The sequence below is a fragment of the Sediminicoccus rosea genome (genome assembly GCF_033547095.1).
Taxonomy (GTDB): Bacteria; Pseudomonadota; Alphaproteobacteria; order Acetobacterales; family Acetobacteraceae; genus Roseococcus; species Roseococcus rosea.
Map to the genome: position 1 here is coordinate 2,631,400 of NZ_CP137852.1, position 218,978 is coordinate 2,850,377.

Annotated in this window: 225 protein-coding genes, 4 tRNA genes and 1 pseudogene (2 of these 230 only partly in view); 134 read left to right on the forward strand and 96 right to left on the reverse strand. The window is 70.0% G+C overall.

Going from position 1 to position 218,978, the window contains the following annotated elements; translation table 11 throughout:
* The 4 genes and pseudogenes from R9Z33_RS12665 to R9Z33_RS12675 all read left to right on the forward strand — a co-directional run.
* A protein-coding gene (locus tag R9Z33_RS12665) for a glycosyltransferase family 2 protein (RefSeq protein WP_318646940.1) crosses the window boundary here: on the forward strand, positions 1-264 show its final stretch. Its footprint begins 438 nt before the window's first position; only the last 264 of its 702 coding nucleotides appear in the window; its start codon lies beyond the left edge, outside the window; its stop codon occupies positions 262-264.
* Entirely contained in the window at positions 264-1,682 is a 1,419-nt protein-coding gene (locus tag R9Z33_RS12670; RefSeq protein WP_318646941.1) for a nucleotidyltransferase family protein, read from the forward strand. Before R9Z33_RS12665 ends, R9Z33_RS12670 begins: the two co-directional genes overlap by 1 nt.
* Positions 1,683-1,804: 122 nt before the next feature.
* Positions 1,805-1,906: pseudogene (locus tag R9Z33_RS24765) on the forward strand (hypothetical protein); the annotation flags it as partial.
* A gap of 278 nt (positions 1,907-2,184) precedes the next feature.
* Positions 2,185-2,631, forward strand: a complete 447-nt coding sequence (locus R9Z33_RS12675) for an ImmA/IrrE family metallo-endopeptidase (RefSeq protein ID WP_318646942.1) — start codon at positions 2,185-2,187, stop codon at positions 2,629-2,631.
* A 313-nt stretch (positions 2,632-2,944) separates the two neighbouring features.
* Here R9Z33_RS12675 and R9Z33_RS12680 read toward each other — a convergent pair.
* The 3 genes from R9Z33_RS12680 to R9Z33_RS12690 all read right to left on the reverse strand — a co-directional run bounded on the left by R9Z33_RS12680 (position 2,945) and on the right by R9Z33_RS12690 (position 3,783).
* A tRNA-Asn gene (locus tag R9Z33_RS12680) sits at positions 2,945-3,019 on the reverse strand.
* Between the two features lie 51 nt (positions 3,020-3,070).
* Positions 3,071-3,631, reverse strand: a complete 561-nt coding sequence (locus R9Z33_RS12685) for a chlorite dismutase family protein (protein WP_318646943.1) — start codon at positions 3,629-3,631, stop codon at positions 3,071-3,073.
* A 78-nt stretch (positions 3,632-3,709) separates the two neighbouring features.
* Positions 3,710-3,783 (reverse strand) — tRNA-Cys (locus R9Z33_RS12690).
* Between the two features lie 123 nt (positions 3,784-3,906).
* Here R9Z33_RS12690 and R9Z33_RS12695 point away from each other — a divergent pair.
* The 12 genes from R9Z33_RS12695 to R9Z33_RS12750 all read left to right on the forward strand — a co-directional run bounded on the left by R9Z33_RS12695 (position 3,907) and on the right by R9Z33_RS12750 (position 18,899).
* Positions 3,907-4,578, forward strand: a complete 672-nt coding sequence (locus R9Z33_RS12695; RefSeq protein ID WP_318646944.1) for a protein-L-isoaspartate O-methyltransferase family protein — start codon at positions 3,907-3,909, stop codon at positions 4,576-4,578.
* 118 nt (positions 4,579-4,696) lie between these two features.
* Positions 4,697-6,139 (forward strand): TolC family outer membrane protein, encoded by a 1,443-nt coding sequence (locus R9Z33_RS12700; RefSeq protein ID WP_318646945.1) that lies wholly within the window; start codon positions 4,697-4,699, stop codon positions 6,137-6,139.
* A 3-nt stretch (positions 6,140-6,142) separates the two neighbouring features.
* On the forward strand, positions 6,143-6,748 hold the full coding sequence (locus R9Z33_RS12705) for a DUF2497 domain-containing protein (protein WP_318646946.1): 606 nt from the start codon (positions 6,143-6,145) through the stop codon (positions 6,746-6,748).
* Between the two features lie 77 nt (positions 6,749-6,825).
* Positions 6,826-9,522: a valine--tRNA ligase gene (locus R9Z33_RS12710; RefSeq protein ID WP_318646947.1), complete on the forward strand. Its 2,697-nt coding sequence runs from the start codon at positions 6,826-6,828 to the stop codon at positions 9,520-9,522.
* Between the two features lie 24 nt (positions 9,523-9,546).
* Positions 9,547-11,265 (forward strand): dihydroxy-acid dehydratase, encoded by a 1,719-nt coding sequence (ilvD, locus tag R9Z33_RS12715; RefSeq protein ID WP_318646948.1) that lies wholly within the window; start codon positions 9,547-9,549, stop codon positions 11,263-11,265.
* A gap of 95 nt (positions 11,266-11,360) precedes the next feature.
* Positions 11,361-12,368 carry a flagellin gene (locus R9Z33_RS12720; protein ID WP_318646949.1) on the forward strand — a complete coding sequence of 336 codons (1,008 nt, stop codon included), beginning with the start codon at positions 11,361-11,363 and terminating at the stop codon, positions 12,366-12,368.
* Between the two features lie 68 nt (positions 12,369-12,436).
* Positions 12,437-12,784, forward strand: coding sequence for a flagellar biosynthesis regulator FlaF (locus R9Z33_RS12725; protein ID WP_318646950.1), 348 nt, complete (start codon positions 12,437-12,439; stop codon positions 12,782-12,784).
* Between the two features lie 73 nt (positions 12,785-12,857).
* On the forward strand, positions 12,858-13,610 hold the full coding sequence (locus R9Z33_RS12730) for a glycerophosphodiester phosphodiesterase (protein ID WP_318646951.1): 753 nt from the start codon (positions 12,858-12,860) through the stop codon (positions 13,608-13,610).
* A 188-nt stretch (positions 13,611-13,798) separates the two neighbouring features.
* The gene (locus R9Z33_RS12735; protein WP_318646952.1) at positions 13,799-14,974 is read left to right on the forward strand and encodes an isovaleryl-CoA dehydrogenase; all 1,176 of its coding nucleotides are present in this window, start codon (positions 13,799-13,801) and stop codon (positions 14,972-14,974) included.
* A gap of 53 nt (positions 14,975-15,027) precedes the next feature.
* A complete protein-coding gene (locus R9Z33_RS12740; RefSeq protein WP_318651647.1) occupies positions 15,028-16,569 on the forward strand; it encodes a carboxyl transferase domain-containing protein in 1,542 nt (513 codons plus the stop codon).
* A gap of 5 nt (positions 16,570-16,574) precedes the next feature.
* On the forward strand, positions 16,575-18,530 hold the full coding sequence (locus R9Z33_RS12745; RefSeq protein WP_318646953.1) for an acetyl/propionyl/methylcrotonyl-CoA carboxylase subunit alpha: 1,956 nt from the start codon (positions 16,575-16,577) through the stop codon (positions 18,528-18,530).
* Positions 18,531-18,749: 219 nt separating this feature from the next.
* Positions 18,750-18,899 (forward strand): hypothetical protein, encoded by a 150-nt coding sequence (locus R9Z33_RS12750; RefSeq protein WP_318646954.1) that lies wholly within the window; start codon positions 18,750-18,752, stop codon positions 18,897-18,899.
* Positions 18,900-18,901: 2 nt separating this feature from the next.
* Here R9Z33_RS12750 and R9Z33_RS12755 read toward each other — a convergent pair whose 3' ends face one another.
* Positions 18,902-20,233, reverse strand: coding sequence for an aspartate aminotransferase family protein (locus tag R9Z33_RS12755; protein WP_318646955.1), 1,332 nt, complete (start codon positions 20,231-20,233; stop codon positions 18,902-18,904).
* A 97-nt stretch (positions 20,234-20,330) separates the two neighbouring features.
* Here R9Z33_RS12755 and R9Z33_RS12760 point away from each other — a divergent pair, with 97 nt between their 5' ends.
* The 5 genes from R9Z33_RS12760 (at position 20,331) to R9Z33_RS12780 (ending at position 25,276) form a co-directional block, all read left to right on the forward strand.
* Complete coding sequence (locus R9Z33_RS12760) at positions 20,331-21,431, forward strand: NAD(P)/FAD-dependent oxidoreductase (protein ID WP_318646956.1); 1,101 nt, start codon at positions 20,331-20,333, stop codon at positions 21,429-21,431.
* A gap of 63 nt (positions 21,432-21,494) precedes the next feature.
* On the forward strand, positions 21,495-23,012 hold the full coding sequence (locus R9Z33_RS12765) for a L,D-transpeptidase family protein (protein ID WP_318646957.1): 1,518 nt from the start codon (positions 21,495-21,497) through the stop codon (positions 23,010-23,012).
* A gap of 3 nt (positions 23,013-23,015) precedes the next feature.
* The gene (locus R9Z33_RS12770; RefSeq protein WP_318646958.1) at positions 23,016-23,621 is read left to right on the forward strand and encodes a DUF882 domain-containing protein; all 606 of its coding nucleotides are present in this window, start codon (positions 23,016-23,018) and stop codon (positions 23,619-23,621) included.
* A 3-nt stretch (positions 23,622-23,624) separates the two neighbouring features.
* Complete coding sequence (locus R9Z33_RS12775) at positions 23,625-23,912, forward strand: (2Fe-2S)-binding protein (RefSeq protein WP_318646959.1); 288 nt, start codon at positions 23,625-23,627, stop codon at positions 23,910-23,912.
* Positions 23,909-25,276 (forward strand): NAD(P)/FAD-dependent oxidoreductase, encoded by a 1,368-nt coding sequence (locus R9Z33_RS12780; protein WP_318646960.1) that lies wholly within the window; start codon positions 23,909-23,911, stop codon positions 25,274-25,276. Before R9Z33_RS12775 ends, R9Z33_RS12780 begins: the two co-directional genes overlap by 4 nt.
* A 52-nt stretch (positions 25,277-25,328) precedes the next feature.
* Here R9Z33_RS12780 and R9Z33_RS12785 read toward each other — a convergent pair whose 3' ends face one another.
* Positions 25,329-26,465, reverse strand: a complete 1,137-nt coding sequence (locus R9Z33_RS12785; RefSeq protein ID WP_318646961.1) for a mandelate racemase/muconate lactonizing enzyme family protein — start codon at positions 26,463-26,465, stop codon at positions 25,329-25,331.
* Positions 26,466-26,618: 153 nt separating this feature from the next.
* Here R9Z33_RS12785 and R9Z33_RS12790 point away from each other — a divergent pair, with 153 nt between their 5' ends.
* The 3 genes from R9Z33_RS12790 to R9Z33_RS12800 all read left to right on the forward strand — a co-directional run bounded on the left by R9Z33_RS12790 (position 26,619) and on the right by R9Z33_RS12800 (position 29,157).
* A complete protein-coding gene (locus tag R9Z33_RS12790) occupies positions 26,619-26,828 on the forward strand; it encodes a hypothetical protein (RefSeq protein WP_318646962.1) in 210 nt (69 codons plus the stop codon).
* Between the two features lie 179 nt (positions 26,829-27,007).
* Positions 27,008-28,423 carry an amidase gene (locus tag R9Z33_RS12795; protein ID WP_318646963.1) on the forward strand — a complete coding sequence of 472 codons (1,416 nt, stop codon included), beginning with the start codon at positions 27,008-27,010 and terminating at the stop codon, positions 28,421-28,423.
* Positions 28,420-29,157 carry a TIGR04282 family arsenosugar biosynthesis glycosyltransferase gene (locus R9Z33_RS12800; RefSeq protein WP_318646964.1) on the forward strand — a complete coding sequence of 246 codons (738 nt, stop codon included), beginning with the start codon at positions 28,420-28,422 and terminating at the stop codon, positions 29,155-29,157. The genes R9Z33_RS12795 and R9Z33_RS12800 overlap by 4 nt, the downstream gene beginning before the upstream one ends.
* A gap of 61 nt (positions 29,158-29,218) precedes the next feature.
* On the opposite strand, the gene R9Z33_RS12805 is transcribed toward R9Z33_RS12800, so the two are convergent.
* The 3 genes from R9Z33_RS12805 to R9Z33_RS12815 form a co-directional block, all read right to left on the reverse strand.
* The gene (locus R9Z33_RS12805) at positions 29,219-30,586 is read right to left on the reverse strand and encodes an amidase (RefSeq protein WP_318646965.1); all 1,368 of its coding nucleotides are present in this window, start codon (positions 30,584-30,586) and stop codon (positions 29,219-29,221) included.
* Positions 30,587-32,308, reverse strand: coding sequence for an L-arabinonate dehydratase (gene araD / locus R9Z33_RS12810; protein ID WP_318646966.1), 1,722 nt, complete (start codon positions 32,306-32,308; stop codon positions 30,587-30,589).
* A 94-nt stretch (positions 32,309-32,402) separates the two neighbouring features.
* Positions 32,403-33,161: an SDR family NAD(P)-dependent oxidoreductase gene (locus tag R9Z33_RS12815; RefSeq protein ID WP_318646967.1), complete on the reverse strand. Its 759-nt coding sequence runs from the start codon at positions 33,159-33,161 to the stop codon at positions 32,403-32,405.
* A 105-nt stretch (positions 33,162-33,266) separates the two neighbouring features.
* On the opposite strand from R9Z33_RS12815, the gene R9Z33_RS12820 reads away from it, so the two are divergent.
* Positions 33,267-34,781 carry an AMP-binding protein gene (locus R9Z33_RS12820; protein WP_318646968.1) on the forward strand — a complete coding sequence of 505 codons (1,515 nt, stop codon included), beginning with the start codon at positions 33,267-33,269 and terminating at the stop codon, positions 34,779-34,781.
* 3 nt (positions 34,782-34,784) lie between these two features.
* Here the strand turns inward: R9Z33_RS12820 and R9Z33_RS12825 are convergent, their stop codons facing one another.
* The 5 genes from R9Z33_RS12825 to R9Z33_RS12845 form a co-directional block, all read right to left on the reverse strand.
* Positions 34,785-35,666: an SDR family oxidoreductase gene (locus tag R9Z33_RS12825; protein WP_318646969.1), complete on the reverse strand. Its 882-nt coding sequence runs from the start codon at positions 35,664-35,666 to the stop codon at positions 34,785-34,787.
* Positions 35,663-36,622, reverse strand: a complete 960-nt coding sequence (locus R9Z33_RS12830) for a Bug family tripartite tricarboxylate transporter substrate binding protein (RefSeq protein WP_318646970.1) — start codon at positions 36,620-36,622, stop codon at positions 35,663-35,665. Before R9Z33_RS12830 ends, R9Z33_RS12825 begins: the two co-directional genes overlap by 4 nt.
* A gap of 74 nt (positions 36,623-36,696) precedes the next feature.
* Positions 36,697-37,458: a substrate-binding domain-containing protein gene (locus tag R9Z33_RS12835; protein ID WP_318646971.1), complete on the reverse strand. Its 762-nt coding sequence runs from the start codon at positions 37,456-37,458 to the stop codon at positions 36,697-36,699.
* 67 nt (positions 37,459-37,525) lie between these two features.
* Positions 37,526-38,497, reverse strand: coding sequence for a Bug family tripartite tricarboxylate transporter substrate binding protein (locus R9Z33_RS12840; protein ID WP_318646972.1), 972 nt, complete (start codon positions 38,495-38,497; stop codon positions 37,526-37,528).
* 1 nt (position 38,498) lies between these two features.
* Positions 38,499-39,470 (reverse strand): Bug family tripartite tricarboxylate transporter substrate binding protein, encoded by a 972-nt coding sequence (locus R9Z33_RS12845; RefSeq protein ID WP_318646973.1) that lies wholly within the window; start codon positions 39,468-39,470, stop codon positions 38,499-38,501.
* A 104-nt stretch (positions 39,471-39,574) separates the two neighbouring features.
* On the opposite strand from R9Z33_RS12845, the gene R9Z33_RS12850 reads away from it, so the two are divergent.
* Positions 39,575-40,363: an enoyl-CoA hydratase/isomerase family protein gene (locus R9Z33_RS12850; RefSeq protein ID WP_318646974.1), complete on the forward strand. Its 789-nt coding sequence runs from the start codon at positions 39,575-39,577 to the stop codon at positions 40,361-40,363.
* Here R9Z33_RS12850 and rfaD read toward each other — a convergent pair.
* Entirely contained in the window at positions 40,350-41,315 is a 966-nt protein-coding gene (gene rfaD / locus R9Z33_RS12855; RefSeq protein ID WP_318646975.1) for an ADP-glyceromanno-heptose 6-epimerase, read from the reverse strand. The two genes, R9Z33_RS12850 and rfaD, sit on opposite strands and share 14 nt — an antisense overlap.
* Before the next feature lie 47 nt (positions 41,316-41,362).
* Here rfaD and R9Z33_RS12860 point away from each other — a divergent pair, with 47 nt between their 5' ends.
* Positions 41,363-41,626 (forward strand): accessory factor UbiK family protein, encoded by a 264-nt coding sequence (locus tag R9Z33_RS12860; RefSeq protein WP_318646976.1) that lies wholly within the window; start codon positions 41,363-41,365, stop codon positions 41,624-41,626.
* Positions 41,627-41,677: 51 nt separating this feature from the next.
* Here R9Z33_RS12860 and R9Z33_RS12865 read toward each other — a convergent pair whose 3' ends face one another.
* The 4 genes from R9Z33_RS12865 to R9Z33_RS12880 are packed head-to-tail and all read right to left on the reverse strand — an operon-like array spanning position 41,678 to position 46,330.
* Complete coding sequence (locus R9Z33_RS12865) at positions 41,678-42,616, reverse strand: tripartite tricarboxylate transporter substrate-binding protein (RefSeq protein ID WP_318646977.1); 939 nt, start codon at positions 42,614-42,616, stop codon at positions 41,678-41,680.
* Positions 42,616-44,313, reverse strand: a complete 1,698-nt coding sequence (locus R9Z33_RS12870) for an N-acyl-D-amino-acid deacylase family protein (protein WP_318646978.1) — start codon at positions 44,311-44,313, stop codon at positions 42,616-42,618. Before R9Z33_RS12870 ends, R9Z33_RS12865 begins: the two co-directional genes overlap by 1 nt.
* On the reverse strand, positions 44,310-46,007 hold the full coding sequence (locus tag R9Z33_RS12875) for an N-acyl-D-amino-acid deacylase family protein (RefSeq protein ID WP_318646979.1): 1,698 nt from the start codon (positions 46,005-46,007) through the stop codon (positions 44,310-44,312). The genes R9Z33_RS12870 and R9Z33_RS12875 overlap by 4 nt, the downstream gene beginning before the upstream one ends.
* A 59-nt stretch (positions 46,008-46,066) precedes the next feature.
* On the reverse strand, positions 46,067-46,330 hold the full coding sequence (locus R9Z33_RS12880; RefSeq protein WP_318646980.1) for an EamA family transporter: 264 nt from the start codon (positions 46,328-46,330) through the stop codon (positions 46,067-46,069).
* Between the two features lie 36 nt (positions 46,331-46,366).
* Between R9Z33_RS12880 and R9Z33_RS12885 the strand changes: the two genes are divergently transcribed.
* Together R9Z33_RS12885 and R9Z33_RS12890 are read left to right on the forward strand one after the other, a co-directional pair.
* A complete protein-coding gene (locus R9Z33_RS12885; RefSeq protein ID WP_318646981.1) occupies positions 46,367-47,041 on the forward strand; it encodes a substrate binding domain-containing protein in 675 nt (224 codons plus the stop codon).
* 41 nt (positions 47,042-47,082) lie between these two features.
* Positions 47,083-47,649, forward strand: a complete 567-nt coding sequence (locus R9Z33_RS12890; RefSeq protein WP_318646982.1) for a histidine phosphatase family protein — start codon at positions 47,083-47,085, stop codon at positions 47,647-47,649.
* Positions 47,650-47,652: 3 nt separating this feature from the next.
* On the opposite strand, the gene R9Z33_RS12895 is transcribed toward R9Z33_RS12890, so the two are convergent.
* A complete protein-coding gene (locus R9Z33_RS12895) occupies positions 47,653-48,099 on the reverse strand; it encodes a GNAT family N-acetyltransferase (RefSeq protein WP_318646983.1) in 447 nt (148 codons plus the stop codon).
* Positions 48,096-48,476 (reverse strand): RidA family protein, encoded by a 381-nt coding sequence (locus tag R9Z33_RS12900; protein WP_318646984.1) that lies wholly within the window; start codon positions 48,474-48,476, stop codon positions 48,096-48,098. Before R9Z33_RS12900 ends, R9Z33_RS12895 begins: the two co-directional genes overlap by 4 nt.
* A 90-nt stretch (positions 48,477-48,566) precedes the next feature.
* On the opposite strand from R9Z33_RS12900, the gene R9Z33_RS12905 reads away from it, so the two are divergent.
* The gene (locus R9Z33_RS12905) at positions 48,567-50,483 is read left to right on the forward strand and encodes an AsmA family protein (RefSeq protein ID WP_318646985.1); all 1,917 of its coding nucleotides are present in this window, start codon (positions 48,567-48,569) and stop codon (positions 50,481-50,483) included.
* A 10-nt stretch (positions 50,484-50,493) separates the two neighbouring features.
* Here the strand turns inward: R9Z33_RS12905 and R9Z33_RS12910 are convergent, their stop codons facing one another.
* From R9Z33_RS12910 to R9Z33_RS12940, 7 genes are all read right to left on the reverse strand, one after another.
* Positions 50,494-52,056 (reverse strand): ATP-binding protein, encoded by a 1,563-nt coding sequence (locus tag R9Z33_RS12910; protein ID WP_318646986.1) that lies wholly within the window; start codon positions 52,054-52,056, stop codon positions 50,494-50,496.
* A gap of 10 nt (positions 52,057-52,066) precedes the next feature.
* Entirely contained in the window at positions 52,067-52,909 is an 843-nt protein-coding gene (locus tag R9Z33_RS12915) for a DUF4189 domain-containing protein (RefSeq protein ID WP_318646987.1), read from the reverse strand.
* Positions 52,906-54,087, reverse strand: coding sequence for an extracellular solute-binding protein (locus R9Z33_RS12920; RefSeq protein ID WP_318646988.1), 1,182 nt, complete (start codon positions 54,085-54,087; stop codon positions 52,906-52,908). Before R9Z33_RS12920 ends, R9Z33_RS12915 begins: the two co-directional genes overlap by 4 nt.
* A gap of 2 nt (positions 54,088-54,089) precedes the next feature.
* Entirely contained in the window at positions 54,090-55,301 is a 1,212-nt protein-coding gene (locus tag R9Z33_RS12925; protein WP_318646989.1) for a glycosyl hydrolase family 8, read from the reverse strand.
* Between the two features lie 119 nt (positions 55,302-55,420).
* Entirely contained in the window at positions 55,421-56,404 is a 984-nt protein-coding gene (locus tag R9Z33_RS12930) for a tripartite tricarboxylate transporter substrate binding protein (RefSeq protein ID WP_318646990.1), read from the reverse strand.
* 4 nt (positions 56,405-56,408) lie between these two features.
* Positions 56,409-57,146, reverse strand: coding sequence for a cache domain-containing protein (locus R9Z33_RS12935; protein ID WP_318646991.1), 738 nt, complete (start codon positions 57,144-57,146; stop codon positions 56,409-56,411).
* The gene (locus tag R9Z33_RS12940) at positions 57,143-58,144 is read right to left on the reverse strand and encodes a tripartite tricarboxylate transporter substrate binding protein (RefSeq protein WP_318646992.1); all 1,002 of its coding nucleotides are present in this window, start codon (positions 58,142-58,144) and stop codon (positions 57,143-57,145) included. The genes R9Z33_RS12935 and R9Z33_RS12940 overlap by 4 nt, the downstream gene beginning before the upstream one ends.
* Before the next feature lie 193 nt (positions 58,145-58,337).
* Here R9Z33_RS12940 and R9Z33_RS12945 point away from each other — a divergent pair, with 193 nt between their 5' ends.
* Both R9Z33_RS12945 and R9Z33_RS12950 read left to right on the forward strand, forming a co-directional pair.
* The gene (locus tag R9Z33_RS12945) at positions 58,338-59,510 is read left to right on the forward strand and encodes an HD-GYP domain-containing protein (RefSeq protein ID WP_318646993.1); all 1,173 of its coding nucleotides are present in this window, start codon (positions 58,338-58,340) and stop codon (positions 59,508-59,510) included.
* Positions 59,511-59,550: 40 nt separating this feature from the next.
* Positions 59,551-64,515 (forward strand): PAS domain S-box protein, encoded by a 4,965-nt coding sequence (locus R9Z33_RS12950; protein WP_318646994.1) that lies wholly within the window; start codon positions 59,551-59,553, stop codon positions 64,513-64,515.
* Positions 64,516-64,537: 22 nt separating this feature from the next.
* On the opposite strand, the gene tyrS is transcribed toward R9Z33_RS12950, so the two are convergent.
* Entirely contained in the window at positions 64,538-65,767 is a 1,230-nt protein-coding gene (gene tyrS, locus R9Z33_RS12955; RefSeq protein ID WP_318646995.1) for a tyrosine--tRNA ligase, read from the reverse strand.
* Positions 65,768-65,821: 54 nt separating this feature from the next.
* Here tyrS and R9Z33_RS12960 point away from each other — a divergent pair, with 54 nt between their 5' ends.
* Positions 65,822-66,946, forward strand: coding sequence for an anhydro-N-acetylmuramic acid kinase (locus R9Z33_RS12960; protein WP_318651648.1), 1,125 nt, complete (start codon positions 65,822-65,824; stop codon positions 66,944-66,946).
* Positions 66,947-67,057: 111 nt separating this feature from the next.
* Here R9Z33_RS12960 and R9Z33_RS12965 read toward each other — a convergent pair whose 3' ends face one another.
* Together R9Z33_RS12965 and R9Z33_RS12970 are read right to left on the reverse strand one after the other, a co-directional pair.
* A complete protein-coding gene (locus tag R9Z33_RS12965) occupies positions 67,058-67,231 on the reverse strand; it encodes a hypothetical protein (protein WP_318646996.1) in 174 nt (57 codons plus the stop codon).
* Positions 67,232-67,315: 84 nt separating this feature from the next.
* Positions 67,316-68,278 (reverse strand): Bug family tripartite tricarboxylate transporter substrate binding protein, encoded by a 963-nt coding sequence (locus R9Z33_RS12970; protein ID WP_318646997.1) that lies wholly within the window; start codon positions 68,276-68,278, stop codon positions 67,316-67,318.
* Positions 68,279-68,464: 186 nt separating this feature from the next.
* Between R9Z33_RS12970 and R9Z33_RS12975 the strand changes: the two genes are divergently transcribed.
* Complete coding sequence (locus R9Z33_RS12975) at positions 68,465-68,821, forward strand: hypothetical protein (RefSeq protein ID WP_318646998.1); 357 nt, start codon at positions 68,465-68,467, stop codon at positions 68,819-68,821.
* A 15-nt stretch (positions 68,822-68,836) separates the two neighbouring features.
* Here the strand turns inward: R9Z33_RS12975 and R9Z33_RS12980 are convergent, their stop codons facing one another.
* From R9Z33_RS12980 to R9Z33_RS13040, 13 genes are all read right to left on the reverse strand, one after another.
* Positions 68,837-70,354, reverse strand: coding sequence for an amidohydrolase family protein (locus R9Z33_RS12980; RefSeq protein WP_318646999.1), 1,518 nt, complete (start codon positions 70,352-70,354; stop codon positions 68,837-68,839).
* Positions 70,355-70,921 (reverse strand): histidine phosphatase family protein, encoded by a 567-nt coding sequence (locus R9Z33_RS12985; protein ID WP_318647000.1) that lies wholly within the window; start codon positions 70,919-70,921, stop codon positions 70,355-70,357.
* Entirely contained in the window at positions 70,918-71,532 is a 615-nt protein-coding gene (locus tag R9Z33_RS12990) for a glutathione S-transferase family protein (protein WP_318647001.1), read from the reverse strand. Before R9Z33_RS12990 ends, R9Z33_RS12985 begins: the two co-directional genes overlap by 4 nt.
* On the reverse strand, positions 71,529-72,146 hold the full coding sequence (locus tag R9Z33_RS12995) for a glutathione S-transferase family protein (RefSeq protein ID WP_318647002.1): 618 nt from the start codon (positions 72,144-72,146) through the stop codon (positions 71,529-71,531). The genes R9Z33_RS12990 and R9Z33_RS12995 overlap by 4 nt, the downstream gene beginning before the upstream one ends.
* Positions 72,147-72,171: 25 nt before the next feature.
* Positions 72,172-72,795 carry a glutathione S-transferase N-terminal domain-containing protein gene (locus R9Z33_RS13000; RefSeq protein WP_318647003.1) on the reverse strand — a complete coding sequence of 208 codons (624 nt, stop codon included), beginning with the start codon at positions 72,793-72,795 and terminating at the stop codon, positions 72,172-72,174.
* Between the two features lie 17 nt (positions 72,796-72,812).
* Entirely contained in the window at positions 72,813-73,745 is a 933-nt protein-coding gene (locus R9Z33_RS13005; protein ID WP_318647004.1) for a ribose-phosphate pyrophosphokinase, read from the reverse strand.
* 89 nt (positions 73,746-73,834) lie between these two features.
* A complete protein-coding gene (locus R9Z33_RS13010; protein WP_318647005.1) occupies positions 73,835-74,707 on the reverse strand; it encodes a hypothetical protein in 873 nt (290 codons plus the stop codon).
* Between the two features lie 62 nt (positions 74,708-74,769).
* On the reverse strand, positions 74,770-75,504 hold the full coding sequence (gene pgeF / locus R9Z33_RS13015; RefSeq protein ID WP_318647006.1) for a peptidoglycan editing factor PgeF: 735 nt from the start codon (positions 75,502-75,504) through the stop codon (positions 74,770-74,772).
* On the reverse strand, positions 75,504-76,478 hold the full coding sequence (locus R9Z33_RS13020) for a class I SAM-dependent methyltransferase (RefSeq protein WP_318647007.1): 975 nt from the start codon (positions 76,476-76,478) through the stop codon (positions 75,504-75,506). Before R9Z33_RS13020 ends, pgeF begins: the two co-directional genes overlap by 1 nt.
* The gene (lgt, locus tag R9Z33_RS13025) at positions 76,478-77,266 is read right to left on the reverse strand and encodes a prolipoprotein diacylglyceryl transferase (RefSeq protein WP_318647008.1); all 789 of its coding nucleotides are present in this window, start codon (positions 77,264-77,266) and stop codon (positions 76,478-76,480) included. Before lgt ends, R9Z33_RS13020 begins: the two co-directional genes overlap by 1 nt.
* 96 nt (positions 77,267-77,362) lie before the next feature.
* Positions 77,363-78,184, reverse strand: coding sequence for a penicillin-insensitive murein endopeptidase (gene mepA, locus R9Z33_RS13030; RefSeq protein WP_318647009.1), 822 nt, complete (start codon positions 78,182-78,184; stop codon positions 77,363-77,365).
* A complete protein-coding gene (gene rfaE1, locus R9Z33_RS13035) occupies positions 78,181-79,593 on the reverse strand; it encodes a D-glycero-beta-D-manno-heptose-7-phosphate kinase (protein ID WP_318647010.1) in 1,413 nt (470 codons plus the stop codon). Before rfaE1 ends, mepA begins: the two co-directional genes overlap by 4 nt.
* Before the next feature lie 23 nt (positions 79,594-79,616).
* Positions 79,617-80,000 (reverse strand): VOC family protein, encoded by a 384-nt coding sequence (locus R9Z33_RS13040; protein ID WP_318647011.1) that lies wholly within the window; start codon positions 79,998-80,000, stop codon positions 79,617-79,619.
* 83 nt (positions 80,001-80,083) lie between these two features.
* Between R9Z33_RS13040 and R9Z33_RS13045 the strand changes: the two genes are divergently transcribed.
* A complete protein-coding gene (locus R9Z33_RS13045) occupies positions 80,084-80,758 on the forward strand; it encodes a substrate-binding domain-containing protein (protein WP_318647012.1) in 675 nt (224 codons plus the stop codon).
* 70 nt (positions 80,759-80,828) lie between these two features.
* Complete coding sequence (locus R9Z33_RS13050) at positions 80,829-81,167, forward strand: hypothetical protein (protein ID WP_318647013.1); 339 nt, start codon at positions 80,829-80,831, stop codon at positions 81,165-81,167.
* A gap of 2 nt (positions 81,168-81,169) precedes the next feature.
* On the opposite strand, the gene R9Z33_RS13055 is transcribed toward R9Z33_RS13050, so the two are convergent.
* The 6 genes from R9Z33_RS13055 to R9Z33_RS13080 all read right to left on the reverse strand — a co-directional run bounded on the left by R9Z33_RS13055 (position 81,170) and on the right by R9Z33_RS13080 (position 86,319).
* Entirely contained in the window at positions 81,170-81,904 is a 735-nt protein-coding gene (locus R9Z33_RS13055; protein WP_318647014.1) for a TlyA family RNA methyltransferase, read from the reverse strand.
* Between the two features lie 16 nt (positions 81,905-81,920).
* Positions 81,921-83,846, reverse strand: a complete 1,926-nt coding sequence (gene dxs / locus R9Z33_RS13060; RefSeq protein WP_318647015.1) for a 1-deoxy-D-xylulose-5-phosphate synthase — start codon at positions 83,844-83,846, stop codon at positions 81,921-81,923.
* Complete coding sequence (locus tag R9Z33_RS13065) at positions 83,847-84,767, reverse strand: polyprenyl synthetase family protein (RefSeq protein WP_318647016.1); 921 nt, start codon at positions 84,765-84,767, stop codon at positions 83,847-83,849. It lies immediately after the preceding gene.
* A 14-nt stretch (positions 84,768-84,781) separates the two neighbouring features.
* Positions 84,782-85,045 carry an exodeoxyribonuclease VII small subunit gene (locus R9Z33_RS13070; RefSeq protein WP_318647017.1) on the reverse strand — a complete coding sequence of 88 codons (264 nt, stop codon included), beginning with the start codon at positions 85,043-85,045 and terminating at the stop codon, positions 84,782-84,784.
* A gap of 111 nt (positions 85,046-85,156) precedes the next feature.
* Positions 85,157-86,086, reverse strand: coding sequence for a histone deacetylase family protein (locus tag R9Z33_RS13075; RefSeq protein WP_318647018.1), 930 nt, complete (start codon positions 86,084-86,086; stop codon positions 85,157-85,159).
* Positions 86,083-86,319, reverse strand: a complete 237-nt coding sequence (locus tag R9Z33_RS13080; protein WP_318647019.1) for a sulfurtransferase TusA family protein — start codon at positions 86,317-86,319, stop codon at positions 86,083-86,085. The genes R9Z33_RS13075 and R9Z33_RS13080 overlap by 4 nt, the downstream gene beginning before the upstream one ends.
* 62 nt (positions 86,320-86,381) lie before the next feature.
* On the opposite strand from R9Z33_RS13080, the gene R9Z33_RS13085 reads away from it, so the two are divergent.
* The 5 genes from R9Z33_RS13085 (at position 86,382) to R9Z33_RS13105 (ending at position 92,560) form a co-directional block, all read left to right on the forward strand.
* On the forward strand, positions 86,382-87,260 hold the full coding sequence (locus tag R9Z33_RS13085; RefSeq protein ID WP_318647020.1) for an ROK family protein: 879 nt from the start codon (positions 86,382-86,384) through the stop codon (positions 87,258-87,260).
* Positions 87,261-87,326: 66 nt separating this feature from the next.
* The gene (locus R9Z33_RS13090) at positions 87,327-89,228 is read left to right on the forward strand and encodes a PhoX family protein (RefSeq protein WP_318647021.1); all 1,902 of its coding nucleotides are present in this window, start codon (positions 87,327-87,329) and stop codon (positions 89,226-89,228) included.
* Between the two features lie 31 nt (positions 89,229-89,259).
* Positions 89,260-90,534, forward strand: a complete 1,275-nt coding sequence (locus tag R9Z33_RS13095; protein WP_318647022.1) for a DNA polymerase IV — start codon at positions 89,260-89,262, stop codon at positions 90,532-90,534.
* Between the two features lie 66 nt (positions 90,535-90,600).
* Positions 90,601-91,524 carry an outer membrane protein gene (locus tag R9Z33_RS13100; protein WP_318647023.1) on the forward strand — a complete coding sequence of 308 codons (924 nt, stop codon included), beginning with the start codon at positions 90,601-90,603 and terminating at the stop codon, positions 91,522-91,524.
* A 58-nt stretch (positions 91,525-91,582) separates the two neighbouring features.
* On the forward strand, positions 91,583-92,560 hold the full coding sequence (locus R9Z33_RS13105) for a hypothetical protein (protein WP_318647024.1): 978 nt from the start codon (positions 91,583-91,585) through the stop codon (positions 92,558-92,560).
* Between the two features lie 7 nt (positions 92,561-92,567).
* Here R9Z33_RS13105 and R9Z33_RS13110 read toward each other — a convergent pair whose 3' ends face one another.
* Positions 92,568-93,539 carry a Bug family tripartite tricarboxylate transporter substrate binding protein gene (locus R9Z33_RS13110; protein WP_318647025.1) on the reverse strand — a complete coding sequence of 324 codons (972 nt, stop codon included), beginning with the start codon at positions 93,537-93,539 and terminating at the stop codon, positions 92,568-92,570.
* A 73-nt stretch (positions 93,540-93,612) separates the two neighbouring features.
* Positions 93,613-94,566 carry a Bug family tripartite tricarboxylate transporter substrate binding protein gene (locus R9Z33_RS13115; RefSeq protein ID WP_318647026.1) on the reverse strand — a complete coding sequence of 318 codons (954 nt, stop codon included), beginning with the start codon at positions 94,564-94,566 and terminating at the stop codon, positions 93,613-93,615.
* 84 nt (positions 94,567-94,650) lie between these two features.
* On the opposite strand from R9Z33_RS13115, the gene R9Z33_RS13120 reads away from it, so the two are divergent.
* The gene (locus tag R9Z33_RS13120; protein ID WP_318647027.1) at positions 94,651-95,088 is read left to right on the forward strand and encodes an acyl-CoA thioesterase; all 438 of its coding nucleotides are present in this window, start codon (positions 94,651-94,653) and stop codon (positions 95,086-95,088) included.
* A 60-nt stretch (positions 95,089-95,148) separates the two neighbouring features.
* Here R9Z33_RS13120 and R9Z33_RS13125 read toward each other — a convergent pair whose 3' ends face one another.
* The 7 genes from R9Z33_RS13125 to R9Z33_RS13155 all read right to left on the reverse strand — a co-directional run bounded on the left by R9Z33_RS13125 (position 95,149) and on the right by R9Z33_RS13155 (position 102,092).
* Entirely contained in the window at positions 95,149-95,442 is a 294-nt protein-coding gene (locus R9Z33_RS13125) for a DUF1330 domain-containing protein (RefSeq protein WP_318647028.1), read from the reverse strand.
* Positions 95,443-95,447: 5 nt separating this feature from the next.
* A complete protein-coding gene (locus R9Z33_RS13130) occupies positions 95,448-96,443 on the reverse strand; it encodes a Bug family tripartite tricarboxylate transporter substrate binding protein (RefSeq protein WP_318647029.1) in 996 nt (331 codons plus the stop codon).
* 53 nt (positions 96,444-96,496) lie between these two features.
* Positions 96,497-97,570, reverse strand: coding sequence for a sn-glycerol-3-phosphate ABC transporter ATP-binding protein UgpC (gene ugpC / locus R9Z33_RS13135; RefSeq protein WP_318647030.1), 1,074 nt, complete (start codon positions 97,568-97,570; stop codon positions 96,497-96,499).
* Entirely contained in the window at positions 97,570-98,457 is an 888-nt protein-coding gene (ugpE, locus tag R9Z33_RS13140; RefSeq protein WP_318647031.1) for a sn-glycerol-3-phosphate ABC transporter permease UgpE, read from the reverse strand. Before ugpE ends, ugpC begins: the two co-directional genes overlap by 1 nt.
* Positions 98,457-99,338, reverse strand: a complete 882-nt coding sequence (gene ugpA, locus R9Z33_RS13145; RefSeq protein WP_318647032.1) for a sn-glycerol-3-phosphate ABC transporter permease UgpA — start codon at positions 99,336-99,338, stop codon at positions 98,457-98,459. The genes ugpE and ugpA overlap by 1 nt, the downstream gene beginning before the upstream one ends.
* A gap of 116 nt (positions 99,339-99,454) precedes the next feature.
* Positions 99,455-100,816, reverse strand: coding sequence for a sn-glycerol-3-phosphate ABC transporter substrate-binding protein UgpB (ugpB, locus tag R9Z33_RS13150; RefSeq protein WP_318647033.1), 1,362 nt, complete (start codon positions 100,814-100,816; stop codon positions 99,455-99,457).
* 91 nt (positions 100,817-100,907) lie between these two features.
* The gene (locus R9Z33_RS13155) at positions 100,908-102,092 is read right to left on the reverse strand and encodes a diaminopropionate ammonia-lyase (protein ID WP_318647034.1); all 1,185 of its coding nucleotides are present in this window, start codon (positions 102,090-102,092) and stop codon (positions 100,908-100,910) included.
* Here R9Z33_RS13155 and denD point away from each other — a divergent pair.
* From denD to R9Z33_RS13175, 4 genes are all read left to right on the forward strand, one after another.
* Positions 102,091-103,062, forward strand: a complete 972-nt coding sequence (denD, locus tag R9Z33_RS13160) for a D-erythronate dehydrogenase (RefSeq protein WP_318647035.1) — start codon at positions 102,091-102,093, stop codon at positions 103,060-103,062. The two genes, R9Z33_RS13155 and denD, sit on opposite strands and share 2 nt — an antisense overlap.
* A gap of 2 nt (positions 103,063-103,064) precedes the next feature.
* The gene (locus R9Z33_RS13165; RefSeq protein ID WP_318647036.1) at positions 103,065-103,454 is read left to right on the forward strand and encodes a RidA family protein; all 390 of its coding nucleotides are present in this window, start codon (positions 103,065-103,067) and stop codon (positions 103,452-103,454) included.
* A 60-nt stretch (positions 103,455-103,514) separates the two neighbouring features.
* On the forward strand, positions 103,515-104,042 hold the full coding sequence (locus R9Z33_RS13170; protein WP_318647037.1) for a surface-adhesin E family protein: 528 nt from the start codon (positions 103,515-103,517) through the stop codon (positions 104,040-104,042).
* Positions 104,043-104,136: 94 nt separating this feature from the next.
* Positions 104,137-104,526, forward strand: coding sequence for a hypothetical protein (locus R9Z33_RS13175; protein WP_318647038.1), 390 nt, complete (start codon positions 104,137-104,139; stop codon positions 104,524-104,526).
* Positions 104,527-104,532: 6 nt separating this feature from the next.
* Here R9Z33_RS13175 and R9Z33_RS13180 read toward each other — a convergent pair whose 3' ends face one another.
* Complete coding sequence (locus R9Z33_RS13180; RefSeq protein WP_318647039.1) at positions 104,533-105,717, reverse strand: ABC transporter substrate-binding protein; 1,185 nt, start codon at positions 105,715-105,717, stop codon at positions 104,533-104,535.
* Positions 105,718-105,824: 107 nt separating this feature from the next.
* Here R9Z33_RS13180 and R9Z33_RS13185 point away from each other — a divergent pair, with 107 nt between their 5' ends.
* The 8 genes from R9Z33_RS13185 (at position 105,825) to R9Z33_RS13220 (ending at position 112,190) form a co-directional block, all read left to right on the forward strand.
* A complete protein-coding gene (locus R9Z33_RS13185) occupies positions 105,825-106,835 on the forward strand; it encodes an NAD(P)H-quinone oxidoreductase (RefSeq protein ID WP_318647040.1) in 1,011 nt (336 codons plus the stop codon).
* A gap of 36 nt (positions 106,836-106,871) precedes the next feature.
* Positions 106,872-107,744: a DMT family transporter gene (locus R9Z33_RS13190; RefSeq protein WP_318647041.1), complete on the forward strand. Its 873-nt coding sequence runs from the start codon at positions 106,872-106,874 to the stop codon at positions 107,742-107,744.
* 19 nt (positions 107,745-107,763) lie between these two features.
* Positions 107,764-108,519: an alpha/beta fold hydrolase gene (locus R9Z33_RS13195; RefSeq protein WP_318647042.1), complete on the forward strand. Its 756-nt coding sequence runs from the start codon at positions 107,764-107,766 to the stop codon at positions 108,517-108,519.
* Positions 108,516-108,911, forward strand: a complete 396-nt coding sequence (locus R9Z33_RS13200) for an MAPEG family protein (protein WP_318647043.1) — start codon at positions 108,516-108,518, stop codon at positions 108,909-108,911. Before R9Z33_RS13195 ends, R9Z33_RS13200 begins: the two co-directional genes overlap by 4 nt.
* Before the next feature lie 36 nt (positions 108,912-108,947).
* Positions 108,948-110,090, forward strand: a complete 1,143-nt coding sequence (locus R9Z33_RS13205; RefSeq protein ID WP_318647044.1) for an FAD-binding domain-containing protein — start codon at positions 108,948-108,950, stop codon at positions 110,088-110,090.
* Between the two features lie 140 nt (positions 110,091-110,230).
* A complete protein-coding gene (locus R9Z33_RS13210) occupies positions 110,231-110,359 on the forward strand; it encodes a hypothetical protein (protein ID WP_318647045.1) in 129 nt (42 codons plus the stop codon).
* 2 nt (positions 110,360-110,361) lie between these two features.
* Positions 110,362-111,117, forward strand: a complete 756-nt coding sequence (locus R9Z33_RS13215) for a hypothetical protein (protein WP_318647046.1) — start codon at positions 110,362-110,364, stop codon at positions 111,115-111,117.
* On the forward strand, positions 111,114-112,190 hold the full coding sequence (locus tag R9Z33_RS13220) for a toxic anion resistance protein (RefSeq protein ID WP_318647047.1): 1,077 nt from the start codon (positions 111,114-111,116) through the stop codon (positions 112,188-112,190). Before R9Z33_RS13215 ends, R9Z33_RS13220 begins: the two co-directional genes overlap by 4 nt.
* A 116-nt stretch (positions 112,191-112,306) precedes the next feature.
* Here the strand turns inward: R9Z33_RS13220 and R9Z33_RS13225 are convergent, their stop codons facing one another.
* The 5 genes from R9Z33_RS13225 to R9Z33_RS13245 all read right to left on the reverse strand — a co-directional run bounded on the left by R9Z33_RS13225 (position 112,307) and on the right by R9Z33_RS13245 (position 116,947).
* A complete protein-coding gene (locus R9Z33_RS13225; protein ID WP_318647048.1) occupies positions 112,307-113,284 on the reverse strand; it encodes a tripartite tricarboxylate transporter substrate binding protein in 978 nt (325 codons plus the stop codon).
* Positions 113,285-113,315: 31 nt separating this feature from the next.
* Positions 113,316-114,812 carry a tripartite tricarboxylate transporter permease gene (locus R9Z33_RS13230; RefSeq protein WP_318647049.1) on the reverse strand — a complete coding sequence of 499 codons (1,497 nt, stop codon included), beginning with the start codon at positions 114,810-114,812 and terminating at the stop codon, positions 113,316-113,318.
* A complete protein-coding gene (locus R9Z33_RS13235; protein ID WP_318647050.1) occupies positions 114,813-115,283 on the reverse strand; it encodes a tripartite tricarboxylate transporter TctB family protein in 471 nt (156 codons plus the stop codon).
* A gap of 75 nt (positions 115,284-115,358) precedes the next feature.
* The gene (locus tag R9Z33_RS13240) at positions 115,359-116,198 is read right to left on the reverse strand and encodes a nitroreductase family protein (RefSeq protein WP_318647051.1); all 840 of its coding nucleotides are present in this window, start codon (positions 116,196-116,198) and stop codon (positions 115,359-115,361) included.
* 29 nt (positions 116,199-116,227) lie between these two features.
* A complete protein-coding gene (locus R9Z33_RS13245; protein WP_318647052.1) occupies positions 116,228-116,947 on the reverse strand; it encodes a DUF1028 domain-containing protein in 720 nt (239 codons plus the stop codon).
* A 114-nt stretch (positions 116,948-117,061) separates the two neighbouring features.
* Here R9Z33_RS13245 and R9Z33_RS13250 point away from each other — a divergent pair, with 114 nt between their 5' ends.
* Genes R9Z33_RS13250 through R9Z33_RS13260 form a run of 3 tightly spaced genes read left to right on the forward strand, consistent with a single transcriptional unit; the run spans position 117,062 to position 119,700 of the window.
* A complete protein-coding gene (locus R9Z33_RS13250) occupies positions 117,062-118,039 on the forward strand; it encodes a Bug family tripartite tricarboxylate transporter substrate binding protein (protein ID WP_318647053.1) in 978 nt (325 codons plus the stop codon).
* Positions 118,040-118,072: 33 nt separating this feature from the next.
* The gene (locus tag R9Z33_RS13255; protein ID WP_318647054.1) at positions 118,073-118,813 is read left to right on the forward strand and encodes an NUDIX hydrolase; all 741 of its coding nucleotides are present in this window, start codon (positions 118,073-118,075) and stop codon (positions 118,811-118,813) included.
* An 11-nt stretch (positions 118,814-118,824) separates the two neighbouring features.
* Entirely contained in the window at positions 118,825-119,700 is an 876-nt protein-coding gene (locus R9Z33_RS13260) for a pirin family protein (RefSeq protein WP_318647055.1), read from the forward strand.
* A gap of 10 nt (positions 119,701-119,710) precedes the next feature.
* Here R9Z33_RS13260 and mazG read toward each other — a convergent pair whose 3' ends face one another.
* From mazG to R9Z33_RS13305, 9 genes are all read right to left on the reverse strand, one after another.
* Positions 119,711-120,517 carry a nucleoside triphosphate pyrophosphohydrolase gene (gene mazG / locus R9Z33_RS13265; RefSeq protein WP_318647056.1) on the reverse strand — a complete coding sequence of 269 codons (807 nt, stop codon included), beginning with the start codon at positions 120,515-120,517 and terminating at the stop codon, positions 119,711-119,713.
* Between the two features lie 87 nt (positions 120,518-120,604).
* The gene (locus R9Z33_RS13270) at positions 120,605-121,408 is read right to left on the reverse strand and encodes an MBL fold metallo-hydrolase (RefSeq protein WP_318647057.1); all 804 of its coding nucleotides are present in this window, start codon (positions 121,406-121,408) and stop codon (positions 120,605-120,607) included.
* Positions 121,405-122,175 carry a TatD family hydrolase gene (locus R9Z33_RS13275; RefSeq protein ID WP_318647058.1) on the reverse strand — a complete coding sequence of 257 codons (771 nt, stop codon included), beginning with the start codon at positions 122,173-122,175 and terminating at the stop codon, positions 121,405-121,407. The genes R9Z33_RS13270 and R9Z33_RS13275 overlap by 4 nt, the downstream gene beginning before the upstream one ends.
* A 7-nt stretch (positions 122,176-122,182) precedes the next feature.
* The gene (metG, locus tag R9Z33_RS13280; protein WP_318647059.1) at positions 122,183-123,709 is read right to left on the reverse strand and encodes a methionine--tRNA ligase; all 1,527 of its coding nucleotides are present in this window, start codon (positions 123,707-123,709) and stop codon (positions 122,183-122,185) included.
* Between the two features lie 20 nt (positions 123,710-123,729).
* Positions 123,730-124,719, reverse strand: a complete 990-nt coding sequence (locus R9Z33_RS13285; protein ID WP_318647061.1) for a DNA polymerase III subunit delta' — start codon at positions 124,717-124,719, stop codon at positions 123,730-123,732.
* The gene (gene tmk, locus R9Z33_RS13290) at positions 124,716-125,336 is read right to left on the reverse strand and encodes a dTMP kinase (protein ID WP_318647062.1); all 621 of its coding nucleotides are present in this window, start codon (positions 125,334-125,336) and stop codon (positions 124,716-124,718) included. The genes R9Z33_RS13285 and tmk overlap by 4 nt, the downstream gene beginning before the upstream one ends.
* Complete coding sequence (locus tag R9Z33_RS13295) at positions 125,333-126,532, reverse strand: D-alanyl-D-alanine carboxypeptidase family protein (protein ID WP_318647063.1); 1,200 nt, start codon at positions 126,530-126,532, stop codon at positions 125,333-125,335. The genes tmk and R9Z33_RS13295 overlap by 4 nt, the downstream gene beginning before the upstream one ends.
* A gap of 57 nt (positions 126,533-126,589) precedes the next feature.
* On the reverse strand, positions 126,590-127,447 hold the full coding sequence (locus R9Z33_RS13300; RefSeq protein WP_318647064.1) for a septal ring lytic transglycosylase RlpA family protein: 858 nt from the start codon (positions 127,445-127,447) through the stop codon (positions 126,590-126,592).
* A complete protein-coding gene (locus R9Z33_RS13305; protein WP_318647065.1) occupies positions 127,444-128,424 on the reverse strand; it encodes a lytic murein transglycosylase in 981 nt (326 codons plus the stop codon). Before R9Z33_RS13305 ends, R9Z33_RS13300 begins: the two co-directional genes overlap by 4 nt.
* A 134-nt stretch (positions 128,425-128,558) precedes the next feature.
* Here R9Z33_RS13305 and R9Z33_RS13310 point away from each other — a divergent pair, with 134 nt between their 5' ends.
* The 20 genes from R9Z33_RS13310 to R9Z33_RS13405 all read left to right on the forward strand — a co-directional run bounded on the left by R9Z33_RS13310 (position 128,559) and on the right by R9Z33_RS13405 (position 141,544).
* Positions 128,559-129,959: an MmgE/PrpD family protein gene (locus tag R9Z33_RS13310; RefSeq protein WP_318647066.1), complete on the forward strand. Its 1,401-nt coding sequence runs from the start codon at positions 128,559-128,561 to the stop codon at positions 129,957-129,959.
* Positions 129,956-130,729, forward strand: a complete 774-nt coding sequence (locus R9Z33_RS13315) for an SDR family NAD(P)-dependent oxidoreductase (RefSeq protein ID WP_318647067.1) — start codon at positions 129,956-129,958, stop codon at positions 130,727-130,729. Before R9Z33_RS13310 ends, R9Z33_RS13315 begins: the two co-directional genes overlap by 4 nt.
* Positions 130,729-131,469, forward strand: a complete 741-nt coding sequence (locus R9Z33_RS13320) for a metallophosphoesterase family protein (protein WP_318647068.1) — start codon at positions 130,729-130,731, stop codon at positions 131,467-131,469. The genes R9Z33_RS13315 and R9Z33_RS13320 overlap by 1 nt, the downstream gene beginning before the upstream one ends.
* Positions 131,470-131,477: 8 nt before the next feature.
* Positions 131,478-132,218, forward strand: coding sequence for an HpcH/HpaI aldolase family protein (locus R9Z33_RS13325; RefSeq protein WP_318647069.1), 741 nt, complete (start codon positions 131,478-131,480; stop codon positions 132,216-132,218).
* A gap of 53 nt (positions 132,219-132,271) precedes the next feature.
* Positions 132,272-132,361, forward strand: a tRNA-Ser gene (locus tag R9Z33_RS13330).
* A gap of 161 nt (positions 132,362-132,522) precedes the next feature.
* Positions 132,523-133,791 carry a tyrosine-type recombinase/integrase gene (locus R9Z33_RS13335; RefSeq protein WP_318647070.1) on the forward strand — a complete coding sequence of 423 codons (1,269 nt, stop codon included), beginning with the start codon at positions 132,523-132,525 and terminating at the stop codon, positions 133,789-133,791.
* A gap of 94 nt (positions 133,792-133,885) precedes the next feature.
* The gene (locus R9Z33_RS13340) at positions 133,886-134,320 is read left to right on the forward strand and encodes a hypothetical protein (protein ID WP_318647071.1); all 435 of its coding nucleotides are present in this window, start codon (positions 133,886-133,888) and stop codon (positions 134,318-134,320) included.
* 11 nt (positions 134,321-134,331) lie between these two features.
* Positions 134,332-134,940: a hypothetical protein gene (locus R9Z33_RS13345; protein ID WP_318647072.1), complete on the forward strand. Its 609-nt coding sequence runs from the start codon at positions 134,332-134,334 to the stop codon at positions 134,938-134,940.
* A gap of 127 nt (positions 134,941-135,067) precedes the next feature.
* Positions 135,068-135,346, forward strand: a complete 279-nt coding sequence (locus R9Z33_RS13350) for a hypothetical protein (protein ID WP_318647073.1) — start codon at positions 135,068-135,070, stop codon at positions 135,344-135,346.
* On the forward strand, positions 135,343-135,903 hold the full coding sequence (locus tag R9Z33_RS13355; protein WP_318647074.1) for a hypothetical protein: 561 nt from the start codon (positions 135,343-135,345) through the stop codon (positions 135,901-135,903). Before R9Z33_RS13350 ends, R9Z33_RS13355 begins: the two co-directional genes overlap by 4 nt.
* Positions 135,900-136,619: a hypothetical protein gene (locus R9Z33_RS13360; protein ID WP_318647075.1), complete on the forward strand. Its 720-nt coding sequence runs from the start codon at positions 135,900-135,902 to the stop codon at positions 136,617-136,619. The genes R9Z33_RS13355 and R9Z33_RS13360 overlap by 4 nt, the downstream gene beginning before the upstream one ends.
* Positions 136,610-137,578 (forward strand): hypothetical protein, encoded by a 969-nt coding sequence (locus R9Z33_RS13365; RefSeq protein WP_318647076.1) that lies wholly within the window; start codon positions 136,610-136,612, stop codon positions 137,576-137,578. Before R9Z33_RS13360 ends, R9Z33_RS13365 begins: the two co-directional genes overlap by 10 nt.
* Positions 137,579-137,706: 128 nt before the next feature.
* Positions 137,707-138,021: a hypothetical protein gene (locus R9Z33_RS13370; protein ID WP_318647077.1), complete on the forward strand. Its 315-nt coding sequence runs from the start codon at positions 137,707-137,709 to the stop codon at positions 138,019-138,021.
* Positions 138,021-138,311 carry a hypothetical protein gene (locus R9Z33_RS13375; protein WP_318647078.1) on the forward strand — a complete coding sequence of 97 codons (291 nt, stop codon included), beginning with the start codon at positions 138,021-138,023 and terminating at the stop codon, positions 138,309-138,311. The genes R9Z33_RS13370 and R9Z33_RS13375 overlap by 1 nt, the downstream gene beginning before the upstream one ends.
* A gap of 191 nt (positions 138,312-138,502) precedes the next feature.
* The gene (locus tag R9Z33_RS13380) at positions 138,503-138,823 is read left to right on the forward strand and encodes a hypothetical protein (RefSeq protein ID WP_318647079.1); all 321 of its coding nucleotides are present in this window, start codon (positions 138,503-138,505) and stop codon (positions 138,821-138,823) included.
* Positions 138,823-140,238, forward strand: a complete 1,416-nt coding sequence (locus tag R9Z33_RS13385; protein ID WP_318647080.1) for a phage/plasmid primase, P4 family — start codon at positions 138,823-138,825, stop codon at positions 140,236-140,238. Before R9Z33_RS13380 ends, R9Z33_RS13385 begins: the two co-directional genes overlap by 1 nt.
* A 126-nt stretch (positions 140,239-140,364) precedes the next feature.
* Positions 140,365-140,829: a DUF5681 domain-containing protein gene (locus R9Z33_RS13390; protein ID WP_318647081.1), complete on the forward strand. Its 465-nt coding sequence runs from the start codon at positions 140,365-140,367 to the stop codon at positions 140,827-140,829.
* A complete protein-coding gene (locus R9Z33_RS13395; RefSeq protein ID WP_318647082.1) occupies positions 140,826-141,077 on the forward strand; it encodes a hypothetical protein in 252 nt (83 codons plus the stop codon). The genes R9Z33_RS13390 and R9Z33_RS13395 overlap by 4 nt, the downstream gene beginning before the upstream one ends.
* Positions 141,074-141,262 carry a hypothetical protein gene (locus R9Z33_RS13400; protein ID WP_318647083.1) on the forward strand — a complete coding sequence of 63 codons (189 nt, stop codon included), beginning with the start codon at positions 141,074-141,076 and terminating at the stop codon, positions 141,260-141,262. Before R9Z33_RS13395 ends, R9Z33_RS13400 begins: the two co-directional genes overlap by 4 nt.
* A 51-nt stretch (positions 141,263-141,313) precedes the next feature.
* On the forward strand, positions 141,314-141,544 hold the full coding sequence (locus R9Z33_RS13405) for a hypothetical protein (RefSeq protein WP_318647084.1): 231 nt from the start codon (positions 141,314-141,316) through the stop codon (positions 141,542-141,544).
* A gap of 452 nt (positions 141,545-141,996) precedes the next feature.
* On the opposite strand, the gene R9Z33_RS13410 is transcribed toward R9Z33_RS13405, so the two are convergent.
* The 6 genes from R9Z33_RS13410 to R9Z33_RS13435 all read right to left on the reverse strand — a co-directional run bounded on the left by R9Z33_RS13410 (position 141,997) and on the right by R9Z33_RS13435 (position 153,031).
* Positions 141,997-142,887, reverse strand: a complete 891-nt coding sequence (locus tag R9Z33_RS13410; RefSeq protein ID WP_318647085.1) for a restriction endonuclease — start codon at positions 142,885-142,887, stop codon at positions 141,997-141,999.
* Between the two features lie 31 nt (positions 142,888-142,918).
* Entirely contained in the window at positions 142,919-144,220 is a 1,302-nt protein-coding gene (locus R9Z33_RS13415) for a phospholipase D family protein (RefSeq protein WP_318647086.1), read from the reverse strand.
* Positions 144,217-147,234: a type I restriction endonuclease subunit R gene (locus tag R9Z33_RS13420; RefSeq protein WP_318647087.1), complete on the reverse strand. Its 3,018-nt coding sequence runs from the start codon at positions 147,232-147,234 to the stop codon at positions 144,217-144,219. Before R9Z33_RS13420 ends, R9Z33_RS13415 begins: the two co-directional genes overlap by 4 nt.
* Positions 147,221-148,597: a restriction endonuclease subunit S gene (locus tag R9Z33_RS13425; RefSeq protein ID WP_318647088.1), complete on the reverse strand. Its 1,377-nt coding sequence runs from the start codon at positions 148,595-148,597 to the stop codon at positions 147,221-147,223. The genes R9Z33_RS13420 and R9Z33_RS13425 overlap by 14 nt, the downstream gene beginning before the upstream one ends.
* The gene (locus R9Z33_RS13430; protein WP_318647089.1) at positions 148,594-150,960 is read right to left on the reverse strand and encodes a type I restriction-modification system subunit M; all 2,367 of its coding nucleotides are present in this window, start codon (positions 150,958-150,960) and stop codon (positions 148,594-148,596) included. Before R9Z33_RS13430 ends, R9Z33_RS13425 begins: the two co-directional genes overlap by 4 nt.
* Positions 150,961-151,054: 94 nt before the next feature.
* The gene (locus tag R9Z33_RS13435) at positions 151,055-153,031 is read right to left on the reverse strand and encodes an N-6 DNA methylase (RefSeq protein ID WP_318647090.1); all 1,977 of its coding nucleotides are present in this window, start codon (positions 153,029-153,031) and stop codon (positions 151,055-151,057) included.
* Between R9Z33_RS13435 and R9Z33_RS13440 the strand changes: the two genes are divergently transcribed.
* Entirely contained in the window at positions 153,030-153,314 is a 285-nt protein-coding gene (locus R9Z33_RS13440) for a hypothetical protein (protein ID WP_318647091.1), read from the forward strand. The genes R9Z33_RS13435 and R9Z33_RS13440 overlap by 2 nt on opposite strands.
* A 144-nt stretch (positions 153,315-153,458) precedes the next feature.
* Here the strand turns inward: R9Z33_RS13440 and R9Z33_RS13445 are convergent, their stop codons facing one another.
* From R9Z33_RS13445 to R9Z33_RS13455, 3 genes are read right to left on the reverse strand one after another with little or no spacing between them, the layout of a single operon-like run.
* The gene (locus tag R9Z33_RS13445) at positions 153,459-153,857 is read right to left on the reverse strand and encodes a hypothetical protein (protein WP_318647092.1); all 399 of its coding nucleotides are present in this window, start codon (positions 153,855-153,857) and stop codon (positions 153,459-153,461) included.
* Positions 153,854-155,203 (reverse strand): recombinase family protein, encoded by a 1,350-nt coding sequence (locus R9Z33_RS13450; protein WP_318647093.1) that lies wholly within the window; start codon positions 155,201-155,203, stop codon positions 153,854-153,856. Before R9Z33_RS13450 ends, R9Z33_RS13445 begins: the two co-directional genes overlap by 4 nt.
* Entirely contained in the window at positions 155,200-155,706 is a 507-nt protein-coding gene (locus tag R9Z33_RS13455; RefSeq protein WP_318647094.1) for a DUF2924 domain-containing protein, read from the reverse strand. Before R9Z33_RS13455 ends, R9Z33_RS13450 begins: the two co-directional genes overlap by 4 nt.
* Before the next feature lie 486 nt (positions 155,707-156,192).
* Between R9Z33_RS13455 and R9Z33_RS13460 the strand changes: the two genes are divergently transcribed.
* The 36 genes from R9Z33_RS13460 to R9Z33_RS13635 all read left to right on the forward strand — a co-directional run bounded on the left by R9Z33_RS13460 (position 156,193) and on the right by R9Z33_RS13635 (position 186,366).
* Positions 156,193-156,519, forward strand: a complete 327-nt coding sequence (locus R9Z33_RS13460) for a helix-turn-helix domain-containing protein (RefSeq protein WP_203077362.1) — start codon at positions 156,193-156,195, stop codon at positions 156,517-156,519.
* 10 nt (positions 156,520-156,529) lie between these two features.
* Complete coding sequence (locus tag R9Z33_RS13465; RefSeq protein ID WP_318647095.1) at positions 156,530-157,252, forward strand: ImmA/IrrE family metallo-endopeptidase; 723 nt, start codon at positions 156,530-156,532, stop codon at positions 157,250-157,252.
* A gap of 177 nt (positions 157,253-157,429) precedes the next feature.
* Positions 157,430-158,536, forward strand: a complete 1,107-nt coding sequence (locus R9Z33_RS13470; protein ID WP_318647096.1) for a hypothetical protein — start codon at positions 157,430-157,432, stop codon at positions 158,534-158,536.
* Positions 158,529-159,464: a hypothetical protein gene (locus R9Z33_RS13475; protein ID WP_318647097.1), complete on the forward strand. Its 936-nt coding sequence runs from the start codon at positions 158,529-158,531 to the stop codon at positions 159,462-159,464. Before R9Z33_RS13470 ends, R9Z33_RS13475 begins: the two co-directional genes overlap by 8 nt.
* A gap of 102 nt (positions 159,465-159,566) precedes the next feature.
* A complete protein-coding gene (locus tag R9Z33_RS13480) occupies positions 159,567-159,809 on the forward strand; it encodes a helix-turn-helix transcriptional regulator (RefSeq protein WP_318647098.1) in 243 nt (80 codons plus the stop codon).
* An 8-nt stretch (positions 159,810-159,817) separates the two neighbouring features.
* On the forward strand, positions 159,818-160,243 hold the full coding sequence (locus R9Z33_RS13485; RefSeq protein WP_318647099.1) for a hypothetical protein: 426 nt from the start codon (positions 159,818-159,820) through the stop codon (positions 160,241-160,243).
* Positions 160,240-160,368, forward strand: a complete 129-nt coding sequence (locus tag R9Z33_RS13490; protein WP_281419604.1) for a hypothetical protein — start codon at positions 160,240-160,242, stop codon at positions 160,366-160,368. The genes R9Z33_RS13485 and R9Z33_RS13490 overlap by 4 nt, the downstream gene beginning before the upstream one ends.
* Positions 160,365-160,931 carry a hypothetical protein gene (locus R9Z33_RS13495; RefSeq protein WP_318647100.1) on the forward strand — a complete coding sequence of 189 codons (567 nt, stop codon included), beginning with the start codon at positions 160,365-160,367 and terminating at the stop codon, positions 160,929-160,931. Before R9Z33_RS13490 ends, R9Z33_RS13495 begins: the two co-directional genes overlap by 4 nt.
* A complete protein-coding gene (locus tag R9Z33_RS13500; RefSeq protein WP_318647101.1) occupies positions 160,931-161,119 on the forward strand; it encodes a hypothetical protein in 189 nt (62 codons plus the stop codon). The genes R9Z33_RS13495 and R9Z33_RS13500 overlap by 1 nt, the downstream gene beginning before the upstream one ends.
* On the forward strand, positions 161,119-161,910 hold the full coding sequence (locus R9Z33_RS13505) for an ATP-binding protein (protein ID WP_318647102.1): 792 nt from the start codon (positions 161,119-161,121) through the stop codon (positions 161,908-161,910). The genes R9Z33_RS13500 and R9Z33_RS13505 overlap by 1 nt, the downstream gene beginning before the upstream one ends.
* A gap of 3 nt (positions 161,911-161,913) precedes the next feature.
* Complete coding sequence (locus tag R9Z33_RS13510; protein ID WP_318647103.1) at positions 161,914-162,453, forward strand: DUF669 domain-containing protein; 540 nt, start codon at positions 161,914-161,916, stop codon at positions 162,451-162,453.
* 58 nt (positions 162,454-162,511) lie between these two features.
* Positions 162,512-163,612, forward strand: a complete 1,101-nt coding sequence (locus R9Z33_RS13515) for a PD-(D/E)XK nuclease family protein (RefSeq protein WP_318647104.1) — start codon at positions 162,512-162,514, stop codon at positions 163,610-163,612.
* Complete coding sequence (locus R9Z33_RS13520) at positions 163,609-165,192, forward strand: DEAD/DEAH box helicase (RefSeq protein WP_314214952.1); 1,584 nt, start codon at positions 163,609-163,611, stop codon at positions 165,190-165,192. Before R9Z33_RS13515 ends, R9Z33_RS13520 begins: the two co-directional genes overlap by 4 nt.
* A gap of 125 nt (positions 165,193-165,317) precedes the next feature.
* The gene (locus tag R9Z33_RS13525; protein WP_184381931.1) at positions 165,318-165,542 is read left to right on the forward strand and encodes a DUF6511 domain-containing protein; all 225 of its coding nucleotides are present in this window, start codon (positions 165,318-165,320) and stop codon (positions 165,540-165,542) included.
* Positions 165,539-165,940: a hypothetical protein gene (locus tag R9Z33_RS13530; RefSeq protein WP_318647105.1), complete on the forward strand. Its 402-nt coding sequence runs from the start codon at positions 165,539-165,541 to the stop codon at positions 165,938-165,940. The genes R9Z33_RS13525 and R9Z33_RS13530 overlap by 4 nt, the downstream gene beginning before the upstream one ends.
* Complete coding sequence (locus tag R9Z33_RS13535) at positions 165,937-168,255, forward strand: bifunctional DNA primase/polymerase (protein ID WP_318647106.1); 2,319 nt, start codon at positions 165,937-165,939, stop codon at positions 168,253-168,255. Before R9Z33_RS13530 ends, R9Z33_RS13535 begins: the two co-directional genes overlap by 4 nt.
* Positions 168,256-168,459: 204 nt before the next feature.
* Positions 168,460-168,690: a hypothetical protein gene (locus R9Z33_RS13540; protein WP_184381934.1), complete on the forward strand. Its 231-nt coding sequence runs from the start codon at positions 168,460-168,462 to the stop codon at positions 168,688-168,690.
* Positions 168,680-169,228: a DUF6456 domain-containing protein gene (locus tag R9Z33_RS13545; RefSeq protein ID WP_318647107.1), complete on the forward strand. Its 549-nt coding sequence runs from the start codon at positions 168,680-168,682 to the stop codon at positions 169,226-169,228. Before R9Z33_RS13540 ends, R9Z33_RS13545 begins: the two co-directional genes overlap by 11 nt.
* A 66-nt stretch (positions 169,229-169,294) precedes the next feature.
* Positions 169,295-170,257, forward strand: coding sequence for an HNH endonuclease (locus R9Z33_RS13550; protein ID WP_318651649.1), 963 nt, complete (start codon positions 169,295-169,297; stop codon positions 170,255-170,257).
* A 337-nt stretch (positions 170,258-170,594) separates the two neighbouring features.
* On the forward strand, positions 170,595-172,061 hold the full coding sequence (locus tag R9Z33_RS13555; RefSeq protein WP_318647108.1) for a site-specific DNA-methyltransferase: 1,467 nt from the start codon (positions 170,595-170,597) through the stop codon (positions 172,059-172,061).
* Positions 172,051-173,319 carry a site-specific DNA-methyltransferase gene (locus R9Z33_RS13560; RefSeq protein WP_318647109.1) on the forward strand — a complete coding sequence of 423 codons (1,269 nt, stop codon included), beginning with the start codon at positions 172,051-172,053 and terminating at the stop codon, positions 173,317-173,319. The genes R9Z33_RS13555 and R9Z33_RS13560 overlap by 11 nt, the downstream gene beginning before the upstream one ends.
* Before the next feature lie 97 nt (positions 173,320-173,416).
* Complete coding sequence (locus tag R9Z33_RS13565; protein WP_318647110.1) at positions 173,417-173,653, forward strand: hypothetical protein; 237 nt, start codon at positions 173,417-173,419, stop codon at positions 173,651-173,653.
* A gap of 95 nt (positions 173,654-173,748) precedes the next feature.
* Positions 173,749-174,606, forward strand: a complete 858-nt coding sequence (locus R9Z33_RS13570) for a DUF3489 domain-containing protein (protein ID WP_318647111.1) — start codon at positions 173,749-173,751, stop codon at positions 174,604-174,606.
* Positions 174,607-174,696: 90 nt separating this feature from the next.
* Positions 174,697-175,212, forward strand: a complete 516-nt coding sequence (locus R9Z33_RS13575; RefSeq protein WP_318647112.1) for a MerR family transcriptional regulator — start codon at positions 174,697-174,699, stop codon at positions 175,210-175,212.
* Between the two features lie 25 nt (positions 175,213-175,237).
* Positions 175,238-177,157 (forward strand): phage terminase large subunit family protein, encoded by a 1,920-nt coding sequence (locus tag R9Z33_RS13580; RefSeq protein ID WP_318647113.1) that lies wholly within the window; start codon positions 175,238-175,240, stop codon positions 177,155-177,157.
* 13 nt (positions 177,158-177,170) lie between these two features.
* Positions 177,171-177,407, forward strand: coding sequence for a phage head-tail joining protein (locus R9Z33_RS13585; protein ID WP_318647114.1), 237 nt, complete (start codon positions 177,171-177,173; stop codon positions 177,405-177,407).
* A complete protein-coding gene (locus R9Z33_RS13590; protein ID WP_318647115.1) occupies positions 177,407-178,894 on the forward strand; it encodes a phage portal protein in 1,488 nt (495 codons plus the stop codon). Before R9Z33_RS13585 ends, R9Z33_RS13590 begins: the two co-directional genes overlap by 1 nt.
* Positions 178,891-180,384, forward strand: a complete 1,494-nt coding sequence (locus R9Z33_RS13595) for a ubiquitin-activating E1 FCCH domain-containing protein (protein ID WP_318647116.1) — start codon at positions 178,891-178,893, stop codon at positions 180,382-180,384. Before R9Z33_RS13590 ends, R9Z33_RS13595 begins: the two co-directional genes overlap by 4 nt.
* A 25-nt stretch (positions 180,385-180,409) precedes the next feature.
* Entirely contained in the window at positions 180,410-182,524 is a 2,115-nt protein-coding gene (locus R9Z33_RS13600) for a prohead protease/major capsid protein fusion protein (RefSeq protein ID WP_318647117.1), read from the forward strand.
* A gap of 82 nt (positions 182,525-182,606) precedes the next feature.
* Positions 182,607-182,954 carry a DUF2190 family protein gene (locus R9Z33_RS13605; RefSeq protein WP_090662972.1) on the forward strand — a complete coding sequence of 116 codons (348 nt, stop codon included), beginning with the start codon at positions 182,607-182,609 and terminating at the stop codon, positions 182,952-182,954.
* On the forward strand, positions 182,951-183,604 hold the full coding sequence (locus R9Z33_RS13610) for a structural protein (RefSeq protein WP_318647118.1): 654 nt from the start codon (positions 182,951-182,953) through the stop codon (positions 183,602-183,604). The genes R9Z33_RS13605 and R9Z33_RS13610 overlap by 4 nt, the downstream gene beginning before the upstream one ends.
* Complete coding sequence (locus R9Z33_RS13615; RefSeq protein WP_318647119.1) at positions 183,601-183,909, forward strand: head-tail joining protein; 309 nt, start codon at positions 183,601-183,603, stop codon at positions 183,907-183,909. The genes R9Z33_RS13610 and R9Z33_RS13615 overlap by 4 nt, the downstream gene beginning before the upstream one ends.
* Before the next feature lie 10 nt (positions 183,910-183,919).
* Positions 183,920-184,219 carry a hypothetical protein gene (locus R9Z33_RS13620; protein WP_318647120.1) on the forward strand — a complete coding sequence of 100 codons (300 nt, stop codon included), beginning with the start codon at positions 183,920-183,922 and terminating at the stop codon, positions 184,217-184,219.
* A gap of 3 nt (positions 184,220-184,222) precedes the next feature.
* Positions 184,223-184,948, forward strand: coding sequence for a DUF6441 family protein (locus tag R9Z33_RS13625; RefSeq protein WP_318647121.1), 726 nt, complete (start codon positions 184,223-184,225; stop codon positions 184,946-184,948).
* On the forward strand, positions 184,945-185,391 hold the full coding sequence (locus R9Z33_RS13630; protein ID WP_318647122.1) for a hypothetical protein: 447 nt from the start codon (positions 184,945-184,947) through the stop codon (positions 185,389-185,391). The genes R9Z33_RS13625 and R9Z33_RS13630 overlap by 4 nt, the downstream gene beginning before the upstream one ends.
* A gap of 21 nt (positions 185,392-185,412) precedes the next feature.
* Positions 185,413-186,366 carry a phage tail tube protein gene (locus R9Z33_RS13635; RefSeq protein WP_318647123.1) on the forward strand — a complete coding sequence of 318 codons (954 nt, stop codon included), beginning with the start codon at positions 185,413-185,415 and terminating at the stop codon, positions 186,364-186,366.
* Positions 186,367-186,471: 105 nt separating this feature from the next.
* On the opposite strand, the gene R9Z33_RS13640 is transcribed toward R9Z33_RS13635, so the two are convergent.
* On the reverse strand, positions 186,472-186,930 hold the full coding sequence (locus R9Z33_RS13640) for a hypothetical protein (RefSeq protein ID WP_318647124.1): 459 nt from the start codon (positions 186,928-186,930) through the stop codon (positions 186,472-186,474).
* Positions 186,927-188,042, reverse strand: a complete 1,116-nt coding sequence (locus tag R9Z33_RS13645) for a hypothetical protein (protein WP_318647125.1) — start codon at positions 188,040-188,042, stop codon at positions 186,927-186,929. The genes R9Z33_RS13640 and R9Z33_RS13645 overlap by 4 nt, the downstream gene beginning before the upstream one ends.
* 337 nt (positions 188,043-188,379) lie before the next feature.
* Here R9Z33_RS13645 and R9Z33_RS13650 point away from each other — a divergent pair, with 337 nt between their 5' ends.
* The 8 genes from R9Z33_RS13650 to R9Z33_RS13685 all read left to right on the forward strand — a co-directional run bounded on the left by R9Z33_RS13650 (position 188,380) and on the right by R9Z33_RS13685 (position 196,742).
* Complete coding sequence (locus R9Z33_RS13650) at positions 188,380-188,757, forward strand: hypothetical protein (protein WP_318647126.1); 378 nt, start codon at positions 188,380-188,382, stop codon at positions 188,755-188,757.
* 164 nt (positions 188,758-188,921) lie between these two features.
* Positions 188,922-189,074, forward strand: coding sequence for a hypothetical protein (locus R9Z33_RS13655; protein WP_318647127.1), 153 nt, complete (start codon positions 188,922-188,924; stop codon positions 189,072-189,074).
* Between the two features lie 29 nt (positions 189,075-189,103).
* Complete coding sequence (locus R9Z33_RS13660; protein WP_318647128.1) at positions 189,104-191,260, forward strand: tape measure protein; 2,157 nt, start codon at positions 189,104-189,106, stop codon at positions 191,258-191,260.
* Positions 191,261-191,264: 4 nt separating this feature from the next.
* Positions 191,265-191,951, forward strand: coding sequence for a hypothetical protein (locus tag R9Z33_RS13665; RefSeq protein ID WP_318647129.1), 687 nt, complete (start codon positions 191,265-191,267; stop codon positions 191,949-191,951).
* Positions 191,951-192,517, forward strand: coding sequence for a hypothetical protein (locus R9Z33_RS13670; RefSeq protein ID WP_318647130.1), 567 nt, complete (start codon positions 191,951-191,953; stop codon positions 192,515-192,517). Before R9Z33_RS13665 ends, R9Z33_RS13670 begins: the two co-directional genes overlap by 1 nt.
* Positions 192,514-192,867, forward strand: coding sequence for a DUF6950 family protein (locus R9Z33_RS13675; RefSeq protein ID WP_318647131.1), 354 nt, complete (start codon positions 192,514-192,516; stop codon positions 192,865-192,867). The genes R9Z33_RS13670 and R9Z33_RS13675 overlap by 4 nt, the downstream gene beginning before the upstream one ends.
* Positions 192,867-194,888 (forward strand): phage tail protein, encoded by a 2,022-nt coding sequence (locus tag R9Z33_RS13680; protein WP_318647132.1) that lies wholly within the window; start codon positions 192,867-192,869, stop codon positions 194,886-194,888. The genes R9Z33_RS13675 and R9Z33_RS13680 overlap by 1 nt, the downstream gene beginning before the upstream one ends.
* A gap of 12 nt (positions 194,889-194,900) precedes the next feature.
* Positions 194,901-196,742 carry a pectate lyase family protein gene (locus R9Z33_RS13685; RefSeq protein ID WP_318647133.1) on the forward strand — a complete coding sequence of 614 codons (1,842 nt, stop codon included), beginning with the start codon at positions 194,901-194,903 and terminating at the stop codon, positions 196,740-196,742.
* Positions 196,743-196,769: 27 nt separating this feature from the next.
* On the opposite strand, the gene R9Z33_RS13690 is transcribed toward R9Z33_RS13685, so the two are convergent.
* The 6 genes from R9Z33_RS13690 to R9Z33_RS13715 all read right to left on the reverse strand — a co-directional run bounded on the left by R9Z33_RS13690 (position 196,770) and on the right by R9Z33_RS13715 (position 202,386).
* Positions 196,770-197,900 (reverse strand): flavin monoamine oxidase family protein, encoded by a 1,131-nt coding sequence (locus R9Z33_RS13690; RefSeq protein ID WP_318647134.1) that lies wholly within the window; start codon positions 197,898-197,900, stop codon positions 196,770-196,772.
* 327 nt (positions 197,901-198,227) lie between these two features.
* Positions 198,228-199,427 carry an MFS transporter gene (locus R9Z33_RS13695; RefSeq protein ID WP_318647135.1) on the reverse strand — a complete coding sequence of 400 codons (1,200 nt, stop codon included), beginning with the start codon at positions 199,425-199,427 and terminating at the stop codon, positions 198,228-198,230.
* A 22-nt stretch (positions 199,428-199,449) separates the two neighbouring features.
* Entirely contained in the window at positions 199,450-200,061 is a 612-nt protein-coding gene (locus tag R9Z33_RS13700; protein ID WP_318647136.1) for a class I SAM-dependent methyltransferase, read from the reverse strand.
* Between the two features lie 110 nt (positions 200,062-200,171).
* Positions 200,172-200,525 carry a DsrE/DsrF/TusD sulfur relay family protein gene (locus tag R9Z33_RS13705; RefSeq protein ID WP_318647137.1) on the reverse strand — a complete coding sequence of 118 codons (354 nt, stop codon included), beginning with the start codon at positions 200,523-200,525 and terminating at the stop codon, positions 200,172-200,174.
* Positions 200,522-201,550 (reverse strand): VTT domain-containing protein, encoded by a 1,029-nt coding sequence (locus R9Z33_RS13710; RefSeq protein ID WP_318647138.1) that lies wholly within the window; start codon positions 201,548-201,550, stop codon positions 200,522-200,524. Before R9Z33_RS13710 ends, R9Z33_RS13705 begins: the two co-directional genes overlap by 4 nt.
* On the reverse strand, positions 201,547-202,386 hold the full coding sequence (locus R9Z33_RS13715) for a sterol desaturase family protein (RefSeq protein ID WP_318647139.1): 840 nt from the start codon (positions 202,384-202,386) through the stop codon (positions 201,547-201,549). The genes R9Z33_RS13710 and R9Z33_RS13715 overlap by 4 nt, the downstream gene beginning before the upstream one ends.
* Before the next feature lie 82 nt (positions 202,387-202,468).
* Here R9Z33_RS13715 and R9Z33_RS13720 point away from each other — a divergent pair, with 82 nt between their 5' ends.
* Positions 202,469-203,137 (forward strand): ArsR/SmtB family transcription factor, encoded by a 669-nt coding sequence (locus R9Z33_RS13720; protein ID WP_318647140.1) that lies wholly within the window; start codon positions 202,469-202,471, stop codon positions 203,135-203,137.
* Between the two features lie 503 nt (positions 203,138-203,640).
* The gene (locus R9Z33_RS13725; protein ID WP_318647141.1) at positions 203,641-206,511 is read left to right on the forward strand and encodes a calcium-binding protein; all 2,871 of its coding nucleotides are present in this window, start codon (positions 203,641-203,643) and stop codon (positions 206,509-206,511) included.
* Positions 206,512-206,551: 40 nt separating this feature from the next.
* Here R9Z33_RS13725 and R9Z33_RS13730 read toward each other — a convergent pair whose 3' ends face one another.
* The 4 genes from R9Z33_RS13730 to phnF form a co-directional block, all read right to left on the reverse strand.
* Positions 206,552-207,448 (reverse strand): PHP domain-containing protein, encoded by an 897-nt coding sequence (locus R9Z33_RS13730; RefSeq protein ID WP_318647142.1) that lies wholly within the window; start codon positions 207,446-207,448, stop codon positions 206,552-206,554.
* Positions 207,449-207,453: 5 nt separating this feature from the next.
* Complete coding sequence (locus R9Z33_RS13735) at positions 207,454-208,599, reverse strand: aminotransferase class V-fold PLP-dependent enzyme (RefSeq protein ID WP_318647143.1); 1,146 nt, start codon at positions 208,597-208,599, stop codon at positions 207,454-207,456.
* Positions 208,600-208,663: 64 nt separating this feature from the next.
* Positions 208,664-209,791, reverse strand: coding sequence for an alpha-D-ribose 1-methylphosphonate 5-triphosphate diphosphatase (locus R9Z33_RS13740; protein ID WP_318647144.1), 1,128 nt, complete (start codon positions 209,789-209,791; stop codon positions 208,664-208,666).
* 2 nt (positions 209,792-209,793) lie between these two features.
* A complete protein-coding gene (gene phnF / locus R9Z33_RS13745) occupies positions 209,794-210,531 on the reverse strand; it encodes a phosphonate metabolism transcriptional regulator PhnF (protein ID WP_318647145.1) in 738 nt (245 codons plus the stop codon).
* Positions 210,532-210,615: 84 nt separating this feature from the next.
* Here phnF and phnG point away from each other — a divergent pair, with 84 nt between their 5' ends.
* The 8 genes from phnG to R9Z33_RS13785 are packed head-to-tail and all read left to right on the forward strand — an operon-like array spanning position 210,616 to position 216,797.
* Positions 210,616-211,038 (forward strand): phosphonate C-P lyase system protein PhnG, encoded by a 423-nt coding sequence (phnG, locus tag R9Z33_RS13750; RefSeq protein ID WP_318647146.1) that lies wholly within the window; start codon positions 210,616-210,618, stop codon positions 211,036-211,038.
* Positions 211,035-211,604 carry a phosphonate C-P lyase system protein PhnH gene (gene phnH, locus R9Z33_RS13755; RefSeq protein WP_318647147.1) on the forward strand — a complete coding sequence of 190 codons (570 nt, stop codon included), beginning with the start codon at positions 211,035-211,037 and terminating at the stop codon, positions 211,602-211,604. The genes phnG and phnH overlap by 4 nt, the downstream gene beginning before the upstream one ends.
* Entirely contained in the window at positions 211,604-212,671 is a 1,068-nt protein-coding gene (locus R9Z33_RS13760) for a carbon-phosphorus lyase complex subunit PhnI (protein WP_318647148.1), read from the forward strand. The genes phnH and R9Z33_RS13760 overlap by 1 nt, the downstream gene beginning before the upstream one ends.
* Positions 212,668-213,525 carry an alpha-D-ribose 1-methylphosphonate 5-phosphate C-P-lyase PhnJ gene (locus tag R9Z33_RS13765; RefSeq protein ID WP_318647149.1) on the forward strand — a complete coding sequence of 286 codons (858 nt, stop codon included), beginning with the start codon at positions 212,668-212,670 and terminating at the stop codon, positions 213,523-213,525. Before R9Z33_RS13760 ends, R9Z33_RS13765 begins: the two co-directional genes overlap by 4 nt.
* Positions 213,522-214,295: a phosphonate C-P lyase system protein PhnK gene (gene phnK / locus R9Z33_RS13770; RefSeq protein WP_318647150.1), complete on the forward strand. Its 774-nt coding sequence runs from the start codon at positions 213,522-213,524 to the stop codon at positions 214,293-214,295. The genes R9Z33_RS13765 and phnK overlap by 4 nt, the downstream gene beginning before the upstream one ends.
* Entirely contained in the window at positions 214,292-214,990 is a 699-nt protein-coding gene (gene phnL / locus R9Z33_RS13775; protein ID WP_318647151.1) for a phosphonate C-P lyase system protein PhnL, read from the forward strand. Before phnK ends, phnL begins: the two co-directional genes overlap by 4 nt.
* A complete protein-coding gene (locus R9Z33_RS13780; RefSeq protein ID WP_318647152.1) occupies positions 214,987-216,123 on the forward strand; it encodes an alpha-D-ribose 1-methylphosphonate 5-triphosphate diphosphatase in 1,137 nt (378 codons plus the stop codon). The genes phnL and R9Z33_RS13780 overlap by 4 nt, the downstream gene beginning before the upstream one ends.
* Entirely contained in the window at positions 216,123-216,797 is a 675-nt protein-coding gene (locus R9Z33_RS13785) for a DUF1045 domain-containing protein (RefSeq protein ID WP_318647153.1), read from the forward strand. Before R9Z33_RS13780 ends, R9Z33_RS13785 begins: the two co-directional genes overlap by 1 nt.
* Here the strand turns inward: R9Z33_RS13785 and R9Z33_RS13790 are convergent.
* On the reverse strand, positions 216,778-217,326 hold the full coding sequence (locus tag R9Z33_RS13790) for an EF-hand domain-containing protein (protein WP_318647154.1): 549 nt from the start codon (positions 217,324-217,326) through the stop codon (positions 216,778-216,780). The two genes, R9Z33_RS13785 and R9Z33_RS13790, sit on opposite strands and share 20 nt — an antisense overlap.
* A gap of 177 nt (positions 217,327-217,503) precedes the next feature.
* Positions 217,504-217,575: transfer RNA gene (locus tag R9Z33_RS13795), tRNA-Thr, on the reverse strand.
* Between the two features lie 68 nt (positions 217,576-217,643).
* Between R9Z33_RS13795 and rlmB the strand changes: the two genes are divergently transcribed.
* Positions 217,644-218,411, forward strand: coding sequence for a 23S rRNA (guanosine(2251)-2'-O)-methyltransferase RlmB (gene rlmB, locus R9Z33_RS13800; RefSeq protein ID WP_318647155.1), 768 nt, complete (start codon positions 217,644-217,646; stop codon positions 218,409-218,411).
* A gap of 4 nt (positions 218,412-218,415) precedes the next feature.
* Positions 218,416-218,978: the 5' portion of a 2-keto-4-pentenoate hydratase gene (locus R9Z33_RS13805; RefSeq protein ID WP_318647156.1), read on the forward strand. 202 nt of this gene lie beyond the right edge of the window; 563 of the gene's 765 nt are visible here — the first part of the coding sequence; the start codon lies at positions 218,416-218,418; its stop codon lies beyond the right edge, outside the window.

Genomic DNA, 218,978 nt, shown 5'->3' on the forward strand with positions numbered 1-218,978 from the left:
CTCCTGCTGCGACGCGCTGCCTATGACGCGATCGGCCCACATGACGAGGCGTTGCGCGCCGGCCAGTCCATTGACTGGATGCACCGGGCCCGGCTGGCAGGGCTTGCCTTCGAGGTGCTGCCGGAGGTCGTGTTGCGCCGGCGGATCCGCCAGGGCTCGCTTTCCTCGCGTGCCGGCGGCGCCGACGCAGCCTTCCTCGCCATGGCCCGTCGCGCCATTGAACGGCGGCGTGCTGCCGCCCCGCCGCCGAAGGAGGAGCCCTGATGGAGCTCGTCGCGCAGCACTATTGGCCGGACCGGGCCGATACATTGCTGCTCATGACGGCGCTGCACCCGGATGAGGAGCGCGCGCGAACGGCTTGGCGTGCCTGGGAGGAGATGCAGCGCTTCGAGACGGCGAACTGGGCAAAGCTTCGCATCTTTCCTGTGGTCGCACGCCGCCTGCCGCAACTTGGCCTCGACAGTGAGTTGCTGCCGAGGCTGGCCGGCGTGCGCCGCTTCCTCTGGACCAAGACGCGTCTCCTGCACCGCACCGTGGCGCCCCTGCTGGAGGGCCTGCGCGCGGCTGGCATCACGCCGATGCTGACCAAGGGCGCAGCACGCGTCGCGCTTGATCCGGCGGCGGCGGCCGAGCGCTACAGCCATGACGTTGACGTCCTGGTCCCCACCGCTGCCTGGGAGGCGGCGGTGGATGTGATGTACGCGCATGGCATGGAAGCCGCCCAGAAACTCACGCGGGAACAGGTGCTGCAAATCCGTCACCGCTTCCACGGGATAGGCTTCGGCAAAGCCGAGGCGCAGCTCGATCTCCACTTCTTCGCGCTCAAGCGCAACCGCTGCGAGGGCGATGATGACGGTTTGTGGGCGCGCGCCCAGGCTGGAAGCTTCGTCGGCGTGCCGGTGCTGGCACCGAGCGCCGAGGACCGGCTCGTGATGGCGCTCGCGCATGGGCTGCTGGTCAGCCCCGGGCGGGTGACGGATTGGGTGTTTGACGCGGTCGCAGCGCTCTCCGTTTCTGGCTTCGACTGGAAGCACGTGCAGCGGGAGTTGATCCGGCGCGGGCTCTCCGCCTTCGGCATGGTCGGGCTCCGCTTCCTGCGTGAGCGCCTGGCCCAGCCGGTGCCCACGGCACTCATCGCGGCGCTGCGGGCGGATACCTCCCAGGTCTTCGCCGAGGAGTTCAACTGCCTGCACGAGACATATTGGGCCCGCACGGAACGCGAGCACGCCCTGCTGACCCTTGCCGATTACGAGCGTGCGCGCCGCGCGGCCATGGCCTTGCCGGCGGGCGCGCCGCAGGGCAGGCGCGGCACGCCCTGGGCCGATGCGGCCCTCGACCCTCCAACGCGCGCCCGGGCGGGCGACGCGGTGATCCCGGTGCCACCCTGGATCAGCCGGGGAGATCGGCCGAAGCTCGACCTCACGGTCCAGTTGCCGCAGCCGCAGAAAGGGCAGCGTCTGATGCTGGAATTGACGTGCTTTGCCGCGCACCAGACCAGCCTGCAGCAGCGCTTCGTCGCGGTCGCCGAGGGCCGCGCCGCCTTGCGCTTCGTCCTGCCTGCCGACTTCATGGCGATGCGCCGGCCGGACCGGCTCGCATTGCGGGCATGGGGCGTGGATGCGACCAGCGGCGCAACGCGCGTGCCCGTTCTCGCGGCCCGCCACCGATGGCGCTCTTCGTGATTCGGGCCGGGTGTCTGCACCTGGCAGCGCGCATCGGGCTTGCGCGGCCCATGCCGCTTCCGTGATGGCGGGTCCCGTGCTGCCCCACCACACCACCATCCTGCACGCTGCCGCTGCCGCGCGTGCCTGGCTGCCTGGCGCATCGCGAGGACGGCACGCTGCTGGTCGCGATCGCGGAGGGTGTGGGTCGCTTGGACCCTGCCTCCGGCGCGCTCTCCGCAGCGCTGCCATTCGAGACGGATCGCCCAGGCCATCGCAGCAATGACGGCAAGGCCGGCCCCGACGCCGCCCCGCCCGTGGCCGAGGCAGTTGCGAGGGAGACAGCCGCGGCGATTGCCTCCAGGGACGCGGCTGACATCGCTGACGCGATCGCGGCCAGAACCTTTGCCGCAGCCTCGGAGCGGGGCGTTGAACCTTCAAGTGATGGTAACGATGTCAAGAGCGCAGCCGTGGGAGGGGAATGCGAAGCCAAGCCCAGACTGAAGCCGCGGTGCTCCTTCCCATGGAGGTGATCCGCAATTTCGCGGATCGAGCGCCCATGGACCTCGATGCGATGGCCCGCGCCCTCGGTGTGGAGGTGCGGCGCGGCCAAAACCTGGCTGCGAATGTCTCAGGGAAGATCGAACGGCGCGGGGCTGGCTTCGTGGCGACGATCAATGCTGCCCACTCGGCCAAGCGCCAGCGCTCCACCCTGGCGCACGAGCTGGCCCATCGCATTTTTCACAGCGACCTGATCGGTGATGGCATCTCCGATGATGGGCTGTATCGAAGCAGCGTATCCGACGACATTGAGCGCCAGGCAAATGCCTTCGCTGCCGGGCGGCTTGTGCCCGCGCGGTTGGTCCGGAAGCTCTACCGTGAGGGGATGAAGGACACGCCGAGCATCGCGGAGCGATTCGATGTCTCCGACGATGCGGCCAGGGTGCGGCTGCGCGAGCTTTTTGGGTAGGGCCGGAAGGCGCCCCGCTTCACCGGGCGTTGGGAGGGCGTCAGCCGCGGATGAAGGGGCGAATCGGGCTGTCTCCGGACCGGCTCGGCTACGCCCCCATTCGGCAACCCGCACCAGTGCCTTCATCGGCATGGCAGCCTACTCTAAGCCGCAGCTCGAGGTGGCCGGCTGCGAGGCACCATCCACTGCGCTCGGCAGGGGAGGGCGCTTCGCCATTCAGATGTGCGCCTATCCGCCTGAGCCGGCCAAGCCGTAGCCGCATCTGTAGGCTGGAAGCCGCACCGCCCGGAACGCTAGGTTTTCTGTGGATGAGTGGCTCCGGCGGTAGGATTCGAACCTACGACCAACGGATTAACAGTCCGCTGCGCTACCGCTGCGCCACGCCGGATCACCATGGGCGGGGGAACTAGCAGGGGTGGCGCGGGAGCGCAACCGCCCCTCAGCCCTCTTCTCGCACAAGACGGATCTCCACCTCGCGCTCCACGAAATCCCATTCGCGCTGGGCGCGCAGCCGCGCCAGCATCTCGTCGAACGCGGCCTCGTGCGTGGGCGCGAATTCGAACCAGGTGAGGAAATCGAAGGGCTCGCCCAGTTCGCGGCTGTGGTGCAGCCGGCGGGCCACGGCGGGCAGGTAGTCCATGCCGATGGCGATGTGGCGAGATTCGGCCTCCAGGATGGCGCGGCGCTCATCCTGTGCCAGCGACCACCAGGCCTCGCTCTTGCGGATCGGGATGAGGGCAGCGTGCCGCGCCTCGGGCCGGGCAAGGCCCTGCTGGCGCGCGGCGAGCGAATCGGCCTCGGCGCGCTCCGTGTAGCGCTGGTTCCCGGTGCTGCCCGCCAGCGTCCAGGCGATGGCGCCGCCGGGTGCGCCCGCCATGCCCTCCTGGACGGCGATGCGGTCCACGGCGGGCAGGGCCGCGCCCGCCAGCGCCCGCATCCGCGTCACGCGCCAGGGGCCCGCGGCGCCGCCGTGGAAACGGACCATCAGGGGAGGGGGCATGGCAGGCTCCGGCACGGCTTGCCGCTCACCATGCAAGAAACACGGTGCAAGAACCACGCGCATATCGGGGAAAGAGCTTGGAGGTCCGAGGCGGAATTGAACCGCCGTAGCAGGTTTTGCAGACCTGTGCCTGACCACTCGGCCATCGGACCCCAAGGCCCCGCTGTATCGGCCCGCTTGGCCGCCGGGTCAAGGCGGGGATGCGCCCCCCGGCAAGCTTTCCGCGGCCCGCCGCCCGGCCTATAACCTCCGCATTGGCCGGCCAGGAGACCCGAATGCTCGCTTTGGATGTGGATTTCGCCCGGGCACGCCGCTTCATGCGCGATGGGCAGCTGACGCCCAATGGCGTGACCGACCCCCTGCTGCTCCAGGCGATGGACGAGATCCCGCGCGAGAATTTCGTGCCCGAGGCGCTGCGCGAGCGCGCCTATGCCGATGCGCCGGTGCCGCTCGGCCAGGGCCGGGCCATGCTCGCGCCCATGGTGCTGGCCCGCCTTCTCCAGATGGCGCTGCCCCAGCCGGGCGAGCGCGCGCTCGTGCTTGCCGCCGGCACCGGATATGGCGCTGCGGTGCTCGCGCGCATGGGCCTCCAGGTCACGGCGATCGAGAGCGACCCGGCGCTGGCCACCGCCGCGCGCCATGCGCTGGACTTTTCCCTGACCGAGAATCGGCCCGTGGTGCAGCAGGGCGATCCGCGCCTGGGCGCCCCCTCGGGCGCGCCCTTCCGGCTCATCCTGATCGAAGGGATGGTGGAGGAGGTTCCCGGCGGGCTCTTCTCCCAGCTGGGCGAGGGCGGGCGCCTCGTCACCGTGCGGCATGAGGCCGGGCCGGTCGGCCGTGGCATCCTGCTGCGCCGGGCCGGGGGCGCCGTCAGCGAGATCGCCGGCCTCGATGCCGCCGCGCCGCTGCTGGCCGAATTCGCGCCCGCACCCGGTTTCGTGCTGTGAGAGGTTTCAATTTGTGACCGGAGGGCCCCGAAGGGCGCGCAGCCCTTGGCGCGACGCGGCCGGGACGGGCTATACTCCGCGGGAAGCTTGAAGGGGACATGGACGGATGCATCTGGGCATGAAGGCGACACTCCTCGCGGCGGCCGCGGTCATCGGCACCGCGTTCACCGGTGGCACGTCGGGCGGCGCGCAGGCCCAGACCCTGCAGGAAGCCCTGGCCGTGGCCTACAGCAACAACCCGACGCTGCTGGCCGCCCGCGCCCAGCTGCGCGGCGTGGATGAAGGCGTGCCCCAGGCGCTGGCCGGCTGGCGCCCCACCGTGGTGATGGCGGGCAGCTACGGCGCGGCCGATGTCCGCACCCGCAGCCAGGTGCAGCAGTTCCGGGCCGATGGCAGCTTCTTCTTCCGCGATCCGGCCTTCCCGCAATCCACCACCATCCGCCAGGAGCGTTCGCCGGCGACTGCGACGGTCACGCTGACCCAGCCGATCTACCGCGGCGGCCGTACCACGGCGCAGACCCGTCAGGCCGAGAACCTCGTCCTCGCGCAGCGCGCGCGGCTGATTGCGGCCGAGCAGCAGGTGCTGGGCGATGCCGTCTCCGCCTATATCTCCGTCATCCAGAATGGCGAGCTGCTGCGGCTGAACATCAACAATGAGCAGGTGCTGGCGCGCCAGTTGCAAGCGACGAACGAGCGCTTCCGCGTGGGCGAGATCACCCGCACCGACGTGGCACAGGCCGAAAGCCGCCTCGCCGGCGCGCGCACCGCCCGCGTCCAGGCCGAGGGCAACCTGCAGATCGCGCGCTCCGTCTATGAGCGCGTGATCGGCGAGGCGCCGCGCCGCCTGACCAACCCGCAGCCGCTCCAGCTGCCGGTCCGCAGCCAGGCCGAGGCGCAGTCCATGGCGGTGGCGAGCAACCCGACCGTGGTGGCCGCGCTCTTCAACGCCGCCGCCGCGCGCGACAACATCGACGTGCAGGCCTCGGCGCTGATGCCGCAGCTCTCGGGCAACGCCCAGGCCTTCCGGAACGACAATGCGACGCTGCCGCACACCCGCCAGAATGGCGGGCAGGTGACGCTGAACCTCTCGGCGCCGATCTACCAGGGCGGCGCCGAATACTCCTCCGTGCGTCAGGCGCGGCAGGTGGCGCAGCAGAACCTGGCCCAGGTGGACGAGGCGCGCCGCTCGGCCGCCGAGGCCGCCGCCCGCGCCTGGGAGACGCTGACCAGCGCCCGCGCGGCCGTGACCAGCGTGCGCGTGCAGATCCGCGCGCAGGAAATCGCGCTGGATGGCGTGCAGCGCGAGGCCATCGTCGGCAGCCGCACCACGCTGGACGTGCTGAACGCCGAGCAGGAGCTGCTGAACGCGCGCACCAGCCTGGTGAACGCGCTGGCGCAGGTGGTCACCGGCTCCTATGCCTTGGCCGGCTCGGTCGGGCGGCTTACCGCGCAGGATCTCGGCCTCAATGTCGAGCTCTACGACATGACGGCCTATTATCAGGCGGTGCGGAACCGCTGGGCCGGGCTTGGCGACTATTCCAACGTCTCGGCGCGTCGCTGAGCCATGTCGGGCCAGACCCCGCCCGGCGGTGCCGATCCCTCGATGGATGACATCCTGGCATCCATCCGCAAGATCCTGAACGAGGAGGAGCCGCCCCAGCCGCCGGCCCCCCCGGCCGCCGAGGCGATCCAGCTCACGCCCGAGATGATGGTGGCGCCGCCCGAGAAGCTGGCCGGCCCCGCCGCCGCCCCGCCCGCCCCGAGGCCCGAGCCGGAGCCGCTGCCCGAGCCCGAGCCGCCGCCCGCCCCAGCGCCGCCGCCGCCGCCCCCTCCGGCGCCCGCCGCGCCGCCTCCTCTCACGCCCACGCGGGTGCCCACGAACATCATGCAGCCTCTCCAGCCCGCCCCGCAGCCTGCGGCCGCGCCCGCGCCGGCCAACCTGCTCGACCCCATGGCCGCTGCCGCGGCGGCGGCCGCGCTCGGCCAGTTGAGCCGCGCCGTCTCCCAGGAGCGCACCGCGAGCGTGAGCCGCGGCGGCCCCACCATCGAGGATGTGGTGCGCGAGGAGCTGCGCCCGCTGCTCAAGGCCTGGCTCGATGCGCACCTGCCCGCGACGGTGGAGCGCCTGGTCCGCGCCGAGATCGAGCGGGTGATGGCCCGCCAGGGCTGAGGCCGGCCCCCCGCGCGGGGGGCTGATCCGCGCCGCCAGGGCTTGACGCGCCGCGCCGCGCGTTGGACCAGTCGCGCATGCTCGACAAGGCCTTCGACCCCGCCTCCCTGGAAGCCCGGCTCTATGCCGCTTCCGAAGCTTCCGGCGCGTTCAGCGCGGATCCGGCGCGCAATGCCGCGCCCTTCACCATCGTCATCCCTCCGCCCAACGTCACGGGCAGCCTGCATATCGGCCACGCGCTGAACAACACGTTGCAGGACGTGCTGGTGCGCTACCGCCGCATGCAGGGGCGCGACGCGCTCTGGATGCCTGGGACCGACCATGCCGGCATCGCGACGCAGATGGTGGTGGAACGCCTGATCGGCACCGAGGGCCTGACCCGCAAGGGGCTGGGGCGCGAGGCCTTCCTGCAGCGCATCTGGAACTGGAAGGCCGAGAGCGGCGGCACCATCACCCGCCAGCTCCGTCGCCTGGGCGCCAGCCTCGACTGGCCGCGCGAGCGCTTCACCATGGATGAGGGCCTCTCCAAGGCCGTCATCGAGGTCTTCGTCCGCCTGCACCAGGAAGGCCTGATCTACCGCGACACGCGCCTGGTGAACTGGGACCCGGTGTTCCAGACCGCCATCTCCGACCTGGAGGTCGAGAGCCGCGAGGTGAAGGGGAATATCTGGACGCTGCGCTATCCGGTGGAGGGCCAGCCGGGCCGCTTCATCGAGGTCGCGACCACGCGGCCCGAGACCATGCTGGGCGACACCGCGATCGCCGTGCATCCGGAGGATGCGCGGTTCAAGGATTTGGTGGGATGCCGCGCCATCCTGCCGCTGACCGGCCGTCTGATCCCCATCGTCGCCGATGATTACAGCGACCCCGAGAAGGGCACGGGCGCGGTGAAGATCACCCCCGCGCATGACTTCAACGATTACGGTGTGGGCCGCCGGCATGACCTGCCGATGCCCTCCGTGCTCGATGCCGAGGCGCGGATCTGGCTGGACGAGATCGCGGCCGATCTCCGCGCCGTGGACGGCATCGCCGATCCGGACTTCGTGCGTGGCCTGGCCGGGCAGGATCGCTTCGTGGCGCGCAAGGCCATCCTGGCCGAGCTGGAGCGCCTGGAATTGCTGGTGAAGGCCGAGGCCCACACCAACATGGTCCCGCATGGCGACCGCTCAGGCGTGCCGATCGAGCCGCGCCTGACCCTGCAATGGTATTGCGACGCGGCGACGCTGGCGAAGCCCGCCATCGAGGCGGTCGAGACCGGCAAGACCGAATTCGTGCCCAAGCAGTGGGAGAACACTTTCTTCGCCTGGATGCGCGACATCCAGCCCTGGTGCATCTCGCGCCAGCTCTGGTGGGGGCATCGCATCCCCGCCTGGTATGGCCCCGAGGGCAGCGTCTTCGTGGCGCGCGACGAGGCGGCGGCGCAGCAGGCCGCGCGGGCGCAATTCGGCCGCGAGGTGGAACTGACGCGCGACGAGGATGTGCTGGACACCTGGTTCAGCTCGGCGCTGTGGCCGTTCTCCACCCTGGGCTGGCCGGACAGCACGGCGGAGCTGAAGAAGCACTACCCGACGGACGTGCTGGTGACGGGCTTCGACATCATCTTCTTCTGGGTCGCCCGGATGATGATGATGGGCATCCATTTCATGGGCGAGGTTCCCTTCAAGCACGTGGTCATCCATGGCCTTGTGCGCGACGAGAAGGGGGCGAAGATGAGCAAGTCGAAGGGCAATGTCCTCGACCCGCTCGAACTGATCGACGCGCATGGCGCGGATGCGGTGCGCTTCACCCTGTGCGCGCTGGCCTCGCCGGGGCGGGACATCAAGCTCTCCAAGCAGCGGATGGAAGGCTACCGCGCCTTCGCCACCAAGCTGTGGAACGCGGCGCGCTTCTGCGAGATGAACGGCATCGCGGCGCAGCCAGGCTGGGACCCGGCGACCGCGGCCACGCCGCTCGCGCGCTGGATCCTGGATGGCGCGAACCAGGCCGCTGCCGAGGCGGGGGCAGCGCTGGACGCCTTCCGCTTCGACGACTACGCGGCGGCGCTCTACCGCTTCACCTGGAACAGCTTCTGCGACTGGTTCCTGGAATTCGCCAAGCCCGTGCTGAACGGGCCCGATGGTGCCGAAAAAGATGAGGTGAAGGGCGCGGCCCAGCACGTGCTGGGCGTGATCCTGCGCCTGCTGCACCCCGTCATGCCCTTCGTGACGGAGGAGCTCTGGACGCAGCTCGGCTATGGCGGGGAGGCGAGCCTGATCACCGCGCCCTGGCCCGTGGCGAGCCCGGTGCAGGGGGCGGAGGCGGCGCGGGCGGAGCTGGATGGCATCGTCCGCCTGATTTCCGAGGTGCGCGCCGTGCGCTCCGAGGTGAATGTGCCGCCCTCGATCAAGACCAAGCTCCTGGTGCAGGGCGCCGCGCCCGAGACCATGGCGCGGGCCGGCCGCTGGCTGGAGGCGATCCAGCGCCTCGCGCGCGTCACCGAGATCGAGACGCTGGAGGGCGCGCCACCAAAGGGTGTGGCCCAGGCCGTGATCGGCGAGGCGACGCTGATGCTGCCGCTGGCCGATGTCATTGACCTCGGCGCCGAGCGCACGCGGCTGGAGAAGGCCCGCACGGCTGCCGCGGCCGAGATCGGCAAGATCGAGAAGAAATTCGCCAATGCCGAGTTCATGGCCAAGGCGAAGGAAGAGGTGATCGAGGAGAACCGCGAGCGCCTCGAGAATTTCACGGCCGAGATCGCCCGTCTGGACGCGGCGCTGGCCCGCATCGCAAACTGAGTTGAGACACCGAGGAACACGCCAATGACCAAGTGGGACAAGACCAAGCTGCCGAGCCGCCATGTGACGGTCGGCCCCGAGCGCGCGCCGCATCGCAGCTATTATTTCGCGATGGGCATGACGCGTGAGGAGATCGAGAGCCCGCTGGTCGGCGTGGCCTCCTGCTGGAACGAGGCGGCACCCTGCAACATCGCCCTCTCGCGCCAGGCGCAGGCAGCGAAGCGCGGCGTGGCGGCGGCCGGCGGCGCGCCGCGCGAGTTCACGACCATCACGGTGACCGACGGCATCGCCATGGGCCACCAGGGCATGAAGTCCTCGCTGGTCAGCCGCGAGGTGATCGCCGATTCCGTCGAGCTCACCATGCGCGGCCATTGCTATGACGCGCTGGTGGGTGTCGCCGGCTGCGACAAGACGCTGCCGGGCATGATGATGGTGATGTGCCGCCTGAACGTCCCCAGCGTCTTCCTCTATGGTGGCTCCATCATGCCGGGCCGCCATCGCGGCCGCGACGTGACCGTGCTCGACGTCTTCGAGGCGGTCGGCCAGCACGCGGCCGGCAACATGTCCGACGAGGAGCTGAAGGAGCTGGAGGAGCATGCCTGCCCGGGGGCTGGCGCCTGCGGCGGCCAGTTCACCGCCAACACCATGGCCTGCATCTCCGAGGTGATCGGCCTCGCGCTGCCCTATTCGGCGGGCGCCCCCGCGCCCGACACCGAGCGCGACGAATACGCCTACAAGTCCGGCTTCGCGGTGGTGGACCTGATCCGCAAGCAGCTCCGCCCGCGCGACATCGTGACGCGCAAGGCGCTCGAGAACGCGGCGCGCATCGTGGGTGCGACCGGCGGCTCGACCAATGCGGCGCTGCACCTGCCCGCCATCGCCAATGAGTGCGGCATCGACTTCCCGCTGGAGGAAGTGGCCCGGCTGATGCGCGACACGCCGCACATCGCCGACCTCAAGCCCGGCGGCAAGTATGTGGCGCTGGACGTGCACAACATCGGCGGCATCCCGGTCATCATCAAGGCGCTGCTGGAAGGCGGCCTGCTGCATGGCGACTGCATGACCGTCACCGGCAAGACGCTCGCCGAGAACCACAAGGACGTGGTCTTCCCGAAGGACCAGGACGTGGTGCGCCCCGTCTCCAACCCGATCAGCAAGATCGGCGGCGTGGTCAGCCTCTTCGGCAACCTGGCGCCCGATGGCGGCATCGTGAAGATCGCCGGCATGGAGAAGCTGCGCTTCGAGGGCACGGCGCTCTGCTTCGACTGCGAGGAGGATGCCTTCGCCGCGGTGGACCAGCGCGCCTACAAGCCGGGCGACGTCATCGTCATCCGCTACGAGGGCCCGAAGGGCGGCCCTGGCATGCGCGAGATGCTGTCCACCACCTCGGCCATCTACGGCCAGGGCATGGGCGACAAGGTGGCGCTGATCACCGATGGCCGCTTCTCGGGCGCCACCCGCGGCTTCTGCATCGGCCATGTCGGGCCCGAGGCGGCGGTGGGCGGCCCCATCGGCCTGCTGCAGAACGGCGACAAGATCGTGATCGACGCCGAGAAGGGCACGATCGACGTGATGCTCTCTGACGAGGAGCTGGCGCGCCGCCGGGCGGAGTGGAAGCCGCGCGGCCACAACTTCAACTCGGGCGTGCTGTGGAAGTATGCGCAGACCGTGGGTTCCGCCCGGCACGGGGCGGTGACGCAGCCCGGCGCCAAGGCCGAGACGCACATCTACGCGGACATCTGACTGGGCCGGTTTAACCGTTTCTTGGGCTTTCCCTGGGAAGCTTGTGAAGGCGGAGGGATCCCCCCTCCGCCTTTCGAGCAAAGGGAAAAGCCCCAATGACGATGAATTCGGTTCAGACCAATATCGGTGCGATGGTGGCGCTGCAGTCGCTCAACCGCACCAACGAGGAAATGGCGGCGACGCAAAAGCGCATCTCCACCGGTTTCCGCGTGGCGGATGCCAAGGATGACGGCGCCGCCTATGCCGTGGCCCAGCGCGTCCGCGGCGACATCGCGGGCCTCAGCGCCGCCAATGAGCAGCTCGGTTCCACCAAGGGCCTGCTCGAGACCACGATGGGCGCGCTGAACGAGGCGTCCAAGAATCTCACCAAGATCCGCGAGACGCTGACCAAGCTCTCCTCGGACACGCTGAGCTCCTCGGACCGCGAGACCTACACCAAGGATTTCGAGAACCTGGTGAACCAGACGAACCGGGCGCTCGGCGATGCCAGCTACAACGGCCGCAGCCTGCTCGGCTCGCAGGACTCGAACAAGTCCGCCTCCAGCGCCGCGGTGAACACGGGCGTCGTCCGCAACGAGCGCGGCAACACGCTGAACATCACCGGCGTGGACGCCGCGACCCTCACCTTCGACACGCGCGTGGCGACCGGCGGCCGGGACATCGCGGGCACCTTCGAGAACCCGACCTCCTTCGTCTTCAACGGCGGTGCGGCCATGACCTCGGAGCAGGCGCGCGTGATGCTGGGCAATGGCGATGCCAGCGCCACCGGCCCGCTGCAGGACACCATCGCCGCCTATGCCGATGAGGCGAATTTCGGCGGCGGCGCGGCGGCGTCCAACATCAAGACCTTCGCGACGGTCGAGACCGCGCTGAACACGGCCCTCTCCAAGTTCGGCGCCGATTCGCGCGACATCGACGGCGCGCTGAGCACCAACCGCCAGAAGATGGACTCCATGGAAAGCGGCCTCGGCTCGCTCGTGGATGCCGATCTGGCGAAGGAAAGCGCCCGCCTCCAGGCGTTGCAGATCCGCCAGCAGCTCGGCACGCAGTCGCTCTCCATCGCGAACCAGGCGCCGCAGGCCCTGCTCTCGCTCTTCCGCTGATCCCATCCAGCGCCAGCGGGCCGGCAAAACGCCGCCCGGCTCTTCCCTAGTTCTTACCAGAGGTCTTCATGCACGCCGTTACCGCGCCCCACCCCGATGCCGCCGCCGCCTATCGCCAGCGCCGCACGCCGCGGCAGATGGAGGCCGAGGTCTTCGTGCGCGCCAATCGCAGCATCCGCGAGGCGCTCGCCGAGCAGACCCAGACCGCGCTCGCCCGTGCCCGCGCCGACAACCGCCGCCTCTGGGATGTGGTGCTGGGCCTCGTGATGGACCCCGCCAACCAATTGCCCGCCCCGCTCCGCAGCCAGGTCGCCTCGCTCGCCCATGCGGTGCTGCGCGAATGCGAGAGCGAAACGGCCGATCTCCAATTCATCTCCGAAATGAACGACGCCATCGCGGGCGGTCTCTGGAGCTGATGTCCGTCTGGCAGTCATTTTTGGCTGTCAGCCCGGCTTGACGTTTCGCCTCTGGCTTGGAACAGGTGCGGCTATGGACCGCACCGAGATCGCGAGCCACAGGGGGGGCGCCTTCCTTTGGCCTGAGAACAGCCTGCTTGCCTTCCGCAAGGCGCTCACCTGGCCCGCCGAGCAGATCGAATTCGACGTTCACGCCAGCGCGGAGGGGGAGCCGGTCGTCATCCATGACGCGACGCTGGATCGCACGACGGATGGCTCGGGCCCCGTGGTCGCCATGCCCTGGGGCGAGTTGCAGCGGCTGCGCGTGAAGGGGACGGGGGGCGAATGCGTCCCCCATCTCTCCGAGGTGGCGGCGCTGATCGGCCCCTCGGCGCAGCGCCTGCGGCTCGAGGTGAAGGCCGATCCGGAGAAGCGGCCCTATCCCGGCCTCGTCGCCCGCTGCGGTCGCCTGCTGGACAGCCTGGGCCTGAAGCCCCGCACCATCATGATGAGCTTCGAACGCCCCTCGGTGGCCGAGGCTGCCGCCCTGGGCGGGTTCGAGCAGATCGTCTGGCTGGTGGATGGCCCCGCGCTGCGCGCCGCCACCCCGGGCGACCTCGTGCGCGAATGTCAGGGGCTCGGCGCGACCGAGGTCGGCGTGCATGTGAAGGGCGCCACCGAAGCTCTGCGTGATGCGCTGCGCGCCCAGGGCCTGCGCCTCTCCGTCTGGGGCGCCAACCATGCCGACACGATCCACCGCGCGCTGATGTTGGGTGTCGACGTGCTGGCGACGGATGACCCGCCGCTCGCCATCGAGTTGCGGCGCGACGCAAAGCCGTTGCGCTGACCAGCGCCCCCCGCTTAGCCTTCCATGCGAGAACAAGGTCCGGGAGGCGGGGTTGCCGAGACACGGCCGCGATGCGCGGGCGAGACCAGAATGTTGAGCCGCGACCCGGCCCGGCGCGCTGAGGCGCCGGGAGATCCCTGGCTTCACGTCATGCGGGCGCCACGGGCGCCGGCTTCAGAGAGAGCAACATGCTGCCCAATATGAGCATCCCGACGCTGGATTTCGGCCTCGGCGAGGAGATCGACGCCCTCCGGGATTCCGTGCGCGGCTTCGCGGCCGACCGCGTGGCGCCCATCGCGGCCGAGATCGACCGCACCGATGAATTCCCGCGCTTCCTCTGGCCCGAGATGGGCGCGCTCGGCCTGCACGGCATCACGGTGGATGAGGCGCATGGCGGTGCGGGGATGGGCTACCTCGCGCATTGCGTGGCGGTCGAGGAGGTCAGCCGCGCTTCCGCCAGCGTGGGCCTCAGCTATGGCGCTCATTCCAACCTCTGCGTGAACCAGCTCGCCCGCAACGGGAATGCCGCGCAGAAGGCGAAATACCTGCCGAAGCTCATCAGCGGCGAGCATCTGGGCGGCCTCGCCATGAGCGAGCCGGGGGCAGGCTCGGACGTCGTCTCCATGAAGCTGCGCGCCGAGAAGCGCGGCGACCGCTACGTGCTGAACGGCACGAAGATGTGGATCACCAACGCGCACTACGCCGAGACGCTGATCGTCTATGCCAAGACCGACCCGGAGGCGGGGCCCAAGGGCATCACCGCCTTCATCGTGGAAAAGGGCATGAAGGGATTCACCCCGGCGCAGAAGCTCGACAAGCTTGGCATGCGGGGCTCGCCCACCAGCGAACTCGTCTTCGAGGATTGCGAGGTGCCGGAGGAGAATGTGCTGGGCGCCGTGAACGGCGGCGTGCGCGTGCTGATGTCGGGCCTGGACTACGAGCGCGCGGTGCTGGCGGCCGGCCCCCTGGGCATCATGCAGGCCTGCCTCGACGTGGTGGTGCCCTACATCCATGAGCGCAAGCAGTTCGGCCAGCCGATCGGCGAGTTCCAGTTCATCCAGGGCAAGGTCGCGGACATGTACACGCGCTTCAACGCGGCGCGCGCCTATGTCTATGCGGTCGCGCGCGCCTGCGATGCGGGCAAGACCACGCGCAAGGATGCGGCGGGCGCCATCCTCTTCGCCGCCGAGGAGGCCACGCGCGCGGCGCTGGACGCCATCCAGATCCTGGGCGGCAATGGCTACATCAACGACTACCCGACAGGCCGCCTGCTGCGTGATGCCAAGCTCTACGAGATCGGGGCAGGCACCAGTGAAATCCGCCGGCTGCTGATCGGCCGCGAATTGTTCCGGGAGACAGCGTGATCCCCTCCGCCATCAACACCCGCAGCGAGGAATTCCGCGCCAATGCCGCGGCCATGCAGGCGCTGCTCGACCAGCTCGCCGCCCGCACCGCGGAGGCCGCCCAGGGCGGCAGCGAGGCGGCGCGCGCCAAGCACACGGCCCGCGGCAAGCTGCTGCCGCGCCAGCGTGTGGAGCGCCTGCTCGACCCCGGCGCGCCCTTCCTTGAGCTTTCGCCGCTTGCCGCGAACGGCATGTATGGCGGTGAGGTGCCGGGGGCCGGCGTCATCACCGGCATCGGCACCGTCTCGGGCCGCGCCTGCGTCATCGTCGCCAATGACGCGACGGTGAAGGGTGGCAGCTACTATCCGCTCACGGTGAAGAAGCACCTGCGCGCGCAGGAGGTGGCGGCGCAGAACAATCTGCCCTGCCTCTACCTGGTGGACAGCGGCGGCGCGAACCTGCCGAACCAGGACGAGATCTTCCCCGACCGCGAGCATTTCGGCCGCATCTTCTTCAACCAGGCGAACATGTCCGCCGCCGGCATTCCGCAGATCGCGGCCGTCATGGGCAGTTGCACCGCGGGCGGCGCCTATGTGCCCGCCATGTGCGACGAGGCGGTGATCGTCCGCAACCAGGGCACCATCTTCCTGGGCGGCCCGCCCTTGGTGAAGGCGGCCACCGGCGAGGTGGTGAGCGCCGAGGATCTGGGCGGCGGGGATGTCCACACGCGCCTCTCCGGCGTGGCGGACCATCTGGCGGCGGATGACATGCACGCGCTGGGCCTGGTGCGCCGGATCGTGGGCAACCTCAACGCGAAGGCGCCGCCCATGCCTCCGCACGCGCCGATCGCGCCGCTTTACGCGCCCGAGGAACTGAACGGCATCATCCCCTCCGACGTGCGCCAGCCCTATGACGTGCGCGAGGTGATCGCCCGCATCGTGGACGGATCGGCGCTGGACGAATTCAAGCCGCGCTACGGCACCACGCTCGTCACCGGCTTCGCGCGGATCTGGGGCATGCCGGTCGGCATCATCGCGAACAACGGCATCCTCTTCAGCGAGAGCGCACAGAAGGGGGCGCATTTCATCGAGCTGTGCTGCCAGCGGAACATCCCGCTGCTCTTCCTGCAGAACATCTCGGGCTTCATGGTCGGCCGCAAATACGAGACGGGCGGCATCGCCAAGGATGGCGCCAAGCTGGTCACCGCCGTCGCCACGGCCTCGGTGCCCAAGATCACCGTCATCATCGGCGGCAGCTTCGGCGCGGGCAATTACGGCATGTGCGGCCGCGCCTACAGCCCGCGCTTCCTCTTCGCCTGGCCCAATGCGCGGATTTCCGTGATGGGCGGCGAACAGGCGGCGAGCGTGCTGGCGACCCTCAGGCGCGACAATCTCGAGGCCGGCGGCAAGGCCTGGAGCGCCGAGGAGGAGGAGGCCTTCAAGGCGCCGATCCGCGAGAAATACGAGCGGGAAGGGGACCCCTACTACGCGACCGCGCGCCTCTGGGATGACGGCATCATCCCGCCGGCCATGACGCGCGACGTGCTGGGCCTCGCCTTCAACGCGGCGCTGCACGCGCCCATCCCGCCGACGAAATTCGGCCTGTTCCGGATGTGATCGCGATGTTCAGCAAGATCCTCATCGCCAATCGCGGCGAGATCGCCGTCCGCATCATCCGCACCGCGCGGCGGATGGGCATCGCCACCGTCGCGGTCTTCAGCGAGGCGGATGCGAACGCACTGCACGTGCGCGAGGCGGACGAGGCGCACGCGATCGGCCCCGCACCCGCCGCGCAATCCTATCTGCGCGGCGATGTGATCCTCGATGTGGCGCGGCGCAGCGGTGCTGAGGCGGTCCATCCGGGCTATGGCTTCCTCTCCGAGAATGCGGAGTTCGCCGAAGCCTGCGCCGCGTCCGGCATCGCCTTCATCGGCCCGCCCGCTGCGGCCATCCGCGCCATGGGCAGCAAGGCGGAGAGCAAGCGCCTGATGGTCGCGGCCGGCGTGCCCACCGTGCCCGGCTATCACGGCGAGGCGCAGGAGGAGGCGCTGCTGGCGGCCGAGGCCGCGCGCATCGGCTTCCCCGTGCTGATCAAGGCGAGTGCGGGCGGCGGCGGCAAGGGCATGCGGCCGGTGTACGCGGCCCAGGATTTCGCGGCCGAACTCGCTGGCGCGCGGCGCGAGGCGCAGGCCGCCTTCGGTGACGCGCGCGTGCTGATCGAGAAGTACCTGCAACGCCCGCGCCATGTGGAGGTGCAGGTCTTCGGCGACAGCCATGGCCGCGTGACCCATCTGCACACGCGCGACTGCTCGGTGCAGCGCCGCCACCAGAAGGTGCTGGAGGAGGCGCCGGCGCCCGATCTCTCGGATGTGCTGCGGACCTCCCTGCACGAAGCGGCCGAGAATGCGGCGCGCGCGGTCGGCTACACCAATGCCGGCACGGTGGAATTCGTCGTCGAGGGCGAGCACGCCTATTTCCTCGAGATGAACACCCGCCTGCAGGTCGAGCATCCGGTGACCGAGATGATCACCGGCCTCGACCTCGTCGAGTGGCAGTTGCGCGTGGCGGCGGGCGAGGCCTTGCCCACCCATTGGCCGCCACCCGCGCAAGGCCATGCCGTCGAGGTGCGCGTCTATGCCGAGGAGCCGGAGCAGGATTTCCGCCCGGCCACCGGCCGGCTGCGGAAGTTCACGCTGGCTGATGCCGGGGCGCGCTTCGACACGGGCTTCACGCCGGGTGACACCGTCACCGCCGCCTATGACCCCATGCTGGCCAAGGTGATCGTGGCGGGCACGGACCGTGGCGCGGCGCTCACGCGCCTCGCTTCGGCACTGGATGCGCTGGAGATCGAGGGTCTGGGCAACAATGCCCGCTTCCTCACGCGCCTCGCCCGCCACCCGGCGCTGCGCGCGGGTGAACTGGATACCGGCTTCATCGCGCGCCATGCCGAGGCGCTGCTGACGCCGCGCGGCCCGGCGCCGGAGCGCGTTCTGATGGCCGCCGCCGCCGCCCTCGCGGAGGCCGGGCGGCGCGCGCCCGCGGCCTCGCCCTGGCTCGGCCGGCAGGGCTGGCGGCTGCAAGGCGCCGCCGAGACGGTGGAGGCCTGGGATGACGGCACCGGCCCGCGCCAGGTCACGCTGCGCTGGCTGCCCGGCGGCCATGCCGTGGCGGTGGGCGAGGGGGCGGCGCGGATCCTCTCCATTCGCGGCACGGGCACGCGGCTGGCGCTGGTGGAGGGCGACGCGGCCGAGGCCTTCACCCTCACACCCGAGGCCGATGGCTGCACGCTCCGCATGGGCGGCGAGAGCTGGCGGCTCCATCGCCGCGATCCCCATGCGCCCGCCAGCGAGGATGCGGCGGGCGAGAGCCGGCTTTCCGCGCCCATCCCGGGCCGGGTGGTGAAATTGCTGGCCGCGGTGGGCGATGCGGTGGTCAAGGGCCAGCTCCTCGCGGTCCTGGAAGCGATGAAGACCGAGATCAAGATCACCGCGCCGCGGGACGGCGTGGTGGCCCATCTGGGCTGCGCGGAGGGAGAAAACGTCGAGGAAGGCGTCGAAATCCTGAGCCTTGCCACATAGGAAACTGTGCAATCACCGTCACTTGTCGCAAAAATACAACCATAGGGACGCATGCCTGCGCTCAGATTCAGCCACTGGTCGCTATTGCATGTTTTTTTTGCCGCCTAATATCCCTAACGGGTCGGATGAGATGGCAATGACCGCCGGTTGAGCAGTCAAGCGATCCCGTCCGTGGGAAAAGGGGTTGTGATGATGGTGAGTGAGCAGGAAGCTCCGGCCGTGGCCGCTGTGCCGCGCCGGCCGCCCGTGAATGTGATCCGTCTCTCCAAGGAGGAAGAGGGTCCGGTCAAGGGTGAATTCTGGGCCTTGGCCCGCGCCTTGGCGCTTCTCGTAGGAACGATGGTGGTGATCGGCTACGTCATCGCCTGAGGTCAGGCTGCGCGGCCCAGCACGGGGCCGCGCAGATTCAGGAATTCGCGGAAGGCGGCGGTGAAGCCGCTGAGGTCGGTCGGCGCCAGCGGCAGGCTGAGCGCCACCATTCCGCGGCGGGCCAGGTAGAAGCCGGCCTCGAGCATATCCAGGAAGAACAATTCGCGGCGCTGCTCCTCCTCCGGGGTGGCGGCATAGGGCGCCTTGATCGCGCCCGTGCGGAAATGCGCCGTCATCATGCTGCCCGCGCCGGTGAACTGCATCGCGACCCCCGCCTCGGCGCAAAGGGCGTTGAGCTCGGCGCGCAGCTTTTCGCCGCGCTGGAACAGCGCCTCCACCACCTCGCCCCGGAACAGCTCGCCGAGTGCCACGCAGCCGGCGGCCATGGACCAGACATTGTTGTTGAAGGTCCCCGCATGCGGCAGGGCGCCCGGGCGATGCGCGTCGAACACATCCATGATGGCCGCGCGCCCGCCGAAGGCGCCGACATTCATGCCGCCCGCGATGTATTTGCCGAGCGTCGTCATGTCCGGGATCACGCCATGGCGCTGCTGCAGCCCGCCCTCGCTATGACGGCTCGTCATCACCTCGTCGAAGATCAGCACGGCGCCCGTCTCGGTGCAGGCGTCCCGCAGCGCGGCCAGGAATTCGCGCGTGGCGGGGATGCAGCCGCCCGAGCCCAGCATCGGCTCGACCAGCACGGCGGCCAGCTTGTCTCCCGCTTCGCGGATGGCGGCGACGGTGCCTTCCACGTCGTTATAGGCGAGGAAGCGCGTCGGCACCGGCAGGTTCACCGGGCTCTGGCCGGTGGCGAAGGTCATCACCCCGCCATGATAGCCGCCCTTCGCAACCATGATCTCGGCCCGGCCGGTGAAGGCGCGGGCGGCGGAGAGGGCCATGATGTTGGCCTCGGTGCCCGAATTGGTGAAGCGCACGCGCTCGATCGAAGGAAAGCGGGCGCAGACCAGTTCGGCGAATCGGATCTCGTTGGCGCCCGCGCCGGCCAGGTTGATGCCGGTGTCCATCGCGGCCCGCGCGGCGTCCAGGATGCGGCGCTCGCTGTGGCCGAAGAGGCCGGCGGTGTATTCACCCAGCAGGTCGGTATAGGCGTGGCCATCCGCGTCCCACAGGCGCGCCCCTTCGCCACGGACCATGCTGATGGGGAAGGGGGACCAGAAAAGCACGGTGCGCGTGTTGCCGCCCGGCATGACGCGGCGCGCCGCCTCGTGCAGTTCCGCGCTTTTCGGGCGTGCCGCGGCATAGGTCGCGCGCGCTTCGAGCAGCGCGCTCTCCAGGTCGGAATTGCGGGGGGGCGGTTGGTCGAGCGGGGCCATGCGTGAGCCTGTCGCCAGACCCGGCACCGCGTCAATCGGGACTTGCCGGGGGCCGCGGGCGCGTGCTCCATCGGGGCCTCGGTGAGGGGCGGATGGCATGCTGGTGGATGCGATCGTGGTGGGCGGCGGGCTGGTGGGTTCGGCCATCGCCTGGGGCTTGCAGCGCGAAGGGCTGGCGACCGTCCTGCTGGACGAGGGGGACCTCGCCTTCCGCGCCAGCCGGGGGAATTTCGGCCTGGTCTGGGTGCAGTCCAAGGGGCTGGGCGCGCCGCATTACCAGCGCTGGACCCGCGCCTCGGCCGAGGCCTGGGAGGGGCTGGCGAGCGAACTCGCCGCCGGCACCGGCATGGATTGCGGCCTGCGCCAGCCCGGCGGCGTGCATCTCTGCCTGAGCGAGCAGGAATTCGCGGACCGCGCCGCCCGCATGGCCCGGATGAAGGCCGAGGCCGGGAACTACGCCTATGACTACCGCATGCTGGACGCGAAGGAGGTGCGGGACATGCTCCCCGGCCTTGGCGAGCGCGTGGTCGGCGCCTCCTGGACGCCCTATGACGGCCATGCCAACCCCTTGAACCTGCTGCATGCCCTGCACCGCGCCTTCAAGGCGGCGGGCGGCCGCTACGTGCCCGAAGCCGGCGTGACCGGGGCCAGCGCCGCCCCGCGCGACTTCAGGGTGAGCACGCCCGCCGGCGACTTCGCCGCACCCCGCATCGTGCTGGCCGCCGGCCTCGGCAATGCGAAGCTGGCGCCCCTCTTCGGCCTCGCGGCACCCGTCCGCCCGCAGCGAGGCCAGGTGCTGGTGACCGAGCGCACGCGGGAGGTGCTGCCCATCCCCACCACCTCGATTCGCCAGACCGACGACGGCACCCTGCTGCTGGGCGACAGCCAGGAGGAGGTGGGGTTCGACCTGCACCAGACGCAGGATGTGATGGCGATGATCGCCCAGCGCGCCGCCTGGTCCTTCCCCTGGATCGCCCGGCTGAACATCGTCCGCGCCTGGTCGGCCTTGCGCGTCATGGCGCCGGACGGCCTGCCGATCTATGACGAAAGCGAGGAATTTCCTGGGGCTTTCACCGCCAATTGCCATTCGGGTGTGACCCTCGCCGCCGCCCATGCGCGGCTCTTCGCCCCCATGGTGGCGCGCGGCGCGCTGGAGCCGGGGATGGAGCTGTTCTCGGCCCGGCGTTTCGCCGCCTAGGGCTTGGCCGGCCTGGAATCTTGGCGCTTTGCGGCGGCGCTCCGTTCCGTGTAGACAGCGCGGATGGACCGTAGAGATTTCCTGGCCGGGCTGTCGGCGCTCGCCGTCGCATCCGGCACCGCTGGCAGCAGAACCGCCGGGGCCCAGACCGCCGGTGCTGCCGCCCGCACCATGGTCGCCTCGCCCGAGGCGATGCAGCGCCTCTCCGCCCGCCTCATGCGGTTGGAGGAGGACGGGCTCGACCCGCGCTGGTACGGGCTGAACCCCGGCAACCAGGAAGATCCCGCCGCCATCACCCGCGCCACCGCCGGCGCGCTGGCGGATATCGTCCAGGGCCGCGTCGCGAGCTTGCCCGGCCGCGTGGACCTGCGGCGCGACCCCAACCCGGCCACGCTGAACCTCTGGGTGCAGCGCATCGCCGAGGCCGCGGAGCCCGCCGAGGTGATCGACCTCGCCTCCAACGCCACGCCGGACATGGCGCTGCTCAAGCCCGCACTCGCCGCCGCCCGCACGCGCGCGAGCGGCAGCTGGCCCGGCTTCCCGGTCGGCGGCCGCACGCTCGAGCCCGGCGCCTTCGACGAGAACCGCGTGGCTGCGCTGCGCGCCCGCCTCGTCCTGACCGACCCGATCCTTGCCGCCAATCCCGGCACGGGCGGCAGCTATGACGAGCGCCTGCAGGCTGCCGTCCGCCGCTTCCAGACCGCCGTCGGCACCGAGCCCGACGCGCGCATCGGCACCGCCACGCAGCAGGCGCTCAACCGCTCGCCCATGGCGACGGTGAACCAGCTCCGCGTTGCGATCGACATGCGCCGCGCCCAGCCCGCGCTCTCCTCCGAGCGGCGGGTGGATGTGAACATCCCAGACTATCGCCTCCGCATGATGGAGGACGGGCGCACCGTCATCGAAATGGCCGTGGTGGTGGGCCGCCCGAGCCGCGCGACGCCGATGATCACGACGCGCCTGACCTCGGTGCAGTTCAACCCCTCCTGGGGCGTGCCGCAGCGCAACGCGCGCGAGGACCTGCTGCCCCGCCTGCGCCGCGACCCGACGGCGCTGCAGCAGCGCGGCTTCCGCATCTTCGGCCGGGTGGATGGCCAGGTGGTGGAGATCGACCCCACCACGGTCGATTGGCGCGCCATCAACCCGGACCGCTTCCCCTACGTCATCCGGCAGGATGCGGGCGATGCGAATGCGCTCGGCCGCATCAAGTTCAACATGCCGAACAACGACGACATCTACATGCACGACACGCCCGACCGGCACTACTTCCGCCGGGCGGATCGCGCGCAATCCTCGGGCTGCATCCGCCTGGAGCGGCCGATGGATTTCCTGATGGTGATGCTGGACGGTACGCCGGGCTGGGACCGCGAGCGGGTGGACCGCGTGCTCGCCACGCGCAACACCCAGACCGTCCCGCTGCGGCGCCAGCCGCCGGTGCGCCTCTTCTATTCAACCGTCACCGTGGAGGGCAGCGAGTTGCGAGTCCGACAGGATATCTACGGCCTGGACGAGGCCTATGCGCGGGCCATGGAAGCCCGCAACCGCCCGCAGGGCATTCCGATGGCGGCGGCGCAGGGCTGAGCCATGCGCCTGTTTCAGCACGCCTGCCCGGCCTGTGCGGCCGGTGATTCCCTCGATTGCCCCAATGAAGGGAGCCTGACCCGCCGCGGCCTGTTCGGCGCCGCCCTAGGTCTCGGCTTCGCCGCCATGCCCGAGGAGGCGGTCGCCCAGCGCCTGGGCAATGCCGGCACCCGGTCCATCTCCATCCGCCGCGCCCAGACGGGCGAGAGCTTCCAGGGCGTCTATTGGCGCGACGGCCGCTATGACCGCGACGCGCTGCAGCGCCTCGACCTCGTGCTGCGCGACCCCGGCATGGACGAGGCCACACCGATGGACCCGCGCCTTTTCGACGTGCTGGTGACGGTGCAGCGCGCGCTCGATTCCACCGACACCTGGGAAGTCATCAGCGGCTATCGCGCGCCCGAGACCAATGCGGCCCGCGCCCGCCAGTCCCGCCGGGTCAGCCGTGCCTCGCTGCACATGTCGGGCATGGCCTGCGATTCCCGGCTGCCGGGGCGCAATTCGCTCGGCATCGCGCGCGTCGCGGCCGACATGCAGACGGGCGGCGTCGGCCTCTACCGGCGCGACGGCTTCGTCCATCTGGATTGCGGCCCCGCGCGGCGCTGGTAGCGGATGTTCCGGCGCAGCGGCCCCACGGATTGCGAGATCACCTGGAATGGGGCGCCGATCCCCGCGCGGCAGGGTGAGTCCCTGGCCGCGGCCTTGCTCGCCGCCGGGATCGCCCATTTCCGCGATACGGCCCTTTCGGGCAGCCCGCGCGGTCCGCTCTGCCTGATGGGCGCCTGCTTCGACTGCCTGGTGGAGGTGGAGGGCGTGGCGAACCGCCAGGCCTGCCTGGTCACCGTCACCCCCGGCCTCTCCGCCCGCATCCAGCATGGTGCCCGGGAGACGGGGGCGTGAGGGAGGTTCCGCTGCTCATCCTGGGCGCGGGGCCGGCCGGCCTCGCCGCCGCCGCCGAGGCCGCCGCCCAGGGCATCGCGGCCCTTCTGCTGGATGAGAACCCCGCGCCCGGCGGGCAGGTGCACCGTGCCGTGGGCGGCTTCTACCGGCCGGCCCCGGGCGCACCCGGCGCCGACCAGGCGGCCGAGGGGCTGGCGCTGATCCAGGCCGCCGCCGCCTCGAGCACGGAATGCCGCTACGGCGCCACGCTCTGGGCGATCCAGGAGGATGGCGTCGTTACCTGGTCCGAGGGCGGGCAGGCGCAGCAGGCGCTGGCCTCGGTGCTGCTGCTCTGCCCGGGTGCGACCGAGCGCGCCATGCCCATTCCGGGCTGGACGCTGCCGGGCGTGATGGGCGTGGGGGCCGCGCAGATCCTGATGAAGACGGCCGGCATGCTGCCGGACGGCAAGACCTGGTTGGCGGGGCAGGGGCCGTTGCTCTGGCTCTATGCCGCGCAGCTGCTGGACAAGGGCGTGCGGCCGGCGGGGATCGTGGATCTCTCACCGCCGGGGCTACCCTGGCGGGCACTGCCGCATCTGCCGCTGGCGCTGCGCGCGCCGGGCTATCTGGCCAAGGGGGCCGGGTGGATGTGGCGCATCCGCCGGGCCGGCATCCCGGTGATCCGCGGGCGGGCGCTGGCGGCGCTGGGGCGTGACCGTCTGACCGGAATTTCCATCGACGGCAGGGAGTTCGGGGCCGATCTTCTGTTGCTGCATGATGGCGTCGTGCCCAATACGCAGGTGACGCGGGCGCTGCCCGGCTGCGCCCATGCCTGGGATTCCGCGCAGATGTGCTTCCGCCCCGTGCTGGATGAATGGGGCAACACCACCCTCAAGGGCCTGCTGGTGGCGGGCGATGGCGGCGGCATCGGCGGCGCTCGGGCGGCGGCGCTCTCGGGGCGGATCGCCGCACTGGAAGCCGCCCGCTGGCTCGGCCGCCTCACGGTCGAGCAGCGCGACGCGCTGGGCGGCCCGCTGCTGCACAAGCGCAGCGCCGAGCTGGCGCCGCGCGGGCTGCTGGACGCGCTCTACCCGCCGCTGCCCATGGCGCGCGTGGCCGATGACACGCTGGTCTGCCGCTGCGAGGAAATCACCGCCGGGCGGGTCCGGGCCGCCGTGGCGCTGGGCGCGCAAGGGCCGAACCAGATCAAGGCCTTTCTCCGCGCGGGAATGGGGCCGTGCCAGGGCCGGGTGTGCGGCCCGGCCGTGCATGCGCTGATGGCGGAGGCGCGCGGCGTGGCGCCCGAGAGCCTGGAGCCGCTCAGGACGCGGTTTCCGACGAAGCCGGTGACGGTGGGGGAAATCGCGGCGCTGGCGGGGGAGTGATCCCAGGGGCGCTGCCCCTGGACCCCGGAAGGGGGCGGGCCCCCTTCACCCCTCACACATAGCCCGGGCCCTCAATCGCCGGGTGCTTCACCAGAAATTCCTCGTTTACCTCCACGCCGATGCCCGGCGCCTCGTTCGGGCGCACCGTGCCATCCGGGTGGATGCGCCAGGGGAGGCTGCACAGCTCGTCGCGGAATTTGTTGGCGCGGCTGATATCGGCCTCGAAGTAGCCGGGGTTGTCGATGGCGCAGAGCAGGTGGATGGAGGCCGCCTGGTTGATCCCCGTCATCGAGGAATGCGGGTGGAAGGGGATCTTGAAGGCCGAGCCCATGGCGGCGATGCGCATGCACTCCGTCACGCCGCCCGCCTTGGAGAGGTCGCCCTGCCAGATGCGGATCACCCCATCCTCCAGCACGCGGGAGAATTCGTAGCGCGTGAAGTGGTTCTCGCCGGCGGCGAGCGGCGTGCGGCCGTAGCCGGCGGCCTGCTTGTAGCTGGCGTGGTCATGCGCGGGGAAGGGCTCTTCCAGCCAGCCGATGTTCAGCTCGTCCATCACCGGCATCACGCGGCGGACATCCTCGATGGTGTAGCCGATATTCGCATCGGTCAGGATGTCCACCTCGTCGCCGAAGGCGTTGCGGACGGCCTGCATGCGCTCGATATCGGCGCGGGGGCTGTCACCCACGCGCAGCTTCAGCGCCTTGTAGCCCGCCTCCATATGCGGCGCCGCCTCGTCGATCAGCTGCGCGGGCGGCTGGTAGCCCAGCGCCACGCCGCCGGCATAGGCGGGCACCGCCTTGGAGCGGCCGCCGAGCAGCTTGTAGAGCGGCCAGCCGCAGGCCTTCCCGCGAATGTCCCACAGCGCCATGTCAATGCCGCTCATGGCGAGCGAGGTGCCGGCACCCATCCCGTGCGAGGCGAGCTGGTACTGGTAGATCTTCGCCCAGATGCCGACCACGTCGCTCGCGTCCATGCCCATGATGAGCGACTTCAGCGTGGTCTCGATCAGGCGGGCCACGGCGGTATGGGCGCGGCCATGGTGGGATTCGCCCCAGCCCACGATGCCGTCCTCGGTCGTCACCTTCACCATCACGGCGTCGCGCTTCACGGCCTGGCCGATGCCCAGGCGCGGGCCGCCCGGCGGCAGGGCGAAGCTGGTGGGATAGGCCTTGATGTCCACGATCTTCATGGGCGCGTTCCTCCGTGTTTGGCGGGGAGGGTGTCGCCTTGCGCGGGGGCTGGCAAGCGGGCCAGTATCGCGCCGCCCCGTCCTGCCCCGGGCGATCCGGCCTTGCGCCGCTTCGCCCGCGATCGTCAGGCCGGGCAGATCAGGAGTGCGACGATGGCCGAGCCCAAGCTTGTTCTGCCGACCATGGATGCGATCCAGCGCTGGCAGGGGATCGCCGTGCCCAACGCGGCGGCGCGGCACGCGCTGGCCGATTTCGAGGCGCTGATCGCGGACCTGGAAAAGCTGCGGGGCGAGATGGCCTTCGAGGAAGAGCCGGCTGGCTTCGAGGCGGCGCTGAGGGATTGCCGGGACCCGGGTTCGTGACCGTTTTCCTTGTATCGGGACGGGTTTCTGGCTTATATTCCTATACATGACGCGCCATCCCGCCAGCTCCGACCGTGCATCCTTCGCCGGCCGCAACGCTCCGGGTTTTCCCCTGATGGCCCAGGGGCTTGCGGCCGCGCCGCGCCCCGGCATTCGTCCAAAAACCGCATGGTGCCGCGATGAGCCCTGATGTTCTCTCCGAACTCTCGATGACCGAGGCGGCCGATGCCTTCGCCCGCGGCGAGGTCACGGCCCGCGCCCTGGTCGAGGCGATGCTGCACCGGCTGGGCAAGCATGAGGGCCAGGTGAACAGCCTGATCCGCCTGGACCGCGAGGAGGCGCTGCTGGCCGCCCACGCGGCCGACAAGGCGCGCGCGGCGGGGCAGAAGCTGGGCCCGCTCGCCGGCGTGCCGATGCTCCACAAGGACATGTACTACCGCGCGGGCAAGGTCAGCACCTGCGGCAGCAAGATCCGGCGCGACTTCGTGCCGCCGGTGACGGCCACCGTGCTGAATCGGCTGGACGCGGCAGGCGCGATTGATGGCGGCACGCTGAACATGGCCGAATTCGCGCAGAACCCGACGGGCCACAACGCGCATTTCGGCGATGTGATGAACCCCTGGAACGCGGCGCATTGCACGGGCGGCTCCTCCTCCGGCTCCGGTGCGGCGGTGGCCGCGCGCTTCGTGACGGCGGCCCTCGGTTCCGACACGGGCGGCTCGATCCGGCTGCCGGCGGCGATGTGCGGCGTCACCGGCCTCAAGCCCACGCAGACGCGCGTGCCGCGCACGGGCGTCATGCCGCTCTCCTTCTCGGCCGACAATGTCGGGCCGCTCTGCCGCACGGCGCGCGATGCCGCGCGCTTCCTCTCCGTCATCGCGGGCGCCTGCCCCGGTGACCCGACCAGCGCGCGCGAGGCGGTGCCGGATTACGAGGCGGCGCTGACGGGCGATCTGCGCGGCATGCGCATGGCGGTGGTGGAACCCTGGTTCCTGGACGGCATCGAGGAACCGGTGGCGCTGGCCTTCGAGGCGGCGATCCGCACGCTCCAGGGCCTCGGCGTCCGCACCGAGATGATCAGCCCGGCCTCGATGCATGGCATCGTGACCTACACGGCCGTCGTCTCCCGCGTGGAGGGGGCCACGATCCACCAGCGCTGGATGCGCGAATGCCCGGGCGACTACGCGACGCATCTCTCGGCGCGGATCTATGGCGGCTATGCGATCCCGGGCACGGCCTATCTGGAGGCGCTCTCCCGCCGCGGCCCACTGCTGCGGCAATTCTGCGAGGAGGCGCTGACCGGCTTCGACGCGGTGCTGACGCCCACGCTGCGCACCCGCGTGCCGACGCGCGCCGAGACGGATGTGGATGCCGACCCGGAGAACTGGGGCCGCTTCATGGGGCTCTCGGCCAATACACGCCCCTTCAACTACCTGGGCCTGCCGACCATCAGCGTGCCGGCGGGCTTCGATGATCGCGGCCTGCCGGTGGGCCTGCAGATCGCGACACGGCCCTTCGGCGAGGCGCGGCTGCTCCGCATCGCGGATGCCTTCCAGCGCGAGACGGATTGGCACAAGCGCAATCCCTTCCCGTGAGCACGCCGACCAAGGACGCGCCGCACCGGCCGTGCAGCCAGGCGCCGCTCGGCATCGGCTTCATGTGCAAGCCGCCGGTCGCGGGCGTCAGCAAGACCCGCCTCGCCGCCGTGGTCGGCGCGGAGCGCGCGGCCGAGTTGGCGCGCGCCTTTCTGCTGGACAGCGCCGCCATCGCCCGCCAGCTCGCCACGCGCGAGCATGCGGCGCTGGCGGCCTTCCACAGCCCGGATGATGCTGGCGAGGCCATGGCCGCGCTGCTGCCCGGCTGGCGCCTCGCGCCGCAGGGGGGCGGCGATCTCGGCGCGCGGATGGCGCGCGCGGTGGAGCGGCTCTTCGCCGAGGGCGCGGGCCGCGCGCTGCTGATGGGCGCCGATGCGCCGACGCTGCCGCCCGCCCTGCTGGAATTGCTGCTGGCGGCATTGCGGGACGGCGCGGATGCGGCGGTGATCCCGGCGCTGGATGGCGGCTATTGCGCCATCGCTTTCGCGCGCCCCTTGCCCGCGCTGCTCACGGGCATCGCGTGGTCCACGCCCGCCGTGCTGGCCGAGACGCGCGCGCGGGCGGACGAGCTGGGCCTCAGGCTCGATGTGCTGCAGGCCTGGCACGATGTGGATGAGGCGGCCGATCTCGATCTGCTGCGCCTGACCCTCGATGGCGCGCAGCCGCCGGGCGGCTCGCCCCTGCCATCCTTCCGCGCGAGTGCGACGCGCGGGGCGATGGGCCTGGGCGCCTAGGGCGCGCCCCCACCCCGAAGGCCTGCCGCCGTTCCGCCCCGCTTCGTCCGAAACCGCGCCGCTAGAGCTGCCGGTGCAGCCAATGCGCGATGGCGCAGGTGCGCGCATCCTGATGCGCCTGGCCGATCACCTGCGCGCCGAATGGCATGCCCTCCACCGCCATCACCGGCAGGGTGACGCAGGGCACGCCCAGCGCCGAGGTCGCGGCATTGGCCGCGATGTCGCCGGTCGGGCGCGGGTTCTGCGTGTCATCGGGATCCCAGAGAGGCGCGATGCCGGGGGCGGCGGGGGCGATGAGCGCATCCACGAAGGGGGCCACGCGGGCCATGGCGGCGCGCATCTCCTCGCGCGTGGCCAGCGCCGCGCGGTAATCCTCGGCGGTCAGCGCCTCGGAGGCGCGCAGCCGGGCGATGGCCCGCGCGCTGAGGCCGCCCGGGTGGTTGGCTTCCAGGTTCAGCAGCGCCCAGCGATTCTCGAAGCCGACGATCACCGCCGTCACCGCCTTGCCCTCGGCCGCGATGCGTTCCAGCGCCGCCAGCGCCGGGTGGTCTTCCTTGCGCAACACGGGGATGCCGAGGGCGCGGATGCGCTCCAGCAGCGCCTCGAAGACCTCGCGTTCGGCGGGGCGCAGCATGGACCAGGCCTCGGTCTCGAGCACGCCGAGGCGCTCGGGCCGCGCCGGCAGCGGCGGCGTGTCGGGGCCGACCAGGCCGAGCATGCCCGGATCGCCGCCCGCGCGCTTCGCGATCTCGATCGCGACCTGCCACATGTCCTCGTAGCTGTTGGCGTGCACGCCGGCCGTGCTCTGGCTGGAGCCCTGCCGCTCGCCGCGATGGATGCCGCCCTGCGTGGGCTTGAGCGCCACATTCCCGCAGAAGGCGGCGGGCCGGATGATGGAGCCGCCCACCTGCGTGCCGATGGCGGCCGGCACCATGCCGGCGGCCACGGCGGCGGCCGAACCGGAGGAGGAGCCGCCCGGCGTGCGGCGGCGATCCCAGGGGTTCTTCGTCGGTCCCGGTTCGCTCTGGCCGAGTTCGGTCGTCACGGTCTTGCCGAGGATGATGGCGCCCGCCTGCTTCAGCGCCTGGATCATCGCGGAATCGCGGCGCGGGAAATTACCGGCATAGGCGGCGCAGCCCATCTGCGTCGGGAAGTCGCGCGTCTCGACCAGGTCCTTGATGCCGATGGGCATGCCATCGATCGGCGAGAGCGGCTGGCCGGCTGCCCAGCGCGCCGTGCTCTCCTCGGCGTGCTGGCGCGCGAAATCGGGGTCATAGACCACGAAGGCGCGCAGCTCCTCCTCCTTCGCCGCGATGGTGCCGAGGCAGCGCTCCAGATAGGCGCTGGGCGTGTCATTCCCCGCGCGGAATCCCGCGACGGCGCCGTGCCAGGTGAGGCCCGCGAAGGCCTTGGGATGGTAGCTGGTCATTCAGTGGATCTCCGGCTCGGGCGTTGCTTCGCCGCGTTCCAGGAAGTCGAGGTCGCAGCCCGTATCGGCCTGGCCGACGCTGCGCTGATAAAGGGCCGTCCAGCCGCGCTGCTGCGGCGCCACGCGCGGCGTCCAGGCGGCGCGGCGTGCGGCCAGCTCCGCCTCGTCCACCAGCAGGTCAATCCGGCGCCCCGGCACGTCGAGCGAGATCATGTCGCCATCCCGCACCAGGGCGAGCGGGCCGCCCAGTGCCGCCTCGGGGGCCACATGCAGCACGCAGGTGCCGTAGCTGGTGCCGGACATGCGCGCGTCGGAGACGCGCACCATGTCGCGCACGCCCTGGGCCAGCAGCTTCTTCGGGATGGGCATCATGCCCCATTCGGGGAAGCCCGGGCCGCCCTGCGGGCCCGCTTGCCGCAGCACGAGCACGCTGTCGGCGGTCACATTCAGGTTGGGATCGTCCAGGCGGGCATCGAGGTCGTTGTAGTCCTCGAAGACCACGGCGGGGCCGGTGTGGCGCAGCTTCTCGGGGCTTGCCGCGCTGTGCTTGATGACGGCGCCGTCGGGGGCGAGGGAGCCGCGCAGGATGGCAACGCCGCCCTCGGGATAGAAGGGATGGTCCAGGCCGCGGATCACGTCGCGGTCATAGACCTCCGCACCTTCGATCTGTGCGCCGAGGGTTCCGTTGACGGTCACGGCATCGAGCGCCAGGTGCGGCGCGAGGGTCGCGAGGAAGCCGCGGCTGCCGCCCGCGTAGAAGAAATCCTCCATCAGGTGCGTGTCGCCATTGGGGCGCAGATTGGCGATGAGCGGCACACGCGCGCTGATCGCATCGAAGCGTTCCAGGTCCATCGCGATGCCGGCGCGCCGCGCGATGGCGATCAGATGCGGGATGGCGTTGGTGGAGCCACCGAAGGCCATGGTCGCCGCCACGGCATTGTCGAGGCTGCGCTGGTCCAGCAGCTTCGTGACGGTCAGGTCTTCCCAGACCATGCCCACGATGCGCGAACCGGCCGCCGCCGCCATGCGCGGATGCGCCGAATCCACTGCGGGGATGCTGGCGGCACCCGGCAGGGTCAGGCCCAGCGCCTCGGCCGCGATGGCCATGGTGCTGGCCGTGCCCGCCGTCATGCAGGTGCCGGCGGAGCGGCTGAGGCCCGCCTCCATCTCGTTCCAGTCGGATTGCTTGATCGTGCCGGCGCGCAGCTCGGAATAGTATTTCCAGACGTCGCTGCCGGAGCCCAGCTTCTTGCCGCGCCAATTGCCGCGCAGCATCGGCCCGGCCGGCACATAGATGGCCGGGATGCCCATGCTGATCGCACCCATGATCAGCGCGGGCCCCGTCTTGTCGCAGCCGCCCATCAGCACGAGGCCATCGAGCGGGAGCGAGCGCGCGATCTCCTCCGTCTCCATCGCCAGGAAGTTGCGGTAGAGCATGGTGGAGGGCTTCTGGAACACCTCCGGCAGCGCCATGGCCGGGATTTCCATGGGCACGCCGCCGGCCTGCCAGACGCCGCGCTTCACATCCTGCGCGCGCTCCCGGAAATGGCCGTGGCAATGCATCAGGTCGGACCAGGTGTTGATGATGCCGATGACGGGCTTGCCCCGGAACTCCGGCTGGCCGAAGCCGAGCTGCATGAGGCGCGAGCGGTGGTTGGCGCTGCGCATGGTCTCGACGCCGAACCAGCGATGGCTGCGGAGGTCCTCGGGCTTCTTCGTCATCAGGCTTTACCTCAATACGATCCGATCGCCAGGGCCGCCTTCGGCCGTGGCATGAATCGGCTCGACCAATGAACCGATGAGGCGCGTCTGCGCCTCATCGGGGTGCCATGCGCAGCGCGCCGTCCAGGCGGATCGTCTCGCCGTTCAGATAGGCGTTCTCCACGATGCTCATGGCGAGCTTCGCGTATTCATCGGGGTTGCCCAGGCGGTGCGGGTTGGGCACGCCGGCGGCAAGCGAGGCCTTCACCGCGTCGGGCAGGCGCTGGAGCATGGGCGTGTCGAAGATGCCGGGCGCGATGGTGCAGACGCGGATGCCCTTGCTGGCGAGGTCGCGCGCCGCAACCACCGTCATGCCGATGACGCCCGCCTTGGAGGAGGCATAGGGAATCTGGCCGATCTGCCCCTCGATGCCGGCGATGGAGGCGGTCAGGATGCAGACGCCGCGCTCGCCCTCCACCGCGTCATTCTTCGCCATGGCGGCGGCGGCGAGGCGCAGCGCGTTGAAGCTGCCGGTCAGGTTCACGCGGATGATCTCGGCATAATGCGCGAGGCTGCCCGGCGTGCCGTCCTTCTCCAGGATACGGAGCGCGCCGCCACGGCCCGCGCAATGCACCAGCACGCGCACCGGGCCCATCGCCTCGGCCGCGGCGACGGCTGCCGTCATGCTCGCCTCATCGCCCACATCGGCCACCGCGAAGCCGCCGCCGAGCTCGGCGGCGACGGCCGCACCCGGGGAGGTCGCGAGGTCCACGATCATCACCTTGGCGCCCGCGGCGGCGAGGCGCTTCGCACTCGCCAGCCCGAGGCCCGAGGCCCCACCCGTCACGATCGCGACGGCACCTTTGACGTTCATGTGATTCCTCCCTCGATTGGTCGCGCAGAGCGCACCATGCAAGCCGCATTGACGCAAGCCGTCCGGACGCGGAAGTTTGCCGCAAGAACCGCCAAGGAAACGCCCATGCCGCTGCTGGCCCAGAATGCCGCGCGCTGGCCCGACAAGCCCTGCGCCATCTTCCCCGATACGGGGGAGGCGCTGAGCTTCGGGCAGCTCGACGCCGCCGCCAACCAGGTGGCGCATGGGCTGATCGCGCTGGGCCTCCAGCCGGGCGAGGGGATCGCGCTGCTGCTGGAGAACGGGCCGGAATTCCTCTGGCTCACCTATGGCGCGAAGCGGGCGGGGCTGATGGTGACGCCGCTCTCCATCCATCTGCGTCCGAATGAGGTCGCGCATGTGCTGCGCGATTCCGGCGCGCGGCTGGTGGTGGCATCGGCCCATCTGGATGCGCTGGTGACCGCGCTGGACCTCTCGGAGGTGCCGCATCGCTATGCGGTGGGCGAAGCGGTGCCGGGCTTCGCGCCGCTGGCCGATCTGATGGCAGGGCAGGGGACCGGCTGGCCACCCGGCGAGCGGCCGCTGGGGCGGGAGTTCCTCTATTCCTCCGGCACCACGGGCCTGCCCAAGGGCATCCGCCGTCCTCTGATCCCCTTCGCGGACCGGCTGAAGCCGGAATTCGACATGACGTGGAAGGCCTTCTACGGCTTCGACGAGAGCACGGTCTACCTCTCGCCGGCGCCGCTCTACCACGCCGCGCCCAACCGCTATGTGCAGCGCGCGATGGATCATGGCGGCACGGCGGTGATCCTGCGGAAATTCGACGCCGAGCGCTGCCTCGCGATGATCGCGCAGCACCGCATCACCCACAGCCAATGGGTGCCCACCATGTTCGTGCGCATGCTGGCCCTGCCGGAGGCGGTGCGCGCGCAGCACGACCTCTCCTCGCATCGCTGTGCCATCCATGCGGCCGCACCCTGCCCGGTGCCGGTGAAGCGCGCGATGATCGCCTGGTGGGGACCGATCATCCGCGAATACTACGCAGGCAGCGAGGGCATCGGCACCGTCTTCATCGACAGCGAGACCTGGCTGAGGAAGCCCGGCAGCGTGGGCCGCCCCGCCTATGGCCGCGTGCACATCCTGGACGAGGGGGGGAACCCGCTGCAGTCCGGCGAGACCGGCCGCATCTGGTTCGAGGGTGGGCCGAAATTCGCCTATCACAACGACCCCGAGAAAACCGATGCCGCCTATAACGAGCGCGGCTGGGCGACCCTGCATGATCTTGGCTGGCTCGATGAAGAGGGGTTCCTGTTCCTCTCCGACCGCCGGGCGGACCTGATCCTCTCGGGCGGCGTGAACGTCTATCCGGCGGAGATCGAGGCGGTGCTGCTGACGCATCCGCGCGTGAACGAGGTGGCGGTCATCGGCGTGAAGGATGAGGAATTCGGCGAGCGCCCGCGCGCGCTGGTGGTGCCGCGCGGAGGCCCGGGCGACGCGGCGCTGGCGGAGGAGCTGGTCGCGCTCTGCCGCCGCGAACTGGCCGGACCCAAGGTGCCGCGCGCCGTGGAGTTCCTGGAGGAACTGCCGCGCAGCGAGGCGGGGAAGCTGCTGCGGCGCGTGCTGAAGGAACGATACCTCTAGGCCTCAGCGCTTGGCCTTGTCTTCCTCGTTCCTGGCCTTGATGCGGGCGCGGGCCTCGGCCCATTCGGCGTCGCCCCAGGCGGTGTAGTCATTGTAGTTGCCCGCGCCATTCGCGAGCCAGTTGCCGCCATCCAGCGCCACCGTCTGCCCGCTGATCCAGCCCGCGCCGTCGGAGAGCAGGAAGGCGGCCAGGTTGCCGATATCCTCGGGCGCGCCGCCCTTGCGCATCGGGTTCTTCGCCGCCGCCTTGCCGACCGGATCCTCCGCGCCGGGGCGGATGCGCGCGAGCATCCCCTCGGTCGGGATCAGGCCGGGCGCGATGCCGTTCAGGCGGATACCATGACGGCCCCATTCCAGCGCGAGCGACTTCGTCATCGCATCCACGCCCGCCTTGCTCATCGCCGAGGGCACGACGAAGGGGGCGCCGGTCCAGACCCAGGTGACGGTGATGGAGACGACGGCGCCAGGCATCCCGGCCGCGATCCAGCGCTTGCCCAGCGCCTGGGTCACGTGGAAGGTGCCGTTGAAGACGATCTCCGACACGGCGCGGAAGCCACGCGGCGAGAGATCCTCGGTGCGGCTGATGAAATTGCCGGCCGCGTTGTTGATGAGGTGCGTGGGGCCCAGGCCCTCGTCGAAGCTCGCCTGGATGGCGGCATCCACCGCATCGGCATCCTTGATGTCCACCGCCTGGAAGCGGGCGCGGCCCGGATGTTCCGCGTTCATCGCGGCCACCGTCTCCTCCAGCACGGAAGCGCGGCGGCCCCAGATCTCGACGGCGGCGCCGAGACCGAGCAGGTGCTCGGCCATCATGCGGCCAAGCCCCGTGCCGCCGCCGGTGATGAGCACGCGCTTCCCGGCGAAGAGGTCTCGCGCGAAGATCACAGGCCGAGCCCCAGGCGCTTCACGCGCGCTTCCTCGTAATTCGCCGTCTCCTGGATGAAGCGGCCATAGGCCGCGCTGTCGAGATATTCCAGCGGCATGTCGAGCCGCTCCAGCGTCGCCAGATGCGCCGGATCGTGCAGCGCCACGCGGAAGCCGTCATGCAGGCGGCGGACGATCTCGGGGTCCATGCCCTGCGGCCCCACGATCCCGTAGGGCGAGGTCACCACCATGTCCTGGTAGCCGAGTTCGAGCAGCGTCGGCACGTTGGGCAGCTTGGGGGAGCGGTTGCGCGGCCAGACGTTCAGCGCGCGCAACTGCCCGTCCTGGATCAGCTGCAGCACGCCCGAGCCGGTGCCCGAGGCATCAATATGGCCACCGATCAGGGCGGGCACGGCATCCCCCTCGCCGCGGAAGGGGACGTGCAGCACCTCGATCCGCTCGCGCGCTGCAAGCTCGATCAGCGTGAGGTGCGGCGTGCCATTGGCGCCGGTATTGCCGATCTTCACCTCGCCGGGCCGGCGGCGGGCATCGGCGACGAGGTCGGCCCATGTCTGGTAGGGGCTGCCCGCCCGCACGCAGACCATGAAGAGATAGCCAGTGACGTGGATGATCGGCGTGAAGTCGGTGCGCGGGTTGAAGGCCATGCGCTGCATGAAGGGCAGCCGGATGGCGGGCAGGGCGAATTGCGCGAGCGTGTAGCCGTCCGGCCGGGCGTTGCGCATGTTGGCGGCCGGCAGCGTGCCGCCGCCGCCCGGGCGGTTCTCGATGATGACCTGCTGGCCCATGGCGCGCGTCGCGGCCTCGGCGAAGCTGCGCATCTGCACATCGGTGGCACCGCCGGCGGGGAAGCTGATCTGGATGGTGATGGGGCGGTTGGGGAAGGCCTGCGCCGCGGCAAGGCCCGGCAGGAGGGCAGGCGTAGCAAGGGCGCTGGCCAGCAGGTGGCGGCGATTCATCTTGGCGTCTCCCGAAGTCTTATTATGCAGAACTCTTCATCGCCGATTTGGCACGGCGATGCCAGCACGAAGCGTCAGGCGGGGTCGAGCCCGGCGGCGCGGATCACCTCATGCGCGGCCGGCGAGGCGAGGAAGCGGATCAGCGCCAGCGCCGCCTCCGGCTGTTCCGCCCGCGCGCCGATCCCGGCCGAGAAGGTGGTCACGCGCTGGATCGGCGCGGGCAGGGGACCGACGATCTCGATCCCCGGGATGGGGAGCAATTCGCTCCTCTGCTGGAAGCCCAGCTCCACCACGCCGTTCGCCACCTCGCGCCCCACCCAGCGCGGGAATTGCCGGGCTTTGCCCGCCATCTGCTCGGTGATGCCGAGGCGCGCGAACAGTTCGGTCGAGAGATAGACGCCGCTCGCGCTCGAGGAATAGCCGATGCTGGCGGCGTTCAGCAGCGTCTGGCGGAACTCCTCGACCGTGCCGATGCGCGGATGCGGCGTGCCGGCGCGCACCGCCATGGCGATGGCGGAGTGGACGAGATCGCGCTCGCTGCCCGCACGCACAAGGCCGGCGCGGACCAGCCCATCGAGCGAGCCGCGTGCCAGGATCACGACATCGGCCGCCTCGCCGCGCGCCAGGCGGTTGGGCAGCGCATCGGGCGCCGCGCCCATGGAGGCGCCGCGGATGGTCGTGATGGCGTGGCCGGTCTCGGCGGTGAAGCGGGGGGCAAGGATCTCAAAGGGCGCGGTGAAGGCGCCCGATGTCATCACCTGGAGCGGTGCGGCCGCGCGCGGGGCGGCGGGCAGGAGCCCGGCAAGCCCGAGCCCCAGGAACAGACGGCGTTGCATCATGGCTTCCTCCCTCGCGTTGCGCGCAGTTTTCGCCGGGGCGGCGCTGCGCGCAAGCGGGGGGTGATCAGCCCTCGATGCGGATGTTCGCGACGCGAATCGCTTCCGCGAAGGCGGCGCGCTGCGTCGTGATGTAGGTCGCCATCGCGCTGGCATTGCGATAGTCTGGCTCGAGGCCGGAGGCGGCCACGCGCTCGCGGATTTCGGGGAGCTGCATGGCGCGGCCAACCTCGCCATCAATCCGCTCGATGACGCTGGCGGGCGTGCCGGCGGGCGCCATCAGGCCGATCCAGGCGCCACCATCGAAGGCGCCGAGTCCAGGGAGCGCGGCCAGCGGCGGCACCCCCGGCGCCAGCGAGGAGCCGTTGCGGAAGGAGATGCCCAGCGCGCGGAGCTGGCCGTTGCGCATCGCGGCCCCGGCCGCGGCCACCGTCTCGATCGAGTAGTTCACATGCCCGCCCATCACGGCCGTCAGCGCCGGCGCGCTGCCGGCGAAGGGCACATGCACCACATCCACGCCGGCCAGCGCGTGGAACCAGGAGGCGATGATATGCGCCGTGGCCCCGGTGCCCGAGGAGGAGAAGGTGTAGCGCCCCGGATTGGCCTTCAGCAGCGCGATGAACTCGGCCGCGTTCTGCGCCGGGAAGTTGGGTGGCACCACCAGCACCAGCGGCGCGATGCCGGTGATGGAGATGGGCGCGAAGTCGCGCTCGGCATTGAAGGGCGTGCGCTGGACCAGGGGCGAGGTGACGATCGGCCCGGTCGAGGCGGCGAGCAGCGTGTAGCCATCGGGCGCCGCCTTCGCCACCTGGTCGGTGCCGATGAGGCCGCCGGCGCCGGCGCGATTCTCGGCCACGAAGGGCTGGCCCAGCGTCTCGGTGAGGCGCTGCGCCATGACGCGGGCGGCGAGATCCGTCGCCTGGCCGGGCGGCCAGGGGATGATCACGCGGACCGGGCGGTTCGGGTAGGTGCCCTGCGCCGAAGCGCCGGCCGCACCCAGGATGAAAGGCGTGGCCAGCAGGCCGCGGCGCGTGACCATCTCAGCCCTCGATGCGGATGTTGGCGGCGCGGATCGCGGTCGCGAAGCCGCGGCGCTGGTTCGCGATGTAGTCCCGCATCGCATCCGGGCCGTGATAGACGGGCTCCAGCCCCGCGGTGATCAGGCGCTCGCGCATGTCGCCGGCCTGCATGGCGCGGCCGATCTCGGCGTCGATGCGGTCGATGATGGGGCGCGGCGTGCCGGCGGGCGCCATCAGGCCGATCCAGGCGCCGGCGTCGTAGTCCTGCATGCCCGGGAGGCGGGCCAGCGGCGGCACGTCAGGCACCAGGGTCGAGCCGTTCTTGAAGGAGATGCCGAGCGCGCGGAGGCTGCCGTTGCGGATCAGCGGGCCGGTCGCGGCCAGCGTCTCGACCGAGTAGTTCACATGCCCGCCCACCACGGCCGTCAGCGCGGGGCCGCTGCCGGCGAAGGGCACATGCACCACATCCACATTGGCCAGCGCATGGAACCAGGCGGCCACCACATGGGCCGTGGCGCCGGTGCCAGAGGAGGAGAAGCTGTAATGGCCCGGGCGCGCGCGCAGCAGGGCCACGAACTCCTCGGCCGTGCGCGCGGGGAAGTTCGGTGGCACCACGAGCAGGTAGGGCGACATTCCGGTGATGGAGATCTCGGCGAAGTCGCGCTCGGCATTGTAGGCGGTGCGCTGCACGAGCGGCGAGGTGACGATGGGGCCGGTGGAACCCGCGAGCAGCGTGTAGCCATCGGGCGCGGCCTTCGCCACCTGATCGGTTCCGATCATGCCGCCGGCGCCGGCGCGGTTCTCGGCCACGAAGGGCTGGCCGAGCGTCTCGGTCAGGCGCTGGGCGGAGATGCGGGCGGCGAGGTCGGTCGCCTGGCCGGGCGGCCAGGGCACCACCACGCGCACGGAACGATTGGGCCAAGCCCCCTGTGCACTGGCCGAACCGGCGGCAAGCAGGAAGGGGGCGGCAAGGGCCGCGCGGCGCTGGATCATGTGTTTCTCTCCCGAATGTCATCCGCGCATAGCGGCGGGGCCCTGCCTTGCGCAAGGGGCTTCCTGCGGGCCCAAATGCGCGCCGCGAAGAAGGAAGAAACCTCATGCAATTCGAGACGCTTGCGCTGGAGTTCCAGGCACCGCATTTGCTCATCGTGCGGCTCAACCGGCCCGAGGTGGCCAATGCGCTGAACACGCAGATGGGCCGGGACCTGCTGGCGCTCTGGACCTCGCTGACCGAAGATTCGCGCGGCATCCGCTGCGTGGTGTTCACCGGCGCGGGCGGGCGCGCCTTCTGCGCGGGTGGCGACCTGAAGGAGCGCCTCGGCATGACGGACGCGCAGTGGCAGGCGCAGCACGAGATCTTCGAGCGCGCCTACTGGGCGCTGATGGACTGCCCCATCCCCGTCATCGCCGCGGTGAACGGGCATGCCTATGCCGGCGGCCTCGAAATGGTGCTGGCGAGCGACTTCGCCTATGGCGCCGAAAATGCACGCTTCGCGCTGACGGAGGTGACCATCGGCATCATGCCCGGCGCCGGCGGCACGCAGAACCTGCCGCGTGCGGTGGGCGAACGGCGCGCGAAGGAAATCATCCTGACCGGGCGTCCCTTCACCGCGCAGCAGGCGCTCGACTGGGGCATCCTGAACGCGGTGTATCCGATGGATGACCTGCTGCCGGCCGCATTGGAGACGGCGACGCGCATCGCCGAGAACGCACCGCTTTCGGTGCGGCAGGCCAAGAAGAGCATCCATTACGGCTTGCAGATGGATGTGCGGACCGCCTTCCGCTTCGAGATCGAGGCCTATAACCGCCTGGTCGGCACCGAGGACCGGCATGAGGGCATCGCGAGCTTCAACGAGAAGCGCAAGCCGGTGTTCAAGGGGCGTTAGCGCGGAGCCATGCCACGTATTCCGCCACGCCCTGCTCCAGGGGCGTGGACGGATGCGGGTAGCCGGCCTGGCGCAGCTTCGCCATCGGTGCCTCGGTGAAATACTGATACTTGCCGGCGAGATCCGCCGGCATGGGCATGAACGCGATGCGCTCGGGCAGGTTCAGTGCCGCGAAGACCGCGCGCGTGAGGTCCAGGAAGCTGCGCGCCTGCCCGCTGCCGCAGTTGAACAGGCCCGAGACACCGGGGTTGTCCAGCAGCCAGAGCATCACGCGCACGCAATCGCCCACATTCACGAAATCGCGTTGCTGCATGCCGTCCGCGATGCCCGGACGGTCCGAGGCGAAGAGGCGGGCAGGGGCGCCGGTCAGGATCTCGCGATACTTGTGCAGCGCCACGCTCGCCATGCGGCCCTTGTGGCCCTCGCGCGGGCCATAGACGTTGAAGAACTTGAGCCCCGCCCATTGCGGCGGCTTCGGGCGGCCGAGCTGCAGCATCTGCGCCACGCGCCGGTCAAAGGCGTGCTTGGACCAGCCATAGAGGTTGAGAGGCTTGAGGCGCGAAAGCTCCTCCGGCGTCTCGCCATCCTCGAAGCCCTGATCGCCATCGCCATAGGTGGCGGCCGAGGAGGCGTAGATGAAGGGCACGCCCGCCGCCGCGCACCAATCCCAGAGCTTGAGCGAGAGCGTCAGGTTGGAGGCGGCGACGAGGTCGCCATCCGTTTCGGTGGTGGCGCTGATGGCGCCCAGATGCACCACGGCGCGGGGACGCATGGCGAGCGCCGCGTCCAGCTCGGGCGGTGGCAGCAGGCCGGCCAGCACCGCGCCCTCCAGGTTGCGCCACTTCTCGTCCTTGCCGAGCCAGTCGAGCACCACCACCTCCTCGCCACGGGCGGTGAGAGCTGCGACAAGGTTCGAACCGATGAAGCCGGCGCCGCCGGTGACGAGGATCATGGTTGCGGGTTAGAACGCCTGCCAAGCCGCAGCAAGGAGGGGTTTCGATGCGCAAGGATGGTCGCCAGCGACTGGATGACCTGGCCGGGATGGCCGGGGGCGCCTTCTCCGTCTTCGCGGGGCTGCGTGCCGAGATGGAAGCCATGGCCCGCGCCCAGGCCGAGGCGATGGTGCGCAAGCTCGAGCTGGCCCGTGCCGAGGACCTCGATGCCGCCATGGAAGTGGCGCGCCGCGCCCGCGCCCATGCGGAGGCGCTGGAGGTTCGCGTCGCCGCCCTCGAGGCCGAGATCGCGGCGTTGAAGGCGGGCTGAGCCTGATCGCCTTTGGCCGCATCGCCAAAGGCGTGGGTCAGCCTCGCTCGATCATCCCCCCGGCCGCACCCCCGCCTCGGCCAGCAGGCGCGTGATCCGCTCCAGCTCGGCCGTGAAGAGGTCGCCATGGCGCTCGGGCGTCTGGTCGGCCGGCGGGAAGGGGGTTGTTCCAAGCTGCGCGAAACGGGCGAGGATGGCAGGGTCCGCCACGGCGGAGCGCAATGCCGCATTCAGCCGGTTGATGATCTCGGGCGGCGTGCCGCGCGCCACATAGAGACCATGCCAGACATGCAGGTTCACCCCCGGCACGCCGGCCTCGGCCGAGGTCGGCACAGTGGGAATCGGAGGCAGTCGCGTGGCGGAGGTGACCAGAACGCCCTGGATGGTGCCCGCCGTGAGCTGTGGAATGGCATTGGTGGATTGGTCGCAAAGCAGGTCGATGCTGCCGGCCACGAGGTCATTCATCGCCGGCCCGCCGCCGCGATAGGTGACGAGCGTCACCGGAATCCGCAGCGCCTGGGCCAGTTGCAGCGCGCAGAGGTGCCCGCTGGTGCCAAGCCCGCCATGGCCGATATTGGCGCGCTCACCCTGCGCCCGCAGCCAGGCGAGCGGCTGATCCAGACCGCGCCGCGCCGAGAGCACGGTGGGGCCGGTGTTCACCAGGCCGACCGGCGCGAAGGCGGTGCGCGTGTCGAAGCGCAGGTTCGGGATCAGGCCGGGCGCCGCCAGCAGGGCCAGCTGGTTGATCAGGATGGTCTGCCCATCCGGCGCGGAATTGGCCACACGCTCCGAGCCGATGGTCCCGCCCGCGCCCGCGACGTTCTCGATCACCACCACCTGGCCGAGGGTGCGGCCCATATGCTCGCCCACGAGCCGCGCGATGGCATCCGTCGCGCCGCCCGCCGCGAAGGGCACGATGAGGGTGATGGGCCGCGTCTGCGCCAGCGCGGGCCCCGCCACCAGCGCCAACAGCAGGGCCAGCCAGCGCATCACCGCCCCCGCCGCAGCAGCTGCCCCGGCAGGGCGCCGGTCGCGACACCATTGCGATAAGTGACCACGCCGCGCTTGATCGTGGCGCGGTAGCCCGATGGCGCCTGCAGGAGGCGCCGCCCGCCCGCCGGCAGGTCATGCACCATGCGGGGCGGCAGCAGGCCGAGTTCCTTCGGCGCGATCAGGTTCACATCGGCCAGCATGCCCGGCGCCAGCACACCGCGATCGGTCAGGCCCATGGCGCGCGCCGTGTCGCTGGTCTGGCGGCGGACCAGTTCCTCCATCGGGAAGCCGCGCTGGCCCCAATGCATCAGCACGAAGGTCGGGAAGGAGCCGTCCGAGATGAAGCCGACATGCGCGCCGCCATCGGAGAGGCCGATGATGGCATTTCGGTGCCGCAGGCACTCGGCCGAGGCATCCAGCGTGTAGTCGGCGAAGTTGGTCAGCGGCGCGAAGATGAAGTTGGTGCCGTCGCCCTCGGTCAGCAGGTCATAGGCGACCTCCTCGGGCTTGCGGCCCTCGCGCTCGGCCTGCGCTTCCAGGCTCTTCTCGCGCGGCGGCGCGTAGTCGGGCGGCGCGCCGAAGGGGAACATGCGCGCCCAATGCAGCCGCGTGATGAGCGGGAAGTTGGAGCCCGCGATGCGGTCCTCGCTCAGGATGCGCGTGCGACGGCCCGGCTCGCGCAGGGCGGCGGCACGCTCGGCCGGCGGCAGGTGGGCCACCTCCTTGTAGGACGGGCAGCCGGAGAAGGGGTTCTGCGAGCCGACCAGGCCGAGCAGGATGCCGATGGGGCGCGGCGGAAACACCGGGCGGATGTCGAGCCCGTTCTCCGCCGCCTCGTCGGAGAGGGCGAGCAGTTCCTTCCAGGCCTCGGTGCGGTCATGCCGCGCGGTCAGCGAGAAGACGATGGGCCGGCCGGAAGCCACGGCCACGCGGCGGACCATGGCGAATTCGGTGGAGGGGTCCGGCGTGTTCCAGTCGGAGACCATTTCCAGCAGCCCGCCGCCGCCCTCGGTCAGCCCGGCGGCGAGGCCGATCAGCTCATCCTCCTGGGCCTTCAGCGTCGGCGTCGGATCACCCGCCAGGGTCTTGTGGCTGATGGTGCGGCTGGTGCTGGCGCCGAAGGCGCCGGCGGCCGCGGCCTCGGCCGTGAGCGCGCGCATGCGGTCGATCTCGTCCGGCGTCGCGTTCTCCAGGCTGAGCGCGCGCTCGCCCATCACATGCACGCGCAGCGCGCCATGCGGCAGCAGCGCGCCGATGTCGATGTCGCGCGCCTTGCGCTCCAGCGCGTTCAGGTATTCCGGGAAGCTCTCCCAGGACCAGTTCAGCCCCTCATGCAGCACGGGGCCGGGGATGTCCTCGACGCCTTCCATCAGCGCGATCAGCGTGTCGCGATCCTCGGCGCGGCAGGGCGCAAAGCCGACGCCGCAATTGCCCATGAGCGCCGTGGTCACGCCATGCCAGGCGGAAGGGGCGAGATGGCTGTCCCACACGGCCTGGCCGTCATAATGCGTGTGGATGTCCACGAAGCCGGGTGTGACAAGAAGCCCGGTCGCGTCCATCTCCTCGGCGCCTTTCCCCCGGACTTCGCCGACCTGGACGATCTTGCCGCCCTGGATGGCGACATCGCCCTGGAAGCCCGGCGCGCCGGTGCCATCCAGGATGGTGCCGCCGCGAATGACGATGTCGTGGTTCATGGCTTTGCTCCGCGAATCAACCGGCCGGGCAGGGCGCCCGTGGCCGTTCCGTGTTCGTGAACGATCTCGCCCGCGCAGAGCGTGGCGCGATAGCCGCGCGCGCCCTGCACCAGGCGCTTGCCGCCGGCCGGCAGGTCGTAGCGCATGTTGGGCCGCTCAATGGCGAGATTGTCGAAATCCACCACATTGATGTCGGCACGGAGCCCCGGTGCCAGCCTCCCGCGATCCATCAGGCCGAGCGCCGCGGCATTGTCGGCGGCCAGGCGCTTGACCACGAATTCCACCGGCAGCTTCCCGCCCCGCGCGCGGTCCCGCGCCCAGTGGGTCAGCATATGCGTGGGCGCGGAGGCATCGCAGATGTAACCCACATGCGCGCCGCCATCGCCGAGGCCCATCAGCGTGTGCGGATGCGTCACCATCTCGCGGATCGCATCCAGATTGCCATCGGCATAGTTCAGCAGCGGGCGGTTGAGGATGGCGCGGCCGTCCTCCTCCAGCATCCAGTCATAGCAGAGGTCTTCCGGGTCACGGCCCAGGCGCCTGGCCTGTTCCAGCACGCTGGCCTCGGGCGGCGGTTCATAGTCGGGCGTCAGCTTGTAGATGCGGGCGTAGTTGTTGAGGCGCGCACGCAGCGCCGGGTCCGTGGGCTCGGCCAGGATGCGGGCGCGGCGGTCCGGGTCGCGCAGGGCGGCCACGCGCTCGCCGATGGGCAGATGCGCTACCTCGCGGAAGCCGGCGCGCGTCAGGAAGGGGTGCTGCGAGAGCTCCCAGCCGAACATGAGGCCGACCGGGCGGCCCATGACCTGGCCGGTCACCTGGATGCCCTCGGCATTGGCGGCGCTGACCTGTTGCAGGATCCAGCGCCAGAAATCCGGTCGGGATTCGCGTTGCAGGAGCGAGAAGGTCATGGGCCGCTTGGCGATGCGCGCGATCCGCATCAGCCGCTCCCATTCCTCCTCCGCCGGGTCATCGAAGTCGGAAATCAGCTGCATCCAGCCGCCGCCGAGGCCGGCCGCGATCTCGGCCAGCTCGATCTCGGCGGCCCCCAGCGTCGGTGTGGGCTCACCCGCGAGCGTCTTGTGGGCGATGGCCCGCGATGTGGAGAAGCCGAGCGCGCCTGCCGCGATCCCCTCGCGCGCCAGGCGTGCCATCTCAGCGCGGTCCTCGGCGGTGGCGGGCTCGCGCTCGAAGCCGCGGCGGCCCATGACATGCACGCGCAGCGCCGCGTGCGGCACCTGGGTCGCGATGTCCATGTCGTACGGGCGGGCATCCAGCGCGTTGAGGTATTCCGGGAAGCTCTCCCAGTTCCAGGGCAGGCCCTCGGTGAGGACGACCTCGGGCAGGTCCTCCACGCCCTCCATCAGCTTCACCAGCATGTCGCGGCTCTCGGGGCGGCAGGGCGCGAAGCCCACGCCGCAATTGCCCAGCAGCGCCGTCGTCACCCCATGCAGCGAGGAGGACAGGATCTCCGAGGTCCAGGTGGCCTGCGCGTCGTAATGCGTGTGGATGTCCACGAATCCCGGCGTCACCAGATGCCCACGCGCATCAACTTCTGGCGTGCCGCGCGGAACGGTGATGTTGCGGCCGATGGCGGCGATGCGGTCCCCGGAGACCACGAGGTCCGCTTCGAAGGGCTGGGCCCCCGTGCCGTCCACAAGGGTTCCGCCGCGGATGATGAGGCTGGCTTCGGCCATGGATGAATTCTCCCTGGCCGAAGCTTCGCATCCCTGGCCGTTGCGCGCCAGGGTTGCGCTCAGGCGCGGCGCAGCACACCCGCTGCCACGAGCAGCCCGAGCGACACGAGGCCTAGGCCCAGCAACTGCCCGAGGTCCGGCCATTCCCCGGCGATGGGAATGCCCATCAGGATGGCCGAGGCCGGCACCAGCGCGGGGAACAGCGCGGCGCGCGCCGCCCCCAACTGTTCCGCCGCCCGGGTGAAGCAGATCACCGCCACCACGCCCGAGAGCACGCCCTGACGCTGACCGAGGATGGCCGCGCCTTCTATACCCAGGCGCAACTCGCCCTTGAGGCGGTGGCCGAGGCGGAGGGCGCCGTGGGCCGCCGCAAGGGGAAGCCCACCGGCACCCTCCGCCTCGCCTGCGCCGCCGTGCTGGGACGGCTGCATGTCCTGCCGCGCCTGCCGCGCTTCCTGGAGCGCTACCCCGATGTTGCGGTGGACCTCGTCATGGGCGACGACTTCGCCGATCTGGTGGAGCAGCGCATCGACCTCTCCATCCGCATCGGCGCGCTCACCGACCCCGGCCTGGTGGCGCGGCGGATCGGCATCTCCCGCCGGGTGCTGGTGGCCACCCCCGGCTATCTGGAGCGGCACGGCACGCCGCGCACGCCCGAGGAACTGCGCCAGCACAATTGCATCCTCTACACCCGCCTCGCCACCGGCGCGAACTGGCCCTTTACCGGGCGGGATGGCCCGATCTCGGTGCCCGTTCAGGGCCGCATCCAGGTCAACAACACCGAAGGCGTGCGGGCAGCCATCCTGAGCGGCCTCGGCATCGGCATGGTCCCGGCCTGGCATTTCGTGGATCGCGAGATCGAGACGGGGCGCCTGATCCCGCTGCTGCCGGACTACGAGCCGGCGCCGCACCCCATCCATGCGGTCTATCCCACGCGGCGCTTCGTGCCGCCCAAGCTGCGCGCCATGCTGGACTACCTGGCGACGGAGTTCGAGCTGGACCCGCTGCTCAGCGCCTATGCGGAGGGGCGGTGATGCCTCTTGCGGTCCCGGCGGGGGATCACAGTTGAGGTGGCATGCCCGTTTTCTTCGTCCGCCGCCGCCTCGCCCTTGGGCTTGCCGCATTTCTCCCGGCGCCGCCGGCCGAGGCCTCCGAGGCGGCGGCCTGGGAGGCATTGCGCCAGGGCGCCATCGTCATGTTCCGCCATGCCTATGCGCCCGGCGGGGGTGACCCGGCCGGGATGCGCCTCGGCGAATGCGCCACCCAGCGCAACCTCGATGCCCAGGGCCGTGCCCAGGCTGTCCGCATCGGCGAGGCCATCCGCGCGCAGGGCGTCACCGTGGGCGCCGTGCTCACCTCCCAATGGTGCCGCACGACGGAGACCGCCGAGCTCGCCTTTCCCGGGCAGTCGAGGCCGGAGCCCGCCTTCAACTCCTTCTTCGGCGACCGCCCGGCGGGCCCGGCACTGACCGCGGCCGCGCGCCGCATCCTGCTGGCCTGGGCCGGCCCAGGCGCGCTTTTCGTCAGCACGCATCAGGTCAACATCACGGGACTGACGGGCATCGTGCCGGCCTCCGGCGAGGGCGTGGTGTTGCGCGCCGAGGGCGGCGAATTGCGGGTGGTCGGCCGCATCCAGCCCTGAGCGTCAGTTCTGCTTGCGGAGCGAGCGCACGAAGCTGCCCCCGGCGGCGGCGAAGCCCGTCGCCATGCAGAAGCCCTGCAGATCGGCGGCACCCGGGGGGGTCGCGATTTCCAGCCGGTCGCACCCCGCCACGCGTGCGGCCTGGGCTGCGGCCTTCAGCAGGAGCCGCCCGATGCCCTGCCGCCGCTGCGCGGCCGCGACAAGCAGCAGCGTGATGCGCGCCACCGGCGCCCCCGTCAGCGTGGGATGCCAATGCAGCAGCACGGCCCCGCTGGGCGGCCCCCATTGCAGCGCGACCAGCGCGGTGGCCGGCCCCTGGCGCAACGTGGCCAGCCGGTCCGCCAATTCGCGGGGCTCTGCCCTCAGGCCGGCCTCGGCCAGCAGGGTCACGAGCCCGGGCGCCTCGGCGGGCGTTGCGGCACGGATCTCCATGCCGTAGCGCAGGTTCATCCCGCCAGTGCCATGCAGGAAAAGCCGACGCGCGCTTCGGTCGGCACGCCGAACAGCACGGTGTGGCGGGCGGGCAGGCCTTTGGGGAAGTGCTTCACATATTCGGCATTCAGCGCCGCGTAGTCGGCGCGGTCGGTGATGAGCATGGTGACCTGCACCACGCGATCCAGGCTGCTGCCCGCCTCCTCCAGCAGGCTCGCAATGAACCCCAGGGCGTTGCGCACCTCCTCGGCCGGGGTGGTGCCGCGATGGATGCCCCGCGCGGGATCATGCGGCGCCGAATGGCCGGAGACATAGACCATGCCCCCGGCGCGAACGGCGCGGGTGAAGGGGCGGCTCTCGCCGGCTTCGGGCGGGTGGAAGAATTCGATGCTCATGGCGGCCTTCTCCGTTGGCTCGGTGCACTCTGCCGGATCGCGCCCCGGGTGGCATCCCGCCCGGGGCGGTTTGGGGCTATGCTGCACCGCATGAGCGAAGCCGAGACCAAGCCCGACGCCCCGCCCCAGGACCAGCCCAAGGCAAAGCCCCGGCCGCGCTGGCTGCGCCGGGCGCTCTTCACCCTCGGCGGCCTCCTTCTTCTCCTGGGCAGCCTGCCGGTCGCCGCCTGGATCCTGCTGCCCCGGCTGGAGCTTGCCGATTTCGCCGCCGCTCAGGCCAGCGAGCGCCTGGGCCGCCCCGTCACCATCGAGAGCCTGCGCCTCACCCCGGGCGCGCGCCTCGGCCTCACGGTGAGCGGGGTCGCCATCGCCAATATCGAGGGCGGCAGCCGGGCCGAGATGCTGCGCCTGGAGCGCCTGACCGCCGAGCTTGACCTGCCCGCCCTTCTGGGGGGCGAGGTGGTGCTGCCCATGGCCGAGATCGCGGGGCTGTCCCTCCTGCTGGAGCGCAATGCGGAGCGCGTCGCCAACTGGCATTTCGGCCCGCCCGCCGCCGCTTCCAGCGGTCGCGGCTGGATGCCCCTGTTCCAGGCGCTCCGCGTCACCGGCGCCGAGATCCTGTTCCGCACCACGGGTGGCCTCACCTTGCCCACGCGGGTCGAGACGGCGAGCCTGACCGCGGAGGGGCTGCATGCGCCGGTCCGGCTCGACGCCACGGGCAGCTACAACAATGTGGCGCTCACCCTGCAGGGCCCGCTCGACAGCATCGCGAGCTTCCGCGATGGCAGCGCCCCCTTCAGCCTGGACCTGACCGCGACGGCGGGCGAGACCACGCTGGCCCTGCTGGGCTCCGCGCGGGACCCGCTGAATTTCGATGGCGTGCAGGGCCAGATCGAGCTGCGCGCCGCGAATCCCGACGCGCTGCTGGCCCTGGGCGGCATGGGAACGGAGGGCGTGCCCCGCATCGCCCTCGAACTCGCCGGCACCTTCGACCGCCAGGGCGATGTCTGGCGCATCGGCATGCCCATGGGCGCGCTGGACGGCGCCCCTTTCACCGGCCGCGTGCTGCAGCTGACCGAGGGCGCGCGCGGCGAGCCCGACGCCATCCTGCTCGACCTGGCGCTGACCCGGCTCGACCTCAACCGCGTGTTGCGCGCGGGGGGGCATGAGGCCGATGGGGTGGCCGACCTGCCGCTTGCCGTCTTCACCGCGCCCGATCCGCTGCTCGAGCTTCGGCTCTCGGCCGAGGCCTTCACCTATGGTGCGCTCGAGGCGCGTGACGGCCGGCTGGTCGCCACGCTCGTGCCGGGGCAGGTGCGGGTGACCACGCTGGCCATGCAGGCCTTCGGCGCGCGCATCGGTGCGGCCGCCCTGCTGGACGCCGATGAGGAGGGGCTGCGCGTCACCGCCGACGTGATCATGGGCGAGGCCGAGCTCGAACCGCTGCGCCGCGCCCTCGGCCTGCGCGAACTGCCGCTCTCGGGGCGCGTCGAGGGGCGGCTCTCCATCAATGCGCGCGGCGGCAGCCTGAACGCCGCGGCGCGGGATGCGCACGTCTCGGCCGTGCTGCTCATGTCGGGTGGTTCCATCGCGCGCGAGGTGATCGAGATGGCCTCCACCGACATCCGTGCCCTGTTCCGCACGGCGCGCGGCCGCACGCGCCTCTCCTGCGCCATCGGCGTGCTCGACATGAAGGGCGGCGTCGGCGAACTCGCCCCGCTTCGCCTGCGCTCGGCCAACGGGATGATCAGCGGGATCGCGACCTTCGACCTGAACCGCCACCGCCTTGACCTCGTCATCGGCAGCCACCGGCAGACCACGGGCAGCTTCGCGCTCGACATCCCGGTACGCGTCAGCGGCAGCTTCGAGGATCCCGGCGTGCAGCCCGCGCAATGGTCGAGCGCGGGGCGCGCGAGGCTCTCCGCGCCGGACCATACCGCCCCGATCCCGCCCGGGCTGCGCGACTATGCCCGCCGCAGCCCCTGCTTCTTCGCGGGCGGGCGCTGAGCGCGGCGGCCTATGCCAGCTCCGGCAGGGTGATGCGGACCACCGCGCCGCCATCGGCATTGGCCAGCGTCATCGTCCCGGCCATCGCGCGGATGGTCGAATAGGCGAGAGAGAGGCCGAGGCCGGTGCCCTTGCCGGCCTCCTTCGTCGTGAAGAAGGGCTCCAGCGCGCGGGCCAGCGCGGCCGGGGAAAAGCCTGTGCCATTGTCGGCGACGGTCAGCACCACCTCGCCCTCCGCCCGCCTGACGGAGAGGTGGATGGCGCCGGCCGGCCGGCCGCTGGCCTGCACGGCGTCACGCGCGTTGAGCAGCAGGTTCAGCAGCACCTGCTCCAGCGGAATCATCTGGCCCATGACGCGCGCGGGCGGATCGGGCAGGCTTACGTGCAGCGCGATGCCAGCCGAGCGGATCGCCGCCTCGGCCAGCAGCAGCGCGCCCTTCACCACCAGCGCCAGCTCCACCGGCTCCGCGCTTGCCGGCGTCCCGTCCTCGCGGCCGAAGAGGCGCAGATGGTCCACCACGCCGCGCGCGCGGATCGAACTGCTGGCGATGCTCTCCAGCCGCTTCAGCGCCGCCGGGATGGATTCCGGGCCACGCCGCTGCAGCTCCAGGATCGCGTTGTCCGCCGCCAGGGCCATGATGGCGAGCGGCTGGTTCAGCTCGTGCGCGAGGCCCGTCGCCATCTGGCCGAGGGAGATGAGGCGCGCGGTCTGCACCATCTGCGCCTCCGCCCGCTTGCGCTCCTGCATCTCGGCGCTCAGCATCCGCGCCAGTTCCTCCGCCCGGTGGCGCGCCTCGGCGAGACTCTGCTGCATCCGGCAGAGGTCGGTCACGTCCACATGGGTGCCGATCCAGCTGCCGTCATAAGTGCGGTGCTCGCGCACGCGGACCCAGCGGTCGCCCGGCAGGGGCAGCTCGAAGGGCGCGCCGGGGAAACGGGAATTCTCGGCCCAGCGCTGCCGCGCCTCCCGCGCATCGCCCGCGCCCGCCCAGGCGCGCTCCAGCACATCGGAGAAGCGCCGGCCGATCGCCTCGCCCGGGCCATCCAGGCCGTAGAGCTTCGCGAAGGGGCGGTTGGCCATGACGATGCGCCCCTCCGCGTCATGCACCATCAGCCCATCGGCCGTCTGGTCCAGCGCCTCCGCCGAGACGCGCTTGCCGCTCGCGACCATCACGGTCGCCAGGACGTCGCCGCCGCGGGCCGGTGCCGCGCGGGACCAGAAGCGCAGCCGCCCGCCGCCCGGCAGGGGCAGCACCTCGGCGCGCAGCCACTGGCTGTGGTGCAGGAACTCGAAGGGCGCCACCTGCCGGTGGTGGCGCTCGACCCCCTCGGCGACATAGCGCTCGATCAGGGCCATCTCCGCCGCGTCGAGCCGGCCGCGATAGAAGCGGCGCAGATTCTCGGCATAGGGCTCGCCCCGATGGATCCGCCCCGCATGCTCGGGGAAAAGCGCCAGGAAGCCGTCATTCCACCGGATCGTGCGGTCCTCGGCGTCAAGCGCGAGGGCGGCGACCCCAAGTTCCTCCATCCGGTCGAGATTTTCGACGACGTCATGCAGCCGGGCTTGGTCCATCCTCCCGTCCTCAGCAGCCCGAGATGATGACCTGGCAGGCGCTGCCCGCGCCGCAGACGCGCCGCGCCTCGCGCTCCGCATCGTCCAGCTCGATGCCGAAGCCGGCCGAGACCTGGCCATCCGGTGCCTGCGCCACCGCCGCGCAATGATTGATGGTGGAGACGGCGATGCGGCAAGGGCGGCCCTCGGCCATCGCCTCGCAGGCGCGGCGCGCGCCCTCGAGGGCGCTGCCCGCGGTGCGTGCACCCGCGAGGAAGGCCTCGGTCATCAGTGGCCGGTCCACCACGAAGATGGCGATGTGCCGGTCGCTGTCCGGGCCGCCGAGCGCGGCGATCCCCTCCGTGCCGCGCAGGCAGCTCGCGAGGCAGCGCTGCCGGTCGGCGCCCGCACGCAGCTCGCAGGCGGCGGCGCAGCGGGCATTGCGCAGCGTGCCGAGGTCGCCCGCCACGCGCGGGGCGGGGAGGAAGCACAGCTCGGTCTGCACCGGGCAGGGCGTCACGCCGGGCGTCGCGGCCGGGTCGGCGGGCAGGCTGATCCGCCAGGCGGTGCGGTTGCCGCAGCGCACATCCCAATGCGCCGCGCCATCGGCATCGAGGCCGGCGAAATAGGCGCCGGAGAGCGAGGGGCAGCTCTCGGCCACCGGCCCCAGCAGCCCGCGCAAGGTATCCCGCTGCGCCGGGATGCCGAGGGCCGCCAGCCGCTCATGCCGCGCATTGCCGCCGGTCGGGATGCCAAGGCTGCTCGGCGCACGGATGAAGACGTCGAGCTCGGCCGGGGCCGGCGCCTGTGCCAGGCCGGTTGCAGCCAGCAGGGCCAGCCAGGCCCCGGCCACAAGGGCAAGGCCGCGCCTCATGGCCGCACCCCGTGCCAGGCCGAGATATCCTCATCCCAGCGGCGCAGCATGGTCAGCGTCTCCTCCAGCAGCAAAGGCGGCGCCACATGCTGGCTCGCGATCAGCGAGGGCGCCCAGCTCCGCACCAGGCGGCGCAACTCGCCGCGCATCTCGGGCGGTGCATTCTCGAGCGCGATGCCCTGGCGCACCGGCCCCGGCCAATACTGCCCGCGCCCAAAGAAGGTGCGCTGCACCGGCTCGCTCAGCAGATAGGCGATGGCCTGCGCGATGGTGTCCAGCTCGGCCGGCGCGTGGCCGCGCAGCACGGCGACGAAGAGCCCCGTCGGGATCCAGTGCATGCCGGCGAGCGGCGCGAGGCCGATGCCCTCGGGCAGCAGGCCGGTCACGCGGTTCAGGATGTCCACGCCGAGCGTGGTGGCGACGATGTCCGCGCCGCCCTCCGCCAGCTCCTGCATCGCGGCGAGGGTGGTGGTCGGATAATAGGCGACGTGGCGGTCGAGCTCGGCCAGGTATTCCCAGGTGGCGGGCCAGCCATCCTCAGGGTCGTGCGGGTCGCGATCCTGCAGCATCCAGGGCAGTCCGGCCACGAAGCAGCGACCGGACTCGCTGAATTCCGGGCGCGGATAGAGGAAACGGCCAGGATTCTCGCGCGCCCAGGCGAGCAGCCCCTCGGCCGTGCGCGGCATGCGCGGCACCCGATCGGGCGCATAGGTCAGCAGCGGGCCGCCGGGCGATGCCACGATCACCTGGGCATGTTCGCGCAGCACGCCGCGCAGCACGCGGCCGAGCGGCGTCAGCAGCTCGTCCATCGGCGGCAGCAGGGGCTGGATGCGCGCGCCCATGGGTTCCCAGAGGTCCAGTTCGGCGCCCATCGCCGCGCCGTCCAGGTTGGTCAGCACGACATGGTAGGGTGGGCGGCCCGCCGCCACCTGCGCGCGGATGTCACCGAAGAGGTATTCCATATGCGTACGCTCGGCGCTGACGCCGGCGAGTAGCCCGGGATTGGCCTCGGCGAAGCCGTTGAAGATGAAGGGGCCGTTCGCCGTCTCCGTGAGGTCGAGCTGGCGCAGCATGAAGGGGCGCGCCTGGGCGCGCGCCGGCGCGGCGCCGGGACCCCCCGCGGCGAGGCCGAGGGTCGTACCGGCCAGCACCGCGCGGCGGGTGGGGTGGGGTGCCATGCTCAGCGCCCCCCCGGATCGCGCCCGCCACGGCGCGCCAGTGGGCTTTCGCGCTGCGAGGGGCTGACAGGGGCGACCGGCGTCGTGTCGTCGCGCAGGCCGAGATAGCGCATCACCGCCGCCATGCGCCCGCCACCCGCCGGCGCCGGCGCCGCGGCCGGCGGCACCTCGGCCGGGGCCTCGGGCGGCTCAACGCTCGCCATGCCCGTCATCAGCACCAGCGAGGCGCCGTAGTAGTCGGGGGATTCACTGATGGCGATGCGGCGCATGGGCGCGGTCACGCCGGTCCGCATCGCCGCGAACTGCGCGACGGCGAGAATGCCCGCATGCCCCGGATAGGGTGAGATCTGGTCCCGGTAGAGGTCGGTCCAGGCGGGCGGGCGATAGGGGTGGCTCTGGTCGAAGAAGAAGCGCGCGGCCGCCTCCACCGAGGGCTCGGGCAGGCCGGCCCAGGCGAGATGAACCGGAATGCGGACCGCGTCCCAGGAGAAACGCGGCGGCCAGTCCGGCGCGGGGCGGATCGTCGCATCGCGGGAGATCTCGCACCAGTCGGGCGGCAGGCGCCAGCGCCCCAGCGCGCTCGCACGCAGGATGTCGAGCGAGGCCGCTTCCAGCGCCGCCCAGCTCGCATCGGGCACATGGCGCGAGAGGGCGCGGAAGGCGCCGATCGCGAAGTAGGAGGGGTTCACGACGATCGTGTTGCCGCGCTGGAATCCGCGCACACCCGGGAGCAGGATGCGGCGGCCCACGAAATCCGTGGTGCAGGCGCGCAGCACGTCACGCGCGATGCGCGTGGCGGCCTCGGCATAGCTGGCCTCGCCCCATTTGTGCGCCGCGCGCAGCAGCGCCCAGGCGATCAGGAGGTCGCCATCCGTCGCGTTGTTCTGGTCGGGCACGGTGGGCGTGCCGCGGGGGACGTATTTCCAGGCGAAGAGCGAGTCGGTCGCGCGGCGCAGGGTCCGGCCGATCCAGCCCCACATCTGGTCGAAGGCCGCGCGGTCGTCGAAGAAGACGGCGAAGAGCATGCCGTAGGACTGCCCCTCGCTGTGCGAGATGCCCGCATTGCCGGTGTCCACCACGCGGCCATCGGGGGCCAGGTAGCGGCGCTTGAAGGCGGTCCAGTCCTCCGGCAGCGGCGCGGTTCCGCGGCTGCCCGCGGCCTGGACCCTGACGATGAAGGGCGCGGGAAGCCTGGGTGATGGGGAGAGGGTCAAGGGTAACATCCTGGAGGTCGGCTTCGCGGGCCCGAGGCTTGGCGGTGGAGAATGCCCGGCCATTCTGTGCCGTGCCGGCCGGGCGCGCCTTGCGCGGCCGCAAGGCCACCCGGCGTTCCTCAGGGCGTGGCGCGCTCCCGATGACGAATGGCGGCGCGCCAGGCCTTTTCCTCGCCCTTCAGGTAGTCGCGGAAGCCCTCCCGCGGGATCTGGGCGGGCTCGATCGCCAGTGGCGCCAGGATCTGCCGCGTGGCCTCGGCCCGCATCACCGCCAGCGCCGTGCGGCAGAGGCGGTCCAGGATGAAATCGGGGGTGCGGGCCGGCGCGAACAGGGCGAAATCCGTGGTGACGGCGTAGCCCGGCAGGCCGCTCTCGGCGATGGTCGGCACCTCGCGCAGGGGCGCTGCCCGCACGGCGGAGGAGACGGCAAGCGGCCGCAGGCCGCCGCCCGCGATGCGCGGGATGGCGGTGACGAGATCAATGAAGGCGAACTGCACCTGGTCCTGCAGCACGGCATGCATGGCGGGGGCGCCGCCGCTGAAGGTCATGTGCTGGAAGCGGATGCCGAACCCCTTGGCGAAGAGCTCGACCGCGAGGTGGTTGGTGACGCCGATGCCGGCCGAGCCGTAGCGCAGCCGCTCGGGCGCGAGGCGTGCGGCCTCCACCAGGTCCTGCAGGGTACGGAAGCCCGAATCCGCATGGACGCAAAGCACCATGGGCGTGCTGGCGACAAGGCAGACCGGCGCGAAGTCCCGCTCGATGACGAGCGGCGTGTCCAGGTAGTGCGTGGCCATGGCGAAGGTGCTGTTCGGGCTCAGCACCAGGCGGTGCCCGTCGGGGGCCGCGCGCGCCACGTCTGCCATGGCGGTGAGGCCGCTCTCGCCCGTGATCACCTCGATGTTGAAGGGCTGGCCGAGATTGGCAGCGAGCCGGCGGCCCAGGAGTTGCGCGACGAAATGCGTGGCGCCACCCACCGCGAAGGGCACGACGATGGTGACCGGGCGGGTCGGATAGGCGTCCACCGCGCGGGCCGGCCGCGCGGCGCCGAGCAGGGCCGCGGTGGCGAGCAGGCCGCGCCGGGTGGCGGGAAGGGGCTGTGCCATCGCTTCAGGCTCCGGTCAGGACGGCCAGTTGCCATCCGAAGGAAGGGGCGTCGGCGCGCTGGCGCACCGGGAAGCGCTGTGCCTGCCGGAGGCGTTCGGCCGGCACGCCCTCGGGCACCAGCAGCACCTCGCCCTGCGCGGAGATCAGCGCGATGGGCGCCCCCGCATGACCCTCCTCGCGTCGGATCACGCCCACCACCCACTCCCAGAGGATGTGGGAGCCGATCATCGCGACGATCCGCCCCTCCCGGTCCCGGATGGGGGAGGTGAAGTCGATCAGCCGCAGCATGCCCTGCGAGGGGTCGCGGTTCAGGGCGCGCTGGAGCAGCACCGCGTCATGCACGTCCACCGCCGCCTCGCGCCGCGTGCCCTCGATGAACCAGGGGCGCTGGCTGACATCATCGCCTTCCAGCAGCTTGCGCGTCGCGGCCAGGACGCGGCCATCGGCGACCGTCGCGACGCCGATCCAGATGATGTGCGGCGCATTGTCATGCGCGGTGTCGAGGATGAAGCGCAGCTCCTCGGCATCCTGCGGCGGCCAGAACTCCTGGACCGAGCGCGCCACCCATTGCAGGTGGTCCCATTGGCGGTCGAGCAGGATGGCGAGGCGCGATGCGATCCCCGCCGGGTCGCGCAGCGCGGGGGCGAGGGGGGCGAGGCCCGCGGTCTGCGCCCCGGCGCCGGTGGCGAGCGCGGCGAGCCAGCCGGCCAGCAAGGCCGCGCGGCGCGTGGAGGCCATCATCGCGGTCGCTCCATGGAGGTGATGTCGAACTGACGGATGAGCGAGAGCCATCGCTGGTTCTCCGCCTCGAAATAGGCGGGGAAGGCGGCGCGCGTCCCGCGTACCGGCTCGACGCCGATGGGTGCCAGCAGCGCCTTCACATCCTGGCCCGACAGCGCCTCTATGCTCGCTTCAGAGAGCCGGGCCAGGGTGTCATCGGGTGTGCCGGCGCGGGCGAAGAGGGCGAAGTCGGTGGCGACCTCGAAGCCGGGCAGCCCGGCCTCGGCCAGGGTCGGCACGTCTGGGAGCTGGGCCGTGCGCTGGCCGGCGGTGACGCCGAGCGCCCTGAGCCGCCCGCCATGCACGAAGGGCACGGCCGCCCCCAGCGCCAGCAGCGCGAATTCGGCATCGCCCCTGTCCAGCGCCTCGAACCCCGGCAGCGCCCCGCCGACCAGCACGCTGGTCACATTGATCTCCAGCATGTCGGCCAGCATCAGGATCGGCAGGTTGTAGGCGTGCGGGGTGATGTAGCGCAGCGCGCCCGGGCTGCGGCGCGCGGCCTGTGTCAGATCCGCGAGGCTGTGCAGCGGCGAGGCGGCGGGCACGCAGAGCACGAGGGGCGTGCGGGCCAGCAGCCCGACCGGCGCCAGCGCCGCGGTGAAGTCGAAGCGGCAGGAGAGGATGTTCATCGTCATGGCGTAGATGCCGTTCGTCGCCAGCAGCAGGGTGCGCCCATCCGGCGCCGCTTCCCCGACGTAACAGGTGCCCGCCAGGCCGCTCTGCCCCGGGCGGTTCTCCACCACGACCGGCTCGCCCAGCAGGCGTGACAGCCTGACGCCGAGCAAGCGGCCGACGAAATGGGGCGGCCCGCCCGAGGCATAGGGCACCACGATGGTGATGGCCCGCCGTGCGGCTCCCCCCGCCGTGGCCGGCTGGGCGGCGGCCGGCCGGAAGGGGGCGGAGAACGGGCCGATCGCTCCTGCGAGCCCGAGGCCGGCAAACCGCCGTCTGCTGAGCATGCATGCCACTCCGCGAACTGAATTCGTAACGATTTCCAAGATTGCAACAAGAAGCAAATGAATGCACGCACTGGTTCATACGAGTTTTGTCGAGCCACCTCCGGCGAGACTGTATTTTCGGGGCCAGACATGGGAGGAAGGTGGCCGCACGAGACGGCCACCGTGCCCGCGATGGAAGGAGCCCCCGGCGGCGATGACCCCTGAGACCCGGCCAGCCCCCGATGCCGCCGGCGCGGCGACCATTCTCATCGTGGACGACGTGCCGCAGAACCTGCTGCTGCTGGGCGAGTTGCTGCAGCCCCATTTCCATGTCCGCGCCGCCAATTCGGGCGAGCGCGCCCTCCGCGTGGCCCGCAGCGAGCCGCGGCCTGACCTTGTCCTCCTGGACGTGATGATGCCGGGGATGGACGGGCATGATGTGCTGCGTGAATTGCGCGCCGACCCCGCCACGCAGGACATCCCGGTGATCTTCGTGACCGCGCTGGATGATGCCGCGGACGAGGAGCTGGGCCTTTCCCTTGGCGCCGTGGACTATATCACCAAGCCCATCACGCCGTCCGTGGCCCTGGCCCGGGTCCGCACGCATCTCGAACTCGCCGGCGCCCGCCGGCGCCTTGCCGCGCAGAATGAATGGCTGGAGGCGGAGGTGCATCGCCGCATGGCGGAGACGCGCCTGATCCAGGAGCTGTGCATCCGCGCACTCGCCTGCCTGAGCGAGACGCGGGACAAGGAGACGGGGCGGCACATCATCCGCACCCAGGCCTATGTCGGCATCCTGGCGCAGCACCTGGCCGGGCATCCGCGCTTCGCCGCCGCACTCGCCGGGCGCAACCTCGAAATGGTGGTGCATGCGGCGCCGCTGCACGACATCGGCAAGGTCGGCATCCCGGATGCCATCCTGGGCAAGCCCGGCCGGCTGACGCCCGAGGAATACGCCATCATGAAAACGCATGCCGTGATCGGCGCGCGGGCCATCGAGGCGGCGATGGGCCAGGCGCTGGCCGAGGCGGACGAATTGACGGCCGAGCAGGCCGCGGGCGCGCTCGCCTTCCTTCGCACCGCGCAGGAGATCGCGCTCGCGCATCACGAGAAATGGGACGGCTCGGGCTATCCGAATGGCCTGGCGGGCGAGGCGATCCCCGTCTCGGCCCGGCTGATGGCATTGGCCGATGTCTTTGATGCGCTGACCACGCGGCGGGTCTACAAGCCATCCATGAGCCTGGAGGAGACGACGCGCATCATCACCGAGGGGCGCGGCGTGCATTTCGACCCCGATGTGGTGGACGCCTATCTCGCCTGCCGCGACGCCTTCTTCGCCATCGCGCAGCGCATGCCCGACGCCGCGGAGGCATCGGCGGTCGCATGAGGCGGGCGGCGGGCGGTGCGGCGGGGCGGGGCCCCGCGCCGTGAACGGGCGCTGGCCGCGCCTGCCGCGCTACGTGCTGATCTTCATCCTGCCGATGGTGGCGGCGATCCTCGCCCTCGGCCTGATCAACGGCTACTACAACCGCAACCTGCAACGCTCCCAGGCGGCCTATATCGCCTCCCAGGCGGAGGGGCTCGACGCGCTGGCCTTCGTCGCCAGCTTCAACAGCGACCTGTCCGACCTGCACCGCCGCATGAGCGTGATGCTGGAACTGGCGAGTGCTGGCCGGATCGATGGCTGGGAGGCCGACCAGGCGCATGAGGCGCTGGCCGAGGAGCTGACGGCGCTGGTCACGCGGGCGCGGCGCCTGGAGGACATCGCCGCCAGCCTCGGCGCCGGGCTGCCCCTGCTGCCGCGCCTCGAGGCCTATCGTGCCGCGCTGCGCATCGCGGCGGATCATTCCACCGTACGCCTGCCGGGCGCCCACCGCTTCATCGGGCTCGCCGATGCGCGCTTCGCCGAGTTCGCAGGGGCCACCAACACACTGCTCAGCACCGCCACGGCCGAGGTGCTGCGCCGCGCGCAGGGGGAGGCACAGGCGCTGGAGGCGCTGTCGCGCCGGCTTACCCGCATCCGCGCCGTGGTGGTCGTGGGCTTCCTCGCCTTCTGGCTCGGTTTCGCCTGGCTGCTCACCCGCTCGCTCCGGCGCCTGACCGAGGCGTTGCGCCAGCTGGCCGCGAGCGAGACGGCGCCCACCCGCATGCCGGAGGTGGAGGCGCTGGCCGCGAGCCGCTCCGGCCTGCTGCGGGACATCGCCCAGGCCGCGATGGCCTTCCGCGACGCGCTCGCCTCGCGCGAGACAGCGACGGCCGAGCTCAACGAGCGCATGAAGGAGCTCTCCTGCCTCTATGACACGACGCGCCTGACCGACCGTGCCGATCTCAGCATCGGCGCCATGCTGGAGGCGGTGGCGGCGCGCCTGCCCGCCGCCATGCGCTACCCGGCGCTGGCCGTGGGCTGCATCGAGCATGCCGGCGCCGTGCATGGCGGCCGCGTCGAGGGCAGGACGCTCAGCGTCCCCTTCCGTGGGGTGGACGGCGCGCCCGGACTGGTCCGCGTCACCTATCAGGACGCGCTGCCGCCGGAGGCGAGCGAGCCCTTCCTGCCGGAGGAGCGCATCCTGCTCGAAGCCATCGCCGAGCGGCTGGGTGCCGCGATCGAGCGCCGGCGATCGGCCCAGGCGGAGGCGGACAGCCGCAACCTCTTCTCGGCCGTGGTGAACGAGGCGCCGCTCGCCATCGAGATCGTGGATGCGGAGACGCTGCGCTATGTGGAGGTGAACGACGCCTCCTGCCGGCTGCTCGGCTATACGCGGGAGGAATACCGGCGGATGACGCCGGCCGACACCCAGGCGGAGGAACCCGCGGGCGGCTTCGAGGCGATGGCGCGCCGTATCCGCGAGGCGGGCGGGGCGCGCTTCGAGGCGCGGCATCGCCACAAGGGCGGCGCCGTGCTGGACGTGCAGGTCAACATCCAGATGATCCGCCAGCGGGATCGCGAATACTTCCTCGCGATGTGGGAAGACATCACCGAGCAGAAGCGCCGCGAGGAACGGCTGCGAACCCTGGTGCGCGCGGTGGAGCAGAGCCCGGCCAGCATCGTCATCACCGACGTCCACGGCTGCATTGAATATGTGAACGAGGCCTTCGAGCGCACCACCGGCTATGCGCGTGATGAACTCCTGGGCGAGAACCCCCGCATCCTGCAATCGGGCGACACGCCCTCCGCCGTCTTTGACGAGATGTGGGAAAAGCTGCCGCGCGGCGAGACCTGGCGGGGCGAGCTGGTGAACCGCCGCCGCGACGGAAGCCGCTACATCGAGGCCGCGGTCATCGCCCCGGTCCGGCGGCCGGATGGCGCCATCAGCCATTATGTCGGCGTGAAGGAGGACATCACCGCCACCCGACAGATGGCGATGGAGCTCGAGCGCCACCGCAACCGCCTGGAGGAGCTGGTAGCCGAGCGCACGGCCGAGCTGCTGACCGCCCGCCAGGCGACCGAGGCGCTGGGCCAGGATTTCTTCCGCGTGCTCGACCGTTCGCCCGACCTGATCGCGCTGAAGGGCCGCGACCTCCGGCTGAAGGCCTGCAGCCGCGCCTTCGTCGAGTTGGCCGGCAAGGCCAGCCCCGAGGAGATGCTGGGCCGCACCGCGGAGGAGAGTTTCCCGGCCGGGGTGATCGCGGTCGTCCGGGCCGATGAGGAGGCGCAGCTTGCCGCCGGCGACGCCGTGCGCAGCATGGAGCGCATGCTGCCCCATCCGGACGGGCAGCGCCGCCTCTACAGCATCACCCGCACCATGCTGCGCGACGCGGCCGGCGCCTTCGACGGCTTCCTGGTGATCGGCCGCGACATCTCGGCGCGCGCCGCGGCGATGGAGGCCCTGGCCCGCAAGGAGGAGGAAGAGCGCCTGCTGCTCGAGAGCAGCTCCAACGGCATCGTGGGCGTGGGGCCCGACGGGCATGTCACCTTCGCCAACCAGGCCGCGGCGCGGCTGCTCGGCCAGGCGGACCCGGCGGCCCTGACCGGGCTGGACGCGCACCGGCTGCTGCAGCCGCGGCGCGCCGATGGCACGCCCTATCCGGCCGAGGAGGGCGCCATCCATCGTGCGCTCACGCAGGGCGAGCCGGTGGCGAGCGAGGAGGAGGTGTTCTGGCGCGCGGATGACACGCCCGTCGCCGTCTCCTGCTCCGTCGCGCCGATGCTGCATGGCGCGTCCCTGCTGGGCGCCGTCATCTCCTTCGAGGATATCGGCGGGCGCAAGCTGGCCGAGGCGGAGCTGCGCCGCGCCAAGGCCGAAGCGGAGGCGGCGAGCCGCGCCAAGAGCGAATTCCTCTCCAACATGAGCCATGAAATCCGCACGCCGATGAACGCCATCATCGGCTTCGCGCACCTGCTGCGCCGCGGCCTGCATGATGCGCGCCAGCAGGAACAACTCTCCCGCATCACGGATGCGGCGCACCACCTGCTCGCCATCATCAACGATATCCTGGACCTCTCGAAGATCGAGGCCGGCAAGATCGAGCTGGAACAGGCCGACATCGTGGTGGAGCGCGTTGTGGAGCGCGTCTGGGCCCTGGTGCGCGACAAGGCGGAGGCCAAGGGGCTGGAGCTGCTGGTGGACCTGCACGAGCTGCCGCCGGTGCTGCAGGGCGACGAGCTTCGCCTCAGCCAGATCCTGCTGAACTTCACCTCCAACGCCGTGAAGTTCACCGAGACGGGGCACGTCATGCTCAGCGGCCGGGTCGCCCGCCGCACCGCGCAGGGTCTCGTCGCGCGCTTCGAGGTGGCGGATACCGGCATCGGCATCTCGCCAGCGCAGCAGGCGCAGCTCTTCCAACCCTTCCAGCAGGCCGACGCCTCGACCACGCGGCGCTATGGCGGCACCGGCCTCGGCCTCTCCATCAGCCATCGCCTGGCCGGGCTGATGGGCGGGGAGGTCGGCGTGGAAAGCGCGCCGGGGGAGGGCAGCATCTTCTGGGTGGAGGTGCCGGTGGGCGAAGCGCCCGGCCCCGCGCAGCCCCGGCCCGAGGCTGCGCGCCTGGCTGGCCGGCGCGCGCTGGTGGTGGATGACGTGCCGGAGGCGCTGGAGACCATGGCCGGCACCCTGCGTGCGCTAGGCCTCGCCGTCACCGCCACGGGCTGCGGCTCGGAGGCGCTGGCACGCGTGAGCGAGGCCGATGCCGCGGGGGCGCCCTTCGAGGTGGTGCTGGTGGATTGGCTCATGCCCGGCATGGACGGGCTGGAACTCGGCCGGCGCCTCGCCGCACTGCCGCTGGCGCGGCGGCCGCGCTGCCTGCTGGTCTCGGCCGAGGCGGATGCGGTCTCGCCCGCGACGGCGGCGCAGGCCGGCTATGGGGCGGTGCTGGGCAAGCCCCTGCTGCCCTCGCGCCTCGCGGGCGTGCTGCTCGGCCCCCCGGCGCAGCCCACCGCGTCCCTGGCGGAGATGCCGGCGGCGCCGCGCTTCCCGGGCCGGCGCGTGCTGCTGGTGGAGGACAATCCGGTGAACGAGGAGGTCGCGACGGCGCTGCTCCAGGATGTCGGCCTCACGGTGGAGGTCGCACGGGACGGCGCCGAGGCGGTCGAGCGCGCCGCCGCCGCCGATTACGATCTGATCCTGATGGACGTGCAGATGCCGGTCATGGATGGCCGCGCCGCCACGCGCGCCATTCGCGCCGGGCCGCGCCATGCGCGCACGCCGATCCTCGCGATGACGGCCAATGCCTTCCAGGAGGACCGCCGGGCCTCGCTGGAGGCGGGCATGGATGACCACCTGGTGAAGCCGGTGAACCCGGCCGCCCTGCATGCGGCGCTCGCGCGCTGGCTGCGGGCCGACCCGGGTGCGGCGGTGGCGCCGCCGGCCCCGGCCATGCCCCTGCCGCCGGTGGAGGGGCTGGACATGGCCGCCGGCCTGAAGGCCAGCAACGGCGACCCCGCGCTGTATCGCCGCGTGCTGGAGATCTTCCTCCGCAGCGCGGAGCTTGCCTCGCTGCGCGCCGCCCTTCAGGCGGGCGATGCGGTGGCGGCGCGGCGATCAGCCCATTCGCTGAAGGGGGCGGCGGCGGCAATCGGGGCGGCGGCGCTGCGCGAGACGGCGGGCGCGCTGGAGGCGGAACTGGCCACCGGCGCGGCGCTCGATGGGCTCGGCCCACGCGCGGCGGCGCTGGAGGCCCAGCTTCTGGTGCTGAAGGCCAAGCTGGCCAAGGCGCTGGCCGAGGCAGCGGCACCCGCGCCGGAGGCGCCGGAGGCGGCAGCCATGCCCGTGCCGGTCACCGAACTCGCCGGGTTGCTGGAAGCGAGCGACATGGCGGCGCTCACCCTCTTCCGCGCGCATGAGGCGGCGTTCCGGGCGGCGCTCGGCCCCGCCGCGGTGCAGATCGCCCGGCACCTCGACGGCTTCGCCTTTGACGAGGCGTTGGCCGTGCTGCGCGAGGCGCAGACCGGCTGACGCGCCGGCCCGACCCGGGCGGTCAGTCCGGCCGCACCAGCACGTGCTTCTTCTTGCCAGCCGAGAGCTTCGCCGCGCCGTCGCGCAGGTCACTCGCCGTCACGTTCAGCGCCGCATCCGTGACGGGCGCATCGTTCAGCCGCACGCCGTTCTGCGCGACGAGGCGCCGCGCCTCGCCCTTGCTGGCAGCGAGGCCGGCCGCGACCATCAGGTCGGCGATGGCGGCGGGCAGGGCGTGGGTGATGCTGGGGAGGCTCTCGGCGGCTGTGCCCTGCTCGAAGGCGAGGCGCGCGGTCTCGGCTGCGGCTTCGGCTGCCGCGCGGCCATGCAGCAGGGCGCAGGCCTCGGTTGCCAGGATCTTCTTCGCCTCGTTGATCTCCGAGCCCTGCAGCGCGCCCAGACGCCGCACCTCGTCCATCGGCATGTCGGTGAAGAGGGCGAGGAACTTGCCCACATCCGCGTCCTCGGCATTGCGCCAGAACTGCCAGTAGTCATAGGGGCTCACGCGGTCGGCATTCAGCCAGACGGCACCCGCCGCCGTCTTGCCCATCTTGGCGCCCGAGGCGGTGGTGATGAGCGGCGCGGTGATGCCGAAGGCGTCCTGCTGGTCCATTCGGCGCACCAGGTCGGCGCCCATGACGATGTTGCCCCACTGGTCGCTGCCGCCCAGCTGCAGCGTCACGCCATGGCGGCGGCGCAGCTCCACGAAGTCGTAGCTCTGCAGCAGCATGTAGTTGAACTCGATGAAGGTCAGCGGCTGGTCTCGGTCCAGGCGCAGCTTCACGCTGTCCATGCTCAGCATGCGGTTGACGCTGAAATGCCGCCCCACCTCGCGCAGGAAGGGGATGTAGCGCAGCGGGTCGAGCCATTCGGCATTGTCCAGCATGATGGCGGTGCCGGGCGTGTCGCCGAAGGTCAGGAAATTGGTGAAGGCGGTGCGGATGCCGGCCTTGTTCTGCTCGATCTTCTCCTCGGTCAGGATCTGGCGCGTCTCGTCGCGGCCGGAAGGATCGCCGATCTTGGTCGTGCCGCCGCCCATCAGCACGACCGGCCGGTTGCCGGTCTTCGCCAGCCAGCGCAGCAGCATGATCTGCACGAGGTGGCCGACATGCAGGCTGTCGGCTGTTGCGTCGAAGCCGATATAGCCAGCGACGGGGCCCTTGGCGAAATGCGCGGCGAGCGACGGCTCGTCCGTCACCTGATGGACGAAGCCGCGCTCGCGGATGATCGAGAGAAAGTCGGAGGCTGACATGAATGGTGGACCCGATTGGCGTTTCGCGTGGCGCCGTAGCACAATCGCTCCATGTTGAGAATCATTGGCCTGATGAGCGGAACCTCGCTCGACGGGGTGGATGCCGCGTGGGTGGAGACGGACGGGGAGCGCGTGGGCCTGCTCGGCCCCACGGTGACGCTGCCCTATGACCCGGCGTTGCGGCGTGACCTGCGGCGCCTGCTGGAGATGGCGCCCACCATCTCGCCCGAGGATCCCTTCCTGCTCGACTGCACCGCGCGCCTGACGGAGCGGCACGCGGCCGCTGTGCTGCGCGTGCAGCAGGAGGCGGCACGGGCCGGGCTGCCCGAAGCGGAACTCGCCGGCTTCCACGGCCAGACCATCCTGCACCGGCCGCTCCGGCCCGGCGATTCCCGCAATGCGCGCGGCCATACGTGGCAGATCGGCGATGCGCGCGCGCTGGCGCGGGCCACGGGGCTCTCGGTCGCCTTTGATTTCCGCAGCGCCGATGTGGCCGCGGGCGGGCAGGGGGCGCCGCTCGTCCCTATCGCGCATGCGGCACTCGCCCATGCGCTGCCCAAGCCATTGGCGGTGCTGAACCTCGGCGGCGTGGCCAATGTCACCTGGCTCGGCGCCGATGGGCGGATGCAGGCCTTCGACACGGGGCCGGCAAATGGGCCGCTGGATGACTGGGCCAAGCGTTCGCTGGGGCGCGACTACGACAAGGATGGCAACCTGGCCCTGGCCGGCCAGGCGGACGGCGCGGTGCTGGGGCGCCTCATGGCGCATCCCTATCTGGCGTTGAGCCCGCCCAAATCCCTCGACCGGCTGGATTTCGACCGCGCGCTGCGCGATGCGGGCGCGCATCTGCTCTCGCCGCAGGATGGTGCCGCGACGCTGGTCGCCTTCTGCGCGGTCTGCGTGGCGGCGGCGGCGCGCCATTTCCCGGAGCCGCCGATGCAATGGCTGGTCGCCGGCGGCGGGCGGCGCAATCCGGCGATGATGCGTGCCCTCTCGGCCACGCTGAGCGAGCTGGTGCGGCCAGTGGAAGTGGCGGGCTGGAATGGGGATGCGCTGGAGGCGCAGTGCTTTGCCGTGCTGGCGGCGCGCACCGCGCGCGGCCTGCCGATCAGCTTTCCCGAGACGACGGGCGCGCCGCGCCCCATGCCGGGCGGGCAGGTCCTGGGCGGGCTGCTCTAGGCCGCGATCAACAGGCGTCGACCACGGTCCGGTTCTTCGCCGAGGGGCCGATTCATGGGCTTGGTGTTCCCACCACGCACGATCCGTCCCTCGGCTTCAGCGCGTGGCGCTTCAGCCCTTGGCGGGGGTCTCAGCGCGGCGCAGCGGGGCGGTGAGGCGCCGGCGGCCGGGGCGGGCGGGCGCAGGGCGGCTCATCGGCAGGCGCTCGGCCCGGGCGGCACGGTTGGCGGCGGCGACCTGCAGGGCGGCGGTGGCAAGGGCAATGCCGCGGCTGGAGAGTTCCATCGGGGTAATTCCTAGAGTTGTTGTCGGATATGGCCCCGGCGGAGGTGATCCGCCAGGGCAAAACGTTCCGGTAACAAAATATCGTCAATCCGCCCTGAGGCCGGTCGCGCGCTGCAGCTCCGCCCATTGGGCGCGGTCGCGCGCGATATAGGCGGCATAGTCGGCCGTGCTCATCGGCAGCACCTCCATCCCCTGGCTCGCCATGCGCTGGCGGAAGGCGGGGCGGGCGAGGATGGTCTGCACCGCGGCGTGGATCGTGGCGACGACGGGCGCGGGCAGGCCGGCGGGGCCGGAGATGCCATACCAGTTCAGCACCTCGTAGCCCGGCAGCGTCTCGGCCACTGACGGCACATCTGGCAGCACGGCGAGGCGCGCGGGGGTGGAGACGGCGATGGCGCGCACCCGCCCGTCACGGATGAAGGGCAGGGCGCTGCTGATCGTGTCGGTCATGGCGGAGAGGCGCCCGCTGATCAGGTCGGGCATGGCGAGCGCCGAGCCGCGATAGGGCACATGCGTCATGTCCAGCCCCGCCTTGTGGGCGAGGAGCGCCAGCGTCATGTGCGTGGAGGAGCCGATGCCGGCCGAGCCATAGGCGAGTTGCCCGGGGCGGGCGCGGATCAGCGCCAGGAATTCCGGCAGGGTCCGGACCGGCAGGTCATTGTTCACGATCAGCACCGCCGGCACGCCCGCGAAATTCGCAATCGGCGTCGTGTCGGTCCCGGGGTCGAAGGTCAGGCGGGTGAGGACGGGCGTGATGCCGTGCGTCGCCTGGCTCGCGGTGAGCAGCGTGTAGCCATCGGGCCGGGCGCGGGCCACGAATTCCGTGCCGATCGCGCCACCCGCGCCGGTGCGGTTTTCCACCACCACCTGCTGGCCCAGGATCGGCGCCAGCTCCTCGGCCGCGATGCGGGAGATGATGTCGGCCGCGCCGCCGGCGGCGAAGGGGGCGACGAGGCGGATCGGGCGGTCCGGCGTCCAGGCTTGGGCGCGGGCGGAGAAAGGCAGGGCAGTTGCCGCGAAAAGCGGCAAGAGCGAACGGCGAAACATGCGGAATTCCCGGCTGGTGATGGTTGAGCGCATGGATCAGCAATTACCGTGCCGTCATCTTGCGGACGGCAGCGCCAGCCGCCCGACACCGCTCCACATCGCCGGAGGCACCGGATTGGCGCGGCTTCACCCCAAAGAAGTCGTGATCCTGCTCCAGGCTGGGAGGATCAGGATCCAGGATGACGCATGCGGTATCTCGGCCTTGTCGTGCCCCTGCTTCTCGCCGCCTGCGCCGAGCGGTGGGAGCGCCCAGGCGCGACCGAGGCCCAGGCCGATGCGATGAATGCCCAGTGCCGCGCCATGGCGGCCGCCACGGTGCCGCGGTACATCGTCAGCCGCGTCGCCGCGCCCGCCCGCGTGGAGCGTGAGCGAACCTGCCGGCGCGAAGGTGACCGCGAGCGCTGCACCACCCGCGAACGCTACATTCCGGCGCGGTGGGAGCAGGTGGACCTCAACAGCGGCCAGCGCGAGGCAGTTCGCACCGGCTGCATGGCGGAGAAGGGCTTCACCTTCCGCGGCTACCGCCTGTTGCGCCTGGAATAGGGCGCGCGGCCTCGCCTAGAGCCCGCTGTTCGGCGCGTCGCACATGTAGCGGCTGAGGTGGTAGGGCCGCGCGGCAAGGCCCGAGCAGAAGCTCGCCACCACCGGCTCCAGCGCCTCGAACAGCGCCTTGGCCCCCGTGGCCGCCGCCTCCAGCCGCTCGCGCGCGGCCTCGGCCTCCTCGGCGAGCTTCGCCATGTCGAGCATGGTGTGCCGCCCGTCGCGATAGACGAAGCGCCCGCCGATCATCACATGCCGCACGCCCGTCGCGTCCTCGGCATGGATCATCTGGTTCAGCGTCGCGTTGTGCGGCATCCACTGGGTCTTGTGCAGGTCGAGGAAGACGATGTCCGCCTTCATGCCCGGCGCGATGGCGCCGATGCCCTCGATGCCGAGCGCCTTCGCCGAACCCAGGGTGCCCGCGCGATAGACCTGCTCCGCCGTCGCCCATTCATAAGGGTCGGGCTTCTGGACGTGCGAGGTGTGCGCGGCCAGCCGCATCGCCTCGTACATGTTGGAATTGTCGCCGCTGGAGACGCCGTCGGTCCCGATGCCGACATTCACGCCAAGCTCCAGGGCGCGCTTCAGCCGGAACATCCCGTTGCCGAGCTTCATGTTGGAGGCCGGGTTGTGCGCGATGCTCGCGCCGCGATCGGCCAGCAGGCGGAAATCGTCATCATCCAGCCAGATGCCGTGCGCGACCGTGAAGTCCGGCCCGATGAGGCCCAGGCTGTCCATGTAGTGCACCAGCGTCATGCCGTATTTCTGCATGCCCACCACGGCCTGCACCTTGCTCTCGCCCACATGGCTGTGCAGGCCGACGCCGTGCTTGCGCGCGAGGTCGCGGCAGCCGCAGAGGAATTCCTGGCTGCAATGATGCGGGATGGTGGGGCCGACGGCGAAGCGGATGTCCTGGCTCGCCCAGCGCCAGCTCCGGAAGGCGGAGTCCATGGCGTTGATCGTCTCCTGCCAGGGGCGGAAGCGGATCTTCTCGGCCTCGGCGCGGAGCTTGTCGGGCAGGGCGTCCATCAGCCCCGGGATCGCCTCGTAGAGCGAGCGGTCGGCCACCATCGGCGCGATCATCGCGCGCATGCCGACCGTCGCGTAGGCATCGGCGATGGCGTCGAGCCCCTCCGTCGTCGGCAGGGGCACTTCCATCGTCAGGTCGTAAGCGGCGGTGCAGCCCTTGGCGACCATCTCGGCCGCGCAGAGCAGGGTGGAAAGGCGCTTGTCCTCCAGTGTGCGCCCGCCGCCGAACCATGGGGCGGCGGCCAGCAGCGTCTCCAGGCTCATCCGGTCGCCCTGGCCGCGCGCGAGACCGCCATGGCCATGGGTATGCGCGTTGACCAGGCCCGGATGCAGCAGGCAGGCGCTGGCATCCAGGATGCGCGTGCCCTCCGGCGCGGCGAGGTTCGCGCCGACCTCACGGATGATGCCGTCCTGGATCAGGATGTCGGTGAGTGGCGCGCGGCGCTGTCCTGGGTCGGCCAGGCGCCCCCCTTGGATGAGCTGCCAGCCGGGTTCCGCCTTGGCCATTCAGCCCTCCGCGGCGAGTTCGAGGGCGGTCAGCATCCAGGCCTCCGGCCCTGGCTCGGCATAAAGCGGGAGCGCGTTGGGCGTGCGGACATTGGAGGGCAGGCCCGCCTCGTAGCGGAAGGCGCGCCAGAGCGCCCCATGCGCCACCACCAGCACCGGACCCGGCAGGGCGGTTGCGCGGTTGATGGCGCGCACGGCGCGCGCGCGCAGCATGGCGAAAGGCTCGGCGCCGGCGGGCGTGTAGGTGTCGGCGATCCAGTCATCATACCAGTCGCCCATCGGCTTGCCCTCCTGCTCGCCGAAATTCACCTCCATCAGGTCGTCGTCGAACTGCACGGGCAGGTTGAGGGCGGCCGCCACGGTCTCGGCCGTCACCCGGGCGCGGCTGAGGGGGCTTGCCACGATGGTGGATATCCTGGTGCCCGCCAGCGTGCGCGCCGCGCGCTCGGCCTGCATGTGGCCGACCTTGTTGAGCGGGATGTCGGTCTGACCCTGGCTCAACCCCTCCGCGTTCCAATCCGTCTCGCCATGGCGCAGGAACCAGAAGGGGATGGGGTTGAGCGTCATGCGGCGAAGCCTTCGGCCTTCAGGGTTTCGGCAAGGGCGGGCAGGGCGAAGACGCGCCGGCGATGCGCCATCAGCGCATCGGGCGGCACGACGCCGACGAAACCCGCGAAGCTGGTCATCATGGCGGTGGTGAGATCGGCGGCGGTCACCGCTTCGCCCACCAGCCAGTCGCGCGCGCCGAGGCTGGCCTCGATGAAGGCCAGCACCTCGGCCACGCGGGTGAGGCCGCCCTCGCGGATCTGGTTCTCGGCCGGGGGCGGGCCGAAGATCGCCGGGCGGAAGGCCGGCTGGAAGGCGCGCGGGAACTGGTAGGCGTACCAGGAGAGCCACTCCATCACCCGCCAACGTGCCGCGCCCTCGGCCGGGATCAGGCCGCTCGCGGGCGCCATCTCGCCGATGGCGAGCATGATGGCGGGCGTCTCCGTGATGGTCTCGCCGCTGTCGAGGATGAGCGCCGGCACCTGGCCCTTGGGGTTCAGCGCCAGCATCTCGGGCGTCCTGTGCTCGCCCCCGCGCAGGCTGAGGTCCCGCACCTCGCCGGGCAGGCCGGCGAGGACGAAGGCGAGCCGGCAGGCGAGGCTCGAGGTCCGCGCGGAGACGAGAAGAATCAAGAGAGGCCTTCGCGCGCCATCACCCGCTGCACGGCGGGCCGCGCCTTCATGCGCTCGTAATGCGCGGCGACGTTCTTCGGCAGGTCGAGCTTGAGGCGCGCGGCGGCCCAGAAGGTCACGTAGAAGGGTGCCGCATCGCCGAAGCTGAAATCGCCCGCGATGTAGTCGCGGCCTTCCAGCGCGCGGTCGAGCCAGGCGAGGCCCTTGTTGAAGATCTCGAGCCCGCGCGCCTTCACCGCCTCGTGGTCGCCTTCGCTCGGTGCGAAATTGGCGGGGCGGAACATGCGGGAGAAGCCCTGCATGTGGATGGTGGCGACCGCGTAGTCCGTCGCCTCCAGCGCCGTCGCCTGGCCCTCGGCGGTCGCGGGCATCAGCTTGGCCGCCGGATACTTGGCCGCGATCCAGTAGGCGATGGCGGTGAACTCGGTCAGCACCGACTGGTCGTCGCGCACCAGCGTCGGCACCTTGGACTTGGCGTTGATGCTGGTGAATTCCGGCTTGAACTGCGCGCCTTCGCGGATGTTCAGCAGCGTGGGCTCATAGGCCGCGCCGCTTTCCTCCAGCAGCACATGGATGCCGAGCGAGCAGGCGCCGGGGGCGTAGTAGAGCTTCATGGAAATCTCCCTTGAGGAATGTCGTTCAGGCCGCCTTGGCCTCGCGCGCCAGCGCCCGCTGCACGGCCGGGCGCGCCATCATCGCGGCCTGGTGCCGCGCGAGCTTGGGCGGCAGCGTCATGCCCGACCGGCCGCTCGCCCAGTTGGTGATGAAGAAGAGGGCGCAATCAGCCACGCTGTAGCCCGAGGGAAGCAGCCAGGGATCGCCCGCAAGGCCGCGCTCGACGACCTGGAGATAGCCCTCGGTCAGCGCCTTGCCCTGCGCCACCACGCGCGCCTCGTCCTCGGCGTCCTTGGCGAAATTGGCGGGACGGAACTGCCGCGTGAAGCCCTGCGGATGCACGGTTCCGCACAGATAATCCATCCATTCCAGCGTCCGCGCCTCCGCCTCGAACTCGACGGCGATGAGGTTGGACATCGGGTTGGCCTTGGCCAGCCACCAGGCGATAACCGGGAATTCCGTCAGCACCGTGCCGTCGTCCCGCAGCAGCGCGGGCACCTTCGCCTTTGGGTTGATGGCGAGATATTCGGGCTTCTTGTTCGATCCGTCGCGCGTCGAGACCAGCTGCGTCTCGAAGGGCTTGCCGATCTCCTCCAGGATCACATGGATGCCGATCGAGCAGGCACCGGGCGAATAGAAGAGCTTCATGGGCAGGCCCCTTATGGCTAGCAGAAAAGCGACGAGACCGAGCGTTCCTCGCTGATGCGGCGCATCGCCTCGGCCAGCAGCGGCGCGATGGGCAGTTGGCGGATGTTGCGCGCACCCTGCACGGCGGGCGTGGCTGCGATGCTGTCGGTCACGATCATCGTCTCGATGGGCGACTTGGCCACGCGCTCGACGGCCGCACCCGAGAAGACGCCGTGCGTGACATAGACGCTGGCCGACTTGGCGCCGTTCTTCATCAGCGCCTCGGCCGCGTTGCAATGCGTGCCGCCGCTGTCGATGATGTCGTCCACGATGATGCAGTCGCGCCCCGCGACATCGCCGATCACGTTCATCACCTCGGAGACGCCGGCCTGCGGGCGGCGCTTGTCGATGATGGCGAGGTCCGTGTGGAGCTGCTGCGCGATGGCGCGCGCGCGCACCACGCCGCCCACATCGGGGCTGACCACCATCAGCTCGCGCCCCTTGAAGCGCTCGGTGATGTCGCGTGCGAAGAGGGGGGCGGCGTAGAGGTTGTCCACCGGGATGTCGAAGAAGCCCTGGATCTGCCCCGCATGCAGGTCCATCGTCAGCACGCGGTCGGCGCCCGCCTGGGTGATGAGGTTCGCCACCAGCTTGGCCGAGATGGGCGAACGCGGGCTGCTCTTCCGGTCCTGCCTGGCATAGCCAAAATACGGCATCACGGCGGTGACGCGGCGCGCGGAGGAGCGGCGCAGCGCATCGAGCGTGATCAGCAGCTCCATCAGGTGGTCATTGGCCGGGTAGCTGGTGGACTGGATGACGAAGACATCCTCGCCACGGATGTTCTCATGGATCTCGACAAAGATCTCCATGTCCGCGAAGCGCCGGATGGAGGCGTTGGTGAGCGGAATGCCGATCTTGTCGGCCACCGCCTGCGCCAGGGGCAGATTGCTGTTGCACGCGACGATCTTCATCGGGCCATCTCACCCCTGTTGGCTGGCGTGGCAGCGATAGCGCCCCACTGCCGCGCTGTAAACTTCACTGCAGACAAATGACTTGCCCCTCAGCTCGCGCCGGTCGAACTCGCGTTGCGGATGATCTGCTGCACGCCGGCCGCGGCTTCCTCCGCCGCGGCATAGGCGATGTCGCCCCAGGCGCGCGAGAGGGCGCCCATCGGCACCTCGTTCAGCTGCAGCACGCGGCCCAGTTCGTAGCCGTCCCGCCGGGAGACGATCCACTGGATCTCCACCCGCTGCACCGTGGTGCTGACCGCCATCACGCTGACCTCGGCCGTCACCGCGAAGGACGCGCCATCGGCCAGCTCCTGCACGACATAGCCGCGATTGGTGAGGAATTCGCGAAGACGGGCGGTGAGGGAGGTGTTGCCATCGCCCGGCGCGCCGCGCACCGGGATCAGCCGAAGGCGTGGCGGGCCGGAGCGGATGGCCGCCGGATCGGCCGAGGCGCGGGCCGCCTGGATGGAGAGCAGCATCTGCGTCACGCGCGGATTGGCCTGCTGCGCCACGGCCTGGAGCGTCGGTGTCGTCGCCTCCGCCCAGGCGCGGATGGGCACGGGCGGGCCCGCCACCGCGCCCTGCTCCTGCCCATCGGCATTGGTGATGACGTAGCGCGGGATCACGGTGGCGCCGGTGTTCTGCGCCGTGACGATGAGGCGCCAGTCGAGCGGCAAAGGCGTGGATGTGGCGGTGGCCGGCACATCGGCCGCCTGCAGCGCCTCGCTCAGCGCCTCGGCGTAGCGGCGGGCTGCGTCGTCGGTCATCAGCGCCTCGGTCGGCGGCGGGATGGCGAGGCGGACGGCGAGCGGGATGCGAAGCCCGCTCGCGAGCCCGCCCGGGCGGCCGCGATGCGGCTGCGGCAGGTCCCCGCAGGCCGGCAGCGCCAGCAGCGCGAGAAGCGCGGCCCTACGCGAAGACACAGGACACCATCATCGTGAGGATGAGCATGAAGAGGAACATGATGACATAGGGCATGGCGTCTTCACAGGATGATGGCGGAGAGTTGATGCCCGAGCGGGCCACCGCCCGCCAGGGTGCGCCGCCGATGGCTGAAGAAGCGCGTCTCATCGGCCAGCGTGTCCACCCCCAGGGCCTCGGCTGCCACACCTGCCGCGCCGAGCCGCGCGAGGCAATAGCCGGCCAGGTCGAACTGGAAATGCGCCGCGTCCCGGCCGGCCGTGAAGAAGCGGGGATCGCCCACCGCATCGCGCAGGTCGGCGCGGACCTCGTAGCTCGCCTGGGCGATGCAGGGGCCGACCACGGCGGTGATGCGCCCGCGCCCGGCACCCAGCGCCTCCATGGCGGCGATCGTCGCCTCCAGCACGCCGGACACGGCACCCTTCCAGCCGGCATGCGCGGCGCCGATCACGTGTGCCTCGGCGTCATGGAACAGGACGGGCGCGCAATCGGCGGTGATGATGCCGAGCATGACGCCGGGGCTGCGCGTCACCATCGCGTCGGCCTCGGGCAGGTTCTCCCAGGGGGTGCCCGCCTCGACCACGGCCGGGCCATGCACCTGGCGCAAGCCGCGCAGCGCCTCGGGCGCGGCCCCCAGCGCCCGGGCCGCGCGGGCCCGGTTCTCGGCCACGGCGGCCGGGTCGTCCTCGCTCCGCAGCCCGCAATTCAGCGTGGCATAGGCGCCTGCGGAGACGCCGCCCTGCCGCGTGAAGAAGCCATGCCGCGCGGTGAGGCCGCCATGGGTGAGGAATTCGGCCATCACGCCTCGAATCCGGTTGGGGTGGGCAGGGCAGGGTGCGCGAGGACCAGCGCCTTGAACAGCCGCCCCATCCCCTCGGGCGCGACGAGGCGCTGCGCCGCCGCCAGGATCGTCCCCGCCTGGCGCGGCGCGCTCTGCGCCAGCATGGCGCTGCGCGCCATGAGGCCGAGGCGCTGGAGGAAGACGCCCATGGGCAGCGGGCCATGCGCGGCCGCCCCCGCCGCCCGCCCGGCGGCGGCGAGGGCCGCGAAATCCACATGCGCCGTGATGTCGGCCGTGCCGGGCTCGCTCAGCGGGTCGCAGGCGGCGTTGTCGCGCAGCGCCTGGAGCGTGTCGCCGAGGCCGCTCTCGGCGGGGCCGTAATCCAGCGCCAGCAGGGCTCCGCCCTGGGCCGCGAGGCGCGCGCCAAGCGCCAGGGCGACGTCCCGCGCCGCCTCACCGACTTCGCGGATGCTGCCATCGGGGGCTGGCTCCATGTGATCGCAGGGCTGCTCGACGAAGGCGCCACCCAGCACATACCGCTCGCGCCAGCCCTCGGCCCGGCGGATGAATTGCCGGATCGGCAGGGCGTCGAAAAATTCATTGGCCAGGATGATCGCGGGCCCGGGCGGGAGGCCGTCCACCGCCGCATGCCAGCCCGCCACGCGCGGCCCGAGCTTCGCCGCCTGGGCGGCGCGCAGCGCGGGCGAGGTCTCGACCAGGTGCAGCGCCAGTGCGCGGCCGAATTCCGGCACCATCTGGTCCACCGCGCGCAGCGCATCGGCCATCAGGGTGCCGCGCCCAGGGCCGAGTTCCGCCAGCACGACGCGCCCTGGCGCGCCCATCGCCTGCCAGGTGACGGCGGCCCAGAGGCCCAGGCACTCGCCGAAGGCCTGGCTCATCTCGGGTGCGGTGGTGAAGTCGCGGCCGATGCCTTCGCCGCCCGCGTAATAGGCGGCCGCCGCGCGGGCCATGAAGGCGTCCAGGCGTTCCATTATCCCGCCCGGCGCGCCCGCCAGATGAGGAAGCCGCCCACCAGCACCATGGGGAGGCTCAGCAGCTGGCCCATGGTGATGCCGGCCAGCAGGAAGCCCAGATGCGCATCCGGTTCGCGGAAGAATTCGCCCAGCAGCCGTGCCACGCCGTAGCCCGCCAGCAGTGCGCCGGTCAGCAGCCCGGTGCGCGCCCGGTTGGCCGCATTGCTCCAGAGGATCAGCATAAGCGCAAAGAGGGCGATCCCCTCCAGCCCCGCCTGGTAGAGCTGGCTCGGGTGGCGGGGCAGCTGCAGCCGGTCCGCCGGGAAGACCATGGCCCAGGAGACGTCCGTGGCGCGGCCCCAGAGCTCGCCATTGATGAAGTTGGCGAGCCGCCCGAAGAACAGTCCGATCGGCACCACCACGGCCACGCGGTCGCCCAGGCGCAGCGGATCGAGCTTCTGGTTCCGGCAGAAAAGCAGTGTCGCGATGATCACGCCGAGCGCACCGCCGTGGAAGGCCATGCCGCCCTGCCACACCATGAGCGCTTCCAGCGGATGGAAGATGTAGTGCCCCGGCCGGTAGAACAGCACATAGCCCAGGCGCCCGCCCAGGATGATGCCGAGCGTGGCCCAGGTGACATAGTCATCCACCTGCTGCGCCGTCGCCGCCTGGGGCTCGGCCTGGGCCAGCCGCCGCAGCAGCCGCCAGCCGAGCACGATGCCGGCGATATAGGCCAGCGCATACCAGCGGATGGCCAGAGGGCCGATCTGGAGGGCGATCGGATCGATCTGCGGGAATTCGAGCATGGCGGGATGGGTAGCCCGCCCGGGGCGGCAAGTCACGGCGGCCCAGGAAAAAAGGGCTTCCGCCAACTGGGGCCGCGAGGCCCCAGACCCCAGGAGTCAGGGGGCGCGCAGGACGGCCGCGCAGGCTGTGGGCAAACTCGGCGGCGGGCCCGGGGGGCGCGGGCGCACCATGGGGCGGCGGGCCTCCTCGGAGAGCCACCACTCCAGGCTCGCGTCACACCCGTCCCCGGCAGGGATCGGGTTCGCCTCGCGGCACTCGGGCGAACCCGCCGGGCAGCGGATGCGGATATGCATGTGGCTGTCATGCCCGCGCCAGGGGCGCACCCGGTGCAGCCAGGATTCGCCCCGGTGCCGCTCGCAGAGGCTGCGCTTGATGCCGTGGTTCACCAGCACGAGATGCACGCCGGGGCTCTCCGCTGCCATGCGGATCAGCCGCGCATGCTGCGGCGTGAAGCGCGCATTCACCCCGCTCTGGTCCGGCAGGACCAGGCTCGGCACGTCGATATCTTCCCGCGCCGCGCGGTTCATTGCGGGCTTGGGCGTGAGGTCGAGCCAGATGTCCACATCGAGGCCCGTCTGGTGGCTCGCATGCATGCTGGGCATGGGCCCGCCGCGCGGCTGCGCGAGGTCCCCGATCCAGAGGTCGGGCATGCCGGCGGCGCGGGTGCGGCTCGCAAGGTCGCGCGTGAAGCGGATCAGGTCGGGGTGGCCCCAATGCCGGTTCCGCGAGATCCGCACCGCCTGGTAGCCCGGCCCCTCGGGCGGGAGCTGCACGGCGCCGGCGAGGCAGCCCAGCGTCGTCGTGCCGATCACCTTGGCCGGACCGGGCGAGGGGGTGCTCACCTGGGCCCAGCTGGCGGCGGGCTGCGCTTCAGCGGCCGGCGCCAGCAGCAGCAGCGCGAGCAGCCAGCGCCTCACCGGCCGCGCGCCAGGATGGTGGTGGTGGAACGCCCCGGCAGCAGGTCCAGCAGGATGGTCCGCCCACCCCAGGAGGCGACTTCCGGCGCGCCCACCACCTGCTCGATCGTGTAGTCGCTGCCCTTGAACAGCCGGTCCGGCCGCAGCGCCAGGATGGCTTCCAGCGGCGTGTCCTCCGGGAAGGCGATCACGGCATCCACGCTGGCCAGCGCCGCGATCACCGCCGCGCGATCCTCCAGCGGGTTCACCGGGCGGCCGGCGCCCTTGAGGCGCGTGACGGAGGAATCGTCGTTCAGCGCCACCACCAGCCGGTCGCATTCGGCACGCGCCGCGCGCAGCATGCGGGTGTGGCCGGCATGCAGGATGTCGAAGCAACCATTGGCGAAGCCGACGCGCAGCCCCTGCGCGCGCCAGGATTCCACCAGGCGCTGCGCGGCCGGCCAGGTCAGGATCTCGCCCGTCGCCCCTTCCAGCTCGCGCATGGCGTGATCCAGCTCCGCGGCCGAACAGGTGGCGGTGCCGAGCTTGCCGACCACGACGCCCGCCGCCGCATTGGCCGCGCGCATCGCGCCCTCCATGCCGAGGCCGGCCGCAACACCCAGCGCCAGGGTGGCGATGACCGTGTCCCCTGCGCCCGAGACATCGAAGACCTCGCGTGCCATGGCGGGCACGGTCACGGCGGGCGCGTCGCGGCGGACCAGCATCATGCCCTTCTCGCTGCGGGTGGCGAGCACGGCATCCACGGCCACGGCGGCGAGCACGGCGCGGGCGGCGGCCTCGCATTCGGCATCGGAGGCGACCGGCATGCCGGTGGCTTCGGCGAGTTCCGAGGCGTTGGGCGTCAGGCAGGTGGCGCCGGCATAGCGGGTGAAGTCACGCCCCTTGGGGTCGGCCAGCACCGGGATGCCGCGCGCGCGCGCGGCGGCGATGGCGGCGGCCAGCACGGGCGGCGTCAGCACGCCCTTGCCATAGTCCGAAAGGATCAGCGCCTCGGCCCCCGGCAGCAGCGCGCCCAGCCGGGCGGCGATTGCGGCCTGCTCGGCCGCATCCGCCTCGCGCCGCTCCTCCTCATCCACCCGCACCACCTGCTGGCGGGCGGCGATGACGCGCAGCTTCACCGTCGTGCGGCGGGCGTCGCTGCGCAGCAGATGCCCGGCCTCGCCCAGCAGCCCCGCGATCTCGGTGCCTTCCGCATCCTCGCCGACCAGCGCCACCAGCGCGGCCTCGCCCCCCAGCGCCTGGATGTTGCGCGCGACATTGCCGGCACCACCCGCCATGGACTGCGTGCGCTTGAGGCGCACGACAGGCACTGGCGCCTCGGGCGAGAGCCGGTTCGCATCGCCATAGAGGAAGCGGTCCAGCATGACATCGCCGAGGCAGATGATGCGGCGTCCGGAGAGATCGAGCATGGCGGGCTTCTACGCCCCCCGCCTCAGACCGGGAAGCGTTCCAGGATCTCGATCGAGATGTTCTCGGGCCCGCGGATGAAGCAGATTCGGATGCCCGGGCGCGGCTCGTTGGGCTCCATGGTGAAGGTCACGCCCTTGGCCTTCAGCTTCGCGACATAGGCATCGAGCCCCGTCACCGAAAAGCCGAAATGGTCAATGCCGAGATAGGGCGCGGAGGGGGCAGGGGCCGCGTCCTTGCCTTCGGGCAGCAGGAAGATGTTGATGCCGCCGAGCTTGAGGTCCACGCGCGGCTGGCCCTGCTGCATGGAGCGGATGACCTCGGCGCCCAGCATCTCCTCGAACCAGAGGGCGGTGGCCTCCGGGCTCGGGCAGCGCAGGTGGATATGGTCGAAGCTGAGCGCGGACATGGGCGATTCCTCCAGGGATGGCGACCGGGAGGGTAGAGGAGTTTCGCCCGGTGGGTAGAGTGCAGCCCGCCAGGAGAACCCGCATGACCGAGCCACCCCGCATCCTCTCGACCCTCGCCGTCATGGCCCTGCTGCGCGAATGGCTGCCCGAGGCGGGGGAGCCCCGGCCCGAGGTGGTGTTCAACCCGACCGCGCGCCTGATGCAGCAGATGGCCGAGGGGCTGACCGGCGACATCGCCATCCTGACCGAGGCGGGGATCGAGGAATTGACGGCGAGCGGCGTCCTGGCCGCCGGCACACGCCGGGACCTGGCGCGCTCGGCCATCGGCATGGCGGTGCCGCCGGGCGCGCCGCATCCGGATATCTCCAGCGTCGCCGCACTCCGCGCCACGCTGCTGGCCGCGCCCAGCCTGGTCTATTCCCGCGCGGGGGCGAGCGGCATCTTCTTTGCGGAACTGATCGAGCGGCTCGGCATCGCGGCCGAGGTGAACGCCAAGGCCACCATCATCCCGCATGGCTTCACCGCCGAGGTCGCGGCGCGCGGCGAGGCCGCACTCGCCATCCAGCAGGTGAGCGAACTCATGGCCGTCCCGGGCGTGGACATCGTCGGCAAGCTGCCGGAGGCGGCGAACACCTACGCCATCTTCTCCGCCGCCCGCTTCACCGCCGCGCGGCCCGGGGCGCAGGGGCTGCTGGACCGCATGGCGGCGGCGATGACGCCCGCGCGCCTCGCGGCGCATGGCCTCGACCCGGCCTGAGGCTTTTTCCTTGCGGGCGCACGGCGGCGCGCCGCATCCTCTCTGGCCGGGATACGCGAAGGAAACGGCCATGAGCCAATGCATCGTCATCGTGCAGTTCGACCTGCCCAAGCGCAGCGAGGAACAGGCCATCCGCGGCGCCGTCGCGACCGCGCCGATCTATCGCGAGCTCGCCCGCAAGGGGCTGATCCGCAAGAACTACCTGAATGGCGAGGCGGGCACGGGCGGCGTCTATCTCTGGGAAAGCCGCGCGGATGCCGAGGCCTGGTTCACCGAGGAGCGCATCGGCCAGCTCACCGAGCGCTTCGGCGTGCGCCCGCGCCTCACCTGGTACGACACCCATGTGACCGTGGAGAACCCGGCGGAGGAAGTGCGGGTGAATGGGCGCGTGGTGGAGCCGGCGGGCTAGGCTCAGCCGAACACCGCGCCGATCAGGAATTCGCGATTGCCCTCGGGGCCGAGCAGCGGGCTCGGCTCCACGCCCAGCACGCGCCAGCCGGGCAGTTCGGCCCACCAGGCGCTGATCTCGTGGCAGACGCGGCGATGCACGCCCGCATCCCGCACCACGCCCCCCTTGGCGATGGCCGGCCCCACCTCGAATTGCGGCTTGATGAGGGCCACGGCCCAGGCGCCCGGTCGGCACAGCGCCAGGGCGGCGGGCAGCACCACGCGCAGGCCGATGAAGCTCGCATCGCAGACCAGCACATCCAGCGGAGGCACTTGGCCCGGCTCCAGATGGCGCGCGTTGACGCGCTCCATCACCGTTACGCGCGGATCATTGCGCAGCTTCCAGGCGAGCTGCCCATGCCCCACATCCACCGCGTAGACATGCGCGGCGCCGTGATGCAGCAGCACGTCGGTGAAGCCGCCGGTCGAAGCGCCGAGGTCCAGGCAGGTCTTCCCCTCCGGCGATAGACCGAAATGCGCGATGCCATGGGCAAGCTTCACCCCGCCGCGCGAGACCCAGGGGTGGTCCTGCCCGCGCAGCTCCAGTGGCCGCCCCTCGGCGATAACATCGCCCGGCTTGTTGATCCGGACCTCGCCCGAATAGACGAGGCCCGCCATGATCAGTGCCTGGGCACGGGTGCGGGATTCAGCGAGCCCGCGCTCGACGAGCGCGAGGTCGGCCCGCTGCTTGGCGGCCACGCCCGGGCCCTCGTTGTTACGCCCGCGCCGGCTCCGCCAGGGCTTCCTTGCCCAGCGCCGCCAGCGCCATCGCGGTGATGTGCGGCGCGTTCAGCCCGGCCAGGTCGTACTGCTTCTTCGGATTGTCGTGATCAATCCAGATGTCCGGCAGCGTCATCGGGCGGAACTTCAGCCCGTGATCCAGCAGGCCGCGCAGCGCCAGGTGGTGCATGACGAGGCCGCCGAAGCCGTTCACGCTGCCTTCCTCGATGGTGATCAGCACCTCATGGTGGCGGGCCAGCTGCTCGACCAGCGCGGTGTCGAGCGGCTTCGCGAAGCGCGCATCGGCGACGGTGCAGGAGAGGCCGAAGGTGGCCAGCTCATCCGCCGCCTTCAGGCATTCCTGCAGGCGCGCGCCATAGCTGAGGATGGCGATCTTGGTGCCCTCGCGGATGATGCGCCCTTTGCCGATGGGCAGCACGCTGCCCCGCGCCGGCAGCGGCTCGAGCGCAAAGCCCTCGCCGCGCGGATAGCGCACGCCCGATGGCGCGTCGTCGATCTGCGCCATGGTCGCGATCATGTGGGCCAGCTCCACCTCGCAGCTCGGCGCCATCAGCACCATGCCCGGCAGGCAGCCGAGATAGGCGATGTCGAAGCTGCCGGCATGCGTCGCGCCATCGGCGCCGACCAGGCCCGCGCGGTCCATCGCGAAGCGCACGGGCAGGCCCTGCAGCGCCACGTCATGCACCACCTGGTCATAGCCGCGCTGGAGGAAGGTGGAATAGATCGCGCAGAAGGGCTTCATCCCCTCGGTCGCCATGCCGGCGGCGAAGGTGACGGCGTGCTGCTCGGCGATGCCGACATCGAAGCAGCGGTCCGGGAAGCGCTTGGCGAACATGTCGAGGCTGGTGCCCGACGGCATGGCGGCATTCACCGCCACGATCCGCTCATCATGCTCGGCTTCGGCGATCAGCGATTGCGCGAAGACCTTCTGGTAGACGGGCGGGCCGGGCGGTGCCTTCTGCTGCTCGCCCGTGACGACGTTGAACTTCTGCACGCCGTGATACTTGTCGCCCGAGGTCTCGGCCGGCGCATAGCCCTTGCCCTTCTGCGTGACCGCATGGACCAGGAAGGGGCCCTTGTGGTCCGTGTCGCGCAGGTTGCGCAGCACGGGCAGCAGGTGGTCCATGTTGTGGCCGTCGATCGGGCCCACATAGTAGAAGCCCATCTCCTCAAAGAGGGTGCCGCCGGTCAGCAGGCCGCGGGCATACTCATCGGCGCGCTTGGCCACGCGCTCGATGGGCCCCGGGAAGTTCTTCGCGATCTTCGCCGCGAAGTCGCGCACCGATAGGAAGGGGCGAGACGAGATGGTGCGGCTCAGATAGGCCGACATCGCGCCCACGGGTGGCGCGATGGACATGTCATTGTCGTTCAGGATGACGATGAGGTTGGCCTTCTCGGCCCCCGCATTGTTCATCGCCTCATAGGCCATGCCGGCCGACATCGAGCCGTCGCCGATCACGGCGATGACGTTGCGCGGGCGGTCCTGCAGCTCGCTCGCCACCGCCATGCCGAGGCCGGCCGAGATGCTGGTGCTGGAATGCGCGGCACCGAAGGGGTCGTATTCGCTCTCGCTGCGCTTGGTGAAGCCCGAGAGGCCGCCGCCCTGGCGCAGCGTGCGGATGCGGTCCCGCCGGCCGGTCAGGATCTTGTGCGGGTAGCACTGGTGGCCGACATCCCAGATCAGCCGGTCATGCGGCGTCTCGAAGACGGCATGGATGGCAACCGTGAGTTCCACCACGCCGAGCGAGGAGCCGAGATGCCCGCCGGTGACGGAGACGGTGCTGATGGTCTCGGCACGCAGCTCATCGGCCAGCTGGCGCAGCTGGTCGGCCGAGAAATTGCGCATGTCGGCGGGGACACGGACGCGGTCCAGCAGAGGGGTTGCGGGGCGGTCTTGCATTTAACTTCTCCGCTCGATCACGTAGTCGGCCAGCGCCCGCAGCAGATCGGCGCGCTCCCCGAAGATTTCGATATGGTCCCGCGCCTGCGCCACCAGGCGCTCGGCCTGCATGCGCGCGCGTTCGATGCCCAGCAGGCCGACCAGGGTCGCCTTGCCGGCATCGGCATCCTTGGCCGTCGCCTTGCCCATCGCTTCCGTGCTGGCGGTCGCGTCCAGCAGGTCATCGGCGATCTGGAAGGCGGCGCCCAGATCCCGGCCATAGGCGGCGAGCGCATGGCGCTGCGCGGCGGCGGCCTTGCCAAGCACGGCGCCGGCCTCGGCCGAGAATTCGATCAGCTTGCCGGTCTTGAGCAGCTGGAGGCGGCCGATGGCCGGCTCGTCCAGCGGCTCGGCCGCCTGCTCGGCCATGATGTCGAGCATCTGGCCGCCGCACATGCCGCGCGGGCCCGCCGCGCGCGCCAACATGCGGACCAGCTCGATCCGCACGGCGGGGTCGGGGTGCGTCGCCTCGTCGGCCAGCACGGTGAAGGCGTGGCATTGCAGCGAATCGCCCGCGAGGATCGCGGTCGCCTCGTCGAAGGCCTTGTGGCTGGTGGGCTTGCCGCGCCGGAGGTCGTCATTGTCCATGGCGGGCAGGTCGTCGTGGATGAGGCTGTAGGCGTGCATCATCTCGATCGCGGATGCGACCCGCAGCGCCGCGCTGCGCGAGACGCCGAACTGCTTCGCCCCCTCCAACACCAGGAAGCCGCGCATGCGCTTGCCGCCACCGATGGTGGAATAGCGCATCGCCTCGAAAAGCCGGGCCTCGTCGCCCTCCACCACGGGGAGGAGCTGGTCGAGGGCCTCATCGATATCCTGGGCGGCCTCGGTCAGGGCGGCCGCGAGAGAGGCGGCGGAAGCGCCACCGATCACCATGGTCATTCGAACGGATAATCCTATTCCACATCCCTCAGGGTGAGGCCCACCCCGCCTTCGACTACGGCCTGAACCTTGGCCTCGGCCTCGGCGAGCTTCGCCTCGCAATGGCGACGCAGCGCCGTGCCCCGCTCATATTCGGAAATCGCCTGCGCGAGCGTGCTTCGTCCGCCCTCCAGTGACTTCACGATGCCTTCGAGTTGGCTCAGTGCCTCCTCGAAGGAGAGTTCCGACACATCGCCATCCACCTGCTCCGGCGGACGCGACGCTTGATGCGCAGACATCGAACGCTCCCTAAACCAAACTGCACTCCGGCTCCGGATGTTTGCAGCCTGATGACCCCGGCAAGTCGCAGCAAACCGAAATTCAGCGGGCAACACAACCAGGACGTTCTGTCAGCTTTGCAACAATGCCCGGACATGGGCGGCGGCAGACTGTGCGAGCGCCTGGAGATCATAGCCGCCCTCCAGCAGGCTGACCACCCGGCCCGCGCAGCGGCGCTCGGCGATCCCGCACAACTCACTGGTCAACCAAGCGAAATCCGCCTCCGTCAGGCGCAGCTGCGCGAGTGGATCGCGCGCATGCGCATCGAATCCCGCCGAGATGACGATCAGCTCCGGCGCGAAGGCCTCGATGGCCGGCAAAAGTGTTTCCGACCAAGCACGTCGGAACTCCGCGCCCGAGGCGCCAGGGGGCAGGGGGGCGTTGTGGATATTGCCCACTCCCGTCTCCGAGGCCGCGCCCGTGCCGGGATAGAGCGGCATCTGGTGGCTGGAGGCGAAGAGGATGCTGGGATCGTCCTGCGTGCAATCCTGGCTGCCATTGCCGTGATGCACGTCGAAATCGCAGATGGCGACGCGGCCCAGGCCATGCACCGCCTGGGCGTGGCGGGCCGCGATCACCGCATTGGCGAAGAGGCAGAAGCCCATGGGGCGGCGATGCTCGGCATGGTGGCCGGGCGGGCGGGTCGCGCAGAAGGCGCGGCGCACCTTGCCTTCGCAGACCTCGTCCACCGCGCGCACCGCGGCGCCGGCGGCCAGAAGGGCGGCGCGGGCGCTGCCGCTGCACATGATGGTGTCGGCATCCAGTGCCACGTACTCGCCCTCCGGCGGGCGGACGCCGAGGATGGCGGCGACATAATCGGCCGGATGGGCGCGGCAGAGCTGCTCCTCCGTCGCTTCCTCGGGCTGGTCGCGGATGAGTTCGGCGAATTCCTCGCGGTCCAGCGCCTGGAGCACGGCGCGCAGCCGGTCGGGGCATTCCGGATGGCCCTCGCCCATCTCATGGGCCAGGCAGTCGCGATGGGTGAGAAGAAGGACGCTCACGGCTCGGCCCGCCGGCGCAGGACGAAGCGGAAGCCCTCATCCTCCTCGGCCCAGGCCAGCAGCTCGTGCCCGGTCTCCTGGGCATAGGCGTGGAAATCCTTCACCGCGGCCGGGTCGGTCGCCAGCACGGCGAGCGTGGCACCGGGCGCCATGGCCCTGAGCGCCTTGTTGGCCTTGAGGACGGGCAGCGGACAGGTCATGCCCCGGACGTCGAGTGTGGTGGTGTCTCCCATCCCGCCAATGCAGCACCGGCAGGGGCTTGCCCGCAAGCCTCGCGCGCCGCAGCTTTTGCGTCATGCGCATCGGCATTGACCTTGGCGGCACGAAGACGGAGGTGGTCGCCCTCGGTGAGGCGGGTGAGGTGCTGCTGCGCCGCCGCCAGCCGACGCCGCCCGATTATGCCGGCGTGATCCGGGGGGTGGTGCAGCTGGTCGAGGGTGCGGAGGCGCAGCTCGGCCAGCGCGGCAGGGTGGGGGTGGGCATCCCTGGCAGCCTTTCGCCCGAGACGGGGCTGGTGCGGGGCGCCAATTCCACCTGGCTCAATGGCGGGCGGCTGGATGCGGACCTCGCCGCGGCACTGGGCCGGCCGGTGCGGCTTTCCAATGATGCCAATTGCCTCGCGCTGTCCGAGGCGGCGGACGGAGCGGGGGCGGGGGCTTCGAGCGTCTTCGCGGTGATCCTCGGCACCGGCGTGGGCGGCGGCATTGTCGTCGGCGGGCGGCTGCTGGAGGGCTTCAACCGGATCGGCGGCGAATGGGGCCACAATCCGCTGCCCTGGATGACGGAGGCCGAGTTCCCAGGTCCCGCCTGCTGGTGCGGCAAGCGGGGCTGCATCGAGACCTTCCTCTCCGGCCCGGCCCTCGCGGCCGATGCGGATGGCCCCGGCGCGCGCGATGCGAGCGGCCTGCCCGGGCGCGGCGACGCGGCGGCGCAGCAGGCGCTCGCTCGCCACACGGACCGGCTGGCCCGGGCGCTCGCCATGGTGGTGAACCTGCTGGACCCGGAGGTGATCGTGCTGGGCGGCGGGCTGTCCAACATGGCGCATCTCTACGCGGATCTGCCCCGGCTGCTGCCGCGCCATGTCTTCTCGGACGTGGTCCGCACGCGCATCGTCCCGGCGCAGCATGGCGACAGCTCGGGCGTGCTGGGGGCGGCCCGGCTCTGGGATTCGTAGCGCAGGCATCATTCGCAGCGCGCGCGGGATGGGGCATGCTGTGCCCCGGCAACCCCGACGGACCCCATGGATTTCGACAGCGAAAACACGCCCAGCAACCCCGCGCCGCGCGAGACGATCGGCGAGATCATCGCACGGCGCTATTCCCGGCGCGGCGCGCTGCTGGGCGGCCTGGCCGCCGCCCTCGCCACGCCGGCCGCCGCCGTGCCGATGCGCGGCGGCCCCTCCACGCTCACCTTCCCGGAGTTGCGTCACCAGCTCGCCCAGACCGATGCGGTGGCCGAGGGGCATGAGAGCCGCCTGCTGATCCGCTGGGGCGACCCGGTGCTGCCCGATGCACCCGCCTTCGACCCGCGCCGCCAGACCGCCGCCGCCCAGGCGCGGCAATTCGGCTACAACAACGACTACATCGCGGTCCTGCCGATGCGGCCGGGCGCGCCGATCACCGACCGCGCCCTGCTCTGGGCCAATCACGAATACACCAACACCAACCTGATGTTTCCCGGCATGGGCTCGCCGGGCGAGGCGCGCGCCCGCGTCACGGCCCAGCAGGTCGAGATCGAGCTGATGGCCCATGGCGGCAGCATCGTGGAGATCGAGCGCGAGGGGCGGAGCTGGAAGCTCGCACCGCCGGGCCGGCTCAACCGGCGGATCACCGCGGCCACACCGATGCGGATCAGCGGCCCCGCGGCCGGCCATCCCTGGATGCGGACCAGCGCCGACCCGGAAGGGCGCCTGGTGCTCGGGACGTTGGCCAATTGCGCTGGTGGATTAACGCCTTGGGGGACGATTCTCACCTGCGAAGAGAACATCAACTTCGCGTTCGGTGGGGCGCTGAACGATGCCGCGCAGGCCGAATCCCAGCGCCGCTTCGGCATGGTGGACAATCCGCCTTATGGCTGGCATCGCCATGTCCCGCGCTTTAATCGCAGCCTTGATCCCAATGAATCCAATCGGTTCGGTTGGGTTGTTGAAGTGGATCCTTATGATCCGCAGAGCGTCCCGGTGAAGCGCACCGCGCTCGGCCGCTTCAAGCATGAGGGCGCCGCTCATGCCATGGCGCCCGATGGGCGCATGGTCATCTACATGGGCGACGACCAGCGCTTCGACTACGTCTATCGCTTCGTCACCGCCCGCCCGCATGACCCCGCCAGCCCGGACCGCAATCTGCTCGATGATGGAACGCTCTCGGTCGCGCGATTCGACGCCGATGGCACCATGCGCTGGCTGCCCCTGGTGCAGGGCACCGGCCCCCTCACGCCGGCCAATGGGTTCCACAACCAGGGCGATGTCGTCATCCAGGCCCGCCGCGCGGCGGACCTGCTGGGCGCCACGCCCATGGACCGCCCGGAGGATGTCGAGGCCAATCCGGTGAATGGCCGCGTCTATGTCATGCTCACCAACAACGCCAACCGCACGGCCGAGCAGGTGAACCCCGCCAATCCACGTGCCGCCAACACGCATGGCCATGTGGTGGAGTTGATCCCCCCCGGCGCGCCCAGCCAGCCGGACCACGCGGCCGAGACCATGCGCTGGGGCCTGTTCCTGCGCGCCGGCAAGCCGGGCGTGGACCCCGGCACGGAATACCACCGCGCCACCAGCGACCAGGGCTGGCTGTCCTGCCCCGACAATTGCGCCTTCGACAGCAAGGGCCGGATCTGGATCGCGACGGATGGGGCGGGCAGTACGGCGGGCATCGCCGATGGCGTCTGGGTGGCGGACACCACCGGTGCCGGGCGCGCGCTCACGCGCCTCTTCTACCAGGCGCCGACCGGAGCCGAGGTCTGCGGCCCCTGGATCCTGCCCGATGACAGCGCGCTCTTCCTGGCGATCCAGCATCCTGGCCAGAATTCCGGCAGCAATTTCGAAACCCCCTCGACCCGCTGGCCGGACTTCGCGGAGGGAATGCCGCCGCGCCCCTCGGTCATCGTCATCACCCATGCGGGCGGGGCGGCGATCGGCAGTTGAAGCGTGCCGCGCCGGGCCGCATCCTCCACCGATGCCCGACCCGGCCCTCTGCCGCGACTGCCTGAGCGCCGATCCCGGCCCGGGCGCCGCCTGCCGCCATTGCGGCGGGCGGCGGGTGGTCCGCCATCCGGAGCTCTACACGCTCACCATCGCCCATGTGGATTGCGACGCCTTCTATGCGAGCGTCGAGAAGCGCGACCGGCCGGAACTCGCGAGCAAGCCCGTGCTGGTGGGTGGCGGGCGGCGCGGCGTCGTGGCCGCCTGCTGTTACATCGCCCGCGGCTACGGCATCCACAGCGCCATGCCCATGTTCAAGGCGCTGGCCGCCTGCCCGGATGCCGTCGTCATCAAGCCCGACATCGCCAAATACGCGCGGGAGGGCACGCGCATCCGCGCCCTGATGGAGGCGCTGACCCCCCTCGTGCAGCCGCTCTCCATTGACGAGGCGGTGCTGGACCTCGCGGGCACCGAGGCGCTGCACAAGGCGCCGCCCGCCGTGACGCTGGCCCGCCTCGCACGCGACGTGGAGCGCGAGGTGGGGGTGACCATCTCGATCGGCCTCGCGGCCAACCGCCTCATGGCCAAGCTCGCGGTGGGGCGGGACAAGCCGCGCGGCTTCGCGGTGATCGGGGCTGGCGAGGCGGCCGCCTGGCTCGCGCCGCAGCGGGTGGGCGTGCTGCCCGGCATCGGCCCGGCAGCGGCGCGGCGGCTGGAGACGGCGGGCATCACCCGCCTCGGCCAGCTCGCCGCGCTGGATGACAGGGCGGCGGTCGCGCGCCTCGGCGCCGATGGCCCGGCGCTCGCCGCCCGCGCCCGCGGCGAGGATGACCGCCCGGTGAACCCGGAGCGCGAGACGAAATCCGTCAGCGCCGAGACCACCTTCGAGGAGGACCTCTCCGACCTCGCCGCGCTGGAGGCGGTGCTCTGGCGGATGAGCGAGAAGCTCGCCGCGCGGCTGGCGGGGAAGGGGCTTTCGGCCGGGGGCGTGGTGCTCAAGCTCAAGACCGCCGGCTTCGAAAGCCTGACCCGCAGCGCCCGCCTGCCGGGCCCGACCCTCCTGCCCGAGACGCTGTTTGACGCGGCGCGCCCGCTGCTGGCCCGCGCGGCCGATGGCTCGCGCTACAGGCTGCTGGGCCTGGGTGCCGCGCCGCTCTGCCCGGCGGAGGAAGCGGACCGCGGGGATCTCGCCGATCCGGGTGCCCCACGCCGCGCGGCCAAGTGGCGCGCCGTTGAGGCGCTGCGGGAGCGCTTCGGTTCGGCCAGCGTGGTGGCCGGACGATCCTTGCGGAATACGGACAAATCCTAACGATCACGAAAAGAAAAGGAGCCTATCTTCACAGCCGGTGCAACTTTCAGTTGGGGGAAGAATTCAATGTTCATGTTTCATGGCGTGCCGACGCGGCCACGGCTCTCACACGCTCTGGGGGCCATCGCGGTCCTGGGTCTTGCGGGGGCTTCCGGCGCGGCGGCCCAGGCCCCGGCCGGTGACTTCGCGGTCCCGACCCAGGGCCTCTACATCGGCGCCGGCGGCGCCTTCAACGTCACCCGCTTCGGCACGCAAAACGTCTATGCCCTCGGCATTTCGGACGTCTACCAGAACGGCGTCCGCGTCTCGAGCGGCTCGGCCGCCGGCCCGGCGCGCGTACCGCTCGGCACCGAGACGGGCTTCGCGCCGGCGGCGCAGATCGGCTATTTCCAGAACTTCGCCGAAAGCCGCTGGCTCTGGGGCGTGAAGGCCTCCTACAGCTACCTCGGCACGACGGCGAGCACGCCCAATGCGCTGCTGCCGCAGGCGGGTGCCTTCACCGATGCCAGGACGGGGGCGAGCACCCCGTTTCTTGGCAATGCGGTCGTGCGCTCCTTCGAGCAGAAGGCGGAGCACCAGATCACCCTCACGCCCTTCATCGGCCATGCCCATCAGAGGGGCTTCCTCTATCTGGGCGGTGGGCCCACGCTGACGCGCCTCAGCACCCAGATGAACGGCCTGGTGGGCTTCGCCGACATCAACGGGAACCGAAGCGAGATCTCCGGGCCTCCGCAGAATTTCTCGAGCGCGGCCTGGGTCTGGGGGGCGATGTTCGTCGCCGGCGTCACCTATTTCGTGGACGCCAACTGGTTCCTGGACGTGACCTACACCGCCTCGACCACGCAGCGGCAGACAGGCCAGTACTTCAGCACCTTCACCAATGCCGGCGGCCCGGGCGGCAGCGTCACCACGGGCTCGCTGATCGGCAATTCCTCCAGCGCGCCCCTCGTCTCGCAGGGGGCCATGCTGACCCTCAACCGGCGCTTCTGAGGTCCTTCGGGGCAGGGCGGGTGACGAAGGCTTAACCCGCCCTGCCCATCCTCCGCCCGTGCCGCGCCCCGATCCCTCCACCTTCGATCCCGTTCGCTTCCCGGGCCTCCGCCCCGGCGAGCCCTGGCCACCGGACGCCTTCGACTTCTCCGCCCCCTGGCTGCGCCACCGTGACCTGGCCTTCGAGCGCGGCCTGTCGGGCGAGGTGGTGCTGGTGCGGCGCTGCGAGTCACTGCGCCTCGTGCTGGACATCGAGACGGCCCATTCGGCGCTGGACGTGGAGCCGAAGAGCCGGGATTTCCGCCTGCTGCGCCTTGTCCCCTCGGCACTCTGCCTGGTCGAGACCGTGGCGCCGGGTGATCCCGTGCCGCCCAGCCTGCGTGGCCTGCCGCCCCCGCCGCCCGAGGAACATCACGTCTATGCGGCCACCACCGCCCTGGTTGCGGCCCTGCAGCGTGGCGCGGGCGAGGCGGGCGGCGCCTTCCTCGACGCGCTGCGCCGCACCCCCCCGGGCGTGGGCATGTTCGAGGCGGCGGCGGCCCAATGCATCCGCCAGAGCGGCTTCGGGCTGGAGCGCATCGCGAACCTCGCCCGCGGCTTGCAGCGCCTCGCCAATGCCCATGCCGAGGTGCTGGCCGCCGATGCGACCCGCCCGGACTATGCCGGCATGGAGCGCATGGTCGCCGCCACGGCGCGCACCATGAGCAATGATGCCGGCTGGTCTCGTGACCTCCTCGCGCATGGGCTGCGCCAGATCGCCCCGCTCATCGCCCGCCCGCGCCAGGCGACGGAGCAGCTGCGCGACGCGGCCGCCGCCCTGCTCGAGGCGGGCGGCACCCTGGGCGATGCCGGCCGCCTCGCCTATGCCCAGGGTCTCTACCGGGACCGGCTGACGGAAATCAGCATCTTCTGGCGGCGGCTCGCCGCGGCCTGGGCCAGCGTGCACCCCAAGATGACCGACCGGCAGGAGATCGACATGCTCTGCCGCAACGCGCTGCGCCGCCTGTCGCTGAAGGATCTCTACGAACCGCTCTGACGACCGCTTACTCCCGCCAGGGCCGGCGCTGCCAAAGGGCGCGCAGCTGATCCTCCGTGCGCTGGGCCATGGCGCGATACTCGGCGCCAACCATGGGGTTCAGCGGCATGAACTGGCGCTGCGCCTCGCGCAGGAATTCCGGATCGCGCAGGGCCACGGCGAAGGCCTGGGTCAGCCGCTCGGTGATGGGCGCGGGCAGGCCGGGCGGGCCCACGATGCCGCGCGCCGCGCCATGCAGGATGTCGAACCCCACCTCGCGGAAGGTCGGCACGTCGGCCGCCTCGGCCGAGCGGGTGGCGCTCGCCTGGGCCAGGATGCGCAGCCGGCCCTCGCGCTTGAGCTGCAGCGCGTCCCCCACATTGATCGCCGCCACATCCACATGCCCACCCAGCAGCTGCGGGATCAGGGGTGCCGCACCGGCGAAGGGCACGTGCACCAGCGGTGGCACGTTCGCCAGCTGCTCGAAGGCCAGCATGAAGAGGTGGTCGTCCGAGCCGACGCCGGTCGTCGCATAGGTCATCTGGCCGGGGCGGGCCCGGGCGGCGGCGATGAGGTCGGCCACCGAACGGAGCGGGCTGTCGGCGCGCACGTAGAAGCAGTTCGCGTCCTCGACGATGTTGGCGAGGAAGGTGAAGTCCATGGCGCGGAAGCGCGCGGGGCGTTCCATCGGGATGGCGTTGTGTGCGGGCAGGGTGGTGGCGCCGAGCGTGTAGCCGTCGGGGGTGGCGTTGAAGGTCGCCTCCAGCCCGATCTGCCCGGCCGCGCCGCTGCGGTTGGTGACGATGTGGCGCATGCCCGGGATCTGTGCGGACACCAGCGGCATGACGAGGCGCGTCATCACATCCACGCCGCCGCCCGCCGGGAAGGGGACGATGACCTCGACGGGTCGCTCATTCGGCCAGGCGGGCTGGGCGCGCGCGACAGCGGGAATGGTCAAGGCCGCGGCCGTGCCTGCGAGCCAGGTGCGACGCTGGATCATCGTTGTCCTCCCTGTATTGGGCGGGAGGGTGGGGCATCGCGCTTCCCGGAGGCAAGAATTGTTTCGCGGGCGGCTATTCCCGCCAAGGCCGGCGCTGCCAGAGCGCGCGCAGATTGGCGTAGTCCGCCGCCATCATCTGCCGATAGGGGCGCCCCACCAGCGGGCGCATGGGAAAGCCCTGCTGTGCCGCGTCGCGGAGGAAATCCGGGTCGGCCAGCATGGCGGTGAAGGCCAGCTCGTATTGCAGCGTGATCTCGGGGTGGAGGCCGGGCGGCGCCGCGATCCCGCGCGAGGAGCCGCCCAGCACGTCGAACCCCGCCTCGCGGAAGGTGGGCACCGGGCCGAGCGGCGCCCAACGCTCGGGCCCGCCCTGCGCCAGGCCACGGATGCGCCCATCCCGCAGCAGGGTCAGCGCCTCGCTGCCGTTGAAGGCGCCGATGGCGAGCGTGCCAACCAGCAGGTCACGCTGGATGGGGGCGGTGCCGGCGTAGGGCACATGCAGCAGGTTCACGCCCGCCGCAGCCTCGAAGGCCAGCAGGAGCATGTGGTCATCCGAGCCGATGCCGGCGGTGCCGACACCGATTTCGCCCGGACGCCCGCGTGCGGCCATCCGCAGGTCGTCCAGCGTGCGCAGGGGGCTGCGCGTGGTGACCCAGAAGGCGCCCGGGTCATCCACCACATTGGCGATCAAGGTGAACTCGTCCGGCCGGTAGCGGGGGCGGCGCTCGATCGCGATGGCATGCATGGCGGTGTTGGTGGCCGCGCCGATGGTGAAGCCATCGGGCGCCGCGTTGAACAGCGCCTCGAAGCCGATCTGCCCGCCGGCCCCGGGCCGGTTGATGACCGCGGTGCGCGCACCGGGCAGGTGGCGCGGCAGGTGATGCGCGACGAGGCGGCCCATCTGGTCCACGCCGCCGCCGGGCGGAAAGGGGATGATGACCTCGATCGGCCGATCCTGCGGCCAGGCGGCGCGCGCGATGCCGGGGAGGGCCAAGCCCCCCGCTGCCAGAAGCGTCCTGCGCCGCATGCCTTGCCTCCTCGCCGTTTCGGGGCAGGGTGGATGCCTGGGCCGATTTCGTCCAGCTTGGCGGGACAGGTCAGGAGGACATCTATGCACGGATCGCTGCTGGAGGAATTCGGCGTCGAGGGCGAGTGGAACGTGGCGGTACGGCACCGCATCCGCTGGGCCGAATGCGACCTCTACGGCCATGTGAACCACGCGGCCTATCTGGTGATGTTCGAGGATCTGCGCGTCGAGCACTGGCGCTCGTTGGGCCAGGTGCTGCGGGCGGACCAACCGGGGCCGGTCGTGGCCAAGCTCGAGGCGCGCTATGTGCGGGCCACCGGATTCGAGGATGACGTGCTGCTGACGCTGCGCGTGCCGAGCCTGCGGAACACGAGCTTCGTGCACGAATACGCGATGTGGAAGGACGGCCTCTGCTTCGAATGCAAGGCGCTGCTGGTCTGCGTGCAGAACGGGTTGAGCACGCCGATTCCGGAGGCGGCGCGCAAGCTGATGATCGAACGGGACGGGGCGAAGGCCGGGTGAGGGGGCGCTGCCCCCTCCCACTCCCTCGCCATAGGCCGAAAGGCCCTTCGCACCCGGATGCTACCCCGCGTAGCCCTCGATGAGGGCGACGTGGGAGACCGTGCAGGATTCGCGCAGCGCCAGCAGGGGTGCGTAGTCGGCGCCGTGGTAGAAGCGCTTCAGCGTCTCCATGTCTGGGTATTCCAGGACCACGACGCGATCGAGGCCCGGTTCGCCCTCCACAACCGTCACCGCGCCACCGCGGATCAGGTAGCGCCCGCCATGGGCGGCGATCATGGGCGAGACCTTCTCGCGATATTCGGCGAAGCGCGCCGGGTCCTTCACCGTGATGTTGGCGATCAGATAGGCGGCCATCGCGCTCACTCGACCTTGATGCCGGCGGCGCGGATGATCGGCTCCCACTTACCGATCTCGGCGCGCAGGAAGGCCGCCGCGCTGTCGGGCGTGCTGTCGGTCACCACCTGCATGGTCATCTCCGTCAGGCGGTTCCGGATCGCCTCGACCGCGACGGCGCGGTTCACCGCGGCGTTGATGGCGCGCACCACCGGCGCCGGCGTGCCCGAGGGCACCAGCACCATGTGCCAGGTATAGGCCTCGTAGCCGGCCACGCCCTGCTCGATGAAGGTCGGCACCTGCGGCACCAGCGGGCTGCGCTCCTTGGTCGAGATGGCGAGCGGGCGAAGCTCGCCCCGCTGGATGTAGGGAATGGTGGCGGCGGCCACGTCCAGCATCATCGGGATGCGGCCGGCCAGCACATCGGGCATGGCGGCGGAGGAGCCGCGGAAGGCGATGTGGTTCATGCGCAGCGGCCCCTGCGGACCGCCCGCCATGTGCAGGAACAGCTCGGACGCCAGGTGCACGGCGCCGCCATTGCCGCTGCTCGCATAGTCGAACCGGCCCGGATTGGCGCGGACGAGGGCGATCAGCTCCGGCAGGGTGCGCGCCGGGAAGTTGTTGTTCACCATCATGATCATCGGGATCTGGCCGACCAGCGCGACCGGCGTGAAATCCGCGATGGGGTCGAAGGGCACGCGCTCGAACAGCGCGCGCACCACGGCGTGGCCGACCGTGGTGTAGAGGACGGTCAGCCCGTCCTTCGGTGCCTTCGCCACGAGATCCGTGCCGATGATGATGCCCGAGCCGGTGCGGTTCTCGACCACGATGCGGTTGGGCAGCGTCTTCGACATTTCCTCCGCGATCATGCGCGCGGGAATGTCGGTGGGCCCGCCGGCCGCGAAGGGGACGATGAAGCGCACCGGGGCGGTCGGCCAGTCGGTGGCGACCTGTGCCTGCGCCGAGGCGATCAGCGCGGGGGAGGCAAGGGCGGTAAGGGCCAGGGCCCGGCGGCGAAGCATGGACGTGATCTCCCGTTTGGTTGTCCGGGAGATTGGCGCTTCCGCCCCGCGGGTCAATCCCGCGCGTCGAGCCGCTTGCCGGTTTCTCCGTCAAACACGTGCAGCGATTCGAGCGGCAGGATCACGCCCATGGGGCCATCGGCGTAATTCGCCCCCGGCAGGCGCGCGGTGAGCGCGGTGCCATCGGGCAGGCGGCCATGCAGCACGCTCTCGCCGCCCAACGGCTCGACAAGCTCCACCCTCACGTCGAGGCCGCCCTGGCCGATCTGCAGGTGTTCGGGCCGGATGCCGAGGGTGAGTTTGCGCCCCGCCACCCCGGCGCGCGGCCCATCCGCAAAGGGCAGGACAAGGCCATTGGTGTCGAGGCGCGCTGCGCCGCCGCCTTCCATCAGCGTGGCGGGCAGGAAATTCATCGAGGGACTGCCGATGAAGCCAGCCACATAGGTGTCGGCCGGCCGGGCCCAGATCTCCATGGGGGTCGCGATCTGCGCGGCGTGGCCGGCATGCATCACCACCAGGCGGTCGCCCAGCGTCATCGCCTCCACCTGGTCGTGGGTCACGAAGAGACTGGTGACGTTGAGGCGCCGCTGGAGCTGCCGGATCTCGGCGCGCATCTGCACGCGCAGCTTGGCGTCGAGGTTGGAGAGCGGTTCGTCGAACAGGAAGAGCTTGGGGTTGCGCACGATGGCGCGGCCCATGGCCACACGCTGCCGCTGCCCGCCCGAGAGCTGGCGCGGCTTGCGCTCCAGGAGCTGGCCGATGCCGAGCAGCTTCGCCGCCTCATCCACGCGGCGGATGATCTCCTCGCGCGCCATGCCGCGGATCTTCAGGCCATAGGCCATGTTCTGGAAGACCGACATGTGCGGATAGAGGGCGTAGTTCTGGAAGACCATCGCGACATCGCGATCGGCCGGCTCCAGCGGCGTCACATCCTGGCCGTCGATGATGACGCCGCCCGAGGTCGCGGTCTCAAGGCCCGCCACGATCCGCAGCAGGGTGGACTTGCCGCAGCCCGAGGCGCCGACGATGACGATCATCTCGCCGTCGCGCACCTCGAGGTCCACGCCGTGCAGCACGGCGGTTTGCCCGAAGGACTTCTTCACATCGCGGAGGGTCAGCGTCGCCATTACTTCTCGGTCTCCGTCAGGCCCTTCACGAACCATCGCTGCATGAGCACGACTACGGCGACGGGCGGCAGCAGGGCCAGCACGGCGGTCGCCATGATCACATTCCATTCATTCTGGGAGTCGCCGCTGCCGATCATCTTGGTGAGGCCGACCACCACCGTCTCCATGCTGCGGTCATTCACGATGAGCAGCGGCCAGAGATACTGGTTCCAGCCATAGATGAAGAGGATGACGAAGAGGGCCGCCACATTGGTGCGGCTGAGCGGCAGGATGACGTCGAGGAAGAAGCGGATCGGCCCCGCGCCGTCGATCTTCGCGGCCTCCACATACTCGTCCGGGATGGTGAGGAAGAACTGGCGGAAGAGCAGCGTCGCCGTCGCACTCGCCACCAGCGGGATGATGAGGCCCTGGTAGGAGTTGGTCATGTTGAGGTCCACCATCACCTGGATGGTGGGGATGATGCGGACTTCAACCGGCAGCATCAGCGTGATGAAGATCAGCCAGAAGAACAGCATCCGGAAGGGGAAGCGGAAGAACACGACGGCATAGGCCGAGGTGAGTGAGATTGCGATCTTCCCGACGGCAACGCACATCGCCATGATGATGCTGTTCATCAGCATGACGCCGGCGGGCACGCCCATGAAGCGGCCACCGCCCACACCCCAGGCCTGGCTGTAATTGGCCACCGCCTCGCCACCCGGCAGCAGCGGCACGTCGCCGCGGCCGATCGTGTTCACATCATGGGTGGAGCCGATGATCGTCAGGTAGATCGGGAAGGCGAAGATCAGCACCCCGATGACGAGGCAGGCATGGGTGACGAAGGCCTCACGCCGCTGCCGGCGGCGCGTGCGGTCGGCCAGCGCATTCACATCCATGGCGGCGGCCATCAGTAGTGCACCTTCCGCTCGACATAGCGGAACTGCACCATGGTCAGCACGATGACGAGGATCATCAGGATCACGCTCTGCGCGGCGCTGGAGCCGAAGTTCAGGTTCATCACGCCATCCGTGTAGACGCGGTAGATCAGGGTTTCCGTGGCCTTGCCCGGGCCGCCCTGGGTCAGGCTGTGGATCGTGCCGAAGGTGTCGAAGAAGGCGTAGACGAGGTTCACCACCAGCAGGAAGAAGGCCGTCGGGCTCAGCAGCGGGAAGACCACCGTCCAGAAGCGCCGCATGGGCCGCGCGCCGTCGATGGCCGCCGCCTCCAGAACGGATTTCGGGATGCTCTGCAGCCCGGCCAGGAAGAAGATGAAGTTGTAGCTGACCTGCTTCCAGGCGGCGGCGAGGATGATCAGCAGCATCGCCTGGTTGCCATTCAGCTTGTAGTCCCATGGCACGCCGAAGGCGTTCAGCATGCGCCCGAAAATGCCGATATTCGGGTGGAACATGAAGAGCCAGAGCACGGCGGCGATGGCCGGTGCCACGGCATAGGGCCAGATCAGCAGCGTCTTGTAGGTATCGGCGCCACGGATGTGCTTGTCTGCCTGCACGGCGAGGAAGAGGGCCGCGCCCAGCGCCAGGATGGCGACCGAGCTCGAAAAGATCAGCGTCCGCAGCGCGGAATCGAGCCAGGTCGGGTCGCTCAGCACATCGGTGAAGTTCTCGAAGCCGACGAACTGGCTGGAGAGGCCGAAGGCATCCTCCCGCAGGAAGGATTGCCGCACGGCTTGCGCCGCCGGCCAGAAGAAGAACAGGCCCGTGATGACGATCTGCGGCAGCAGCAGCAGATAGGGCAGGGCGATGCCCTTGAAATAGACCTTCTTCTCCATCGCCACCCCAAACCTGTCGTGCGGCGAAGCCGCCTTCCGCCCCCTGATGCCCCTCGGTGGCTTGGCCACCGAGGGATGAGCCGTCCTGGGCAAGGCGAAACCCAGGACGGGGAGAACTACCCGCGGTTCGTCCGCTCGAAGTTCCGCAGCACGACGTTGCCGCGGGTGACGGAGTTGTCCATCGCCTGCTGGGCCGTCTGCTGGCCCTGCAATGCGCGCTCCATCTCCTCCTGCATCGCGGTGCGGATCTCGACGAAGCCGCCGAGGCGGATGCCGCGGCTGTTGCCCGTCATCTGGCCGCCGCCGCGCAGCAGCTGCTGGATCGGCACATCGGCGCCGGGGTTCTGGGTGTAGAAACCCGTCGCCTGCACCTCGCGGAAGGCGGTCTGCGTCACCGGCAGGAAGCCCGTCTCGGTGTGCCACGCGGCCACGATGCGCGGCTGCGCCAGGAAGGCGAAGAACTCCGCGATGCCACGGTTCTCATCAGCCGAGCGGGTCGCGTTCGGCCCACGGTTCATGGCCCAGAAGGCCGCGCCGCCGATGATGGAGTTGATGGGGGCACCCTGCACGTCGTCGTAATAGGGCAGCATCGCCGCGCCCATGTTGGCCAGGCCGCCGGGCAGCTCGCGCACGAAGCGCGCCCGCGCGCCGGAGGAGGCGAAGATCATGCCCGAGGACCCGTTGGCGAAGAGCGCATCGCCCGCGCCGTCACGGCCACCCCAGCGGAAGGTGCCCTCGCGGCCCATCTCCATCAGGGTGTTGATGTGGCGGACCATCAGCGGGTTGTTGATCCGCAGCTCGGCGTTCAGGCCGCCGAAGCCGTTGTCGAGCGTGGCCAGCGGGATGTTGTGGATGGCGCTGAACTGCTCCACCTGCGTCCAGGTCGGCCAGGCGGTGGTGACGGGCGTCTCGATGCCGGCCGCGCGCAGGCGGGTGGCGGCGGCGCGCATCTCGGCCCAGGTCCGCGGCCCCTGGTCGGGGTTCAGCCCGGCGCGGCGGAAGGCGTCCTTGTTATAGAACATGATGGCCGTGGAGGAGTTGAACGGCATCGCCATCATCCGACCATCCGCCAGGCTGTAGTAGCCGCGGACGGCGGGCAGGTAATCGTCGAAGTTGATGGTGACGCCCGTCTCGCGCAGCAGCTCGTGCAGCGGCTTGATGGCGCGGCCCGCGGCCATCATCGTCCCGGTGCCGACCTCGAACATCTGCACGATGTGCGGCGCGGTGCCCGAACGGAAGCCGGCGATCGCGGCGACCATGGTCTCGGGGTAGGAGCCGCGGAAGCTCGAGACGACGCGGAAGCGGTTCTGGCTCTGGTTGAACTGGTTGGCGATGCCCTCGAGGATGCCGCCCAGCGGCTGCGCGAGCCCATGCCAGAACGAGATCTCGACCGGGCCGGACTGCGCCAGGGCAGGGGCGGCGAGGGGCGCGGCCAGGGGGGTGGCAAGGACGGCCTTGCCAAGGGTGCGACGCAGCATGAAGGGGCTCTCCCAGGAATTGCGATGGGTGGCGCCTAAGCCCCCACCATTGCCCCCATGTGACACTAAAAAGTCACTTTCGTGAAGCGGGTTACTCCGTCGTAAGTTTTTCATAGAGTTCCGGGTCGGTGGCGCCCTCGGTGCCGAAGATCAGCACGCGACTCTCGGGCGTCAGCCCCAGCGCCTCACAGGCGGAGGGGTTCCCGAGCGCCCCCTGCAGGGCGATCAGTCCCGCGACGGCCGATTCACCCGCCTCGATCCCTTCCGCCTTCAGCGCCCGCATGGCCGGGCCCACCAGCTCATCCGGCACGGCCATGGCGGCATAGGCGCTCCGCTCCAGCTCCTGCCACGCGAGCAGTGACGGCTCGCCGCAGGCCAGGCCCGCCATGATGGTGTCGAGCGCCCCGGTGACGACGCGCAGCTCGCCCGCCTCCAGGCTGTCGGTCAGGCAGGCGGCCTGGTCGGGCTCGGCGATGATCAGGCGTGGGGCCGTGCCGCACATCGCGCGCAGCTGGACGGCGACGGCCGCCGCGACGCCGCCCACACCGCCGGGAACGAAGACATGGGTGGGGATCACGCCGCCCATCTGGGTGATCGCCTCCTCCGCCATCAGGCGGTAGCCCTGCATCACGTCGCGCGGCGGCTCGGTGTAGCCGGGATAGGAGGTGTCGCTGATGACGAACCAGCCATTCTCGTCGGCCGCATGCTGCGCGGCGCGCACGCTGTCGTCGTAATTGCCCGGCACCACCCGGATCTCCGCGCCATAGCGGGCGATGGCGTCGCGCCGGCCCTGGGACACGTTCTCATGCACGAAGATGACGCAGCGCGCGCCGAAGCGCTGCGCGCCCCAGGCGACGGAGCGGCCGTGATTGCCATCCGTCGCGCAGGTGACGGTGATCTGCTCGGTCGCATGGGCGTATTGGCCGGATTCGAGCGCCGCGCCATCGGCATTGTTGGCGGTGCCGCGCCGCGCGAGCTCCGCGCCCAGCAGCTTGCAGACGGCATAGGCCCCGCCCAGCGCCTTGAAGCTGCCGAGGCCGAAGCGCCCGCTCTCATCCTTGAAGTGGACGGAGGCCAGGCCCTCCATGGCCAGCGCATGCAGCGGCGTCGGCGTATAGCCGGGCCAGGAGGTGATCTCTCGCCGGGCGCGGCGATAGCCTCCCTCGGGCAGGACGATGATGCCGGGGGTGCCGTGGTGGCGATTCAGGACGAGGCGGAAGGGGTGCATGCGGGCGAGCTTGGCGTGGCCCGCGCGCGCGGGCAATCTGCCCGGCATGCAGATCACCATTCTCGGCGGCGGGGGCTTCCTCGGCCGCAAATTCGCCGAGCGCCTCGCGGCCCAGGGCCATCTGGGCGGCGCGCCCGTCACGGGCCTCGTGCTCTTCGACCTCGCGGCACCGAAGCCGCTGGCCGCACCCTTCCCGGTGACCTGCCTGGGCGGCGATGTCGCGAGCCTCGCGGATGTCTCCGCCGCGATCCCGCCGGGCACGGGGCTCGTCGTGCATCTGGCGGCCGTGGTGAGCGCGGCCGCCGAGGCGGATTTCGACCTGGGCATGCGGGTGAACCTGCATGGCACGCTGGCGGTGATCGAGGCCTGCCGGAAGCTGGACACCCCGCCCCGCCTGCTCTTCACCTCGAGCGTCGCAAGCTTCGGCGGCGGGCAATCCGCGCTGCTGCCCGATGACGCGCGGCAGGTGCCGACCAACTCCTACGGTGCGCAGAAGGCGGCAGCCGAACTGCTGCTGCAGGACGCGAGCCGAAAGGGCTTCCTCGACGCCGTCTCGATCCGCCTGCCCACGGTCATTGTCCGCCCCGGGCGGCCGAACAAGGCGGCCTCCTCCTTCTTCTCGGCCATCCTGCGCGAGCCGCTGCTCGGCCTGAAGACACCGCTGCCGGTCGAGGATGCCTTCCGCGTCTGGGTCTGCTCGCCCCGCCGCGCCGTGGATTGGCTGTTCCACGCGGCCGTGATGGACACAGCACCGCTCGGCGTGGATCGCGGTATCAACCCGCCCGGCCTCGCCGTCAGCGTGGGCGAGATGCTGGCCGCCCTCAGCACCGCCGAACGCGCCCTGGTGAAGCGCGAGCCCGACCCCGCCATCGCGGCCATCGTCGGCGGCTGGCCGGCCGAATTTGCGGCCACCCGCGCCCGTGCCCTGGGCTTCGCCCCGCAGGAGGGCGTGCCGGAGATCCTCGCCGCCTTCCGCGCCGATGACCTCGAAGCCACCCGCGCCGATCGGGGGCTCTGAGCATGGAGATCACCCGCTTCCTGCTGGGGGATGGCCCGAAGCGCGTCGCCCCCTTCAGCCATGCCGTGCGCGCTGGCGATTTCCTCTTTGTCACCGGCCAGATGCCAACGGAGCCCACGGACAACACGCGCTGCGTGCCCGGCGGCATCGAGGCGCAGACGCACCAGGTGATCGCCAACCTCAAGGCGGTGCTGGCCGGCTGCGGCGCGGATTGGAACCGCACCATCATGGCCCGTATCTACCTGACCGAATTCGCGCGCGACTACGCGGCGATGAACGCGATCTGGGAAAAGAGCTTCCCCGAGGGTGGACTGCCGGCGCGCACCACGGTGGGCGTGACCGGCCTCGCACTCGGCGCGCTGGTCGAGGTGGACCTGATCGTCGCGCTCTGACACCGAATCGCCTTCACGCGCCGCGGCGTGCGTGGGAGCGTGCCAGGCAATGAGGGGGAGATGACGATGCTCGGTCCGCGCCTGGGAGTGCTGCTGCTCTTGCTCACCGGCTGTGCGGCGGTCACGCCCCCGCAGGCGCCGCCGCCCGAACCGGCGCCGGCCCCCGTCGTCGCGACCCCCGCCGTCGCGCCGCCGACGCTGGCCCTGGCCCCGCGCCGGCAATGGCGCCGCATCCCGCTCACCCGGGGCACGCGCATGGCCGAGGCCTTCGTCGCCTCCGAGATCGTGACCAACCCGGACGGCACGCGCCGCGTCTGGATGGTGATCAACCTGCTTGAGCCGATCCGCCTGCCCGAGACCGGCGGATATGCCCGCAGCGCCGCCTATCTGGCGGATTTCCGCTGCGACCCGCATGCCTGGAATCCCATTCAGGGCGTCTGGTACAGCGGGCGCAATGCGGTGGGCGAGGCGCTGCGCGAGCAGGAGCGCGGCCCGGGCGGTATCCGTGACGTGGGGGAAGGGACCTTCGTGGACCTCTTCGTCAACGCCGCCTGCGGCACCCTGCCGGCGCGCCGGACCCGCCGGTAGCCGGCGCCGATCGGCGCCATCGGCCTGGGGCTATCGCGGCGGTCGCCCCGCTTCGGCATGATGCCCTTCCGAACCCCGGAAGGAGTGCCGAAGGATGATCCGCCGCCTTGCCCTCGCCCTGATGCTCGCCGCCCCTGGCCTTGCCGCCCCCGGCCTCGCCGCCGCCCAGATGCAGGATTGCGTCGCCGCCGGCCTGCTGGCTGTGGACGAGGTGACCTATGGCACGCAGCGCATCCCGCGCGATCCCAACAACCCCGCGAGCCGGGACCAGATCACGCTCAGCGTGGGCGTCCGTAACATCTCGCCCGCGACGCAGAACTTCACGGCCATGTTCTCGGCGCCGCCCGTGCAGCAGGACTTCCTGGGGGGGCAGCGCTGGACGCTGGCGCCCGGCGCCCGCACCACGATCATCGTCGCCAATGTGCTGCGGCCGGCCATGTCGGTGGAACTGGTGCGCAGCCGCCTGCGCCTGGTCTGCGGCTGAGGCGCGTCAGACCGGGCCTGCCGCCGCCGCATCCGCCGGGAAGACGGCCACGGGCCGGCCCGCCTGCCATTGCAGCAGCACCGGCCGGGCGCGGCTGTTCTGGCCGCGATCCTCCAGGCGGAAGCCCCAGCCATTGGCCCATTGCCCCTCGGGCTGGTCGAGGGCCGCGAGGCTTGCACGCAGCGGCCCGCGTTCGAGGTTCGGCTGGCTGAGCACGGCCAGCGCCCCCGCATAGGCCGCGAGCGAGAGGCCCGAGCGCGGCGCGCTGCCCCAGCGGCGCTGATAGGCCTCGGCGAAGGGGCGGGCGCCCATCGCCCAGCGCTCGGCGGTCTCGATGGGCGGCATGTCGAGCGCGAAGCAGGCCTCGAGCCCCGGGCCCACGGCGCGTGCGAGGTCCGTCAGGCCCCAGGCGGGTCCCGCGCCGATCACCGCGGCCGGGCGCCAGGCAGCATCCTGCATGGCGCGGAACAGGGCCACCGCATCGCTTTCCGCCGCCGCATGGATCAGCACATTCACCCCGGCGGCGCGCAGCCGCTGCACCATGGCCGGCATCTCGGGCGTGCGCGTCGCATGCGGCAGACGCTCGGCGACAACGAGGCCCGCCTCGCGCAGCTTCGCCTCCAGATGCGTCGCGATGCTCTCGGGCGAGGCGCTGGATTCGTGCAGGATCGCGATCCGCAGAACGTCGGCCGGCTGGCCGAGGTGATTGGGCAGGAAGCGGGTCAGGGCATCGGCGCCGAGCTGGCCGTAATCCAGCGCGGCGGGGGCGGTGCGGATCACATGCCGCGCCCCGCGCTCGATCAGCGCATCGGCCGCCGCCGCCAGTTCGACATAGCTGGAATCGAGCGACTCCGCGGCCTGGGAGGCAGCGAGCCCGATCGGCGCGGAGACGCTGCCGAAGAGCAGCGCCACACGCTCGGCCTGGATCAGCCGCCGCGCCTCGGCCAGCGCCTGCGCTGGTTCCGTCACATCGGCGCGCATCAGCCGGATCTGCCGCCCGCCCGCGGCATTGCGCTCGGCGATGGCGAGTTCGAGGCCGCGCGCCGCCTCGTCGCCGAGCAAGGCATTGGCGCCGGAGAGCGGGAACAGGCCTCCCACGCGCAGTTCGGGCGGCGCGGGCTGGGCCAGCGCCGGGGCGGCCAGCAGGCTCGCCAGCAGCGCGCGGCGCGAAGGAGGGCGGCGATTCGTCAAGGCACGTCCAGTTTCCGCCGCATCGCGGCGCGATGCAATCAGCCGGCCGCGCTTGACCAACGACGCCCGGGCGCGGAACGTGCCGGCCCAACCCGGAGGAGCCCGCCATGAGCCAGACCATGACCCACATCGCCCATGGCGCCGGCGGCGCAGCCGAGGTGATGGTGCTGGCCCAGGGCCCGCGCCCGACCCCTGCCGCCGACGAGGTGCTGATCCGTGTCGAGGCGGTGGGCGTGAACCGGCCGGACGTGCTGCAGCGTTCCGGCGCCTATCCCCCGCCGCCCGGCGCCTCGCCCATTCTCGGCCTGGAATGCGCGGGGGAGGTGGTTGCCGTGGGGGCCGATGTCACGGCCTACAAGCCGGGCGACAAGGTCTGCGCGCTGACCAATGGCGGCGCCTATGCCGAGTACTGCACCGCGCCCGCCGCGCAGACGCTGCCCTGGCCCCGCGGCTATGACGCGCTTGCCGCGGCCGCCCTGCCCGAGACCTTCTTCACCGTCTGGGCCAATCTCTTCGGCACGCCGCACGCGACCGGCGGCCGGCTGGCGGCGGGCGAGACGGTGCTGATCCATGGTGGTTCCTCGGGCATCGGGGTCGCCGCGATCCAACTCGCCAAGGCCTTCGGCGCGAGCGTCATCACGACCGTCGGCAGTGCCGCGAAGTGCGAGGCGGTGCAGCGCTTCGGCGCCGACCACGCGATCAACTACCGCGAGCACGACTTCGCCGAGGAGGTGAAGCGCATCACCGGCGGCAAGGGCGTGGACGTGGTGCTGGACATGGTGGGCGCCCCCTATTTCGGCCGCAACCTCCGCAGCCTGCGGATGGACGGGCGCCTCGTCCTCATCGCCTTCCTGGGTGGCGAGATGGCGGAGAACCTCGATCTCCGTCCCATCATGCTGAAGCGCCTGACCGTGACCGGCAGCACCATGCGCCCGCGGACCACCGCGCAGAAGGGTGAGATCGCCGATGCGCTGCGCAGCAAGGTCTGGCCGCTGCTCGAAGCCGGGCAGTGCCGCCCGCATATCCACGCGACCTTCCCGCTGGCCGAGGTGGCGGCCGCGCACGCCCTGATGGAGAGCAGCCAGCACATCGGCAAGATCATGCTGACGGTGGGCTGATCGCGCTTGTCGCAAGGCCCAAGGTCCCAAGGCGCCATGTCTCAAGGCAGGGCGCTCCAGCTCCTTTTCCTGTCGGTCTTCCTCTTCGGCGGCGTCTGGCCGGTCACCAAATACGCTTTCGCCCACGCGACGCCGCTCTGGTTCGGCTTCACGCGGGCGGCGCTGGCGGCCCTCTCGGCCGCGGTGATGATGGCGGCGATGGGGCGGCTGCGCGTGCCGCGGCGCGAGGACTGGCCGGGGCTCTGCGCGATCGGCCTGCTGCAGATCGGCGCGTTCTTCGCGCTGGCGCATGTGGCGCTCTCGCTGGTGCCGGCCGGGCGCACGGCGATCCTTGGCAATGTCACCATCTTCTGGCTGGTGCCGCTCTCGGTGCTGCTGCTGGGCGAGCCCGTCTCGCGGCAACGCTGGATCGCGGCCGGGCTCGGGCTGGCCGGCGTCGGCGTGATGATGAGCCCCTGGGGGATGGACTGGTCCGCCCCCGGCGCGGTGTTCGGCCATGCGCTGCTGCTGCTGGCCTCGCTCTGCTGGAGCCTCGCCATCCTCATCACGCGCCTCAATCCGCCGCGCACGCCCATCGCGGACCTGATCCCGTGGATGTTCGCCCTCGGCGCGCTGCTGATCCTGCCGATCGCCCTCTGGCTGGAGCCCATCTCCGCGGGCGGCGGCGTGGGGCAGGGGGCCTGGCTCATCGCGGGCTTCATCGGGCTGGTCGCGGCGCCCATCGGCACCTGGGCGACGGTGGAGGCGGGGCGGCACCTGAATGCCGTGCTCGCCTCGGTCGGCTTCCTCATGGTGCCCTTGGTGGGGCTAGTGCTGGCCACCACATGGCTGGGCGAGCCGCTGGGCTGGGATCTGATCCTGGGCGGCGGGCTTGTGGTCTTGAGCGTCATCGTCGCGGCCCGGGGCTAGGATATTGGGAGGCAGGGCATTGCGCCTGAATGTCATCGAGATGGGGGAAGGCAGCCCCGTCGTGCTGCTGCATGGGCTGTTCGGCGCCGGGCGGAACTGGGGCGGCATCCAGAAGCGCCTCGCGCAGCGCCACCGCGTCCTGGCGCCCGACCTGCGGAACCATGGCGAGAGCGGGCACGCCACCCGCATGGACTATCCCGCCATGGCCGAGGATGTGGCGGAGCTGATCGCCCGGCGCAGCCTCGGTTCGACGACTGTCCTCGGCCATTCCATGGGCGGCAAGGTGGCGATGGCGCTCGCGCTCACGCAGCCGGGCCTCGTCTCGCGCCTCGTGGTCGCGGACATCGCGCCGGTGCGCTACCCGCCCGCGCTGCGCGGCTATGTGGCGGCGATGCGGGCGCTGCCCCTCACGCCCGGCCTTACCCGGCGCGAAGCGGATGCAGCGCTCGAGACCGCGATCCCGGAATCCGGCATCCGCGCCTTCCTTCTGCAGTCGCTGGAGTTCGGCGGCGATACGCCGGCCTGGAAGCTCGGCCTCGCCGAGATCGCCGCCGCCATGCCCGAGATCGAGGATTTCCCGGTCGGTGGCCGCCATGAGGGCCCGGTGCTGGTCCTGGCGGGCGAGCGCAGCAGCTACATCCAGCCCGAGCACCGCGCGATCTTCCGCCGCCTGTTCCCCGCCGCGCGCTTTGCCCAGGTGGAGAAGGCCGGGCATTGGGTGCATGCCGACAACCCCCACGCCTTCCTGGCGCTGACGGAGCCCTTCCTCGCATGACCGCGCTTCCGATCACCTCCTTCTACGCGGCCTTCTTCGGGCTGCTGCTGTTCGCGCTCTCGGTGCTGGTGATCCGCGCGCGCGTCACCTGCCGTGTATCCATCGGGCTCGGCGAGGATATCCGCATGCTGCGGGCCAGCCGCGCGCAGGGCAATTTCGTCGAATACGCGCCGATGATCCTGATCCTGCTCGGGCTGCTGGAACTCGCGGGCACCGGGCCCTTCCTGCTGCACGCGCTGGGCGGCCTCGCGCTCGCCGGGCGGGTCGCGCATGCCATGGGCATCTCGCGCGAGCCGGAGAACCTGAAGCTGCGCCAGCTCGGCATGGCGCTGACCTTCACGGTGCTGGGCCTCGCGCCGCTGCTCCTGCTGCTGCGGATCGCCTTCGCCTGAGCTTGCGGGTTTGGCGATCCGTCCCAGTTGGGGCGGATGATCGCCAAACCCACCCGCGCCGCCGCACGCGCGCGCCTCGCCGAATTCGCCCCGCGCATGGGCCGCGACTATGCCGCGCTGCGCAACACGGATGGCGGACCCGAAGGCCGCTGCGTCTCCGCTCTCTCGCCGCATGTGCGCCACCGCCTGGTTTCCGAGAGTGAGCTGGTCGGCGTGGCGCTGACCGAGCACGGGCCGGCCCGGGCGGAGAAATTCATCCAGGAGGTGTTCTGGCGCTCCTACTGGAAGGGCTTTCTCGAGTTGCGTCCGGCGATGTGGCGCGATTACCGGGCAGCGGTGGCGCGGATGGAAGCGCCGCCCGGCCTCGCCGCCGCCATGGCGGGCGAGACGGGGATCACCTGCTTCGATGCCTGGGCACGGGAACTGGTGGAGACCGGCTGGCTGCACAACCACACCCGCATGTGGTTCGCCAGCATCTGGATCTTCACCCTGCGCCTGCCCTGGGAACTGGGGGCGGAGTTCTTCCTGGCCCATCTGGCCGATGCCGATGCCGCCTCCAACACACTTTCCTGGCGATGGGTCGCGGGCATCCAGACGCCGGGCAAGCATTACCTGGCGCGGGCCGAAAACATCGCGCGCTACACCAATGGCCGCTTCAATCCGCGTGGCCAGCTGGATGAGGCGGCGCTGCCGATCGAAGCGCCACCGCCACCCCCCGCCGGCCGCCTGCGCGCCGCCGATGCCACGCCCGGCGGGCGTGTGGCGCTTCTGCTGCATGCCGATGACCTGGGCTTCCAGCCCGAGGGCTGTGAGGTGATGGGCGTCGCCGCCCTGGCCGACACCGCCCCGCGCAGCCGCTTCCCGCAGGGGCGCGTCGCGGCCGCGTTCACCGCCGCCGCCCTGGCGGATGGCGGGCGGCCTGTCCTGTCCGCGCAGGAGACCGTTGCCTGGGCGAGGAAGCTCGGCGTCACCCGCATCGTCACCCCCTGGGCGCCCATCGGCTGGACGGCGCCCGTGCTCGATGAGGTGCAGGCGCTCTGCGCCGCCGAGGGGCTCACGCTCTACCGTCTCCGCCGCGACTGGGATGCAGCCTGCTGGCCGCTCGCCCAGCGCGGCTTCTTTCCCTTCCGCACCGAGATCCCGCGCCTGATCGCCGAGCTTCGCCCCGCGCCCCCTTGACGCGGGGGCTAGGCTCCCGCCATCTGGCGTGTATGTTGACGACGCTCACATGAGGCGCGCAGGGCGAAAACCGCGCGGTTGGTCCCCCTGGAGCCAGGGCGAGCCTTGCACCGCGCGGGCGGCATCGCGATGTTGGGGGCATGGAGAAGAACCGCCCCTCGCCGGACCGCCTGATCGCCAGCATCCCCGTGCCGATGCGCGTGATGCTGGGCCTCGGTCTGCTGGGCCTCTGCGCCTGGCTGCCGGCGGCCATCGCGCTGTTCCGCTGACCATGGGCCTCAAGAGCGCCGTGAAGCGGCAGATGCGCGAGGCCGCGCGGCAACCCGTCTTCGGCTGGCGGGTCTGGCTGCTGCCGCTCTTCTTCTGGCCGCTCGCCTTCGACGTGCCGGTCGAGATCATCCGCGGTGGCGGCACGCGCCTGGTCGGCGCGCTGCTGGGGCTCGGCCTCGCCTGGTATGCGGCCGCCCTCATGGCACAGGGCCGCCGGCGCAATGGCGCCAAGCTCTTCGGCGTGGCAGCCGGCCTCACCGCGGGCCTTGCCGCCGGCATCACGCCACCGATCGCCGTCGGCCTCGGCTTCGGCGCCTGGTTCGGCGCCCGCCTGCTGACCGCCGACCTGCCCGAGGTCGCGCCCCCGCCACCTCCGCCAGAGCCCGCCCGGCCCGATCCGCTCGAAGGCCCCCGCGCGCAGCTCTCCCGCATCGCCGCCGCTGCGCCGCGCCTGCCGCTTGGCACGCTGCTGCTCGAAGCCGCCGGCGCCATGCAGGGCGTGGTGGAGGAGCTGGAGGCCCGCCCCGCCCGGCTGCATGAGGCGCGGCGCTTCCTCGCGGTCCATCTCGATGGCCTCTCGCGCATCGTGGACCGTCTGGAGGCGGGCGCCGCCCCGCCCGAAACCCTGCCTAGCCTGCTGACCGACCTCGCCGCCTCCGCGCGCAAGCTGCGCAGCGAGTTGCGCGTGGCCGAGAGCGAGGCCCTTGAAATCCAGGTGAAGGTGCTGGCCGAGCGGCTGCGCCAGGAGGAACCATGAGCGACATCCAACCCACCGCCGCACCCGTGCGTGAGGAAGAGGTGGCCCGCCTTGCCGCCGCCATCGACCTGAAGGACCCCGGCACCATCCTGCGCTTCGGCGCCGCCGCGCAAAGCCGCGCCCAGGCGGCCGCCGACGCCATGCTGGAAGGTGCGCAGAACCGCGAGACGGGGGAGGCGGGGCAGACCCTCTCCTCCATGCTCACCGCGCTGCGTGGCTTCGACGTGACGAACCTGGCCGAGAAGCCCGGCTTCTTCCAGCGCCTGTTCAACAAGGCCGGCAGCGAGGCCACCGCCATCGTCCAGCGCTATGAGGGCGTGCGCGACCAGGTGCAGGTGATCGGCGACAAGCTCGACCAGCACCGCACCAAGCTGCTGGAGGATGTGGAGCGGCTGGAGCGCCTCTACACCGCGACGCTCGACTGGTTCCACGCGCTGGCCGACCACATCGCCGCCGGCGAGCGCGTGCTCAAGCACACCGACAGTGTCGTGATCCCCGCCCTCGAGGCCGCCGCCCTGGATGCGGGCGATCCGCTCGCCCCGCAGGCCCTGCGCGACGGCCGCGCCGCGCGCGACGAGCTGGAACGCCGCGTGCATGACCTGCGCCTGACCCGCCAGGTCGCCATGCAGGCGCTGCCCTCGATCCGCCTGATCCAGGAGAACGACAAGGCGCTCTCCGCCAAGATCCAGTCCGTCCTCGCCAACACTGTCCCGCTCTGGTCGCAGCAGCTGGCCCAGGCGCTGGCGATCCACCGCATGCGCGAGGCAGGCCAGGCCGTGAAGGCGGCCACCGACCTCACCAACAAGCTGCTCGTCGCCAATGCCGAGACACTCCGCACCGGCAACGCCGAAGCCCGGCGCGAACTGGAGCGCGGCACCTTCGACATGGAAGCCATCAAGCAGGCGAACGCCGCCCTCGTCGGTACCATCGAAGACAGCCTCCGCATCGCCGACGAGGCCCGCGTCCAGCGCCGCACCGCCGAAGCGGAACTCGCCAAGTGCGAACAGGACATCCGCCGCGCCCTCAGCGCCGCCAAGGCACGCGAGCAGGCGGCTCCGCCCGCGCGCGGTTGAGGGCGGCGGATCCCGGAGAGAGGCCTCGCCTCCCTCCAGCCATGTTTCCAAAGGCCCCTGGCCGTTGGTGGGGAGCGCTTGAGAGCGGCAAAGCCCCTCTCAAGTGGCGCATTCCCTCAGCTGCGCGCGAGGCCGGCGGCTTTCATCGCGTCACCGAGGGAGGCGTCGGCGGCGGCCAGGTGCCGGCCGAAGCCCTCTGCATCGGCGTAGCTCATGCCGAAGCCGCGGTTGTTCATGAAGGCGACGTATTCGGCCGAGCGGAAGACGCGGCCGAGGGCGGCGTTCATGGCGTTGCGGGCTTCGGCCGGGATGTTGAGGGGCCCCGCGATGCCGCGCCATGCGCCGGTCGCGTAGTCGATGTTCATTGCTTCCTTGAGGGTGGGGATGTTCGGGAAGGCGCCGAGGCGTTCACCGGACATGACGGCGAGGCTGCGGGCGCGGTTCGCGTCCAGCATGGCGCGCGCCTCGACGACGGAGTTGGTGGTGAAGTCGAGGCCGCCGGCCGCGAGGTCCTGCATGGCGGGGGCGGCGCCGTTGGAGGGCACCCAGCGCACATGGTTGGCGGGCAGGCGCATGGCCATGAGCCAGCCGGCCAGCGCCAGGTGCCAGATGCCGCCCTGGCCGGTGCCGCTGGCCTTGAGCTGGCCCGGGCGGCTCGCGCGGATGGCGTCGGCCAGTTGCTGCACGTTCTGGTAGGGCGCGCTGACATTGACCTGGATGCCCGGCGGGTCGTTGTTCATGAGGCCGAGCGGCGTGTAGTTGCGGAAGGTGAGTTCGGTCAGGCCCTGCCAGTGCAGCATGCAGATCTCGGCCGTGATCATGCCGAGCGTGTAGCCATCGGGTGCGGCCTGCGCGATGGCGGCGTGACCGACGACGCCCGAGCCGCCGGTGCGGTTGATGACGTTGAAGGGCTGGCCCAGTTCCTTCTCCAGCAGGCTTGCGATGATGCGCACCACGGCGTCCGTGCCGCCGCCCGCTGCCCAGGGGCAGAGGAGCTGCACGGGGCGCACGGGCCAGCGCGGCTGGGCGAGGGCGGGCGCGGCGATCAGGGCCGGCGTGGCGCCGAGGATGAGGCGGCGTGAGGTGATGACCATGTCGTTTCTCCCTTGAGTTGCTTGTGTCGGTTCAGGCGGAGGCACGGCGGCGCGACAGGCGCATCCAGGCCCAGGCGAAGAGCGGCCAGAGCAGGGCGCTGAAGGTCAGCGCCGCGAGGAAGGAGGAGACGGGCCGCTCGAAGAAGGGCAGCACGTCGCCGTCGGACTTGATGAGGCTGGTGACGAAGCTCTGCTCCAGCATGCTGCCCATGACGATGCCGAGCACGAGCGCCGCGACCGGATAGCCGTTCTTCTCCATCACGAAGCCCAGCACGCCGAAGAGGGCCACGAGCAGCACGGCGAACAGGTTGTTGCCGGTCGCGAAGGCGCCGACCGCACAGAGCAGCAGGATGACGGGCATGACGGCCGAGCGCGGCGCGCGCAGCACCGTGGAGGCGGCGCGGATCATCAGGATGCCGAGCGGGATCATGATGATGTTGGCCATGATGAAGATGATGTAGAGCGCGTACATGGAGGAGGCGCGCTCGGTGAAGAGCGTGGGCCCCGGGTTCAGCCCCTTCATGTAGAGCACGCCGATGGCGATGGCCGTGATGGTGTCGCCCGGGATGCCGAAGAGCAGCGAGGGCACCCAGCCCGAGGCGAGCGAGGCGTTGTTGGAGGAGCCGGCCTCCACCAGCCCTTCCGGGTGGCCGGTGCCGAATTTCTCCGGCTCCTTCGAGAATTTCTTGCTCATGGCGTAGCTGACCCAGGCCGCCATGTCGGCGCCCGCACCCGGCAGCACGCCGATGATGATGCCGACGAAATTGCCCCGCCACATGGGCCATTGGTACTTCTTCGTCAGCGCCCACTGGTTGGCCAGGATCGAGCCGAACTTGCGGCGCGGCAGCTTGGGCGGCTCGGCCTCGGCCATGGCGCGCATCACCTCGCTGACGGCGAAGACGCCGACCAGCGCCGGGATGGGCTCGATGCCGCCCAGCAGGTCGGGGATGCCGAAGGTGAAGCGCGGCGTGCCGGCCGGATTCTCCATCCCGATGCAGGCGATGAGCAGGCCCAGCAGCATGGAGGCGATGGCCTTGATGGGCGAGGAGCGCGCGACCAACGTCGCGCACATCAGCCCGAGCAGCGCCAGCCAGAAATACTCATAGGTCGAGAAGGAGAGGGCGATCTCGGCCAGCGCGGGGGCCAGCAGCATGAGCGAGATGGTGCCGACGATGCCGCCGATGGCGCTGAACCAGAGGCCGGCCCCCAGCGCCAGTTCAGCCTGGCCCTTGCGGGTCAGCGCATAGGCCTCGTCCGTATACGCCGCGGAGGCGGGCGTGCCGGGGATGCGGAGCAGCGCACCCGGGATGTCGCCCGAGAAGATCGCCATGGCCGAGGCCGTGATGATCGTGGCGATGGCCGCGATGGGCGAGAGCCAGAAGGTGACGGGCACCAGCAGCGCGGTCGCCATGGTGGCCGAGAGGCCCGGCAGCGAACCCACGACGAGGCCGTAGATGGCGGAGGCGAAGATGGCGATGAGCACATCCGTCGCCATCACCAGGCGGAAGCCTTCGAGCAGCGCCTCCATCTACCAGGGCGCCGGGATCAGGCCCTCGGGCAGGGGCACCCGAAGCAGTTTGGCAAAGGCGAGGTGCACCAGCACTGGCGCGCCGAGCGCCACCGGGATGGCGATGGACAGGCGCGAGCCGAGGGCAAGGCCCGCGACCAGCACCATGATCGCCGCCGTCAACAGGAAGCCCAGTGTCTCGGAGGCGAGGACGTAGAAGAGCAGAAGTGCCGGCGGGATGATGACGCCGATGGCGCCGAGGCGCGGCCTGGGCGCGCCCGAAGGCTCGGCCGGCTCAGGCGCCTCGAAGCTCTGGCCGATGCCGAAGGCGATCAGCGCGCCGCAGGCGATCAGGCCGAAACCGATCATCATGGGAAAGACGGCGGGGCCGATATCCTGGCCGGGCACGGCCGGCAGGCGGGAGCCGAACCAGGCCGCCGCCGCACCCAAGGCCACCAGCACGCCGCCGGTGATCCGGTCGGTCACTTGCACGCCGCTCTCTCCCTGAAGTCTTTCAGGGAGTGTTGCGACCTTGCCCCGCTTTGGCGAGTGAAATTGTAGGCAGGTTCAGCGCAGCGGGAAGCCCAGCGCGCGCAGTACGTCGGCGAGCTTGTCGCGCCCGCCCATGGCGGTGAGCTTGCCCATGCGGGCGATGACGCGCTGGCTCCAGCTCGTCGCGGCCATTTCGTTGCGCCTGGAGAACTCCGCCATCTTCGCGTCATAGGCGGCGCGCAGCGCCGGCTCACCCGCCGCGTCATAGCGGTCGTGGAACAGCACGGCGGGCTGGGCGAGGCGCGGCTTCACCTCGCTGGTCACGCCGGGCGCCGCATAGCCGACGCAGAGGCCAAAGACGCCCATGACGCCGGGCGGCAGGCCCAGCAGTTCCGTCACCAGCGCGGGGTCGTTGCGCAGCGCGCCGATATAGACGGTGGAAAGCCCGAGCGATTCCGCTGCCACCACCGCATTCTGCGCGGCCAATGCGGCGTCGATCGCGGCGACCAGGAAGGTCTCGAGATAGGGCAGGGTGGGGAGTTCCGCACCCTCCTCCTGGCCCAGCCGCGCATTGCGCGAAACATCGGCGCACCAGACGAGGAAAAGCGGGCATTGCTCGATGTGCTTCTGGTTGCCGGCGGCCTTGGCCATGGCCGCCCGCGCCGCCGGATCATGCACCGCGACCACGGACCAGGTCTGCAGGTTGGAGCTGGTGGCGGCCGATTGCGCGGCGGCGACCAGCGTCTCCAGCGTGCCCTTGGGCAGCGCATCCGGCCGGTAGCCGCGCACCGAGCGGTGCGAGAGCAGCAGCGCGATGTGGTCGTTCCAGGGGCCGGCGGCGGGAATGGCGTCGGCGCCGTAGCGCAGGGCCAGGGCTTCCTGCGCGGTGGCAGGTCGGGGGGCGGAAATGTCCATGGGGAGCCTTCGTGCTTGCGGAGACGTGTCTAGCGCCGGAACTTCAGATCCAGGCCCTGCCGCCGCCAATTGGCCTCGATCGCATCCATGTTGGTGCTGCCCGAGGGGTGGGCGCGGCTCGGCTGGTTGCGCAGCCCGGGGGCGCGCGTCAGCCGCCAGAGCTTGAGCAGGCGCTCCAGCTCATCGAGCGGATTCGCGTGGTCATCCACGCGCAGGTCGATGTCGGGGAAATCCTCTGTGGTGACCAGCTTCAGGGCCGCCGATTGCCGGCCGCGCTTGTCGCCGCCCGCCACCTCGCCCGCCTGCAGCGCCTGGAGCATGCGCTCGGGCAGGGCCAGTTCCTGGCGGGCAAGGAAGCTCGCCAGCGTATCGGCGATGACCGCCTCGCCCGAGAGCATGTTGCCCGCGATGGACCAGCCCGTGCCCGAGCGCGCGCCGGCCCATTCCACGCAGTTCTGGCCGGTCCAGGCGGCACTGCGGCCGTGGCTGTCGATGGCGTGGATCTGCCGAAGGTTCTTGCCGTCATCACCCACCAGCGCGCCCTCGATGGCGGCGGCCGGCGAGAGGCCGCGGGCCATGGCGTCGAGCACGGCGGGGCCAAGATAGCGGTTGGTGATGGACTGGGTGGAGACGGCGCCCACGCCCGCACGCACGAAGGGGCAGGAGGCGCCGACGGCCAGCGCGCAGGTGGTGACGGCCACCGCGAAGCTTCCGGTCTCGGGTTCGTGCGCGAGCAGTGACCAGGTCAAGGCGAAATCCTCATGTCGGCGCGATGCCATGCTTGCATGCAGAGAGTGGGCAGGGCAAAGCCCCGGTCAAGAAGGCCCGGGGCGCATCCATGGGCCAAGCGGGAGAATACGTCCATGCACCCCACCCCTCGCCGGAACCTCCTCGCCGCTGCCGGCACGCTGCTGGCGGCGCCGGCTCTCGCGCAGAGCCCCTGGCCGGACCGTCCGATCCGCCTGATCGTGCCGTTCGGCGCAGGCGGTGCGGTGGATACGCTGAGCCGCACGGTGGCCGCGCGCTTCGGTGAGCACACCGGCGGGCAGACACTGGTGGTCGAGAATCGGCCGGGTGCGGGCGGCACCATCGCCGGCGCCTTCGTGGCGCAGCAGCGGCCGGATGGCCTCACGCTCATGATGTCCGATGTCGGCGCCAATGCGATCGGCCGGCTGCTCTACCCGAACCTGCCCTATGACCCGATGACGGCCTTCACGCCCATCGTGCACCTTGTGAACCTTCCGGGCGTGCTGATGGCCCACCCCTCCGTGCCGGTGACGACGGCGGCCGAGGTGATCACCGCGGCGCGCGCCCGCCCTGATGGCTTCACCTTCTCCTCCGCCGGCAACGGGAATGGCAGCCATCTTTTCATGGAGCTCTTCCTGAAGCGGGCCGGCCTCAAGATGGTGCATGTGCCCTATCGCAGCGGCGCCGAGATGGTGACGGCGCTGATCCGCGGCGATGCGCAGTTCGGCTTCCCGACCGTCTCCTCCGGGCTGAACATGATCCGCGAGGGCCGGGCGAAGGCGATCGCCATCAGCACGCCCGGCGGGACGCCCGCGCTACCCGGCATTCCGGCGCTGGCCGACACGCTGCCCGGTTTCAACACCGCCGTCTGGCACGGGATCGTGGCGCCGGCAGGGATGGAGCCGGGCCTCGTCGCCCGCATCAACGAGGTCTTCACCAAGATCATCACGATGAACGAGGTGAAGGAGCAGGTGTTCCGCGCCCAGGCCGGCACCGTGGTGCCCGGCACGCCGGAGCAGTTCGCCACCTTCATCCGCCGCGAATACGACACCTGGCTGCCCATCATCCGCGAGGGGAACATCCGGGCGGAGTAGCCGGCCGGCGCGGGCTGCGCTTCACTGCCGGGCATGAGCACACCTGTCCTGCCCCGCCCGGCCGCCACCATCCTCCTGCTGCGCGACGGCAGGGAGGGTCTCGAAGTCCTCATGGTCGCCCGCGCGCGGGAGGTGGATTTCGCCTCTGGCGCGCTGGTCTTTCCCGGCGGGCGTGTCGAGACCACGGATGCGGCCCTGGCGCCGCCCGACGATCCGCTGGGCGCCTTCCGGGTTGCGGCCATCCGTGAGGCCTGGGAGGAATCGGGCATTCTGCTGGCGCATCCGCCCGGTCCCGAACTGCCGCCCGAGGGCGAATTCCTGGCCCATCTGCACGCACGCGGCGTCCGGCCGAGCCATGCGGCGCTGACGCCCTTCGCGCATTGGATCACGCCGGCGCACAGCCCCAAGCGCTTCGATACGCATTTCTTCCTGGCCCATGCGCCCGAGGACCAAGAGGCGATCCATGACGGGCGGGAGGCGGTGGAAGCCGTCTGGATCCGGCCCGAGATCGCCATCGCGGAAGCCGATGGCGGGCGGCGGACCCTGGTCTTCGCCACGCGCCTGAACCTGCAGCGCCTCGCGCGGCATCGCGCGGCCGAGGAGGCGATCGCGGCGGCCCGCACCACACCCATCGTTACCGTGATGCCTGAGCCGCTGCCTGATGGCGCGGGCGGCACGCTGCTGCGCATCCCGGAAGCCGCGGGCTATGGCGGCAGCCTCTTCGCGGCCAAGGGCCCGCCCGCCTCGGGCGGGCAATGGCCCGGCCAGAGATAGGGGTTCCAGGGATGATCGAGAGCGTGATCCTGCCGCGCGCGCATGACGTGGGCGGCTTCGAGGTGCGGCGTGCCCTGCCGGCGCGCGAGCGCCAGATGATCGGCCCCTTCATCTTCTTCGACCAGATGGGCCCGGGCGAGTTCCTCACCGGCCAGGGCCTGGATGTGCGGCCCCACCCGCATATCGGGCTTTCCACCGTCACCTATCTCTTCGAGGGCGAGATTCTGCACCGGGACAGCCTGGGCTCCGAACAGCCGATCCGGCCCGGGGCGCTGAACTGGATGACGGCCGGGCAGGGGATCGCCCATTCGGAACGCACCGCCCCGGCGCTGCGGGCGCACGGCAACCGCCTCTTCGGCATCCAGTCCTGGGCGGCGCTGCCGGCCGCGCTGGAGGAGACGGCGCCCAGCTTCGCGCACCATCCGGCCGAGGCGCTGCCGATGATCGCCGATGGGGGCGCGCGGCTGCGCCTGGTGGCGGGCGAGGGCTGGGGGCTGCGCGCCCCGGTCGAGACGCATTGGCCGCTCTTCTACGCCGATCTCGAGTTGGCGCCGGGTGCGGCCTGCCCCCTGCCGGACGGCCATGAAGAGCGCGGCGCCTATGTCGTGCAGGGCACCGTCACGGTGGCGGGCCAAGTCTTCGAGGCCGGGCGGATGCTGGTGTTCCGTGCAGGGGACCGGCTTTCGATCCGGGCCGAAGGGCAGGGGGCGCGCCTGTTGCTGCTGGGGGGCGCCGTGATGGACGGGCCGCGGCACATCTTCTGGAACTTCGTCTCTTCCCGGCGGGAGCTGATTGAGCAGGCGAAAGCGGACTGGGCAGCGGACCGCTTTGCGCGGGTCCCGGGCGATGATGAGGAATTCATACCCTTGCCTTGGCGCAAGGACTGATGTCCCAGGATTATAGGCCTCGCCGCTTGGCCTGAATCCATTCCTGCTCCATCTCTTCCAGCGTCGCATCCGCCGGGCTGCGGCCTTGGGCGGCCAGCGCGGTCTCGACAGCGCCGAAGCGGCGCTCGAACTTCGCATTGGCCTGGTGGATACAGCCCTCGGGGTCGAGGTCGAGCTTGCGGGCCAGGTTGGCGAGAACGAAGAGCAGGTCGCCCACTTCATCGGCCAGGCGGGCGGGCTCGGCGGCCGGGAGCTCGGCCCGCAGCTCGGCCACTTCCTCGTCCAGCTTGTCCAGCACGGCGCCGGCATCGGGCCAGTCGAAGCCGATCCGGGCGGCGCGGCGGGTCAGTTTGGCCGCCCGGGTCAGGCCGGGCAGGGCCGTGGCCACCCCGGCCAGCACGCCGGTTTCCGCCCTCGATGCGCGCTCGGCGGATTTCTGGACCTCCCAGGCCTCGGTCTGGGCCTCGGCGGTTGCGATCTCGGCGCTGCCGAAGACGTGCGGATGGCGGCGGATCATCTTGGCAGTGACGCCGGCCGCCACATCCTCGAAGCGGAACCAGCCGCGCTCCTCGGCCATGCGGGCGTGATAGACGACCTGTAGCAGCAGGTCTCCCAACTCGTCCTGGAGCGCCGCGGGGTCCGGCCCGCGCTGGATCACATCGGCCACTTCATGCGCTTCCTCGACCGTGTAGGGCGCGATGGAAGCGAAATCCTGCACGATATCCCAGGGGCAGCCGGTCGCCGGATCGCGCAGCCGCGCCATCACATCGAGCAGGGCCCGCATGCCCGAGGGGGAGGAGTCGGCGGGGTCGGTCATCGGGCAGCTCCGGTTATGCACAGGTGGAATTGTCGCATAATCTTTATTATGGAAATAAAAGGCCTGGGGAAAAGCCTGTGGATGGGCTCATCCGGGCACCTCGAGGGTCAGGCCATCGAAGCCGAGCTCGACCCCTTCCGGGAGTCGGGCCGAAATCCGGGCGTAATCCATCCGGTCGCCGAGATGCGTCAGCACTGTGCGCCGTGGCCGGATCTCGCGCTGCCAGGCGAGCACCTGGTCTAGGCCCGCATGCACCGGGTTCTGGTCACCGGGCTGCATGCAGCTGACGACCCAGGTGTCGAGGCCGTGAAGCCGTGCGAGGCTGTCGGGCGGCATGCGGATCACGTCCGTCGTGTAGGCGAAGCGGCCGATCCTCAGCCCGAGGCTGCGCATGGACCCGTGGTCCATGTCCAGCAGTTCGCCATGGAAGCCGCCCAGGGTGACCGATCGGCCAGGTGCGACCACCTGCCCGTCCAGCACCGGGCGGTAGAAGAAGCCGGTGGGCGCCAGGAAGGCATAGCCGAAGCGCGCCCTCAGCTCCTCGAGCGTCGCGGCGCTGGCATAGAGCGGCAGCACCGCGCCCATGGAGCGGTTCACCGCCCGCAGTTCATCGAGGCCCGCGACATGGTCGGCATGGGCGTGGGTGATGAGCAGCCCGTCCAGCCGCGTGACCCGCGCGCCCATGAGCTGCACCCGGACATCGGGCCCCGCATCCACCAGCAAGGCGCGTCCATCGGCGGATTGCACCAGGGCCGAGGTCCGCATGCGGCGGTTGCGCGGCTCGCCGGGATCGCATTCGCCCCACAGGCCCGTCCCGTCCGGGCCGCCCACCGCCGGCACGCCCTGGGAGGGGCCGGTGCCGAGCAGCGTGACCCTGAGCGCGGCCGTCATGCGGCCTTGGGATAGAGGCGCAGGAAATTCTCGGTGGTGATGCGCCCGATCTCCTCGAGGCTGACACCGCGGCATTCCGCCAGCACCCTGGCGGTATGGGCCGTGTAGCCGGGCTCGCACCGCTTCCCGCGGAGCGGCACGGGCGCGAGGTAGGGCGAATCCGTCTCCAGCAGCAGCCGGTCGAGCGGCAACCGCGCCGCGACCTCGCGCAACTCGGTGGATTTCGGGAAGGTCAGGATGCCTGAGAAGGAGATATAGCCACCCATCTCTACAGCCTGATCAGCAAGTTGTGGGGTGGAGCTGAAGCAATGCAGCAAGAAGGGGAAGGCGCCCCCTGCCCGCTCTTCGGCCAGGATCCGCGCGATGTCCGCATCTGCCTCGCGCGCATGGATGGCCAGCGGCAGGCCGGATTCCCGGGCGGCGCGACAATGGCGGCGGAAGCCCTCCTGCTGCACGTCGCGCGGCGACTTGTCGTAGAAGTAGTCGAGGCCGCTCTCGCCCAGTCCGATGATGCGCGGATGGTCCGCCAGCGCGATGAGGTCGGCGACGCTTGGCATCACGCCCTCGGCCGCGCGATGCGGATGGACGCCGACCGTGCCCCAGACCTGCGGGAAACGCTCCACCAGGGCGCGAACCGCGGCGGCCTGCGGGACGGAGGTGCCGATGGTGACCATGCGCGTGACGCCGGCGGCGGTGGCGCGCGCCAGAATCTCCTCGATCTCGGCTTCGGAGAAATAGTCCAGGTGGCAGTGAGAATCTACGATCATCAATATTTTATCCGGCGTTCTCAACCTTGCGAAACAAGGGCGAGGGCGGCGGCAGCGCATGGCCCTCGGGCAGCGGTGTCGCCAGGGCGGCGAGGCTGCGCGCATCCTGCGGCACACCAAGCTGGTCGAGCAGCGCGGCCATGCTGCCAGGCATGAAGGGTTGAAGCACGGTGGCATAGGCGCGCAGCGCGGTGTGCAGGTGCCGCAGCACCTCCGTCATCCGCACCGGGTCGGTCTTCTTCAGCGCCCAAGGCGCTTGCACGGTGATATAGCCATTGGCGCCGCGCACCTGGGCGAAGATCTCTTCCAGCGCCAGATGATATTGCTGGCTCTCCAGCAGCTTGCCGACTGTCTCGGCGATGCTCCCGAGCGGCGTCAGCAGCACGCCATCGGCATCGGCTGGCGGTGCCAGCGCAGGCAGCCTCCCCTCGCAATTGCGCTGAATGAGCGAGAGGGTGCGGTTGGCGAGGTTGCCCAGCACATCCGCCAGCTCGCCATTCAGCCGGTTCACCAGCGCGCCGCGGGCGAAATCGCCATCCTGGCCGAAGGGCACTTCGCGCAGCAGGAAGTACCGCACGGGGTCGAGGCCGAACTCCTCCACCAGCGCCAGGGGATCAATGACATTGCCGAGGGACTTGCTGATCTTCTGCCCCTCATTGGTCCACCAGCCATGCGCGAAGACGCGCCTCGGCGGCGGCAGGTCGGCCGCCATCAGGAAGGCCGGCCAGTAGATGGCGTGGAAGCGCAGGATGTCCTTGCCGACGAAATGCACATCAGCCGGCCAGAACTTCCAAAGTTCCGATTTTTCATCAGGATAGCCCAAGGCCGTGATGTAGTTTGTGAGGGCATCGAGCCAGACATACATCACATGAGCGTCATCCCCCGGCACCGGCACGCCCCAGCGGAACGAAGTGCGAGAGATGGAGAGATCCGACAGTCCCGACTTGATGAAGCTGATCACCTCGTTCCGTCGGCTGGCCGGGGCGATGAAATCAGGGTTGGTTTCGTAGTATTTCAGTAGCTTGTCGGCCCAAGCTGAAAGTCGGAAGAAATAAGAGGGCTCCCGCACCCATTCCACCGGCGCGCCCGAGGGGGCGTATTTCACGCCATCTCGCTCGGTGAGCTCGTCCGGGCCGTAGAAGGCCTCGTCGCGCACCGCGTACCAGCCCTCATAGGCGCCGAGATAGATCTGGCCGCGCTCGACGAGGCGCTTCCACAGCGCCTGGCAGGCTTCGTAATGGCGCTTCTCCGTGGTGCGGATGAAGCCGTCATTGGAAAAGCCCATCGTGACCGTGAGGTCGCGGAAGGCCTGGCTGACACGGTCGGTGAAGGCCTGCGGGTCCTCGCCCGCATCCTGCGCGGCCTTCTCCACCTTCTGGCCATGCTCGTCCGTGCCGGTCAGGAAATAGACCTCCCGCCCCGCCAGCCGGTGCCAGCGGGCCAGCACATCGGTCGCCAGGCTCGTATAGGCGTGGCCGATATGCGGCTTGTCATTGACGTAATAGATCGGGGTGGTCAGGTAGATCGGGCTCATGCCTGACCTATGAAGCGCCTCTAGCGTCCCCGCAAGCTGTCCATGGCCACCAGGACGGCCTGGCGGCGGTCCAGCGAGAGGCGTTCCGTCTCCTGCACCAGCTTCGCCACCGCCTCCGCCGCCTCCACCCATTCGGCGAGCGGGCGCTGGCCGAGCCAGGGCGCGGCCGGCTCGCCGCGCGCCGCGGCGCGCACCGCCTGGGAGAGGCCCCGCAGCAGCAGGTTGAAGAAGGCCGGAAAGGCCAGCGCCGCCTCCCGCCCCGCGATCCGGTCGGCGAGCGCATGGGCGGCCAGGCCGCGCGGCAGGTCCTGCAGGGTGGCATCGGCCAGGCGCGCCAGCTCAACCCCCTCCCCCTGCGCCAGTTCCAGCGCCCGCCCGGGCGAGCCCTCGGCGAGGCGGATCAGCTCCATCCGGTCCAGGCGCGGCAGGTCGGGCAGCCACTCGCCGAGCAGGCGCTCCATCGCCGCATCCTCAAGCGCGAAGAGGTCGAGGCGCCGGCAACGGCTGCGGATGGTGGGCAGCAGCCGCCCGGGCGAGGCCGTGATCAGCAGCAGGACGGTGCGCGGCGGCGGCTCCTCCAGCGTCTTCAGGATGGTGTTGGCGGAGGCCGCCTCCATCGCCTCCACCTCATCCATGATGACGACGCGCCAGCCGCCCTCGGCCGCGGTGAGGTTCAGGAAGGCGCGGGCCTCGCGCGCCTCGTCCACCTTGATGATGCGGCGCTTGCCAGGCTCGGCCTGGGGTTCCAGCACCATGAGGTCGGGATGGCTGCCGGCGGCGACGCGGCGGAAGACCGGGTCCGTCTCCGCAACATGCAACGGCTCCGCGCCAGGCGGCTGGCCGGCGAGCAGCCAGCGCGCGAAGCGATAGGCCAGCGTCGCCTTGCCGATCCCGGGCGGCCCGCAGAACAGCCAGGCATGGTGCAGCCGGCCTGAACGCGCAGCCGCGCCGAGGCTGGCCGCCGCCTGCTCATGGCCTGCAAGGATGGGATTCCCGCGCGGCAGGATCACGGCAAGCCAAGCCTGGCGCGCGTGGTGGCGATCACGGCCTCGGTGACGGCGGCGAGGGGGGCCGAGGCGTCGATCACGGCAAAACGTCCTGGCTCGGCGGCCGCCTGTGCCAGGAAGGATTGCCTGATCCGCTCATGGAATTCGAGGCCGAGGCGGTCATAGCGGTTCGCATCCCCTCGCTCCATCGCGCGCGACACGCCAAGCGCCACCGGCACGTCCAGATAGAGGGTGAGGTCCGGCGCCACATCACCCAGGGTGACGGCCCGCAACCCCTCCCAGGCCGCGCGCGGCGCCCCCTGCCCGGCCACCTGATAGGCCAGCGTGCTGTCGAAGAAGCGGTCACAGACGACAAAGCTGCCGGCGGCGAGACTGGGCTGGATGCTGCGGGCCCAGTGCTCGCGTCGCGCGGCGAAATGCAGCGCCATTTCCGCCACGGGGTCCCAGCCCGAACGGCCGAGCAGCAGTCCGCGGATGGCTTCGGCCCCCGCGGATCCCCCCGGCTCCCTGGTGCGAAGGACGGAATACCCAGAAGCGGCAAGCCAGGCGGCAAGATTTTTTCCCTGGGTTGTCTTTCCTGAGCCCTCACCGCCCTCGAGCGTGATGAACTTGGGATTCAAGTCCCGCCACCCATCATCCGGCCGATCACCGCGGGAATGCGCGCCAGCAGACCCAGCCGCTCCACATCCGCACCCGCATAGAGCGGCAATGCCATCGGCGGCACGCCGCGCCCCGAGATTTCGAGGCGGCCCAGTTCTTGCCCCTTCACCACCGGGGCCGGCACCGGCGCTTCGAAGCGGATGCGCGCCTGCAGGCTGTCCCGCCAGCCGCGCGGGACGGTCGCCACCACCTCGCGCCCGCCGATCAGCGGCACGGTGCGGCGCTCGCCCAGATGGACGGGCACCTCCTCGATCGTGTCGGCCGCGCGGAACAGGACGACATTGTCGAACTCGCGGAAGCCCCATTCCATGAGGCGCTCCGCCTCCTCGCCGCGCGCCCGCATGGTGGGCAGGCCGCCGACGACGAGGATCAGCCGACGCTCGCCACGCCGGACGCTGGCGGTCAGGCCGTAGCCCGCCTCCTCCGTATGGCCGGTCTTCAACCCATCGGCGCCGGCGACGCGGCCCAGCAGCGGGTTGCGGTTCTCCTGCGTGATGTTGTTCCAACGGAAGCTGCGCTCGCTGTAGAAGCGGTAGAATTCCGGATGGTCCACGATGATCCGCCGGGCCAGCGTGGCAAGGTCCCGCGCGGTCATCCGGTGCTCGGGGTCGGGCCAGCCGGTCGCGTTGCGGAAGGTGCTGGAGGTCAGGCCGATCTGCCGGCCCATCGTCGTGATCATCTCCGCGAAGGCGCGCTCGGAGCCGGAGATGTGCTCGGCGAAGACCACGCAGGCGTCATTGCCCGACTGGATGATGACCCCGCGGGAGAGTTCCTCCACCGTGGCCGTGCTGCCGCGCTCCAGGAACATCTTGGAGCCGCCCATGCGCCAGGCGGCCTCGCTCACCGTGAGCGACTGGTCCATTCGCAGCCGGCCCGACTTCACCTGATCGAAGACCGCATACATCGTCATGAGCTTGGACATGGAGGCGGGCGGCATGCGCTCATCCGCCTGCTTGTTCAGCAGCGTGGCCCCGGTCTCGAAATCCACCAGCAGGACCGAGCGCGCGATGGTGTCCACCGGGCCGATGGGCGATTGCGCCGGTGAACTCGGCGGTCCGGCCGGGCGGGCGGGCTGCTGGCGTTGCGGCTGGGCGGGGGGGCGGTTCTGCGCGAGGGCCGGGGCGGCAAGCCCGAGCCCGGCGGAGGCCCCGATCATGGTCCGGCGAAACATCTCAATTCCCTCGGCGACGAGTGCAGGCAATACGCCGCGGCTCTATTCCACCGCAAGCCGCAGGTCGGGCTGGCCCATGGCGATGGCGCGGGCGAGCGCCGCATCCGCCTCGGCGATGCTGGAATAGGGCCCGGAGCGCACGCGCCATTGCTGCTGCCGCCCGGGCGGGCCGAAGGGTTCCGCGCGGCCGCCGATGCGCGCCGCCTGGGCCTGGGCCAGGTCGCGGCGGAAGAATCGCCCTGCCTCCAGCCAGATCCGGCCGGGATTGGGCACGCCCGGTATCACCTGCTCCGGCAGGCGCTCGGGCTCACGCGCGGTCGGGCCGGCGGCCTCGGCCATGGTGCGGGCCGCGGCCGGGGCGACTTGCGCTGCGCCGCGCGCGCCCTCGGGCGGGGCGAGCGATTCGCGCTCCACCCGGCCGACCGGCGCCGTCGCGATGGGCAGCGGCGCCGCCTGGCCCGCCAGCCCCTCGATCGCCGCGCGGGAGGCGTTGCCGTCCAGCACGATGCGCGCGCGGAACGGCCCTGCCGCCCCCAGAAGCTGCGCCGCCCGCGGCGAGACGGCGATGACCCGCCCCGCCTGGCTCGGTCCGCGGTCATTCACCCGAAGGCGGAGCGAGCGGCCATTGTCGAGGTTGGTGACGGTGACGATGGCGGGCAGTTGAAGCGTCCGGTGCGCGGCGACCATGCCGTTGGCGTCCCGCACCTCGCCATTGGCGGTCAGCCCCTCGGCGCGGGGCATGATGGCGGCGATGCCGCTCTCATCGAGCGCGAATTCCTCCTTGGGGTAGGCCCAGAGGCCACCGGCGCGGTAGGGCTCGCCCAGGAAGTATCTCGGCTGGGGCTGCGGCGGGGCCGCACAGCCAGCCAGGACCAAAAGCCCAAGGATTAAAAGCCTCACGCCACCCGATCCGACAGTAATCCTACAGCCGTCGCGTAGAAGTTGGACGGATTGTAGCGGCGGATCGCCATGAAGTTGGCGCCCACGACGAAGGCCTGGTCATCCCCGCGCGAAAGCCCAGGAATGACGATCGCCCAATCCCCGGGGCTGCCCGGCAGCCCGCCGCCGCTCGCCCGCACCACGCCCATCCGCGCCCATTCGGCCATGGCGCGGGGCTGCCGGTGGTCGGCCAGGGCGGTGTCGAAGCCGCGCGGCAGCAGCACCTCGAAGCCCCAGACCTCCCCTTCCCGCCAGCCGTTGCGGGCCAGGTAGTTGGCGATGGAGCCGAGCGCATCGGCCTTGCTGTCCCAGATGTCCCGCCGTCCGTCGCCGTCGAAATCAACGGCGAGGCGTTCGAAGCTGGTCGGCATGAATTGCGGGTGGCCCATGGCGCCGGCATGGCTGCCGCGCATCCGCTCGAAGCTGACATTGCCGGCATCGAGGATGCGCAGCGCCGCCAGCAGTTCCGCCCGGAAGAAAGCGGCCCGTCGGCCTTCCCAGGCCAGCGTGGCGAGCGCCTCGATCACGTTGAAATTGCCGGTGAACCCGCCGTAGTTCGTCTCCATCCCCCAGATGGCGACGATGACGCGCGCACTCACCCGGAAGCGGGACTGGATGCCCTCCAGCAGGGTCCGGTTCTCGGCATAGGCGCGGCGCCCGGCCTCGACCCGCGTGGGAGAGAGGCGTGCATCGCGGTATTGCGGCCAGGTCTGGGTGAATTCGGCCTGTCGGCGGTCCAATTCCAGCACGCGCTCATTGGGGCGCAGGCCGCTCAGGGCCCGGTTCAGCGTGGCCGGCCGCACGCCGCCGCGGCGTGCCTCGGCGCGGACGCCATCGAGGAAGGCCTCGAAGCTCCCCTGCCCCCTTGCGTTGCGGGCCAGGGCCGGGGAGCCCAGGAGTGCCAAGAATCCAGCGGGCAGGACACGACGCTTCAACATGCAGGCTTGGTGCCATTTCCAGCCCCCCGCCGCAACGCGGAAGCGCGGCGGTCCGCCATCGCCACGGCGCATGGCGTCTGGTCGGTTCGGTAGGGCTATGGTTTGATCGCCAAAACCGCCTTGAGGATGACGCCATGACCGCCGTGACAGCCACCTTCGCCCGCTATGCCGCGAATATCCGCCATGAGGACCTGCCGGCCGAGGTCGAGACGCGGACGCGCTTCCTCATCCTGGACCTGCTCGGCAACATCGTCCGTGGCCGGCATGATGCCGAAAGCAGCCAGCCCCTGATGGCGGCCGCGCGGGCGATGGGCCTCGCCCACGGCAACCACGCCGTCTTCGGCGAGACCAGCCGCTGGTCCCCCGCGGGGGCCGCGCTGCTGAACGGCGCCTTCGCCCACAGCCTCGATTTCGACGACACGCATGCCGCGGGCACCCTGCACCCGGGCGCCCCGGTCATCCCGGCGGCCCTCGCCGCCGCCGAGATCTGCGGCGCCTCGGGCAAGGACATCATCGCCGCGATCGTGGCCGGCTATGAGGTGACGAACCGCCTGGCCGTGGCGCTTCCGGGCGGCGACCATTACGACCGCGGCTACCATCCGACCGCCACCTGCGGCGTCTTCGGCGGGGCGGCGGCCGCCGGCCGCGTCTTTGGCCTCAGCGAGGCGCAGATCGCCGATGCGCTGGGCATCGCCCTCAGCCAATCGGCCGGGAGCCTGCAATTCCTCGCCAATGGGGCCTGGACCAAGCGGTTCCAGGTGGGCTGGGCGGCCATGGCCGGCCTCTCCGCGGCACTCCTGGCGCGCGAGGGCTTCCGCGGGGCTGCCGAGGCGCTTGAGGGCAAGGCCGGGTTCCTGCGCGCCTATGCGCCGAATCCGAACCCTGAGCGCGCCATCCGCAACCTGGGCACCGAGTTCGAGCTGATGGAGACGGCGGTGAAGCCCTATCCCTCCTGCCGCTACGGCCATGCCAATGTGGATGCGGCGCTGGCGCTGCGCGCCGAACACGGGCTGAAGGCCGAGGAGATCGAGAGCGTCACCATGGGCCTGCCCAACAAGGGCATGCTGCTGGTCGGCGCGCCACTGGCCTACAAGCAGCACCCGAAGAATGTGGTGGACGGCCAGTTCTCCGGCCCCTTCGTCGTCGCCTGCGCCCTCGCCCACGGCCATTTCGGATGGGACAGCTACCCGAAGATGGATGCGCCCGAGCTGCGCGCCCTCATGCCCAAGATCACCTGCGAGGAAGACCCCGAGATCCAGGCGGAGTTCCCGGCCAACATGTCGGGCAAGCTCACCATCCGCGCCCGCGGCCAGGTCTTCGTGAAGAAGGTGGTGGTCCCGAAAGGCGAGCCCGCGAACTTCCTGACTGAAGCCGAGCTGCGCGCGAAGTTCCATGGCCTGGCCGATGCCGTGCTCGGCGCCGAGGGCGCCAAGGCGCTGGCCGATGCGGTCGTGAGCCTCGCTTCCGCGCCGGATGTGCATGGACTGATGCGCCTCGGCGCGCCGCAGGCCGCGCTTCGCCTCGCCGGCGAATGAGCGCGCGCGTCGCCCTCGTCACCGGGGGCGGGCGGGGCATCGGCCTCGCCACCGCGCGTCGCTTCCTCGAGGAGGGCTGGCAGGTCGCCCTCCTCGACGTGAATCCGGATGTGCTGGCGAGCGGGGTGGCGTCCCTCCCCTCGCCCGTTCTCGAACTCCTTTGCGATGTCTCGGATTCGGCGGCCGTCGCCGAGGCCATCCGCCGCGTGCGCGAGCGCTTCGGGCGGCTGGATTCGGTGGTGAACAACGCCGGCATCGCCATCTTCAAGCCGCTGCTGGAGACGACGGAGGAGGATTGGAGCCGCGTCCTCGCCGTCAACCTCACCGGGCCCTTCCTGATGACGCAGGCGGCGGCGCCCCTGATGGCCGAGGGCGGCGGCGGCGCCATCGTCAACATCGCCTCCATCTCGGGCCTGCGTGCCTCCACGCTGCGCGTCGCCTATGGCACCAGCAAGGCCGCGCTGATGCACCTGACCAAGCAGCAGGCCGTCGAGCTCGCTTCCCTTGGCATCCGCGTGAATGCGGTCGCACCCGGGCCGGTGGACACCGCCATGGCCAAGGCGGTCCATACCCCCGAGATCCGCGCCGACTACCACGCCGCCATGCCGCTCAACCGGTACGGCCTCGAGAGTGAGTTGGCGGCGGCCATCTTCTTCCTCTGCGGCGACCAGTCCCACTACATCACCGGCCAGGTCATCGCCGTGGATGGCGGCTTCGAGGCGACGGGCATCGGCCTGACCACGCTGCGTGCCGAGCGGCGGAACCTCTGATGCGCATCGCCGTCATCTCCGACATCCACGGCAACCTCATGGCGCTGGAGGCCGTGCTCTCGGACCTCGCGAGCCGGGGCGTGGATGCCACCATCAACCTGGGTGACTGCGTGGCCGGCCCGCTCTGGCCGCGCGAGACCTTCGAACTGCTGGCCGATCTCGGCATCCCGACGGTGCGCGGGAATCACGACCGCTGGATCGTGGATCGCCCGGACGCCCAGATGCCGCCCGCGGGTCTCTTCGCGCGCCAGGCGCTGACCGAGGCGCAGCGCGCCACCCTGCACGCCCTGCCCGCCACGCTGCAATTCACGCCGGACATCCTGGCGGTGCATGGCACGCCCGCCGATGACAGCGCCTATCTGCTGGAGGAAATGACGGAGGACGGACGCCTTGCCCCCGCCCGCCGCGCCCTCCTGGCCGAGCGCCTGGGCGAAGCGGCGGCCTCGCCCGTGGTGCTGTGCGGCCATTCGCACCGGCAGGCGGTGGTGACGGGCCCGGGCGGCGGCATGATCCTGAACCCGGGCAGCGTGGGCTGCCCGGTCTTCGCGGATTCCCCGGCCGCGGCTGGGCTGGAGCATCGCTCGCCACATGCGCGCTATGCGGTGCTCACGCGCCACAATGGCCGTTGGGGGGCGGAACTGCTCGCGCTCGAGTATGACTGGGACGCGGCGGCACGCCGCGCGAATGAGCTGGGCTGGCCGCGCTGGGCGCGCGCGCTGGCCACCGGGAGCGTGGAATGACCAACAGGATGAAGGCCCTTTTTGCGGCGGGGAAGCCGGCACTCGGCTGCTCGCTGATGTTTCCCTCGGCGCCCATCGTCGAGATGCTGGGCCATGCGGGCTTCGACTGGGTGCTGCTGGATTGCGAGCATGGTTCGCTCTCGCTCGCCGATGTGGAACTGATGTGCATGGCCGCCGATGCGGTGGGCATCACCGCCATCGGCCGGCCGCGGAGCAATTCGGCGGCCGATATCCAGCAGATCCTGGACCGCGGCGTGGCGGGCGTGCAGATCCCGCACATCAACACGGCGGAGGATGCGCGCCGTGCCGTCGCCGCCGTGAAGTTCGGCCCCGGTGCCGGCCGTGGCATGGCGGCCGGCACGCGGCCGGATCGCTGGGGGATGGGTGCCAAGATGCCGGATTTCGCCGCGCAGGCGAACGCGCATTCGCTGGTCTGCGTGCAACTCGAGCACGAGGAGGCCATCGCCAATGCCGAGGAGATCCTGAAGGTCCCGGGCATTGATGTCTTTTTCATCGGCCCCTCCGACCTCTCGCAATCCATGGGGCATCCCGGCAATCCGAAGGCGCCGCCGGTCGCGGCCGCGATCGAGGCCACGCTCGCCCGCATCCGCGCCGCGGGGATGACGCCCGGCATGCCCGCCACCACCGAGACGCTGCCTGAGGTGTTGGCAAGCGGCTGCCGCTATATTTACACCCACCTGCCGCGCGTGCTGGGCGCGGGCGCCAAGGGCTTCCTCAGCGCGCGGTGAAGGGCGGACGGTGATTGACGGGTGGGCGCGATCCGCGCGACGAAGCGGCATCCGGACAGGTGGCCGAGTGGTTTAAGGCAGCGGTCTTGAAAACCGCCGTGGGGGTAACTCCACCGTGGGTTCGAATCCCACCCTGTCCGCCAGCCCTTCCCTCACGACACCCCCTCATAGCCCCATAAATCGCTGATTTACCTCAAAAGAGGCCGATTTTCCGGCCCTTCGGACCCCCTTTCGCATTCCGCTTGACCCACAGCGACCCATAAAGCTATGGGGTCAAACTATGGGATTGGGAGGACACTTTTCCATGGCTAAGGCGGCGGCGGGTCTGACGGTGGCGAAGGCGAAGTCTCTCCTGACCAAAGGCGAGCCTGGGAAGCATGCCGCCGGCGGCGGGCTCTACCTCATGGTGAAGAAGCCTGGCGTGGCGGTTTGGGCCTTCCGGTTCACGGTGGCCGGCAAGCTGCGCGAGATGGGCCTAGGGCCGGTGGACCTGGAAGGGCGCAGCGGTGGCGTCACGCTGCGCGAGGCCCAGGACCGGGCCGCGGACGCAAAGCGCCTCCTCCGCGATGGGGTGGACCCGATTGACCAGCGCAAGGCCGAGCGGGCGGCGAAGGCCGAGGCGGACCATTCGGGCAAGACCTTCAAGGAAGCGGCCGAGGCCTACATCGCCACCCATGGCACCGCTTGGCGGAACCCCAAGCACCGCGCCCAATGGGATGCGAGCCTGAAAACCTACGTCTTCCCCAAGATCGGCGAGAAGGCGGTGGGGCAGGTCACGCGCGAGAACGTGCTGGAGATCCTGCGGCCGATCTGGACGACGAAGCGCGAGACGGCCCGCCGGGTGCGGCAGCGCGTCGAAATGATCTTCGCCTTTGCCTCCGCACAGGGCTGGCTGGAAGGCATAAACCCCACGCCTGACCCCAAGCTGGCCATGCTGCTTCTCGGCAAGGTGGCGAAGGACGTGAAGCACCACGCGGCGCTGCCGTGGCAGGAAATCGCCCCCTTCATGAAGCGGCTGCGCGCCCAAGGTGGGACCGCCGCGCGGGCCCTGGAGTTCACCATCCTGACCGCGGCGCGGACGGGCGAGGTCATCGGCGCGAAGTGGTCCGAGATTGATTTGCAGGCCGGCGTCTGGACGGTGCCGGGCGTGCGGATGAAGGCGAAGAAGGAGCATCGCGTCCCCCTCTCCGTCCCTGCCCTGGCGCTGCTGGCTTCCATGCTGCCCCTCAAGCCTGAGGAGGGCGATGGCTACGTCTTCCCTGGCCAGCGCAAGGGCAAGGGCCTGAGCAACATGTCCATGCTCAAGACCCTGGAGCGGATGAAGGCCGGCGAGATCACGGCCCATGGGTTCCGTTCGACGTTCCGCGATTGGGCGGGCGAGGCCACGGCGCATCCGCGCGAGGTGGTGGAGATGGCCCTGGCGCACACGATCGAGAACAAGGTGGAAGCGTCCTACCGGCGCGGCGATGCCTTCGAGAAGCGGCGCGTCCTGATGGATGAATGGGCCGCGTTCTGCGACCGCGAGCCCGGCGAGGTGGTGCCCCTGCGCCCGGTGGCAGCGGTGGTGGCCTGACGAGATCCGCGCCCGGCGGTTCCGGGCATCTGAGGGCGGCGGGTTCGGGTGCTGGAACACCCTGGCCCGCCTGACCGCGAGCATGGAGACGACCATGAACGAGGCTGGAATGCCGAATAGCGCAGGCCAAGGCGGGCAAGGGATGGCCGGCGGGGCGCTCGCTACCCTTCGGGCGCTGGCTGATGCCACCCGAACGCCCCCGCCCGCGACCGGCAACGACGCGCGCCTAGTGGCGCTGCTGGCCGAGAGCCATGCGGCGGAAGCAGCGCATGGTGTGGCCTGCAACGCGACGGCCGATCTGTCGAACGCCGCGATTGATGAGGCGTTGGACCGTCTGACCGCGGTGCTCACCACCATGGCCGAGACGCCGGCCGACACCCTGCTTGGCATCGCCGTGAAGGCTGCTCGCATCTGCTACACGCTGAACGATAACGGCGGGCACTCCATCGGGAGCGATGACGAGCTGGTGGCGCGAAGCATGGCCGAGGATATCGAGCGGCTTTTGCCCGGCCTTGGGCCCACGCTGTAGGGCGGCGCGGCATGCCAAAGGCGAAGGCCCCGGACGGGGAAGCGGAGGCAGCGTCCTCCGTATCAGCACAGAAACGGCGGGCTGCGGCGCTGCTGACTGAGCCCACCCCCAATGCGGCCCATCGTGGCGCGTCGGATATCGTCACGGTGGAGGGCCTGGCCGATCTGGCGCGGCGGCACTTGTCCGAGGATGAGCGGCGCGAGCTAGCGAAGTCATTGGTGGCTGATATGCCGAAGCGTCGGCAAGGCAAGCCGGCCGGGGCTGTCACATTCAATCGGGATCCACTGGTGTGGGCCTTTCTGCACCGGCAAGCGGCTGCGGTCGCAACCCTCGGAAGCCGCCTCCCTGTCGAGACTGCCGCGCGCGAAGTCGCCGAGAATTGGGCCGCATGGTTCGCTGAGAACGGCGGCGAGCTTCCCGGCTACGGAAAGCGGCGGGACGTGTTTGGCGGGATGGACTGGGACGACCCGGAAGGCCGGCGCGCTTTGTTTCAGGCCATCCGCCGCGGCTACCAGAAGAAGCGGGCCTTCCATGACTATGTGATTGCCGAGTTTGCGGCTGCCCTCGGCGCTGAGGCGTGGCCATGGCCGCGCCCTCCTGTGACAAATAGGACCGAATAAGCCGCACGCCCAATCTGCGGGCGCTTTTGCCATTCCTTTCCTCGTCGTTGCCCCCTGGCAGCGTCTGGAAAGGAAGAGCATGCATCCCCAATCCGACACCCCTTCCCGCCCGCGAGGTCGCCCGCCCGTGCGGGTTTCCATCGTGGCCGCCGAGCCCGCTGCTGACAAAGCTGATGCCGTGGAGCACCGCCCCCGGACGGTGGGCCTTCCGGTTCAGCGGAGCGTCACGGGCATCAGCGAGAACACCCTTCGCCGCATCCACGCCGATGAGATCGCCGCCGGCCGGCCTGGCTTCCTCATCAAGGCCGGCCGCGCCACGCTGTTGAGCGTGGACGCCTGGGGCCGCTGGGTTGAGCGCCAGCCGCCCGCGCACATGCTGTCCGATCGCAAGGCGACCGCGGCATGAGCGGCGACATCGCAACGGCCGCGCTGCTCAAGGCCGATACCGTGACGAAGGAGGCGACCGTCAAGGTCTATTCCCCGGACGTGCAAGCGTCGCCCCTCGCGCTGCGCGCGGCGGTGGCCGAGCAAGGGGAAGCCGCCCGCACGCAGGTCATGATCCAGGCTGCGGCCCGGGCTTCCACCCCGAACCCGATGGACGCGCCTCTCACTGAGGCCACGGTGGGCGGCTGGGCTGACGTGAGCGAGAAGGAGACGCGCGCGGCGCTGGTGCAGGCCAGCCAAGCCTACCGCATCCCCGCCCAACTCCTCCGCGCGGCCTGGGATGACGCCAGCCGCATGAAGCAGATCGAGGCCCGCGGCGGCGACGCACAGGCCGAGGGGCTGCGCGTCGTCCATGGCGCGCTGGGCAAGGATGCGCCTGCCGCGCTGGCTGCCGCGAAGGCCCTGGTCAGCCGTGACCCCAAGCTTCGCAATTTCCTGGCCGAGACCGGCCTGGGCAACTCGGCCTGGATGGTCCGCCACCTGGCGACCGAGGCCCGCAAGCGGGGGATCGCCCGATGAGCGCCACCAATCAGCAGGAAGACACCATGGAACCCGCGACCCTGAACGAGCCGCGCTCGCTGCTTGATGTTCCCCCCGCTATGCCCCGCCCTGCGGCGAAGATCCTGACCGAGGCCGCGCCGGTCGTGAGCCTGGCGCAGCAGATCGGCGGCCGGATTGATGCGCTGGCGGCGAAAGAGGCGGCGAAGATCGCGGAATGGCAGGAAGCCAACCTCGACGGCGCGGACCATGAGACGCTGGCCCGCCTCGACGCTGACCGGAAGGCCATCCGCGCAGAGATCGAGGGGCTTGAGGGCGCTCGCGATGCGCTTCATCGCCGCGAGGCTGCCGAAACGGCCCGCGCGGAGCGTGCCGCGCTAGAGGCGAAGGGGGCGGAAGCGGCGGCTGCGTTCGACGCCTTCGCTGCTGAGGGCGCCACGGAGCTGGGGGGCGTGGTCTCGGCGGTCCAGGCCCTGACGGGCGTCCTCTCCCGCCTGGAGGCCCTGCCGCTGGCCGGCCAACTTCCGATGGAAACCCGCATCAACCTGCGGGATCGGATCACGGCGACGCTGGGCTTTGCGTTCCGCGGGCTGCTGGCCATCCCGTCCCCAACGGTGATGCCGGATTGCCCATTCACCCGGTTCGCTGCCGATGCCCGCGCCGATCTGGCCCGCGTCGGCCTGCCGATGCCCGCCCCCACCATCGCCGCCGGCGAGGGCAAGCAGCCATGTGCGTGACTGCGGCAACCGCCCTCACCGCCGTCTCCGCTGGCGCCTCTGTCGGCGGTTCGGTGTTCTCCGCACAGGGACAGATGAGGGCGGCAAGCGACGCCGCGGCCAACTCCTTCGCCGCGGCCCTGACCAACGCGCAGATGCAGATCGAGGCGGCGCGGGCCAACGCTGCGGCAGCCGAGGAAGCCGCGCGGGCCAATGCCGAGGGCAGCATTGCCATTGCGGGGCTCAATGCCGAGGCCGAGCGGACGGCCGCGCTGCTGAACGTGAACGCCATCAACGAGACCGCGGCGGCAACCATGCGGATTGCCGAGAGTAACGCGCTTCGCTTCGACACGGCAGCGGCTGCCACGGCGGCGGCCGGCGAGGCCGAGGAGGCCCGGCGCCGGCTGCGGTCGCAGTTCATCCTGGCGGACCAGCGGGCGCGCTACGGCGCGTCGGGCGTGACCATGGAAGGCTCGCCGCTAGAGGTGCTGGCGTTCAGCGCCGGACAAGAAGAGCTTGAGGCCCTGACCATCCGGCACAACACCGGCATGCGGGTGAACGACCTCACCATGCAGGGCGCGGCGACGCGGCTGGAAGGCTCGCTGGAGGTGCAGCAGTTCGGCACGCGGGCGCGGAACCTGCTGGCGGACGCGGTGCTGCGCGGCGAGACCGGCACCCGAGCGGCGCGCATTGCGGGCCTGACCGAGATCGACAACGCCCGGACCGGCGGGCGGGCTCGAATGGCGGACGCCTATGCGAGCGTCCAAGGCATGCTGGCCAATGCCAGCGCCGGGGCGGCGGGCACACTCGCCGCTGGCCGCGCGTCTGCTACCAGCACGCTCATCTCTGGCCTGACCCAGGCGGCGCAGACGGCCGGCAGCTACGCGCTTGCCGAGATGCCGCGGGGCACGCGCGGCAGCGCACGGAAGTCGTTCCACTTCGCCAATTCGCGCGGGGCTTCAAGCGGGATGGATGTCTGATGATGCGGACGAGGCATCCGCCCAACTCGCGCCCGCGTGGCAGGGAAAACCTTGCCCCGGTGGCGGCGGTGGCTGGAAACCCACTGTCCAGCCCCCCAATCCCGCCGGCCGGATGGCGAAACGCCCCCGTGCAGGAGCCGATGGAGGGCGCGGTCTTCACGCGCATCTTCGCCGCCCATGGTCGAGGCGAAGGGCCGGCGCTGCAAGCCATCGTCTGGCGCGACACCTTCGCCCATCCCTTCTACGTCACGGTCTCGGCCCCTGGCCTGCTGGTCCGCCCGGTGCGGGCCCGCCTGGGCTTTCGGAGCGCGGGTCAGCCGGTGGCGCGGCGCGACCTGGCGCTGGCCGGCGTCGTCCTGCGACGCGGCGAGGAGGTGGGCGCGAGCTTCCCCACCTTCGATGCGGTCAAGGGCTTCCTGCGCGACCTGTGGGCGATCGCATGATGTTCCCCACGCCAAACGCCCCCAAGGCCGCGCCCAAGCATGCCAGCCGACCGGGCGCATGCGCCGCCATCTGGCGCGAGCAATCCAACGCCACACGCCGCGAAGCGCGCTGGCTCCTCATCCATGCGGGCGACCGGCTGACCCTGGACGAGCGGGCCATGCTGGTGGCGGTGCTGGGCATCCGCGGCAAGATCACCGCGTCGGGCATGGGCCGAGTGCTGGCGCTCTACCGCCGCGTCACGGCTGCCGATGGGGGCGGTAACGGACAGGACACCCATGCGCGGCCGTAGGATCATCCTCCGCACCCGCTTGGCAGGACGGCATTCCACCCATGAAGCCGGGCAGGCTTTCCGCGCTGCGCTGCGGCATTTGCGGCCGAGTTGGGATGACGCCCGGACACTGAACCTATGGCCGCATGTGAGCCTCACACTCCATCGGTCTGTTACGCAGACACAATTCCAGCACCGGAGGGCATTCCGAAATGGCTGAGAAACTCGACGCGGCGGCGCTGCGCGGGAAGGTGATCCGGCTGCACATCCTGCCGAAGCCCGAGCCCTACCGGCATATGGTCTGCATCGGTGACGATGTGGCGATGGCCCGGCCCGAGGGTGTGGTGGCAGGCCGCGGCAAGACCCATGCGTTACTGACGCACGATGAAGGCCGGGACTGGCCCAATGCCATGGGCGAGGTCATCGCCCTGGATGCGCTGGAGCACGAAGGCGTGGTGATCCTCGCCTTCGAGACCATGCGGGACGCGCGGGCGGCGCTGCGGCGCGCCACGGGCGAAGGGCGGGCCCGCTGATGGATGGCGTGCGAGAGGCTTGGTTGCGCGCCAAGGAGCAACTGCAGCCGAGCGGCCTAGACCTGGCGCTGGATGAGGCCAAGGCGCGCGTGCAGCGCGGGACCGTCTCATTCTCGGATGACGATATCGCCTGGTCCTTCACCGATCGGCACCACGCGCACCTGCTCTACGTCCCCGAATGGGGCCACTGGCTGCGATGGGACGGGGCGCGCTGGGCCAAGGACAAGACACTCGCCGTCTATGACATGGTGCGCCGGGTGTGCCGGGAGCATGCCCATGCGGCGCAGTTCGAGGGCAAGGCCGGCAACGAGAAGGGCCTGGCCATCGCCAGCGCGCAAAAGGTCGCCGCGGTGGAGCGCATGGCACGATCCGACCCGCGCCACGTCCGGGAGGCCGAGCTGTTTGACGCGGACCCCTGGGCGCTGAACACCCCCGGTGGCGTTGTGGATCTTCGGACGGGCGAGCTACGGCCGCACCGGCAATCCGACCACTTCACCAAGGTGACGGGCTCCACGCCCGCCGGCACCTGCCCCCGGTGGCTGCGCTTCCTGGATGAGATCACGCAAGGGGATGCGACCGTTGTCGCCTACCTGCAGCGGTGGGCCGGCTACATCTTGACCGGCACCACGCGGGAGCATGCGTTCCTCGTTCCCCACGGGCCGGGCGGCAATGGCAAGGGCGTGATGGTCAACACCCTGGCCGGCGTCATGGGGGATTATGCCACGACCGCGCCCATGGAGACCTTCATGGCCAGTCAGCACGATCGCCACCCGACCGACCTAGCCGGGCTGCGTGGCGCGCGCCTGGTTGTGGCGCAAGAGACCGAGGCGGGCCGGGTGCTGGCCGAGGCGCGGGTCAAGGCGCTGACCGGTGGCGACAAGATCGCGGCGCGCTTCATGCGTGGCGACTTCTTTGAGTTCACGCCCGTCTTCAAGCTGGTGATGGTCGGCAATCACCGGCCTGTCATCCGCAACCCGGACGACGCCATGCGGCGGCGCCTCCACCTGCTGCCCCTCACCTTCAAGCCAACCCACCCGGACCACACGCTGCCCGAACGCCTCAAGGAGGAGATGCCGGGCATCCTCGCCTGGGCTGTCCAGGGGTGCCTCGCCTGGCAGCGCGAGGGCCTGGGCATGCCCGAGATCGTCCGGGACACCACGGCGGACTACTTCGCGGAGCAAGACCTTCTCGGCCAATGGCTGGCCGAGCGGTGCAAGATCGAGCCTGCCACCCTGACGGCATCGGCGGCGCTGTTCCGCGACTGGTCCGCCTGGACGAAGGACCGGGGCGAGAACCCAGGGACCAACAAGGCATTTTCGGCGGCGATGGAGCAACACCACGCCAAGCGGCGGACCAGGGAGGGCGCCATGTTCGTGGGCGTGCGCCTCCTCCCTTCCGATCGAGGGGTGGTCTGATGAGGGGCGCTGTGACGGGTGTGACGGGTTCCCCCTTATCGACGTTCCGCGCGTGCGCGTGTGCGCGCCCGATACGCTTGAAATGGGAGACCCGTCACACCCGTCACACGCGGAGAGGAGCTGACCATGGATGATGTTCTGGACGGGGCGACCTGCCCCGAAAATCCGGCCGAGTATCGGGACCAGCGCGGGCGGTTTCAGCCTGGCAATCCGGGCCGTCCGCCGGGCAGCAAGCACCCGGCATTGAAGCTGCTCGACCAGATCGGCGAGGACAACGCGGAAGCGATCATGCAGACCCTCTGCGAGAAGGCGAAGGGCGGCGATGTGCGGGCGGCGGAAGTGCTGCTGACGCGCCTATGGCCCGCCCGGAAGGGCCGCCCCGTCACCTTCGACCTGGGCAAGCTGGAGACGGCGAAGGACGCGGCCGATGCGGCGGCGGCGGTGCTGCGCGAGGTCGCGGTGGGCAAGCTCTCGCCCGAGGAGGGCGCGGCTATCGCCGGGCTGCTCGCCGCGCATCGTGACGCCACGCAGATGGCCGAGATGGAAGCCCGGCTGGAGCGGCTGGAAGCCATCCGGGGGGCGGGCCGATGAAGGGCCTCGACGGCATGCTGCGCCGGCTCGATCGGCTGGAGGCAGCAACCCCGGAAGTGCTGGCCCCTCGCCCGTCCTGGGTGCCTGACGCGCCCGTGGCAGCATGGCCGGCGAGCGTGTGGCGGGACCTGGCGCGATGGGTGGCCGAGCTGCGCGCCAATGGCGTGAAGCGGCCCCTCGCCTGGATGCGGACGGCCGAGCTGGTGGCCGCGCGGGATCACCTGGCAGCGATGGAGGGCGGCACATGAAGGGCCTCGATGCGATGTTGAAGCGGCTGGAGAAGCTGGAGGAGGCCGCGGCGGGCGGGCTGCATCTGCTGTGGCAGGAGCCGGGCGTCTCGGCCGAGGCACAAGCGGCGGCCTATCGCCGGGCGAATGGCTTGCCTGAGACGGCCGAGGTGTTCGTCCTGTGCTATGCGGATGGGACGTGCTGAGGGCGGGGGCGATCTGCTAGCCTTGTCTCCTCACACCTGCGAGGGGCGCTAATGGAAGACGACTTCAGGCACACGGTTGCGGGCGAGGTCGTCGCCTTGAAGGTCATCGTTCTACACCTGCTGGGGCGCTCGCCTGAATTGCTGCCGGAACTGGCTGACGTTTTGGCTCGCCCCTTCCTTTCGCCAGACGATCCTTTGAGCCCACGAGTTGAAGCGGCGTGCGATGAGTGGCGGCGTCGGATCTTGGATGGTCGGATACCTTTGCGCGGCGAAGGTGATTGAGGCGCGACCATCCGCCCGGCCCTATGGGTTTGGCGGACCTTTTCAGCCGGCAAGCGGATTATTTTTTCTGGGGTCAAACGATGGGTTTTGACCGACAAAAATCCATCTTACGACAGTAATTCAAATGCTTATGGCAGACATTGGGAGCCCACCCTGTCCGCCAGTTCCGATGCGAGCCGCACTCTCCGCCTGACCGACCGCCGCGCTGAGTGGCAGATTTCCTGGGGTTTTCGGGGCGGACCTGTTGACTAGCAGGACGCGGAGACGGCGGAAAATCGCTCTCCGGAGGTCAATTCTCTCCGGACCTCCTGACTTGGCCGATTTAGTACGGAACTCAAAAACCTAGGTAAATGGCCCGTTTCAGCGCGCTCGGCGCTTGCCGTGGTTCGAACCCCACTTGCCCGAAATCCGTACTGCGAGAGCGAACACTTCGGTACGGCCGGTCGGGCGGATCACTCCTCCTCCGAGAAAAAATCTTCGTCGAGACGCTTGAACTCAACGGTTCGGCTGATTCGCACCCCGACACCGTGCTCGACCATCAGTTCGGTTAAGCGCTTCCCGTTGATCAGCACCACGCGCTGCGGGATCCTCGATGCAAAGTCGATGGCCTGGGCCGAGAACGCGGAGGTCGTCACAAAGACCCCCTTCGAGGCGCCGAGGCCGACGAGGCTACCGGTAAATGCCTGGATCTCCGGCCGCCCGATGGTGCTGCCAGGCGCGTGCCGCTTGGCCTGCACATAGACCCGATCGAGACCGAGGACGTCCTCATTGATCACGCCATCGACGCCGCCATCACCGGACTTGCCGAGCTGCTCCGCAGCATTCAGACGCGATCCCCCGTAGCCCATGGCCACCAGAAGTTCGACGATCAATTGCTCAAAGAAGGCAGGGCTATTCTGCAGGATTCTTCCCAAGAGTTCATCGCGCAGTGCCGCCTGAAGGGCTTTATGGGCAGCGTCAACGACTTCTTCGGGTGTCGCGACCGGTGGCTCCACCTCCATGACCGGATGGGCGGCACCGGCTTCCTCCTCGCCGCGGTAGAAGTCGCGGAAGGCCGGGATTGCCAGTAGGTATTTCGTATTGAGCTCTGGCGGCGGGCTGGCGAGCACTTTTCTGCCCGCATCGGTAATCACAAAGCGGCCCCGCTTTGGGCTTTCGAGCAAACCTGCCTTGGTCAGATAAAATTTGGCCCAGTGCAGCCGGTTGTGCAGGATCCGCTGCTTTCCGCTGGGGAGCATTTGCTCGCGTTCTTCGGCGGTGAGACCAAAGCGCTGTCCAATCTCGTCGGCTGCCAAAGGAACCGAGGACTCACCCTTCGCGCCGATCTCGAGAACCGGCAGCATGAGGGATTGGTAATCAGGCATCGCCATCGTTTCAGTCCCCCGGCGGCCGGCCGGTCCCTGCGCGTTCAGTACCCCGCTGACCGCCGCGGCGGCGGCGCCACGAAAACACAATGAACGATCCTGATGAAGGGTCAGCGTCCCACAACACCAACTGGTTTGCCTCCTGTGCGGCGGGGCCGACACGCTGGAGCCCCTGGACGCGCAGCCACCGCTGCCCTACCCGCGGCAAGAGATCAGCTGGCACAGTGACTTCCTGCCCCCCGTCGATGCGTGAAGGGACCAGAGCATCGTCATAGACCGGCGCCCACTCGGCTTTTCCTCGGTCGAACAGATACTCAAATGCACCGGGGATACTGCCTTGGACACGAACGCTGACCTGCTGCATTCCAGGTGCCGGCCTTGGGCGAAACGGCCGCGTCGCGGGCTTGAGATCAGGCTGCCTGCGATTGTCGATGTGGAAATCTGCAAGGAGCTCAACTCCGCCGCGCTCCATCTGTAGCCCGTCAATCACGCAGACGAGCTTCGCTTTGGCAGAGTCAAGCTGAAGCAATGCCACAGCCGGCGTAGCGGGTAACGGGTCGAAGACGTAGATGTGCACCTCGGGTCGAAGGGAGTTGAACTCCATGAGTGCCTTCGACATTTCAAAGTAAATAACGTCGCCAATTTTCGGCAGTGGTCCCGATGCGCGGGCCGCGAGGACAACGATGGTCTGCTTGTTCTCCGTATCGGAGGGCGGACGTCCAATCTCGACCTTCAGTCCCTCGACGTACTGTGTGGTCCACCAAGCGTAGGCTTCCTTCAAATCGCTATCGTACGCGGTGGCCTGGGCAACGCACTCGGCGATATGGCGCCGGAGCGCGACAAATTCCGGTTCATCGACGCCGCCCTCGATCAGCACCCCAGCCTCGCCGTTCAAACCGAGCAGAGCGAAGCCAGTCAGATTGTGTGAGCCAACGAACGCCGACGCCGTGCCGTCAGCCATCTCCAAAAGATAGACCTTGCTGTGCAGCATGGGGCGGTAGCGGTGGAAGGGATTGTCCCTGCCTCCGCTCGGTCCACTGAACCCGAGATGCACATGCAACCGGTCTGGCGGCACTCCCGCATCCAGGAGGCCATCAAAAGCCTGGAAGGCCTGGTAGGTGCCTGCACCGATGACCAGTGCGGTCAGTTTGCCAGGACCCCTATGAAGGGGTTCAGCGATGGCCTCGATTCCCGCCGAAGTCATGAAGCCCGCTACCAGGGAAGCTGACCGACAGCGGGTGAGTCGGTCGCGCAGGAGCGAGGCGATTTCGTGCTGCGGCTGATCGAACAGAATCTGGACGGTGACGGTCATGCTGCGGGCGGCGTCCGATTCTGAGCCCGTTTAGCAGCCGTGAACAGCCGCTCTTGCAGCCACGCCTTGAACGACTTGTCCGTATTGTAGAGTGCATACAGATCCGTGTGATCGGCTAGGCTGCCTAGCAGCTCATCATCGACGGCCCGGTCGTGTTCGATGCGCGCGTTCTGATTGTCGCTATTCCGCAGCGCATTTTGCACTCGCCCGTTTGCGCCAATCTTTTCTGGCAACTCCTCAAACAGGAACCGGGTGACACGGTCTTGGTCCCGAAACTCCGTGGCGCCGAAGCGTTCATTGAAGTCACGAATCACGCTGCTGAGTTGGTCGACATCTGGCTCCGGGCGGCCGCCCGCGGCACCCGTGGGAACGGGCTCGATCTCCGCATCGGCGTCTGCCAAGGCGATCTGCATGGCCGCCTCGATTTCGACCCGATAGCTGTCCATGTCGATCGTTTGGAGCACGTCGACCGGCGTTTCGTTGCTCGTGGGACTTGGCAACTTCGGGATCAGTAGCTTTAGGAAAGTCGATAGCTTCTCCCATTCGGGCACGGCATACGGCAGGATCGCGCCGAGGAAGGCATAGGTCCGAACGAACGCCTTGGCCGCACCCTTGAACGCAATCTGGTCGTCTTCCGGAAGCCCTTCGTAGTGCGCTGAGCATGCATCGAGGATGGGGTCCACCTGGTCGCGGGGCGCCGCTTGCAGGAACAGTGCGACTAGGGCCTCGACGTCGGCGTCAGTGTAGACGCCTGCCTCGTCGAGACCACGTTTCAGGTCGTGAAGCTTGTTGGGATCGGTCTCGCCCGAGAGGATTGTCGTTCGATAAAAGTCCGAAAACGCGGCTTCGATGACGGCGGCATCATTGCGAAAGTCCAGCACGACCGGCTCGGTCTTCCCCGGCCGAGAGCGGTTGAGCCGTGACAACGCCTGCACCGCTTTGACGCCGGCAAGCGTCTTGTCGATGTACATCGCGAACAGTTTAGGCTGATCAAACCCGGTCAGATATTTGTCCGCGACGACCAGGAATCGATAGGGGTCGGCGTCGAACTTTTCCTCCAGATCGCTGCTCGGAAATCCGTTAAACGACGCCTCCGTACGCTGCTGGCCTGCGTCATCGACGCTTCCGGAAAATGCGATGATCGCCTTGTAGGGTGAGCCGCGCTTAGCAAGAGCTGCGTTGATCGCCCGCCAATAATCGATCGCCCGCTCGATGCCGTCTGCAGCCATCATTGCGCGTGCTTCGCCGCCGACCTTACGCCGGGCAATCACTTGGTCGAGGAAGTGATCGACGACGATTCCGGCCTTCGTGGCGACCGCGTGGTCATGCCCTTCGACGTAGTGGCGCAAGGCTTTCAGCGTGCGGGACACATCGACTTCGGGGTCATCAGCCGCCGTCTTGGCGAGGCGGTAATAGCTTGATACCGGCGTGTAGTGCTTCAGAACGTCGAGAATGAACTCCTCCTCGATGGCCTGCTTCATCGAGTAGAGGTGGAACGGGCGACGTTTCACCACCCCGTCCGCCTCATAGCGCTCGCCGAACAGCTCCAGGGTCTTGTTCTTCGGCGTCGCGGTGAAAGCGAAGTAGCTGGCGTTGTCCAGCATACGTCGGCCTTCGATGATGGCGAGGATGCGGTCCTCGGTCGTCATCTCGTCGTCCGCGGCGCTGCCGCCAAGTGCCGTGTTCAGCGCCCCGGCCGAACGCCCGCCCTGACTGGAATGTGCCTCGTCGATCACGATGGCGAAGCGGCGACCGCGATGGGTGCTGCCGATATCGTCCAGGATGAAGGGAAACTTCTGCACCGTCGTGACGACGATCTTCTTGCCGCTTTCGATGAAGGTGCGGAGGTCGCCGGATCGCTCGGCATGGCCCATCAGGCGTGCGGTCTGCGCAAAGCCACCGATGGTATCCTTCAGGTTCTTATCGAGCACCTGGCGGTCGGTCACCACGATGACGGTATCGAAAACCGACGCGCCTGCGCGCTCCAGCCCGACAAGCTTGTGCACAGTCCAAGCAATGGAGTTGGATTTGCCGGAGCCGGCAGAATGCTGGATCAGGTAGCGCCTGCCTGGGCCGTGTTCGGTGGCGTTAGCGCAAAGCGCCCGAACGACATCGAGCTGGTGGTAGCGAGGAAAAATCGGCTTACGTGCGGTGACCCGCCCGCGAGCGTCCCGCTCCTCGATGATTCCAGCGAAGTTCTCGATGATATCGGCGAGACTGCGCTTGGCCAGCACCTGGCGCCAAAGGTAATCGGTCTTGATGCCCCCGGGATTGGGCGGGTTTCCAGCGCCGTCGTTCCATCCGCGATTGAACGGCAGGAACCAGCTTTTCTGGCCGGCGAGGTGGCTGCACATCCGCACCTCGCGGTCATCGACTGCGAAGTGAACCGCGCAACGGCCGGAACGGAAAATGAGCTCCCTGGGGTCACGGTCCGTCTTGTACTGCGCCTCGGCGTGGGCGACGGACTGGCCGGTCAAGCTGTTCTTCAGCTCGAAGGTGGCAAGCGGCACGCCGTTGACGAACAGGCCCAGGTCGAGCGCGCGTCGCGCAGTATCCTGCGAGTAGCCGAGTTGCCGCGTGACAGAGAAGCGATTGGCGGCAAAGCGCGTCTCGGCCTGTGAGTTGCCGGGTGAAGGAAGCGGGAAATAGAGCGTCACCGCGTGCGCGCCATGGCGGACGCCGGAGCGGAGGACGTCGATGACACCGCGATTGGTGATCTCGTCGCGGATCCGGGCGAGAAAGCCGCGGCGTTGGGGGCCGTCGGAGTCCAGCGAGAGCGTGCCGACCAACTCGGGCTGGGTAGCGCGGAGGAAGGCGATCAGCTGGACGAGATCGAGCGCGTGGACGCGGTCGTAGTCGTCGCGATGGCCTTCGATATAGCAATCAGGGGCAGCAGAGGGTGCCCGCCCGTCCGTGACGTCGGGCCTTGCGTGCACGATAGGCACCCCCGTGCCGGTCAGTGCGGCGACAATCAGCGCCTCCAGTCCGCCCTCACTCACATCAGTCGACCGCATCGAGCGCATCCTCCAGTTCTTCGGCGCCGGTCGCGGCGTCATGGGACAGGTCACCTTCGACGATGGGTATGACGGCGTTGCGCACATCGAGCTGTCCCGTCACGACGGCGGCAATCAGGCTGTCGCGGTATTCGACGATGAGGTCGATTTCTCGTACGACCTTATCTTTGGCCGCATCGATCGACCTCAATTCTTCATTGAGCATACGACAAATATCGCCCTGCTCCACTCGCGCTGGTAAAGGAATTACGGCGGTCCCTATTTCGTTCTTTCCGATGCCGTACCGCGTGATACCGGTAGCGGTCTTGTGGAACTGCCATGTTGTGGGTGCAGCTAGCAGAGCAAAATAAAGATAATCACCGGAGATATGCTCTGTGTTTGGTCGAAGGATCGCTAGATGATATCCGCAAACAGCGTTAGGGATATCATCAGTCACGAGGCATGGAACGCAGATGTCCTTCCAATCCTCGGAATCCTTAGTTACTAGAACGTCACCAGCCTTCAGCGAGTAGCTGGCATACTCAGATTCTGTTACAGAACCTTCGCGAAATGGCGTGGCAGGTCCGACACTGTCATTTTTGTACACGTCGACATAGTGGCAAACGCGGACTTGCCGTTCATGCTCGTAGGTATGCTTGTCGACGCTGCTGAACGATACGCTCGCAAGCCGCTTAATGGCACGCAATGGCCAATCCGAGTTGCAAGGGGTTGGAGAAAGCCCCGCGTCGCCGAATGCGTAGAGACGGCTCGTGATAATCGAGCGCTTTCGCTCAATCAGCGCGGCAATGATGCGGCGCTTACCGGCGATGAGGCGCTGGACCTGAGTGGTGTAGGCGTCGAGGTAATCGGCAATCCGCTCTTGCTCTTCGGGAGGGGGGGCGGGCGACAGCATTGGCTTGAAATACTGCCAATAGAGCCGATTACGATCGGGGACTATCCCCCGGGAGGCGAAATCGACCTCGCGCATGTAGGCGGATGTGCGGAACAAATAAGTGTAGAAGCGTGAATCGACGCCATCGAATGGCTTCGCAACGACATAGGCGGGACTGATCAACCCGTCGCAGGGCGCAATACCCACGGCGCCCTGCCACATCCGCATGATGTTGTAGGCGATATCGCCTTGGGCCGCGCGCTTGTACTTGGCGCGGTCCGCCATCTGCTGCTTGCGTCCGCCCTCCATGTCACGAATGCGAACTCCTGTCCGCAGTGAGACTTCCAGAATGGGCAGATCGGGAAAGCCTGTCTCGTTGCGCTCGGCAAAAAGGCGTCCGTTACGCACCACCTCCCAGTGCGTCGGCACCCGCGGAAGCCAGTCGACGCCACTGTCCCGATACTGGGAGTATGGCCTCAGCGCCGTGCTCATGCCTCAGCCTCGACAAGCACGACGTCGAGAAGTGCCTGAGTCTGGCGTTCCAACGCGTCGATCTCGGCCTTGATCTCGGCGAGCGGGCGCGGAGGCTTAGGCTTATAGAAGTGCCGCGCGAACGAGATTTCATAGCCGATTTTCGTCTTGTCACGGTCGATCCAGGCGTCAGCTGCATGGGGCAGCACTTCGCGCTTGAAGAACGCCTCGATGCCGCCGGCCTCGTCGAACGCCACGATCTCGGTATCCGACAGCGCCTTGTCCGGCTCGTAGGCTACCACCGCCGGCTTGCCTTTCATGGTGACCGCGAAGAGCCCGCCGTGCGGATCGGCGGCCTTCTTCGATACCGATTTGACGATCGGCTTGGCATCTGCGGCACGCCAGCTCATCGCCCGCGCGATCAGCCGCGCCTCAGCGGGCTTCAGCGCGAGCTTTTCTGCCTTGATCACAGCGGCAAGCTTCGCTTCGAACGCGGCAAAATCGTCATGCTCGGCCTGGCCAATAAGTGCCATCAGCCGCTCCGCAGCGCGGTGCAGGCGACGATCACGTGCCCAGGTGCCAGCGTCGAGTAGCTTCTTGATGGTCTTGCGCGGCAGCTTCGGCGTGGCGTCCTCGGTCTCGGCAGCTGCGTCCTCGCCGTCCGCGCTCGCCTCTTCCTCACCCTCGGCGGCCTCCTCGCCTTCCGGCTCAGGCGGGTCAAGATGCGCCTTCAGCCGCTCAGCGACGCTGGCGAAATCGTCAAACAGCGCATCGCCGAACTCGGCATGGAGCGCCTCGCGCAGAGCGCGGTGCCCGCTCTGGAAGCGCAGCGCGTCCACCGCCTCCCGCGTGAAGCGCGAGCGGAGCCGCAGCGGGCGCTCGACGACGATTTTCCAGTAGCCGAAGGACGAGTTGGGCAGCACGATCGACGTGTCGCTCGTCTCCATCGTCTCATAGGCATCGAGCACGGCTTGGATGTGCTCGGCGGTCATCTCGCAATTGCGCTTGCCCAGATTCCGACGGAGCGGTCGGAACCACTTGGTCGCGTCGATGAGCTGCACCTTGCCCTTACGGGCCTCAGCCTTGCGGTTACTCAATACCCAGACATAGGTGGCGATGCCGGTGTTGTAGAAAATATTGAGCGGCAAGGCGACGATCGCCTCGAGCCAGTCGTTCTCGATGATCCAGCGGCGGACATTGCTCTCGCCTGAACCGGCCTCACCCGTGAACAGGGCCGATCCGTTGTGAACGTCGGCAATGCGCGATCCGAGCGGGGTGTCCTTCATCTTGGACAGCTTGTTGACGAGGAAGAGGAGCTGGCCGTCCGACACGCGCGGCAACAGGCGCAGCCGATCGTCTTCGTTGGCCAGCCCCTCATGTTCGACCACAAAGCGGGGATCGTTCGCGGCGGCCTTGCCGCCCATGTCCGCAAGGTCGATCTTCCAGGTTGTCCCGAACGGGGGATTGGCCATCATGAAGTCGAACTTCAGCCCGTTTCGGCCGTGGACATCGGCGGACAGGGTCGAGCCGAAGGCGATGTTGCGGGCTTCTTCGCCCTCGCCTTTCAGCAGGAGGTCGGCCTTGCAGATGGCGTAGGTCTCGGGGTTCAGTTCTTGGCCATAGAGGTGGATTTCAGTCTTCTTCCCCTCCTTGCGGGCGAGCTCGCGCAGCTTGGCTTCGCCGACCGTCAACATGCCACCGGTGCCGCAGGCGTCATCATAGAGAAGATAGGTGCCGTCGCCGATGCGATCCTTAGCGGGGCGGAACACCAGCTCCGCCATCATCTCCACGATGTCGCGTGGCGTGAACTGTTCACCGGCGCCCTGGTTGTAATCTTCGTTGAAGCGACGGAGCAGCTCCTCGAAGATCGTGCCCATGGTGTGGTTGTCGAGGCCGGGCAGACGCACTCGGCCCTGATCGTCTCGGACCGGCGTTGGGGCGAGATTGATCCGCTCATCGCAGAATTTCTCGATCAACGCATGAAGGCGATTATGCTCGGCAAGCCGCCCGAGCTCCTCGCGAAACTTGAAGCGCGCGAGGACTTCCCGGACGTTTTCGGAGAAGCCGTCCAGATAGGCCTCGAAGTCGGCCTTCTGTGTCTCGGGGTTGGGTCGGGCCAGAAGCTGGCGCAGGGTGAAGGGCGAGCGATTGTGAAAAGCTTGACCGGCCGCACGATCGAGTGCGGGACCCTGTGCGGCTTCCGGAACGCCGGCTGCGTCGAGCTCTGCTTTTCGTGCCAGGACGGCGGCGCGGGTGGGTTCGAGCACCGCGTCCAAGCGCCGGATGACCGTCATCGGCAGGATGATGTCGCGATACTTGGTGCGGTCGTAAACATGATGGAGCACGTCATCCGCGATGCTCCAAATGAAGCCGTTGATGTTCATGCCGCCATCTCGCAATGAATCAGGCCGTTGATAGGACTCTCGTATCCCACTGCATACCGATCGCTGAATTTTCCCATGGTGAGCTTGAGCACGGTTATGCACCTCCCGAGTAAATCGCGTTTTCTGGAGTGGCCGCGTCCATCTCGGGCCAAATCGTCTTCTGTCGTTGAATCAGCTGTTGGCGCATCTCCTGGATCTTTTCCTGCATGTCGAAGATCGCACTCATCTGCGCTGCGATGGCGCCCTGCGCCTCGGCGGATGGCACCAGCACCGGAAGGCGTCGCAGGTCTGCCATCTGCAGTCCGGAGATCACCGAGCCGACCTTGAGGCTCTGCACCGTCACCTGGCCCATGGAGGACGAAAGGAAGCGGAACAGGATGGCCGGGTCGATGATTGGTCCACGTCGACGAAGCCGCAGGATGGCGAAGCTCTGGCTGGCGAGCCAGGCGGGACCATCGGGGATGTCGCGCACGAAGCCGACCTTTCCGACGCTGCCCTTGATGACGATCAGCACATCGCCGGGCTCCAGTCTCGCGCGCCTGGTGCGCTGGAGAAGTTCATCGCTGGCAGGAACCGACGTCGTCGGCATGCGCACCACGCCGGCGTCGTCGATGTCGCCGACCCCGACTTCAAGCAGCACGCCGTCGCTTCTGTCCGAGACATCAGTTTCGCGGCTTTCGCGGCCGGCGCGATCGCGGCCTACCAGCAGCGCCTGCGGACGGCTGATCTCCGCCACGTCTTCGAGCGGCACAGCTTCGGCGTTTGCCAGAAGGTCACGCATGCGGCGGGCCTCTGAATCGAGCACGTAGCGCTCGACGGAGAGATTGAAGTCGTGCCCGGCGATCTCGTCGGCAGAAGCCAGTACGGAGAAATCGGTCTCAGTGTGGTGCTGCAGGATGTCAGCGAGGTCCCGAATGGTGGAAAAGCGACCGATCGTGGATGGCCGCGACTTATCCCGCTCCCGCTCCGGTCGCCCGTCGACCATGAGGACGCGCTGCTGCTGGCGCATCCACGGATGGACTTTGGCCTTCGGGCGGAAAACAAGCATTGCGACCTGGATCAACGACGACGAGGGGAACGCGTCCCTCGGCAGGCTAATGACCGCGTCCAGGCCGAAGAGCCGAATGGCCTGCTCCTTGAACGCCTGATCCGCTTTGGTCGTGCGAAAGAGGAAACCAGTCGGGAGAAGGCACACAGCGGCGCGGCGGCCGCGTGCCAGCGCCAGCGCCACGTACTGCCCCTCTGCCACGCCGGGCTGCGGGAGGTTGGTGCCGAGGCTTCGGTAATCTTCGCCGCGGCTTCGCATGCCAACGGGCGGGAAAACGATCGCGGCATCGTAGCTTTCCTGTTCCGCGAACAGCTCCTGATCTACGTTTGCTGGCTCGGTTAAGGGGTCGCGTTCCCGGACGATCAGCGGCAGATCATCGGCGACAGCGATGCATGCGCAGATGCCTGCAAGCCAGCCCTCCTCAACATCGAGGGTGACCTGGACGCCTCGGGTCTCGGCGATGTGCGTAGCGACGATGGCCGTCATCCCATAGGCGCAATAGACGTGCTGCGCTTCGGTGGGGTCGATCGCCGTTGCGATGAGCTGGCAAAGCTCGAAGCTGGCAATGGAGGCGGACAGGGCCCGGTCGCCACTGGCGGCCAGGAGGGCGCGCCGAATCCAGCCGCGCATCGGCGACACCGCATCTGCCGCCTCCCCCTTCTTGACATGGGTGGCGAGCGCGAGGCGCCTAAGTCGCTCGAGGTGACCTGGCGGAAGAGGTTGGGATACCGGTGAAAATGTCGCCCCCGGCGCTCGCCAAGCCTGGGGCCATGCGGCAGGCAAACGGTCCAGCATCGCTTGCCAGTCGGGGGCCGTCAGCTCCCTCTCCATGTCGAGGAAGCCCATGGCATTCGGGCCAGACACAGGAAGCAGGCGCGCCGCAACGCGCATCTGCGCCACGGTCAAAACAAGTGACGCTAGATCCTGACCACTCTCGGCTGCGGCGCGCTGCAGCTCGTGCTGGAAGGTCCGGATCAGCTCCATCTGCCCCGACGGCGAGGTGAGCTGGTGATCAGCGTGCATGGATGCGGCCGCGGTCAAAGGAGTCGACGTCGTATGCGGTGATCAGGGCGCCGTCCGCCTGCACGACTATGACGCCCCCCTTATCGAGCGCCTGCATGGCAGTGCGCTGCAGATCGCGAAGCTCATCGATGAGCTGCATGAGCCCCCGCCGCCCGAGGACGCATTTGTCCTGCGCATCCTCTCCAAATTGAAGGGTGAGGTCGACGAGCGCCTGCTTGATCCCGCGCTGGGACATTCGCCGCCCGATGTGTCGTGTCCTAGCCATGCCCAGCCTCCGTCCTGATGGAGATTATCTAGGACGCCAGGATCGGAAAATCAATCCTTCCTTTTTATGGATGGCGATATTTTATCCGGCTTGCCTGCATGGGGCGCTTGTTCGTGATACGTTTCCTCCCTCCGGCAATGATATCGACCCCCTGGCAGGTCTCTAGGCTGTTGTTTTTCCTTCGATGTTTAATCGCTGGCTCGCCCACTCCACCGGAAACGGCTCCATCAGCCCCGGCAGGGTCATCCCATCCGCCTGCTGCCCATCCAGGATCGCCGCGACGATGTCCGGCGCCAGCAGCGTGAGGCGCAGTAGGCGCGACACATAGGACGAGTTGATCTTCTCGGCCGCCGCCAGCTCATTGATCGTGCCGTAGCGGCCCGCCTCCATCATCCGCCGCCACCGGAACGCCCGGGCCACCGCCTTCACCAGCGTAGTGTCCGAAGCCGAGGCGCCGCGGTTCGCCGGGCTGTTCGGCGCGATCATCAGCTTCCGCCCGCCCCGCTGCTTCCGGACCGCCAGCGGCACCCGTACCGTCAGCATCTGCGCCGCGCCGGTCACGCTGCCGCCCTCGCTGCTTCGGCCGGCGTCGCCAGGTCCCGCGCCAGGCTGGCCAGCCCTTCCAGCTTCAGCCGCACGTCGGCGCCGCCTGCCCCAATGTCCACCCGGTCGACCAGGAGGCGGATGATCCGCGCCTGCTCCGCGGGGAACAGCTCCTCCCACAGCGGGTCCAGCCGCTCCAGCGCCAGCCGGGCCTCGTCCTCCGTCATGTCCGGCGCCGAGGCCCGCGCCGCGCGCCAGGCGCCCAGCACCACCTCCGGCTGGCGCAGCAGCCCCCGGACCTGAGCGATGACCGCGCCCTCGATTTCCGCGGCCGAAATGCGCGCGATGGTCGGCCCGTCCGCGGCGCTGCCCTTCAGCACCGACTGGCTGACATAGTAGCGGTACTGCTGCCCGCGGCGCCCCCGCGCATGGGTGGGCGACATGGCGCGCCCGTCGCTCCCGAAGATCAGCCCGCGCAGCAGCGAAGGCGTCTGGCAGCGGGTGCGATTGGCGCGTGTCTTCGGGCTGATCGCCAGCAGGGCGTGCGCCGCGTTCCACATCGCCCGCGGCACGATGGCGGCATGCTCGCCGGGGTGCGACTTCCCCTTGTGCATCGCCTCGCCGAGATAGGTGCGGTTGCTCAGCACGCGATAGACGTCGCTCTTGGTGAAGGCGCGCCCGCGCTTCGTGGTGGCGCCCTCGGCACGCAGTGCCTGCACAAGCTTGGTGCCGGATTCCGTCTCGACGAAGCCTTCGAAGATTCGCCGCACCAGCGCCGCCTCGGCGTCGTTCACCAGCAGCTTGCGATCCCGCGCGTCGTAGCCGAGCGGCACGAAGCCACCCATCCAGATCCCGCGCGCCCGCGACGCCGCCACCTTGTCGCGGATGCGCTCGCCGATGACCTCGCGTTCGAACTGGGCGAAGCTGAGCAGGATGTTTAGCGTGAGCCGCCCCATGCTGGTGGTCGTGTTGAAGGACTGCGTCACGGACACGAAGGTCACGCTGTTCGCGTCGAACACCTCCACCAGCTTGGCGAAGTCCATCAGCGCGCGCGACAGCCGATCGATCTTGTAGACCACCACCACGTCGATCAGCCCGCGCTCGATGTCCGCCAGCAGGCGGCGCAGCGCAGGCCGTTCCAGCGTGCCGCCAGAGACGCCGCCATCATCATAGCGGTCCGGCACCAGCACCCAGCCCTCCGACCGCTGGCTGGTGATGTAGGCCTCACACGCCTCGCGCTGCGCGTCGAGCGAGTTAAACTCCATCTCGAGCCCTTCCTCGCTCGACTTGCGCGTGTAGACGGCGGCGCGGATTTTCCTGACCGTGGCCGGCATCGCGGCTTCGGCGGCTGGCTTGCGCTTCATGCCGTGCCCCTCCGGTTCTTGAGGCCAAAGAACAGCCAGCCATTCCAGCGCGTGCCGGTGATGGCGCGCGCGATGGAGGAGAGCGACTGGTAGGGGCGCCCCTGATACTCGTAGCCGTCGTGCAGCACGGTGACGCTGTGCTCGACGCCCTGGTACTCGCGGATGAGGCGCGTGCCGGCGATCGGCTTGTCGTCGCCGCGGATGCGCCGGAGGACGGGATTACCGCCGTCGAGCTGTTCACCCAAGGCCTCGAGGCGCTGGACCGTCTCCGGCTTCAAGCCGCCATAGGCCAGCTCCTGGATCCGATACGCCAGGCGGCTCTCCAGGAAGCGCCGATTGTAGGGCGGCGGCTCGGCTGCGAAGAGCTCCCGCCATTGCTGCTTCAGGTCCGGCGTGGCGGTGGTCTTCAGGGCCGCCAGCCGGCCCAGCACGTCGGCCGGCGGAATGGCGGGGATGGTCGGCACCGGCGGGGTGCCGGGTTTTGGTTTGGTGGCGCGTGTCATGCGGGTCTCCGGTTGGTCCGGTTCGCATCCACGCGCTGGGGGGCCAGGAAGTGTAGGGCATGGTCTCCGCGGTCAGCAGCCTCGCGCGCAGCTTCCTCGGCAGCGCGGCTGCGCAGCCGCACGAGGCCGGCGGCCAGGATGCTGCAGACCTCGCGGAGGTGCGGCGGGAGGTGGGGATTGGAGGGGTTCGGTGGCATGGCTGGGAGGCAAGATCGTGTCGCCCGACCGAGAAGAACAGCGAAAACAATCTCTTAGAGAAGGCCCGCGGGAACAAAAGCATGGCTGCGAAATCCCGCGTAGGGCGTCGCCAGGCCAGCTTTCGCACAACGTCGGTCGCGGCGCCGCGAATCGCCTCCGGCGCCGGGGCTCATCCCGGAAGCTAAATCCTGCGCCACGTCCAGCTTCGCAGCTTGACGTAGGAGTCAAGCGCCGACTACGCCACTCCGCTAAGTGCCACAGGCAAGGATTTCGCCGGATGCAAGGGCGATGACAACGCCAACCACCACCCTGGGACAGGCCATCATTGCCGCCAGGAAGAAGAAGGGGATCAGCCAGAAGGACCTGGCTGCCGCCGTCCAGAAGGAGGACGGCTCGGGTTCGATATCGCCGCAGTACCTCAACGACATCGAGCACGACCGCCGCAGCCCCACTTCCGACCAGCTGATCAGAGAATTCGCCCGGGCCTTATCCGTGGATGCGGATGACCTGTTCGTGCTGGCCGGCAAGATCCCCGAGGACCTCCGCGCCGCCGCGACCGATTCGGCGACCAGGGTCAGGGCCTTCAAGGCGTTCCGGAAAGCCCTCTCGAAATAGGATTGCATGCGTGGCGAGCTGGTCGATCGACAAGTCAGGGCGCTTTCCGCAGCGGCTCTTCCTGCGTGCAGCGGAGATCGACCGCGATTGCGAGCGGCTGGTCACGGCCTTCCTGCAGGAGCGTCATGGCGAGGTCCGCTTCCCGCTCTCCACCGATGACCTCACGGTCCTGGTCGAGCAGCACAGCAGCAGCCTCGACCAGTATGCCGACCTCTCCGACGAGGGCGACGACGTCGAGGGGATGACCTGCTTCCTGCCCGGCCAGCTGCCGCAGATCCTGATCTCCGCCCAGCTGACCGAGCAGGCCAACCGGCAGAATCGCCTCCGGACGACCCTCGCGCATGAACTGGGCCACGCCTTCTACCACCGCGCCGTGTTCGACCACGTGTTCGCCGCGCCGCCGCACATGTTCGAGGCCGCACGTGCCGAGCCGCGGACCGTCTGCAAGCGCGACAGCATGATGGGGACCACTGAGTTCGACTGGCTCGAATGGCAGGCCGGCTACGTCAGTGGTGCCATCCTCATGCCGGCCCAGCAGGTGCGCCGGGCGGTTGGGGACCTTCTCCGGGACCGGGGGATCCATGGCGCTGCCGTCATCGGCACGCCGCCGGCCGCCGAGGCGGAGCGGCACATCATGGCCAGCTTCCAGGTCTCGGCCGAGGCGGCGCAGGTTCGGTTGCGGAAACTCGGTCTCCTGGCCGATTCAGAAGGCCCCCCCACGCTGTTCGGCTAAGCCGACAAGACTACGCTCCTGTGCGTATCTTTTCGCTTGTGCCCGCACACCGAGTCTTGATACGTCGATTAGCGGAGCGCCGGATTGGCTGGCGTCCCCCTGATCGAAAGACCCCCCGTGCCGACAGTCCCGGATTTCATCCGGAGCACGCCGCCCGCGTCGCTCCATGCCTACTTCATGTCCATCAAGGCGGTCCTGCCGGCCGATGTGGTGTGGGAGGGCGCCGCGAACGAAGTGGTCCCGCCCCTGCTGCGGGCGGTGGACGCCATGGACGACGCTGAGCGTCTGCGCGTCATGAACGACGCCGATCGGGTGGGTGCCATGGCGGACGAGCCCGGTCAGGCCGCGCTCTATTCGATCACGGCCTCCGCCGAGGCCCTCGACTCCCTGGAGAACGGGCATGCCCGGGCGCTCTGGATGTTCCTCAAGGACCCCGCCGGCTTCGGTCACGCGGAGGAGGTCCGCTACGCCGATGACCGCCGCTATGGCCGCATGTGGGATGGTTTCGAGTGCCTGCCCGGCCTGACGGTCCCGCGCGACGGCGATCCCTACACGGCGTTCAAGGCGGCCATCGCCACGCACTTCGACACGAAGCATGTCGAGGTGGAGATCTGCGACCGTTCCCGCCCGTCGCTGGAAGGGGAGCATGCGGAGCTGATCCAGGTCGCCATCTACCGCGAAGGCCGCGCCGGGGACCGCCGCGCCTTCGTCAACGGCAAGCTGGACCGGCTTCCCTTCCGCCCGGTGGTCGAGGCGGCCATCACCTACGAGCCTGCCTCCGGCACCATCGAGGTGGTGGCGCAGGCGCGGGAGACCCGCGAAGACCTGGTGCGCCTGTTCGCCGAACACATGCTGGGTGCCCCGTTCCAGGGCGACCGCATCCCCATCCGCCAGTACTCACTGGACCACCTGCTGCAGCCCTTCGATTTCCCCCACGACGTCGAGGACAACATCGAGTCCGTGAAGGTCACGCTGCTTCGGCTGATGCCCTACGAGACGCAGGGCGAGCGCGTGACGCTGGAATGCATGCGCGGTGCCGAGCGCAGCATTTGGCAGATGGCGGAGGCACGCTTTGGCGAAAGTGATCCGCTGGCCGGCGGCTACAAGGTCACGCAGGTCCGCTTCACCATCAAGTTCCATGCGACGCCGGGGGTACGCGGCGGTCGCACGCTGCCGGTCACCATCTCCATGCCGAAGGGCTGCGATTTGAAGGACCGTACCGACCGCGAGCGCCTGGTCGGTGAGAAGTACCTGAAGCGCTGGCGGATGCTGCGGGATGTCTGACGAACCGCCCCGGCTCTCCGCCGAGGCTGTCGCGCTGCTCCTCGAGGTGCTGGACCTGGAGGAGCCCTTCCTGAACGGGGCCGTGGCGGAGATGTCGCCCGGCCCCGTTGGCATGTTGCGCGCCAGCGGGCTGCTGGTGCCCCACGGTCACGAGATCGTCTCGGCATCGCTCTCGGATCACGACGACGCGCCGGTGACGCTGATTCGATCCGAGAAGGCGGGCGGGCTCGCATGCTTCAGCCCGTCCGGCGGCCTGATTGCAGTGCCGGCTGCGCGGCTGGTCCGGTATCGGGTCGAAATCGCCAACACCCTCGCCGCGGTCGCAAATGATCTGGCGTTGCCGTCCACGCGCCTGCTGCGGCCATTGATCGACGGGCTGCTCTGGGAGATCGGCGATGCCCGCCTGGGCAAGCGCCCGGCGCGTGTCCAGACATGGTTCGCGCGCCGCCTGTGGCACGCCGCGGTGCGGGCCCAGGTCTCGGCTGCATTGCTGGCACGGCCCTATCCGCGGGATGTCATCATCCTCTGCAGCAGTCGCGCCGCTCGCCTTCGCGAGGTGACGTTGCCTGGCACGATCCTGGTGCCGATCCGCGACGTGTTGGCCGCGGCGGATAGCCTGGCCGTGAGCGGCGAGATCCTCGACGCCCGGATGCGGGGTGTGGCAGTGGCGGCCGCTCCGGGCCCCCTGGACCTATCGCCGGATGGAACACGCCTGCGCATCCACGGCGGCGAACCAATCGTCTTCAGGTCGGACGACCACATCGAGGCCATCCGCAAGCTGGTTAACGGCTTCTATGCCGGCAGGCGCGTGCCAATCCGCGAGCTCACCGACCATGGAACGCTGCACCGGCACTTTGGTGGCGTGAAGTGGAAGCTCCTGAAGCCCTACCTCACCTCGGCGAAGGGCGCCTGGGGCTTCGACCTGTAGGCCGATTTCTCCCTTTTCTTCTCCCTAACCCCACCTCCTTCTTCTCCCTGTCCTGAAGCGATCTTCCCCGCGGTTGTTCGAACCAGCGCGAGGGAGACACCGATGACAGTGAAGCATCTGACGCAGGCGGAGGTGGCGCGCCGCTGGTGCCTCAGCCCCCGCACGTTGGAGCGCTGGCGCTGGCTTGGCCAGGGGCCCGCCTTCCTGAAGCTGGGTGGGCGCGTGGCCTATCGCCTCGAGGACATCGAGACCTTCGAGGCGGCACAGACCCGCGACGCGACCAGCGCGCCGCAGCCGGCGCAGGCGAAGATGCGCGCCCCGGTTCCCCACCGGCAGGCGGCGTGAGACCGGCCATGGGCAAATCCTCCCGCGACAAGGGCCTGCGCCGCGAGCGCGCCATCGTCGACATCCACGTGAAATGCGGCCTGCGCGCCGAGCGCGTGCCGCTCTCCGGTGCCGTGCGGTATCGCGGCAATGGCGCCGACGTCGATCTCTACGTGCGCGGCCCAGAGCCGGTGAAGGCCGAGGTCAAGGCGCGCGGCGAAGGCGATGGCTTCAAGACGCTGGAGCGCTGGCTTGGCGGCAATGACGCGCTGTTCCTCTGGCGTGACCGCGCGACGCCCATGGTGGTGCTGCCGCTGCACGTCTGGATCGAAATCGCGCGCCGCAGCGTGCGCTGCACGGACCCCGATGCCGATCGCGAGCGCGCCCACCGCGCGCGCCAGGCCGAGGAAGGTCCGCTGCCGCCGGCCGATGCCATCGCCGGGGCGACGCCGTGAGCCCGCGCACCGCCCGCCGCGTGCACGCCATCGGCGAAGCGCTCCGCACCCTGGCCGGCGGCGCGCTGCTGGCCGGCGGCTTCATCGCGCTCCTTTGGCTGGCCGAGCTGGCGACCATCCCATGAGCGCCACCCCCATGCCGATGCCCGCGCCCGCCCGGCCGCCTGCATCGCCCATCCAGCCGGGCACCTCCTCGTTGAACGGGACCACCATGACCAACCGAACCACTCTGGCGCAGCTGCGCGAGATGGACGCCGCGCAGGCCGCCCGCATGCCCGTCGATCATCTGGCGCTCCTGCTGGAAGAGGTCGGGGCGCTGAAGGCCGACGCCAAGCACCTCGCCGACCTGCTGCACGACGCGCTGCACGCCCGGTATGGCGCCCCCGCCGCCGCGGCCCGTCGTGCCGAGGGCAAGGACACCGGCCGTGTCCGCATCACGGATGACGCCTTCGAGGTCGTCGCAGACCTCCCGAAGAAGGCGGCGTGGGACCAGCCGAAGCTGGCCGCGGCGGTCGCCACCATCGTGGCGTGGGGCGAGGACCCCGCGGACTACGTCACCACCGAGATCCGCGTGCCCGAAAGCCGCTTCACGGCCTGGCCTCCGCGCATCCGTGCGGTGTTCGAGCCGGCACGCACCGTCGCCACCGGCCGCCCCTCCTACACCCTCGAACAGAAGGACGCCGCGTGATGGCGCACGAACTCCGCATCCAGGTCGTCATCCCGCTGCAGGGCGATGCCGTCGCCCGCGCGAAGGACGTCGCCGCCTTCGAGCCGACGCTCGACAGCTTCACCGAAGTCGTCGCGCGCGCCGGCGGCGACATCAAGGTCGACGTCATCAAGGCCAAGCCCCGCGCCGCGAAGCAGGAGTCGAACTAATGGCGATCTCGCTCGCATCCCTGCGCAGCAGCACCAGCCTCTCACCGCCGCGCCTGCTGCTTTACGGCGTGGCCGGTGTCGGCAAGACAGAGTTCGCCGCCGCCTCGCCTAGGCCCGTCATCCTGCAGACCGAGGATGGCCTCGGCCGGATCGAGGCGACCACCTTCGGGCTGCTGCGCAGCTTCGATGAAATCATGGAGGCTTTGGGCGCGCTCTACTCCGAGCCGCACGACTTCCAGACGCTGGTGGTGGACAGCCTCGATTGGCTGGAGCCGCTGGTGTGGCGGCATACGGCGCAGACGCACAACCAGCCGGACATCGAGTCCTTCGGCTACGGCAAGGGGTATCTCGCCGCGCTGGATACCTGGCGCAGCTTTCTCGACGGCGTGAACGCGCTGCGCGACGAGCGCGGCATGGGCGTGATCCTCATCGCCCACGCCGAGATCAAGCGCTTCGACAGCCCCGAGACGGAACCCTACGACCGGTACCAGCCCAAGCTGCATCGCAGTGCCTCGGCTCTGGTGCAGGAGCATGTCGATGCCGTGCTCTTCGCGAATTATCGCGTCAGCACGCTGAAGTCGGATGTCGGCTTCAACAAGAAGGTGGTCCGCGGCGTCAGCGGCGGTGATCGCCTGCTGCACACCGCCGAGCGGCCGGCCTTCCTCGCGAAGAACCGCTTCGGTCTGGCCGAGACGCTGCCGCTGTCCTGGCCCGAGCTCGCCGCCGGCATCCCCTTCTACGCGGCGCCGCCCAGCGCCGCCCCCGCCTCCACCACCGAAGCCCGGAGCTGACCCATGGCATCCCTCAATGGAACCTTTGACGCGACGGAAGTCGCCCCCGCCGTCCCGCTCGAGGTGATGCCGCCCGGCAAATACCTCGCGCATCTGATCGAGAGCGAGATGCTGCCGACCAAGGCCGGCGATGGGCAGCTCCTCAAGCTGGTGTTCGAGGTGCTGGAAGGCCCTTCCGTGCGCCGGAAGATCTTCGACCAGCTGAACCTGGTGAACCGCAACGAACAGACGGTGGAGATCGCGCAGCGCACGCTGTCGGCCATCTGCCACGCGGTCGGCCAGGTGCATGTCAGCGACAGCGAGCAGCTGCACTTCAAGCCGCTGATCGTGACGCTGAAGGTCGAGCCGGCCGGCAACGACAAGTACGGCGTCTACCGCGAGGCGCGGAACAAGGTGGCCGGGTACTCGGCGGCCAATGCCGGCGCGGCCACCGCCACCGCCCCGCGCCCTGCCACCCCGGGGCCCCGCCCGGCCGCCGCGGCACCTCCGCCCGCTGCGCGCACCGGCGCGGCAGCGACCCCGCCCTGGCGCCGCAATGCCTGATCACCAGCCGGCAGGCAGCCCGCCTGCCGGCCTCCCTCCCTCGAACCAGGATCAGGTCATGGCTGCCCTTCCTCCGCCCGCGTCCCCCACCGTCACCGCCATCTACGCAGCCTATGAGGCGGCAGCGGACAACGGCTATCGCGCACATCTCGGCGCCTCGCTGATCGGCACCGAATGCGAGCGGGCCATCTGGTATTCCTTCCGCTGGGCCACGCGTGCGCGCCACACCGGCCGGCTGCTGCGGCTGTTCGACACCGGCAATCTGGCCGAGGCCCGCTTCGTCGCCGACCTGCGCCGCATCGGCGTGACGGTCCTGGACCTGGATCCCGCATCGGGGCGCCAGTGGAACTTGCGCGATGCCTCCGGCCACTTCGGCGGCAGCATGGACGCAGTGGCGATCGGCCTGCCCGAGGCGCCGGCGACCTGGCACGTCTGCGAGTTCAAGACCCACAGCACCAAGTCCTTCGCCAAGCTGAAGGCCGAGGGCGTCGCCGCCTCCAAGCCGCTGCACTGGGCGCAGATGCAGGCCTACATGCATCTCGCCGGCCTCGACCGGGCCTTCTACCTGGCGGTCTGCAAGGACACGGACGAGCTCTACCAGGAGCGCATCCGCCACGATGCCGAGGCGGGCCTGCGCATCCTGGCCAAGGCCGAGCGGATCATTGGCGCGGCCCGGCCCCCGGCCCGCATCAGCCAGGATCCCGCCTGGTGGCAGTGCCGCTTCTGCGACCACCACGCCATCTGCCATTCCGGCGCGGCACCGGAGCGGCATTGCCGGTCCTGCCTCCATGCCTCGCCCGCGCAGGGTGGCGACTGGCATTGCGCGCGCCACCACGCCCCTCTCGGCCGGCGCGATCAGGAGGCAGGCTGCGCGGCGCATCTCTATCTGCCGGATTTCGTGGCCGCCGAGCAGATCGACGCGGGCGAGGACTGGGTCAGCTATCGGCTGCCGGACGGCACCGAATGGCGTGACGGCGTGCCCGCCGCGGCGCCGCCCGACGTCGTCTCGCACCTCCCGTGCCGCATCTGCCGCGCCACGATCTATCGCGTGGGGCCCGGCAAGGGGCCGCACATCGCCGAGCTGATCTGCACCGGCTGCGATGTGGGCGGGCGCTGGCTCAGCAAGGTCGACGCCGTGGCGATGGGGGTGGCGGCATGACCCTGTCGCTCCGCCCCTATCAGCGCGCCGCCATCGAGGCGCTCTACGACTACTTCTCGGCCAGCAGCGGCAACCCGCTGGTCGTGATGCCGACCGGCACCGGCAAGAGCCTTTGCATTGCCGGCTTCACGCGCGAGGCGATCGCCGCCTATGGCGACACCCGCGTGCTGATCCTCACCCACGTGAAGGAACTGATCCAGCAGAACTTCATGGCGCTGCTGCGCGCCTGGCCCGAGGCGCCGGCCGGCATCTACTCGGCCGGCCTGTCCCGCCGCGACATCCACGCGCAGATCCTGTTCGCCGGCATCCAGTCCATCCACCGCCACGCGCGGCAGGTGCAGCGCTGTGACCTGGTGCTGATCGATGAGGCGCACCTGCTCGGCCGCGGCGACAGTGGCATGTACCGCTCCTTCCTGGCGCAGCTGAACGAGATCAACGCGGGCCTGCTGAAGGTCGTGGGCTTCACGGCCACGCCCTACCGGCTCGACAGCGGCATGCTGCACGAGGGGAAGGATCGGCTCTTCACCGACATCGCATTCCAGGTGCCGGTACTGGAAATGATCCAGCAGGGCTATCTCTGCCCGGTCGTCCCGAAGCAGACCTCGACGCAGCTCGACGTGGGCGGCGTCGGCACCCGCGGCGGCGAATTCATCGCCAAGGACCTCGAGGCGGCGGTCGATCGCGACGAGGTCACGCGCGCCGCGGTGGCTGAAATCGTCCAGCACGGCGAGGGCCGCGGCTCCTGGCTGGTGTTCTGCTCGGGCGTGGCGCACGCGCGCCATGTCCGCGACGCCATCCGCGAGCATGGCATCTCCGCCGAGACGGTCACCGGCGACACGCCGGGGCCGGAGCGGGACGGCATCCTGGCGGCCTTCAAGGCGGGGCGGCTGCGGTGCGTCACCAACGCCAATGTCCTGACCACCGGCTTCGATGCGCCGGGGGTGGACCTCATCGCGTTGCTCCGCCCCACGAAGAGCGTGGGCCTCTACGTCCAGATGGTCGGCCGCGGCACGCGCCTCGCCGAGGGCAAGGATGACTGCCTCGTGCTGGACTTCGCTGGCAACACGGCGCGGCACGGTCCGATCGACACGGTGGATGGCCGGAAGAAGGAACCTGCCGGCGATGGCGAGGCGCCGATCAAGGTGTGCCCCGAGTGCCAGACCATCAACCACGCCAGCGCGCGGCACTGCATCGAGTGTGATCACGAGTTCCCGCCGCCCGTGGTGAAGGTCGCACCGCAGGCGGCGTCGAACGCGCTGCTCTCGACGCAGATCCAGGCGGCCTGGTGCGACGTGACCGGCATCACCTATGCGCGCCACGACAAGCCCGGGAAGCCGGCGTCGCTGCGCGTCACCTACGAATGCGGCCTCGCGCGCCACAGCGAATGGGTGTGCTTCGAGCACACTGGCTTCCCGCGCGACAAGGCGGTGGGCTGGTGGCGGCGCCGCGCCGGCAATCTGCCGCCCCCGGTGACGGTCGATGAGGCGCTGGCACAGCTCGACCAGCTGCGCCGTCCCATCGCGATCCAGGTGCGGCCGGCCGGCCAGTACACCGAGATCGCCGCCGCGAGGTTCGTGTGAGATGCGCAGCCTGTCGTCTCCGCACCGCGCGCGGCTTTGGCTGGTTCGATCCGCGCGTGCGGACCAGCGAGCCGCTTCCCGCCTGCTCCATGCGCTGCATGAGCGCGCTCTGCCGGAGGTGGGGCGTGGTTGATCCCGACGAGCACGAGATTGCCGCCATCGCGGCGGCCAGCCCCATGGCGGGCGAGTACCTGGAGAGCATCGGCAAGACCGACCTCGCGGTGCTGACCGAGGCTGAGTGGCTGACGCTGCTGGAGGTGATCATCACCGCCTACCAGGACGAGCTTGCGCGCCGGCTGGATCAGGGCCGGCACTCCGCGCCGCCGCTCGCCGCGGGTGCTTGCCGATGAGCAGCGTTACCTCTGCCCGAGAGGTGGCGCGCCGGCTCGGCATTTCGCACACCGCGATCCAGAAGGCTGAACGCGCCGGACGGATCGCGCGTGAGCCAAGTGGCGCCTGGGACATGGAGAAGGTCCGGGCCGGCCTCGCGACCAAGAACGCTCCGGCGCCGCGCAAGCCGTATCGTCCACGCGCGAAGCAACCGCCCTGGGCCAGGGCTGCGCACCACCTTGGCGACCTCGCATCAGACATTCGTGGCCCCGCGCGCGGGATCCACGCCGAACTGGAGCGGGCGCGCCAGGCGCTCCAGCGCGCTGCCGAGCAGATTGCGGCGCTCTATCCCGAGATCCTGCGGCTGGAGCGCGCCTGCGACGCAGCGATCGCCGCACAGGAGCGTGGCAACGAATGACGGATGCTCCCTCCTTCATGGCCGATTACGGCGAGCGCCTGGTCGACAATGGCTATTCCGTTATCCCCATCATGCCGGGCACGAAGGTGCCAGGGCGCTTCACGGGCGGGGAATGGTCGCCCTATCCCGACTGGGCGCGTCACTGCGACCGGCCGACGAAATCCTTCGAGGTGGACATCTGGCGCCGCTGGCCGGGCTGCGGCGTGGGCATCGCGACCGGCGCCGTGGTGGGCATCGACATCGACATCCTGGACGGCGCGCTGGCCATCCAGATCGCCGAGCTCGCCACGGCGATGCTCGGCGACACCCCCTGCCTGCGCATCGGCCGCGCCCCGAAGCGGCTGCTCGTCTATCGCGCCGCCACGCCCTTCGCAGGCCGGAAGCGCCACCCCCTCGAGCTGCTGGCGCGCGGCCAGCAATTCGTGGCCTATGCCGTCCACCCCGACACCGGCCGCCCCTATGAATGGCCGGAGGACAGCCTGGTGGAGATGCCGCTCTCCCGGCTGTCGGTGGTGGACGAGGCAAGTTGCGCGACGTTCCTGGACGCGGCCTGGCAGCTCGTGCCGGATGAGGTCCGGGTCAACTCGATCCTGGCGGACGCACCGACCAGCACCTGGCGCGGCCCCAGCGACCCGAAGGGCACGCGGGACGCCATCGCCGCGGCGCTGGCTTGGCTGCCGAATGACGACCTGCCGGGCAACGAGTGGATCACCGTCGGCGCCGCCATCAAGGCCGCGATCGGCGAGGAGGGGCGCGACCTCTGGCTCGACTGGTCGCGGCGGTCCGGGAAGTCGGGCCAGTCCGGCCGATCGGACACCCCCGAGCGCCGCTGGGCCTCGCTGCGGCCGCACAGCGTCGGCGCAGGGAAAATCTACTGGCTGGCCGAGCAGCGCGGCTGGGTACCGGATCCCGCGCTGACGCTGAACGGAACTGCCGCCGAGCAGGCGGCACAGCCGCATCCCGCGGCGGGCCTGCTGGCGAAGGTCGCGGTCGCGCCGCTGCCGATCGCGCCGCCGCCGAAGCCGTATCGCGTGCCGCCCGAGCTGCTGCAGGTCGATGGCACGCTGCGCATGTTCGTGGACTATGCCACGGCCAGCGCCGTCAGCCCGCAGCCGTTTCTCTCGCTCGGTGCCGCCATCTGCCTGGTCGGCGCCATCGCCGGTCGCCGGTATCGCACGCCCACCGATCTGCGCAGCAACGTCTACGCCATCGGCATCGCCGACAGCGGCGGCGGCAAGGACCATGCCCGGCGTTGCGCCAAGCGGGCGATCTATGCGGCAGGCCTGGACCGCTACCTCGGTGGTGAGGATCTCGCCTCCTCGGCGGGCCTGCTCACGTCGCTGCAGCGCCATCCGGCCCGCCTGTTCCAGGTGGACGAATTCGGCCAATTCCTGAAGCTCGTCCTGAATGCGCGCGCGCCGGCCCATAAGGCGGCCATCTGGTCGGAACTCACCAAGCTCTACACCTCGGCGGCCGAGCCCTACATCGGCGCCGAATACGCCGACCAGAAGGCGCGGCCGCGCGTCACCATCGAGCAGCCCTGCGCCTGCATCTGGGGCGTCACCGTCCCGGGCCCGCTGTGGACGGCGCTCGAAGGTGGCGCGCTGGCGGACGGCTCCATCGCGCGCTTCCTGGTCTTCCTGACCGACGACGACTACCCGGAGCGCAATGAGACTCCGGCGCCGATGGATCCGCCGCCGGCGCTGGTGTCGGCGCTGCAGGGGATCGCCCGCGGCGTGCCCGGCCACAGCCATGGCGGGAACATCGCCGACGCCATGGAATCCTCGGCGCCGATCCACGCCTATACCGTGCCGCTGACCGCGGACGCCGAGGCGGCCATGGCTCGCGTGCGGCGCGAAGCCACCGATCTCCTGCGGTCGCACCGTGGCACCTACGCCACCGCCCTGTTCGGTAGATACGCCGAGAACGCGGCGAAGCTGGCGATGATCGCCGCGGTCAGTCGTGATCCCGCCCGGCCCATCACCGAGGCCCGCGACGTAACCTGGGCCTCGGCGCTGGTCGAGCACTGCATCGGCACGTTGCTGCGCGAAGCAGAGCGTCTCGTCGCCGACACGCCCGCGCATTCCCGCATCAAGAAGGTCCTGGAGGTGATCCGCAAGGCCGGCCGGATCAGCCGCAGCGCCTTCGTCCGGAAGACGCAGTTCCTCTCGAAGGCCGAGCGGGAGGACGCCATCGCCACGCTGCTCGACAGCAAGCAGATCGCGATCGAGGTCACGCAGAACGCGTCAGGCCCCGGCACCAGCTGGATCATCGCCACCGAACCGCAGGAGGGCTTGAAGAGTGATGCTGCATGACGCGCGCAAACCCGCAGAAAACGGGACTCTTCAACAATTCAACTTTTCACGCGGGCGTATGCAGACGCCCGGGCAGGGGTGCGGGGGAGAGAGACCCTTTGAAGAGTTTGAAGAATTGAATAGTTATATTGATCAGATAGTTAGACCCCTCTCACCCCCTCGACTCTTCACCACTCTTCAAGGGCACGGTCGGGGGAGGCCGGCATGAGCACGCCTGGCGCGCCGTTGCCGCCCCGCTCGTCCCTCGACCGCGGAAGCCGCAGCGCAACCACCGTGCCTGAGATGGAAATGCTGCGCCGCCGCGTCTGGCTGCAGCACGGCGTCGTCTCGCTGCACGTCGAGGACATCACCGATCCCTGGCTGCGCCAGGCAGTCCAGAACGAAGCCGTGCGCCGCTGGGGCCCACGGCAGCAGGAGAAGACTCATGGCCGGTAAGCGGAAGGCGAAGACCACGAAGCAGAAGGAATCGATGGGCCCCTCGAAGTGGCGGCTTCAGCATGGCGGCTTCGGCGAGCCGATCCGAGACGCGGATCCCGAGACGGGCAGCCTGGTGCAGCATCGCCGCGCCGTGGACACGCTGGGCGCCATGCAGGCCAACGGCACCATCACCGCCGAGATGTTCGAGGCGGGCGGGATCTTCCGGCGGCAGTTCCGGTCAGCGATGCTGGACGGCCTGCGTGCCGTGCCGCTGATCCGGATCGTAGGCGGCGGAGGCGACTGCATCACGGAACAGCAGATCGCAGCTAGAGACAGGGTGGCATCCGCCATGGATGTGCTCGGCGGCTCGGACAGCGCCGCCGGGAGCTGCGTCTGGCACGTTGTCGGCCTGGAATGCTCAGTCAGGGAATGGGCGATGCGGCAGGGCTGGGGTGGCCGGACGGTGCCGGCGACGCAGGCGCAGGGGATGCTGGTCGCGGCCCTCAGCGTGCTGGCGGCGCACTACGGCTTGGTGTCGCGGGGACGCGCCGCGTGATGGAGCCGAACTTCCCCGCGGCCTCTCACGCCGCTACGTTTCCGTAGCAAACTGCCATTGGACGAGATGCCCGCGAACTCGATCGCCGATCTGCCTGCCCCAGTCACCGCAGCGAAGGCGGACTGGTTGGTCGCGTCTCACTGGATTGGTTTCACACCAGCCGGAGACGGCCCAGATGCGCCTGGACGATGCCAAGCGACAATTTCGTCCCAGGCAGGCAATGGATACGTCATTGAATACATCACGTTGAATTTCGGTACGCCTAAGCCCGCATATCTCGCAGACCCGCGCTATCTGGCCGAGCGCGCTGAACACGCCGCAGTTGCGGGGCGGCTTGTCGCTGTCCACCGGCTCAGATCGTCCTCCCTTTCCCTCAAAAGTATCCTTGGGGATGCTGACTACGAGCGCATGCAGGACATGTGGGATGAGGATGGTAGGCGTCGACGGTGGTCAGTCGCGTTCCCGATCGTCGAGAGCTACGAAATTCCAACGAAGCCGCTTGCTCGTGACGTGCTGGGGCCCGACGCGATGCAGCGCGTTTTCGCGCATCCGTCAGCCACGCTGCGCCCACTCAATGACGAAGAACGACGTGCCATTTCTTCGCTACCAATCCTGCTTCGCCCGACGGCGAATGCGTGGATCGGGATCCAGGCAGATATTGCAGCGGCCGAGCGGAGCGAAATCGAGACACGAATCAGTCGGCACATCGACAGCGAGCTCGGCGACAACGCAATCGAAGGGATGACCAAAGAGCAATGGGTTAAGGTCCGCCGCCGAGCGGCGTGGTTGGCTCAAAAGTTCATTCAGGATCGGCAGAAAGTCAAGACGCTGCGCTGCGACGATTGTTCGTTTGATCCCGTCATCCGGGCCAATGGCACCGGCATCAAACCGCGAAGCCTGCTGGATGTGCATCACCTTCATCCCTTGGAGGAAGGACGCCGCGTAACGACGCTCGCGGACTTCAAGCTGCTGTGCCCAACGTGCCATCGCCTGGAGCATGCTCTGCTCCGCCTTGGATCGGCGAGCTGACGCCCTCTGATCTGAAAGCGAAGAAGAAGGTAAGCCAGCGAAAGAATGTCGCGTTGATGCCTGAAACTCACATCGGGTAATCTCTCGACAGTCGTTGAATTGCGGCTGCGGCCAGTGGCTCCCGAGCCACTCGTCCGCTGATCGGCCACTGTGGCTCGCGAGCCGATGGTTCCTTCCTGGCCCCGCTGTATGCGGGGGGCGGAAGCGCGCAACATCGCTAGCGCCAGGCCGAAAACATGGGTTGCGGTTTGCAGCCTTCGCCCGCGGCTTCAAATCGTTAGCTGCAAACCGACGCCGGGCCATTGCCCTGCAAACCACCTGCAAACCGGATGGCCCGATGACGCTCCCCTGGATGGCGGCGAAGATCCTGCTGCGTCCGGTGGCGGAGCTGCGCCCGCATGCCGCCAACGCGCGCGTGCACAGCGCCGCGCAGTTGGAGCAGATCAAGGCCAGCATGCTGGCGTTCGGCTTCACCAACCCGCTGCTGGTGGATGAGGACGGCGTGCTGATCGCCGGGCACGGGCGGCTCGAGGCCGCGTCCGCGCTCGGCATGGCCAAGGTCCCGGTCATCGTGCTGCGGCACCTGTCCGCCGCGCAGAAGGAGGCGCTGCGCCTCGCCGACAATCGCATCGCGGAGAACGCGACCTGGGACCAGGCGCTGTTGCGTGATGCGCTCGCCGCGGTGCAGGCGGCGCCGGACATCGACCTCGGCGCGCTCGGCTTCTCGGCGGATGAGCTCGCGGACATCGTCGCGGCGGCTGGAGATGCCGTGTCCGACGGCGACGCGCCCGAGGCTCCGTCCGCAGATCCCGCCGAGGGGGGCGACGCGACTGGTGCGGCGGATGCGGAGGAGACGGCGGACGATCCCGCCGACGCCGATCCGGAGCCGCCGCGCCAGGCCGTCACCCGCCCGGGCGACCTCTGGCTGCTGGGCGAGCATCGCCTGCTGTGTGGCGACAGCACCGACGCCGCCAGCGTCGCGCGCGTGATGGGCGAGGACCGCGCCGCGCTGCTGTTCACGTCGCCGCCCTATGGGAACCAGCGCGACTACACGACCGGCGGCGGCACCGATTGGGACGCCCTGATGCAGGGCGTGTTCCAACATCTCGACGCGGCTTTGCGGCCCGATGGCCAAGTGCTGGTGAACCTCGGGCTGATCCACCGCGACAGCGAATGGATCCCCTATTGGTCGGGCTGGCTCGACTGGATGCGCGGCCGCGGCTGGCGCCGCTTCGGCCTCTACACCTGGGACCAGGGACCTGGCCTGCCGGGAGACTGGAACGGGCGCCTCGCGCCGGCCTTCGAGTTCGTCTTCCACTTCAACCGCCAGGCCCGGCAGGCGAACAAGATCGTCCCCTGCAAATGGGCCGGCACGCCGAACAAGGGGAGCGGACTGCGCGCCGCCGACGGCACCATCTCCGAGTACCAGCACGCCGGGCTGCCGGTGCAGGACTTCCGGATTCCTGACAACGTGCTGCGTCTGACCCGCCATAAGGGCCGCGGCATTGAGACCGAGCACCCCGCGGTGTTCCCGGTGGTGCTGCCGGAATTCCTGATGCGGACCTACACCGACGAGGGCGAGATCATCTTCGAGCCCTTCGGCGGGAGCGGCACCACCATTCTCGCCGGCCAGCGCACCAGCCGCCGCGTGCGGGCGATCGAGCTGGCGCCCGCGTATGTGGATCTGGCGATCGCCCGCTGGCGGATGCTGCATCCCGATCTGCCCGTGACGCTGGCGGACGATGGCCGCGACTATGACGCCGTCGCCGCGATGCGGCAGGAGGTCACCGCCGATGCAGCCTGATCTCGTCGTCTCCGCCCTCCCGGTGGTGGCGCTGATTCCCTACGCCGAGAACGCGCGCACGCATTCCCCGACGCAGGTGACGCAGATCGCCGCGTCCATCGCCGAGTTCGGCTTCGTGAACCCCGTGCTGGTCGACGCCGAGGGCGTGCTCATTGCCGGCCATGGCCGCGTCATGGCCGCGAAGCAGCTGGGCCTCGCCTCCGTGCCGGTGCTGCGGCTTGGCCATCTCTCCCCGGCGCAGGCGCGTGCGCTGCGCCTGACCGACAACCAGATCGCGCTGAACTCCGGCTGGGACGAGGCGCTGCTGGCCGCGGAGATCGCCCGCATCCGCGACGAGGCGGTGGTCGACCTGGACGTGCTCGGCTTCTCCGGCATGGAGCTCGACCGGCTGCTGGCCGCGGCCGATGCCGGTCTCGGCGACGATGCCGACGAGGCGCCGCCGCCGCCGGTGGTGCCAGTGACGCGCGCCGGCGACCTCTGGCGCTGCGGCGAGCATCGGTTGCTGTGTGGCGATGCCACCCGGATAGAGGACGTGCAGCGCGCGCTCGGCGCTGGCCACCTCGCCGACATGGGCTTCGTCGATCCGCCCTACAACGTGGCCTACGAGGGCGGCACCGCCGCCAAGATGACCATTGCCAATGACGCGCTCGGCGGCAGCTTTCCCGAGTTCCTGCGGCCGGCGCTGGCCAATCTGCTCTCGGTCACCAAGGGCGCCTGCTACGTCTGCATGTCCTCGTCCGAGTGGCCGACGCTGCATCGCGTCTGGCAGGAGGCGGGCGGCAAGTGGTCCAGCACCATCATCTGGGCGAAGAACACCTTTGCCCTCGGCCGCGCCGACTACCACCAGCAGTTCGAGGCCATGCTCTATGGCTGGAAGGCTGGCGCGCAGCACTATTGGTGCGGCGCCCGCGACCAGGGGAATGTCTGGCACTTCGACAAGCCGGCCAGGAACGACCTCCATCCGACCATGAAGCCGGTGGCGCTGGTCGAGCGTGCCATCCGCAACAGCAGCAAGCCGCGCGATACGGTGCTGGACTGCTTCGGCGGCTCGGGCACGACGATGATCGCCGCCGAACGCACGGGGCGGCGCGCCGTGCTGCTGGAGATCGACCCTGCCTATGCCGACGTCATCGTGCGCCGCTGGCAGGAGACGACCGGCGAAGCCGCGGTTCTGGAGGGTGATGATCGCATCTTTGCCGATGTCGCCGCGGCCCGCGGCATCGTCGATCATGATGTGATCCAGACCGCCGAATCATAGCAATCTCACGACGCTGCATCTTGCTTGGCTCGTGCGCGCCACAGCGCGAATGGTCCGTCACACGCAGGGGATGCCCTGCACCACGACGGAGACGACCATGACCGACCGCGAAGCCCGCGCCGCCCGCAACCAGGAACGCAGCCTGGCCGCCTTCCTCGCGACGAAGGCCGAATTTGACGCTCTCCTCGCCGAACTCACCCAGGCCAGCGAGGACCATTTCGGCGCGGATCCCGAGACGGTGCTTTGGGGCGAAGCCGCCTGGCTTTCGGACGCAACCGCAAAGCTGAAGGACATCGCGGACCAGCATTTCCGCCGCGGCGAATACGCCCTCTGACGCGGGTCCCTCCCGCACCGCCCCGACCGGCGACGCCGGCGGGGCTCCCGGCAGTAGGGGCCGATGGTCGGCACCCGGAACCGGAGACCACCACGATGACCCAGCTTTCCGACACCCAGCGCGTGATCCTGAGCGCCGCCGCGCAGCACGAGATGGGCCTCGCGCGCGCGCCGAAGGCCCTGCCGGCCGCGGCCCGCAACGCGGTCTTCCGCAGCCTGATCAAGAACAACCTGCTGACCGAGATCAACGCCCCGCGGGACTTCGTCGGGTTGGGCTGGCGCCAGGACGAGGAAGGCACCTGGATCGTGGCGCGCATCACCGACGACGGGCTGCGCGCGATCGGCATTGACCCGAACGAGGGCGACGCGGGGGCCGGCGAGCCCGACTGCTCGGGCATCGAAGGCAGCGTGCCCCACACGGCGACGACGGGCGCGGAGGACTCGGCGCCGCAGGGTGAGGGCACCCCGCCGCCCGAAGCCACCCAGGCCGCGCCCCTGGCGGAGGAAGTCACCCTGCTCGACCAGGCCCTCGCAGCACGCGCCGCCACGCCCCGCGCCAGCCTGCGCGACACCGCCGCGGCGATCCTCGCCGCCTGGGATGACGAGGCAAACCGGGAGGGCGACATGATCGGCGCCCTTGACGCGCCGATGGAAGCCCTGCGCACCCTGCTAGCCGGCAAGCCCGCCCGCACGCCACGGGACGCCACCGCGCCACGCAAGCCGCGCGAGGGCACCAAGCAGGAGCAGGTGCTGGCGATGCTGCGCCGCCCCGAGGGCGCCACGGTCGCACAGATCGCCGAGGCGACGGGCTGGGCGCAGCACACGGTCCGCGGCTTCTTCGCGGGGCTGAAGAAGAAGGGCCACGCGGTCGAGGTGAAGTCGCGCGAGCGGATGGTCGGCCCCAACAAGACGGGCGCGAAGGGCTCCTTCACCATCTACCACCTGCCGGCCTGACCACGGAGCCGGACACGTCGAGGGCTCGCCGCCGGACGGTAGCGGGCCCTTGCTCGTGATGACCATCACGTGCGGCGGGAGGTCGCCGCCATGCCGGAACTCACCGCCTCCACGCGCGAGGCCGCCCGTCGCCTCGGCGTCAGCGACACCGCCATCCACAAGGCCGAACGCGCGGGCCGCATCGCCCGCGAGCCGGACGGCCAGTGGGACATCGACAAAACCCGCCGCCGCCTGACAGAGACCGCTGATCCCGCCCGCTCACCTCTGGCCAGCGGCGCCGGCGCCGAGGGCACGCCATTCGCCCGGCTGAAAGTGGCGCAGCTCGCGCTGAAGGTGGAAGCCCAGCGCCTCTCGCTGGACGAGACCAAGCGACGGCTGGTCGATGTCACCGAGGCCAATGCCGCGCTCGACGAGATCGGCAGCACGATGCGCGACGCGCTACTGAACTGGCCGGCTCGCGTCTCCGGCCTGATCGCCGCCGAGATCAGCGTCGATCCGCATCTGCTGCAGACCATCCTGCAGAGCCACATCAACGACCTGCTGACGGAGGCGGCCGATCGCTTCGATCCAGCAGGCCTCGGAGGGGACCGGGCTCCGCAGCCGTGAGCATGTGCGCAGGCGTGTCGGCGCCATGCTCCGGCCGCCGCCGCAGCTCACCGTGTCGGAGTGGGCCGAGCGCCATCGCATGCTCGGCAGCCGCGCCTCGGCCGAGCCGGGCCCGTGGCGCACCAGCCGCACGCCCTACCTCAAGGACGTGATGGACGCGCTGTCCGCGGTGCATCCCGCCCGGCGCGTCGTGTTCATGAAGGGTGCGCAGGTCGGCGCGACCGAGAGCGGCAACAATTGGCTCGGCTACATCATGCACCACGTGCCAGCACCGGCGCTGGCGGTGCAGCCGACCGTGGAACTGGCCAAGCGCTTCTCGCGCCAGCGCATCGACCCGCTGCTGGAGGAAACGCCCGCACTGCGGGAGCGGGTCGCGCCAGCCCGTGCGCGCGACAGCGGCAACACCATGCTGTCGAAGGAATTCCCCGGCGGCATCCTGGTGCTGACCGGGGCCAACAGCGCGGTCGGGCTGCGCTCGATGACGGCGCGGTTCCTCTTCCTCGACGAGGTGGACGCCTATCCCGGCGATGTCGCCGGCGAGGGTGATCCGATCGCGCTCGCGGAGGCCCGCGCCCGCACCTTCGGCTGGCGGCGCAAGGCCTTCCTGGTCAGCACGCCCACCATCGCCGGCCGCAGCCGTATCGAGCGGGAGTATCTCGCCAGCGACCAGCGGCGGTTCTTCGTGCCTTGCACCGAGTGCGGCGAGATGCAGTGGCTGCGCTTCGAGCGGCTGATCTGGGAGAAGGGCGCGCCGGAGACGGCGCGGTATCACTGCACCGCCTGCGACCACCCGATGCAGGAGCACGACAAGACCGCCATGCTCGGGGGCGGCGAGTGGCGCGCGACGGCCGAGGGCCAGGACCCGCACACCATCGGCTTCCACATCTCGGCGCTCTACTCGCCGGTGGGCTGGCTGTCCTGGGAGCAGATTGCGCGGGATTGGGAGGCGGCGCAGGGCAAGCCCGAGGACATCAAAACCTTCAAGAACACGGTCCTAGGCGAAACCTGGCAGGAGCAGGGAGAGGCGCCGGATTGGGAGCGGCTCGTCGAGCGGCGCGAAGATTTCGCAATGGGCGTGGTCCCGCTCTGCGCGCTGGTCCTCACCGCCGGCGTCGACGTGCAGGACGACCGCCTGGAATGCGACGTTTGGGGCTGGGCCGAGGGCTTCTCGTCCTGGCTCGTTGACCACGTGGTCATCCCTGGCAGCCCGCGGGATCGCGAGCCGTGGGACGAACTGGCGAAGCTCCTGGCGCGCGACTGGCCCCGGCACGGTGGCGGTGCGATGCGCATCGCCCGGCTCTGCGTCGACACGGGCGGCCGCGACACCGCCGCCGTCTATGGCCATTTGCGCCGGCTGCGCGATCCGCGCATCGCGCCGACAAAGGGCATCGACGGCTGGAACCGGGCGCAGCCTGTCCAGGGCCCGACGCCGGTGGATGCCCTGGTCAACGGCCAGAAGCTCCGCCGCGGCCTCAAGCTCTGGACCGTCTCAGTCTCGACCTGGAAAGCCGACCTCTATCGCCGGCTCTGGCTCGGCCGCGGCGACGCCGAAGAATGGCCGCCCGGCTGGGTGCATCTGCCGCGCGCGGTCGAGGTGGAATGGGTCAAGCAGCTGGTCGCCGAGCAGCTGCGCACGACGAAGGACCGCCGCGGCTTCGCACGGCAGGAATGGGCGAAGCTGCGCGAGCGGAACGAGGCGCTGGACTGCGCCGTGCTGGCGCGTGCGGCGCTCTGGCTGCTCGGTGCGGATCGCTATGGAGAGCAGTTCTGGGCACGGCTGCGGGATGAAGCGGCTGACGCGCCGCTGCGGCCGAGCGAGGTTCCCGCCGTTGGGAATGTCGCTCCTCCATCGCCGACGTCGCAGGCCGCGCCCGCGCCGGCGCCGCCATTCGACACCCAGCGCCCGCGGGGCTGGCTCGCGCCGCGTACCGGCTGGCTTCGCTGAAGGAAGGACGATCATGGACCCGACCGTCCTCGCCTGGGCGCTGGCACAGCCCGCTGGCACGCGCGCCGCCGTGCTCGCTGCGGCTTTCACCGGCGGCACCACGCGCGTGACCTTCGATGGTCGAACGGTCGAATACCGCTCCCTCGATGAGCTCGGCCGAGCGCTGTCGGTGCTGCACGCGGCGGAGAACGCCGCCGCGCGCCGTCCCAACGTGACCTTTGCCAGCTTCTCTCGTGAGGGCAGCAAGTGATGGGGCGCATCCGCGATGCCTGGCACGCGCTGCGGGGCTATGCCGCCGCGCAGGACAGCCGCGCCTCGAGTTGGGCCGCGTCGGGCGGCAGCGCCACGGCGGAGGTCGGTGCGGCCGCACCCACCGTCGCGCGCCGTGCCCGCGATGCCGTCCGCAACGACCCCTATGCCGCCCGCATCGTCGATCTCTGGACCGGCAATGCGGTGGGCGCGGGCATCACCAGCCGCTGGCCGGACAAGCCCCATGCCGAGGCCTGGCGCCGCTGGTCCGACAGCACCGCCTGCGATGCCGAGGGACGGCTCGACCTTTATGGCCTCCAGGCGCTGGTGATGCGGGCCGTGGTCGAGAGCGGCGAATGCTTCGTCCGGCTGCTCCCCGCCGACATCACGCCGGGGAACCCGATCGGCCTGCGGCTGCAGGTGCTGGAGAGCGACCACCTCGACACGGCGCGGCAGGGCGTCATCGACGGCGTCCCCACGCTGCAGGGGATCGGCCTCGGCGAGGCCGGGGAGCCGGTCGGCTACTGGCTGCACCGCGTGCATCCCGGCGCGTCCTGGGTGCTGCCGGGCGGCGCCACCTGGTTGAGCAGCCAGCGCGTGGCGGCTCGCGACGTGCTGCACATCTACCGCAAGCGCCGCCCCGGCCAGCTGCGTGATGTCTCATGGCTCGCCCCGGTGCTGACCCGCCTGCGCGACCTCGGCGACTACGAGGCAGCCCTGCTCATGAAGGCCAAGATTGAGGCGTGCCTGGCGGCGGTGGTCTCGGAGGATGGCGACGATGCCATGACGGGCCCCGCCTCTGGCTTGCTACGCGACGCCCAGGGCCGCACGGTGGAGAGCTTTGAGCCGGGGATGATCCTGTATCGCCGCGGGATGGGATCCGTGGAGGTGGTGAATCCATCTGGTGGTGGATCGCACGCGGCCTTCGCACGGCGCGCGCTGGAGGCCTCCGCGGTCGGCACCGGCCTGACCTATGACCAGGTCGCCGGCGACCTCACTCAGGCCAACTACTCGTCGTTGCGGGCCGGCAAGATCGAGTTCCGCCGGCTCTGCGAGCAGGTGCAGTACGGCATGCTGATCCCGATGCTCGTGCGGCCGATCGCCGATCGCTTCCACGCCCAGGGTGCGCTGCTCGGGCTGTGGGGCGCTGAGGTGCCGGACGGTCTCTCCCACGTCCCACCCGCGCACGAGATGATCGATCCGCTCAAGGACACCACGGCGCTGATCGCGCAGGTCCGCGCCGGCTTCGTGCCGCAGCCCGAGGCGGTCGGCGCCTTCGGCTACGACTTCCGCCAAGTGGTGGAGATGATCCGCGAGGCCAACGCCCTGCTCGACGAGGCCGGTCTCTCGCTCGACAGCGATCCCCGCCGCGTCGCGAAGTCGGGCGCCGCGCAGGACGCAGCCCAGCTGGCCGCCATTGAGATCGCCGCCACCGGTGCCGCATCGCCGCGCGCGGATGCGGGCGCTGCCCCAGGAGCACAGCCATGATCGCAGGCGCCTACGACTGGACCGACGACATGCTCAAGATCAAGAGCATGCAGAAGAAGTTCCGCGACAGCTTCAATGGCACCGAGATCAACCCGGCGCGGTGGGAGGTGGCGGCCACCGGCGGCGGCATCACCCACACCGTGGCCGATGGCGCAGTCACCATCTCGACCGGCACCACGCTGGACGACGAGCTGACGCTCACCAGCCGCACCACCTTCACCATCCCGCTCCGGGTCATGGTGGCGGTGAACATGAGCCAGCGCATCGTCGGCCAGTCGGTGTGGCTCGAGCTCGTCAGCATCGATCCCACCACCGCCCAGCCGGATGGGCGCAGCGCCGCTGCCTGGCGGCTGGATGGCGCCAGCCCGACGCTCGCCAACTACGAGGTCGGGAGCGAGGGCGCGCCGCGCCTGGGCAGCGCCTCGGGCAGCACTATCCCGACCACGGCGCCCGCGGGCTGGTCCGTGCTGGAGATCGAGCCGACCAACGACGAGTGCTACTTCCACGGCCGGCTGCTCGACACCACGGCAGCGCGCTCGAACTCCTATGTTCGCCACCAGCAGATTCCCGAGCCGAATGCGCTGTATCGGTTCCGGATCCGGGTGCGGAACCGGCAGTTCATCAGCGGCGTCTCGGCGGTGGCGAACAACGGCTCCGGCGCGGTGCGCATCACCCGCGCGGCGCATGGCTTTGCCACGAACGATGTGGTGACGGTCGCCGACGTCTCGGGCGTGCCGGGGGCAAATGGCACCTTCACCATCACGGTGATCGACGCGAACAGCTTCGACCTGGTCGGTTCGACCTTCACCGGCGCCTATCTCAACACCGGCTGGGCCTCGATCTCGCGCAATCTCGCACCGGCCTCGAACACCGACATCAAGGTCCAGTTCGTCACCATCGCGGACTATGCTGAGCTGACGACGGAGATCACGGCGGGCCGAGGGCAGTCGGTCGCTGGCCAGGGGCTGGGCGTGAACGTGCTCAGCACCATCCCGCCCTCCGTCACGCCCGTGGGTGGTCAGGCGCGCAACACCAGCGGCGCCGTGCCGGTCCTGGCCGCCACCGGCTACTCGGCCAACCCTGTTGCGGTGACCACGGCGCGCGGCGTCGATCTGCTGGCGACGCTGATTGGCGCGCTAGTGACCAAACCCTACGCGATCCCTGAGGCTGACTGGCAGTATGCCGCCGCCGCGGGCGGGATCATCAACACCACCGACGTGGTGCTTCGGGCGGCGGCCGCGGCCGGCATCCGGAACTACGTGACCTCGATCGACATCCGCAATGCGCACGCGACGATCGCGACCGAGATGGTGATCAAGGACGGCGCCACGGTGATCTGGCGGCAATTGCTGCCGGCCGCGATGGCCGCGCCCGTGGAGATCACCTTTCCCACGCCGCTGCGCGGCACCGCCGCCACGGCGATGAACGTCGCCTGCATCACGACCGGCGCGCAGGTCTACGTCAACGCGCAGGGCTTCGCCGCGCCCTGATCGGCGCTGCCCAGGAGAACGCCTCATGACAGAGCCGATCGAACCGGGCGGGGACCTCCCCGCGCCGGAGGCCACGCCTTTGCCCGATCAACTTCCCACCGCTGGGCAGTCGATCACGGCGTGCCGTGCCCTGGCCGCGCCCGTCAGCGTCAATCGCGCCGCGCGCACCGTCGAGGTGGTGTGGAGCACGGGCGCCCGGGCCCGCAACTTCGTGCCCCCCTATGGGCCGATCCTCGAAGAGCTCGACATGCGGCCGGAGGCGGTGCGCATGGACGCGCTGCGCTCCGGCCGCGCTCCGGTGCTGGACACCCACCGCCGTGCCGGGACCCGCGACGTGCTGGGCCGCGTCACCGCAGCCCGCCTCGAGGCCGGCCGCGGTTACGCCACGCTCCAATTCAGCGGCGCCGACGACGTGGAGCCGGTCTGGCAGCGCGTGGCCGACGGCACGCTGCAATCCGTCAGCGTCGGCTACCGCGTCCATCGCTACGACCCACGGCAGGACGCCGCCACAGGCCAGACCATCCACCGCGCCGTGGATTGGGAGCCCTATGAGATCTCGATCGTGCCCGTCCCGGTGGACGGCCTGGCCGTGATCCGTGGCGAGGGGGACCAGGGCACCCCCGCCACTGCCATCGAACCCGCCCTGACCATCCCCGAGGAACCCACCATGCCCGAGACGACGCCGGCTTCGCCGGATCCCGCGCCGGCGCCGCCCGCGCCGGCCATCGCACATACGCCCCAGGAGAGCCCCGTGACCACCGCACCCGCAACCCCGCCCGAGCCGACCCGTGCCGCGCCGCCCACTCCCGACCTGGAGGCCATTCGCGCCGAGGCGGACCGCGCCGCCGTCGAGCGCATCGCCGCCTATGAGCCGGTGCTGGCCGCCGCCCGCGGCCTGGTGACCCCCGACATGCTCGACGCCATGCGCGAGGCCGCCATCCGCGACCGCATCTCGCCCGAGGTGCTGCGTGGCCGCCTGTGGGACGCCTTCGCCCAGAGCGCGCCGCGCCCCTCCCTGCCGGCGCGCCCCGAGGCCGGCCCCGGCCAGGACGACCCGGCCAGCCTGCTCGACGCCATGGCCGAGGCACTCGCCGCCCGCTCCATGCCCGGCTACCAGGCGCCCAGCACGGGCCCCGGCGCCGGCCGCCACGTCGAGTTCATGGGCTGGCGCCCCTCCGACATGATGGGCGAACTGCTCCGCGCCCGGGGCGAGCGGAACATCCCCCGCAACCCGACCATCCTGGCCGAGCGCGCCTTCCACACCACCAGCGACTTCCCCGCGCTGCTCTCGGCCGCCGCCAACAAGATGCTGCTCGCGGCCTATGCGCCGGCGCAGCCGACCTACCGCACGCTGTTCCTCCGCCGCGACTTCCGCGATTTCAAGCCGCACCGCCATCTGCGCGTGGGCGACTTTCCGAACCTGGTGGCGCTCTCCGAGAACGGCGAGATCCAGGCGGGCACCATGTCGGAAAGCCAGGAGCTCGTGTTCCTGCAGACCTTCGCGCGGCGCATCCGCGTCACGCGCCAGATGCTGGTGAACGACGACCTCGGCGCCTTCACCGACTTCGCCAGCATGATCGGCCGGCGCGTCGCCGACTTCGAGAACGCGACCGCCTACCAGCTGCTGAATGCGGCGAATGGCGACGGACCCACGCTCATCACCGGTGCTGCGGCGGTGTTCGGGACGGCGGCGGCGCGGGCCAACAAGGCGGGCGCCGGCACCGCGCTCGACCTGCCGAACCTGGCGCTGGGCCGTGCCGCGGTCATGCGCCAGAAGACCCTCGACGGCCTGCCGATCGCGGTTGGTGCCCAGATGCGCCTTCTGGTCGGGCCGAACCAGGAGCTCGCGGCTCGGCAGCTGACTGTCTCGGTGCAGGCGACGCAGACCAGCAACGCCAACGTCTACGCCGGCTTCGTGCAGCCGCTGGTGGAGCCGCTGATCCCGAACAACCGCTGGTACCTCTTCTCGGACCCGATGGCGGCACCCGTCTACGTCTACGGCTACCTCAATGGTGCCGAGGGTCCGCAGGTCACCACCGGCAACGTCCAGGGCGTGGATGGCGTCGAGGTCTCGGTGATCTTCGACTTCGGCGTCGGCGCCATCGACTGGCGCGGCGCCTGGTTCAACCCGGGCACCTGATCCCCGCTCTTTCCCACAACCATGACGATACGCGGGGCGCCCAATCGGGCGCCCTTCGTGTTTCTGAGGAGCTCCCATCCCCATGCGCAACTACGTCCAGCCGGGCAACAGCCTGGCCATCGCCGTGCCCTATGCGGGCGGCATTCTCTCCGGCCAGGGCGTCCTGGTCGGCGCGCTCTTCGGCGTCGCCGCGGTCGATGGTGCGCAGAACGCCATCATCGAGGCCGCCACCCAGGGCGTGTTCGACATCACCAAGGAGCCGGCGCTGGCCATCACCGCCGGCGCCCGCGTCTTCTGGGACAACACCAACCGGCGCATCACCACCACCGCGACCGGCAATTTCCAGGTCGGCATCGCCAGCCTGGCGGCGCTGGCCGCGGACACCACCGTCCGGGTGTGGCTCAACCGCGTGCCGGCGCTCGGCACGTGAGCCCGGTTCTCAAGGCGATGGATCCCAAGGCCACGCGGGGCTATCGCAACCGCAACCCGGGGAACATCGAGCACGTCGCGGCCAATGCCTGGCAGGGATTGGCGGATCCGCCCTCGGATGGGCGCTTCTGCCGCTTCACCAGCCATGAGTTCGGGATCCGGGCGCTCGCCGCCCTGCTGGTCACCTACCAGGACCGGCACAAGCTGCGCACGCCGCGCGCGATCATCGAACGCTGGGCGCCGAAGGTGGAGAACGACACCGCGGCCTATATCGCGGTGGTGGCGCGGCGGATCGGCGTCGGGCCGGATGATGCGATCGACCTGCATCGGCACGAGCACCTGCGCCCGCTGGTCGAGGCCATCGTCCACCATGAGTGCGCTGGTCTGACCTATCCGGCCACGGTGATCGATCGCGCGCTGACCCTGGCCGGGGTCCCGCCGGCCGCGCCGGTAACGCTGCGGGAGGTGGCGGCCGTCACCGGCACCGGGCGTGGTGCCGTGCTGGTGGGTGCGGCCGGCATCGCCACCGCGGTGGCGCAGGCCGCCCCAGCGATCCAGGCGCTGGGCACGCTGGCACCGGCCGTTGCCATCGCGGTCATCGCCGCGGCGGTGCTGGGCGTGCTCGCCTGGCGGCTGCGGCGGCCAGCGTGAGCGCCTTCGCCGCGGCCATGGACACGCTGGCCGCGGATCCGAACATCGGCACGGAGGCGACCTATCGCGCGGGTGGGACCGGGGCGCCGGTCCTGCTCCGCGTGGTCCGCAGCGCCCCGGACCGGCTCGGCGACGCCTTCAGCACTAGCGTCATCCAGGCCAGCGCCGTGCTGACGGTGGCCATCTCCGTGCTGTCCGCGGTCGAGGCGGACGACACCTTCACCCTCGGCGCCGACACCCTGACCGTCCAGCACGCCGAGCGGGACGCCGCCGGCATCGCCTGGCGCGTCTTCTGCCGCCGATAGGAGCGCCGCCATGATCGATCCCGAACGCATCGGCACGATCATCGGCGAGGCGTTGCTCGCTGGCGCCCTCGGCGCGCTCGGGGCGATGGCGCGCTTCTCCTCCACCGACCGGCCGCTGCTGACCCGAGCCTATCTGCTGCACGCCCTGGCCGGCGGTAGCCTCGGCACCGGCGCCTGGCTCATCGCCCATGCCTTCGAGCTCGACGGCTGGTGGCTCTTCGCGGTGGCGTGGCTCGCAGGCACGCTCGGCTATGCCGCGCTGCACGACCTACTGCTGCGCGTGCTGAATCGTCGACTGGGCGGGCCGTAAGCCATGCGGCTCGGCGCCAGCATCGTGGGTGACCTGCGTCAGGTTCTGGCGCAGGAGGTCCGCGCTGGCGAGCGCGCGGCCATGACCGCGATCCGTGCCGAGACCGACCAGGTGAAGGCCGAGTTGCGGCGCCAGGTGACAACCGCCTTCTCGGGCAACGCGCGCGGCATCGCCAATGCCTGGCGGTCGATGATCTTCCCGCGGTCCGGGCAGTCGCTGCGGCCTGCGGGGTTGGTCTTCACCAAGGTACCGAATGTCATCGACGCCTTTGAGCGCGGCGCGCTGATCCGGGCCAAGGGTGGGCGGAAGTTCCTCGCCATCCCGACCGGCTTCAATGCCGCGCGTGGGCGCCGGGGCCGCGGCGAGAAGGGCATGCGGGTGACGCCGGCGCAGATGGTCGCGTCCGGTCAGGCCTTCCTGCGGCCGTTCAAGTCGGGCCGAGGCTTCGTCTGGTGCCTGCCGCTACGCCAGGGCGAGCAGACCGGCCGGCGACGCCGGACCCGGCTGGTGGCGGGCGGGGTGACAGAAGTCGGCACCGCCAATCGCAAGGGGCGCGAGGCCTGGGCCCGCGGGCTGCTCGCGCAGGGGATGGTGCCGATGTTCCTGCTGCTGCCCCAGGTGAAGCTCGCCAAGCGGCTCGATGTGCGCGGCGCCGCCGAGCGCGGCCTACGACGCCTGCCGGGCCGCTTCGTGGCGGCCTGGGAACGCGAGAGCGGACGGGCAGCATGAGCGCGCGCGAGACTGCCATCGCGGCGCTGCACAGTCGGCTTGTGACGTCGCTGGCGGCCAGGAACCCGGCGCCGGTCGTGCTCCGCGGCGAGACCATACCGCAGCGCATTCCCGCCGGCGGGCTCGTGGTGGTCCGCGACGGCGAGACGGTGGAGGAGACCCCCATCCTCTCACCACTCGCCTGGCAGATCGAGCATCGCGCCGAGGTCGAGATCACGGTCGCGGGCGCAACACCCGCTGCGCGCACCACCTTGCTCGACGCACTGCTGGTCGATGTCGCCGCTGCCACCACCGCCAACCGCACCCTCGGCGGTGCCGTCGAATGGGCACAGCCCGGCAGCGCGTCCTTCGAGGATGTCGAGTTCGAAGGCGCTGCCGCGGCCCGCGCCGCCGCCATCCCCGTCACCCTGTGGTTCACCATTGCCGGCTCGCCGCTGGCCTGATCCCCCTCCAGGAGAAAGCCCATGCCCCGTGCCATCGGCGCGAATTGCCGCCTGCTCATGCTGCCCGAGACCACCTACGGCACCGCGCCTGGCAGCAACTGGCGGCGCATGCCGTTCCTGTCCTGCGATCTCGGCGCGGAGCAGCCGCTGCTCGATGCGGACGTGATCGGCGTCGGCAGCAACCGCGATCCGGCGGCACCCTTTCTCGACACGGTCACGGTCGCCGGCCAGGCGGTGGTTCCGGTCGATCTGGTCAACATCGGCCACTGGTTGCGGCTGCTGCTCGGCGCCCCGACCACCATCGGCACCACCAACTTCATCCACACCTTCGCCTCGGGTGCCGCCGCGCTGCCGAGCAACGCGATGGAGATCGGCTATCCGGACGTGCCCAGCTTCGACGTGTGCACGGGCGTGCGCGCCGACACGCTGGAACTGGACTTCACGCCGACCGGCGCGGCGACGGCCACCTTCGGGCTTATGGGCCAGGGCTCGGTGCGCACGGGGGCGACGTCAGGCGGCACGCCGACCAGCGCGGCCTACACCGCCTTCAACAAGGCCCAGGGGTCCATCACGCGCGGCGGCTCGGCGCTGGCGCAGGTCACCGGCGCGCGGCTCACCTACGCCAACGGCATGGAGGCGGTGCGCACCATCCGCGCCGATCGTCGCGTCGAGGGCGTGGATCCCGGCATCGCCCGCTGCACCGGCCAGATCACCGTGCGCTTCGAGAACACGACGCTCCTCGCCCAGGCACAGGCCGGTACCTCGGCGGAATTCGCGCTGGCCTTCACCATTGATGCGAACCGCAGCCTGACCATCACGCTGCACGAGGTCTATCTCGCGCTGGCCAAGACCCCGATCGAGGGGCCGGCCGGGGTGGAGGCAAGCTTCGACTTCAGGGCCGCGTTCAACGCGACGGCGACGCGCATGATGACGGCGGTGCTGCGTAACCAGCAGGCGGGGACGGAGTATGCGTGAGCCCGAGGGGCGATGGCACATCGATAGCGAGGGGGGCCAGCAACAGGTGGTCGATATCGCCTCGCTGGTCGTCCAAGTGACAAGATTTGGCTGCTGCGGACGCGGTTAGGGCTTGTAGAGAACCCCCCGGCTCAATGCGCAAATCTTGAGGCGCTTCGCCACCGTCTTTCGTTTGCTATTTCCCAAAGCACCGAAGTCTACACGGGCATGTGCCGGATTGGCCTTGAGGCTGCCAGACGCCTCAACCGGATCTGGGTAGCATTGGAGGTCATGCGCACCAAACTCGCCCGTGGTCACGCCATAAGTGCCTCCGGATTTCAGTCCGTTCCCTACGTAGAGATCGTGAGCGGCCTGCGCCGTCGTCACGGCCTCACGATCAACCGAGAGCTGCCCTTCGTCCGAGGCATTCGGCATGAATGCAGAGCTCGCCGGTTCATCGCCGTCAAACAGGGAGGGGTGCACTTGCCGAAACAACACCTCATCCGCATCAGTCATTGCCGCAGGGGCGGATGGCTTCGTAGGCTCGCTCTGCCCTGGCAGCGGGGTCGTCTCGTCGCTGCTCACCAGCGGCCTCCTGCGGCCTGGTCAAACATCCGCTGGAATGCCTCGCTATCCACGTCCAGCACGCCAGTCTCCATTTCCCCATCGCCTGCGGATTCCACGCCGTAGATCTCTCCCTGGCCTCCAGGCGCAATCTCGATGGAGTAATCCCAACCGCCTTGGGGGAACTCGAACAACAGGCCGCCTGCATGGGTGGGGAAGATGCGGTAGCTCCCTGCGAGGCGAGGGTTACGCGCAAGGAGGCGCAGGCCGACGGCGACAGCCTCCGGTGTCGGCCGTTTGCCAGCGCCATCGTGCCAGCCGTCAGATAGCGATGCGAGCACACCGATACGGTCGCGGCACCGTTGTAGGTCGGCCACCACCTTCGTGTTGATTAAATCGATCTCCAGTACCTCGGAGACACTCCGGAAACGGTCGGCCCTGTCCAATTCGATCATGAGGCGGAACTGGACGTCTGCATCAATCTTGCCGTCGAACTCGTCCTTGACCCTGTCGGGGGCTAGTGAGAGCCGAAGGGTGCCATGTTCAGCAGTGCTAACGATGACAAGCCCATCGGTGCCCGTTTCGTCCACGTTTGAGCCAAGCAGCTTCCCGACAGAGTCGAACCTAGCCTCGTAGGAGTCTCGCCCGCGGGTGAGAAGACGCTTACGACGCTCGGCATCGAGAAAAACAACATTGCCTTGAGCATCATCGCGACCGACGAACTCGATTCGTTCGTCCGGAAGCAGGCTCGAACCGAAGGTGTTGAGCGCTCGAAGTTCAACGGGAGCTAGTCTCTCCCCGACAGTCGCATCAGCCGACCCGCCGATCAGCGCAACAGCTTTGTCGTAGGCAGCCTCGACCAATATCTCCATCTCGTCTTTGAAGTCGGGAAGCTGGCGCTGCGCATTGTCTTGGTCCCATTCGATAACCGGGACTGCGCTGCCATCATCAATGCCCACTAGGTCGAACTTGAGGCTCTTAACGAAGCCTTTCGGCACCCTCTCCCGGTCGTCGTGAGCCTCCAACCATGCCTCTTTGATATAAGAAACCAGAAGATCGCGAAACGCGGGGAGGTCAGGGAGAACGTCCAACGGCATCCGGCGCCCCTCGAAGCGCGAGCCGACGTACTTCAACCGAAAAGGTCTAGTTTCCTCCATCTTGCCAACATGCCCTCATCGGAATCCGAAGTCCACGAGCCCATTCGATTTGCTAGGCGGGTTGGCAGGGGACCTAGCCAAATTGCCCCCCCAGCGCTGTCAGAGTGCATCAAGCCCGCCAGGGTACCTCAGACTGCCCGTCAAGAAGGCCAATCCCGCCTCCGGCGTCGTCTGTCTGGATGGTTTGGCGCTGCGCCGTTGCTCGTTCCTGAGTGGCACTGCGCCGAGATCCCGACACAGTCTCAAAGTCCTCGCCGCTCGGGTCTGTCGTCCCGCACCGAGTGCCTCCCAATTCACACTGATGGAGAATCCCATGCTCACCCTCGACCTCCCGGTCGAGCCGTACTGGCTCGACCTGCCGCGCGGCGTGCGCGTGGAAATCCGCCCGGTCACCACCGCCGTCATGGCCGCCGCCCAGGCCGGCTCGGCACGCCGTCTCGGCGCGCTGCGGGCCTCGGAGGCGGATATCGACCCCGACATGGCCCGCGGCCTGGCCTTCGCCTTCCTCGTCAAGGCGCTGGCCCGCCACGCCGTCACCGCCTGGGAGGGCGTCGGCGACGCAGCCGGCAAGCCGCTGCCGCTCTCGCCCGAGGCCGTCGAGCGCTTGATGGACATGGACGAGATGGCCGCCGCCTTCTGGGACCGCTCCACCGGCCCCGTCGCCGCCGTGGCCCTGGAGGGAAACGGCTAAGGGCTCGGGCCGAATGGCACTTCGGCCAGGGCCCTGACTATTGCCGAGGCTGCGCGGCTCTCGATCGCGACTGCGGCCTCGCCTGCCCCTACGCCGTCCACGCCCCCGCCAGCGTCGAGGGCGCCGCCGCCTGGGCCGCCGGCACCACCTGCGCCACGGCGACCATGGCCGGCCTCGACCTCGACATGCCGGCAGCGCTGACCACCGCCCGCGAGATGGGCGCCACCGGCTGGGCCGCAGCCGAACTGCTGCTCGCCCTGCGCATGGGCCTCGCCGCCGGCAGCGCCGCTCGCCGCACGGATCCCCCCGGACCCTGACGACCCCACCGACGCAGGAGGCGTGACGCATGGCGGATAGCACGCGCCGCGTCTCGGTCCGGCTGTCGCTGGACGACGCCGCCCGCGTCAAGCAGGAGCTGCGCGAGGTCGGTGAGACCGGCCAGCGCAGCCTGGAACGCATCCAGGGCGGCGCCGACCGTGCCTCCCGCGCGCTGGACCTGCTCGACGTCGCCGTGCGCGGCGTGCAGATCGCTGGCCTCGCCGCCGGGCTCCGTGCCGTGGTCGTCGCCGGCGACGCGCTCACCCAGTCCATGGGGCGGCTCAACACCGCGCTCGGCTCCGTCGAACGTGCCGGCGAGATCTACGACCGGCTGTACCGCGACAGCCTGCAGACCGGCGTCGCCGTCCGCGAGAGCGTGGACGCCTTCGCCCGCTTTTCGATCGCGGCGCGCGAAATCGGCGCCACCTCCGACCAGGTCGCCACGCTGGTCGGCGGCCTGCAGCGCATCGCCATCGCGTCGGGTGCGAGCCAGCAGGAGATCGCCTCCTCCACCCAGCAGCTGGCCCAGGCCCTGGCGTCGGGCACGCTGCAGGGCGACGAACTCCGGTCGATCCTGGAAGGCCTGCCGACGCTCGCGCAGGCGCTGGCCCGCGAGCTCGGCGTCTCCATCGGCGAGCTCCGAAAACTCGGCTCCGAGGGCAAGCTCACCGCCGACACGGTCTTCCCCGCACTGCTGCGCGCCGTCGAGCGACTGAACGGCGAGTTTGAGCGCGCGCCACTCTCGGTCGGCCGCGCCTTCGGCCAGCTCACCGCTGCCGCTGACCAGTTCCTCGCCCGGCTCGACCAGGCGATCGGCCTGTCCAACGCCCTGGCGCGTGCGCTGTCCGGCGCCGCGCGCGTGCTGGACGGCGTGCGCCGCGGCTCCGGCCTGCTGCTGCCCTCCGAGCAGGAGGCCGACCGTCGCGCCCAGGCCGAGGCGCTGCGCGCCCAGATCGCCCGTCTCGAGGCCGAGAGCGACGGCCGCGACAGCCTGCGCTCCCAGCCGCGTCGTGGTTCGATCCGTGGCGGCCTGGTCGGCACTGCCCAGCAGCAGGCCGGCGTCGATCGCGCCGCCCGGCTGGAGGAGCTGCGCCGGCAGTACTCGGAACTCCAGGAGGAGATCACCCGCGGCGAGCAGGCCGCCGGCGAGCGCCAGCGCACCGAGCAGGAGGCCGCGGCTGGCCAGGCCGCCGAGGCCCGTCGCCGCCGCACCGCCGCTGATGCCGAGGAACTGCGCAAGGCACTCGACGACCGCTTTCGCATCAACAGCGAATACGACGACCGCGTCCGCCGCCTGCGCGAGGCCGAGGCCGGCGGCGGCATTACCGCCGCCGACCGCACGCGCCTCGAGACCCTGGCGCTGCGCGAGCGCGACGAGGCGCTGCGCCGCATCGAGGGCACCACCCGACGTGTGGCGTCCATCCCGCGCCCCGACCGCGAGGCCGAGCGCGAGATCAACGACATCATCCGCGAGCGCGAGCGGCTGATCCAGAACAACGAGAACGCCCAGGAGCGCTACACCCGGCGCCTCGAGACCCTCGGCCGGCTGGTCGAGCGCTCCGAGCGCATCGGCCAGCCCATCCCGGACGAGACCATCTCGCGCGAGGCCAATGCCGCGCTGGAGGAGCTGGAGCGCAGCCAGCAGCGCGTCCAGCAGGCGACGGAGCGCACCAGCAACACGGCGCGCGAACTCGGCCTGACCTTCTCCTCCGCCTTCGAGGACGCAATCATCAAGGGCGAGAGTTTCTCCAAGGTGCTGCAGGGCATCCTGCAGGACATCGCCCGCATCGTGGTCCGCCGGACCATCACCGAGCCGCTCGGCACGGCGGTGACCTCCAGCCTGGCCGGCTTTGACTTCGGCTCGATCTTCTCGGGGATCGGCTCGGCGCTGGGCGGGCTGTTCCGCGCCGAGGGCGGCCCGGTGGCGGGCGGCCAGCCCTACATCGTGGGCGAGCGCGGCCCCGAATGGTTCGTGCCGAACCGCAGCGGCACGGTGCTGCCCAACGGCATGGCGCCCGGTGGGCCGGTGATCAACCAGAGCATCACCATTGATGCGCGCGGTGCCGATGCGGGCGTCGAGGCACGGCTGCGCGTGCTCTCGGCGCAGATCGTGCGCCAGGCGAGTGCGGCGACGCTCGACGCCATCCGCCGCGGCGGCAGCGCCACTTCTATCGTGCGGGGATAGAGCCATGACGGAATACGCCTGGCCCGCCACGCTGCGCCCGTCGCGGCTGAGCTTCTATCTGCAGCACAATACCCTGCGCTTTGTCTCGCCGGTCACCCGCGCCACGCAGGTGCTGCGGCGCGAGGGCGCGCGCTGGGTGGCGGAGGCCAGCTTTGAACCGCTGGGACGCGTGCAGGCGGGCGTGATGGACGGGCTGCTGGCGGCACTCGCCGGCTCGGCCAACACGGTGCGCATCTGGGATTGGCGGCGGGAGTACCGCACCGGCGATCCGCGCAGCCAGGGCGATGTGCCGACCGGGCCATACAGCTTCTCGGACGCGACGATCTTCACGGACGGGACCGGGCTGGTGGTGGGGTCGGGCAATCCCTCCCTGGCAGCGGGTGCGCCACGCGGGGCGCTGTCCATCGTCACGCAGGGCTGGTGGCCGAGCACGGTGGCGGTCGGCGCCGGCGACTACATCGGCCTCGGCGGTCGGCTCTACATCGCCACCGCCGCGGTCGCTGCCTCGGGCGCCGGCACCGCCACCGTTGCCATTGCGCCACCGCTGCGCGCGGCGGTGGTGGTCGGCGAGCCGCTGGTCCTCTCCCTGCCGAGCGTGCCGATGCGGCTGGTCTCGGATGACGAGGCGGCGAACCCAACGCGGCCAGGCCCCTTCGCCGCGGTCACCATCCGCCTCGAGGAAGCTTTGTGATGTCCGGCACCCCACGCCTCAGCAACCAGGCGGCCTCCGCCGCCACCGCGCCGGTCGCCACGCCGGTCGTGCTGGTGGAACTCGACTTCGCCGCCGGCCCCTTTCGCGTCTGGACCGGGCTCGGGCCGCTGGACTGGGCGGGGAAGGTATTCGAGGGCGCGGGCAGCATCGGCGCCATCTCCGATGTCGAGGAGACCGTCGAGCTGCGCGCGGTGCGGCTCACCCTGGCGCTGTCGCCCGTGCCGCAGGAGGTGGTGGACATCGCCCTGGCCGAGCGCAGCTACCGCCTGCGGCCCGTCACGCTGTGGGGCGCGCTGCTCGATGCGCAGGGCGCCTTCGTCGCGGACCCGTTCCCGCTCTGGGCCGGGCTGATGGACACGATGGAGGTCACGGACGGCGCGGAGCCTTCCGTGGCGCTGGCCTGCGAGAGCCGGCTGGTGGACCTCGAGCGGGCAGAGGTGCGCCGCTACACCGATGCCGACCAGCAGGCCGAGTATCCCGGCGACCGGTTCTTCGAGTTCGTGCCGGCACTCCAGGAGGCGGAGATCCGCCTGCCGAACCAGTGAGCCGGCTGCCCGACTGGCCCGAGCGGCTGGCGGCACTGATCACGGCAGCCGAGCATCGGCCCTTCGATGCGGTGCGCTGGAACTGCGGGCGCTTCGCCCTGGCGGCGGTGGCGGCCTGCACGGGCCTGCGACCATCCTGGCAGCACCGCCCCATGCTCGCGGAGATGGCCGACACAGCGGGGTACCCGCGCGTGCCGGTGCCCTTCGCCCGCGCTGGCGACGTGGTGCTGGCCACTGATCCCGATCGCCTCGGCGTCGTGCTGGACGCCGGCCGCGCCGCCTTCGTCGGACCCGCGGGCCTCCTGCGCCTGCCCATCACCGCCTGCACCATCGCCTGGAGGGTTGGCTGATGCCCGTCGCCATCCCCTTCATCGCCGCGGCCGCGGGGGCCGCCGCCTCGGCCGTCATTGGCGGCGGCGTCCTGGGCGCCGTCGCGGCCGCCGGCGCCGCCCTGGTGGTCTCCGCCGTGGGGGCCGCGGTCTTCCGCCCCAAGTCACCCTCCGCCGCCCGGAGCGCCAACGTCACGCCAGGGACCGACACCGGGCCGGGCTCGGGCTTCGATCCGCGCACGCCCGGCGCCGGCCGCACCCAGTCCTTCCGCCAGCCGATCACCGAGCACCAGATCGTCTTCGGCCGCTGCCGCACCTCCGGCCCCGTCGTGTTCCTGCACTCCGCCACCGATGACGAGGGCCGCGCCGATGGCTTCCTGCACGTCGTCGTGGTGCTGGCCGCCCATCGCGTCCGCGCAATCGGCGAGGTCTTTCTCAACGGCACCGCCTCCACCGACGCGAAGTTCGCCGGTCTGCTGCGCATCGACCGCGCGTTGGGCGATCCCGGCCAGGCCGCCAATGCCAATCTTGTGGCAGACACCGGTGGCCAATGGACCGCCGCCCATCGTGGCCAGGGGCGAGCCTATCTCACCGTGCGCCTCAAGCTCCGGCCCGAGGCCTTCCCCTCCGGCGCGCCCAGCCTGTCCGCCATTGTAGAGGGCGCTGACACCATCCTCGACCCGCGCACCGGCGCCACCGGCTGGTCCGACAATCCGGCGTTGTGCCTGGCCTGGTACCTGACCTCGCCCTTTGGGTGGCGCGCGGCCTGGGCGGATATCGACCTGCCGGCATTAATGGCGGCGGCCAACATCTGCGACGAGATCATGGGCCGGCGCGATGGCACCGCCGAGCGGCGCTACACTGTCAACGGCGCCGTCACCCTGGGCGAGGGCAAGATCGCCATCACCCGTAAGCTCGTCGCCGCTATGGCCGGCGCCTTGGTCGTGAGCGGAGGGCGCTTCTACATCCATGCGGGCGCGCCAGCGCTGCCGGCGGCGACACTCACCTCCGACGACCTGCGGGGCGACGTCACCATCGTCGGCTCCCGCCCGCGGCGGGATCTCTTCAACGGGGTGCGCGCCGTTTATGTCGAGCCGGCCGCCGCCTGGCAGCCGACCGATGCGCCACCGCTGCTCGCCAGCAACTACGTCACCGAGGATGGCGGTGAGGCGATCTATCGGGACATGGAATTCCCGCTCACCACCTCGGCGGCGACGGTTCAGCGCCTGATGAAAATCGAGCTGGAGCGCAACCGACGCCAGCGCGAGGTGGCGATGCAGGCCAACCTCTCGGCACTCCGGCTGCGGCCCTGGGATGGGGTGACGGTGGCGCTGGAGCGGCTCACGCCCTTTCCCGCTCGCGTGACGGGCTGGGCGCTGGCGCCGGATGGCGGGGTGAACCTGCAACTGGCCGAGGAGGATCCCGCCGTCTGGGCGTGGAACCCGACAGTCGACGAGCGCGCCACCGGACAGAACCCCTCGGTGGTGCTGCCCAACCCCGGCGTCATCGCCGCGCCGGCGGCCATCCTGGTGGAGACGCCGCTCGGCACGACCTTCACGGCGATCGCGTTGTCCTGGTCCGCAGTGGGCTCCGCCTATCTCGCGGGCTACGAGGTCGAGTTCCGGCCTGCCTCGGTGGCGGTCTGGCAGGGCTACGCAGGGGGCTTCGGCGCCACCGCCGTGGCCATCCCCACGACCGAGCCCACCGCCTTTCGCGTGCGCGCTCAGGCGCGCAGCGGGGCGGTGTCGGGCTGGCGCGAGGCGCTGGTGCCCGCCGCTACCTCGGGCCTGGCCGCAACGGGCATCGCCGGCGGTGTGCGCCTGTCGGGTGGCTTTCCCGCGGATGCGGTGCGGCTGCAGGTCTTCGAAGCCAGCAGCGCCAGCCTCGCCGCCGCGACTAAGCTGGCCAGCGAGCCGACCGCACTCCCATGGGATCGCACCGGCCTCACCACCGGCCAGACCCGCTGGTACTGGCTGCGCAGCGTCTCGGCCGAGGGCAACGTCTCCGCCTTCGCCGGCCCGGTCACCGCCACCGCCCTCTGATCGGAGAATGCCATGCCGGCACGCATCGACGACTTGCTGGTCCTCAACGCCAACCTGAACAAGAGCGACTTCGCGAAGTACCTCCGCGACCGCGAGGCGGTGCTGCCGAACGACTTCGGCGGGCTCGGCGATGGCGTGGCCGATGATCGCACCGCCATCCAGGCCGCCTTCGATCGGGCCGGTGCGGACCAGAAGTTCGCGATGATCCCGCCCGGCACATGGAACGTGTCCGGCACCGTGACCCTGCCGGGCGGCGCGCGCGGGCTGATCATGCAGGGGACCATCCGCTACACGGGCACCGCCCCCACCTCCGTGCTGGTGCTGGGCGATGGCGGCACCATCCGCAACGCCGAGAAGCTCTACACGGGGCTGAACGTGATCCGGCAGACGCTGTCGGACTGGTCCTCCGAGGCCGATATCGGCATCACCGTGCGCAACGTCGATGCCTCGCAGATTGAGTTGCGGCGGGTGGAAGGCTTCACCATCGGCATGCGCACGCTGGGCGATGGGCGTGGCGTCGAGGACAGCACCTTCACGCTCGGTCGCATCGTCAACAACCGCATCGGTCTCGATATCTGGTGCGCCACCGCCACGGCCTGGAACACCTCCATCCGCTACTACGGTGGGCACTTCGCCCAGGCGACGGGGGTGAATGCCGCGCAGGACCGCTTTGGGGTTCGCTTTGGCAATGAGGCCGGCGCCTATACCAACCACAACCGCCACGTCTTCGACGCGCCGAACTTCGAACTGCGCCAGGCCGGCAGCAACATCGCCATTCCCTTCCTGAACCAGACCTCGGGCTCTGCCATCATCGCGCGCAACATGCGCATGGAGGCCTGCTCGCCGCTGGCGGCGCGGCACACGGCCGGGGCGCAGGATTGCGAGTACGACATCGCCTGGACCAACACCTACCTGGTCGGTATCGACTACACGGCCACGGCCAATCGCTGCGGCAATGCGGTGATCAACCGGCATCGTGCGCCGGCGTCGCGATTCCAGCGCTTCCTGGCCGGGGTCCCGAACACGCGTGCGTCGGCGTTGCGGCAGTCGGCGACGGAGGTGGGTGTCGAGGGGCTGATCACCATCGCCACCTCCACCACCACCGCGACCTTCATGGCGGATTTCTGCTTCAACGGGCTGACGGACCTCACGCCGACCGATCGCGCGGTGTCGCTGGCGGCGAACCGCGGGCTGGGGTGGATGCTCGACACCTCCCAGGCGAAAGAATTCGCCCTGGCGCATTGGCTGACGAGCGGCGCCTCGGGCGGGCGGCTGTTCGTGCGCGTGTTCGACGGCGCGGGGAACGTCCGCGAGGACATCGCGGGGGACGTGCTGGCCTCGATCACCACGATGCAGTGGAACGGGCCGGCGAAGGGGTGGAACGCCGGTGCGCCGATGGATGATGCCAACTTCAATCGGCGGCAGACCATCCGCGTCGGCGCTGCCGTGGCCTATGCGCAGGTGGGCGTCATCGGCTTCGATGGGCCGATCGATCTGCAGTCGCTCCGGCTCTACGGGCTGCCGGAGGCGGCGCCCGGCGTGCTGAACGGCACGCCGCTGTTGACCGGGGCGCTGTTTGGCTCAGGTCGAAGGGAGTTCGCGGCCGAGGTGTCGTGGGACCTGCCGAGCTTGGCACCGGGCGCGACGTCGCTCATCGACGTCACGGTGAACGGGGCACGGGCCGGCGACCTGGCAACGGCGTCGCTGGTGTCGTCGACGCGCTTCATCGAGCTCGATGCCGCCGTGTGGTCGAACAACACGGTGCGGGTGATGGCGCGAAACATCTCTGCCGCGACGTTCGATTTGGCAGCGGCGACTCTGTCGGTGGGGGTGATGAAGCGACGAGTGCCGTGATGCCGGGGCGTGCCTTCGTCTCCCTCACTACGCGGCACGGCCAGGCACGGCGATCCGCTGCAACACCTCCGCGGCGGCGCGAGAAGCGGCATCCATCGCGCCCGCAAGGTAGCCGGGGTCGGTCGCGCTGGTCTCGCTCCCTGCGAGCGACAGGCGCTCCCGCCATAAGCCGCTTACCCACGGCCCGCGCTGCGGCACGGGATGGGCCCCGCCGCGCCGGTCATCCGCGGTCGCGGTGAAGACCTCGGCGGTCCAGTCCATAAGCAGCGTCGCCACGGGACTTCTGGCCTCGTCTCCGAACAGCCGCACGAGTTGATCAAGGCAGGCGCGGGTCAGCAGCGCCGTGCCCGCAGCCTGGCGCCGATCTGCGTCGATGCCGAGAAAGCCGAACAGCGCCGCCGCGCCCGAAGCGGTTGTCGCGTCATGGATCTCGCCCATCGGGCCGACACCGCTCTGCGCCATGCCGGACAGGCCGGCGGTGCGCCAGAAGGGGCTATCATAGACGGCGACGAACTTCGCGTGCGGCGCCATCCAGGTCGGCGTCTCGCGCCAACGCAACCGGATGGCGGGATCGATAGCTGGCTCGAAGGCGATGCTCGCCTCCAGCAGCCGCGGTGGCAGCGCGGCAATCACCTGTGCTGCGAGGACGCTGTCACTCCCGCCGTCAGTCTGCCCAAGCGTCAGTCGGACGTGGTCGCCGTCGAGGGTGATCCGCGTGGCCCACGAGGCAAGTTGGATGGAGCCCTCCGGCAGGCCGCCGGCCAGCGCGCGCACCAGCGCGCCTGTACCGCCCGCAAGCCGCATGGAGCGGGGCTCCTGCCGGGAGCCGGCGAAGCGCTGCGGCGGGCGGTTCGGCAGGCGTTCGACGAGAACATCGCCTTCGTCGTGTTGCGGGATAGCGGTGAGGCCAAGTGGCGCCAACGCGACCGCCATGGCCGGGTGCATGCCGGGCCAGAACCAGGACGGACCAAGGTCGAAACCGTCCTCCGCGGGGCGTCCCGCCGCATCGGTCGAAAGGATGCGGCCGCCGAGCCGGTCGCGCGCCTCGAAGATGCGGAAGCCAATGCCCGCTTCGTGCAGCAGCCGCGCGGCCTGCAGCCCGGCGAGGCCGCCGCCGATGATGGCGACGGGAAGGACCTGAGTGCTGGCGCCGTCCATCTCAGCCTCTGACGCCGGTACAGCGCGCCGCACGTGTCTCCGAGGGCACGTGTGCACCCTCATCACGTACCCAGGCTCTGACCATCGGGCCGGAGGCGAGGTCATGGCCCCGCATGACCCGATCGTGGCGGATTGCTCGATTCTTGTGTTTCGCCATGGTGTTCAGGGTCTGGACATTTCGGGGGTATGGCAGGCGTCGTCCTGACGGCATCCAGCAGCCGCCGCTGCGGGCGGCGACGCTGTCGGTCGGGGTGGTGAAACGGCGGGTGCCGTGACGGGGGCTCGTTGCGCCGGACCCATCGCTCGCATCATCGCGTGGGCTTGGACTCACGCTGCCTGCCGCGCCTGCCTTGCGCGCGACACCGCCAGCCAAAGGATCGTCAGCGCTGCGATGCCAAGCCAAGGCAGCAGCACCGCATTCAAGGTCTGCCAGCCAAGCTGCTGCAGTAGCGCGCCGGCGGCGAGCGAGGAGGCGAGGCCGACTGCGAAGATCGTCAGGTCATTCGCCGCCTGGGCGCTCGCCCGTTCCGCCGGCGTATAGGTCTCGGTGAGCAGCGTTGTTCCACCGATGTAGAGGAAGTTCCATCCGACACCGAGCAGCACCAGAGCACCCAGGAACGAGCCGAACCCTGTCCCCGTCAACGCCATGCCGACATGAGCGGCAAGAATGACCACACCCGTCAGCATGATCCGCAATACCCCAAAACGCGCGATCAGCGATCCCGTGAAGAAGGATGGCAGAAACATCCCCAGCGTATGCGCCTGGATGACGCGTGCTGCGTCGCCGATCCCATGCTGGTGCTGCAGCATGGCAAGCGGTGTCGCCGTCATGGCCAGGATCATGACGCCATAGCCGGTCGCCGCGCCGAACAGTGCGATCAGGTAGGCAGGCTGGCTGACGATGGCACGCAGCGGGCGAGCCGGCTCAACCACGGTTCCAGTCATCGCCGCCGCCGGAGCCGCAATGCGTAGACCCAGCAACAGCCCCGCGGAGAGCAGGCTGACGACGGCCAACAGCAGGAACGAGCCGGTGAACTCCACCGCGAGCAACGGCCCGCCCAGTCGGCCCAGTTCCGGCCCAACGATGGCTGCGAACACACCACCGGCAAGCACATAGGAGATGGCTCGCGGGCGGAAGGATGCGTCCGCTACCTCGGCCGCGGCAAAGCGATAGAACTGCGCATGGCCCTGATATGCGCCTATCAGCAGCGTGCCGAGGCACAGCAGCATGAGCGAGCCGAGCGCTATTCCGACCGCGCCCACCAGCCCCCCCAACACGCCGAAGACGGCACCCAGGATGAAGCCGGCGCGGCGGCCCCACTTGGCCATCAGCAGCGAAGCAGGAAAGGTTGCTGCCGCGGTGCCGAGGAACATGGCTGCGATCGGCGCGGTGGCGAGCCAAGGCTCCGACGCGATGCGCGATGCCGCCAACGCGCCCACCGTCATAACCAGGACGGAGGCGGTCTGGAACAGTGCCTGCGCGGTGGCGAGGAGCGCGACGTTCCGGGTCTGGTGTGCTTCGGCCATGCTGGCGTCGTCCTCGATGTGATCAGTGCGAATGCGCGGGCAAAGGTGGTTTGCTAAGTTGCAAGGCGATGAAGGCGGCTCCGAAGGTGGTCTGCCGCCCCAACCATGCATCCGCACCAACCGTCAGCCGGGCGAGGGTCGCACTGGGCGGATGAAAGACGGCGCCGCGAACCTCCTCGACGACCAGGCCCGCACCCTCTGCCGCGCGGCGCAAATCCGTGGCCGAGTGGAAGGCCGCATGCCGCCAGAGCCTGGAGCCGAGCCAGCCACGGATACGGCGGCGCGCCGCCCAAAGGCTCCAGCGGCCGAGTTCGCCGATCACAAGCCGCCCACCCGGGCGCAGCACGCGGGCCATCTCACGCCATGCCAGCGTCTCGTCGCGCACGAAGCCGAGCACGGTCACGGCGGTGATGACGTCAAAGCGTTCGGCGGCCAGCGGCAACGCCTCGATCCGCCCATCGATTAGGTCCAGGCTGACGCCGACGGCCTTTGCCTCGTCGCCTGCGGCCCGCAGCATCGCCGCATCCGGGTCGATCCCGACCACCCGCGCCCCAGCGCGTGCCATCTGAATCGCGAGCCTGCCGTCGCCACAGCCGATGTCCAGCACGTCCAGCCCCGCGACATCGCCGATCATCGGCTCAATTGCCGCCGCCTCGCACGCATCGGTGATGCGGCCGAGCGACGAGGTGCGCCAGACGCGATAGGCATCCGGTCCCGTAGGGGTCGGCGCGGAGCCAGCCCCGCTCAGAACACCAGCACCTTGTCGGCCTCGATGGTAGCTGCTGCGAGTTCGTCCATGGTGCTGCGGCGCGCACCGTCCATGACATCCTGATCGGTCATGCCGCGGGCATCCATGCAGGTGCCGCACAGCAGCACGTTGCCCTTGCTGACGACCACGCGCTTCAGCATGCGCTCCAGGCTGTAGTAGCCCTCCGGAACCTTCTGGCCACGGCGCGCGGCGCCGACCGCATCGGCCATCAGGAAGACCGTGACCGCCATGCTTGGGTCCTGCTTGAGCAGGGCGCTCGCCAGCCGCAGCGCGTTGTAGCAGCGCTCCGTGCCATAGGGCGGGTCGTTGATGATGAGCAGGGGTTTCATGCGCGTTTCTCCCGCGGTGTTGCTTCGGCTGGTACGGTGGTGCCTCCCACCGGGAGGCCGGCTGCGTTCCAGCCTTTCATGCCGCCCCGCAGTACCGTCAGCCGCTGATGGCCCGCACCGAGGAGGATCGCGGCTGCCCTGGAAGAGCGGCGATCGGTGAGGCAGACGAGAACCGTTGGCCGATCGCGCGCGGCACCTGTGAGACCCGGATCCGCCACCAGCGCATCGACCGGCAGGTTGATCGCGCCGGGGATATGGCCGAGCGGCCCCGTGAACTCGTCAGGGCTTCGGACGTCGATGACAGTCGGCGGATCACTGCCGGCAATCGCCTCGGCGAGCGCCGCGGGCTCGGTCCATTCTGGCACCGCCGCCGCTGGGCGGGTGAGGACGCGCCGGATCAATCGCGGCAGCAGGGCGATGGCCGCGAGTGCGGCAAGGCCGAGGAGGCCGTAGCGAATCGCCGCCTCGTCGCCGCCGGCGAGCGCACTGCGCCCTGCATGGCCGAGCCAGGCATAGGCGGCGGTCCCGGGGAGCATACTGATGGCGGTGGCCAGCACGTATTGCCCGAGCGGGATGCGGGTCAGGCCGAGAGCGTAGTTGGCGATGTTGAACGGCACCGCCGGCACCAGCCGTACCAAGGCAACGAAGCGCCACCCCTCTGCCTCGACGCCTTCGATGACCTGCTTGAGCCGTCCGCCTGCTCGTCGCGCCACCCAATCCGCGGCGAGATGGCGCGCCACCAGGAAGGCCAGCGTCGCGCCGAGCGTACCGCCCGCGAGGTTGACCGCAGTGCCCCAGAACGGCCCGAACAGGGCGCCGCCGGCGAGGCCGAAGATCGAGCCTGGAAGGAACAGCACCGTCCCGGTAGCGAATAGGGCGGCGAAAGCCAACGCGCCCCAGGCGCCGAGGCCACCGACCGCCGCCTCGAGTGCTGGCAAATCGAACTGATCGCGCAGGCTGAAGGCAACGACGCCAGCCGTGGCGAGTGCGGCCGCAAGCATCCAGCGCGATACGGCCGCCGTCACGACGCGCCTTCCCGGCGGCCGAGCGGATAGGCGCGGTCGTCCTCGCGCAACGGCTGGGTCAGCATGCGGTCGAGACGGAGCTCACGCGGGTCGCGGAACTGCTGGATGCCAATGGTCATGGCGTCGTGCCCGGCTGCGGGCTGGGCGCGGTAGGTGCCGAAGATCCGATCCCAGATTGCCAGATTGAAGCCAAAATTGCTGTTCGTTTCGCGCGGGACCACCGAGTGGTGCACGCGATGCATATCAGGCGTGACCAGCACCAAGCGCAGTGCTCGGTCGAGCCAGCCAGGCAGGCGGAGATTGGCGTGGTTGAACATCGCGGTGGCGTTCAGCAGCACCTCGAAGATCAGCACCGCGACCGCCGGTGCGCCGAGGGCGACCACCACCATCAGCTTGATGACCATGGAGAGCACGATCTCGACCGGGTGGAAGCGCAGGCCCGTCGTCACGTCGAAATCCAGGTCGGCGTGGTGCATCCGGTGTAGCCGCCAGAGCAGCGGCACCGCGTGGAACATCACGTGCTGGAGGTAGATGGCGAAGTCGAGAACCACGATCGCGAGCAGGATCGCGAGCGGTTGCGGCATGCCGAGCCAGGGCAGCAGCCCCACCCCGCGGCCCTCCATGGCGAGAGCGATGCCGACGGCGGCGGTCGGGAAGAGGATGCGCACGATCAGGCTGTCCACCACGACGACGCCGAGGTTGTTCGGCCAGCGCAGCCAGCGTCCCGCTGCGCGCTGCCGGCGCGGAAAGAGGGCCTCCAGGCCGGCCATCAAGGCCAGCACACCGGCAAAGACCGCCAAGCGGATGAGAGGCTCGTTCGCGAGCAGGCTGTCCATTGCGACCGATCCTGGTTGACGCGGCCATGGCGACCGCTCATCATTCAACTAATCCGTTGAACGTAGGAATGAGACCGCACCCGTGTCAAGCAGTGACGCTTCCCCCAAGCAGCGCCTTCTGGCCCAGTTCGCCGCCGTGGCGCGTGCGCTCGGCCACGAACATCGGCTCGACCTGCTGGAACTCCTCGGCCAGGGTGAGCGCACGGTCGAAGGCCTGGCTGCGCGAACGGGCCAGCCCTTTGCCAACACCTCACAGCACCTGCAGAACCTCCGCCGTGCCGGTCTCGTCGAGACGCGGCGAGAGGGGAGGCACGTGGTCTATCGCCTGAAGGATGAGGCGGTGCTGGCACTGATGACTGCGCTGCGCCACGTCGCGGAACGGAACATCGCGGAGGTGCGGCAGATCGTCGCCACCTACTTCTCCGCCCGCGACAGCCTCGAAGCCGTGACGCGGCAGGATTTGGTCGGCCGGCTGAAGGCGGGCGACGTCGTCGTGCTTGACGTGCGTCCGGAGGATGAATTCGCGGCCGGTCACCTTCCGGGCGCCATCAACGTGCCTCTCGCCTCGCTCAATCGGGCCATGCTCGCGCTGCCACGCGAAAAGGAGATCGTCGCCTATTGCCGCGGACCATACTGCGTGTTGTCGTTCGATGCTGTTGAGGCACTGCGCGGCTGCGGTTTCCAGGCACGGCGCCTTGAAGACGGGTTCCCGGAGTGGAAGGCCGCGGGCCTCACCGTCGAAGCAGCTTAGGGCAGCGTAATGCGCTCTACCCCGCATGCTTCGTTCGCGGGCACCGGTCATCCCGTCGCCCTGGTCTCCAAGGCTCCAGCCTAGAGACCGCCTGTACCGAGTCGCACCTCCTCCGCCAGGACGCGCTCCGCACGCCGTGCGAACGAGCGTCGGGCTTACCGATAGATTTCCCTATCGTTTCAAAACGGGCACCTTTGCAGCCCCGCATGTGTCCGGACATTGCGCGGCCCGCGCCGGCATTCAGCGGTGTTCCGCGGCGTATGGCGGGGGCCGCGACCACGGGCCGATGAGGTGCCGTGGGTAGCGCGCATGGCGGCAGGCAAGGCATTCCACGCGCCTCTTGCGCGGCGGAGAAACTTTCCATTGAATGATCCTTAAATTCTAAGGAAACGCTCGTGCCCCCTCCGTCTGCGTCCTACGAACTGTCCAATATTTCCAACGGTTTGCTTCTCAATAACCAGGGCGCGGGAATCACGGCCGGCGTGCAGGGCGGTCCGGCGGGAGTGGCGCTCGATTCTGGGCGCTTCGCGGCGGCCTGGGTGAGCAACAGCAGCGGCACCGGCGAGACCATCCAGTTCGGTATCTTCGACGCCGCCACCCGGGCATTGGTGCCCGGCGCCATCACAGACATCGTGGGCGGCACGGCCAATCTCTATGGCCTCAGCATGGCATTGCTGTCGAACGGCAATGTCGCCCTGGCCTGGGCCGAGCACGCGGGTGGCACCACCACCTACTGGACCGCCGTGGTCCATGGCAGCACGGGGGCGGCCGTGGCGGCGCCGCTCGCGCTGGCCAGCGCGTCCATCGCTGGGGGCGCGGTCAGCATCGCCGCGCGGGCCGATGGCTATGTCGTCGCCTATTCCGGCGACGCGACCCCGGCTAATTCGCCTGCCTTCGTGGCCGGCTTCACCAATGCCGGCGCCGCTGATCCCGGCTTCACCACCTTCAACGCGATCGAGCGCGATCGGGGGGTGAGCGAGCTCAGCGTGGCCGTGCTGACCGACGGCACCATCGTGGTGGTGGCCGAGGGCGCCGAGGGCCCGCCCGGCATTGCCATCCCCGGGATTTCGACATCACGCCCCGTCGAAGGCGGCATCGTCGGTTACCGCTACTGGAATCCCGATGGGACGCCACTCCTCCGGGAGGGCCTGCCGATCATTGGTGACGCCGTTGGCGCCTATGTGGACAGCCGCATCGCCACGGCGGCGCTTCCCAACGGCAACGTCGTCATCGCCTTCGACTCCGGCAATACCGCCAACGAGCAGAACAAGCTGGTGGTGATCGTCCGCGGGCCGCAGGGCGAATACATCGGCGGGGGCGACACCTTCGTCCTCAGTGCGGAAGACCAGCTCTGGCCCTCCATCGCGGTGCTGGGCGATGGCGGCTTTGCCGTCTCCTGGAGCCGGCGCCTGGTCTCCGATGGTTCGCCGACGGGCACGATCCTTACCACCTTCCTGCCCGATGGCACGCGCGCGCCAGGCGACACGATCCGCTCTTCCGCGGCGGCGGATGTTGCGGCGCTGGTAGGCTTCACCGATGGCCGCATGGCGCTGGTGGCGCAAGGCGGCAATGACGGCTCCGGAACCGGCATCATCGCCGCGCTGACCCGCGTGACCGAGAGCTTCGACGGCACGGATGGCGACGATGTTATCAACGGCAGCAGCCTCGCCAATCGCATCAATGGTTTCGCCGGGGCCGATGTGATCAACGGCCTCGGCGGCAACGACCTGATCGCCGGCGATGACAGCTTCACCGAGGGCGACGCCGACGTGATCAACGCCGGCGATGGCGACGACACCGTGACCGGCGTGGTCGGGGACGACACCATCTCCGGCGGGGATGGCCATGACTCGCTGGATGGCGGCGCGGGCCAAGACCGCCTGCTCGGCGATGACGGCAATGACAGCGTGACCGGCTCTGCCGGCAACGACGTCATCTTTGGCGGCGATGGCAATGACTCGCTGGATGGCGGCAACGAAAACGACATCCTGAACGGCGAGGCCGGCAACGATACCTTGATCGGCGGGGCCGGCATCGACGCGCTGAACGGCGGCGTCGGCGCCGACAGCATGGTGGGCGGCGCCGGCAACGACGTCTTCAACGTGGACAATGCCGGCGATGTGGCGCGGGAACTGGCCAATGGTGGCTATGACCGCGTCCTCTCCACCGTCAGCTACACGCTGGGTGACCATGTGGAGCGGCTAAGCCTCATGGGCAACGTCAACCTGAACGGGACGGGCAACGCCCTGGATAACCGGCTGGATGGGAATTCCCGCGTGAACAGCCTCGCTGGTGGCGGCGGGGATGACAGGCTCTACGGCTATTCCGGCAGCGACACCCTGAACGGCGGCACGGGCGATGACCTGCTCGACGGCGGCACCGGCGCGGACAGCATGGCGGGCGGCGCCGATGACGACACCTACATCGTGGATCATGAACTCGATGTGGTCGTCGAAGCGTTCAATGCCGGGTACGACCAGGTCATCGCATCGGTCACCCACAGCCTGACCACGGACGTGGAGCGGCTGACCCTTTCCGGCACGGCCGACATCAACGGCACGGGCAACATGCTGGCCAACCGGCTGGACGGCAATGCAGGCGCCAACACCCTCGATGATGGCGACCTCAACTTCGTCTTCCTGGGCGGACAGGCCGACTCGCTCTATGGCGGCGCGGGCAACGACACGCTGATCGGTGGCGGTGGCGCGGACCTGCTGGATGGCGGGCTGGGCGCGGACAGCATGTCGGGCGGCATCGATGGCGACACCTATGTCGTGAACGACACGCTCGACGTCGTGTTCGAGGAGGCCGATGCCGGCTACGACCGCGTCCTGGCCTCGGTCAGCTTCACCCTGGCCGCCGATGTCGAGTGGCTCAGCCTCTCAGGCACGGGCAGCATCAACGGCACGGGCAACGCCTCGGCCAACCGGCTGGATGGCAATGCGGTTGCCAATATCCTCGATGGCGGCGAGGGCAGCGACAGCCTCTACGGACTTGGCGGCAATGACACGCTGATCGGCGGTGGTGCCGGAGACCGGCTGGAAGGTGGCCTGGGCGCCGACAGCATGACCGGTGGGCTCGGCAAGGATCAGTTCGTGTTCCGCAGCGCCGCCGAGGCCAATGGCGATGTCATCACCGATTTCAGCGCGGTCGAGGGCGATCGCCTCGATCTGCGCCGCATCGACGCGCATGCGGGGGTGGCCGGCGACCAGGCGTTCCTCTGGATCGGCGACGCCGCATTCACCTCAGTGGCGAGGCAATTGCGCTTTTCGGGCGAGGTGCTGCAAGGCGACGTGAATGGCGATGGCGGGGCCGATTTCGCGATCACGCTCTCCGGCGTGTTGTCGCTCAGCCTCGGCGCCGTCTGGCTCTAGGCTCTCGTCGGCCGGGGTTGATCACGGGCCTGCGTGAACCTCACCCGTTGAGGCGCACCGGGTTCGACCAGGCCCGTCGCCCGGCCGCATCGGCCACCACGACGCGCGCGAAGCCGCCGCCCCGCAGTGCCTTGAGCGAGAGCCGCGCGCGTGTCTGGCACAGCCCCACCGACTGGTCGGCGCGCGAGCCACGGCCCAGCACCATGATGCTGGCGGCGGCCGAGCAGGTGACCTCCACCGCATCCGCCTCCCAGCGGATGTCATGGATCAGCGGGCCCTGCGTCGCATAGAAATGCCCGGCCTTGAGCGCCGCCAGCAGCGCCTCCGGCTCATTCGCCTCGGCCTTCACCATCACCCAGCCGCCAAAGGCGTCGGGCGACTTGAAATGCGCGTCATCCACGGCGATCAGGTTGATCATGCGCCCCTCGGCCAGAAGCTGGTCGGCGAGGTAGACGCCGTCGCCGCGCTCCGTCCGCAATTGCGAGGTGTGGTTGTAGACCTCCACCGCATGGGCGCCTGGCAGGGTCCGCGCATCCTCCACCGTCAGCGCGTACCAGGCCGGATGCGGGATGGCGACGAAGGCGCCGGCTGCGATCGCCCGCGCGGCCAGCTCGGGGCCTGTCTCCTCGGGCGGCGTCGGCGGGAAATCCAGCGGAAGGCCGACCGCCAGGATGTGCCACATCTCGCCCAGCGCGGTCGCCGGCGCGTGCAGCTCGGCGCCCAGGATCGTGGTAAAGCCCGGCGTGCGGAACGGCCGCGTGTCCACGATGGGGAAGCTGTATTTCGGCAGGAAGTGATCGGTGATGGCCAGGAAGTCGTAGCCCGCCTCACGATAGGTGGCGCAGACCTCCGCGGCGCCGAGCGCCCCGTCCGTGGCGTTGGTATGGGTGTGGATATTGCCCTTCCAGAAGCGGCCCGGGGCGGAGAACGCATCCATGCGCGTCACGCCAGCTTGCGGAAGGCGTCGAGGAAGGCCGCCACATCAGCCTCATCATTGTAGACATGCGGGCTGATCCGCATGCGGCCCAGGCGCGGGGCCACATGCACGTTGCGCTCGGCGAGCGCCTCGATCAGCCCGGGACGCATGCCGCCGGGAAAGCCCAGGCTCAGCACATGCGGCGCGCGCAGCCCCTGGGCGGGAATCTGCACGCCCATGCCCGCCAGCCCCTCGGCCAGCAGGCCGGTGAGCCAGCCAAGCCGAGCGCTGATCGCATCAGTCCCCCAATCGGCCATCATCTCCATGCCGACGGCCGCCATCTCCAGGCCGATCACATGGTCGCGCTCGCCCATGTCGAAGCGCTTGGCGCCATCCGTGAAGCCGAGATCGGCCATGTAGGGCCGCGCTTCGGAGGAGACGCGGCGGCGGGAGGAGCCGGTCTGCTCCAGCGGCACGCCGTCCTGGTGGCGCTTCGCGATGTAGAGGAAGGCGCGGCCATAGGGGCCCAGCACCCATTTGTAGGTGGGGAAGATGAGTACGTCGGGGTCGAGTGTCGCCACGTCCAGCGGCAGCACGCCCGCGTGATGCGTGGCATCCACCAGCAGCATGGCCCCCGCCGCGCGCTGCGCCGCCGCAACGACGCCGAGATCGATCAGCCCTCCATCCGCCCAATGCACGGAGGAGATGGACACGAGGGCGAGCGGCGCGGCCCCCGGACGGCGGATCGCTTCCAGCACGGCCGTGGTCCAGTCGCCATCGGCGGGCGCCGCGATGGTCTCCACGGTGAAGCCGCCCTCGGCCGCGCGTTGCAGCCACTCCAGCACGGGCGAGGAATGGTCATCGCCCAGAACGAGGGCGCGATGGCCGGCCGGGATGGGCAGGATGCGCCCGGCGACGGCGACGCCGTAGGAGACGGAGGGGATGATCGCCACATCCTCGGGCGACGCATTGATCAGCCGCGCGGCGGCCGCACGGGCGCGATTGCATTGGCGGGCGATGTGCTCGCCCGTGATGCCCCAGGGCCGCGCCTTGAGCGCGATGCCGGCCTGGCCTGCCGCCTGCACCGGATGCGGCAACGGGCTCCAGGAGGCGGCGTTGAGATAGGCGACATCGCGCGGGATGTCGAAGGCGTCGCGCTGGCATTCGAGCATGGTGCGTTCCTTGGCCCCAGAAGCGGCATTGGCTGTGGCAGTCTGCGCCGCAGGGCGCGGGCGATCAATGCAGCCGCGTGCCGAATCCGGGGCCGATCCAGGCCAGTTCACCCTGCGCGAAGCAGGCGGCCAGCGCGCCCTCGGGCGTGACCACGGCGATGTCGCCGCGCAGGCCTTCGGCGATGCGCCCGCGATCGGCTAGGCCCAGCGCATCGGCTGGGTTGCTCGACACGAGCGCCCAGGCGGCGGCGAGGTCCAGCACACCACGCGCCGCCATGCGGAAGGGGGCCGCTAGCAGCGCGGGCCAGTGGTAGTCGCTGGCCAGCACGGTGACGAGGCCGCGTTCGGCGAGCGGCGCCGCGCTGGCCCAGCCCAGATGGCTGCCGCCGCGCACGACATTGGGCGCGCCCATCACCACCGCCTCGCCCGCCGCGCGGGCATCTTCCGCCACCGGCTCGGCCATCGGGAATTCGCAGATGGAGGCGCCCAGCGCGCGGAACAGCGCGCGATCCGCAAGCGTCGCGTCATCATGGCTGAGCATGGGGATGCCGGCGGCCTGCGCCGCCCCGGCCATGCGCTGGCGCATCGCCGGCACATCGGCGCGCCGGCTCATCGCGGCGTCGGCCAAGGCCATCAGCTCCGCCTCGGTGACGCCCGCGCGCCCGGCATATTTGCCGAGCTCTTTCGGGTTCTTCAGCTTCTTCACGATGCTGGGCGTGTGGTCGTTGAAGCCCAGCAGATGCACCTGGCCTGCCGCGATGGCGGCCAGCGCATCGGCCTCGGCCGCGAAGTTATCGGCTTCGAAGCGGAGGTGGACGCGCAATTCAGGCCCGGGCGGCGGGCTCTTCAGCGCGTCGAGCGTGGCCAGGAAGGCAGGAAGCGAGCGCAGCCCCGGCTCCCAGGACAGCGTGACGCCGAGATAGGCCGTGGTGATGCCGGCGGCGAGGCATTGCGCCGCCGCGTCACGCAGCGCGAAGCCGGCCGGGAAATCAACATTGGGGCGGGGCTGCAGCGCACGCTCATGCGCGTCGCCATGAATGTCCACGATGCCGGGCATGACCAGCAGGCCGGTCGCGTCGAAGCGGCGCGCCGCCGCCGCCCCGTCGGCGATGCGGCCTTGCGCCAGCGCGACGTCGCCCCCGCCGAGCGCGCCGCCCCGCAGCACGCGGCCCCCCGTGATGTTCCAGGCCATGTTCAGGACTCCACCACCATCTGCGTCCGCCCGGCGGCGTAGCGCGTCACCGTCGCATCCACCGGCTTGCCGCTGCCATCCACATTCACCGCCTCAGCGACCAGGACCGGGCGGCTGCGCGATTGCTGCAAGACCTCCGCCTCCTCCGCCGTCGGCATGCGGGCCGTGATGCGGGTGATGCGCCGGCGGAAATCCGGCACGCCGCAAGCCGCGAGCGCGTGGCTGATGGAGGGGTTCTCCTGCAGGCGCGTCATGATGTCGGGGAAGCGATGCGCCGGGAAGTGGTGCGCGCCAAGGGCGACCGGCCGGCCATCGGCCATGGCCAGCCGTTCGGCCAGGATGACCAGACGACCGCGGCGGATCTCCAGCATCTCGGCCACGCGCGGCTCGGCCGGGATTTCGGCAAGGCGCAGCACCCGGCCCGCGGGCTCGCGATTCTGCGCGCGGATGATCTCACTGAAGCGAGTGCGTGCGTTCAGCGGATAGTCCAGCACATCCTCCGCCACGAAGCTGCCGCGCCCCTGCTCGACGCGCACGATGCCGCGCGTCTCCAACTCCTCCATCGCGCGGCGGATGGTATGGCGATTTACGCGGAAAGCCTTCGAGAGTTCGGCCTCAGTCGGCAGGCGCTGGCCGGGGGCATGCTGGCCCTCGCGGATCGCGGCCTCGATCGCGGCACCGATCTGGCGCCAGAGCGCGATGCCGGCGCCGCGGTCGAGCGCGGGGCTTGCGAACGTCACGGAAGTTTCAACCAAACGGGCGCTCCGGAGTGGCAATTGCAACTTGACCCTAGCGGGACGGATGTATAGCTGTCTAGACAAATGATGACCCGCCCCGAATGGATGGCCGTCCTCGCCCGCGCCAGCGGTGAGGAGTTGAGCCGGCTGATGCCCCCCCTGCCCCCGCACCGCGTGATCCGCGGCCCCGAGATCGGCCTGACCATGCTGCGCGGCCGCGCCGGCGGGGATGGCGCGGCCTTCAACCTCGGCGAAGCGACGATCACCCGCTGCTCGGTCAGCCTGGAGGGCGGAACGCTCGGCCATTGCTGGCGGCTCGGCCGGGATCGCGCGGCGGCCGAGCGCGCCGCCCTGCTCGATGCCTGCCTGCAGCAGCCCGAATGGCAGGCCCGCCTGATCGAGCAGGTGGTCCAGCCGCTGCATGCCCGCCAGCGCGAGGCGGCGGCGCTGACCGCCCGCCGCGCCGCCGCCACGGAAGTCCGCTTCGCCACCCTGGCGGCCATGCGATGAGGCCCGGCTTCGCAGACCCCGTCTTCGGCGCACAGGCCGGCTTCTCGGCGCTGATGAACGCCATGGCCCGCCCGGGCCGCATCCAGCGCTGCGCCGTGCTGCAGGAGCCGCCGCCCGGCCTCTGCCCCGCCGCCGCCGCGGCCCTGCTGACGCTGGCCGATGCCGAGACGCCGCTCTGGACCGATGCCGAGGGCGAGGTGCGCGAATGGATCGCCTTCCACAGCGGCGCACCGCTGGTGGCCGAGCCCTTGCGCGCGCAATTCCTGCTGGCGACGCGCGGCATGCCGCTGCTCGCCGCGCTCGACGCCGGCAGCGACGAGGCGCCGCAGGACAGCGCCACGCTGATCGTCCAGGTCACCGCCCTGGATGACAGCGCCGGCTGGCGGCTGACCGGCCCGGGCATCCAGCACGGTCACCGTCTGGCCGTGGCGGGGCTGCCCGATGACTTCGCGGCGCAATGGGCCGCGAACCGCGCACAATTCCCGCGCGGCGTGGATGTCGTCCTCTGCACCGACACCCGCCTCGCGGCCCTGCCGCGCACCACGCGCATCACGGAGGACCGCTGATGTATGTCGCGGTGAAGGGCGGCGAGGCCGCGATCGAGGCCGCCCATGCCTGGCTGGCCGAGCGCCGGCGCGGCGACCAGTCGCTGGCCGCGCTCACGCCCGAGCAGATCGAGCAGCAATTGGGCCTCGCCGTGGATCGCGTGATGGCGGAGGGCAGTTGCTACGACCGCGGCCTTGCCGCACTCGCCATCCAGCAGGCGCGCGGCGATCTGATCGAGGCCGCCTTCCTGCTGCGCGCCTATCGCAACACCCTCTCCCGCTTCGCCGCCTGCGAGCCGGTGGATACGGGCGCCATGCGCGTCCAGCGCCGGATCAGCGCCACCTACAAGGACCTGCCGGGCGGCCAGGTGCTGGGTCCCACCTTCGACTACACGCACCGCCTGCTCGATTTCGCGCTCGCCGCCGAGGGCATCGAAGCCCCGCAGGAGGCGGAGGCCGCCGCTGGCCCCATGCCGCGCGTGACGGAACTCCTCGCGCGCGAGGGGTTGATGGCGCGCGATGCGCCGGATGACGGCGCGCCGCCCCCTGATCTGACGCGCGAGCCCCTGCCCTTCCCGACGCCCCGTGCGCTACGGCTGCAATCCCTGGCGCGCGGCGATGAGGGCTTCCTGCTCGGCATGGGCTATTCCACGCAGCGCGGCTACGGCAACGCGCATCCCTTCGTCGCGGAACTCCGCATGGGCGAGGTGGAGGTGGTGCTCGCCCCGCCCGAGCTCGGCTTCGCCATCTCGATCGGCGACATCACCGTCACCGAATGTCAGATGGTCAACCAGTTCGCCGGCAGCGCCGAGGCACCGCCGCAATTCACCCGCGGCTACGGCCTCACCATGGGCCATGGCGAGCGCAAGGCGATGGCGATGGCACTGGTGGACCGCGCCCTCATGGCGCCCGATCTCGGCGAGGACGCCACCGCCCCCGCGCAGCAGGCCGAATTCGTGCTGCTGCACGCCGACAATGTGGAGGCGACCGGCTTCGTGGAGCACTTGAAGCTGCCGCACCATGTGGATTTCCAGAGCGAGCTCGAGAAGATCCGCAGCATCCGCGCCCGCTGGGAGGAACAGGCATGAACGCGATGCCGCCCCTCAACCATCGGGACGCCGCCTACAACTTCGCCTATCTGGACGAGGCGACGAAGCGGATGATCCGGCGCGCCATCCTGAAGGCGCTCGCCATCCCCGGCCACCAGATCCCCTTCGGCGCGCGCGAGATGCCGCTGCCCTATGGCTGGGGCACGGGCGGCATCCAGGTCACCGCCGCCATCCTGGGGCCGCGCGACGTGCTGAAGGTGATCGACCAGGGGGCGGATGACACCACCAACGCCGTCTCCATCCGGGCCTTCTTCGCGCGGGTCGCCGGCATCGCCACCACCACCCGCACGGCGGAAGCCACCATCATCCAGACCCGCCACCGCATCCCCGAGCGCCCGCTGACCGAGGGCCAGGTCATGGTCTTCCAGGTGCCGATGCCCGAGCCGCTTTTCCGGCTGGAGCCACGCCTCGCGGAAACCCGCCGGCTGCATGCGCTGGGCGACTACAGCCTGGCGCAGGTGAAGCTCTACGAGGACATCGCCCGCCAGGGCGAGGCCGGCACCAGCTACAACCACCCGGTCATGGTGGCGGGCCGCTACCTCATGTCACCCTCGCCCATCCCGGGCTTCGACAATCCGAAGCTGCACAATTCGCCTGCCATCATGCTGTTCGGCGCGGGGCGCGAGAAGAAGATCTACGCCGTCCCGCCCTACACCACCGTCGAAAGCCTGGATTTCGACGACCATCCCTTCCGGCCGATGCGGGCGCCGCACGCCTGCTCGGCTTGCGGCAGCACCACCAGCTACCTGGATGAAATCATCGCCGACGACCAGGGCGGGCGAATCTATGTCTGCTCCGACACCGATCATTGCGCGGAGAACCAGGGCCGATGAGCGCGCCGCTTCTGGAAGCCTCCGGCCTCGACCTCCGCTTCGGCGCGGTGCGCGCGCTGGACGGCGTGAGCCTGGACATCCACCCGGGCGAGGTCGTCGCCATCGTGGGGGAGAGCGGCTCTGGCAAATCCACCCTGCTGCGGGTGCTGGCCGGCATGACGGCGCCTCAGGCGGGCCAGGTCCTCTACCGCGACGCATCCGGCCTACGCCAGGAGATTGGCGCGTTGAGCGAGGCCGCCAAGCGCCGCCTGATGCGGAGCGAGTGGGGCTTCGTGCACCAGAATGCGCGCGACGGTCTGCGGATGGGCATCTCCGCCGGTGGCAATATCGGCGAGCGGCTGATGGCGGCGGGTGGGCGCAACTATGCCGCCATCCGTGCCGCGGCGGCCGACTGGATGGCCCGCGTGGAGATGGACCCGGCCCGCATCGACGAGGCGCCGCGCAACTTCTCGGGTGGCATGCAGCAGCGCCTGCAGATCGCCCGCTGCCTCGTCACCGAACCGCGCCTCGTCTTCATGGATGAACCCACCGGCGGCCTCGATGTCAGCGTCCAGGCGCGGCTGCTGGATCTGATCCGGGGGCTGGTGGCCGAGCTTGGCCTCGCCGTCTTCTTCGTCACGCATGACATCGCGGCGGCCCGCCTGCTGGCGCATCGCATCATCGTCATGCGGCGGGGCCGCATCGTGGAGGAGGGCCTGGCCGACCGCGTGCTGGATGACCCGCGCCACGAATACACCCAGTTGCTGGTCGCCTCGGTGCTCTCGGCATGAGGCCCGCGATCCGGATCGAGGGTCTGGCCAAGGGCTTCACCTTGCACCTGCAGGGCGGCATCGGCTTCCAGGTGCTGCGCGATGAGGCGCTGACCGTCATGCCGGGCGAATGCGTCGCCCTCACTGGGCCATCGGGTGCGGGCAAGTCCACGCTGATGCGCTGCCTGCAAGGCAATTACGGTACGGATGCCGGCCAGATCTGGCTCGCCCATCGGGGAGCCGAGGTGGACCTCGCCGCCGCCGATGCGCGGCTGGTGCGGGAGATCCGGCGTGAGACGCTGGGCTATGTTTCGCAGTTCCTGCGCGTCATTCCCCGCGTCTCCGCGCGGGACGTGGTGGCCGAGCCGCTGCAGGCGCAAGGCATGCCCCGCGCCGAGGCCGAGGCGCGCGCCTCTGCCTTGCTGACGCGCCTGAACCTGCCACCCCGCCTGCACGGCCTGCCGCCCGCCACCTTCTCGGGCGGCGAGCAGCAGCGCGTGAACCTCGCCCGCGGCTTCGCCCCCCACACCCCCATCCTGCTGCTGGACGAACCGACGGCGAGCCTCGACGCCGCCAATCGCGAGGTGGTGATCGCCCTGATCGCCGAGGCCAAGGCGCGCGGCACGGCGCTCGTGGGAATCTTCCATGACATCGAGGTGCGGGACCGGGTGGCGGATCGCACGCATGACATCCTTCCGCTAGAAGACGCCGCATGACCGCAGAGACCGTCCTGACCAATGCCCGCCTCGTCCTGCCCGAGGCGGAGATGGAGGGCACGCTTGTCCTCCGCGACGGCCGCATCGCCGAGATCCAGCCCGGCCGTGCCCATCACGCCAGCGCCCTGGACTGCGAGGGGGACATCCTCATCCCCGGCGTGGTGGATGTGCACACCGACAACCTCGAGCGCCAGGTGCAGCCGCGTGCCAATGCCCGCTGGCCCTCGCGCTCCGCCTTCATCGCGCATGACGCGCAATGCGCGGCGGCCGGCGTCACCACCGTGCTGGATGCCCTCTGCCTCGGCGATCTCGGCTTCGACCAGGGGCGCGACCAGACCTTCCATGACGGGGTGCGCGACCTGACGGCGCTGCATGGCCAGCCCTTCATGAAGGCCGAGCATCTGCTCCACCTGCGTTGTGAATTGCCCGCGCGCGACATGCCGGGCCTGCTGGAGGGCGTGGCCGACCACCCGCTGGTCGCGATGGTGAGCCTGATGGATCACTCGCCCGGCGTCGGTCAGTACCGGGACCTCGCGCGCTACCGCGCCATGCGCATCAAGCAGACGCGCATGACGGACGCTGAGGTGGAGGTCCGCATCCTCAAGCTCCAGGCCCAGCGCGCCGAGCTGCGCGAGCGGCAGCGCCGCCTCGTCATTGACCGCTTCGCCGGGCGCGGCATCCCGCTCGCCAGCCATGACGACGAGGATGCAGCCGAGGTGCGCCGCAATGCCGAGGACGGCATCCGCGTCAGCGAATTCCCCGTAACGATGGAAGCCGCCATCGAGGCGGCGCGGATCGGCGTCGGCGTCATCGCGGGCTCGCCCAACATCGTCCGGGGCGGCAGCCATTCGGGCAACGTCGCCGCGATGGATCTGGTGCGCGCCGGCGCGGTGCATGTGCTGGCGAGCGACTATGTCCCGCCCGCGCTGATCGAGGCCGCCTTCCTCATCGCGCCGGACATCGGCCTGCCAGCGGCCATCGCCACCATCACCCGCGCACCCGCCGCCATGTGCAATCTGAATGACCGTGGGCGGCTGGAGGCCGGGCTGCGCGCCGATCTCGTCCGCGTCACGCGGCATGGCACGATGCCGGTGGTGCGGCAGGTCTGGCGCGCCGGGGAACGCGTGATCTGATGCGCGTCGCCATCTACTGGGCGCCCGAACTGGACGACCCCCTGCACGCCGCCGGCAGCGCCTGGCTTGGCCGCGACGCGGAGACTGCCGCGCGCGTGCAGCAACCCGCCATCCCGGGCATTGCCGAAATCACGAGCGACCCGCGCGGCTATGGCCTGCATGCCACGCTGAAGCCGCCCTTCCGGCTCTCCACCGGCTACCAGGCCTTCATGGCCGATGCCGCGCGCTGGGCCGCGAGCATTGCGCCCTTCGAATTGCCCCCGCTCTCCGTGCAGGACCTCAAGGGCTTCCTCGCCCTGCGCGAGACCGCGCCCTGCCCGAGCTTGCACGCGTTCGCGGATTCGGCGGTCTCCGCCCTCGATCACCATCGCGCACCTCCCACCGAGGAGGAGCTGGCGCGCCGCCGCAAGGCGAAGCTCACGCCCACGCATGAGGTGCTGCTGGCCCGCTGGGGCTACCCCTATGTGATGGAGGAATGGCAGTTCCACGTGACGCTGACGCACCGCCTGCCGCCCGAGGAAGCGTCGCGCATCCGCCCGCTCGCGGAGGCGCATTTCGCGGGGCTGGTGGAGCAGCCCCGCGTCGTCGGGACGGTCTGCGTCTTCACGCAGGCCGCCCCGGGTCAGCCCTTCCTGATCGCTGAACGGCTTCCGCTCAGCGGGCGGGCGGCGTAGCCGGCGCGTCACCGCGCGGGCCGCGATGATGGTGCTGGCCGCGCTGCGGCAGCTCATCCCGCGCCACGGCGCCATCCCCGTTCACGTCCATCGCGCGGAAGCGGGCTTCCGCCATCGGGCGGATCTCGATCAGCGTGACCTGGCCGTTGCGGTCCGCATCCAGCGCGCGGAACATCGCGCCGCGCATCTGCTCGGCCCGCGCGGCATATTCCGGCCGCGGCGCCGGCGCATCGGCGGCGCGCAGCCGCATCGTGGCGAATTCCTCGATGGTCAGCCCGCCGCTGCGGTCGGTATCGGCCGTGTTGAACCGGGTGGTCACGAAGGTCCAGGATTCCTCCCAGGTGACGCGGCCATCGCGGTTCGCGTCCACCAGCTCGAACATCCGCGCACCCCGGTCGCCACGCGGGCCTCGGTCGGGGCGGGCATCGGTGGCGGCGGGGGGAGCGGCGGGCGGGGTGGCGGTTTGGGCCAGGGCAGCGCCGGCGCCGAGCAGGGCCAGGCCAAATCCGAGGGTCGCTGCGGTCTTCATTGTGATCTTCTCCAGTTGCGGGAGGCGGCGTGACTGTCGCTCCGTTGAGGGGAAGATGGGCCTTGATTGTAACAGGCGCATGCCGGACCTGACCGCGGCGCGTGAGGAAATGTGTCGCGCCCGGATCGGCTTGGGAAGGTTGGCCCGGAGGGGGCGCTGCCGGGGGCGCAAGGGGAATGCCGGGTGTCGGATTTGAACCGACGGCCTACCGCTTACAAGGCGGTTGCTCTACCCCTGAGCTAACCCGGCGCACCGTCCCTTATCTAGGCCAGCGCCACGCCGCTTGCCAGCGGGCGCCGCGCGGGCTTCATGGGCGGATGCGCCAGAACCGACACCGCCCCCGCCCCCAGGATGCCAGCCCGGCGCGCGATGAGGGCGGCGTCTGGCTCTACGGCCTGCACGCGGTCTCGGCCGCGCTTGCCAACCCCGCCCGCCGGCTGCGCCGCCTGCTGGTGACGCGCGGCGCCGAGCAGGAGCTGGCCGAGCGATTCTCGCCGCCCTGGCGCATCGCGCCCGAACTGGTGGAGCGCAACCGGCTGGACGCCATGCTGCCGCCCGACGCGATCCACCAGGGTGCCGCGCTGATGGCGGAGCCCCTCGCCTCGCCCAACATGGAACGTCTGCTGGAAGGCACGAGCGGCCCCGTCCTCGTGCTCGACCAGGTGACCGATCCACGCAATGTCGGCGCCATCCTGCGCTCGGCCGCCGCCTTCGGCGCCGCGGCCCTGGTGGTGCAGGAACGCCACGCGCCGCCCGAGACCGGCGCCCTCGCTCGCGCCGCCTCCGGTGCCCTCGAGGTCGTGCCCATCCTGCGCGAGGTGAACCTCTCCCGCGCGCTGGAGCAGCTGAAGAAGGCCGGCCTCTGGGTCGTGGGCCTGGAGGCCGCCGGCCCCGTCACCCTCGCGCAATCAGGCCTCACCGGCCGCCGCGTCGCGCTGGTGCTGGGCGCCGAGGGCGAGGGGCTGCGCCGCCTGACGCGCGAGACCTGCGACGAGTTGGTGCGCCTGCCGATCCAGGCCAGCATGGAAAGCCTCAACGTCTCGGCGGCCGCCGCGGTCGCCCTCTACGAACTCGCCCGGGAGTGAAAATATGAGCCAAGCCGCCGATCTGATCCTTGCCGCCTGGAAGGCGAAGCGCGTCCTCGCCCCCCTCGGCGCCGCCGCGCCGCGCGACGTGGCCGAGGGCTACCGCGTGCAGCGCGAGGTGGCCGAGGCCCAGGGCGCCGTCCCGCCAGCCGGCTTCAAGATCGGCGCGACCACGAAGCAGATGCAGGCCTATCTCGGCCTCAGCCACCCGGCAGCCGGCTTCGTGCCGCGCTCGAGCCTGAACGCCGATGGCTTCACCGCGCCCTTCGCCGATTTCATCGCGGTCGGCGTCGAATGCGAGGTGGGTGTGCGCCTCGGCCGTGACTTGCCCTTCGGCCCGACGAGCCGCGCCGAAGCCGAGGCCGCCGTGGCCGAGGTCTTTCCCGCCATCGAGATCGTCGAGAAGCGCTATGGCGATCTCGCCGAGCTCGGCACGCCGACGCTGATCGCGGATCAGGTCTTCCATGCCTCCGGCGTGCTCGGCCGCCCGGCGGCGGATTGGCGCAAGCTCGACCTCGGCGCCATGCGTGGCGAGCTGTTCGTGGACGGCGCCTCGAAGGGCGGTGG

Excerpts from the sequence above, each read along its gene's own strand:
- R9Z33_RS12670 (WP_318646941.1), top strand. The coding sequence starts at position 264 with ATGGAGCTCGTCGCGCAGCACTATTGGCCGGACCGGGCCGATACATTG.
- R9Z33_RS12675 (WP_318646942.1), top strand. The coding sequence starts at position 2,185 with ATGGAGGTGATCCGCAATTTCGCGGATCGAGCGCCCATGGACCTCGAT.
- R9Z33_RS12685 (WP_318646943.1), bottom strand. The coding sequence starts at position 3,631 with ATGCCCCCTCCCCTGATGGTCCGTTTCCACGGCGGCGCCGCGGGCCCC.
- R9Z33_RS12695 (WP_318646944.1), top strand. The coding sequence starts at position 3,907 with ATGCTCGCTTTGGATGTGGATTTCGCCCGGGCACGCCGCTTCATGCGC.
- R9Z33_RS12700 (WP_318646945.1), top strand. The coding sequence starts at position 4,697 with ATGAAGGCGACACTCCTCGCGGCGGCCGCGGTCATCGGCACCGCGTTC.
- R9Z33_RS12705 (WP_318646946.1), top strand. The coding sequence starts at position 6,143 with ATGTCGGGCCAGACCCCGCCCGGCGGTGCCGATCCCTCGATGGATGAC.
- R9Z33_RS12710 (WP_318646947.1), top strand. The coding sequence starts at position 6,826 with ATGCTCGACAAGGCCTTCGACCCCGCCTCCCTGGAAGCCCGGCTCTAT.
- ilvD (WP_318646948.1), top strand. The coding sequence starts at position 9,547 with ATGACCAAGTGGGACAAGACCAAGCTGCCGAGCCGCCATGTGACGGTC.
- R9Z33_RS12720 (WP_318646949.1), top strand. The coding sequence starts at position 11,361 with ATGACGATGAATTCGGTTCAGACCAATATCGGTGCGATGGTGGCGCTG.
- R9Z33_RS12725 (WP_318646950.1), top strand. The coding sequence starts at position 12,437 with ATGCACGCCGTTACCGCGCCCCACCCCGATGCCGCCGCCGCCTATCGC.
- R9Z33_RS12730 (WP_318646951.1), top strand. The coding sequence starts at position 12,858 with ATGGACCGCACCGAGATCGCGAGCCACAGGGGGGGCGCCTTCCTTTGG.
- R9Z33_RS12735 (WP_318646952.1), top strand. The coding sequence starts at position 13,799 with ATGCTGCCCAATATGAGCATCCCGACGCTGGATTTCGGCCTCGGCGAG.
- R9Z33_RS12740 (WP_318651647.1), top strand. The coding sequence starts at position 15,028 with ATGCAGGCGCTGCTCGACCAGCTCGCCGCCCGCACCGCGGAGGCCGCC.
- R9Z33_RS12745 (WP_318646953.1), top strand. The coding sequence starts at position 16,575 with ATGTTCAGCAAGATCCTCATCGCCAATCGCGGCGAGATCGCCGTCCGC.
- R9Z33_RS12755 (WP_318646955.1), bottom strand. The coding sequence starts at position 20,233 with ATGGCCCCGCTCGACCAACCGCCCCCCCGCAATTCCGACCTGGAGAGC.
- R9Z33_RS12760 (WP_318646956.1), top strand. The coding sequence starts at position 20,331 with ATGCTGGTGGATGCGATCGTGGTGGGCGGCGGGCTGGTGGGTTCGGCC.
- R9Z33_RS12765 (WP_318646957.1), top strand. The coding sequence starts at position 21,495 with ATGGACCGTAGAGATTTCCTGGCCGGGCTGTCGGCGCTCGCCGTCGCA.
- R9Z33_RS12770 (WP_318646958.1), top strand. The coding sequence starts at position 23,016 with ATGCGCCTGTTTCAGCACGCCTGCCCGGCCTGTGCGGCCGGTGATTCC.
- R9Z33_RS12775 (WP_318646959.1), top strand. The coding sequence starts at position 23,625 with ATGTTCCGGCGCAGCGGCCCCACGGATTGCGAGATCACCTGGAATGGG.
- R9Z33_RS12785 (WP_318646961.1), bottom strand. The coding sequence starts at position 26,465 with ATGAAGATCGTGGACATCAAGGCCTATCCCACCAGCTTCGCCCTGCCG.
- R9Z33_RS12790 (WP_318646962.1), top strand. The coding sequence starts at position 26,619 with ATGGCCGAGCCCAAGCTTGTTCTGCCGACCATGGATGCGATCCAGCGC.
- R9Z33_RS12795 (WP_318646963.1), top strand. The coding sequence starts at position 27,008 with ATGAGCCCTGATGTTCTCTCCGAACTCTCGATGACCGAGGCGGCCGAT.
- R9Z33_RS12805 (WP_318646965.1), bottom strand. The coding sequence starts at position 30,586 with ATGACCAGCTACCATCCCAAGGCCTTCGCGGGCCTCACCTGGCACGGC.
- araD (WP_318646966.1), bottom strand. The coding sequence starts at position 32,308 with ATGACGAAGAAGCCCGAGGACCTCCGCAGCCATCGCTGGTTCGGCGTC.
- R9Z33_RS12815 (WP_318646967.1), bottom strand. The coding sequence starts at position 33,161 with ATGAACGTCAAAGGTGCCGTCGCGATCGTGACGGGTGGGGCCTCGGGC.
- R9Z33_RS12820 (WP_318646968.1), top strand. The coding sequence starts at position 33,267 with ATGCCGCTGCTGGCCCAGAATGCCGCGCGCTGGCCCGACAAGCCCTGC.
- R9Z33_RS12830 (WP_318646970.1), bottom strand. The coding sequence starts at position 36,622 with ATGAATCGCCGCCACCTGCTGGCCAGCGCCCTTGCTACGCCTGCCCTC.
- R9Z33_RS12835 (WP_318646971.1), bottom strand. The coding sequence starts at position 37,458 with ATGCAACGCCGTCTGTTCCTGGGGCTCGGGCTTGCCGGGCTCCTGCCC.
- R9Z33_RS12840 (WP_318646972.1), bottom strand. The coding sequence starts at position 38,497 with ATGGTCACGCGCCGCGGCCTGCTGGCCACGCCTTTCATCCTGGGTGCG.
- R9Z33_RS12845 (WP_318646973.1), bottom strand. The coding sequence starts at position 39,470 with ATGATCCAGCGCCGCGCGGCCCTTGCCGCCCCCTTCCTGCTTGCCGCC.
- R9Z33_RS12850 (WP_318646974.1), top strand. The coding sequence starts at position 39,575 with ATGCAATTCGAGACGCTTGCGCTGGAGTTCCAGGCACCGCATTTGCTC.
- rfaD (WP_318646975.1), bottom strand. The coding sequence starts at position 41,315 with ATGATCCTCGTCACCGGCGGCGCCGGCTTCATCGGTTCGAACCTTGTC.
- R9Z33_RS12860 (WP_318646976.1), top strand. The coding sequence starts at position 41,363 with ATGCGCAAGGATGGTCGCCAGCGACTGGATGACCTGGCCGGGATGGCC.
- R9Z33_RS12865 (WP_318646977.1), bottom strand. The coding sequence starts at position 42,616 with ATGCGCTGGCTGGCCCTGCTGTTGGCGCTGGTGGCGGGGCCCGCGCTG.
- R9Z33_RS12870 (WP_318646978.1), bottom strand. The coding sequence starts at position 44,313 with ATGAACCACGACATCGTCATTCGCGGCGGCACCATCCTGGATGGCACC.
- R9Z33_RS12875 (WP_318646979.1), bottom strand. The coding sequence starts at position 46,007 with ATGGCCGAAGCCAGCCTCATCATCCGCGGCGGAACCCTTGTGGACGGC.
- R9Z33_RS12890 (WP_318646982.1), top strand. The coding sequence starts at position 47,083 with ATGCCCGTTTTCTTCGTCCGCCGCCGCCTCGCCCTTGGGCTTGCCGCA.
- R9Z33_RS12895 (WP_318646983.1), bottom strand. The coding sequence starts at position 48,099 with ATGAACCTGCGCTACGGCATGGAGATCCGTGCCGCAACGCCCGCCGAG.
- R9Z33_RS12900 (WP_318646984.1), bottom strand. The coding sequence starts at position 48,476 with ATGAGCATCGAATTCTTCCACCCGCCCGAAGCCGGCGAGAGCCGCCCC.
- R9Z33_RS12905 (WP_318646985.1), top strand. The coding sequence starts at position 48,567 with ATGAGCGAAGCCGAGACCAAGCCCGACGCCCCGCCCCAGGACCAGCCC.
- R9Z33_RS12910 (WP_318646986.1), bottom strand. The coding sequence starts at position 52,056 with ATGGACCAAGCCCGGCTGCATGACGTCGTCGAAAATCTCGACCGGATG.
- R9Z33_RS12915 (WP_318646987.1), bottom strand. The coding sequence starts at position 52,909 with ATGAGGCGCGGCCTTGCCCTTGTGGCCGGGGCCTGGCTGGCCCTGCTG.
- R9Z33_RS12920 (WP_318646988.1), bottom strand. The coding sequence starts at position 54,087 with ATGGCACCCCACCCCACCCGCCGCGCGGTGCTGGCCGGTACGACCCTC.
- R9Z33_RS12930 (WP_318646990.1), bottom strand. The coding sequence starts at position 56,404 with ATGGCACAGCCCCTTCCCGCCACCCGGCGCGGCCTGCTCGCCACCGCG.
- R9Z33_RS12935 (WP_318646991.1), bottom strand. The coding sequence starts at position 57,146 with ATGATGGCCTCCACGCGCCGCGCGGCCTTGCTGGCCGGCTGGCTCGCC.
- R9Z33_RS12940 (WP_318646992.1), bottom strand. The coding sequence starts at position 58,144 with ATGCTCAGCAGACGGCGGTTTGCCGGCCTCGGGCTCGCAGGAGCGATC.
- R9Z33_RS12945 (WP_318646993.1), top strand. The coding sequence starts at position 58,338 with ATGACCCCTGAGACCCGGCCAGCCCCCGATGCCGCCGGCGCGGCGACC.
- tyrS (WP_318646995.1), bottom strand. The coding sequence starts at position 65,767 with ATGTCAGCCTCCGACTTTCTCTCGATCATCCGCGAGCGCGGCTTCGTC.
- R9Z33_RS12965 (WP_318646996.1), bottom strand. The coding sequence starts at position 67,231 with ATGGAACTCTCCAGCCGCGGCATTGCCCTTGCCACCGCCGCCCTGCAG.
- R9Z33_RS12970 (WP_318646997.1), bottom strand. The coding sequence starts at position 68,278 with ATGTTTCGCCGTTCGCTCTTGCCGCTTTTCGCGGCAACTGCCCTGCCT.
- R9Z33_RS12975 (WP_318646998.1), top strand. The coding sequence starts at position 68,465 with ATGCGGTATCTCGGCCTTGTCGTGCCCCTGCTTCTCGCCGCCTGCGCC.
- R9Z33_RS12980 (WP_318646999.1), bottom strand. The coding sequence starts at position 70,354 with ATGGCCAAGGCGGAACCCGGCTGGCAGCTCATCCAAGGGGGGCGCCTG.
- R9Z33_RS12985 (WP_318647000.1), bottom strand. The coding sequence starts at position 70,921 with ATGACGCTCAACCCCATCCCCTTCTGGTTCCTGCGCCATGGCGAGACG.
- R9Z33_RS12995 (WP_318647002.1), bottom strand. The coding sequence starts at position 72,146 with ATGAAGCTCTACTACGCCCCCGGCGCCTGCTCGCTCGGCATCCATGTG.
- R9Z33_RS13000 (WP_318647003.1), bottom strand. The coding sequence starts at position 72,795 with ATGAAGCTCTTCTATTCGCCCGGTGCCTGCTCGATCGGCATCCATGTG.
- R9Z33_RS13005 (WP_318647004.1), bottom strand. The coding sequence starts at position 73,745 with ATGAAGATCGTCGCGTGCAACAGCAATCTGCCCCTGGCGCAGGCGGTG.
- pgeF (WP_318647006.1), bottom strand. The coding sequence starts at position 75,504 with ATGGCCGAATTCCTCACCCATGGCGGCCTCACCGCGCGGCATGGCTTC.
- R9Z33_RS13020 (WP_318647007.1), bottom strand. The coding sequence starts at position 76,478 with ATGGAACGCCTGGACGCCTTCATGGCCCGCGCGGCGGCCGCCTATTAC.
- lgt (WP_318647008.1), bottom strand. The coding sequence starts at position 77,266 with ATGCTCGAATTCCCGCAGATCGATCCGATCGCCCTCCAGATCGGCCCT.
- rfaE1 (WP_318647010.1), bottom strand. The coding sequence starts at position 79,593 with ATGCTCGATCTCTCCGGACGCCGCATCATCTGCCTCGGCGATGTCATG.
- R9Z33_RS13040 (WP_318647011.1), bottom strand. The coding sequence starts at position 80,000 with ATGTCCGCGCTCAGCTTCGACCATATCCACCTGCGCTGCCCGAGCCCG.
- R9Z33_RS13045 (WP_318647012.1), top strand. The coding sequence starts at position 80,084 with ATGACCGAGCCACCCCGCATCCTCTCGACCCTCGCCGTCATGGCCCTG.
- R9Z33_RS13050 (WP_318647013.1), top strand. The coding sequence starts at position 80,829 with ATGAGCCAATGCATCGTCATCGTGCAGTTCGACCTGCCCAAGCGCAGC.
- dxs (WP_318647015.1), bottom strand. The coding sequence starts at position 83,846 with ATGCAAGACCGCCCCGCAACCCCTCTGCTGGACCGCGTCCGTGTCCCC.
- R9Z33_RS13065 (WP_318647016.1), bottom strand. The coding sequence starts at position 84,767 with ATGACCATGGTGATCGGTGGCGCTTCCGCCGCCTCTCTCGCGGCCGCC.
- R9Z33_RS13070 (WP_318647017.1), bottom strand. The coding sequence starts at position 85,045 with ATGTCTGCGCATCAAGCGTCGCGTCCGCCGGAGCAGGTGGATGGCGAT.
- R9Z33_RS13080 (WP_318647019.1), bottom strand. The coding sequence starts at position 86,319 with ATGGGAGACACCACCACACTCGACGTCCGGGGCATGACCTGTCCGCTG.
- R9Z33_RS13085 (WP_318647020.1), top strand. The coding sequence starts at position 86,382 with ATGCGCATCGGCATTGACCTTGGCGGCACGAAGACGGAGGTGGTCGCC.
- R9Z33_RS13090 (WP_318647021.1), top strand. The coding sequence starts at position 87,327 with ATGGATTTCGACAGCGAAAACACGCCCAGCAACCCCGCGCCGCGCGAG.
- R9Z33_RS13095 (WP_318647022.1), top strand. The coding sequence starts at position 89,260 with ATGCCCGACCCGGCCCTCTGCCGCGACTGCCTGAGCGCCGATCCCGGC.
- R9Z33_RS13100 (WP_318647023.1), top strand. The coding sequence starts at position 90,601 with ATGTTCATGTTTCATGGCGTGCCGACGCGGCCACGGCTCTCACACGCT.
- R9Z33_RS13110 (WP_318647025.1), bottom strand. The coding sequence starts at position 93,539 with ATGATCCAGCGTCGCACCTGGCTCGCAGGCACGGCCGCGGCCTTGACC.
- R9Z33_RS13115 (WP_318647026.1), bottom strand. The coding sequence starts at position 94,566 with ATGCGGCGCAGGACGCTTCTGGCAGCGGGGGGCTTGGCCCTCCCCGGC.
- R9Z33_RS13120 (WP_318647027.1), top strand. The coding sequence starts at position 94,651 with ATGCACGGATCGCTGCTGGAGGAATTCGGCGTCGAGGGCGAGTGGAAC.
- R9Z33_RS13125 (WP_318647028.1), bottom strand. The coding sequence starts at position 95,442 with ATGGCCGCCTATCTGATCGCCAACATCACGGTGAAGGACCCGGCGCGC.
- R9Z33_RS13130 (WP_318647029.1), bottom strand. The coding sequence starts at position 96,443 with ATGCTTCGCCGCCGGGCCCTGGCCCTTACCGCCCTTGCCTCCCCCGCG.
- ugpC (WP_318647030.1), bottom strand. The coding sequence starts at position 97,570 with ATGGCGACGCTGACCCTCCGCGATGTGAAGAAGTCCTTCGGGCAAACC.
- ugpE (WP_318647031.1), bottom strand. The coding sequence starts at position 98,457 with ATGGCCGCCGCCATGGATGTGAATGCGCTGGCCGACCGCACGCGCCGC.
- ugpA (WP_318647032.1), bottom strand. The coding sequence starts at position 99,338 with ATGGAGAAGAAGGTCTATTTCAAGGGCATCGCCCTGCCCTATCTGCTG.
- ugpB (WP_318647033.1), bottom strand. The coding sequence starts at position 100,816 with ATGCTGCGTCGCACCCTTGGCAAGGCCGTCCTTGCCACCCCCCTGGCC.
- denD (WP_318647035.1), top strand. The coding sequence starts at position 102,091 with ATGCAGATCACCATTCTCGGCGGCGGGGGCTTCCTCGGCCGCAAATTC.
- R9Z33_RS13155 (WP_318647034.1), bottom strand. The coding sequence starts at position 102,092 with ATGCCGGGCAGATTGCCCGCGCGCGCGGGCCACGCCAAGCTCGCCCGC.
- R9Z33_RS13165 (WP_318647036.1), top strand. The coding sequence starts at position 103,065 with ATGGAGATCACCCGCTTCCTGCTGGGGGATGGCCCGAAGCGCGTCGCC.
- R9Z33_RS13170 (WP_318647037.1), top strand. The coding sequence starts at position 103,515 with ATGACGATGCTCGGTCCGCGCCTGGGAGTGCTGCTGCTCTTGCTCACC.
- R9Z33_RS13175 (WP_318647038.1), top strand. The coding sequence starts at position 104,137 with ATGATCCGCCGCCTTGCCCTCGCCCTGATGCTCGCCGCCCCTGGCCTT.
- R9Z33_RS13185 (WP_318647040.1), top strand. The coding sequence starts at position 105,825 with ATGAGCCAGACCATGACCCACATCGCCCATGGCGCCGGCGGCGCAGCC.
- R9Z33_RS13190 (WP_318647041.1), top strand. The coding sequence starts at position 106,872 with ATGTCTCAAGGCAGGGCGCTCCAGCTCCTTTTCCTGTCGGTCTTCCTC.
- R9Z33_RS13200 (WP_318647043.1), top strand. The coding sequence starts at position 108,516 with ATGACCGCGCTTCCGATCACCTCCTTCTACGCGGCCTTCTTCGGGCTG.
- R9Z33_RS13205 (WP_318647044.1), top strand. The coding sequence starts at position 108,948 with ATGATCGCCAAACCCACCCGCGCCGCCGCACGCGCGCGCCTCGCCGAA.
- R9Z33_RS13210 (WP_318647045.1), top strand. The coding sequence starts at position 110,231 with ATGGAGAAGAACCGCCCCTCGCCGGACCGCCTGATCGCCAGCATCCCC.
- R9Z33_RS13215 (WP_318647046.1), top strand. The coding sequence starts at position 110,362 with ATGGGCCTCAAGAGCGCCGTGAAGCGGCAGATGCGCGAGGCCGCGCGG.
- R9Z33_RS13220 (WP_318647047.1), top strand. The coding sequence starts at position 111,114 with ATGAGCGACATCCAACCCACCGCCGCACCCGTGCGTGAGGAAGAGGTG.
- R9Z33_RS13225 (WP_318647048.1), bottom strand. The coding sequence starts at position 113,284 with ATGGTCATCACCTCACGCCGCCTCATCCTCGGCGCCACGCCGGCCCTG.
- R9Z33_RS13230 (WP_318647049.1), bottom strand. The coding sequence starts at position 114,812 with ATGGAGGCGCTGCTCGAAGGCTTCCGCCTGGTGATGGCGACGGATGTG.
- R9Z33_RS13240 (WP_318647051.1), bottom strand. The coding sequence starts at position 116,198 with ATGGACATTTCCGCCCCCCGACCTGCCACCGCGCAGGAAGCCCTGGCC.
- R9Z33_RS13250 (WP_318647053.1), top strand. The coding sequence starts at position 117,062 with ATGCACCCCACCCCTCGCCGGAACCTCCTCGCCGCTGCCGGCACGCTG.
- R9Z33_RS13255 (WP_318647054.1), top strand. The coding sequence starts at position 118,073 with ATGAGCACACCTGTCCTGCCCCGCCCGGCCGCCACCATCCTCCTGCTG.
- R9Z33_RS13260 (WP_318647055.1), top strand. The coding sequence starts at position 118,825 with ATGATCGAGAGCGTGATCCTGCCGCGCGCGCATGACGTGGGCGGCTTC.
- mazG (WP_318647056.1), bottom strand. The coding sequence starts at position 120,517 with ATGACCGACCCCGCCGACTCCTCCCCCTCGGGCATGCGGGCCCTGCTC.
- R9Z33_RS13270 (WP_318647057.1), bottom strand. The coding sequence starts at position 121,408 with ATGACGGCCGCGCTCAGGGTCACGCTGCTCGGCACCGGCCCCTCCCAG.
- R9Z33_RS13275 (WP_318647058.1), bottom strand. The coding sequence starts at position 122,175 with ATGATCGTAGATTCTCACTGCCACCTGGACTATTTCTCCGAAGCCGAG.
- metG (WP_318647059.1), bottom strand. The coding sequence starts at position 123,709 with ATGAGCCCGATCTACCTGACCACCCCGATCTATTACGTCAATGACAAG.
- R9Z33_RS13295 (WP_318647063.1), bottom strand. The coding sequence starts at position 126,532 with ATGATCGGGGCCTCCGCCGGGCTCGGGCTTGCCGCCCCGGCCCTCGCG.
- R9Z33_RS13305 (WP_318647065.1), bottom strand. The coding sequence starts at position 128,424 with ATGTTGAAGCGTCGTGTCCTGCCCGCTGGATTCTTGGCACTCCTGGGC.
- R9Z33_RS13310 (WP_318647066.1), top strand. The coding sequence starts at position 128,559 with ATGACCGCCGTGACAGCCACCTTCGCCCGCTATGCCGCGAATATCCGC.
- R9Z33_RS13315 (WP_318647067.1), top strand. The coding sequence starts at position 129,956 with ATGAGCGCGCGCGTCGCCCTCGTCACCGGGGGCGGGCGGGGCATCGGC.
- R9Z33_RS13320 (WP_318647068.1), top strand. The coding sequence starts at position 130,729 with ATGCGCATCGCCGTCATCTCCGACATCCACGGCAACCTCATGGCGCTG.
- R9Z33_RS13325 (WP_318647069.1), top strand. The coding sequence starts at position 131,478 with ATGAAGGCCCTTTTTGCGGCGGGGAAGCCGGCACTCGGCTGCTCGCTG.
- R9Z33_RS13335 (WP_318647070.1), top strand. The coding sequence starts at position 132,523 with ATGGCTAAGGCGGCGGCGGGTCTGACGGTGGCGAAGGCGAAGTCTCTC.
- R9Z33_RS13340 (WP_318647071.1), top strand. The coding sequence starts at position 133,886 with ATGAACGAGGCTGGAATGCCGAATAGCGCAGGCCAAGGCGGGCAAGGG.
- R9Z33_RS13345 (WP_318647072.1), top strand. The coding sequence starts at position 134,332 with ATGCCAAAGGCGAAGGCCCCGGACGGGGAAGCGGAGGCAGCGTCCTCC.
- R9Z33_RS13355 (WP_318647074.1), top strand. The coding sequence starts at position 135,343 with ATGAGCGGCGACATCGCAACGGCCGCGCTGCTCAAGGCCGATACCGTG.
- R9Z33_RS13360 (WP_318647075.1), top strand. The coding sequence starts at position 135,900 with ATGAGCGCCACCAATCAGCAGGAAGACACCATGGAACCCGCGACCCTG.
- R9Z33_RS13365 (WP_318647076.1), top strand. The coding sequence starts at position 136,610 with ATGTGCGTGACTGCGGCAACCGCCCTCACCGCCGTCTCCGCTGGCGCC.
- R9Z33_RS13375 (WP_318647078.1), top strand. The coding sequence starts at position 138,021 with ATGTTCCCCACGCCAAACGCCCCCAAGGCCGCGCCCAAGCATGCCAGC.
- R9Z33_RS13380 (WP_318647079.1), top strand. The coding sequence starts at position 138,503 with ATGGCTGAGAAACTCGACGCGGCGGCGCTGCGCGGGAAGGTGATCCGG.
- R9Z33_RS13385 (WP_318647080.1), top strand. The coding sequence starts at position 138,823 with ATGGATGGCGTGCGAGAGGCTTGGTTGCGCGCCAAGGAGCAACTGCAG.
- R9Z33_RS13390 (WP_318647081.1), top strand. The coding sequence starts at position 140,365 with ATGGATGATGTTCTGGACGGGGCGACCTGCCCCGAAAATCCGGCCGAG.
- R9Z33_RS13395 (WP_318647082.1), top strand. The coding sequence starts at position 140,826 with ATGAAGGGCCTCGACGGCATGCTGCGCCGGCTCGATCGGCTGGAGGCA.
- R9Z33_RS13400 (WP_318647083.1), top strand. The coding sequence starts at position 141,074 with ATGAAGGGCCTCGATGCGATGTTGAAGCGGCTGGAGAAGCTGGAGGAG.
- R9Z33_RS13405 (WP_318647084.1), top strand. The coding sequence starts at position 141,314 with ATGGAAGACGACTTCAGGCACACGGTTGCGGGCGAGGTCGTCGCCTTG.
- R9Z33_RS13410 (WP_318647085.1), bottom strand. The coding sequence starts at position 142,887 with ATGCTGCCGGTTCTCGAGATCGGCGCGAAGGGTGAGTCCTCGGTTCCT.
- R9Z33_RS13415 (WP_318647086.1), bottom strand. The coding sequence starts at position 144,220 with ATGACCGTCACCGTCCAGATTCTGTTCGATCAGCCGCAGCACGAAATC.
- R9Z33_RS13420 (WP_318647087.1), bottom strand. The coding sequence starts at position 147,234 with ATGCGGTCGACTGATGTGAGTGAGGGCGGACTGGAGGCGCTGATTGTC.
- R9Z33_RS13425 (WP_318647088.1), bottom strand. The coding sequence starts at position 148,597 with ATGAGCACGGCGCTGAGGCCATACTCCCAGTATCGGGACAGTGGCGTC.
- R9Z33_RS13430 (WP_318647089.1), bottom strand. The coding sequence starts at position 150,960 with ATGAACATCAACGGCTTCATTTGGAGCATCGCGGATGACGTGCTCCAT.
- R9Z33_RS13440 (WP_318647091.1), top strand. The coding sequence starts at position 153,030 with ATGGATGCGGCCGCGGTCAAAGGAGTCGACGTCGTATGCGGTGATCAG.
- R9Z33_RS13435 (WP_318647090.1), bottom strand. The coding sequence starts at position 153,031 with ATGCACGCTGATCACCAGCTCACCTCGCCGTCGGGGCAGATGGAGCTG.
- R9Z33_RS13450 (WP_318647093.1), bottom strand. The coding sequence starts at position 155,203 with ATGAAGCGCAAGCCAGCCGCCGAAGCCGCGATGCCGGCCACGGTCAGG.
- R9Z33_RS13455 (WP_318647094.1), bottom strand. The coding sequence starts at position 155,706 with ATGACACGCGCCACCAAACCAAAACCCGGCACCCCGCCGGTGCCGACC.
- R9Z33_RS13460 (WP_203077362.1), top strand. The coding sequence starts at position 156,193 with ATGACAACGCCAACCACCACCCTGGGACAGGCCATCATTGCCGCCAGG.
- R9Z33_RS13470 (WP_318647096.1), top strand. The coding sequence starts at position 157,430 with ATGTCCATCAAGGCGGTCCTGCCGGCCGATGTGGTGTGGGAGGGCGCC.
- R9Z33_RS13475 (WP_318647097.1), top strand. The coding sequence starts at position 158,529 with ATGTCTGACGAACCGCCCCGGCTCTCCGCCGAGGCTGTCGCGCTGCTC.
- R9Z33_RS13480 (WP_318647098.1), top strand. The coding sequence starts at position 159,567 with ATGACAGTGAAGCATCTGACGCAGGCGGAGGTGGCGCGCCGCTGGTGC.
- R9Z33_RS13485 (WP_318647099.1), top strand. The coding sequence starts at position 159,818 with ATGGGCAAATCCTCCCGCGACAAGGGCCTGCGCCGCGAGCGCGCCATC.
- R9Z33_RS13495 (WP_318647100.1), top strand. The coding sequence starts at position 160,365 with ATGAGCGCCACCCCCATGCCGATGCCCGCGCCCGCCCGGCCGCCTGCA.
- R9Z33_RS13500 (WP_318647101.1), top strand. The coding sequence starts at position 160,931 with ATGGCGCACGAACTCCGCATCCAGGTCGTCATCCCGCTGCAGGGCGAT.
- R9Z33_RS13505 (WP_318647102.1), top strand. The coding sequence starts at position 161,119 with ATGGCGATCTCGCTCGCATCCCTGCGCAGCAGCACCAGCCTCTCACCG.
- R9Z33_RS13510 (WP_318647103.1), top strand. The coding sequence starts at position 161,914 with ATGGCATCCCTCAATGGAACCTTTGACGCGACGGAAGTCGCCCCCGCC.
- R9Z33_RS13515 (WP_318647104.1), top strand. The coding sequence starts at position 162,512 with ATGGCTGCCCTTCCTCCGCCCGCGTCCCCCACCGTCACCGCCATCTAC.
- R9Z33_RS13520 (WP_314214952.1), top strand. The coding sequence starts at position 163,609 with ATGACCCTGTCGCTCCGCCCCTATCAGCGCGCCGCCATCGAGGCGCTC.
- R9Z33_RS13530 (WP_318647105.1), top strand. The coding sequence starts at position 165,539 with ATGAGCAGCGTTACCTCTGCCCGAGAGGTGGCGCGCCGGCTCGGCATT.
- R9Z33_RS13535 (WP_318647106.1), top strand. The coding sequence starts at position 165,937 with ATGACGGATGCTCCCTCCTTCATGGCCGATTACGGCGAGCGCCTGGTC.
- R9Z33_RS13540 (WP_184381934.1), top strand. The coding sequence starts at position 168,460 with ATGAGCACGCCTGGCGCGCCGTTGCCGCCCCGCTCGTCCCTCGACCGC.
- R9Z33_RS13545 (WP_318647107.1), top strand. The coding sequence starts at position 168,680 with ATGGCCGGTAAGCGGAAGGCGAAGACCACGAAGCAGAAGGAATCGATG.
- R9Z33_RS13550 (WP_318651649.1), top strand. The coding sequence starts at position 169,295 with ATGCCCGCGAACTCGATCGCCGATCTGCCTGCCCCAGTCACCGCAGCG.
- R9Z33_RS13555 (WP_318647108.1), top strand. The coding sequence starts at position 170,595 with ATGACGCTCCCCTGGATGGCGGCGAAGATCCTGCTGCGTCCGGTGGCG.
- R9Z33_RS13560 (WP_318647109.1), top strand. The coding sequence starts at position 172,051 with ATGCAGCCTGATCTCGTCGTCTCCGCCCTCCCGGTGGTGGCGCTGATT.
- R9Z33_RS13565 (WP_318647110.1), top strand. The coding sequence starts at position 173,417 with ATGACCGACCGCGAAGCCCGCGCCGCCCGCAACCAGGAACGCAGCCTG.
- R9Z33_RS13570 (WP_318647111.1), top strand. The coding sequence starts at position 173,749 with ATGACCCAGCTTTCCGACACCCAGCGCGTGATCCTGAGCGCCGCCGCG.
- R9Z33_RS13575 (WP_318647112.1), top strand. The coding sequence starts at position 174,697 with ATGCCGGAACTCACCGCCTCCACGCGCGAGGCCGCCCGTCGCCTCGGC.
- R9Z33_RS13580 (WP_318647113.1), top strand. The coding sequence starts at position 175,238 with ATGCTCCGGCCGCCGCCGCAGCTCACCGTGTCGGAGTGGGCCGAGCGC.
- R9Z33_RS13585 (WP_318647114.1), top strand. The coding sequence starts at position 177,171 with ATGGACCCGACCGTCCTCGCCTGGGCGCTGGCACAGCCCGCTGGCACG.
- R9Z33_RS13590 (WP_318647115.1), top strand. The coding sequence starts at position 177,407 with ATGGGGCGCATCCGCGATGCCTGGCACGCGCTGCGGGGCTATGCCGCC.
- R9Z33_RS13595 (WP_318647116.1), top strand. The coding sequence starts at position 178,891 with ATGATCGCAGGCGCCTACGACTGGACCGACGACATGCTCAAGATCAAG.
- R9Z33_RS13600 (WP_318647117.1), top strand. The coding sequence starts at position 180,410 with ATGACAGAGCCGATCGAACCGGGCGGGGACCTCCCCGCGCCGGAGGCC.
- R9Z33_RS13605 (WP_090662972.1), top strand. The coding sequence starts at position 182,607 with ATGCGCAACTACGTCCAGCCGGGCAACAGCCTGGCCATCGCCGTGCCC.
- R9Z33_RS13620 (WP_318647120.1), top strand. The coding sequence starts at position 183,920 with ATGATCGATCCCGAACGCATCGGCACGATCATCGGCGAGGCGTTGCTC.
- R9Z33_RS13625 (WP_318647121.1), top strand. The coding sequence starts at position 184,223 with ATGCGGCTCGGCGCCAGCATCGTGGGTGACCTGCGTCAGGTTCTGGCG.
- R9Z33_RS13630 (WP_318647122.1), top strand. The coding sequence starts at position 184,945 with ATGAGCGCGCGCGAGACTGCCATCGCGGCGCTGCACAGTCGGCTTGTG.
- R9Z33_RS13635 (WP_318647123.1), top strand. The coding sequence starts at position 185,413 with ATGCCCCGTGCCATCGGCGCGAATTGCCGCCTGCTCATGCTGCCCGAG.
- R9Z33_RS13650 (WP_318647126.1), top strand. The coding sequence starts at position 188,380 with ATGCTCACCCTCGACCTCCCGGTCGAGCCGTACTGGCTCGACCTGCCG.
- R9Z33_RS13655 (WP_318647127.1), top strand. The coding sequence starts at position 188,922 with ATGGCCGGCCTCGACCTCGACATGCCGGCAGCGCTGACCACCGCCCGC.
- R9Z33_RS13660 (WP_318647128.1), top strand. The coding sequence starts at position 189,104 with ATGGCGGATAGCACGCGCCGCGTCTCGGTCCGGCTGTCGCTGGACGAC.
- R9Z33_RS13665 (WP_318647129.1), top strand. The coding sequence starts at position 191,265 with ATGACGGAATACGCCTGGCCCGCCACGCTGCGCCCGTCGCGGCTGAGC.
- R9Z33_RS13670 (WP_318647130.1), top strand. The coding sequence starts at position 191,951 with ATGTCCGGCACCCCACGCCTCAGCAACCAGGCGGCCTCCGCCGCCACC.
- R9Z33_RS13680 (WP_318647132.1), top strand. The coding sequence starts at position 192,867 with ATGCCCGTCGCCATCCCCTTCATCGCCGCGGCCGCGGGGGCCGCCGCC.
- R9Z33_RS13685 (WP_318647133.1), top strand. The coding sequence starts at position 194,901 with ATGCCGGCACGCATCGACGACTTGCTGGTCCTCAACGCCAACCTGAAC.
- R9Z33_RS13690 (WP_318647134.1), bottom strand. The coding sequence starts at position 197,900 with ATGGACGGCGCCAGCACTCAGGTCCTTCCCGTCGCCATCATCGGCGGC.
- R9Z33_RS13695 (WP_318647135.1), bottom strand. The coding sequence starts at position 199,427 with ATGGCCGAAGCACACCAGACCCGGAACGTCGCGCTCCTCGCCACCGCG.
- R9Z33_RS13700 (WP_318647136.1), bottom strand. The coding sequence starts at position 200,061 with ATGATCGGCGATGTCGCGGGGCTGGACGTGCTGGACATCGGCTGTGGC.
- R9Z33_RS13705 (WP_318647137.1), bottom strand. The coding sequence starts at position 200,525 with ATGAAACCCCTGCTCATCATCAACGACCCGCCCTATGGCACGGAGCGC.
- R9Z33_RS13715 (WP_318647139.1), bottom strand. The coding sequence starts at position 202,386 with ATGGACAGCCTGCTCGCGAACGAGCCTCTCATCCGCTTGGCGGTCTTT.
- R9Z33_RS13730 (WP_318647142.1), bottom strand. The coding sequence starts at position 207,448 with ATGGATGCGTTCTCCGCCCCGGGCCGCTTCTGGAAGGGCAATATCCAC.
- R9Z33_RS13735 (WP_318647143.1), bottom strand. The coding sequence starts at position 208,599 with ATGCTCGAATGCCAGCGCGACGCCTTCGACATCCCGCGCGATGTCGCC.
- R9Z33_RS13740 (WP_318647144.1), bottom strand. The coding sequence starts at position 209,791 with ATGGCCTGGAACATCACGGGGGGCCGCGTGCTGCGGGGCGGCGCGCTC.
- phnG (WP_318647146.1), top strand. The coding sequence starts at position 210,616 with ATGACCCGCCCCGAATGGATGGCCGTCCTCGCCCGCGCCAGCGGTGAG.
- phnH (WP_318647147.1), top strand. The coding sequence starts at position 211,035 with ATGAGGCCCGGCTTCGCAGACCCCGTCTTCGGCGCACAGGCCGGCTTC.
- R9Z33_RS13760 (WP_318647148.1), top strand. The coding sequence starts at position 211,604 with ATGTATGTCGCGGTGAAGGGCGGCGAGGCCGCGATCGAGGCCGCCCAT.
- R9Z33_RS13765 (WP_318647149.1), top strand. The coding sequence starts at position 212,668 with ATGAACGCGATGCCGCCCCTCAACCATCGGGACGCCGCCTACAACTTC.
- phnK (WP_318647150.1), top strand. The coding sequence starts at position 213,522 with ATGAGCGCGCCGCTTCTGGAAGCCTCCGGCCTCGACCTCCGCTTCGGC.
- phnL (WP_318647151.1), top strand. The coding sequence starts at position 214,292 with ATGAGGCCCGCGATCCGGATCGAGGGTCTGGCCAAGGGCTTCACCTTG.
- R9Z33_RS13780 (WP_318647152.1), top strand. The coding sequence starts at position 214,987 with ATGACCGCAGAGACCGTCCTGACCAATGCCCGCCTCGTCCTGCCCGAG.
- R9Z33_RS13785 (WP_318647153.1), top strand. The coding sequence starts at position 216,123 with ATGCGCGTCGCCATCTACTGGGCGCCCGAACTGGACGACCCCCTGCAC.
- R9Z33_RS13790 (WP_318647154.1), bottom strand. The coding sequence starts at position 217,326 with ATGAAGACCGCAGCGACCCTCGGATTTGGCCTGGCCCTGCTCGGCGCC.
- rlmB (WP_318647155.1), top strand. The coding sequence starts at position 217,644 with ATGCGCCAGAACCGACACCGCCCCCGCCCCCAGGATGCCAGCCCGGCG.